This is a genomic window from Pseudomonas sp. FG1, from assembly GCF_034313875.1.
GTDB classification, from domain to species: Bacteria; Pseudomonadota; Gammaproteobacteria; order Pseudomonadales; family Pseudomonadaceae; genus Aquipseudomonas; species Aquipseudomonas veronii.
Genome location: NZ_JAVIWP010000001.1, coordinates 1,435,623 through 1,666,308 on the forward strand (window position 1 = coordinate 1,435,623; position 230,686 = coordinate 1,666,308).

General features: G+C 60.7%; 178 protein-coding genes, 3 tRNA genes and 7 pseudogenes (2 of these 188 only partly in view). 101 read left to right on the forward strand and 87 right to left on the reverse strand.

The features are described from left to right. From RGV59_RS06760 to RGV59_RS06815, 12 genes and pseudogenes are all read left to right on the forward strand, one after another. On the forward strand, positions 1-1,362 hold the 3' portion of the coding sequence (locus RGV59_RS06760) for a YdgA family protein (RefSeq protein WP_046385109.1). 135 nt of this gene lie to the left of the window's left edge; only the last 1,362 of its 1,497 coding nucleotides appear in the window; its start codon lies beyond the left edge, outside the window; the stop codon is at positions 1,360-1,362. Between the two features lie 296 nt (positions 1,363-1,658). Next, positions 1,659-4,139, forward strand: a complete 2,481-nt coding sequence (gene pgaA / locus RGV59_RS06765) for a poly-beta-1,6 N-acetyl-D-glucosamine export porin PgaA (RefSeq protein WP_322246924.1) — start codon at positions 1,659-1,661, stop codon at positions 4,137-4,139. 12 nt (positions 4,140-4,151) lie between these two features. After that, positions 4,152-6,149: a poly-beta-1,6-N-acetyl-D-glucosamine N-deacetylase PgaB gene (gene pgaB, locus RGV59_RS06770; RefSeq protein WP_126585960.1), complete on the forward strand. Its 1,998-nt coding sequence runs from the start codon at positions 4,152-4,154 to the stop codon at positions 6,147-6,149. 2 nt (positions 6,150-6,151) lie between these two features. Then, positions 6,152-7,498, forward strand: a complete 1,347-nt coding sequence (pgaC, locus tag RGV59_RS06775) for a poly-beta-1,6-N-acetyl-D-glucosamine synthase (protein WP_046489625.1) — start codon at positions 6,152-6,154, stop codon at positions 7,496-7,498. Continuing rightward, the gene (gene pgaD, locus RGV59_RS06780; protein ID WP_102618704.1) at positions 7,495-7,977 is read left to right on the forward strand and encodes a poly-beta-1,6-N-acetyl-D-glucosamine biosynthesis protein PgaD; all 483 of its coding nucleotides are present in this window, start codon (positions 7,495-7,497) and stop codon (positions 7,975-7,977) included. The genes pgaC and pgaD overlap by 4 nt, the downstream gene beginning before the upstream one ends. 432 nt (positions 7,978-8,409) lie before the next feature. Next, a pseudogene (locus RGV59_RS06785) lies at positions 8,410-10,132 on the forward strand (ShlB/FhaC/HecB family hemolysin secretion/activation protein). Between the two features lie 31 nt (positions 10,133-10,163). Beyond that, positions 10,164-18,020 (forward strand): DUF637 domain-containing protein, encoded by a 7,857-nt coding sequence (locus tag RGV59_RS06790; protein WP_260473882.1) that lies wholly within the window; start codon positions 10,164-10,166, stop codon positions 18,018-18,020. Then, the gene (locus RGV59_RS06795) at positions 18,017-18,340 is read left to right on the forward strand and encodes a hypothetical protein (protein ID WP_079442592.1); all 324 of its coding nucleotides are present in this window, start codon (positions 18,017-18,019) and stop codon (positions 18,338-18,340) included. The genes RGV59_RS06790 and RGV59_RS06795 overlap by 4 nt, the downstream gene beginning before the upstream one ends. 39 nt (positions 18,341-18,379) lie before the next feature. After that, positions 18,380-18,712 (forward strand): hypothetical protein, encoded by a 333-nt coding sequence (locus tag RGV59_RS06800; RefSeq protein ID WP_057006048.1) that lies wholly within the window; start codon positions 18,380-18,382, stop codon positions 18,710-18,712. Beyond that, positions 18,709-19,083: a hypothetical protein gene (locus tag RGV59_RS06805; RefSeq protein WP_057006049.1), complete on the forward strand. Its 375-nt coding sequence runs from the start codon at positions 18,709-18,711 to the stop codon at positions 19,081-19,083. The genes RGV59_RS06800 and RGV59_RS06805 overlap by 4 nt, the downstream gene beginning before the upstream one ends. A gap of 499 nt (positions 19,084-19,582) precedes the next feature. Further along, positions 19,583-19,816, forward strand: coding sequence for a hypothetical protein (locus tag RGV59_RS06810; RefSeq protein ID WP_126585959.1), 234 nt, complete (start codon positions 19,583-19,585; stop codon positions 19,814-19,816). Then, positions 19,816-20,481: a hypothetical protein gene (locus RGV59_RS06815; protein WP_079442594.1), complete on the forward strand. Its 666-nt coding sequence runs from the start codon at positions 19,816-19,818 to the stop codon at positions 20,479-20,481. Before RGV59_RS06810 ends, RGV59_RS06815 begins: the two co-directional genes overlap by 1 nt. 146 nt (positions 20,482-20,627) lie before the next feature. Here the strand turns inward: RGV59_RS06815 and RGV59_RS06820 are convergent, their stop codons facing one another. Continuing rightward, positions 20,628-20,882: a hypothetical protein gene (locus RGV59_RS06820; protein WP_057006050.1), complete on the reverse strand. Its 255-nt coding sequence runs from the start codon at positions 20,880-20,882 to the stop codon at positions 20,628-20,630. 237 nt (positions 20,883-21,119) lie between these two features. On the opposite strand from RGV59_RS06820, the gene RGV59_RS06825 reads away from it, so the two are divergent. The 3 genes and pseudogenes from RGV59_RS06825 to RGV59_RS06835 all read left to right on the forward strand — a co-directional run bounded on the left by RGV59_RS06825 (position 21,120) and on the right by RGV59_RS06835 (position 24,131). Next, a complete protein-coding gene (locus RGV59_RS06825; protein WP_260473881.1) occupies positions 21,120-22,376 on the forward strand; it encodes a DUF637 domain-containing protein in 1,257 nt (418 codons plus the stop codon). A gap of 28 nt (positions 22,377-22,404) precedes the next feature. After that, positions 22,405-22,797, forward strand: a complete 393-nt coding sequence (locus tag RGV59_RS06830; protein WP_126585958.1) for a hypothetical protein — start codon at positions 22,405-22,407, stop codon at positions 22,795-22,797. A gap of 162 nt (positions 22,798-22,959) precedes the next feature. Further along, positions 22,960-24,131 (forward strand): annotated as a pseudogene (locus RGV59_RS06835) (IS4 family transposase). A gap of 443 nt (positions 24,132-24,574) precedes the next feature. Here RGV59_RS06835 and RGV59_RS06840 read toward each other — a convergent pair. Together RGV59_RS06840 and RGV59_RS06845 are read right to left on the reverse strand one after the other, a co-directional pair. Then, complete coding sequence (locus RGV59_RS06840; RefSeq protein ID WP_046385098.1) at positions 24,575-24,877, reverse strand: hypothetical protein; 303 nt, start codon at positions 24,875-24,877, stop codon at positions 24,575-24,577. A 313-nt stretch (positions 24,878-25,190) separates the two neighbouring features. Beyond that, on the reverse strand, positions 25,191-25,448 hold the full coding sequence (locus RGV59_RS06845; RefSeq protein WP_126585974.1) for a hypothetical protein: 258 nt from the start codon (positions 25,446-25,448) through the stop codon (positions 25,191-25,193). Between the two features lie 508 nt (positions 25,449-25,956). On the opposite strand from RGV59_RS06845, the gene RGV59_RS06850 reads away from it, so the two are divergent. Next, complete coding sequence (locus tag RGV59_RS06850; RefSeq protein WP_173677843.1) at positions 25,957-26,349, forward strand: DUF2846 domain-containing protein; 393 nt, start codon at positions 25,957-25,959, stop codon at positions 26,347-26,349. A 216-nt stretch (positions 26,350-26,565) separates the two neighbouring features. Beyond that, positions 26,566-27,186 carry a hypothetical protein gene (locus RGV59_RS06855; RefSeq protein ID WP_046488829.1) on the forward strand — a complete coding sequence of 207 codons (621 nt, stop codon included), beginning with the start codon at positions 26,566-26,568 and terminating at the stop codon, positions 27,184-27,186. A 90-nt stretch (positions 27,187-27,276) separates the two neighbouring features. Here RGV59_RS06855 and RGV59_RS06860 read toward each other — a convergent pair whose 3' ends face one another. Together RGV59_RS06860 and RGV59_RS06865 are read right to left on the reverse strand one after the other, a co-directional pair. Continuing rightward, complete coding sequence (locus RGV59_RS06860) at positions 27,277-27,864, reverse strand: hypothetical protein (protein WP_046488826.1); 588 nt, start codon at positions 27,862-27,864, stop codon at positions 27,277-27,279. Positions 27,865-27,880: 16 nt separating this feature from the next. Beyond that, positions 27,881-28,492, reverse strand: coding sequence for a hypothetical protein (locus tag RGV59_RS06865; protein ID WP_026140224.1), 612 nt, complete (start codon positions 28,490-28,492; stop codon positions 27,881-27,883). Between the two features lie 328 nt (positions 28,493-28,820). On the opposite strand from RGV59_RS06865, the gene RGV59_RS06870 reads away from it, so the two are divergent. The 7 genes from RGV59_RS06870 (at position 28,821) to RGV59_RS06900 (ending at position 36,313) form a co-directional block, all read left to right on the forward strand. Further along, positions 28,821-29,501, forward strand: a complete 681-nt coding sequence (locus RGV59_RS06870) for a CsgG/HfaB family protein (RefSeq protein WP_046488824.1) — start codon at positions 28,821-28,823, stop codon at positions 29,499-29,501. Positions 29,502-29,530: 29 nt separating this feature from the next. Further along, entirely contained in the window at positions 29,531-29,893 is a 363-nt protein-coding gene (locus RGV59_RS06875; RefSeq protein ID WP_017848623.1) for a DUF4810 domain-containing protein, read from the forward strand. Further along, on the forward strand, positions 29,890-30,543 hold the full coding sequence (locus RGV59_RS06880; protein WP_017848622.1) for a DUF799 domain-containing protein: 654 nt from the start codon (positions 29,890-29,892) through the stop codon (positions 30,541-30,543). Before RGV59_RS06875 ends, RGV59_RS06880 begins: the two co-directional genes overlap by 4 nt. 1,470 nt (positions 30,544-32,013) lie before the next feature. Next, the gene (locus tag RGV59_RS06885; protein ID WP_126585957.1) at positions 32,014-33,636 is read left to right on the forward strand and encodes a vWA domain-containing protein; all 1,623 of its coding nucleotides are present in this window, start codon (positions 32,014-32,016) and stop codon (positions 33,634-33,636) included. A 38-nt stretch (positions 33,637-33,674) separates the two neighbouring features. Continuing rightward, positions 33,675-34,247 carry an RNA polymerase sigma factor gene (locus RGV59_RS06890; protein ID WP_046488820.1) on the forward strand — a complete coding sequence of 191 codons (573 nt, stop codon included), beginning with the start codon at positions 33,675-33,677 and terminating at the stop codon, positions 34,245-34,247. Then, positions 34,244-34,831, forward strand: a complete 588-nt coding sequence (locus RGV59_RS06895; RefSeq protein ID WP_126585956.1) for a hypothetical protein — start codon at positions 34,244-34,246, stop codon at positions 34,829-34,831. Before RGV59_RS06890 ends, RGV59_RS06895 begins: the two co-directional genes overlap by 4 nt. 417 nt (positions 34,832-35,248) lie before the next feature. Next, on the forward strand, positions 35,249-36,313 hold the full coding sequence (locus RGV59_RS06900) for a 2,3-butanediol dehydrogenase (protein WP_260473884.1): 1,065 nt from the start codon (positions 35,249-35,251) through the stop codon (positions 36,311-36,313). A gap of 415 nt (positions 36,314-36,728) precedes the next feature. On the opposite strand, the gene RGV59_RS06905 is transcribed toward RGV59_RS06900, so the two are convergent. The 3 genes from RGV59_RS06905 to RGV59_RS06915 form a co-directional block, all read right to left on the reverse strand. After that, positions 36,729-37,304: a PIN domain-containing protein gene (locus tag RGV59_RS06905; RefSeq protein ID WP_046488818.1), complete on the reverse strand. Its 576-nt coding sequence runs from the start codon at positions 37,302-37,304 to the stop codon at positions 36,729-36,731. Further along, positions 37,301-37,768, reverse strand: coding sequence for a helix-turn-helix domain-containing protein (locus tag RGV59_RS06910; RefSeq protein WP_126585954.1), 468 nt, complete (start codon positions 37,766-37,768; stop codon positions 37,301-37,303). The genes RGV59_RS06905 and RGV59_RS06910 overlap by 4 nt, the downstream gene beginning before the upstream one ends. Before the next feature lie 234 nt (positions 37,769-38,002). Further along, positions 38,003-38,079 (reverse strand) — tRNA-Arg (locus RGV59_RS06915). Between the two features lie 370 nt (positions 38,080-38,449). On the opposite strand from RGV59_RS06915, the gene gabD reads away from it, so the two are divergent. From gabD to RGV59_RS06930, 3 genes are all read left to right on the forward strand, one after another. Next, the gene (gabD, locus tag RGV59_RS06920; protein ID WP_017848616.1) at positions 38,450-39,892 is read left to right on the forward strand and encodes an NADP-dependent succinate-semialdehyde dehydrogenase; all 1,443 of its coding nucleotides are present in this window, start codon (positions 38,450-38,452) and stop codon (positions 39,890-39,892) included. Positions 39,893-40,073: 181 nt separating this feature from the next. Further along, positions 40,074-41,351, forward strand: coding sequence for a 4-aminobutyrate--2-oxoglutarate transaminase (gene gabT, locus RGV59_RS06925; RefSeq protein ID WP_017848615.1), 1,278 nt, complete (start codon positions 40,074-40,076; stop codon positions 41,349-41,351). A 139-nt stretch (positions 41,352-41,490) separates the two neighbouring features. After that, complete coding sequence (locus RGV59_RS06930) at positions 41,491-42,699, forward strand: HDOD domain-containing protein (RefSeq protein ID WP_104904138.1); 1,209 nt, start codon at positions 41,491-41,493, stop codon at positions 42,697-42,699. A 65-nt stretch (positions 42,700-42,764) separates the two neighbouring features. Here RGV59_RS06930 and RGV59_RS06935 read toward each other — a convergent pair whose 3' ends face one another. Together RGV59_RS06935 and desA are read right to left on the reverse strand one after the other, a co-directional pair. Then, positions 42,765-43,766 carry a sensor domain-containing diguanylate cyclase gene (locus RGV59_RS06935; protein ID WP_046488792.1) on the reverse strand — a complete coding sequence of 334 codons (1,002 nt, stop codon included), beginning with the start codon at positions 43,764-43,766 and terminating at the stop codon, positions 42,765-42,767. 201 nt (positions 43,767-43,967) lie between these two features. After that, complete coding sequence (desA, locus tag RGV59_RS06940; protein WP_046385075.1) at positions 43,968-45,152, reverse strand: delta-9 fatty acid desaturase DesA; 1,185 nt, start codon at positions 45,150-45,152, stop codon at positions 43,968-43,970. A 166-nt stretch (positions 45,153-45,318) separates the two neighbouring features. Here desA and dibA point away from each other — a divergent pair, with 166 nt between their 5' ends. From dibA to RGV59_RS06970, 6 genes are all read left to right on the forward strand, one after another. Then, positions 45,319-47,232 (forward strand): phosphodiesterase DibA, encoded by a 1,914-nt coding sequence (gene dibA, locus RGV59_RS06945; protein ID WP_102617784.1) that lies wholly within the window; start codon positions 45,319-45,321, stop codon positions 47,230-47,232. Between the two features lie 238 nt (positions 47,233-47,470). Then, entirely contained in the window at positions 47,471-47,653 is a 183-nt protein-coding gene (oscA, locus tag RGV59_RS06950; protein WP_010565387.1) for a sulfur starvation response protein OscA, read from the forward strand. A 177-nt stretch (positions 47,654-47,830) separates the two neighbouring features. Next, positions 47,831-48,841, forward strand: coding sequence for a sulfate ABC transporter substrate-binding protein (locus RGV59_RS06955; protein ID WP_104904136.1), 1,011 nt, complete (start codon positions 47,831-47,833; stop codon positions 48,839-48,841). Positions 48,842-49,009: 168 nt separating this feature from the next. Next, entirely contained in the window at positions 49,010-49,828 is an 819-nt protein-coding gene (cysT, locus tag RGV59_RS06960; RefSeq protein ID WP_017848609.1) for a sulfate ABC transporter permease subunit CysT, read from the forward strand. Between the two features lie 13 nt (positions 49,829-49,841). Beyond that, the gene (gene cysW / locus RGV59_RS06965; RefSeq protein WP_017848608.1) at positions 49,842-50,714 is read left to right on the forward strand and encodes a sulfate ABC transporter permease subunit CysW; all 873 of its coding nucleotides are present in this window, start codon (positions 49,842-49,844) and stop codon (positions 50,712-50,714) included. 3 nt (positions 50,715-50,717) lie between these two features. Continuing rightward, the gene (locus tag RGV59_RS06970; RefSeq protein WP_017848607.1) at positions 50,718-51,698 is read left to right on the forward strand and encodes a sulfate/molybdate ABC transporter ATP-binding protein; all 981 of its coding nucleotides are present in this window, start codon (positions 50,718-50,720) and stop codon (positions 51,696-51,698) included. Positions 51,699-51,807: 109 nt separating this feature from the next. Here RGV59_RS06970 and RGV59_RS06975 read toward each other — a convergent pair whose 3' ends face one another. Continuing rightward, entirely contained in the window at positions 51,808-52,335 is a 528-nt protein-coding gene (locus RGV59_RS06975) for a DUF962 domain-containing protein (protein ID WP_126585953.1), read from the reverse strand. A gap of 83 nt (positions 52,336-52,418) precedes the next feature. On the opposite strand from RGV59_RS06975, the gene RGV59_RS06980 reads away from it, so the two are divergent. The 8 genes and pseudogenes from RGV59_RS06980 (at position 52,419) to RGV59_RS07015 (ending at position 62,015) form a co-directional block, all read left to right on the forward strand. Next, positions 52,419-53,114 (forward strand): Crp/Fnr family transcriptional regulator, encoded by a 696-nt coding sequence (locus RGV59_RS06980; RefSeq protein ID WP_126585952.1) that lies wholly within the window; start codon positions 52,419-52,421, stop codon positions 53,112-53,114. A gap of 29 nt (positions 53,115-53,143) precedes the next feature. Next, complete coding sequence (locus RGV59_RS06985) at positions 53,144-53,509, forward strand: response regulator (protein WP_017848604.1); 366 nt, start codon at positions 53,144-53,146, stop codon at positions 53,507-53,509. A gap of 229 nt (positions 53,510-53,738) precedes the next feature. Then, positions 53,739-54,320 (forward strand): alpha/beta hydrolase, encoded by a 582-nt coding sequence (locus tag RGV59_RS06990; RefSeq protein WP_126585951.1) that lies wholly within the window; start codon positions 53,739-53,741, stop codon positions 54,318-54,320. A gap of 49 nt (positions 54,321-54,369) precedes the next feature. Beyond that, positions 54,370-55,296, forward strand: a complete 927-nt coding sequence (locus RGV59_RS06995; protein WP_046488784.1) for a sigma 54-interacting transcriptional regulator — start codon at positions 54,370-54,372, stop codon at positions 55,294-55,296. Between the two features lie 125 nt (positions 55,297-55,421). Beyond that, complete coding sequence (locus tag RGV59_RS07000) at positions 55,422-56,204, forward strand: MetQ/NlpA family ABC transporter substrate-binding protein (protein WP_017848601.1); 783 nt, start codon at positions 55,422-55,424, stop codon at positions 56,202-56,204. 579 nt (positions 56,205-56,783) lie between these two features. Next, positions 56,784-57,886, forward strand: a pseudogene (locus tag RGV59_RS07005) (efflux RND transporter periplasmic adaptor subunit). After that, positions 57,883-58,953: an efflux RND transporter periplasmic adaptor subunit gene (locus RGV59_RS07010; protein ID WP_126585949.1), complete on the forward strand. Its 1,071-nt coding sequence runs from the start codon at positions 57,883-57,885 to the stop codon at positions 58,951-58,953. The pseudogene RGV59_RS07005 and the gene RGV59_RS07010 overlap by 4 nt, the downstream one beginning before the upstream one ends. Then, positions 58,950-62,015, forward strand: coding sequence for an efflux RND transporter permease subunit (locus RGV59_RS07015; RefSeq protein WP_126585948.1), 3,066 nt, complete (start codon positions 58,950-58,952; stop codon positions 62,013-62,015). Before RGV59_RS07010 ends, RGV59_RS07015 begins: the two co-directional genes overlap by 4 nt. Before the next feature lie 117 nt (positions 62,016-62,132). Here RGV59_RS07015 and RGV59_RS07020 read toward each other — a convergent pair whose 3' ends face one another. The 14 genes from RGV59_RS07020 to RGV59_RS07085 form a co-directional block, all read right to left on the reverse strand. Beyond that, positions 62,133-62,759, reverse strand: a complete 627-nt coding sequence (locus RGV59_RS07020; protein WP_126585947.1) for a class I SAM-dependent methyltransferase — start codon at positions 62,757-62,759, stop codon at positions 62,133-62,135. A 630-nt stretch (positions 62,760-63,389) separates the two neighbouring features. After that, entirely contained in the window at positions 63,390-63,587 is a 198-nt protein-coding gene (locus tag RGV59_RS07025; RefSeq protein ID WP_126585946.1) for a hypothetical protein, read from the reverse strand. Positions 63,588-63,781: 194 nt separating this feature from the next. Next, positions 63,782-63,979 carry a hypothetical protein gene (locus RGV59_RS07030; RefSeq protein ID WP_126585945.1) on the reverse strand — a complete coding sequence of 66 codons (198 nt, stop codon included), beginning with the start codon at positions 63,977-63,979 and terminating at the stop codon, positions 63,782-63,784. Positions 63,980-64,078: 99 nt separating this feature from the next. Then, positions 64,079-64,723 carry a methionine ABC transporter permease gene (locus tag RGV59_RS07035; RefSeq protein ID WP_010214125.1) on the reverse strand — a complete coding sequence of 215 codons (645 nt, stop codon included), beginning with the start codon at positions 64,721-64,723 and terminating at the stop codon, positions 64,079-64,081. Continuing rightward, positions 64,713-65,828 (reverse strand): methionine ABC transporter ATP-binding protein, encoded by a 1,116-nt coding sequence (locus tag RGV59_RS07040; RefSeq protein ID WP_126585944.1) that lies wholly within the window; start codon positions 65,826-65,828, stop codon positions 64,713-64,715. The genes RGV59_RS07035 and RGV59_RS07040 overlap by 11 nt, the downstream gene beginning before the upstream one ends. 2 nt (positions 65,829-65,830) lie before the next feature. After that, positions 65,831-66,640 (reverse strand): MetQ/NlpA family ABC transporter substrate-binding protein, encoded by an 810-nt coding sequence (locus tag RGV59_RS07045; RefSeq protein ID WP_126585943.1) that lies wholly within the window; start codon positions 66,638-66,640, stop codon positions 65,831-65,833. A gap of 145 nt (positions 66,641-66,785) precedes the next feature. Then, positions 66,786-68,138: an LLM class flavin-dependent oxidoreductase gene (locus RGV59_RS07050; protein WP_126585942.1), complete on the reverse strand. Its 1,353-nt coding sequence runs from the start codon at positions 68,136-68,138 to the stop codon at positions 66,786-66,788. After that, a complete protein-coding gene (locus RGV59_RS07055; protein ID WP_057005860.1) occupies positions 68,139-69,332 on the reverse strand; it encodes an SfnB family sulfur acquisition oxidoreductase in 1,194 nt (397 codons plus the stop codon). It lies immediately after the preceding gene. Positions 69,333-69,373: 41 nt separating this feature from the next. Next, positions 69,374-70,615: an SfnB family sulfur acquisition oxidoreductase gene (locus RGV59_RS07060; RefSeq protein ID WP_126585941.1), complete on the reverse strand. Its 1,242-nt coding sequence runs from the start codon at positions 70,613-70,615 to the stop codon at positions 69,374-69,376. A gap of 198 nt (positions 70,616-70,813) precedes the next feature. Continuing rightward, positions 70,814-71,578, reverse strand: a complete 765-nt coding sequence (locus RGV59_RS07065; RefSeq protein WP_017848590.1) for a hypothetical protein — start codon at positions 71,576-71,578, stop codon at positions 70,814-70,816. Between the two features lie 306 nt (positions 71,579-71,884). Beyond that, positions 71,885-72,631 (reverse strand): L-cystine ABC transporter ATP-binding protein TcyN, encoded by a 747-nt coding sequence (gene tcyN, locus RGV59_RS07070; protein ID WP_046385059.1) that lies wholly within the window; start codon positions 72,629-72,631, stop codon positions 71,885-71,887. Positions 72,632-72,634: 3 nt separating this feature from the next. Further along, a complete protein-coding gene (tcyL, locus tag RGV59_RS07075) occupies positions 72,635-73,300 on the reverse strand; it encodes a cystine ABC transporter permease (protein WP_017848588.1) in 666 nt (221 codons plus the stop codon). Continuing rightward, complete coding sequence (tcyJ, locus tag RGV59_RS07080; protein WP_017848587.1) at positions 73,300-74,094, reverse strand: cystine ABC transporter substrate-binding protein; 795 nt, start codon at positions 74,092-74,094, stop codon at positions 73,300-73,302. Before tcyJ ends, tcyL begins: the two co-directional genes overlap by 1 nt. A 279-nt stretch (positions 74,095-74,373) precedes the next feature. After that, positions 74,374-75,369, reverse strand: a complete 996-nt coding sequence (locus tag RGV59_RS07085; RefSeq protein ID WP_046385058.1) for a D-cysteine desulfhydrase — start codon at positions 75,367-75,369, stop codon at positions 74,374-74,376. A 166-nt stretch (positions 75,370-75,535) separates the two neighbouring features. Between RGV59_RS07085 and epsC the strand changes: the two genes are divergently transcribed. The 4 genes from epsC to mgrA all read left to right on the forward strand — a co-directional run bounded on the left by epsC (position 75,536) and on the right by mgrA (position 82,540). Then, on the forward strand, positions 75,536-76,462 hold the full coding sequence (gene epsC / locus RGV59_RS07090; protein ID WP_017848585.1) for a serine O-acetyltransferase EpsC: 927 nt from the start codon (positions 75,536-75,538) through the stop codon (positions 76,460-76,462). Positions 76,463-77,891: 1,429 nt separating this feature from the next. Next, positions 77,892-79,853 carry a choline transporter BetT gene (betT, locus tag RGV59_RS07095; protein WP_017848584.1) on the forward strand — a complete coding sequence of 654 codons (1,962 nt, stop codon included), beginning with the start codon at positions 77,892-77,894 and terminating at the stop codon, positions 79,851-79,853. 212 nt (positions 79,854-80,065) lie between these two features. After that, positions 80,066-81,394, forward strand: a complete 1,329-nt coding sequence (locus RGV59_RS07100) for an OprD family outer membrane porin (RefSeq protein WP_079442628.1) — start codon at positions 80,066-80,068, stop codon at positions 81,392-81,394. A 108-nt stretch (positions 81,395-81,502) separates the two neighbouring features. After that, a complete protein-coding gene (gene mgrA, locus RGV59_RS07105) occupies positions 81,503-82,540 on the forward strand; it encodes an L-glyceraldehyde 3-phosphate reductase (RefSeq protein WP_017848582.1) in 1,038 nt (345 codons plus the stop codon). Positions 82,541-82,673: 133 nt separating this feature from the next. Here mgrA and tauD read toward each other — a convergent pair whose 3' ends face one another. The 7 genes from tauD to RGV59_RS07140 all read right to left on the reverse strand — a co-directional run bounded on the left by tauD (position 82,674) and on the right by RGV59_RS07140 (position 90,899). Continuing rightward, positions 82,674-83,510, reverse strand: a complete 837-nt coding sequence (gene tauD / locus RGV59_RS07110) for a taurine dioxygenase (RefSeq protein WP_046385054.1) — start codon at positions 83,508-83,510, stop codon at positions 82,674-82,676. Positions 83,511-83,524: 14 nt separating this feature from the next. Next, on the reverse strand, positions 83,525-84,361 hold the full coding sequence (gene tauC / locus RGV59_RS07115) for a taurine ABC transporter permease TauC (RefSeq protein WP_126585940.1): 837 nt from the start codon (positions 84,359-84,361) through the stop codon (positions 83,525-83,527). Further along, positions 84,358-85,137: a taurine ABC transporter ATP-binding subunit gene (gene tauB, locus RGV59_RS07120; RefSeq protein WP_126585939.1), complete on the reverse strand. Its 780-nt coding sequence runs from the start codon at positions 85,135-85,137 to the stop codon at positions 84,358-84,360. The genes tauC and tauB overlap by 4 nt, the downstream gene beginning before the upstream one ends. 16 nt (positions 85,138-85,153) lie before the next feature. Beyond that, the gene (gene tauA / locus RGV59_RS07125) at positions 85,154-86,131 is read right to left on the reverse strand and encodes a taurine ABC transporter substrate-binding protein (protein WP_079442631.1); all 978 of its coding nucleotides are present in this window, start codon (positions 86,129-86,131) and stop codon (positions 85,154-85,156) included. A gap of 262 nt (positions 86,132-86,393) precedes the next feature. Continuing rightward, on the reverse strand, positions 86,394-87,977 hold the full coding sequence (gene gshA / locus RGV59_RS07130; protein WP_079442632.1) for a glutamate--cysteine ligase: 1,584 nt from the start codon (positions 87,975-87,977) through the stop codon (positions 86,394-86,396). Positions 87,978-88,191: 214 nt separating this feature from the next. Next, on the reverse strand, positions 88,192-88,575 hold the full coding sequence (locus tag RGV59_RS07135; RefSeq protein WP_017848576.1) for a PaaI family thioesterase: 384 nt from the start codon (positions 88,573-88,575) through the stop codon (positions 88,192-88,194). Continuing rightward, positions 88,575-90,899 (reverse strand): Tex family protein, encoded by a 2,325-nt coding sequence (locus RGV59_RS07140; protein ID WP_046385051.1) that lies wholly within the window; start codon positions 90,897-90,899, stop codon positions 88,575-88,577. Before RGV59_RS07140 ends, RGV59_RS07135 begins: the two co-directional genes overlap by 1 nt. A gap of 357 nt (positions 90,900-91,256) precedes the next feature. Here RGV59_RS07140 and ompR point away from each other — a divergent pair, with 357 nt between their 5' ends. Further along, positions 91,257-91,997 carry a two-component system response regulator OmpR gene (gene ompR, locus RGV59_RS07145; protein ID WP_003213175.1) on the forward strand — a complete coding sequence of 247 codons (741 nt, stop codon included), beginning with the start codon at positions 91,257-91,259 and terminating at the stop codon, positions 91,995-91,997. Positions 91,998-92,114: 117 nt separating this feature from the next. Next, a complete protein-coding gene (locus RGV59_RS07150; protein ID WP_017848574.1) occupies positions 92,115-93,428 on the forward strand; it encodes an ATP-binding protein in 1,314 nt (437 codons plus the stop codon). A 97-nt stretch (positions 93,429-93,525) separates the two neighbouring features. Here RGV59_RS07150 and rimK read toward each other — a convergent pair whose 3' ends face one another. The 3 genes from rimK to RGV59_RS07165 are packed head-to-tail and all read right to left on the reverse strand — an operon-like array spanning position 93,526 to position 95,703. Further along, positions 93,526-94,431, reverse strand: a complete 906-nt coding sequence (gene rimK, locus RGV59_RS07155) for a 30S ribosomal protein S6--L-glutamate ligase (protein ID WP_003213178.1) — start codon at positions 94,429-94,431, stop codon at positions 93,526-93,528. Then, complete coding sequence (locus tag RGV59_RS07160; RefSeq protein WP_017848573.1) at positions 94,428-94,892, reverse strand: ATP-dependent zinc protease; 465 nt, start codon at positions 94,890-94,892, stop codon at positions 94,428-94,430. Before RGV59_RS07160 ends, rimK begins: the two co-directional genes overlap by 4 nt. 31 nt (positions 94,893-94,923) lie before the next feature. Beyond that, positions 94,924-95,703 carry an EAL domain-containing protein gene (locus RGV59_RS07165; RefSeq protein ID WP_046488753.1) on the reverse strand — a complete coding sequence of 260 codons (780 nt, stop codon included), beginning with the start codon at positions 95,701-95,703 and terminating at the stop codon, positions 94,924-94,926. 116 nt (positions 95,704-95,819) lie between these two features. Between RGV59_RS07165 and RGV59_RS07170 the strand changes: the two genes are divergently transcribed. Beyond that, positions 95,820-96,227: an RNA-binding S4 domain-containing protein gene (locus RGV59_RS07170; RefSeq protein ID WP_017848571.1), complete on the forward strand. Its 408-nt coding sequence runs from the start codon at positions 95,820-95,822 to the stop codon at positions 96,225-96,227. A 45-nt stretch (positions 96,228-96,272) separates the two neighbouring features. Here RGV59_RS07170 and RGV59_RS07175 read toward each other — a convergent pair whose 3' ends face one another. After that, positions 96,273-97,076 carry a phosphatase PAP2 family protein gene (locus RGV59_RS07175; RefSeq protein WP_017848570.1) on the reverse strand — a complete coding sequence of 268 codons (804 nt, stop codon included), beginning with the start codon at positions 97,074-97,076 and terminating at the stop codon, positions 96,273-96,275. A 126-nt stretch (positions 97,077-97,202) separates the two neighbouring features. On the opposite strand from RGV59_RS07175, the gene hslO reads away from it, so the two are divergent. Then, entirely contained in the window at positions 97,203-98,105 is a 903-nt protein-coding gene (gene hslO, locus RGV59_RS07180) for an Hsp33 family molecular chaperone HslO (RefSeq protein ID WP_017848569.1), read from the forward strand. 179 nt (positions 98,106-98,284) lie between these two features. Then, positions 98,285-99,826, forward strand: coding sequence for a phosphoenolpyruvate carboxykinase (locus RGV59_RS07185; protein ID WP_017848568.1), 1,542 nt, complete (start codon positions 98,285-98,287; stop codon positions 99,824-99,826). A gap of 86 nt (positions 99,827-99,912) precedes the next feature. Here the strand turns inward: RGV59_RS07185 and RGV59_RS07190 are convergent, their stop codons facing one another. After that, a complete protein-coding gene (locus tag RGV59_RS07190; RefSeq protein WP_017848567.1) occupies positions 99,913-100,269 on the reverse strand; it encodes a DUF1493 family protein in 357 nt (118 codons plus the stop codon). A gap of 861 nt (positions 100,270-101,130) precedes the next feature. On the opposite strand from RGV59_RS07190, the gene RGV59_RS07195 reads away from it, so the two are divergent. The 3 genes from RGV59_RS07195 to RGV59_RS07205 all read left to right on the forward strand — a co-directional run bounded on the left by RGV59_RS07195 (position 101,131) and on the right by RGV59_RS07205 (position 104,985). Continuing rightward, positions 101,131-102,306 (forward strand): tetratricopeptide repeat protein, encoded by a 1,176-nt coding sequence (locus tag RGV59_RS07195; protein ID WP_126585938.1) that lies wholly within the window; start codon positions 101,131-101,133, stop codon positions 102,304-102,306. 286 nt (positions 102,307-102,592) lie between these two features. After that, the gene (locus RGV59_RS07200; protein WP_126585937.1) at positions 102,593-104,530 is read left to right on the forward strand and encodes a RecQ family ATP-dependent DNA helicase; all 1,938 of its coding nucleotides are present in this window, start codon (positions 102,593-102,595) and stop codon (positions 104,528-104,530) included. A gap of 23 nt (positions 104,531-104,553) precedes the next feature. Continuing rightward, entirely contained in the window at positions 104,554-104,985 is a 432-nt protein-coding gene (locus tag RGV59_RS07205; RefSeq protein ID WP_102617764.1) for an acyl-CoA thioesterase, read from the forward strand. A 118-nt stretch (positions 104,986-105,103) separates the two neighbouring features. On the opposite strand, the gene RGV59_RS07210 is transcribed toward RGV59_RS07205, so the two are convergent. The 4 genes and pseudogenes from RGV59_RS07210 to RGV59_RS07225 all read right to left on the reverse strand — a co-directional run bounded on the left by RGV59_RS07210 (position 105,104) and on the right by RGV59_RS07225 (position 109,948). Then, positions 105,104-105,580 (reverse strand): glycine zipper domain-containing protein, encoded by a 477-nt coding sequence (locus tag RGV59_RS07210; RefSeq protein ID WP_017848563.1) that lies wholly within the window; start codon positions 105,578-105,580, stop codon positions 105,104-105,106. Positions 105,581-105,779: 199 nt separating this feature from the next. Continuing rightward, positions 105,780-108,127: pseudogene (locus RGV59_RS07215) on the reverse strand (FdhF/YdeP family oxidoreductase). Further along, a complete protein-coding gene (gene fdhD / locus RGV59_RS07220) occupies positions 108,124-108,963 on the reverse strand; it encodes a formate dehydrogenase accessory sulfurtransferase FdhD (RefSeq protein ID WP_126585935.1) in 840 nt (279 codons plus the stop codon). The pseudogene RGV59_RS07215 and the gene fdhD overlap by 4 nt, the downstream one beginning before the upstream one ends. Positions 108,964-109,060: 97 nt before the next feature. Further along, on the reverse strand, positions 109,061-109,948 hold the full coding sequence (locus RGV59_RS07225; protein WP_017848560.1) for a LysR family transcriptional regulator: 888 nt from the start codon (positions 109,946-109,948) through the stop codon (positions 109,061-109,063). 131 nt (positions 109,949-110,079) lie between these two features. Between RGV59_RS07225 and lysM the strand changes: the two genes are divergently transcribed. Beyond that, on the forward strand, positions 110,080-110,523 hold the full coding sequence (lysM, locus tag RGV59_RS07230; protein ID WP_126585934.1) for a peptidoglycan-binding protein LysM: 444 nt from the start codon (positions 110,080-110,082) through the stop codon (positions 110,521-110,523). A 42-nt stretch (positions 110,524-110,565) separates the two neighbouring features. Here lysM and yrfG read toward each other — a convergent pair whose 3' ends face one another. Next, on the reverse strand, positions 110,566-111,228 hold the full coding sequence (gene yrfG / locus RGV59_RS07235; protein WP_046385044.1) for a GMP/IMP nucleotidase: 663 nt from the start codon (positions 111,226-111,228) through the stop codon (positions 110,566-110,568). 87 nt (positions 111,229-111,315) lie between these two features. Here yrfG and nudE point away from each other — a divergent pair, with 87 nt between their 5' ends. Together nudE and cysQ are read left to right on the forward strand one after the other, a co-directional pair. Then, complete coding sequence (gene nudE / locus RGV59_RS07240; RefSeq protein WP_017848557.1) at positions 111,316-111,882, forward strand: ADP compounds hydrolase NudE; 567 nt, start codon at positions 111,316-111,318, stop codon at positions 111,880-111,882. Further along, a complete protein-coding gene (gene cysQ / locus RGV59_RS07245) occupies positions 111,879-112,715 on the forward strand; it encodes a 3'(2'),5'-bisphosphate nucleotidase CysQ (protein WP_017848556.1) in 837 nt (278 codons plus the stop codon). The genes nudE and cysQ overlap by 4 nt, the downstream gene beginning before the upstream one ends. Before the next feature lie 76 nt (positions 112,716-112,791). Here the strand turns inward: cysQ and RGV59_RS07250 are convergent, their stop codons facing one another. From RGV59_RS07250 to rfbB, 7 genes are read right to left on the reverse strand one after another with little or no spacing between them, the layout of a single operon-like run. Further along, on the reverse strand, positions 112,792-113,250 hold the full coding sequence (locus tag RGV59_RS07250) for a YiiD C-terminal domain-containing protein (protein ID WP_126585933.1): 459 nt from the start codon (positions 113,248-113,250) through the stop codon (positions 112,792-112,794). 26 nt (positions 113,251-113,276) lie between these two features. Then, complete coding sequence (locus RGV59_RS07255) at positions 113,277-114,662, reverse strand: sigma-54-dependent transcriptional regulator (protein ID WP_017848554.1); 1,386 nt, start codon at positions 114,660-114,662, stop codon at positions 113,277-113,279. After that, complete coding sequence (locus RGV59_RS07260) at positions 114,659-116,467, reverse strand: sensor histidine kinase (protein WP_046488743.1); 1,809 nt, start codon at positions 116,465-116,467, stop codon at positions 114,659-114,661. Before RGV59_RS07260 ends, RGV59_RS07255 begins: the two co-directional genes overlap by 4 nt. Positions 116,468-116,503: 36 nt before the next feature. Then, complete coding sequence (rfbD, locus tag RGV59_RS07265) at positions 116,504-117,373, reverse strand: dTDP-4-dehydrorhamnose reductase (protein ID WP_126585932.1); 870 nt, start codon at positions 117,371-117,373, stop codon at positions 116,504-116,506. After that, positions 117,370-117,915: a dTDP-4-dehydrorhamnose 3,5-epimerase gene (rfbC, locus tag RGV59_RS07270; RefSeq protein ID WP_046385038.1), complete on the reverse strand. Its 546-nt coding sequence runs from the start codon at positions 117,913-117,915 to the stop codon at positions 117,370-117,372. The genes rfbD and rfbC overlap by 4 nt, the downstream gene beginning before the upstream one ends. Then, entirely contained in the window at positions 117,912-118,787 is an 876-nt protein-coding gene (rfbA, locus tag RGV59_RS07275) for a glucose-1-phosphate thymidylyltransferase RfbA (RefSeq protein ID WP_046488739.1), read from the reverse strand. Before rfbA ends, rfbC begins: the two co-directional genes overlap by 4 nt. Next, complete coding sequence (gene rfbB, locus RGV59_RS07280) at positions 118,784-119,866, reverse strand: dTDP-glucose 4,6-dehydratase (RefSeq protein ID WP_046385036.1); 1,083 nt, start codon at positions 119,864-119,866, stop codon at positions 118,784-118,786. Before rfbB ends, rfbA begins: the two co-directional genes overlap by 4 nt. Before the next feature lie 152 nt (positions 119,867-120,018). Between rfbB and RGV59_RS07285 the strand changes: the two genes are divergently transcribed. The 4 genes from RGV59_RS07285 (at position 120,019) to RGV59_RS07300 (ending at position 126,479) form a co-directional block, all read left to right on the forward strand. Then, a complete protein-coding gene (locus RGV59_RS07285; RefSeq protein ID WP_126585931.1) occupies positions 120,019-122,928 on the forward strand; it encodes an aminotransferase in 2,910 nt (969 codons plus the stop codon). Positions 122,929-123,048: 120 nt separating this feature from the next. Continuing rightward, positions 123,049-124,155 (forward strand): agmatine deiminase, encoded by a 1,107-nt coding sequence (gene aguA / locus RGV59_RS07290; protein ID WP_126585930.1) that lies wholly within the window; start codon positions 123,049-123,051, stop codon positions 124,153-124,155. Positions 124,156-124,389: 234 nt separating this feature from the next. Then, positions 124,390-124,605, forward strand: a complete 216-nt coding sequence (locus tag RGV59_RS07295) for a hypothetical protein (protein ID WP_017848546.1) — start codon at positions 124,390-124,392, stop codon at positions 124,603-124,605. A 587-nt stretch (positions 124,606-125,192) separates the two neighbouring features. Next, the gene (locus RGV59_RS07300; RefSeq protein WP_017848545.1) at positions 125,193-126,479 is read left to right on the forward strand and encodes an OprD family porin; all 1,287 of its coding nucleotides are present in this window, start codon (positions 125,193-125,195) and stop codon (positions 126,477-126,479) included. A gap of 138 nt (positions 126,480-126,617) precedes the next feature. On the opposite strand, the gene RGV59_RS07305 is transcribed toward RGV59_RS07300, so the two are convergent. The 8 genes from RGV59_RS07305 to RGV59_RS07340 all read right to left on the reverse strand — a co-directional run bounded on the left by RGV59_RS07305 (position 126,618) and on the right by RGV59_RS07340 (position 134,710). Continuing rightward, positions 126,618-126,956, reverse strand: coding sequence for a hypothetical protein (locus tag RGV59_RS07305; protein ID WP_126587337.1), 339 nt, complete (start codon positions 126,954-126,956; stop codon positions 126,618-126,620). 136 nt (positions 126,957-127,092) lie between these two features. Beyond that, the gene (locus RGV59_RS07310; protein ID WP_126587336.1) at positions 127,093-128,670 is read right to left on the reverse strand and encodes a M48 family metallopeptidase; all 1,578 of its coding nucleotides are present in this window, start codon (positions 128,668-128,670) and stop codon (positions 127,093-127,095) included. A gap of 13 nt (positions 128,671-128,683) precedes the next feature. After that, positions 128,684-129,049, reverse strand: a complete 366-nt coding sequence (locus tag RGV59_RS07315) for a hypothetical protein (protein WP_017848541.1) — start codon at positions 129,047-129,049, stop codon at positions 128,684-128,686. A 37-nt stretch (positions 129,050-129,086) separates the two neighbouring features. Beyond that, the gene (locus tag RGV59_RS07320) at positions 129,087-130,430 is read right to left on the reverse strand and encodes a CHASE2 domain-containing protein (RefSeq protein ID WP_126587335.1); all 1,344 of its coding nucleotides are present in this window, start codon (positions 130,428-130,430) and stop codon (positions 129,087-129,089) included. A 339-nt stretch (positions 130,431-130,769) separates the two neighbouring features. After that, on the reverse strand, positions 130,770-131,768 hold the full coding sequence (locus tag RGV59_RS07325) for an NADP-dependent oxidoreductase (RefSeq protein ID WP_104904116.1): 999 nt from the start codon (positions 131,766-131,768) through the stop codon (positions 130,770-130,772). A gap of 68 nt (positions 131,769-131,836) precedes the next feature. Continuing rightward, on the reverse strand, positions 131,837-132,706 hold the full coding sequence (locus RGV59_RS07330; protein WP_126587334.1) for an alpha/beta fold hydrolase: 870 nt from the start codon (positions 132,704-132,706) through the stop codon (positions 131,837-131,839). 47 nt (positions 132,707-132,753) lie between these two features. Further along, the gene (locus RGV59_RS07335; RefSeq protein ID WP_126587333.1) at positions 132,754-133,542 is read right to left on the reverse strand and encodes an SDR family NAD(P)-dependent oxidoreductase; all 789 of its coding nucleotides are present in this window, start codon (positions 133,540-133,542) and stop codon (positions 132,754-132,756) included. Between the two features lie 67 nt (positions 133,543-133,609). Then, positions 133,610-134,710: an alkene reductase gene (locus tag RGV59_RS07340; protein WP_126587338.1), complete on the reverse strand. Its 1,101-nt coding sequence runs from the start codon at positions 134,708-134,710 to the stop codon at positions 133,610-133,612. 146 nt (positions 134,711-134,856) lie between these two features. Between RGV59_RS07340 and RGV59_RS07345 the strand changes: the two genes are divergently transcribed. From RGV59_RS07345 to RGV59_RS07365, 5 genes are all read left to right on the forward strand, one after another. After that, entirely contained in the window at positions 134,857-135,426 is a 570-nt protein-coding gene (locus RGV59_RS07345) for a TetR/AcrR family transcriptional regulator (RefSeq protein ID WP_126587332.1), read from the forward strand. A 1,033-nt stretch (positions 135,427-136,459) separates the two neighbouring features. After that, on the forward strand, positions 136,460-136,729 hold the full coding sequence (locus RGV59_RS07350) for a hypothetical protein (protein WP_126587331.1): 270 nt from the start codon (positions 136,460-136,462) through the stop codon (positions 136,727-136,729). A gap of 9 nt (positions 136,730-136,738) precedes the next feature. Further along, positions 136,739-137,629: a hypothetical protein gene (locus RGV59_RS07355; RefSeq protein ID WP_126587330.1), complete on the forward strand. Its 891-nt coding sequence runs from the start codon at positions 136,739-136,741 to the stop codon at positions 137,627-137,629. Positions 137,630-138,247: 618 nt separating this feature from the next. Continuing rightward, the gene (locus RGV59_RS07360; protein ID WP_126587329.1) at positions 138,248-139,654 is read left to right on the forward strand and encodes an AAA family ATPase; all 1,407 of its coding nucleotides are present in this window, start codon (positions 138,248-138,250) and stop codon (positions 139,652-139,654) included. Further along, entirely contained in the window at positions 139,654-140,592 is a 939-nt protein-coding gene (locus tag RGV59_RS07365; protein WP_126587328.1) for a DUF4435 domain-containing protein, read from the forward strand. Before RGV59_RS07360 ends, RGV59_RS07365 begins: the two co-directional genes overlap by 1 nt. Positions 140,593-140,989: 397 nt before the next feature. Here RGV59_RS07365 and RGV59_RS07370 read toward each other — a convergent pair. From RGV59_RS07370 to RGV59_RS07395, 6 genes and pseudogenes are all read right to left on the reverse strand, one after another. Beyond that, a pseudogene (locus RGV59_RS07370) lies at positions 140,990-141,091 on the reverse strand (integrase); the annotation flags it as partial. Between the two features lie 904 nt (positions 141,092-141,995). Continuing rightward, positions 141,996-143,324, reverse strand: coding sequence for a tyrosine-type recombinase/integrase (locus tag RGV59_RS07375; protein WP_126585295.1), 1,329 nt, complete (start codon positions 143,322-143,324; stop codon positions 141,996-141,998). A 164-nt stretch (positions 143,325-143,488) separates the two neighbouring features. Beyond that, a tRNA-Thr gene (locus RGV59_RS07380) sits at positions 143,489-143,564 on the reverse strand. Positions 143,565-143,694: 130 nt separating this feature from the next. Beyond that, positions 143,695-145,071, reverse strand: a complete 1,377-nt coding sequence (locus RGV59_RS07385) for an HlyD family type I secretion periplasmic adaptor subunit (protein WP_026140219.1) — start codon at positions 145,069-145,071, stop codon at positions 143,695-143,697. Further along, positions 145,061-147,214, reverse strand: coding sequence for a type I secretion system permease/ATPase (locus RGV59_RS07390; RefSeq protein ID WP_102618928.1), 2,154 nt, complete (start codon positions 147,212-147,214; stop codon positions 145,061-145,063). The genes RGV59_RS07385 and RGV59_RS07390 overlap by 11 nt, the downstream gene beginning before the upstream one ends. Before the next feature lie 46 nt (positions 147,215-147,260). Further along, the gene (locus RGV59_RS07395) at positions 147,261-148,613 is read right to left on the reverse strand and encodes a TolC family outer membrane protein (RefSeq protein WP_017848528.1); all 1,353 of its coding nucleotides are present in this window, start codon (positions 148,611-148,613) and stop codon (positions 147,261-147,263) included. A 347-nt stretch (positions 148,614-148,960) separates the two neighbouring features. Between RGV59_RS07395 and RGV59_RS07400 the strand changes: the two genes are divergently transcribed. Further along, a complete protein-coding gene (locus tag RGV59_RS07400; RefSeq protein WP_322246925.1) occupies positions 148,961-164,221 on the forward strand; it encodes a retention module-containing protein in 15,261 nt (5,086 codons plus the stop codon). A 123-nt stretch (positions 164,222-164,344) separates the two neighbouring features. Continuing rightward, entirely contained in the window at positions 164,345-164,683 is a 339-nt protein-coding gene (locus RGV59_RS07405) for a hypothetical protein (RefSeq protein WP_017849960.1), read from the forward strand. 44 nt (positions 164,684-164,727) lie between these two features. Here RGV59_RS07405 and lapD read toward each other — a convergent pair whose 3' ends face one another. Then, a complete protein-coding gene (lapD, locus tag RGV59_RS07410; protein ID WP_126585330.1) occupies positions 164,728-166,686 on the reverse strand; it encodes a cyclic di-GMP receptor LapD in 1,959 nt (652 codons plus the stop codon). 11 nt (positions 166,687-166,697) lie between these two features. Then, positions 166,698-167,414 (reverse strand): cysteine protease LapG, encoded by a 717-nt coding sequence (lapG, locus tag RGV59_RS07415; RefSeq protein WP_126585403.1) that lies wholly within the window; start codon positions 167,412-167,414, stop codon positions 166,698-166,700. Between the two features lie 265 nt (positions 167,415-167,679). Between lapG and bcsQ the strand changes: the two genes are divergently transcribed. Next, positions 167,680-168,639, forward strand: a complete 960-nt coding sequence (bcsQ, locus tag RGV59_RS07420) for a cellulose biosynthesis protein BcsQ (RefSeq protein WP_017849957.1) — start codon at positions 167,680-167,682, stop codon at positions 168,637-168,639. 241 nt (positions 168,640-168,880) lie between these two features. On the opposite strand, the gene RGV59_RS07425 is transcribed toward bcsQ, so the two are convergent. From RGV59_RS07425 to RGV59_RS07445, 5 genes are all read right to left on the reverse strand, one after another. After that, positions 168,881-170,068: a methyltransferase gene (locus RGV59_RS07425; RefSeq protein ID WP_322246926.1), complete on the reverse strand. Its 1,188-nt coding sequence runs from the start codon at positions 170,066-170,068 to the stop codon at positions 168,881-168,883. Then, positions 170,049-170,738, reverse strand: a complete 690-nt coding sequence (locus RGV59_RS07430) for an ABC transporter permease (RefSeq protein WP_102618618.1) — start codon at positions 170,736-170,738, stop codon at positions 170,049-170,051. The genes RGV59_RS07425 and RGV59_RS07430 overlap by 20 nt, the downstream gene beginning before the upstream one ends. Before the next feature lie 38 nt (positions 170,739-170,776). Continuing rightward, the gene (locus tag RGV59_RS07435) at positions 170,777-171,472 is read right to left on the reverse strand and encodes an ABC transporter permease (protein ID WP_017849953.1); all 696 of its coding nucleotides are present in this window, start codon (positions 171,470-171,472) and stop codon (positions 170,777-170,779) included. A gap of 74 nt (positions 171,473-171,546) precedes the next feature. Further along, positions 171,547-172,299 carry an ABC transporter substrate-binding protein gene (locus RGV59_RS07440; protein WP_017849952.1) on the reverse strand — a complete coding sequence of 251 codons (753 nt, stop codon included), beginning with the start codon at positions 172,297-172,299 and terminating at the stop codon, positions 171,547-171,549. Between the two features lie 13 nt (positions 172,300-172,312). Continuing rightward, entirely contained in the window at positions 172,313-173,086 is a 774-nt protein-coding gene (locus RGV59_RS07445) for an ABC transporter ATP-binding protein (protein WP_017849951.1), read from the reverse strand. 555 nt (positions 173,087-173,641) lie between these two features. Between RGV59_RS07445 and gabP the strand changes: the two genes are divergently transcribed. Next, the gene (gabP, locus tag RGV59_RS07450; protein WP_017849950.1) at positions 173,642-175,033 is read left to right on the forward strand and encodes a GABA permease; all 1,392 of its coding nucleotides are present in this window, start codon (positions 173,642-173,644) and stop codon (positions 175,031-175,033) included. Between the two features lie 138 nt (positions 175,034-175,171). Here gabP and RGV59_RS07455 read toward each other — a convergent pair whose 3' ends face one another. Beyond that, a complete protein-coding gene (locus tag RGV59_RS07455) occupies positions 175,172-175,585 on the reverse strand; it encodes a hypothetical protein (RefSeq protein ID WP_046385011.1) in 414 nt (137 codons plus the stop codon). Between the two features lie 69 nt (positions 175,586-175,654). Beyond that, positions 175,655-176,602, reverse strand: a complete 948-nt coding sequence (locus tag RGV59_RS07460; protein ID WP_126585333.1) for an alpha/beta fold hydrolase — start codon at positions 176,600-176,602, stop codon at positions 175,655-175,657. Between the two features lie 284 nt (positions 176,603-176,886). Here RGV59_RS07460 and RGV59_RS07465 point away from each other — a divergent pair. From RGV59_RS07465 to RGV59_RS07475, 3 genes and pseudogenes are all read left to right on the forward strand, one after another. Beyond that, positions 176,887-177,060: pseudogene (locus RGV59_RS07465) on the forward strand (type II toxin-antitoxin system RelE/ParE family toxin); the annotation flags it as partial. Positions 177,061-177,101: 41 nt separating this feature from the next. Further along, positions 177,102-178,076: an arsenic resistance protein gene (locus RGV59_RS07470; RefSeq protein WP_079442658.1), complete on the forward strand. Its 975-nt coding sequence runs from the start codon at positions 177,102-177,104 to the stop codon at positions 178,074-178,076. A gap of 78 nt (positions 178,077-178,154) precedes the next feature. Then, a complete protein-coding gene (locus RGV59_RS07475; RefSeq protein ID WP_126585334.1) occupies positions 178,155-179,762 on the forward strand; it encodes an ArnT family glycosyltransferase in 1,608 nt (535 codons plus the stop codon). Between the two features lie 143 nt (positions 179,763-179,905). On the opposite strand, the gene RGV59_RS07480 is transcribed toward RGV59_RS07475, so the two are convergent. The 4 genes from RGV59_RS07480 to RGV59_RS07495 all read right to left on the reverse strand — a co-directional run bounded on the left by RGV59_RS07480 (position 179,906) and on the right by RGV59_RS07495 (position 183,637). Beyond that, positions 179,906-179,981: transfer RNA gene (locus RGV59_RS07480), tRNA-Phe, on the reverse strand. A gap of 103 nt (positions 179,982-180,084) precedes the next feature. Then, the gene (locus RGV59_RS07485; RefSeq protein WP_017849944.1) at positions 180,085-180,357 is read right to left on the reverse strand and encodes an oxidative damage protection protein; all 273 of its coding nucleotides are present in this window, start codon (positions 180,355-180,357) and stop codon (positions 180,085-180,087) included. After that, positions 180,354-181,421, reverse strand: a complete 1,068-nt coding sequence (mutY, locus tag RGV59_RS07490; RefSeq protein ID WP_017849943.1) for an A/G-specific adenine glycosylase — start codon at positions 181,419-181,421, stop codon at positions 180,354-180,356. Before mutY ends, RGV59_RS07485 begins: the two co-directional genes overlap by 4 nt. Further along, the gene (locus tag RGV59_RS07495; protein WP_126585335.1) at positions 181,418-183,637 is read right to left on the reverse strand and encodes an AsmA family protein; all 2,220 of its coding nucleotides are present in this window, start codon (positions 183,635-183,637) and stop codon (positions 181,418-181,420) included. The genes mutY and RGV59_RS07495 overlap by 4 nt, the downstream gene beginning before the upstream one ends. A 323-nt stretch (positions 183,638-183,960) precedes the next feature. Here RGV59_RS07495 and RGV59_RS07500 point away from each other — a divergent pair. The 7 genes and pseudogenes from RGV59_RS07500 (at position 183,961) to RGV59_RS07530 (ending at position 189,659) form a co-directional block, all read left to right on the forward strand. Beyond that, positions 183,961-185,621 (forward strand): annotated as a pseudogene (locus RGV59_RS07500) (OFA family MFS transporter). A 169-nt stretch (positions 185,622-185,790) separates the two neighbouring features. After that, positions 185,791-186,384, forward strand: a complete 594-nt coding sequence (hisB, locus tag RGV59_RS07505) for an imidazoleglycerol-phosphate dehydratase HisB (RefSeq protein WP_017849940.1) — start codon at positions 185,791-185,793, stop codon at positions 186,382-186,384. Continuing rightward, on the forward strand, positions 186,384-187,022 hold the full coding sequence (hisH, locus tag RGV59_RS07510) for an imidazole glycerol phosphate synthase subunit HisH (protein ID WP_017849939.1): 639 nt from the start codon (positions 186,384-186,386) through the stop codon (positions 187,020-187,022). The genes hisB and hisH overlap by 1 nt, the downstream gene beginning before the upstream one ends. Next, a complete protein-coding gene (locus RGV59_RS07515) occupies positions 187,023-187,280 on the forward strand; it encodes a DUF2164 domain-containing protein (protein WP_017849938.1) in 258 nt (85 codons plus the stop codon). A gap of 39 nt (positions 187,281-187,319) precedes the next feature. Then, positions 187,320-188,057, forward strand: coding sequence for a 1-(5-phosphoribosyl)-5-[(5-phosphoribosylamino)methylideneamino]imidazole-4-carboxamide isomerase (gene hisA / locus RGV59_RS07520; protein WP_017849937.1), 738 nt, complete (start codon positions 187,320-187,322; stop codon positions 188,055-188,057). A 9-nt stretch (positions 188,058-188,066) separates the two neighbouring features. Next, positions 188,067-188,837 (forward strand): imidazole glycerol phosphate synthase subunit HisF, encoded by a 771-nt coding sequence (gene hisF, locus RGV59_RS07525; RefSeq protein WP_010563131.1) that lies wholly within the window; start codon positions 188,067-188,069, stop codon positions 188,835-188,837. A 66-nt stretch (positions 188,838-188,903) separates the two neighbouring features. After that, a complete protein-coding gene (locus tag RGV59_RS07530) occupies positions 188,904-189,659 on the forward strand; it encodes a substrate-binding periplasmic protein (RefSeq protein WP_017849936.1) in 756 nt (251 codons plus the stop codon). Here RGV59_RS07530 and RGV59_RS07535 read toward each other — a convergent pair. From RGV59_RS07535 to gpmI, 4 genes are all read right to left on the reverse strand, one after another. Then, entirely contained in the window at positions 189,650-190,429 is a 780-nt protein-coding gene (locus RGV59_RS07535; protein WP_126585336.1) for a divergent polysaccharide deacetylase family protein, read from the reverse strand. The two genes, RGV59_RS07530 and RGV59_RS07535, sit on opposite strands and share 10 nt — an antisense overlap. A gap of 1 nt (position 190,430) precedes the next feature. Continuing rightward, positions 190,431-191,747: a S41 family peptidase gene (locus RGV59_RS07540; protein ID WP_046490883.1), complete on the reverse strand. Its 1,317-nt coding sequence runs from the start codon at positions 191,745-191,747 to the stop codon at positions 190,431-190,433. Between the two features lie 30 nt (positions 191,748-191,777). Beyond that, entirely contained in the window at positions 191,778-193,073 is a 1,296-nt protein-coding gene (locus RGV59_RS07545) for a murein hydrolase activator EnvC family protein (RefSeq protein WP_017849933.1), read from the reverse strand. 245 nt (positions 193,074-193,318) lie between these two features. Continuing rightward, complete coding sequence (gpmI, locus tag RGV59_RS07550; RefSeq protein WP_126585337.1) at positions 193,319-194,845, reverse strand: 2,3-bisphosphoglycerate-independent phosphoglycerate mutase; 1,527 nt, start codon at positions 194,843-194,845, stop codon at positions 193,319-193,321. Positions 194,846-194,996: 151 nt separating this feature from the next. On the opposite strand from gpmI, the gene RGV59_RS07555 reads away from it, so the two are divergent. From RGV59_RS07555 to secB, 3 genes are read left to right on the forward strand one after another with little or no spacing between them, the layout of a single operon-like run. After that, entirely contained in the window at positions 194,997-195,410 is a 414-nt protein-coding gene (locus RGV59_RS07555) for a rhodanese-like domain-containing protein (RefSeq protein WP_017849931.1), read from the forward strand. 1 nt (position 195,411) lies between these two features. After that, complete coding sequence (grxC, locus tag RGV59_RS07560; RefSeq protein ID WP_017849930.1) at positions 195,412-195,666, forward strand: glutaredoxin 3; 255 nt, start codon at positions 195,412-195,414, stop codon at positions 195,664-195,666. Between the two features lie 41 nt (positions 195,667-195,707). After that, positions 195,708-196,187 carry a protein-export chaperone SecB gene (secB, locus tag RGV59_RS07565; protein WP_017849929.1) on the forward strand — a complete coding sequence of 160 codons (480 nt, stop codon included), beginning with the start codon at positions 195,708-195,710 and terminating at the stop codon, positions 196,185-196,187. A 117-nt stretch (positions 196,188-196,304) separates the two neighbouring features. On the opposite strand, the gene RGV59_RS07570 is transcribed toward secB, so the two are convergent. Then, positions 196,305-196,760 carry a tRNA (cytidine(34)-2'-O)-methyltransferase gene (locus tag RGV59_RS07570; protein ID WP_017849928.1) on the reverse strand — a complete coding sequence of 152 codons (456 nt, stop codon included), beginning with the start codon at positions 196,758-196,760 and terminating at the stop codon, positions 196,305-196,307. On the opposite strand from RGV59_RS07570, the gene RGV59_RS07575 reads away from it, so the two are divergent. Further along, positions 196,759-197,199 carry a hypothetical protein gene (locus RGV59_RS07575; protein WP_017849927.1) on the forward strand — a complete coding sequence of 147 codons (441 nt, stop codon included), beginning with the start codon at positions 196,759-196,761 and terminating at the stop codon, positions 197,197-197,199. The genes RGV59_RS07570 and RGV59_RS07575 overlap by 2 nt on opposite strands. Positions 197,200-197,729: 530 nt before the next feature. Here RGV59_RS07575 and ntrC read toward each other — a convergent pair. From ntrC to glnA, 4 genes are all read right to left on the reverse strand, one after another. Then, entirely contained in the window at positions 197,730-199,166 is a 1,437-nt protein-coding gene (ntrC, locus tag RGV59_RS07580; RefSeq protein WP_003218003.1) for a nitrogen regulation protein NR(I), read from the reverse strand. Then, complete coding sequence (gene glnL / locus RGV59_RS07585) at positions 199,163-200,248, reverse strand: nitrogen regulation protein NR(II) (protein ID WP_017849925.1); 1,086 nt, start codon at positions 200,246-200,248, stop codon at positions 199,163-199,165. Before glnL ends, ntrC begins: the two co-directional genes overlap by 4 nt. A 311-nt stretch (positions 200,249-200,559) precedes the next feature. After that, on the reverse strand, positions 200,560-201,096 hold the full coding sequence (locus tag RGV59_RS07590; RefSeq protein ID WP_046490877.1) for a chorismate mutase: 537 nt from the start codon (positions 201,094-201,096) through the stop codon (positions 200,560-200,562). 207 nt (positions 201,097-201,303) lie between these two features. Beyond that, entirely contained in the window at positions 201,304-202,710 is a 1,407-nt protein-coding gene (glnA, locus tag RGV59_RS07595) for a glutamate--ammonia ligase (RefSeq protein WP_017849923.1), read from the reverse strand. A gap of 334 nt (positions 202,711-203,044) precedes the next feature. Here glnA and thiI point away from each other — a divergent pair, with 334 nt between their 5' ends. Together thiI and typA are read left to right on the forward strand one after the other, a co-directional pair. Further along, positions 203,045-204,499 carry a tRNA uracil 4-sulfurtransferase ThiI gene (thiI, locus tag RGV59_RS07600; RefSeq protein WP_046384997.1) on the forward strand — a complete coding sequence of 485 codons (1,455 nt, stop codon included), beginning with the start codon at positions 203,045-203,047 and terminating at the stop codon, positions 204,497-204,499. Positions 204,500-204,638: 139 nt separating this feature from the next. After that, positions 204,639-206,459, forward strand: a complete 1,821-nt coding sequence (gene typA, locus RGV59_RS07605; protein WP_017849921.1) for a translational GTPase TypA — start codon at positions 204,639-204,641, stop codon at positions 206,457-206,459. 194 nt (positions 206,460-206,653) lie between these two features. Here the strand turns inward: typA and RGV59_RS07610 are convergent, their stop codons facing one another. Further along, positions 206,654-207,088 carry a YkgJ family cysteine cluster protein gene (locus RGV59_RS07610; protein WP_017849920.1) on the reverse strand — a complete coding sequence of 145 codons (435 nt, stop codon included), beginning with the start codon at positions 207,086-207,088 and terminating at the stop codon, positions 206,654-206,656. 236 nt (positions 207,089-207,324) lie between these two features. Between RGV59_RS07610 and RGV59_RS07615 the strand changes: the two genes are divergently transcribed. The 6 genes from RGV59_RS07615 to RGV59_RS07640 all read left to right on the forward strand — a co-directional run bounded on the left by RGV59_RS07615 (position 207,325) and on the right by RGV59_RS07640 (position 216,981). Then, positions 207,325-209,775: a glycogen/starch/alpha-glucan phosphorylase gene (locus tag RGV59_RS07615; RefSeq protein ID WP_102617224.1), complete on the forward strand. Its 2,451-nt coding sequence runs from the start codon at positions 207,325-207,327 to the stop codon at positions 209,773-209,775. 155 nt (positions 209,776-209,930) lie between these two features. After that, entirely contained in the window at positions 209,931-213,470 is a 3,540-nt protein-coding gene (locus RGV59_RS07620) for a DUF2339 domain-containing protein (protein WP_126585338.1), read from the forward strand. After that, a complete protein-coding gene (locus tag RGV59_RS07625) occupies positions 213,470-214,822 on the forward strand; it encodes a DUF3999 domain-containing protein (RefSeq protein ID WP_126585404.1) in 1,353 nt (450 codons plus the stop codon). The genes RGV59_RS07620 and RGV59_RS07625 overlap by 1 nt, the downstream gene beginning before the upstream one ends. Positions 214,823-214,930: 108 nt before the next feature. After that, a complete protein-coding gene (locus RGV59_RS07630) occupies positions 214,931-215,941 on the forward strand; it encodes a class 1 fructose-bisphosphatase (RefSeq protein WP_046490869.1) in 1,011 nt (336 codons plus the stop codon). Between the two features lie 185 nt (positions 215,942-216,126). Further along, on the forward strand, positions 216,127-216,381 hold the full coding sequence (locus RGV59_RS07635) for a hypothetical protein (RefSeq protein ID WP_017849914.1): 255 nt from the start codon (positions 216,127-216,129) through the stop codon (positions 216,379-216,381). 30 nt (positions 216,382-216,411) lie between these two features. Continuing rightward, a complete protein-coding gene (locus RGV59_RS07640) occupies positions 216,412-216,981 on the forward strand; it encodes a lipocalin family protein (protein WP_017849913.1) in 570 nt (189 codons plus the stop codon). An 84-nt stretch (positions 216,982-217,065) separates the two neighbouring features. Here RGV59_RS07640 and RGV59_RS07645 read toward each other — a convergent pair whose 3' ends face one another. After that, positions 217,066-218,430, reverse strand: a complete 1,365-nt coding sequence (locus RGV59_RS07645) for a formimidoylglutamate deiminase (protein WP_017849912.1) — start codon at positions 218,428-218,430, stop codon at positions 217,066-217,068. Between the two features lie 78 nt (positions 218,431-218,508). On the opposite strand from RGV59_RS07645, the gene hutC reads away from it, so the two are divergent. The 10 genes from hutC to hutI form a co-directional block, all read left to right on the forward strand. After that, complete coding sequence (hutC, locus tag RGV59_RS07650) at positions 218,509-219,288, forward strand: histidine utilization repressor (protein ID WP_185833564.1); 780 nt, start codon at positions 218,509-218,511, stop codon at positions 219,286-219,288. Further along, positions 219,285-219,845, forward strand: coding sequence for a HutD family protein (locus RGV59_RS07655; protein ID WP_126585340.1), 561 nt, complete (start codon positions 219,285-219,287; stop codon positions 219,843-219,845). Before hutC ends, RGV59_RS07655 begins: the two co-directional genes overlap by 4 nt. Before the next feature lie 408 nt (positions 219,846-220,253). Then, the gene (gene hutU, locus RGV59_RS07660; RefSeq protein WP_046384993.1) at positions 220,254-221,939 is read left to right on the forward strand and encodes a urocanate hydratase; all 1,686 of its coding nucleotides are present in this window, start codon (positions 220,254-220,256) and stop codon (positions 221,937-221,939) included. Between the two features lie 149 nt (positions 221,940-222,088). After that, positions 222,089-223,561, forward strand: coding sequence for a purine-cytosine permease family protein (locus tag RGV59_RS07665; protein ID WP_046384992.1), 1,473 nt, complete (start codon positions 222,089-222,091; stop codon positions 223,559-223,561). 68 nt (positions 223,562-223,629) lie between these two features. Beyond that, positions 223,630-224,595 (forward strand): ABC transporter substrate-binding protein, encoded by a 966-nt coding sequence (locus RGV59_RS07670; protein WP_017849907.1) that lies wholly within the window; start codon positions 223,630-223,632, stop codon positions 224,593-224,595. A gap of 71 nt (positions 224,596-224,666) precedes the next feature. Further along, positions 224,667-225,518 (forward strand): ABC transporter permease, encoded by an 852-nt coding sequence (locus tag RGV59_RS07675; RefSeq protein ID WP_017849906.1) that lies wholly within the window; start codon positions 224,667-224,669, stop codon positions 225,516-225,518. Further along, positions 225,515-226,339 carry a quaternary amine ABC transporter ATP-binding protein gene (locus RGV59_RS07680; protein WP_017849905.1) on the forward strand — a complete coding sequence of 275 codons (825 nt, stop codon included), beginning with the start codon at positions 225,515-225,517 and terminating at the stop codon, positions 226,337-226,339. Before RGV59_RS07675 ends, RGV59_RS07680 begins: the two co-directional genes overlap by 4 nt. Positions 226,340-226,475: 136 nt before the next feature. Then, a complete protein-coding gene (locus RGV59_RS07685; RefSeq protein WP_079444976.1) occupies positions 226,476-227,999 on the forward strand; it encodes an HAL/PAL/TAL family ammonia-lyase in 1,524 nt (507 codons plus the stop codon). A 19-nt stretch (positions 228,000-228,018) separates the two neighbouring features. After that, entirely contained in the window at positions 228,019-229,557 is a 1,539-nt protein-coding gene (hutH, locus tag RGV59_RS07690; RefSeq protein WP_126585341.1) for a histidine ammonia-lyase, read from the forward strand. A 144-nt stretch (positions 229,558-229,701) separates the two neighbouring features. Further along, a protein-coding gene (hutI, locus tag RGV59_RS07695) for an imidazolonepropionase (protein ID WP_126585342.1) crosses the window boundary here: on the forward strand, positions 229,702-230,686 show its 5' portion. The gene runs 221 nt beyond the window's last position; 985 of the gene's 1,206 nt are visible here — the first part of the coding sequence; its start codon is at positions 229,702-229,704; its stop codon lies beyond the right edge, outside the window.

Below are 230,686 nucleotides of genomic sequence, written 5' to 3' on the forward strand. Positions count from 1 at the left end.
AAGACCTCCATGGCCGGCGTCGACGGCACGATGGCCCTTGAGCTGGTGTCCCTGGAGCGTGGCGTGTTCAGCAGCACCGCCCATTACCGCCTGAAAGCACAAGGTGCGGTCTTCGGCGAAGACAACCCGAACCCTGAATTGCTGTTCGTCGACCATATCGAACACGGCCCGCTGCCGTTGTCGCGCCTGGTCACGCTGAAATGGCTGCCGGTCATGGCCACCAGTCACTATGAGTTGGAAAAGAACGCCACCACCGAGAAGTGGTTTGCCGCCGCCAAAGACGTGTCGCCGCTCAAGGGCGTGGCCAACATCGGCTACAGCCTCTCGGTCAACGGCAATGTCGAATTGCTGCCCCTGGCGTTCAAGGACGACAAGTCGTCGGTGAGCTTCTCCGGCGCCAACCTGAACTTCGACAGCAGCGCCGAAGGCAAGAAGGTCAAGGCCGACGGTTACATGAACAGCCTCAAGGTCGCCGTCGTCGACGCCAATGGCTCGCCGTTCGAAGCCGAACTGGCCGGGCTGACAGTGGCCAGCAACCTGGAAAAATCCACGTTCGGTTTCTACACCGGGCAGAACACCGTGGAACTGACCGACACCAAGCTCACCATGGGCCCGCAGAAGGCCGTGCTGACCCTCAAGGGCTTCGAGCAGAAAGACACCAGCGACACCAAGGACAACAACCTGGCCGGGCGCGTCGATTACAAGATTGACGAGATCGGTTACCAGGGCAAACCCGTGGGTTCGGCCGCCATGGCCCTGAGCATGAAGAACGTCGACGTGCCGTCGATGCTGGTGCTGACCAAGCTCTATCAGGACAAGATGGCACCCGTGCAGGCCGCCGCTGCCGCCGGTGAACCGGTACCCGAGCTGCAACTGAGCGACGCCGAGCAGGCCCTGGCCGATACCAACGTCAACCAACTGCTGGCCGCCAAGCCGCAAGTGGCGGTGGAAAACCTGTCGCTGAAAACCACCGGTGGCGAAAGCAAATTCAGCCTGGTCGTGGACCTGGCCAAGCCAAGCAGCATGGAACTGCCGCCGCTGGAGCTGGGCAAGCAGATCATCGCGTTGCTCGATGCCAACCTGAGCCTGTCCAAGCCAATGATCGCCGACGTTGCCGCCCTGCAAGCGCAGCTCGGTGGTGTGACCGACCCTGAAGCCATCGAACAGCAATCCCAGATGGCCAGCGAGATGATCAGCGGCATGGCCGTCGGTACGCAACTGGCGACCCTGGTTGGCAGCGACGTGGTGTCCAAGCTGCACTACGCCAACAACGAAGTGACGTTCAACGGCCAGAAGATGACGGTTGAACAATTCCTCTCCTTCGTCATGTCCAAAGTCGGTGCGATGGGCGGCGCGCAGTAATAATTGCTGCACCGTTAAAAAAAATCTGCGGGGGCGGAGTTGCGGGTGATACGGGTCAAATAGTCGCCATGGCGATTGGCTGATACCCCGTTATCTCCGGCAAGTCCGCCCCCGTATTCATTTTTTAGTGTGTCGGGCAATTCTGAACAATTGTTCTGAATTGGACTTTTTCCTATTTTCTTGAGGGATAGTTTCCACAGGAAAGCTAGGCCGGGTCCCGAGACGCCGGCACCCTGCAGCAAATTGCTCAGGACCACCTATCGTTACAGCTTTCCGTGTGTAAGGAAGCTCGCGATATGTTGCCAAACCCTCCACTCAGTGCATCAGGCCGGTTGCGACTGCTCATCGGGGTCGCCTTGTGCAGTCAGTTGCTGATGCCCACCTTCGCCGTGGCCGACCCGGCCTATGACGCCCTGATCATCCAGGCGCGCAACGGCAACTTCACCCCCGCGCTGACCCAACTGCGCCAGTTGCCTGCCGAACGGCAGACAGCGGGCCAGGTCAGCGACCATCTGGTGATCGCCGGGTGGGCCGGCCAGGACGCCGAAGTGCTGAAGGTGTATGAGGCCCAGGGCAAGAATCGCAACCTGAACACCCAGGCGCTCGCCACGGTGGCACGCACTTATCGCAACCAACAGCAGTGGGCCAAGGCCGAGGCGGTGTATCGCCAGGCATTGCTGCGTGAACCGAACAATACCGACCTGCAACTCGGCCTGGCGTTGACCCAGGCCGACGGCGGCCAAGCCAGCGAGGCGGTGCAGCGCACCCGCGCAATGGTCGCGGCCAAGCCCGACGACCCCAACCGGCGCATGGCCCTGGGCTACGCGCTGACCCGCGCCAGCTTGAATTACGACGCCCTGTTTGAGTTCGACCAAGCGTTTATCCGCGCCGGCGACAAGCCTGAAGTCGCCCGTGAATACATCGTCGCCCTGCAAAAGGCCCGCCTGCCGGAGCCGGCCTTGCGTCTGGCGACCCAGCGCCCGGGCCTGCTCGACCCCGTCACCCAGCGCCGCCTCGAAGGCGACCTGGCCGCCGAGCGGGTACGCATGGCCGAGTTCGCTACGCGCACCGAGAAAGAACGCTACGTGATCGCCGACCGCGCCCTGCAGGACTACGACAAACTGCTCACCCGCTGGACCCCCGATGCCAGCGCCCATGACGACGTGGTGCGCTGGCGCATCGACCGCCTGGGCGCACTCAAGGCCCGGGCGCGCACCGCCGAGGTGATTCGCGAGTACGAAACCCTCACGGCCGAAGGCGTGCAACTGCCGACCTACGCGGTGCGCTGGGTGGCGGCGTCCTACCTTGACCAGCGCCAGCCGGAAAAGGCCGAGCCGCTGTATCGCCAGGCACTGAGCGCCACCGACGCCGAGCCCGATGACCGGGTCGAAGACAGCACGGCCTTGTTCTACGCCCTGCAGGAAAGCGACAAAGGTGTCGAAGCCCGCAAGGTCGCCACTACCCTCGCCGACAACCAGAAACCGCGGGTCGAGCTCAAAGGTCTGCCCATCGGCAACCCCAACGATGCATGGATGGATGCCCAGCAACTGTCGGCGCAGTCCGGCGTGTACGGGGGCGATCTGCCGGGCAGCGAAGCCGGCCTGGAAGCCCTGGTGGCACGGGCTCCGGGCAACGTCGGCCTGCGCCTGGCCCAGGCGGACATGTACCGCGCCCGCGACCTGCCACGGCGCGCCGAAGCGACCCTCAAGGAAACCGAAGCCCAGGTGCCGCGCGACATCAGCCTGGAAGTGTCCCAGGCGTACACCGCCATGGATCTGCAGGAGTGGCGCCAACTCGACGTGCTCGCCGATGACGTCATCGCCCGCAACCCCGACAGCCGCCAGGTGCAGCGTCTCCAGCGCCTGCGCAACGTCCACGACATGGCCGAAGTGCGCGTCGAGGCCTACACCGGCAAAAGCTATGGCGGCGGTAATAACGGCGACGTGGGCGCGGTCACCGGCAGCCGTGACTGGGGCATTGAAAGCGTGATCTACACGCCGCCCATCGATGAAGACTGGCGCCTGTTCGCCGGCGCCGGCTACGCCACCGCCGACTTTTCCGAAGGCACCGGCCAGCACCGTTGGCAGCGCGTGGGCGTGGAGCGGCGGACCCGCGACATGACCCTGGAAGCCGAGGTGTCCAACCATTCCTACGGCTTTGGCTCCAAACAAGGCGCGCGCGTGTCGATCGCCCGCGACATCAACGATAACTGGCAATACGGCGGCAGCCTCGATTACCTCTCGGCCACCACACCGTTGCGTGCGCTGAATGCCGACATCACGGCCAACGGCGGCAGCGGCTTCATCCGCTGGCGCGCCAATGAAAGCCGTGAGTGGAAGCTGTCCCTCAGCCCGTCGCACTTCAGCGACGGCAACGACCGCATCGAAACCTTGCTCACTGGCCGCGAGGGCATCTACAGCTCGCCGGGCGTGCAAGTGGACCTGGGCCTGGAAGTCAGCGCCAGCCACAACAGCAAGGCCGACACGGTGTACTTCAACCCGAAGTCGGACTTCAGCGTGTTGCCCACCGTCACCGTCAACCATGTGCTCTATCACCGCTACGAGACCCAGTGGAGTCAGCAGTTCCAAGTCGGAGCGGGTACGTATAGCCAGAGGGATTATTCCACCGGCGGTGTCGGCTTGATCGGTTACGGCCAACGCTTTCGCTGGAACGACGTTCTCGAAGCCGGCGCCAACCTGAGCCTGATCAGTCGACCCTATGACGGTGATCGCGAACGCGATCTGCGCCTGCTCGTCGACCTCACTTACCGTTTCTAGAAGAGCCTGACCATGACTGTCCTCAGCCGTTGCTTGCTGGTCCTGGGTGTATTGCTGGCCAGTGCCTGCGCCCAGCAGCCCGCCCCTTTCACTCCACCCGCCGAGCGGCCGACCCCGGCCAACGAAGCGCCGTGGCCGAAAAACCATTTCCTGGGCATTGCCTATCACGACGTCGAGGATCGCGACCCCGACCAGGCGGTGGTGGCGGTGCGTACCGAACGTTTGATCGAGCAGTTGGCCTGGCTGCGGGAGAACGGTTACCAGGCGGTCAGTGTCGACCAGGTCCTCGCGGCCCGCCGTGGCGGTCCGGCGCTGCCGCCAAAAGCCGTGATGCTCAGCTTCGATGATGGCTATTCGAGCTTCTATACCCGCGTGATGCCGATACTGCGGGCCTATCACTGGCCGGCCCTGCTTGCGCCGGTTGGCACCTGGATCGACACGCCGATGAACCAACCGGTGGACTTTGCCGGCTCACCGCGCCCGCGGGGTGAGTTCCTGACCTGGGCGCAGATCCGCGAAGTGTCTCGTTCGGGTCTGGTGGAAATCGCCGCGCACACCGATGCCAGTCACAAAGGGATATTGGCCAACCCCCAGGGCAACCTGGAGCCGGCAGCGACCTCCCTGCGCTTCGATCCGGCCACCGGCCGCTATGAAACCCAGGCGCAGTTCGAGGCGCGGATGCGCGCGGATGTCGTGGCGATCTCCAACAAGATCCGCAGCGTCACCGGCAAGGCGCCTCGGGTGTGGGTATGGCCCTACGGCGCAGCCAAGGGCACCTCGCTGGCGATCGTCGGCGAGCAGGGCTATGAGATGGCCCTGACCCTGGAAGACGGCCTCGACAGCTCGTCCAACCTGATGAACAGCCCGCGCTTCCTGGTGGCGTCCGACCCGGACGGCGAACATTTCGCCAACAGCATCGTCGCGGTGCAAACCCAGGCACCGCTGCGGGTGCTGCATGTGGACCTGGACAACGTCTACGACCCGGACCCGGCCCAACAAGCGCGCAACCTCGACCAACTGGTGCAGCGCGTGGTGGACATGGGCGCGGGCACCGTGTTCCTGCAAGCCTTCGCCGACCCCAAGGGTGATGGCCTGGTGCATCAACTGTACTTCCCCAACCGCCACTTGCCGGTGCGTGCCGACCTGTTCAACCGTGTCGCCTGGCAGTTGCACACCCGTGCCCATGCCAGCGTGTATGCCTGGATGCCGGTGCTCAGTTTCGCCCTCGACCCCAAGCTGCCGCGCGTGACCCGCTGGGACCCGGAGACCGGCAAGGTCGGCCTCGACCCGGATCAATACCAGCGCCTGTCGCCGTTCGACCCGCAGGTGCGCAAGATCATTGGCGAGATCTATGAGGACCTGGCCCGTAACAATGCCATCGACGGCGTGCTGTACCACGACGATGCGCTGCTGTCCGACTTCGAAGACGCCAGCCCCGCCGCGCTCAAGGTCTATGCCGCCAACGGCCTACCCGCCAGCATCGCGGCCCTGCGCGCCGACCCGGCGGTGATGCAGCGTTGGACGCGCTTCAAGAGTCGTTACCTGATCGACTTCACCCAGGAACTGACCGCCAAGGTCCGCGCCATCGGTGGTCCGCAGGTGCAGACCGCGCGCAATATCTTCGCCGAGCCGATGCTCAACCCGCAGAGCGAAGCGTGGTTCGCGCAGAACCTCGACGACTTCCTCCAGACCTATGACTGGACCGCGCCGATGGCCATGCCGCTGATGGAAGGCGAGACGCTCAAGAATTCCAACGCCTGGTTGGAAAAACTGGTCGCCACGGTCAAGGCGCGCCCTGGTGCGCTGGAACGCACCGTATTCGAACTGCAAGCCAAAGACTGGCGCACCAAGGCCGCGCCGGACCTGAGCGGTGCGCAATTGGCCGAATGGATGGGCGTACTCAAACGCCAGGGGGTCACGAGTTTTGGCTACTACCCGGACAACTTCCTGGAAAATTCCCCGGACTTGAAAACCGTGCGTCCGGCCCTTTCCAACCAATGGAACCCTTGACCATGTTCGATAGAATCCTGGCTTTATTCGTACTGGCGTTGGTATTGGGCGTGCCCCTGGGCTTGATCTTCCTGATCACCGGGCAATTCCTGATGGACTTCGTGTTCTTCTACCCGCTGTTCATGTCGGCGCTGTGGATCGCCGGCGGCCTGTACTTCTGGCTGCACTGGGAGCGCCACTGGCCGTGGGAAGAAGACACGCCGGCGCCGACCCTGGCCGGCAACCCGCTGATCTCGATCATCATCCCTTGCTACAACGAAGGCGATAACGCCGCCGAGACCATTCATGCGGCGCTGGGCCAGGTGTACCCGAACATTGAAGTGATCGCCGTCAACGACGGCTCCAAAGACAACACGGCAGCGGTGCTCGATGCCTTGGCCTTGGAGCATCCGCGCCTGCGGGTGCTGCACCTGGCGCAGAACCAGGGCAAGGCCGTGGCCTTGCGCATGGGCGCCGTGGCGGCGCGCAGCGAGTACCTGGTGTGCATCGACGGCGATGCGCTGCTCGACAAAAACGCGGCGGCCTACCTGGTGGCGCCGATGCTCGACAACCCGCGCCTGGGCGCCGTGACCGGCAACCCACGCATCCGCACGCGCTCGACCTTGATCGGCCGCGTGCAGGTCGGCGAGTTCTCCTCGATCATCGGCTTGATCAAGCGCACCCAGCGTGTGTTCGGGCGGATCTTCACGGTGTCCGGTGTGGTGGTGGCGTTCCGTAAAAAGGCGCTCGACCGCGTCGACTACTGGAGCACCGACATGATCACCGAAGACATCGATATCAGTTGGAAGCTGCAACTCGATCACTGGAGCATCTTCTACGAGCCGCGCGGCCTGTGCTGGATTCTCATGCCCGAAACCGTCGGCGGCCTGTGGAAACAGCGCCTGCGCTGGGCCCAGGGTGGCGCCGAAGTGCTGTTCAAGAACATCCGTGGCATCTGGCAATGGCGGCATCGTTACCTGTGGCCGCTGCTGTTCGAATACTGCCTGTCCACCGGCTGGGCCTTCACCTTCCTGTTGTCGGTGATCTTCTGGGCCGTGGGTAAGTTCGTCGTGCTGCCCCCGGCGATCGCGGTGGACTCCCTGGTGCCTCCGGCCTTTACCGGGCTGGTGCTGGCGATGGTGTGCCTGGTGCAGTTTGCCGTGAGCATCCTGATCGACCGGCGCTACGAAAAAGACCTGTGGAAAACCCTGTTCTGGACCGTGTGGTACCCGATGGTGTTCTGGCTGGTCAGCTTGTTCACCACGCTGGTCAGTTTTCCCAAGGTGTTGTTCAAGCAGCATCAGAAGCGTGCGCGCTGGGTCAGCCCGGATCGCGGTATCAAACCTGTCAATAAGGACGCGAGATCATGAAACTGGTGAGAACTCGTCAAAACCCGGTGATGTGGGTTATCGATGTGGTGTTGACCCTGCTGGCCTGGGCCGGGCTGATTTGGTTGTTGGCGCGCGGCATTACGTCGATGCTGGACAGCCATGGCGGCCCACGCCTGGAAGCGCCGATTTTCGCGGCGCTCAACACCCTGCAGATCTACCTGTGGATCGCCCTGTTCAACGCTGTGATCCTGATCAGCTGGGCGCGTTACCAGCAACGCAAGGGACGCAAGTTCGCCCAGCGCCGCGCCGAGGTCAACAGGCTCAGCGACAAGCACCTCAGTGAAAGTTTTAAGCTGGAGGAGGGGGCCCTGGAGCAACTGCGCAGGCCGGGTGTGCTGGTCATCCACAACGATGAGCATGGCGGCGTCGAGGACGTGAAATCCCATGTCTCCCGCGACGTGGAACGCCCGCCGCTGACCCTGGTGCCCGGCCAGGAAAAAGGCAAGGACATCGGCTGAAGGCCAAACCACGCCGCTCTTTGTGGTCGCTGTGGAGCCCCGGCGAGGCTCTACAGCGCCTCCAGCGGTTCTGCAGCATCAGGTTTGCCGCTCGTCGCCAATCGGTTTGCCCTGCAATCTCGATAAATGAGCCCTGGTTCACAAAACTCCTGCGAACTTTTCCGTCTTTCCCGGTACTAACCTAACTCGGCAATAACTTGATGGCCAAGTAGTGGCAATTAATAAGTTATTCGCTGAATCAACATCAAAATAGTTGCCGTTTGTCGGAATAATACTTCCGATGAGCGCTTGCTTATCTATTTTGATTATTTTTATGGTTATAAATCAGTGTGTTGCAGAACTATCTAGAACTTGCGTGCAACTAATCCAGTCCCTTGGGTCAGCCGAAGTTCGATGTTAGTTTGCCGCGCCTTGATTTTCGACGGATCGAACATGTCTTTGTTATTGCCACGGACTCGGTATCTTCTGTGTACTTTGCTGCTCGCCTGGTTAAGCGCTGAACAGCGCCACGGCCGCCCCCACGCCGGGCGATCAGGACCTGATCCGCGACCGCCAGAACCGCCTGCTCGACGAGCAGCGCCGACGCCTCGACGAGCTCAAGGACCTGCCCGGCAAAGAAGCCAAGCCCCAGGCCCCGGCCACGCCCGCCGACAGCCGTTGCTTCCCGATCCGGGACATCACGCTCAAAGGCGCCGACAGCCTGCCCGCCACCGACCGCGAGCGCCTGCTCAAACCCTATGTCGGCCAGTGCCTGGGCGTGTCGCAGCTCAATGAACTGCTCAAGGTCATCACCGATTACTACATCGACAAAGGCCGGGTCACCAGTCGCGCCTACTTGCCGCAACAAGATCTTTCCAGCGGTCACCTCCAGGTGCTGGTGGTCGAAGGCAAACTCGAAGGACTCAAAGGCGCCCAAGGCAGCAGCGTGACTGATCGCGAGCTGGCCATGGCCTTTCCCGGCAAGGTCGGCGAGGCGCTCAACCTGCGCGAAGTCGAGCAACTGGTGGACCAGCTCAACCGCCTGCCCTCCAAGCAGGCGCAAATGGAACTGACCCCCGGCACCCAGGTAGGCGGCAGTGACGTCGTGGTCAAGAACACCCCGCAAAAGCCCTGGCGCGCCAGCCTGTCGCGCAACAACGATGGGCAGAAAAGCACCGGCGAACAGCAATGGGGCGCCGGCCTGGAGTGGGACAGCCCGCTCGGCCTGGCCGACCAACTGGTGCTGCGCGGCGGCCACGATGCTGTCAGCGACCACCAGAAAACCTCGAAAAACAGCATGCTCTACTACAACGTGCCGTGGGGCTGGTGGAACTTCAGTTACACCTACAACGAGAGCGACTACCGCACCTTTGGCGTGACCAACGACTACAAATTCAAGCAGAACGGCGACAACCAGAATCACCAGTTGCGCGCCGAGCGGGTGGTCCATCGTGACGATGTGAGCAAGACATCGCTGAACGTCGGCGTGGCGCACCTGCGCACCAACAACTACATCCTCGATACCCGTACCGCCTCGAGCAGCAACCGCCTCAGCGAATTGCAACTGGGCTTCAACCACGGGCGTCGCATCGGCAGCGGGTTCGTCAACGTTGACCTGGGCATGCAGAACGGCATCGGCTTGCTCGATGCCCAGGCCCAGGACGAGCGCGATGACGCAGGCAATCGGCAGCCCAACGCGCGCTATCGCAAATACACCGCCACCGCCAGCTTCCTGCAGCCGTTCACGCTGTGGGGCGAGTCGTTCAGTTTTTCCAGCCTGGCCACCGGCCAACGCAGTGAAGACATCCTGTTCAGCCCGCAGCGCATCAGCCTCGGCGGCTCGGCCTCGGTGCGCGGCTTCAAAGACCAGCAACTGAGCGGCGACAGCGGCGGCTACTGGCGCAACGACGTGCGCTGGGCGCGCCCGGTGACGCTCGATTGGCTGCGCCCGGCCTTTGCCGAATACGGCGCCAGCGTCGGCTACGACCAAGGTGTGATCAGCCACGGTCGCTACAACGGCGACGTACACGGTCGGGTCTCGAGCAACTCCCTGGAGCTGTTCGCCCGGGGCAAACACGTCAGCACCAGCGTGACGTTTGCCCATTCTTTGGAACGCCCGGCAGTGATGAGCGAGCGCGAAGCGCCGATCTACTTCCGCATGGATTTCTTCCTGTAATTCAACGCCCCGTTACATCGAGAATTTGAAAATGGATGTTCGCCAATTTGCCTTCCTGGCCCGCCAACCTTCTGCCGCACTGAAGCCGCGCGACGCGTTCTTCGGCCTGCCCAAGCGCGGGCTGGCATTGATCCTCGCCAACGCGCTGTTCTGGCAGCCGCTGCTGGCCCAGGCCGAGGGCATCGTGGTCAGCGCGCCCGGCACCACCGTCGGCGCCGCGGGCAATGGCGTGCCGGTGGTGAACATCGCCACACCGAACGGCAGTGGCCTGTCGCACAACCAGTTCAAGGACTACAACGTCGGCCCCAACGGCGTGATCCTCAACAACGCCAGCGGCGCGGTGACCAACACCCAACTGGGCGGCTACATCGTCGGCAACCCCAACCTCAAGGGCGGCGCGGCCAGCGTCATCCTCAACGAAGTCAACGGCGGCAACCCCAGCCAGTTGCGTGGCTACACCGAAGTAGCGGGTCAGTCGGCCAAAGTCATCGTCGCCAACCCCTACGGCATCAGTTGCAACGGCTGCGGCTTCATCAACACCCCCAACGCCACCCTGACCACCGGCAAACCCGTCATCGATCCGACCGGACAACTGAAAAGCTACCAGGTCGACGGCGGCGCGGTGACCATTGACGGCCAGGGCCTGAACGCGAGCAACGTCGACCGCTTCGAAATCATCACCCGCTCGGCCAAGATCAACGCGCAAATCAACGCGCGCCAACTCACCGTGATTGCCGGGCGCAATGACGTCGATGCCCAAAGCCTGAAAACCACCGCGCGCGCCGACGATGGCAGTGCCAAGCCGGAACTGGCGATCGACTCCAGCGCCTTGGGCGGCATGTACGCCGGAGCGATCAAACTGGTCGGCACCGAAGCCGGTGTGGGTGTGAAGCTCGACGGTACGTTGGTGGCCAGTGGTGGGGATATTCAGCTTGATGCCAATGGCCATTTGAGCATGGCGCAGGCAGCGGCCACCGGTAACGTCACGGTCAACGCGCAGAATATCGACCTCACCGATAGGGTCTACGCCACCGGCAACGTGCAAGTGACCAGCGCCCAGGCGTTGGTCAACCAGAAGAGTGTGGCCGCCGGCCAACGCATCGACATCAATGCGGCCACGGTCAACAATCCCGGCATCATCGAAGCCGGCGTCGCCGCCGACAACACCCGCAATACCACCGGCGACCTGGTGATTAACGCGCAAACCGTCACCACCACCGGCAACCTTCTGGCCAGCCGCAACCTGGCGATTACCGCCGCGCAGGCGTTGACCAACCAGGGTGCGATCATCCAGGCCAAAACCGTCGACGTCAGCAGCGCCAAACTGACCAACCAGGGCGCTACCGCACGCCTGTTTGGCGAACAAAGCCTGGCGCTCAACTCGCCGGCCATCGTCAACCTCGGCGGCCTGATTCGTTTTGGTGACGGCCAGGCCGCAAGTCTCAACAGCGCCTCGCTGGATAACCGCCAGGGCCGCATCGAAATGGCCGGCGGCAGCTTGGTGCTCACCAGTGCCGACCTCAACAACAACGGCGGACAAATCATCGCCAACAATCTGACCGTGAATGCGGGCAGCCTCAACAACCAGAACGGCGTAGTGGTCGCCGGCGCCACCACCGTGAACGCCACTGACCTGGATAACAGCCTCAAGGGCCTGATCCAGGCCGACGCCGGCGCGCTCACCCTCAACGTCACCAATGCCTTCAACAACAGCCAGGGGTTTGCCCAGGCCAGCACGGATCTGAACCTCAACGCCGGCAGCCTCAGCAGTAACGCCAATGGCGTGCTGAGCGCCGACACCGGCAAGCTTACCCTCGTGACTGCGCAACAGCTCAATAACGCACAGGGCCGTTTGCAGGCAGGCAAGGGCGATATTGAACTGCATGCCGCGAGCCTGGATAACCAGAGCGGCGTGATCGTCGGCAAGCAACTGTTGCTCGCCGCCGGTGACATCGACAACCGCGCCGGCACCGTGCTGGGCAACGCCGTCGATGTGACCGCCGGGACCCTCAACAACAGCAGTAAAGGCTCGTTGATCAGCGATGCCGGTGACGTGACGCTCAACATCAGCGACCTGCTGACCAACACCGGTGGCGCGATTGACGCTGGCGAACGCAGCGTGCTGGTCAAACAGCTCACCACCCTCAACAACAGCGGCGGCCTGCTGCGTGGCAAGCGCCTGGACATCACCGCGCAGCATCTGAACAACGATAACGGCCAACTGCTGGCCGGCAACCTCGGCCTGAACTACAGCGGCCAAGAGCTGAGCAACCGCAAAGGCCTGATCCTCAGCGGCGGCGCCCTCACCGAATTGACCACCGGCAGCCTGGACAACCAGGGCGGCACCGTGCAGGGCGATACCCTGACCGTCACCGCCGACTCGGTCGACAACGGCAGCGACGGCCTGATGGCGAGCCTGATCGGCAATCTGCAACTGACCGTTGAAGCCCTGGCCAACCGCGGCGGCAAGCTGTTCGGCAAAGAGCAGGTGACCATCAGCGGCGCCACCCTCGACAACAGTGCGGGCGGCCAGCTCAGCGGCAATCAGCTCAACCTCACGTCACGCGACACCCTGACCAACCGGGGCGGCCTGATTGAGGCCAACCAGGGCCTGACCGTCGGTGGCGGCAACCTCGACAACAGCGCGGATGGTCAACTGCGCACCTTGAAAGGGATCACCAGCAGCATCAACGTCAGCGGCGCAGTCAATAACCAGAATGGCATTCTGGAGTTTGGCAGCCAGGGCTTCAGCCTCGACGCCGCCAGCCTGAACAACCAGTCCGGCCAATTGCAGCACGCCGGCAGCGGCCTGATGCGCGTCCACACCGCCAGCCTCACCGGCAGCCAGGGCAACATCAACGGCATGGGCACAGCCGACTGGGCATTCGGCAAGGTCGATGGTCTGGGCCGTGTGCAACTCAACGAAGTCATCACCTATAAAAGCAGCCAGGCGCTGGCGCTGAAAGCCGGTGACCGCATGGCCAGCGGCAAGGGCCTGGTCATCGACGTGGCCAGCCTGGATAACGGCGGCGAACTGCTGAGCGACGGTGACCTGAGCATCACCACCGGCGACATGACCAACAGCGGCCGCGTATCGGCCCTGCAAACGCTCACTGTTACAGCCAATAACCTGAGCCAGAACGGCGGCCGTCTGGCCGGCACCAACACCCGTCTGAGCCTGACCGGCACCCTCGACAGCCTCGGTTTCCTCACCGCACGTCAGCAGCTGGATATCGCGGCGGCGCAGATCAATAACCGTGGCACCTTGGGCGCCCAGGGCGCGGTGAACCTGACCGCCGTGAATGGCATCACCAACGCTGCCGATTCGCTGTTGTTCAGCGGCGGCGACATGACCTTGCGCAGCAATGGTTTCAGCAACCTCTATGGCGATGTCTACAGCAAAGGCAACTTGAGCTTCGCCGCACAGGATGGCGGGCGTGCCGTGCTGTTCAGCAACCGCTCCGGCACCGTGGAAAGCGAAGGCTCGATCGGTATCAATGCAGGCTTTATCGAAAACGCCAAAGATGCGTTCGAACTCGGGCAGACGCTTACCACAGGCAGCTTGAGTTGGATCTGTGGCCAGCACTGCGGCGAGAAAGACAACTGGGAAAAAGGCCTGATCACCATCTACGAGACGTACCTTGAGGCGGCGACCAAAGATTCGGTGGCGGCGCGCCTGGTGGCTGGCAAAAACATGCTGCTGCAAGGCGACAATGTGCAGAACCGCTACAGCCTGATGGCTGCCAATGGCGACCTGAGTATCACCGCCGGTGACTTGCTCAACCAGGGCGCCGCTACGCGCACGGGGCAGCGCAAGATTGTCGTCAGCACGCCAGGTCGCGTTTCCGACGATTTGTTTGAACGCATGCAATATGTCGATGTTCCCGCTTTCAATGCGGCCACGGCGGCTGGGCATTTCGATAAGGCGCGCTTCGAAGAACTGAAAAACCGCTCACCCAATAGCTTGCCTTTCGCCCACTTAAGCGACGTCACCACCTGGACCCCCAACGCCGGCCATGAGTACGACGCCACGCTTCAGGCCGGTGGTACGGTCGACCTTTCCAAAGTCACCCGAAAAACGCAAAACGGCACGCTGCACGAAAACACCCTGGCGCAACTGACCGGCACCCTCGGCGATGACCAGACCGGCGTCCCGGTCGGTGGCATCAACATCAACCTGAGCCAACACGCCAACAACCCCGGCGCCCAGGCGCCTGGCAGCGTACTGCCGGTGGTTGCCCCTGCAGCGGGTGGCGGTTTCGTACCCGTTGACTACACCGGCGTGGCCTTCGCCCCGGTCGACCCCATCACCGCGCCCAACTTCCAGTTGCCCAAGGGCGAGTACGGCCTGTTCGTCAAAAACGCCGACCCCACCAGCCACTATCTGATCGAAACCAACCCGGAATTTGCCAGCCTCACCGGCTTCTTCAGCTCCGACTACATGCTCGGCAAACTCGGCTTCACCAGCGACAACGCCTGGCGCCGCCTCGGTGATGGCCAATACGAAAGCCGCCTGATCCGCGACGCGGTGCTCGCGCAAACCGGCCAACGCTTCCTCGCCGGCGGCCTGACCAGCGACGCCGACCAGTTCCGCTACCTGATGGACAACGCCCTGGCCAGCAAGGACGCCCTGCGCCTGAGCCTCGGCGTGACCCTCACCGGCCAGCAAGTCGGCGCCCTGACCCACGACATCGTGTGGATGGAAAACCGCGTGGTCGACGGCCAGACCGTCCTCGTGCCGGTGCTCTACCTGGCCCAGGCCGACTCGCGCAACGTACGCGGCAACAGCCTGATCCAGGGCCGCGACCTCAACCTGTTCACTGGCGGCGACCTGATCAACGTCGGCACCCTGCGCGCCAGCAACAACCTCTCCGCCGCCGCCGGCGGCAGTCTCTACAACGGCGGCCTGATCGAAGCCGGCAACAACCTGAGCCTGCTGGCCCAGGACAGCATCCGCAATGCCATGGCCGGCGAAATTCGCGGCAAGCAAGTGAGCATGGCGGCGGTCAGAGGCGACATCACCAACGACAACACCGCCATTCAGGTGCGTGACGGCGCGGGCATGCGCACCCTCACTGACAATGGCACCAGCCTCATCGTCGCCCGCGAAAACCTGGCCATGAACGCCGGGCGCGACCTCATCACCCGAGGCGCCCTGGCAGGTGGCACCGACGTCACCTTAACCGCCGGCCGCGACATCAGCATCCTGCCCGTCAGCGACACCAGCGTGAAACACGCCTTCAGCGACGGCGGGCAAAAATCCAGCATCACCACCGACGTCAAAAACCTCGCCGCCAGCGTCACGGCGGGCGGCAACCTCAACATGAAAGCGGGGCAGGACGTCAACATCATCGGCAGTAATGCCACCGCCGGCAAAGACTTCAACATCGACGCCGGGCGTGACTTCAACGTGGCGTCGGTCAGCGATGTGCACAACGTCGAAGGCAAGGAGAAGCACGGCAAGAAGCGCATCAAAACCTCGGATGACCAGACCACCCAAGTGGCGAGCGTGCTGACGGCGGGCGGGGATTTTGTCAGCCAGGCGGGGCGTGACACCACGATCGTGGCGAGCAAGATCAGCGCGGGGAATGAGGCTTATCTGTATAGCGGGGATAAGCTGAACCTGCTGGCGGCGCAGAACAGCGCGCATACCTTGTATGACATGAAGGAGAAGGGTGGCTGGGGCGCGAAGAAGACCAAGCGGGATGAAGTCACCCGCGTCACGAATGTGGGGACTGAGATCAAGACCGGTGGTGATCTGTCGCTAGTTAGCGGCGGTGATCAGTTGTATCAGCGGGCCAAGCTCAACAGTGGCAAGGACCTGGCGATCACCAGTGGCGGCGTGGTGACGTTCGAGGCGGTCAAGGATCTGCACCAGGAGAGCCACGAGAAGAGCAAAAGTGACTTGGCGTGGACCAGCGCCAAGGGCAAGGGGAATACCGACGAAACGCTGCGCCAGAGTGAGTTGATGGCGCAGGGGGAGATGGCGATCAAGGCCGTCAACGGGCTGAAGATTGATATCAAACAGATCGATCAGAATACGGTTAGCCAGACGATTGATGTGATGGTCAAAGCGGATCCGCAGTTGGCTTGGTTGAAAGAAGCCGAGAAGCGTGGGGATGTGGATTGGCGGCAGGTGCAGGAACTGCATGATTCGTTCAAGTACAGCCATTCCAGCTTAGGCCAAGGAGCCATGCTGGCGATCATCATTGTCGTGACAGTTTTAACCGCTGGAGCCGCAAGCGGTGCGGTGGGCGCTGCAGCGGGTGCTAGTGCTGGGTCTGGTACGGCAATGGCTGCAGCAGGCAGTTCTGCAATGGTTTCGGCCGGTACGGCTGTAGGGACCGCGGCAGCTGGTTGGGGCAACGTCATGGCGACTGCTGCGTTAACTTCAGTTGCCAGTGGGAGCACCGTCAGCTTTATCAATAACGGCGGGAATATCGGTGCGACTTTTCAAGACATTACGTCAAGCAAAGCCCTGAAGGGGTACGCGACTGGGGCACTAGCGGCAGGTTTTACCGCTGGAGTGCTTGATCCGGCGTTCGGTGTAACGGGCGACAACGTCAATCACATTACAAAGGGGTTTGACCTCAGTTCCGCCTCTGACATTGGTAAGTTTGCCGCCTATTCGGGAGCACAAGGCGTTGCCCAAGCAAGTTTAAGCACTGCTATTCAAGGAGGTAGTTTTGGAGACAATCTCGGCAGTTCCCTGCGCTCGCAGTTGCAGAGCACGTTGCAAGCGGTCGCCTTTAACGCCGTAGGTGATTACTCGAAAGGCCAAAAATGGTCCGACTCGGGGCCTCAAAAAATCGCTCTGCACGCTCTGGTCGGTGGGCTGTTAAGTGAGGCTGGCGGGGGTAGTTTCGCTACGGGCGCTCTCGCTGCGGGAGCTAACGAAGCATTGGTAACCGCTCTAGCGAAAGTGGTAAATGGCGATCCAGCACTGTTGTTAGCTGCTTCGCAATTGGTCGGAATCGCAGCTGCTGGTGCAACTGACGGTGACGTGCAGAAAGGAGCTGAAATTGCGAAGAATGCCACCGCATATAACTATCTGAATCATCATGAAGTGGATGATTTGGTTAAGGATTTGAAAGGGTGCCGTGGGGCAGCCAGCCCGTCATCCTGCCGTAGCGATGTGGCTGCTAAGTACGCAGGAATCAGTGATAAAAAAACTGGTATTACACTGCTGAAGTGTGATGATCCTACAAGTTGTAATGCACAGCGTCTGGACGTGGAGGGGGGCAATGCGGCGCTGGATAAATATGACCAGAACGGCGGGCTAAACAAAGCAGAACAGTCTATCGTTCGTGGTTTCCAGGATAAAAACCAGGACGATACGCGTCTCGCCGTCCAGCAGACCATGAAGGGTGATCATGCCGAAATGGTTGGCATGATGTTTGGTGGCGGGGTGGGAGGCGCGACTAAGACTGCTGGGCGAATTGTTGAAGGCGCAGAGTTAGGGGTTGCAAAAGGGGTTGTAATCCCAAAAGGTTTTTCAAGTGCAGATGATTTCGTTCGCTTTGGCACAAATACGCGAGATGGTTTGGCACGTGCTGGCTATGAAAATGTAGAGCCAATTCTTCAAGGAAGTGCCGTAACAGGTAAAAGTTTTAAAACTGGGGAGGCATTTGACGTTGGCAGGGTGAGTGACTTCGATGTTGCGCTGGCAAGTCCAGAACTTTTGCAACGCGCTCAATCCTTAGGAATAGGTTTGAGGAGTGGCGGAACTCGTACGGGGCCGTTGAGTGCAAGAGACTTGCAAGCCCTTGGCCTGAAAGATTTTTCGAGTAAGATGAGCGCCCAAGCAGGACGCGAAGTTAATTTTATGATCTATGACTCTGCGGCAACAGCCGCAAGTCGTGCTCCGAGTGCGGTGTTACCGAAATGACTATTGTGTATGATCTCTATGGTGCGGAAAAATCATGTCTTCTGTCGGCGAGAAGTGATGTGGAAAGAGCGCTGGGAGAGATTTTTGAGGAAAGGGATAGCTCTTATCAAGGTGGTATTTACTATATGTGGGGTAGGAGTGATTCAGAGAATTTTGTTTTAAAATTGAATATTGATCCTTTGGACGGCGATCCAGTAGAGCAGAACTACGCTAGCTATAAAATCTTGCTCTATGTAAACGCTACAAATCGTTCAGCTGATATAGAAAAAGTGATTAGCCAAGGTGGTGGCTTTAAGTTGCTGAGGCATGAGGTTTTTTAAAGAACACCAAGGCTAGTCGGTGCAAAAGCGACTGTAAATGTGAGGTCGGCTAGTTTTGCTGATGAAGAAAAGCTGATTGGTCACTTTGAAAAACACGGTGCTGAATTTGGGGCAAAGTCGTCTACCGAATATTTGCAGGTGGGCAAGGACATTATGCAAGGCGGGGATAAGGTTCAGTATCTGTACAAGGGCGAAATGCGAACTGGCTACGTGCAGTTCATGGGTAATTCGTCCCGTGGAGATGCGAAGTATGGATTTGTAGGAACTAATTCTGATGGTGCCATCACTACAATCCATGTGGAAAGTGGTAAGAGTTTTTGGAAGATGTTGAATGGTGATCCTAAAGATAAAATTATAAGGCCTGTACCATGATTTATTCAGTGCTTGTTGATGGCGTCAATTCTGAAATAGAAGAGGAAGTCTCGATTGTTGTATGTGGTCAGCGGCTTACCTGCTTTGCAAGCTATCTTCCCTATCAGCTTGAGATAGGGCGAGTGTATCGGGCAGAGTTGTTGCCCATGGTTTTTGGTGAGTATATTGTTCAAGAGATTTCTCATGTCACACCCTCAGTCCTTAGAGAAGGTCCAGGCTATTCATACAGAATTATCGGCGAGTTGAGGGATGGCTGCTTGTGCTGTAGTGGGTTGACCTTCTGTGATGAGATTTTTCTGGCGGATTTTGGTTTCCTTGAGGGGAAGCTGATTTCATGGCGGGTCGATAGGTTAGACATTTCGTTTGTCTGAGTTTCCTTTGGTGCAAAAGAAACCGCAGCAATATCTAGTGAAGCAGCAAGTGTTAACGCTCAAGCTGCTTTGAGGGCAAAGCTTTCAGGCTTGCAGAAAGCACAGGAGAACGCGGCTGTTACGAAAACACTTCCTGATGGACGAATTCGGTATTACACACAGGAAGTCCCTGCTCGAACTGAAGGTGTTACTCGTGGTGCTTCGTTTGCCACGGAGAGGGGAAATAGGGGTCAGACCACGTTTTGCATTTATGGAGTTTTTGTGACTATTGTTCAGTCCTTTAAAAAGAGAGTTCTCCGAGGAGTGGTATGTCGTCCGAAGGCTGTTTTTTCTTAGTCTTATAATGGTGGTCTGACCCCTATTTCTCCAAGGAGACTTTGCTAAACCATTCGTTAAGTTCGAAGCGGGTACAACAGGGGCATTTTCTGATGTTCTATCGCAGCGTAAAGCAGTCCCGGCAATTAGATTTGACAATCCCAATCCGAACGGCAACAATTTTGTGAAGTTTGACGGTATAGAGGATATTAACGGTATCACCTTGATTGATCGAAAAACGGCGCTAACTACATTTGATAAACAGATACAGAGCGTTCAGCGAGTATCGGCAGCGCTAAAGCAGAATCCGGGAGTTAAGGCGGTTTTTGAATTTCCCAATCAAAAAGCAGCTGATAGGGCAACAGATATCCTTGTTGAGCAAAATATCAGAAATATTTCTGTAAGGGTGGCACCTTAATGACTAAATATAAGCTTGAATTTCGACATAGACCTAATTTTTCAGAGTCTATCGAAGATAGGCATAATAATTTTTTGAGAGCTGTAAGCGATTTGGGCGTTCCATGGGGTTTGAGCGATTCCCTTAAAGTTCCCCCTATTGGAAGCGAGTTGGTGACCTCGGCGTCATTAGATAAGCTACTTCCAGTCGGCGTTAAAGGTCGTATTTCATACGCCCTGCGAGATCAGAAGTATCTGGAAGATGATGCGCAGTTTGATGATACTCTATTTATTGAATTTACAGCTTCAAAAGTCGACTATTCAGATTTGTTGAAAGTTGTTTTTCCTAGATATATTAAGGCTTTTGGTTCCTATCGCTCGGCTTTGCATGATTGGAGTGTTACGAGAAGCGATTGGCCTTTAGTGGTAGAAGCTTGTGAAGCTACAAAGAAAGACGTCAATGGTAGGGATGGTGTTTTTCGTATAAATGCAGCGAATTATTTCGATAAGGAATTGTGTTTTCGTGCTTTTGGAAAGGGACCTCGTGAACTTGTTGATTTAATATGTGATTATGTAGAAGAAGTGCGTGAGTTTGAAGATGGAGTTTTGATTGTGATTAGTTATAATCCGCTATCTGCCGACGAGCTCCTCAGTGCGGGTGATCGACTAAAAAGCTTGGTGATTTGATTGTTTTTTTGGTCAAGATGGTCGGTGTAGGGCTGTTTTGACTGGGCCTGGTAGAGTTGTTGGGAAGATTCTGCTTTTATGGTTATTTAATAAAATGGTTTTATATATCGGCCGGGCAGTTATGGTTTAACTGCCCGGATTCTGCTTTAGATCTTCGAGTTTGATTTCCGTCCAATAACATCCAGCAGATCGCACCCATCCCGCAGCGGTATAGCCAGCAGCAGCGCAAAATCATGCAACACAACCGCATCACTGCTGATCTTTTCCCGAAATGCCAGATTCTCCAAAAACTGAGTCACCGCACGAATACGATACGCGGCAGCCTCATGGAGGACATCGAGGGGCGCTTGCGTGTCGATCACCAACGCGGGAATGGTTGAGTCGTGGCCTGTTAATGGCATGGGAAATAGGGGAAATAGGGGTCAGACCACGTTTTGCATTTATGGAGTTTTTGTAACTATTGTTCAGTCCTTTAAAAAGAGAGTTATCCGAGGAGTGGTATGTCGTCCGAAGGCTGTTTTTTCTTAGTCTTATAATGGTGGTCTGACCCCTATTTCTCTAATTGGTTCGCTGGTGCCGACAAAGCAGGTGCAAGTACTAGCACCGTCCAAGGTGTTAACCCGAGTGCGGGCTCAACCTTGGCGGTTACTAACTCCTCCAAAGATATTTTCACCTGGACGTCAGCGGGTGATATCGCCCTGCGCACTGGAGGTCGGGCGGTAATCTCTAGCGGGATTTCTACGGCCATCCAGGGCGGAAGTTTCGGCGACAATTTCAATGCTGCCTTGCTGGGAGAGGCTGGCAACGTTGCGATGGCTACCGGTTTTAATTGGGTGGGTGACTACGTCACGTTCCCGAATGGAAGCCCTCAAAAGATCATTGCTCATGCATTGATGGGCGGATTGCTGGCGGAAGCGACCGGCAGTGATTTCAAAACCGGGGCTGCGGCGGCTGGGTTGAATGAAGCGCTCATCAATCAATTAACTTGGGCCGCCCAAGGCAATAAAGACATCACTTTGATGCTTTCACAACTGACTGGGTTGTTAGCAGCGGCAGCGGTTGATGGTGATTTAGAGAAAGGCTCTCAGATTGCTCAGAAGGCGACGACGTTTAACTACCTTTACCACAAAGAAGTCGAGGAGATGCTTCGGGAGGTTGACAGCAAAAGTACGGAACAAGAGAAAAGGGCGGTTAGGGAGCGGTATGCGGCCCTTGATCAGCAGAGAAATGACGAATTGGATGCGCTCTGCGCGCGCGATCCGCAACGCTGCAGGGGTATTGCTATCTCGTTGGCGAACGATGATCAGAAACTCGTCGATCTGGTAGGTAAGCTTAGGTCCCAGGGGCAGGGTGGTGCTGCTTCTGCTGTAGGTTTTGTGATAGGGAGCAACCTAGACGCTTCCAGCAAAATTGCTGCAGATATCAGCTCTGCTGGCGGTGGGGTGTTGGTTAAGCTCGGGGCGGAGGCTATCAAGGCTGGAGTTGGAGTAACATTACCCTCGCGCTCTGGAGCAGGGAAAGGGAAGGGTAGTCAGGGTGAAGCTGTGGGTCCTGATGTACCGCAGGGTGCAAAAGGTGGGGCGAAGACTCCACAAACTGTAGAGGAAATATCAAACCCTCCACAGGCACCGGTAATTCCGTCAGGGTGGGTCAGTCGACCAGGGCGAAATGGTGGTGAAATCTACTTTCCGGCTGGTACTGATCCCGCGAAAGGGGAGCACATTAGAGTTATGCCGCCTGGCTCATCACCTGTTCCAGGATATGAGGACGGATACTGGCGTTGGCAGAACTCCGGCAAGCAACCGATGAATCCGTCGACAGGTAAGCCGGGTATCGGGCAGGGAGATACACATGTTCCGCTTCCACCAGACTCTTTACCGCCTGTTCGTCGTTGAAAGGCTATGGACTTAATTAGAGGGACATATGTACACATTGCCAGACGATTTTGATTTTCTGCTGCTTTCCGGGTGTTACTTGGAAATGGTTTGTTTTGGTGTGCGCGTCACAAGGCTGGACTTTTCACGCCCACAAATTGCACCCGGCGTTCCTCCATATAAGGTTTCCTTCTGTGTTGAAGCAGGATTGACGTATCAAGTTGGTGATGTTTCGGGGAGACGAGAATTCACGGATTCATCTACCAGTGCACCCTTGTTAGATTTTTTGTTGAAAGATGTCGTTTTGGTCGAGGAAGTCGAGACTGCTACATTGCAGGTATCATTCAGTTCTGGCGATAGGATTGTAATCGAGGCTGACTGTAGCGGTGACTATGAATCCTATTCGATTTATCTGGATTCTGGTGATGTTATAGTTGTTTAATTGGTGCAAGGTGGCAGTTCAGTAAGGGAAGAAGAAAATAGGGGGCAGACCCTGAGGGATCCCCGATTTTTCTTACAAAAAATCAAGAAGTTGGAATTATTGAAGAGGCCTGCATGAGTCGGCAACTTGGTTTGCACCACACAAAACTAAGATCCCGAACCCATGCAGGCCATTCGATTTTTACACAGAGCGCTCGCTCAAGCACTCCCCTCAATCCATTCTCGCCGCCTGACAACGCTGGTGAGTTGTGTCAGTTCGTTACTGCAGGGCCGTCGCCTAACACTGACGGGCCTCGGGCGCTCCATGCCGGGTCAGGCCTATCCCAAACATGCCATCAAGCGCGTCGACCGTCTGCTGGGAAATCAGCATCTGAGATCAGAACGCCCATTGTACTACTGGGTGATGCTACGAGCGTTGCTGGGCTCGTTGAAGCATCCGCTGATCTTGGTCGATTGGTCTCGAATTGATGCCCCTTGTTGAGAGCCGCAATCCCGCTGGCAGGTCGTTCGTTTCCTATTTATGAAAGTGTTCATGAGCGGGAAGGTTGCCCCAGGTATCAAAGTCGCCTGATTAAAACGCTAGCTGAATTGCTGCCTGATGGCTGTATCCCAATCTTGGTAACTGATGCAGGCTTCCGGCGGCCATGGATGAAGGCAGTAGCCGCGCAAGGCTGGTATTACGTGGCGCGCATACGTAACCGTGAGCTTTATCGTCGCGAAGAAAGTGAGTGGTTACCCGTGAAGAATTTGTATGCTCTGGCCACCTCATCGCCCAAGTCGCTGGGTCGAGTTGAGATGACCCGCAGCGCGCCTCACTTCATTGATTTGTACTGCGTTCGCCACTCTGCCAAGGGCCGTAAACATCAACGAGTCACTGGATCAGTCGCCAAAAGCAAGCTCAGCCGGCAGTCCGCCAGTCGTGAGCGAGAGCCGTGGTTGCTGGCAAGCAATCTGAAGCAAAGCGAGTGGAATTCAGCAAAAATCGTGGCCATTTATAAGCGGCGTATGCAGATCGAAGAAGGCTTCCGAGATGTGAAAAGTGAGCACTTGGGGCTGGGTTTGAATCTGCATCGAAGCAGGTGCCCAAAGCGAATAGAGGTGCTGCTGTTGATTGCTGCGCTCGCCAACTATCTCCTCTTTTTAACCGGGCTTCAGGCGCGAGAACGTGATTTGGAACGACGCTATCAAAGCAACAGCCTCAAGGTGAAACGTGTACTTTCATTGTGGCGGCTAGGCATGGAATATTGGCGCAGTTGTACAGATTTTGGTGGGCGAGAAGGCTTGGAGAAAGCCCTGCGTGATGAGGTGCGCCATCAGGCGCAGAGCCTGGAGTAGATTTGTGGGGATCCCTCAGGGTCAGACCATCACTCTCATTTTTTAAAGCGCAATTCTGCTGACCCTTATAAAAACTTGGCCTGACCGCGATTTCTCTCTCTAGGGCATGACCTGATCCATCTCAGAATCGTTCGCGGCGTGACTGCTTGCGCTTGCCCGCTTACTCGAAGTCGGAAAACTCGCCAGGCTCATGGGCGGCTCGGATTAGGAAGTCAGGCGTATTTCAGCACATTTGCGGACTTGTTCGGAGAATCCCTAACCGAGCCCGGCTCTTTCCGATTAAATGTTATCCTCGTCGGCCCCAACATCAATCTGAACTTGCAACACCTGGACAATTACAACGTTGGCTTTCATCGCCTAGTAACCGAGCGAAGCCAAACAGATAGCCTCGCCCCTGCTCATCCACTTTCACCGATCTTTTTTGATCTAAGACCTTTTATCAATCAAGCATTGAACCTGGTTTTAACTTCTCCACCACGCGCATAAGTCATCACAAACGAACTCCAATTTTCACCACGTCTGGTGGCGCACTCCCTCAACTCCTTCACCAAACGATAGAGGATTGCGCCATTGTAATCCGTTTCCGCATCCGTCACCCGAACCCCTTTGTTCTCGACAGTAAGAACAGTTTCTATATAACCCGCACCTACTGTTACCTCATAAAAAAAAGAGTCGTAGCCATCCACGATACCTGCATCTAGCAGCTCAAAAATCTGTTTCACTAACTGTACGTCTTGAGTAACCACTATATAACCTCCGGAATCTTATGAGCCTCATTTTCAAAGAAAACTTTTTCGGTCTTTCCATTTATCGTATAGGTCAACTCCATGTTATCAGGACGCGGGAAATAGGGGTCAGACCACATTTTGCATTTAAGGAGTTTTTGTGACTATTGTTCAGTCCTTTAAAAAGAGAGTTATCCGAGGAGTGGTATGTCGTCCGAAGGCTGTTTTTTCTTAGTCTTATAATGGTGGTCTGACCCCTATTTCTCTTTAATGGTGGGGCCTAGAGTTGATTATCTGCACAAACCGGGGCGGCACCAAGGCCGCCCGATTTTATTCAGGTTGGATCGGCATTGAGCCTGCGGCTGATCACATCCAACAAATCACACCCATCGCGCAGCGGAATCGCCAGTAGATGGGCAAAGTCTTGCAGCACCACGGCATCGCTGCTGAGCTGTTCGCGAAAGGCTAGGTTTTCCAGCAGTTGGGTGACGGCTTGGATGCGGTGCACGGCGTCGTCGTGGAGGACGTCGAGGGGGGCTTGGGTGTCGATGAGCAGTGCGGGGACGGTGCAGTCGTGGCCGGTCAGGGGCATGTAACGGTTCATAATTGGCACTCTGTTAAGTGGTTGAGGCCACCACTCAATCGTCGCCAAACGAATGGGTGGCAGCTGTACGCAGGTTGGCGAACCGGCAACAGAGTAAACCGGCAGACCCGGGGGTCTCCCGCGCACAGCCGCCATAAAAGGTACGACTTTGCGGGTGCAAAAACACCTGCATGAAAGCGGATTGCTTTTGCACTCTGTTGTCAGGTCGCCAAACCTGATCGCCATTTGGGCGACGGCCGGACTATAAGCCCCTCACCCAAAACCGCGCAAGGCATCAGGGTGATGGCACAATGCCTTATGCAATGCCATCCGCTGCCGACATACTGGTGATGCCCAGACGCATCAAAAATCTGAACCGGCCTTCGCCGGCGTTTTCGAATCCGCCCCACCGCTACCCACAAGGAAGAAATACATGATCAAGTTGTTCTGCAAAGGCGCTGTCGTTGTGTCCCTGGCCACGCTGTTTGGCTGTTCTTCGACCCCGTCGGTGGAGAAGATGCAGGCTGACGTGGCGAGCTATTCGCTGCCCAAGGCTGCCGTGGCCGATAAAGGCCTGGTGTATGTCGTGCGCCCTAGCAACGTCGGGATGCTGGTACGGTTCAACGTGTTCCTGGATGACAAGGAAGCCGACTCGGAGATGGGTTACAACCGCGGTAACCAGTACATCTATTTTTTCGTGACGCCGGGCAAGCACGTGATCAGCTCCAAGGCTGAAAACTGGGCGGACATGCCAATCAACGTCAAGGCCGGTGAGGTGGTTTACCTCAAGCAGGAAGTCGAAATGGGCTTTGCCGTGGCGCGCAACAGCCTCAAAGTGCTGAGCGATCTGGAAGGCCGTTATCTGGTCAAGGATGCGTCCTTGGGCACCGTGGCAAAAGAAAGCAAGTAAGTTAAAAGCGCTTAAGGCGGCCGAGCTCGGAGCCCGGCCGTTGTCGCTGTTCATCCGCCCTGCACACTTAGCTTGATAAGGGGCTGACACGCGACTCTTCAACCCTCGTTGACTGACACGCGACATAAGTCGGAGTGGCACCGTATGGACGCAAATCCCCCGCTAAACGCCCGACCCTTCCGGCCCGCAATTGTTTAGACCCAAGGAAGCTCTTCAATGAAAATGCATCGTTTGTTTATCTCGCTCACTGCTCTGGCGACCTGCACCAGCAGCTTCGCCGCGGCGCCTGCCCTGCAAAGTTTTCTCGCCTGCGACCAGAACTCCCTGGCGGTGGTAAGCCAGCCGGGGCTCAAGGAACGTGTCGCCCATAAGGTGGAGAACGGCAAGATCACGCTCAGCGGCGGCACAAAATCCGATATGGGCCAGCGCTGGATGTTCGACACGCCACTGACGCTTGACGGTATGACCTTGACCGGCTTTTTCGCCGAAGACCAGGACCTGATGGGCTCGCGGATCATCAACTGGGGTTTCTACACCGAGCAGGCGCCCGACGCGCTTTACGCACAGCTGAGTAAAGTTCCGGGTACGGAGTTGGAGAAAGCCAACGGTATCTACGCTCGTGCGCAGATCTGGTCGCATAAGCAATCAGCCTGGGTGCCGGAGGGTGGCGATGACAATGCAGGCAAGCTGGTCACCGATACGGCCGAACGCATCTTGATGGTCGAGCCCGCCCCCAGTGACCTGGCCAAGACCAGCAATGGCATGATCACCTGCTCGGTTCAGGGCGCGGTGAGCGCCGCGATGCTCAAGATCACTCGACCTGACCTGATCAAGTGAGCTGAGGCAGGCAACGATACCGCGGGCATGCTCAATGCCTGCGGTGTTCTCTGGTTTTTCGCGAGCAAGCTCGCTCTTACAGGGGCGGGGTTACAGCAACTTGCGCTGCACCGCCTCATCCAGCGTGCTGCGCGTCAACGCCTCCACCACTTCCCGCGTGTCCGCCTGGAACGGGATGCCCACGATCAGCACCAGGTGCATCCAGGTGCGTACCGACTCACTCTTTTTGATGCGCCCGAGTTCTTTGCCGTCTTTGTCCTTGAACACGGTTTCCAGGGTGAAGGTGTTCTTCGCCGTGGACGGGATGATGAAGAACGTCACGCCAGTGATGATCGCCGAGGCCATGTTGAACTGTTCGTTGTTGTACAGGGTGGCGTCGGCGTAGATGTCCGAGTCGACCTTGTCGGTGCTCACCCGCGAGAAGCGGTTGGACTGGCGAAACGAATCCGCCACGGCCTTTTCCCACAACGCCGCCGGAGCGCCGGCTGCAGTGTTGCCCGGGCCACTGTTGACCTGGCGGAGCGCGGTGGTACGCACGAACGCCGTGGGTTTTTGCGCCGGTGCGTTGGCGGTCGGCGGCCAGGTTTGCACGGGCGGCAGTTCGTGTTGCGAGTAAGACACGCAACCTGTCAGCAAGATGGCCGCGAGGACCAGGCTGTGTTTGATCAATCCTTTCATGTGTCGCTCCTTGAAATTACGGTTTGGCCAGCTTCGCGGTAGCGGTGTCGAGCAGTTGCGCGACCAGTTCGTTCAGTTGCTTGGCGCCCATGGTTGGGGCCCAGTATTCGCGACCGTAGAGGCCGACGTTGCGCTCGAACTTGACCTCGTGTTTGGCGCTCGCCAGTTCCTTGCCATCGCGATCGACGATCACCAGGTCGCCGGCCACGTCAAAGGTGTCGACGTAGATCGGGCCGTTGACCCAGATCCAGACCGTCAGCGTCAGCAAGGCGCCGGGGACATAGCCCGGGTGTATGCCACGGTGGCCCTTGAGGGAAGTCATGTTGAACTTGAGCGACACGTCCTGCTCACCCAGGCGCACGGGGTATTCGGTGACCTGCTTGAAGTAGCCCGCAGTACTCACGTACTGATTGAGCTGGGCGGTCAGCGAGCGGCTGATCGCGGTCTTGTTGGCGTCGTTGATGTCGGCGGCGCTCACCGTCACATCGGCGACTTGTGCGCTGCGCGGGCTGGCGATGGCGGCGGGGTGGAGCGGGGCGCCAATGGGGCCGGTGACGGTGTAGGACACACAACCGGTCATCGACAGAGCGGCGATCAGGGTCGCTGCCCGGAAGAGGGTTTTCAACACACAATTTCCCTATTAATGAATGAGCCAGGCCAGTGTCTCGACCGATAGCCCAAAAACTTGAGGAATGTGCGTCATCGCACGGCCTGCGCCGAAACACCTTGAGAACCCCTCTCAACCCCGTAAAATGCTGCAGCCGTTGCGACCCGACATGTTCAGGGATGAAGTCAGTTACGCGCGAGTTCTTGCCTTTGCGCAGGCCAGCCTGCCTCCCTCCCTGAAACTGCCGCCCTTGGCCCGACGCCTTCGACCTCGAAGGGGTGGGTATCGCCTCGTGCCCGGTTTTTCGCTACACCGAGCTCTGCTGATTTCCTCACTTTAGGAGCAACATGTGAAAACACTGTCCCAAATCCTGCTCTCCGGCGTAGCCGCTGCAGCGCTGCTGACCGTGGCCGGTTGCGCCACGGAGAGCAACCGCGCGATGCCGGTGGAACAAGTCGCCAGCGCCCACGTCGCCTATTCCGGCGTGCGCGTGCCGATTGCCGTGGGCAAGTTCGATAACCGCTCCAGCTACATGCGCGGCATCTTCTCCGACGGCGTCGACCGTCTCGGCGGCCAGGCCAAGACCATCCTGATCACCCACCTGCAGCAGACCAACCGCTTCAGCGTGCTGGACCGCGACAACATGGGCGAAATTTCCCAGGAAGCCGCGATCAAAGGCACCGTGCAGAAGCTCAAAGGCGCTGATTACGTGGTGACCGGCGATGTGACCGAGTTCGGCCGCAAAGAAACCGGCGACCGCCAGTTGTTCGGCATCCTCGGCCGTGGCAAGACGCAAGTGGCCTACGCCAAAGTCGCGTTGAATATCGTCAACATCAGCACTTCCGAAGTGGTGTATTCCACCCAGGGTGCCGGTGAGTACGCGCTGTCCAACCGTGAAGTGATCGGCTTCGGCGGCACCGCCAGCTACGACTCCACCCTCAATGGCAAGGTGCTCGACCTGGCCATGCGTGAAGCGATCAACCGCCTGGTCGACGGCATCAACGCCGGCGCCTGGAACCCGCGCAACTGATTGGCAACCCCTCAAGGAGTAGTACACGGATGAGCAAGGCAGTGAAGTTGGCGCTGATGCTGACAGCAATCGCGACGGTCGCCGGGTGCCAGACGGCGCCTCAACCCCTGTATCAATGGGAAAGCTACCAGCCGCAGGTTTACGAGTACTTCAAGGGCGAGCCCAAGGAAGCGCAGGTCGAGGCCCTGGAGCGCGATCTGCAGAAGATCAACGCCAGTGGCCGCAAAGCACCGCCGGGTTACCACGCCCACCTGGGCATGCTGTACCTGAGCATGGGCAAGGATGACCAGATGGTGCAGGAGTTCCGCACCGAGAAGGCGCTGTTCCCCGAATCCGCTGCGTACATGGACTTTCTGCTGAAAAACGCCAAGACTGGAGTCGCCACCAAATGAGCCTATTGAAACTCACCGGCGCCTTGCTGGCCCTGGCCTTGCTCGGCGGTTGCGCGGCACCGAAGACGATTGATTACACGGCATACAAACAGGCGCGGCCGAAGTCGATCCTGGTGCTGCCGCCGATCAATGAATCGCCGGAAGTGCAGGCGTCCTACAGCATGGTTTCGCAGGTGACCTACCCGCTGGCCGAAGCCGGCTACTACGTGTTGCCGATTGCCCTGGTGGACGAAACCTTCCGCCAGAACGGCCTGACCACCGCCAACGATATCCAGGGCGTGCCTCCGGCCAAGCTGCATGACATCTTCGGTGCGGATGCGGCGCTGTACATCACCATCAGCGAGTATGGCACCCAGTACATGCTGATCTCCAGCAACACCGCGGTGACCGCCTCGGCCAAACTGGTGGACCTGCGCACCGGCACCACCCTGTGGACCGGCTCGGCGCGTGCGTCCAGTGAGGAAGGCAACAATAACAACGGCGGCGGCCTGGTGGGCATGTTGATCACAGCGGCGGTCAAGCAGGTGATCAACAGCTCCACCGACGCCGCGCATCCGATCGCGGGCATCACCAGTGCGCGCCTGCTCTCGGCAGGGCAGCGCACCGGGCTGCTGTACGGTCCGCGCAACCCGAAATACGGTACGGACTGATCTCAGCGAAGATCAAAGGTGGGAGGGAGCTTGCTCCCGATGGCGGTGGGTCAGGCACCCGATGCAGTGGCTGACAGTTGGCAATCGGGGGCAAGCCCCCTCCCACACTGACCGAGGCGTTATCTAAACCAGGATTCAGGCGGGGCAGCGCGCCGGGCTGAGTTAACTGTCTCGATTCTGGCACCACCGAAGATCAAATGTGGGAGGGAGCTTGCTCCCGATGGCGGTGGGTCAGTCACCCGATGCAGTGGCTGACAGTTGGCAATCGGGGGCAAGCCCCCTCCCACACTGACCGAGGCGTTATCTAAACCAGGATTCAGGCGGGGCAGCGCGCCGGGCTGAGTTAACCGTCTCGATTCTGGCACCACCAAAGATCAAATGTGGGAGGGAGCTTGCTCCCGATGGCGGTGGGTCAGTCGCCCGATGCAGTGGCTGACAGTTGGCAATCGGGGGCAAGCCCCCTCCCACACTGGTTGAGGTGTTATCTAAACCAGGATTCAGGCGGGGCAGCGCACCGGGCTGAGTTAACCGTCTCGATTCTGGCACCACCGAAGATCAAATGTGGGAGGGAGCTTGCTCCCGATGGCGGTGGGTCAGTCGCCCGATGCAGTGGCTGACAGTTGGCAATCGGGGGCAAGCCCCCTCCCACACTGATTGAGGTGTTATCTAAACCAGGATTCAGGCGGGGCAGCGCGCCGGGCTGAGTTAACCGTCTCGATTCTGGCACCACCGAAGATCAAATGTGGGAGGGAGCTTGCTCCCGATGGCGGTGGGTCAGTCGCCCGATGCAGTGGCTGACAGTTGGCAATCGGGGGCAAGCCCCCTCCCACACTGATTGAGGTGTTATCTAAACCAGGATTCAGGCGGGGCAGCGCACCGGGCTGAGTTAACCGTCTCGATTCTGGCACCACCGAAGATCAAATGTGGGAGGGAGCTTGCTCCCGATGGCGGTGGGTCAGTCGCCCGATGCAGTGGCTGACAGTTGGCAATCGGGGGCAAGCCCCCTCCCACACTGATTGAGGTGTTATCTAAACCAGGATTCAGGCGGGGCAGCGCACCGGGCTGAGTTAACCGTCTCGATTCTGGCACCACCGAAGATCAAAGGTGGGAGGGAGCTTGCTCCCGATGGCGGTGGGTCAGTCACCCGATGCAGTGGCTGACAGTTGGCAATCGGGGGCAAGCCCCCTCCCACTCTGATTGAGGTGTTATCTAAACCAGGATTCAGGCGGGGCAGCGCGCCGGGCTGAGTTAACTGTCTCGATTCTGGCACCACCGAAGATCAAATGTGGGAGGGAGCTTGCTCCCGATGGCGGTGGGTCAGTCACCCGATGCAGTGGCTGACAGTTGGCAATCAGGGGCAAGCCCCCTCCCACACTGATTGAGGTGTTATCTAATCCAGGGTTTAACCCGAACACCCCACACCTTGCGTCTGACCTTGTGAACGGATCATTCATTCACGAGGTTCAGTCCATGTCCCATCCTCTGCTTTTCCTGCGTCCTGCTGCCCAGAGCTTTGCGGTTACCTTGCTGGTGGCGCTGGCCGGTTGTGGGCTGTCTTCGCCGCCTGATTTAGCCAAACCGGCTGAGCCCGTCGCCGAGCTGCACAGCGCGCCGGTCCAGGGCGCGTTGGTCAAGCGCCAGGCGATGCCTGCACCGATGCGGATGCAGGAGTCGGCAACCCTGGATTACCAAAGCGAACCCCGCGAGCAGTACGCCAACCTGCCGGACAACCCGGTGCATCGGGTCGCCGAAACGCCGGTCTCGACCTTCAGCATCGACGTCGACACCGGCAGCTACGCCAACGTGAGACGTTTCCTCAACCAAGGCCGTCTACCGCCCGAGGGCGCTGTGCGACTGGAGGAAATGCTCAACTACTTCCCCTATCACTACGCCTTGCCCACCGACGGTTCGCCGTTTGGCGTGACCACCGAACTGGCGGCCACCCCGTGGAACCCGCGCACCCAACTGCTGCGCATCGGCATCAAGGCCTCCGACCGCGCCGTAGCGCAGCTGGCGCCGGCCAACCTGGTGTTTCTGGTCGATGTGTCCGGCTCCATGGACCGCCGCGAAGGCTTGCCGCTGGTGAAAAGCACCCTGAAATTGCTGGTGGATCAATTGCGCGAGCAAGACCGTGTGTCGCTGGTGGTCTACGCCGGCGAGTCGCGCGTGGTACTCCCTCCGACCTCCGGGCGCGACAAAGTGAAGCTGCGCAACGCCATCGACCAACTCAGCGCGGGCGGCGCCACCGCCGGTGCTTCAGGCATCGAACTGGCCTACCAGATGGCCCGCGAAGGCTTTATCGAGCAGGGCATCAACCGCATCCTGCTAGCCACCGATGGCGACTTCAATGTCGGCGTCAGCGATTTCGACAGCCTCAAGCACATGGCCGTGGAACAACGCAAAAGCGGTGTGTCGCTGACCACCCTCGGCTTCGGTGTGGATAACTACAACGAACACCTGATGGAGCAGCTGGCCGACGCGGGCGACGGCAACTACGCCTACATCGACACCCTGCGCGAAGCGCGCAAGGTGCTGGTGGACCAACTCAGCTCGACCCTGGCGGTGGTGGCGCGGGATGTGAAGGTGCAGGTGGAATTCAACCCGGCCCAGGTCAGCGAATACCGCTTGTTGGGTTATGAAAACCGCGTGTTGAAGCGTGAGGACTTCAACAACGACAAGGTCGACGCGGGAGAGATCGGCGCCGGGCACACGCTGACCGCGCTGTACGAAATTGTACCGAAGGGCCAGCAGGGCTGGCTGGAGCCGCTGCGCTATGCCGCCGCGCCTGCGGTGTCGGGCGCTTCCGATGAGTTGGCCATGTTGCGCGTGCGCTACAAGCCCGCGGCCGGTGGCGCGAGCCGCTTGATCGAGCGGCCGGTGAGCAACGCCTCGGCCAAGGCCAGCGACGACCTGCGCTTCTGCGCCGCCGTGGCCGCCTTCGCCCAGCAACTCAAGGGCGATGGCCGCTACACTGGCAGCATGAGTTTGCAGGACACCGCCGCACTCGCCCGCTCTGCCCGGGGCGATGACCCGTTCGGCTTGCGCAATGAATTCGTGCAACTGGTGGAAGTGGCGCAAAGCCTCAAACCTTGATCGTGAACACAACGACCAGAAAGGAGTTCGCCACCAACATGCCCGCTCCAGATGATTCACCCAGCGACGAATCGCTGCTGGCCCGCTACCGAAGCGGTGACGGCGCCGCGTTCGAGGCCTTATACGCGCGGCACCGCCAAGGTCTCTACCGCTTCCTGGTGTCCCTGAGCAACAAGGCCGAACTGGCCGAGGAAATTTATCAGGAGACCTGGCTCAGCCTGATCCGCAGCGCCACTCAGCCACAAGGCCGGGCGAGTTTTCGTACCTGGCTGTTCCAGATCGCCCGCAACCGCCTGATCGACTATTGGCGCAAGCACGGCATCCACAACCCGTTGCACGACAGTTACGATGAACAACTGCACGCCCAGCCCGACGCCAGCGCCGGCCCCGAGCAGCATCTGAGCCTGAGTCGCGACCAGGCGCGTCTCGACGCCGCGTTGCAAGACTTGCCCGAAGACCAGCGCGAAGTCTTCCTGCTGCGCCTGCATGGCGACCTCGACGTGCCGCAGATCGCCGCCCTCACCGGCGCCCCGCTGGAAACCGTGAAAAGCCGCCTGCGTTACGCCCAGCAGAAACTGCGCCGCCTGCTGGCCGAGGAGATACCCGCATGACCGACTCCCGATACACCCCCGACCCCGACGACCTGCTCATCCAGCACGTGCGTCAACACAGCCGCGGCGAGCCACCGGCGTCCCTCGACGCCTTCATCCTCGCCACCGCCCGCCGCGAAACCCCAGCGCCGCAACCCAGCCGCTGGCAACGCTGGCTGCACGCCTGCCAACGCCCGCGCTGGCAGATGGCATTCGCCACCGTCGCAGGGTTAGCGTTGATGATCGGCGTGGTCATGCGCTCGCCCGTGCCTCAACCCGACATCTCCCCGGCGACGTTCTCCGCGCCCCACCCAGAAAGCGCCCGCCCGGCCCCCGCGCCGATGGCCCGGATGGCCGTCGCGCCCAGAGCCGAAAGCGCGTCGGTCCAAGCCGAAATTGCCGGTGCGTTGTCGGACAAATCGCCGGCCAGGCTCAGCAAGCGCGCACCGGTTGCACTGCCTTCATTGGAAGAGGGCTTGCAGGAAATCGTCAACCTGCGGGCGGCCGGGGAAAGCCAAGCGGCGGATGAGAAGCTGCTGGCGTTGCACGCGCGCTTTCCCCAGGAGGACTTGCCGGCGCGCCTGGAGGTGTTGCGCAAGCGCTGAACGCGGGGCGGGCGGTGAGACGCAACGTCTCGCCGTCTCATCGCCACCAGGTGTGGTCTGACATGGCGCGTCTCATTCGAACGCGATCGCGGCCGCCCCTGGGTTTCCAGCGGACCGCTCTAAGCAAGGCCTGTTCAGGTGCTTTTGCGGATCTGGCACCGGCCTTGCTCTGGCTCTGGTAACCAGCCCGACTGGTGACCCAATAATAAAAACAGGTGCCCGATGTCCTGCCCAACTCCCTTTCCCGGTTCTGCCCGTGGCGGCGTCATGAGTCGCATGCCGCAACAGCTCAATCGACTGGTTCTGGACCTTGTGCTACCGCGCTGACGCCCCTCCTGGCGGACTCTTGCGGGGCGCCAGGGCCAATCGTTCCAAGGAGATTTCGCTATGACCCTTTCGATCAATCCGCAACGCAGCATGCGCGCCGCTGTCTGGCACGGCCGTCACGATATCCGCGTCGAAGACGTCCCGCTGCCCATTTCGCCGCCGGCCGGTTGGGTGCAGATCCGCGTGCAGTGGTGCGGAATCTGCGGGTCCGATTTGCATGAGTACGTGGCCGGGCCGGTGTTCATACCGGTCGACGCCCCGCACCCGCTGACCGGGATAAAGGGGCAGTGCATCCTCGGGCATGAGTTTTGTGGCGAGATCGTCGAACTCGGCGCCGGCGTGCAGGGCTTCAGCGTCGGCGAGCCGGTGGCGGCCGATGCGTGCCAGCATTGCGGCACGTGCTACTACTGCACCCACGGGATGTACAACATCTGCGAGAACCTGGCCTTCACCGGGCTGATGAACAATGGTGCCTTCGCCGAACTGGTCAACGTGCCCGCCAACCTGCTGTACAAATTGCCGGCGAATTTTCCCGCTGAAGCCGGGGCACTGATCGAGCCGCTGGCGGTGGGCATGCACGCAGTGAAAAAAGCCGGAAGCCTGCTCGGGCAAAACGTAGTGGTGGTCGGTGCTGGCACCATCGGCCTGTGTACCATCATGTGCGCCAAGGCGGCCGGTGCGGCGCAGGTGATCGCGCTGGAAATGTCCGGCGCCCGCAAGACCAAGGCCCGGGAAGTGGGCGCGACCCATGTGCTCGATCCGAATGAATGCGATGCCCTGGCCGAAGTCCGCCGCCTCACGGGCGGGCTCGGCGCGGATGTCAGCTTCGAATGCATCGGCAACAAACACACGGCCAAGCTCGCAATCGACCTGATCCGCAAGGCCGGCAAGTGCGTCCTGGTGGGGATCTTCGAGGAACCCAGCGAGTTCAACTTTTTCGAGTTGGTGGCGACGGAAAAACAAGTACTCGGCGCGCTGGCCTACAACGGCGAGTTCGCTGACGTGATCGCGTTTATCGCCGATGGACGGCTGGACATTACGCCGCTGGTGACGGGGCGTATCCAGTTGGAACAGATCGTGGGGCAGGGCTTTGAGGAGTTGGTTAAAAACAAGGAGCACAATGTGAAGATTATTGTGTCGCCTGCTCGGGTTTGAAGTGAGCGCCTGGCGCGTCTGGCGTTGCAGTACTGATCGAGGCATCGTTCCTGCCATTTCGTTGTAAATGGCGGGAGCGGTGGAGTCTTCGCGCTTTGAGCGATCAATGAGTGGATCGAAGGCGGTGCGTTCAGCCTCGACGCGAGAGACAAAAACATCCCGGTCGCTTTCGCTTATGCGTGCCCAGGGCTCGGGCATCGGATTTGGTTTTGACGGTTTTGCGCTGGGCTGGGTAGTTCTAGCGGCGGATTAGCGCTTCCCGGTGATACTGGCCGCGATTCTTGATTGTTGCCAGATTCAACCGCGCAATGCCTGTGGGAATGGTTCTGGGACCGTTCGATGTTGTCCGATCTCTCTTGCCAATTTGTTTTCTTTATAACGTGCAGCCATAGGGTCGGCGTGCTTGGGCACAGTCTCAAATCAGGAACTCAAAACCGGACAGCAATTTTACGGTTTCGGGTAGCTTCTGCTGTAGTAGCTTATCTAGATACTCGCGTGCGCTATGCGGTGGGTTTTTCAGGGATGCACGCTGCCTTTGCGCTGCTTCCAAAACAGCTGCTTGATCTAGATCCCATAGGTCGGCAATAAAGTCGTCAGGGTGTAATGGCTCTATATCGAACGCGTCGAGAGCGCTCTTTGGGAAATCCTTAAGGTTAAAAGTCACGATAACCGAGGCGTTACATTTGATAGCTGCTGCCAGCACATGGCGGTCGTCAGCGTCCGGTAGAGTCAGTCCCTCTATAAGAGGCTCGTATTCAGTGACAATACCATCCGGAACGGCTTTATCCATCAGCGAGGACGTTCGGTCCAATTGCTCACGTGTAAGCTCTGGACGGTTGATCAGTAGATTGCGCTTCCATTCTTCATGAATCAGAGCTGACCAGCGTGCGCGGTACACGCCGGTCAAGGCTAGATGCATCAAGTAGTCACGCAGTGGTGCAGGGTAGAGAACATTCGCGTCGTAGAAGGCTGTGAAAGGTGAATGCCTCATTCATACCCCATCCCTAATTCTTGGGCTTGTGCAGCTAGCTCATCCATGGCATTACGGCTTGCCAGGTCGCGCTGCTCCTTGTAGGTCATTAGATCAGCGAACTTGATCCTACGATGTCTCCCGGTTTTGGTGTGGGGCAATGCGCCGTTATCCAGTAGTTTCACCAGGTGAGGCCGCGAAACATTGAGCATGTCTGCCCCTTCTTGGGTCGTTAATTCCGCATGAATCGGCACGACCTTGACGGCGTTACCCAGCGCGAGTTCGCTTAAAATTTCGCCGAGTAAACGGAGGGCGAAAGTAGGAAGTTCGACGACTTCGCGGTGTTGCGTTTCGTCAACCAACTCAATGCGTTGTGTCTCAAATTTTGTTGTGAGGAAGGCGGCCAACTGACGGCTTGACGCCACGGCCGCAGCGATTTCCTTCTCATCGGGAAGAATGGTGCGAGCGAGGTTGGCGGTGGTCATGATTAGCTCCAAAACTTTCTATTCAGCTGTTTTCATGGCTGCTGATCAGCAACCAGTCACAATCTATATTCGAAACAAACGAAAATCGCAACAAACGAAACGACTTGTCGACAAATGGGCATTCATCACGTGGCGGGGGAGATGACTGTAGACAAGCAGAAACAACAAAGCCCGCACAAGGCGGGCTTCTTGGGATGTTTCGTAGACTGTCTGAGACAGCCTGAGACTGCTATATGGTGCACCCGGCGGGATTCGAACCCACGACCCCTGCCTTCGGAGGGCAGTACTCTATCCAGCTGAGCTACGGATGCTTGTGCGGGCGACATCATACCCATGTCGACCTTGGGCGTCCATGCTGGTTTTTGGCCGCTGGCGGGTGGGAATTGTCTGTGTTGGGGCCTTGCGTCGGGCGCTGTGGCTCGGTGGTGGGGTGCGGGGCTTGAGGTCGTTGATCTGATAAATCCGGCAAATAAGCGGTTTTCGTTCTTTTTTTCGAACATCCTATTGCCCTGTACCCCCTTTGATCCTAGGATTCGTTTGAGATTTCAAACGCTCTGTCTCCCGTGCGCTCTCCACTTGCTTGCACGCAGGGGCTGATTTCCCTGACGGCAGCCCCCAAAGGCGCCTTTCAACAACTCTAATTCGCTCCGCGCGCGCGCGGTGCTGTTAAGGAAAGCCGACATGCAGCTTAAAGATGCCCAGTTGTTCCGCCAGCAAGCCTTTATCGATGGGGCTTGGGTCGATGCGGACAACGGTCAGACCATCAAGGTCAACAACCCCGCCACGGGCGAGATTCTCGGCACTGTGCCGAAGATGGGCGCCGCTGAAACCCGCCGCGCCATCGAAGCGGCGGACAAAGCGCTGCCGGCCTGGCGTGCGCTGACCGCCAAGGAGCGCGCCAACAAGCTGCGCCGCTGGTTCGAGCTGATCATCGAGAACCAGGAAGACCTGGCGCGCCTGATGACCCTGGAACAGGGCAAGCCGCTGGCCGAAGCCAAGGGCGAAATTGTCTACGCCGCCTCCTTTATCGAGTGGTTCGCCGAAGAAGCCAAGCGCATCTACGGTGATGTGATTCCCGGCCATCAGCCGGACAAGCGTCTGATCGTGATCAAGCAACCGATCGGCGTGACTGCTGCGATCACGCCGTGGAACTTCCCCGCCGCGATGATCACGCGTAAAGCCGGCCCGGCCCTGGCCGCCGGTTGCACCATGGTGCTCAAGCCTGCCTCGCAAACGCCGTTCTCGGCGTTCGCCCTGGCTGAACTGGCGCAGCGTGCCGGCATTCCGAAAGGCGTGTTCAGCGTGGTCTCCGGCAGCGCCGGCGATATCGGCAGCGAGCTGACCAGCAACCCGATCGTGCGTAAATTGTCCTTCACCGGCTCGACCGAAATCGGTCGCCAGTTGATGGCCGAATGCGCCAAGGACATCAAGAAAGTGTCCCTGGAGCTGGGCGGCAACGCGCCGTTCATCGTGTTTGACGACGCTGACCTGGATAAGGCCGTCGAAGGCGCGATCATCTCCAAGTACCGCAACAACGGCCAGACCTGCGTCTGCGCCAACCGTCTGTACGTTCAAGACGCGGTGTACGACGCGTTCGCGGAAAAACTCAAAGTGGCGGTGGCCAAGCTCAAGATCGGCAACGGTCTGGAAGACGGCACCACCACCGGCCCGCTGATCGACGGCAAAGCCGTGGCCAAGGTCCAGGAACACATTGCGGACGCGCTGGCCAAAGGCGCCACGCTGCTGGCGGGCGGCAAGGTCATGGAAGGTAACTTCTTCGAGCCGACCATCCTGACCAACGTGCCGAAAGATGCCGCTGTGGCGAAGGAAGAAACCTTCGGCCCATTGGCGCCGCTGTTCCGTTTCAAGGACGAAGCCGAAGTGATCGCGATGTCCAACGACACCGAGTTCGGCCTCGCGTCCTACTTCTATGCGCGTGACCTGAGCCGTGTGTTCCGTGTGGCCGAAGCCCTGGAATACGGCATGGTCGGCGTCAACACCGGGTTGATCTCCAACGAAGTGGCGCCGTTCGGCGGTATCAAGGCTTCGGGCCTGGGCCGTGAAGGTTCCAAGTACGGGATCGAGGATTACCTGGAAATCAAATACCTCTGCCTGGGCATCTAAGCCCGGCAAGGCATTGCTGCAAACGCAAAGGGCACGAGAGCGCTGACCCTTTGCGTGTTTTACACCGTTATTCGTAGTGGCCGGGAACGCTGTGTCAGTCGATCATCGCATGCTGCCGTAGTTGCCCCCCGCCACGTATTCCTTGAACAACGCCACCCGATGAGTGGCGAATGAGGACTTTATGAGCAAGACCAACGCTTCCCTGATGAAACGCCGCGAAGCCGCTGTACCACGCGGTGTTGGCCAGATTCACCCGATCTTCGCCGAGTCCGCGAAGAACGCCACCGTGACCGACGTTGAAGGTCGCGAGTTCATCGACTTCGCCGGCGGTATCGCCGTGCTGAACACCGGCCACGTACACCCGAAAATCATCGCGGCCGTGACCGAGCAACTGAACAAGCTGACCCACACCTGCTTCCAGGTACTGGCCTACGAGCCTTACGTGGAACTGTGCGAAAAAATCAACGCCAAGGTCCCAGGTGATTTCGCCAAGAAAACCCTGCTGGTCACCACCGGTTCCGAAGCGGTTGAGAACGCCGTGAAAATCGCCCGCGCTGCCACTGGCCGTGCTGGCATCATCGCGTTCACCGGCGCGTACCACGGTCGCACCATGATGACCCTGGGCCTCACCGGTAAAGTCGTGCCTTACTCGGCCGGCATGGGCCTGATGCCAGGCGGCATCTTCCGCGCGCTGTACCCGAACGAACTGCATGGTGTGAGCGTCGACGACTCCATCGCCAGCATCGAACGCATCTTCAAGAACGATGCCGAGCCGCGTGATATCGCTGCCATCATCATCGAGCCGGTGCAGGGCGAAGGCGGTTTCTACGTCGCGCCTAAACCTTTCATGAAGCGCCTGCGCGAACTGTGCGACAAGCACGGCATCCTGCTGATCGCCGACGAAGTGCAAACCGGTGCCGGCCGTACCGGTACGTTCTTCGCCATGGAACAGATGGGCGTGACTGCCGACCTGACCACCTTCGCCAAATCCATCGCCGGCGGTTTCCCGTTGGCCGGTGTGTGCGGCAAGGCCGAATACATGGACGCCATCGCGCCAGGCGGCCTCGGCGGCACCTACGCCGGTAGCCCGATCGCTTGCGCCGCGGCCCTGGCCGTGCTGGAAGTGTTCGAAGAAGAGCACCTGCTGGATCGCTGCAAAGCCGTCGGCGAGCGTCTGGTTTCCGGCCTCAAGGCCATCCAGGCCAAGTACCCGGTGATTGGCGATGTGCGTGCCCTGGGCGCGATGATCGCGATCGAGCTGTTCGAAGGTGGCGACACCCACAAGCCAAACGCTGCTGCCGTTGCCGCTGTAGTGGCCAAGGCGCGTGAGAAAGGCTTGATCCTGCTGTCCTGCGGCCCTTACGGCAACGTGTTGCGCATCCTGGTGCCGCTGACCGCGCCGGACGAGCAACTGGACAAAGGCTTGGCAATCATCGAAGAGTGCTTCTCCGAGCTGTAAGCCCGGGCTGAACCGATCGATAGAAAAAACCCGCTTCGGCGGGTTTTTTTTTACCTGACGCAGCACATTCAGTGGTTGTTCATTGTACGTAGGCCGCCGCATTGTCTAAGGTGCAGGCATTGCAGATGGAGCGTGCAGGATGAGTGCTGTGGATTTACCCGCTGTACCCCGGGTGTTGATTGCTGAGGCAGACCCTTGGTCGCGGGACCTGCTCAAGCAGGTGTTGTTGAATGTGCGTTGCGACGCACGGCTGGATATGTGTGGCGATGGCCGGCAAGCGGCTACGCTGCTGCGCGACAAAGCCTACGACCTGATCGTGGCGGATTGGGAACTGCCGGGCATCGATGGCCTGAGCCTGTTGCGCAATGTGCGTCAGCAGCGTCGCTCGCCCGCGTTGCCGTTCATCCTCTTGAGCAGTCGCAATGACAGCGCCAGCGTGCGTGAGGCCTTGCCCTTGGCGCCCACGGCGTATTTGACCAAACCGCTGAACATGGACGGCCTGACCCAGCGCCTGCAAGACCTGCTGCTCAACGAAGGCGAAAGCGTGTATTGCGAAGTGCCGCGACTGGCGCCGGGCATGACCTTGCCGGTGTTCCTCGAGCGCCGCCGCGACGCCTGCGATGGCGCGCCGCTGTGGGTCGATGTGAAGGCCGCCGTGCAAGACAGCCTAGGGCCGGAGGGCCTGGACCTCAAGTGCCTGGAAGACCGCGTGTGTATGGACCCGCAGATCACTGCCGTGCTGATCGCCGCCGCCAACAGCGCCGGCCATCACGGCACGCCGGTGCAGACCCTGTCGGCGGCGTTGCACAAGCTGCAGGCCGGGCAAAGCATGAACCTGATACTCGGTCTGGCGCTCAAGCACAACGTGGTATTGGGTGATCCAGGCCTGGTGGCGTATGCCGAGCGTCACTGGCAGTTGTCCCAGGACACCGCCGACTACGCCCGCCGTCTGGCGCGCATGCTGGAGCTGGACCACGAGCGCTGCTACAGCGCGGGCATCCTGCATCGGCTCGGCGACCTGGCGTTGTTGCGCTGCCTGGAAGACTGGCGCCAGGGTGGCGGGGCGCTGGATGACGCAGCGATTGGCGAGTCGCTGCACGCCTTGGGTGCCGCCTACGGTTCGGCGTTGCGCACGCGTTGGCGCTTGCCGCTGGAACTGCGTCAGTTGATCGCGGCGATCTACTCCCTGGAAGGCGGGGTGTATTCGCGGGAGGCGCTGGTGATGAACCTGGCGGCGCAGATGGCGCGGTTGACCGAGCATGAAGGGCTGGAAGCGCTGGTCAGGAGCAAGACCGCGCGCTTGCTGAAAGTGGGGCTGTCGGAGCTGATGAGGTTGCGCAAGGCCTAAAGGGCTATGAAATTCAGATGTGGGAGGAGGCAAGTCCCCTCCCACATGTGATCTGTGTTGATTCTCTAGCCAGCAACCACGCGGTTTTTGCCCAGGCGCTTGGCCTCGTACATGGCGCCATCCGCGCGGGCGAACAGGCTGTCCAGGGTCGAGTCTTGCTCGTTGAGGCTGGCCAGGCCCTGGCTGACCGTCACGGTGAACGCGTGGCCTTCATAGCTGAAGCTCAACGCCTGGATTTCCTTGCCAAGCCGCTCAGCGACCTGCTGCGCCATCTCCGGCGCGCAACCGGGCAGCACGGCGGCGAACTCTTCGCCGCCAATGCGCCCGAACAGGTCGCCACGGCGCAGTACGCCACGACCGCTCTCGGCAATGCGCCGCAACACCTGATCGCCCTCCAAGTGGCCGTAGGTGTCGTTGACGTCCTTGAAGTCATCGATGTCCAGCAGCAGGAATGCCAGCGGCGCAGCCTGGGCGCGGGCGCTGTCGAAGGCCTGGTTGGCGCATTCGAAAAAGTGTCGGCGGTTGCTGCTCTGGGTCAGCACGTCGGTGGTGGCCAGGCGGTGCAGCTCCAGCTCCAACTGTTTCTTGTCGGTGATGTCCTCGGCCATGCCGACCACGATCAATGGTTCGCCCGGTTCGGCCTGCTGGTTGATGTAGCACTTGTCGCTGAGCCAGCGAATCTGCCCGCCGGCCGTGATGATGCGGTACTCGCGGTCTTCCACGGCGCCTTGTTCGAGTACGCGGGCCAGGCTGTGTTCGGCGTAGTCGAGGTCTTCGGGGTGAATGCTGTTGCGCCATTCCCGGTGGTCGGCCAGCAGCATGCCGGCGGAACGGCCGAACACCCGCTCATACGCCGGGCTCACATACAGCACGCGCCGCGACGCCCAGTCGATGGCCCATAGCACCGCATTCACGCTGACCAGCAGGGAACTGAGTAATTGCTCACGCTCACTCAGCCGCTCGACCTCGCCCTGGGCGTGCATCAACGCCAGCAAGGTTGCTGCGGCTGCGGGGCGTGGGGGTTCAGCGGTGGGGGGAGCGGGCAGGTGCGTTTTTTCTTGGACCATCGGCACAACTCTCTCTGGGCGCGCCGCAGGGTTCAGCAGCGGTCACAACAAGGGGCCACCATGATGGCGAAGTGTTGTTTGAGAGGGGCGAATTGCGTCTAAGTTCCGTCATTGGGGGCGATTGTGACGGATTTATGGGTGTCTGGAGAATGGCGTCAAAAAAGCGATCAAAGGGGAAGGCAAGCCTTCCCCCCTGCGTGTTCACACCGTTGCAGGGCGCAACGAGTAGGTCTTCAATTGGTGGGCAAAATCGCGCAGGGACTGGATGCCGCTGGCCTCGGCCTCATGCACCCACTCCTTGATCGCGGCCAGCATATCGTGGCCGTTGGAGCTGGTCTTGAGCCAGATCTGCTGCAGGGCCAGACGCTTTTCGTAGATCACTTTCAGGGCCTGGCTGTGTTCCAGCATGCTCTGGATACGCAGGTGGTGGCGGTCATCCAGCAGGCTGGTTTCCCGCGACAGCAGGCGCTTGGCACGGTGGAACTGGTGGCGCACCGAGTGATCGACCTTCTCCAGTTCCTGCTTGACCAGCGGGCCGATCACCAGCTTGCGGTACTGGGCCATGATCTGGAAACGGTTGTTGAGGATCGCCATGGCGGTGTCCATGTCCAGGTGGCCCTTGCCTTCGACACGGTGGGCGATCGGCGCGACGCGCTGCACCTTGGCCAGGCGCAGCAAGCTGAACAGCTTGATCCACGCCCAGCCGAGGTCGAATTCCCATTTCTTCACCGACAGCTTGGCGGAGTTGGGGTAGGTGTGGTGGTTGTTGTGCAGCTCTTCGCCGCCCACGATGATGCCCCACGGCACCAGGTTGGTCGCCGCGTCCCGGCATTCGAAGTTGCGATAGCCCACGGCGTGGCCGAGGCCGTTGATCACACCGGCGGCCCAGAATGGAATCCACATCATCTGGATCGCCCAGATGGTGATGCCGATGGTGCCGAACAGCAGAAGGTCGATCACACCCATGATTGCCACACCCAAAAGCGGGTAGGGCGTGTAGAGTTTGCGTTCGATCCAGTCGTCCGGGCAGTTCTTGCCGTAGATGCGCAGGGTCTCGGGGTTCTCCGCTTCGGCGCGATAGAGCTCGGCACCTTTGCGCAATACGGTAGACAGGCCTTTAATGACGGGACTGTGCGGGTCGTCGACGGTTTCGCATTTGGCGTGATGCTTACGGTGGATGGCGGTCCACTCGCGGGTGTTCTGCGCCGTGGTCAGCCACAGCCAGAAGCGGAAGAAGTGTTTCAGGCCGGCATTGAGCTCCAGGGAGCGATGGGCTGAATAGCGGTGCAGATAGACGGTGACCCCAATAATGGTCACGTGGGTCATCAACAGGGTGACTGCCACCAGTTGCCAGGCTGACAGGTCAAGAAAACCGTTGTACCACATAGGCTGTATGGCCCTCAGATAAAGAAAAAAACAGCTCACGCATTATCACTAAGCTCACAGAGAAAACCAGCCGACCTTTCAGATAGGAGTGACGGGATGTTTCTTATTCTATAATCCGTAACCTTTGTAGGGCGAATCTAGCTTTTTAGTAAGGATTACTGGCCATATGTTGTTCTCATACCGAGGTGCCCGGCGCGCGGGGTTGGTATATCTGCTGGTTTCGCTGCTGTGGGTTGTGCTTACTCACCGGGTATTGATCAAGTTCCTCGATGACCCGGTTGAGTTAGATCAGTGGCTGCAGTTGCGCGGCTATGTGTGGGTGGCCCTCAGCGCCCTGGTGATTTACCTGATTTGCGCGCGCTTTGCGCGCGTCAACGAATTGCAGCAACCGCTCAAAGAGAGTCGTGAGCGCCTGCGCCAGGCCGCTGCCGTGTTCGATTGCACCCGTGAAGGGGTGCTGGTCACCGATGCCAAGGGGCAGATCGTCCATGTGAACCGGGCCTTTATGGCGATCACCGGCTATCGGCGCGAAGATGTCATGGGCGAGCAACCCAGCTTGTTCAAGTCAGGCCGCCATTCGTCGAGTTTTTACCAGCAGATGTTCCTGGCCCTGGAGCAAACCGGCGAATGGAGCGGGGAAATCTGGAACCGGCGCAAAAGCGGCGAAATTTATCCACAGTGGCAAACCATCCGGGTGATTCACGACGACCTCGGCCATGTCAGCCATTACGTCGCGGTGTTTTCCGATATCAGCGCCATCAAGGATTCCGAGCACGAACTGGCGCACCTCGCGCACCACGACCCGCTGACCGACCTGCCCAACCGCCTGCTGTTCACCGACCGCGCCGAGCAGGCCCTGGCTTCGGCGCAAGTGCATAAACGCGGCTGTGCGTTGCTGCTGCTCGACCTGGACCACTTCAAGATCATCAACGACAGCCTGGGCCATAACGTCGGCGACCAGTTGCTCAAATTGGTCGGTGAACGCCTGAGAAGCCAATTCGGCACCGGCGTGACGCTGGCGCGGCTGGGCGGGGACGAATTCGCGGTGTTGGCGGAAAACTGTCCACAGGTGGTGCAGGCCGCCGCGCTCGCGCAACGCATGCTCGATGCGATGAAACTCCCGTTCAATTTCGACGGCCACCAATTGTTTATCAGTGCGAGCGTTGGCATCAGCCTGTTTCCCAGCGACGCGCTGAGTGCCCAGCAGTTGTTGCGTAACGCCGATTCCGCGTTGTTCAAGGCCAAGAGCGTCGGCCGTGAAGGCTACGCGTTGTACACCGAAGAGTTGACTGCCCACGCGCAGAACCGCGTGGAAATTGCCGGCGAACTGCGCCGCGCCCTCGACCAGCAGGAGCTGCGTGTCTACTACCAGCCGGTTCACGACCTGCACACCAGCCGCCTGATCGGCGTCGAAGCCCTGGTGCGCTGGCAACACCCGGAGCGCGGCCTGGTGCCGCCGGTCGAGTTCATCCCCATCGCCGAACGCACCGGGTTGATTGCCGATATCGACGCCTGGGTCATGCACGAGGCTTGCGCCCAGATGTGCCAGTGGCTGGAGGACGGCGTGCCGTTGAGGTTTATCGCGATCAACGTGTCCAGTCGCTTGTTTGCGCGACGCGAGTTGTATGAGCAAGTCGCCAAGGTGCTGCACGACACTGGCCTGGACCCGGCTTACCTGGAGCTGGAAGTCACCGAAAGCGCGGTGATGGAAGACCCCGAAGTGGCCCTGGAACAACTGCACCGCCTGCGCGAGCTGGGCCTGCGTCTGGCCATTGATGACTTTGGCACCGGCTATTCGTCGCTGCTGCGCCTCAAGCGCCTGCCGGTGCAGAAGCTCAAGATCGACCAGGGCTTTGTCGCCGGGGTGCCGTGGGATGAAGACGACGCCGCCATCGTGCGCGTGGTGATCGCCCTGGCGAAAAGCATGGGCATGCAGGTACACGCCGAGGGGATCGAACAGGTGGAGCAGGCGCGGTTCCTGCTGGAGCAAAACTGCGACATGGGCCAGGGCTATTGGTTTGGCCGCCCGATGCCGGCGTGTGAGATCGATTGGGACCGAGCCCCCGCCATCCCGAGTTGAAATGCAGTCAAGTGTGGGAGGGAGCAAGCCCCTCCCACAATTGGATATTCGCCAGGCTCGATTTTGGCACTTGGTCACAAAACGCCGTCGTAACCCCACGTCCGGCCAGAAAATTCTTTCTGGTTATATAAACATTCTTAAATAGTATTTTTAAGAATATCCGCGCTTATCTACTATCGCCCTCACGCCGCAAGCAGTGCCGCCACTGCGCGGCACTCTTCATTTCAGGAGCGAGACCATGAGCGCATCTCTACGTAGCGTCGACGGCCAGGACGAAGCAGCCATTTTGCGTGAGATCCAGAGCGCGTTGCGCGATCTGCGCTTTGGCGCGGTGGAAATCACTGTACACAACGCTCAAGTAGTACAGATCGAACGCAAAGAAAAATTCCGCCTGCAGAACCCGGGTAACAAACCGGCCTGAGCAAGAGCGGCGATAGACCCATCACTATAAGAAATGCCCCTGTAGGCGCGAGCTTGCTCGCGAAAAGCTTGAAGGCAACGCGTTGCACCTGATGTGCAGCGTTATCGTTGACGTTTTTCGCGAGCAAGCTCGCTCCTACAGTCGTCAGCCAACACCCCGGAATTTCAGGAGCTTTCTATGTCGTCGATTCGCCGTTACGCCCTGGCTGCCTTGGCCAGCGCCGTGTTTGCCGGGTCTGCAGTTGCCAAGGACTACGAGTTGCTCAACGTCTCGTATGACCCGACCCGTGAGCTGTACCAGGACTACAACGCTGAGTTCACCAGCTACTGGAAACAGTCCCACCCCGGCGACAGCGTCAAGATCCAGCAATCCCACGGCGGCTCGGGCAAACAGGGCCGTGCGGTGATCGACGGCCTACGTGCCGACGTCGTGACCCTGGCCCTGGCCGGTGATATCGACGAAATCGCCAAGTTGGGCAAGACCCTGCCGGAAAACTGGCAGACCCGCCTGCCGGATGCGAGCACCCCGTACACCTCGACCATCGTGTTCCTGGTGCGCAAGGGCAACCCCAAAGGCATCAAGGACTGGGGCGACCTGATCAAGAAAGACGTGTCGGTCATCACCCCGAACCCGAAAACCTCCGGCGGTGCGCGCTGGAACTTCCTCGCCGCCTGGGCCTATGGCCTGAAAGCCGGTGGCAGTGAAGCCAAGGCGCAGGAATACGTCAAAGAGCTGTTCAAGCACGTACCGGTCCTCGACACCGGGGCGCGCGGTTCGACCATCACCTTCGTCAACAACGGTCAGGGTGACGTGTTGCTGGCCTGGGAAAACGAGGCGTTCCTGGCATTGAAAGAAAACGGCGGCGCCGACAAGTTCGACATCGTCGTACCGTCCCTGTCGATCCTCGCCGAGCCGCCTGTGGCCGTGGTCGACAAGAACGCTGAGAAAAAGGGCAACACCGAGATCGCTACCGAGTACCTCAAGCACCTGTACAGCCCGGCTGGCCAGGAGATTGCGGCGAAGAACTTCTACCGCCCACGCGATGAGAAAATCGCCGCCAAATACGCCCAGCAGTTCCCGAAGCTGGATTTGGTGACTATCGACAAAGACTTCGGCGGCTGGAAAACTGCGCAGCCGAAATTCTTTAACGACGGTGGCGTGTTCGACCAGATCTACTCGGCGCAATAAAAACACCGCCCTCTGTAGGAGCGAGCTTGCTCGCGAAGAAGGTCCAGGCACCGCGTGCACCCAGAATGTGCGCGTTATCGTTGACGTTTTTCGCGGGTAAGCCCGCTCCTACAGAGCACGCATTCACCTGCGGGTTTTGTGTGTCAGACCTGCTAACCAAGGACTTTTATGTCGCGTCGTATTTCCCCCGTCATACCCGGCTTCGGGCTGACGCTGGGCTACACCGTGGTGTACCTCAGCCTGATCGTACTCATCCCCCTCGCGGCGATGTTTGTACACGCCGCTCAACTTACCTGGGATCAGTTCTGGAACATCATCACCGCACCGCGTGTGCTGGCGGCATTGAAGTTGAGCTTCAGCACCGCGCTGTACGCCGCGCTGATCAATGGCCTGATCGGCACGCTGCTGGCCTGGGTGCTGGTGCGCTACACCTTCCCCGGGCGCAAGATCATCGATGCGATGATCGACCTGCCGTTCGCCCTGCCCACCGCTGTCGCCGGTATCGCGCTGACCGCGCTGTACACCCCGACCGGCCTGGTCGGCCAGTTCGCCGCCGACCTGGGCTTCAAGATCGCCTACAGCCCCTTGGGCATCACCCTGGCGCTGACCTTCGTCACGTTGCCGTTCGTGGTCCGCACGGTGCAGCCGGTCCTCGCCGATATCCCCCGGGAAATCGAAGAAGCCGCCGCCTGCCTGGGCGCCAAGCCGTTGCAGGTGTTTCGCTACATCCTCGTGCCCGCGTTGCTGCCTGCCTGGCTGACCGGCTTCGCCCTGGCGTTTGCCCGTGGCGTCGGTGAGTACGGTTCGGTGATCTTCATCGCCGGCAACATGCCGATGAAGACCGAGATCCTGCCGCTGCTGATCATGGTCAAGCTCGACCAGTACGACTACCACGGCGCCACCTCCATCGGTGTGCTGATGCTGGTGGTTTCCTTCGTGTTGCTGCTGCTGATCAATTTGCTGCAGCGGCGCATCGAACACCCATAAGGAGGCGCGGAACATGTCCCAATCGTCTATCTCCGCCGCGTCCTCGGCCAACGCTGCCCGGCGTGGCAGTGCGTTGTCGCGGCGCATCCTGATCAGCCTGGGCTGGCTGGTGTTCTTCCTGTTCCTGGTGCTGCCGCTGTTTATCGTGGTGTCCCAGGGCTTGAAGAATGGCCTCGGCGCGTTCTTCACCGCGATCCTCGAGCCCGATGCGCTGTCGGCGCTCAAGCTCACGGTGGTCGCCGTGCTGATCTCGGTGCCGCTCAACGTGGTGTTCGGCGTCAGCGCCGCATGGTGCGTGAGCAAGTACTCGTTCCGTGGCAAGAGCATCCTGGTGACGCTGATCGACCTGCCGTTCTCGGTGTCGCCGGTGATCGCGGGCCTGGTCTATGTGCTGATGTTCGGCGCCCAGGGCTTCTTTGGGCCGTGGCTGCAGGCGCATGACATCCAGATCGTGTTCGCCTTGCCGGGCATCGTGCTGGCGACCATCTTCGTCACCGTGCCGTTCGTGGCCCGGGAGCTGATCCCGCTGATGCAGGAACAAGGCACCCAGGAAGAAGAAGCCGCGCGGCTGCTTGGCGCCAATGGCTGGCAGATGTTCTGGCATGTCACCGTGCCGAATATCAAATGGGGCCTGATCTACGGCGTGGTGCTGTGTACCGCGCGGGCGATGGGTGAGTTCGGCGCGGTGTCGGTGGTGTCCGGCCACATTCGCGGCGTGACCAACACCTTGCCGCTGCACGTCGAGATTCTCTACAACGAATACAACCACGTCGCCGCGTTTGCGGTGGCGAGTCTGTTGCTGATCCTGGCGCTCTTCATCCTGCTGCTCAAGCAGTGGAGCGAGAACCGTATCAACCGCCTGCGCGCAGCTGCGGCTGAGGAATAATCCATGTCCATCGAAGTCCGTAATGTCAGCAAGAACTTCAACGCCTTCAAGGCCCTGAACAGCATCAACCTGGACATCCAGAGTGGCGAGCTGGTGGCGTTGCTGGGGCCCTCCGGCTGCGGCAAGACCACCTTGCTGCGCATCATCGCCGGTCTCGAAACCCCGGATACCGGCAGCATCGTGTTCCACGGTGAAGACGTCTCCGGCCACGACGTGCGTGATCGCAACGTCGGGTTTGTGTTCCAGCACTACGCGCTGTTCCGCCACATGACCGTGTTCGATAACGTCGCCTTCGGCCTGCGCATGAAGCCGAAGAACCAGCGCCCGAACGAAAGCCAGATCGCGGTCAAAGTCCACGAACTGTTGAACATGGTGCAACTGGACTGGCTGTCCGACCGCTACCCGGAACAACTCTCCGGTGGCCAACGCCAGCGCATCGCCCTGGCCCGCGCCCTGGCGGTGGAGCCCAAAGTGCTGCTGCTCGACGAACCCTTCGGCGCCCTCGACGCCAAGGTGCGCAAAGAGCTGCGCCGCTGGCTGGCGCGCCTGCACGAAGATATCAACCTGACCTCGGTGTTCGTGACCCACGACCAGGAAGAGGCGATGGAAGTCGCCGACCGTATCGTGGTGATGAACAAGGGCGTGATCGAGCAGATCGGCTCACCGGGCGACGTCTACGAAAACCCGGCCAGCGATTTCGTCTACCACTTCCTCGGCGACTCCAACCGCCTGCACCTGGGGGGCGACCAACACGTGCTGTTCCGCCCCCACGAAGTGTCGCTGTCGCGCCATGAACTGGAAGACCACCATGCCGCCGAAGTGCGCGATATCCGGCCGCTGGGGGCGACCACGCGGGTGACCTTGAAAGTCGAAGGCCAGAGCGAACTGATCGAAGCCGAAGTGGTGAAAGACCACGACAGCCTGATCGGCCTGGCACGAGGCGAGACCTTGTTCTTCAAACCCAAGGTCTGGCAAAAAGCCTAAGTACACTACAACACCCAATGTGGGAGGGGGCTTGCCCCCGATGGCGGTGGATCAGTCACTGAAGATATTGACTGACCCACCGCTATCGGGAGCAAGCCCCCTCCCACATTCAGACTTCTCTCGGCTTTAGATCGCGGCGAGCGACTGGCCCGGAGCGGTGTTCAATCTGCTCTTTGAGCTCATGCCGCAACCCCAGCAAAAACGCCAACTCCGCCACCACAAACAACGGCCCGACGATCAGCCCCGACACATCATCCACAAACGCCGGCTTCTTGCCTTCGTAGTAATGCCCGACAAACTGAATCACCCAACCCACCACGAACATACCGATACCGCCGCTGAGCCAGACCGGCGTGCTTTGCGCCGCCAGTACATGCCCGGCCCACACCGACAAGCCCATCAACACGCTCATCAGCACGCCCAGCGCGAGTTCCAGGCGCAGGTAGAACCACGCCGCAAGCAGCGCGACGATCAGTGCCGGCGACAGCCAGAGCCCGGCCAGCGGCCACTCCGGGCGTGAAAGCAACGCGGCGACGGCGACCACGATCAGCGGGATGCCGATAAAGTGGCTGGCGATATTGCGCGGGTCGCGGTGGTAGGCGGCGTATTGACTGAGGTGGTCGACGAGGCTTTTCATTGTTATTCCTCCTGTAGGATGTTTGATCATGCCCTGTCAGCCTTCGCCTAACTGTCAGTTGGGCGACAATCTTCGGAGTTCTCATGAACGCAGAGCAATGGCGACCCCGGCTGGCTGCCGGGCACTGGTTCAGCCACTTGCCCGGCGCTTTTCAGCATAGTCTGCTGGCCCACGCGCGGCTGCGGCTGCTGACGGCGGGGCAATACCTGTTCAAGCGCGGTGACCCACCCTGCGGCTTGTATGCGGTGCTCGACGGCAGTTTGCGGATCAGCGCGGTGAACGAGCAGGGCAAGGAAGCGCTGCTCAGCCTGGTGGAGTCGCCCTACTGGTTCGGTGAAATCTGCCTGTTCGATGGCCTGCCGCGCACCCACGACGCCTGTGCGGTCGGGCCGTGCAGGCTGTTGCAGGTGCCCCAGCAGGCATTGCTCGACATTCTCGATGAAACCCCGCAGTACTGGCGCGACTTGGCCTTGCTGATGAGCCAAAAGTTGCGCCTGAGTTTCATCGGCCTCGAACAGCTCAGCCTGATGCCCGCCTCGGTGCGGCTGGCCCATCGTTTGTTGATGATCATTGAAGGGTACGGCGACATCGAACCCTCAAAACGCCGGCTGCAGTTACCCCAGGAAGACCTGGCGGCGATGTTGAGCCTGTCGCGCCAGACCACCAACGCCTTGCTCAAGGACCTGCAAGCCCAGGGCATCGTGCGCCTGGGCTATGGCGAGATCGAAATCCTCGATGCACGGCGCCTGCGTGAGGCGGCGCACACCTCAGGGTGTTAGCCTGCAGGTCTGATCAATCGAGGTGTGTTATGCGCGTGCTGTTAGTGGAACATGAATCCGAAGAAGCACAGCGGATGGCCCAGGGTTTGAACGAGGCCGGTTATTCCGTGGAAGTCGCGGCCAACGGCATGGCCGCCCAGCGGCTTGTCGAGGGCAACGAGTACGACCTGGTGATTCTGGACGTGATGCTGCCCGGGCAGAACGCCTGGAAGTTGCAGCAGGCGATTCGGCACAAAGGCGAGACGCCGGTATTGTTTCTGACCAGCCCGGGTGGGATCGAAGACCGTCTGCGCGACTTGGAATTGCATGAAGATGATTATTTACTCAAGCCGTTTGAAGACAAGGCGCTGGTCATGCGCGTGAAAAAACTACTGCGTCGCGATCGCGGGCGCTGATAGATGTGTGGCCTGGGCTCTCGCGATCGCGGGCAAGCCCGGCTGTTAAATGTGGGAGGGAGCTTGCCCCCGATGACGGTGGATCAATTGATGAATGCGCTAGCTGATACACCACCCCTCCCATAGTTTGATTTTTTAGTTATTAATAAATAGCTTCTTATTCCTTAACGAATATAAACCCCGTCCCTATACTGTCCAGCAACGTTAAACGCTGCAGGAGGGCACACCCATGCACAGCGAATCGATTCGTTACCTGATCGTGCCGGGCTGGCAAGGATCGCCAGAAGATCATTGGCAAACGCATTGGCAGAACAGCCTGCCCAACAGCGCCCGGGTGGAGCAGGCCGATTGGCTGACGCCGCGTCGCGAAGACTGGGTGGTCGCGCTGGCCGAGGCGATCGCCGCCGACAGCACGCCAGTGATTCTGATCGCCCATAGCCTGGGCTGCATCACCGTGGCCCACTGGGCTGCCACTGCCCCGCTGCAGTTTTTGCGGCAGGTGCGCGGGGCGTTGCTGGTGGCGCCGGCGGATGTCGAACGCCCGGCCTGTGCCCCCGCGCTGCGTAACTTCGCGCCGATTCCACGCGACCTGCTGCCGTTTCCCAGCCAGGTGGTCAGCTCCGACAACGACAGTGCCGTCAGCGCCCCCAGGGCCATGGAGCTGGCGCGCGACTGGGGTGCTGAAGCCGGCATTTTGTCCGGTGCCGGGCATATCAATGTGAAGTCCGGCCACCAGCGCTGGGAGCAGGGTTTCGCGTATCTCTATCGCCTGCAAAGCCGCCTGGAGCATCACGCCCGGCGCACGGCCTGAACCTTTTTCAACGCCCCGTCCCTGAGCGGATTGGGGGCGGGAGCCTGCCATGAGTCTGCATGAAACCTTCGGTCAGCCGCTGCTGACCTTCCCCGACGCCGAAAAAAGCCCGCTGAGCATCCGCGCCAAGGCACTGGTGTTCGTCGACCCGCGTTCGCGGCAACTGCGCGAAGCGCTGGAACACCTCGCGCCCCGCGCCTTGCCGGTGTTGATCCGTGGCGAGACCGGCAGCGGCAAGGAGTTGCTGGCGCGGCATATCCATCGGGGCAGCGACCGCGCCGGGCTGTTTGTCTCGGTCAATTGCGGCGCGATCAGCCCGACCTACGCCGATGCCGAGCTGTTCGGCTACGCCGCCGGTGCCCACAGTGGCGCGGCGAGCAGCCGGGCCGGCTGGTTCGGCTCGGCCAACGGCGGCACCTTGTACCTGGATGAGATCGGCGACTTGCCGTTGCCGATCCAGGTCAAATTGCTCGCCGCCCTGGAAAACCACGAGGTCACCCGCGTCGGCGCGCATCAACCAAGCCCGGTGGACGTGCGCCTGGTGGCGGCGACCAGCATCGACCTGGCCCAGGCCGTGGCCGCAGGCAAGTTCAATGAGCGCCTGTTCCACTACCTCAGCGAAGGCCGGTTGGACCTGCCGGCCTTGCGCGAGCGGGTCGGCGACATCCTGTCCCTGGCCGAATACTTCCTCGGCATCTACAGCCAGCGCCTGGACCTGCCGGTGCCGCTGATCAGCGACGCGGCCCAGCGCGTGCTGGAACACCACAGCTGGCCGGGCAATACCCGCGAACTGGAGAACGTCATCCACTTTGCCTTGCTGGTCAGCAGCGGCGACGAAATCTTGCCGGAGCATTTGAACCTGCCGACCGCCGGTTCGCCGCTGGAGCAGGTGCAGCGGATATTCGAAAGCGCCAGTGCGGCCGAACGGGAAACCTTGCGCAAATTCCTACATGAACAAAATGGAATATCAACCTGAATAAAAGGTATTGTTCGGGAATAAAAAATCTAGGTATTGTCACTCTCACGCCGCGATAGCACTTCGCTGGCACTCCACCCCAATACGGTCGTCAGAGACGCCCCGGAATGTCGTTAAGGACACTCATGAAAAAGGTTCTGTTGTTTACCGCACTGGCGGCTGCCCTGACTGCGGGCTTCGCCCAGGCCAACGAAAAGCTGATAGTGGCCGCTACCCCGGTCCCACACGCCGAGATCCTCGAGCTGGTCAAGCCGACCCTCGCCAAAGAAGGCGTGGATCTGGAAATCAAAGTCTTCACCGACTACGTACAGCCCAACGTGCAGGTGGCCGAGAAGCGTCTGGACGCCAACTACTTCCAGACCCTGCCGTACCTGGAAAACTTCAACAAAGGTAAAGGCACCAACCTGGTCACCGTAGTGGGCGTACACGTTGAACCCTTCGGCGGTTACTCGAAGAAAATCAAAAACATTTCTGAGCTCAAAGATGGCGCCACCGTGGCCATTCCGAACGAAGGCTCCAACAGCGGCCGTGCCCTGTTGCTGCTGCAGAAGGCCGGTGTGATCACCCTGAAAGACCCGACCAATGCGCTGGCGACGCCAAAAGACATTGCCAGCAACCCGAAAAACCTGAAGTTCAAAGAGCTGGAATCAGCCCTGTTGCCACGCGTGCTGGACCAGGTTGACCTGGACATGATCAACACCAACTACGCCCTGGAAGCTGGCCTCAACCCGGCCAGGGACGCGTTGATCATCGAAGACGCCAAATCGCCGTATGTGAACTTCCTGGTGGCGCGCCCGGACAACAAGGACAGCGCTGCTATCCAGAAACTGGCCAAGGCCCTGACCAGCCCGGAAGTCAAAGCGTTCATCGAGAAGAAATACAACGGCGCGGTTGTGCCGGCGTTCTGATCGAGCGGTAAAACCTTTCAAGGTTTAAACGCCGACGGCTTGCATAGCGTCGGCGTTTTTTTATGGTTGGAATTTGGAATGCGCTCAAAATTGTGGGAGGGGGCTTGCCCCCGATAGCAGTGGTTCAGTCAATGCATCGGTGACTGTCATACCGCTATCGGGGGCAAGCCCCCTCCCACATTTGATTTTTATCTCACCGTGGATTTTCAGCGTTTCACCGCACTCGGGCGTTGATCGCCCTGCGCAATGCCACCAACCATTTCACCAGCTCCTGCGGATCAATCGGTTTCGCTTCGTTCATTGTTCATTCCCTCGAATCACAGACCCCACAACCATAGCCGTCATTGGCCAACCCCGCGAATCTGGCAGCTATCGTGTTGGGCGATATCAATGTGATATTTCGGTATCAAAAATGGACGGTTTATGCCAATAAAGGCCGGGCTACCCGGCGTCTTGAGCGTGGGCATTCGTTTGGCTTCGGAACCATTGGCGCTGGGCGCCATCCATGCACATGGAACCCTGCTAAAAGGTCGTAGTCGCCTACACTCCGGCAAGTTGGCATCACGTAAAGGAGCCTGCATGGGCGGTCACCCTTCGACAGTTATTTTCGCACTTGGCCTGTTGGCGCTGCTGAGCGGCTGCGGCCAGGAAAAAGCCGAGCCCAAGCAGCATGCGCGGGTGTTCGTGCAGACCGTGCAGCCGACTGACTACGCAGTGGCCGTCACGCTGACCGGCGATATCCAGGCGCGGGTGCAAACCGATCTGTCCTTTCGCGTGGGGGCAAGATCATTCAGCGCATGGTCGATGTGGGCGACCATGTCAGCGCCAAGCAAGTGCTGGCCAAGCTCGACCCCAAGGACTTGCAGAGCAGTGTCGACTCCGCCCAGGCCCAGGTCGTGGCCGAGCAGGCGCGGGTCAAGCAGACCGCTGCCGCGTTCGTGCGCCAGGAAAAACTCCTGCCCAAGGGCTACACCAGCCGCAGTGAATACGACACCGCCCAGGCCGCGTTGCGCAGCAGCCAAAGCGCCCTGGCCGCCGCCCAGGCGCAACTGGCCAATGCCCGCGAGCAACTGGGCTACACCGCGCTGTTCGCCGAGGCCCCCGGGGTGATTACTGCGCGCCAGGCTGAAGTGGGCCAGGTGGTGCAGGCCACCGTGCCGATCTTCAGCCTGGCCCGCGAGGGCGAGCGCGACGCGGTATTCGACGTGTACGAGTCGTTGCTGGTGGAGCCGCCGGCCGATGCGCCGATCACGGTGAGCCTGTTGGATAACCCCAGTATCAAGGTCCAGGGCCACGTCCGCGAAGTTACCCCGGCCGTCGCTGCCAATACCGGCACGGTGCAAGTCAAAATCGCTCTGGAGGCCCTGCCCGCGGGCATGCATCTGGGCTCGGTGGTCAGCGCTACCGCCAACGGTCCGGCCAAGCCCAGCATCGAGCTGCCATGGTCGGCGCTGACCAAAGACCTCAGCGCCCCCGCCGTGTGGCTGGTGGATGGCGACGGCCTGGCGCAGCTGCGCAAGGTCAGTGTGGCGCGTTACCTCACCGGCAAGGTGATCATCAGTGACGGTCTGCAGGGCGGTGAAAAAGTCGTGGTGGCCGGCGGGCAATTGCTGCACCCCAGCATGCGCGTCGAAATCGCCCAGCCGCCCGACTCGGCCCAGGCCCAAGGAGTGCAACCATGATGCGCCTGACCGGCCTGCTCGCCGCCAGCCTGTTGCTGCTGGCCTGCTCCAAGAACGACCCGCCACCCGACCCCGTGCGCCCGGTGTTGTCCATGGAAGTGAAAGCCGAAGACCAGGAAACCCTCGGCCGTTTCGCCGGCACCATCCAGGCGCGCTACGAAAGCAACCTGGGATTCCGCGTGCCCGGGCGCATCGCCCACCGCACTGTGGATGTCGGCGCCGAGGTGGAGAAGGGCGCGGTACTTGCCGTACTCGACCCCACCGACCAGCAGAACCAACTGCGCGCGGTGCAAGGCGACCTCGCCCGCGTGCAGGCGCAGTTCATCAACGCCCAGGCCAGCGCCCGTCGCCAGCAGGCGTTGTTCAACCGTGGCGTCGGCGCCCAGGCCCAGTTGGACGCAGCCCAGACCGACCTGAAAACCACCCAGGCCAGCCTCGACCAGGCGCAGGCCTCGGTCAACCAGGCCAAGGACCAGCTCAACTACACCCGACTGCGTACCGACCATGGCGGCATCGTTACCGCCTGGAACGCCGAGGCCGGCCAGGTGGTCAGCGCGGGCCAGCAAGTGGTGACCCTGGCGCGCCCGGACATCAAGGAGGCGGTGATCGACCTGCCCGCCGGCCTCGCCGAGCGCCTGCCGCCCGATGTGGTGTTCCTCGTCGCCGGGCAACTCGACCCCAGCGTGAACACCACTGCCACCGTGCGCGAAATCGAGCCCCAGGCCCAGAGCGCCACGCGCACCCGTCGCGCGCGCCTGACCCTGGCCGACACGCCGGCGGCCTTTCTGCTGGGTACGGCGATCAGCGTGACCTTGAGCTCGGCCATCCCACAGCGTATCGAACTGCCGTTGAGCGCCTTGCAGCAAATCGACGGCAAAACGCGGATCTGGCTGCTGGACACCCAAAGCCGGACCGTGCAGCCGCGTGAAGTCACGGTGCTCAGTCGTGACGCCGACAGCGTTGTGCTCAGCGGCGGGGTCAAGCCCGGTGAGCGCATCATCGTCGCCGGTGTGAACAGCCTGCAACCGGGGCAAACAGTCAAGATCGACGAGGACAGCCCGCGATGAAAGGGAGCTTCAACTTATCCGAATGGGCCCTCAAGCATCAGTCCTTCATCTGGTACCTGATGTTCGTCGCGCTGCTGATGGGCGTGTTTTCCTACAAGAACCTGGGCCGCGAGGAAGACCCTTCGTTCACCATCAAAACCATGGTGATCCAGACCCGCTGGCCGGGCGCGACCCAGGAAGAAACGCTCAAACAGGTGACCGACCGCATCGAGAAAAAACTCGAAGAACTCGACGCCCTCGACTACGTGGACAGTTACACCCGGCCTGGTGAGTCCACGGTGTTTGTGTACCTCAAGGACACCACCAGCGCCAAGGCGATCCCCGAGATCTGGTACCAGGTGCGCAAGAAGATCGACGATATTCGCGGCAGCTTCCCCCAGGGCTTGCAGGGGCCGTCGTTCAACGATGAGTTCGGTGACGTGTTCGGCTCGGTGTACGCCTTTACCAGCGACGGCCTGTCGATGCGCCAGCTGCGCGACTACGTGGAGCAGGCGCGCGCCGAGATCCGTGCGGTGCCGGGCCTGGGCAAGGTCGAGCTGATCGGCCAGCAGGACGAAGTGATTTACCTGAATTTCTCCACGCGCAAACTCGCGGCCCTGGGGATCGACCAACGCCAGGTGGTGCAGAGCCTGCAGGCGCAGAACGCAGTGACCCCGGCCGGGGTGATCGAAGCCGGGCCGGAGCGCATTTCCGTGCGGACGTCCGGGCAGTTCGCCTCGGAAAAAGACCTGGCCAACGTCAACCTGCGTCTCAACGACCGCTTCTATCGCCTGGCGGACGTCGCCGACATCAGCCGCGGCTACGTTGACCCGGCGACGCCAATGTTCCGTTTCAACGGCAAGCCGGCGATCGGTTTGGCGATCGCGATGCAGAAGGGCGGCAATATCCAGTCGTTCGGCGAGGCCCTGCACACGCGCATGGACGAACTGACCGCCGACCTGCCGGTGGGTGTCGGCGTCTACAAGGTCTCCGACCAGGCGGAAGTGGTGCAAGAGGCCGTCGGCGGCTTCACCAGCGCGCTGTTCGAAGCGGTGGTGATCGTGCTGGTGGTGAGCTTTATCAGCCTCGGCTTGCGTGCGGGGCTGGTGGTGGCGTGCTCGATCCCGCTGGTGCTGGCGCTGGTGTTCGTGTTCATGGAATACAGCGGCATCACCATGCAGCGCGTGTCCCTGGGGGCGCTGATCATCGCGCTCGGTTTGCTGGTGGACGACGCGATGATCACCGTGGAGATGATGATCACGCGCCTGGAAAAAGGCGAAACCAAGGCGCAGGCGGCGACCTACGCCTACACCTCCACCGCGTTCCCGATGCTCACCGGCACCCTGGTGACCGTGGCCGGGTTTGTGCCGATCGGCCTCAACGCCAGTTCGGCGGGCGAGTACACCTTCACCCTGTTCGCGGTGATTGCCGTTGCGATGCTGGTGTCGTGGGTGGTGGCGGTGCTGTTTGCGCCGGTGATCGGTGTGCATATCCTCAGCGCCAACGTGAAACCCCACAGTGCCGAACCGGGGCGCATCGGCCGCGCTTTCAATGGCGGCATGCTGTGGGCGATGCGCAACCGCTGGTGGGCCATCGGCATCACCGTGGCGCTGTTCGCGGCGTCGGTGTTTTCCATGCAGTTTGTGCAGAACCAGTTCTTCCCGTCGTCGGACCGCCCGGAGATCCTCGTCGACCTCAACCTGCCGCAAAACGCCTCGATCAACGAAACCCGCAAAGCCGTCGACCGCCTCGAAGCGATCATCAAGGACGACCCGGATATCGAGCGCTGGAGCACTTACATCGGCCAGGGCGCGATCCGTTTCTACCTGCCCCTCGACCAACAACTGGAAAACCCCTACTACGCGCAGTTGGTGATCGTCAGCAAGGGCCTGAAGGCGCGCGGCGAGTTGATCGCGCGCCTGCAAAAACGCCTGCGTGAGGATTTCGTCGGCGTCGGCAGCTTTGTGCAGCCGCTGGAGATGGGCCCGCCGGTGGGGCGGCCGATCCAGTACCGCGTTTCCGGCAAAGACACCGACCAGGTGCGCAAGCACGCCATCGAACTGGCGACCTTGCTGGACAAGAACCGCCACCTGGGCGAGATCATTTACGACTGGAACGAACCGGGCAAAGTCCTGCGCATCGACATTGCCCAGGACAAGGCGCGGCAGTTGGGCTTGTCTTCCGAAGACGTGGCGCAGTTGATGAACAGCGTGGTCAGCGGCGCGTCGGTGACTCAGGTGCATGACGATATCTACCTGATCGACGTGGTCGGCCGCGCCGAAGATGCCGAGCGCGGCACGCCGGAAACCTTGCAGAACCTGCAGATCGTCACGCCCAACGGCGTCTCGATTCCGCTGCTGGCCTTCGCCACCGTGCGTTATGAGCTGGAGCAGCCGCTGGTGTGGCGCCGCGACCGCAAGCCGACGATCACCCTCAAGGTGGCGGTGCGCGACGCGATGCAGCCGACCGATCTGGTCAAGCAGCTCAAGCCTGAGATCGATGCGTTCAACGCCGGCCTGCCGGTGGGCTACAAGGTCGCCACCGGCGGCACCGTGGAAGAAAGCAGCAAGGCCCAGGGCCCGATTGCCAGCGTGGTGCCGTTGATGCTGTTTTTGATGGCGACCTTCCTGATGATCCAACTGCACAGCGTACAGAAGATGTTCCTGGTGGCCAGCGTCGCGCCGCTGGGGCTGATCGGCGTGGTGCTGGCGCTGGTCCCCACCGGCACGCCCATGGGCTTCGTGGCGATCCTTGGCATTCTGGCGCTGATCGGCATCATCATCCGCAACTCGGTGATCCTGGTGACGCAAATCGAGGAATATGAACTGGCCGGCTACACGCCGTGGGATGCGGTGGTGCAAGCCACCGAACACCGGCGCCGGCCGATCCTGCTGACGGCGGCTGCGGCGAGCCTGGGCATGATCCCGATTGCGCGGGAAGTGTTCTGGGGGCCGATGGCCTACGCGATGATCGGCGGGATCATCATTGCCACGCTGCTGACGCTGTTGTTCCTGCCGGCGCTGTATGTGGCCTGGTACAAGATTCGCGAGCCGAAGCCGGAACATCAGGAAGAACGCGGTTAAAAATGTGGGAGGGGGCTTGCTCCCGATAGCGGTGCTTCAGTTGGCGCAACTTTGACTGACCCAGCGCTATCGGGAGCAAGCCCCTCCCACATTTGGAATGTATTGTCAGGCGGTTATTCAGGTTTTGCGCCAGACGCTGGCCAACCAGGGCTGCTGCTCGCGGGGTAGTCCGGCTGGGCGATAGTAGTGCTCCAGTTCCACAAAACCGGCGGCGGTCAGCAACGATTGCCACGCTTCCAAGTCGTGATAGGACCCATATCGCGGCCCATTCCAGCCTTCGCGGTTGTCACCGCGTGGATTGGAACTGAACAACACCCCGCCCGGTTTCAGCGCGCCATGCAGTTGCTTGAGCACACGCGGCAGTTCCTGCTTGGGAATGTGAAACAGCACCGCATTGGCAAAGATCCCGTCGAAGCGTGTGTTGGGTAGGTCCAGCTTCAGGAAGTCCTGCTGCAGCACCTCGCAGCCGCTGTCTTCGCGCGCCATCTGCGCAAAGCGCTCGGAGCCGTCGAGGCCCACGGCGATGTGGCCCATGCGCGTAAAGGTCTGCAAATCCCGCCCCGGCCCGCAGCCGAAGTCCAGCACGGTAAACGGCGCCGCGCCCTGGATATGCCGCAGCAGCGCGTCGATGTTCTGGCTCACATCGTGATCGCGGGTGCCTTCACGGAAGTCCTCGGCCACGCTGTTGTAGTGGTCGAGGGTGGTGGCGGTGATCTGGTTGAGGTCGTCGGGGGCGAGTTTCATGGGGAGGCGCTTTGGAGGTGAAGTGCTGACTATATCCCATGTCCAGTTGACTGCCCCCTGAGACGGCTCTTCATTTGATGACTGCGCTTGAATTAATCAGTGAAATTTACGGAGTAGTACGACTCATTGGATAGGATTTGTATACTCCGTAAAGAGGTCATCAAGATGTAACTGTATTTGGGTTGGGGGATGTTGTTAACGGTAGTTGTTGAATTTTGCCGGTGAAGCGGAGTTGCCGCTGCATCGCCAAGCGTGACGGCGGCCAGCGCCAACACCAGCGTCGCGCACCTGGCGCAGGTGGTTATAGTAGACATGGTATTCGCTCCTTGATTCGTCGCAAACGGTGTCGAGCCGATTAAACCTGCATAACCCCCCTCCAACAACTGTCAACCTTGACAGGTCCAAACGAGTGCTCAGCGCGCCAACCGATCCCGACCCAACGATGGCCTACGCGATGATTGACGGGGTCATCATCGCCATGCCGCTGACGCTGTATGTGGCTTGGTACAAGATTCGCGAACCGAAGCAGGGCAGTTGAAAATGTGGGAGGGGGCTTGTATTACCAGGCCGTGACCGTCTAGGCCCGTGGCGATATGGTTCATGCGCGTAAAGGCGTGCCCTGAAGTAACGTCAGTATTGGACAAGCGATCTATAGAAAGTGCTAGCTTTCCAGCTAAAGATCGTTCCTTTGTTGAATGCGAAGGAGTTGTTAACGGTAGTTGTTGAATATTGCCCGTGAAGCGGAATTGCCGCTGCATCGCCAAGCGTGACGGCGGCCAGCGCCAACACCAGCGTGGCGCACCTGGCGCAGGTGGTTACAGTGGACATGGCATTCGCTCCCTGATCCGTCGCAGACAGTGTCGAGCCGATTAAACCCGCGTAAACCCCCTCCAACAACTGTCAACCTTGACAGGTCCAAACGAGTGCTCAGCGCGTGTTCAGCCCCCGCGCTTTGTGAATTAATCACAGTGATGAGTAAGGGTGAGGGTGGAAGTCCACTCACACTACATGTCAGTCAGTGTCTATTTGTATTGGAGCTTCTGTGTAAACACATTATTACCCCAGTTAAAGATCCCTCCTTTGTTGAACGTGAAGGCGTCGTTAACGGTAGTTGTTGAATCTCGCCGGTGAAGCGGAATTGCCGCTGCATCGCCAAGCGTGACGGCGGCCAGCGCCAACACCAGCGTCGCGCACCTGGCGCGGGTGGTTACAGTGGACATGGCATTCGCTCCCTGATCCGTCGCAAACGGTGTCGAGCCGATTAAACCTGCATAACCCCCCTCCAACAACTGTCAACCTTGACAGGTACAAACGAGTGCTCAGCGCTTGTTCAGCCCCCGCGCCAAGCGGTCTCCGCCCAGCTGAATCACCGCCACCAGCAGCACCAGCAGCACAATCACTGTGAGCATGATCTGCGTATCAAAGCGCTGATAACCATAGCGGTAGGCAATATCCCCCAACCCACCTGCACCAATCGCCCCAGCCATGGCCGAGGAGTTGATCATGGTCACCAGGGTGATGGTGAACCCGCCGACGATCCCCGGTAGCGCTTCGGGCAACAGTACGTGCCAGATGATGTGCCAGCGCCGGCAGCCCATGGCTTGTGCGGCTTCGATCAAGCCGTGGTCGACTTCGCGCAGGCTCACTTCGGCGATGCGCGCAAAGAACGGCGTCGCGGCGATGGTCAGCGGCACTACCGCCGCCCACACGCCGTAGGTGGTGCCGACGATCAGCCGGGTGAACGGGATCAGCGCCACCATCAGGATCAGAAACGGAATCGAGCGGAACAGATTGACGAACGCCCCCAGCACCCGGTTCAGCGCCGGAGCCTGGTAGATGCCGCCCTTGTCGCTGGTGACCAGGAACACCGCCAGCGGAATCCCCACCAGCAACGCGATCAGCGACGACACGCCGACCATCAACAGCGTGTCGATGGCGCCCTGCACTAAACGATCAAACCACATAACCCAACACCTCCACCTGTTGTGCCCAATGCCCGGCGCGGCTGCGCAGTGTGTCGGGGTCATGGGGCGAGCCGTTCACCGCCAGCAGCAATTGCCCCAGGGCATGCCCCTGAATCCGTTCCACGCCGCCTTGCAGCAAGCGCACGCGCCCGCCGAGGGCGCCGAACAGCGCGGCCAGGTCGGGTTCATCGGTGGCGCTGCCGGTGAACTGCAAGCGCAGTACCAGCGCGGCGTCAGCCGAGGCCGGCGTGGGTTGCAGGCGGCTTTGCAGTTCTTCCGACAGGCCGTGTTGCAGCGGCGCCAGCAGGGTTCGGCTGACCTCGTGCCGCGGGTTGCCGAATACTTCCCACACAGGGCCTTGCTCGACGATGCGCCCGTGTTCGAGCACCACCACGCGGTCGCAGATCTCGCGAATCACCGCCATCTCATGGGTGATCAACACGATGGTCAGGCCCAGCCGTTGGTTGATCTCGCGCAGCAGGCCGAGGATCGATTGGGTGGTCTCCGGGTCGAGGGCCGAGGTGGCCTCGTCGCACACCAGAATCTCTGGGTCGTGGACCAGCGAACGGGCGATGCCCACGCGCTGTTTCTGCCCGCCGGAGAGTTGCGCCGGGTAGGCCTTGTGCTTGTCCTTCAGGCCCACCAGCTCCAGCAGTTCACGCACCTTCTGCTCGCGCTGCAACTTGGGGACGCCGGCGACTTTGAGCGGCAACTCGACGTTCTGCCACACCGTCTTGGCCGACATCAGGTTGAAGTGCTGGAAGATCATGCCGATGCGCCGCCGCAGTGCCACCAGGCGGTCTTCGTCGAACGCGCCGATGTCGACCTGATCGATCAGCACGCGCCCGCTGCTGGGCTGTTCCAGGCGGTTGATGGTGCGGATCAGCGACGACTTGCCGGCGCCGCTGCGGCCGATGATGCCGAACACTTCGCCGCGCTGGATGGCCAGGTCGATGCCTTGCAGCGCGTGTACCGTGCCGTCATAGGTCTTGCCCAGGTTGATAAAACGCACATGGGCGCGGTTGAGGTGCGGATGCAGTTCAGTCTGCTCGGCGTTCCTGGACGGTGTGCCCAGGTCGCGCAGTTGGATGTTGGCGGCCGTCATGTTCAACCTTCCCAGCCGACTTGGTAGAGCTTGCCGAGGGATTTATCCAGGGCGGCGCGCACCACCGGCGAGTGTTGGTAGAGGTCGACGAACTTGATCACCCGCGGGTCGGTTTTGGCTTTCGGCTGGATCACGAACTGGATCACGTATTCCGGGTGGTCGAGGCCGTCGAACAGCAGCGCCGACTCGGCATCGAAGGTCTTGGACAGGCGGATATACGCCGGATAACCCTGCACCAGATCCGCATCGTCATACGCGCGCACCAACTGCACGGCCTCGACTTGCAGGATCTTGAGCTGCTTCGGGTTGGCGATGATGTCTTCTTCGGTGGCCTTGTAACCCACGCCCGGCTTGAGCGTGATCAGCCCCGCCTTGGCCAGCAGTTGCAGGCCGCGCCCGCTGTTGATCGGGTCGTTGGCAATCGCCACGCTGGCGCCTTGGGGCAGGTCGTTGAAGCTTTTGTATTTTTTCGAATACAGCCCGACGTTGTTGATGATGCCCGGCGCATACGGCACCAGATCAAACCCGGCGGCGGCCTTGGCGTTTTCCAGGAAGGGGATGTGCTGGAAGTAGTTCACGTCGATATCGCCGGCCGCCAGGCTGACGTTGGGCGCGATCCAGTCGGTGAACTCCACCAGCTCGACGTTCAAGCCTTGCTTGCCGGCCTCGGCCACGGCGGCTTCCAGGGGAATCGCGAAGGCCGCGGTGGTGCCGACTTTCAGCGGCGCGTCGGCGGCGAATACTGCCGAGCTGAATAAACCGAGGGCCAGGGCCAGTGCTTTGACTGGGTGAGAGAGCAGGGTCTTTTTCATAATCGAGTTCCAGTCATAAGTGATAGGTGCAAACAATAGAGATCCCATGTGGGAGGGGGCTTGCCCCCGATTGCGGTGGTTCAGCAAACGATGCAGGTGACTGAACCACCGCTATCGGGGGCAAGCCCCCTCCCACATTTTTCGATCAGTGTCGGTAGGTGGCGCCGGTGTGTTGTTCGGGCAGGCGGGCGCTGGCGTGGAAGACTTTTTCCCGCAGCGTTCCGGTGTCGTAAGCGGTCTTGTACGACCCACGCCGCTGCAACTCCGGCACCACCAGGTCGATGAAGTCCACATAGCTTTCCGGGGTGACGATGCGTGTGAGGTTGAAGCCATCCAGCCCGGTTTCAGCGACCCAGGATTCCAGCTCGTCCGCCACTTGCTCGGGCGAACCGACCACGGTGATATAGCGCCCGCCGAGGGCGTGCTGCTCGAGCAATTTGCGGCGGGTCCAATCGTTGTTCTGCAGGTGCTGGGTGGCGGACTGGATCGCGTTGCTCTTCACGTACTGGATCGGTTCGTCGAGGGCGTACTGGGAAAAATCGATCGCCGTGGACGCCGAAAAATGCGCCACTCCGGCTTCCGCGCTGGCATAGCTCAGGTACTCGGCATGCTTGGCCCAGGCCAGTTCCTCAGTGGCGCCAACGATCACGTTGAGGCCCATGAACACCTTGATGTCGTGCGGGTTGCGCCCGGCCGCCACGGCGCTGGCGCGCACCTTGTCCACCTGGAGCCGGGTGCTGGCCTTGTCCCGCCCGCTGATGAACACGCACTCGGCATGCCGCCCGGCGAACACCAGGCCACGCGCCGAAGTGCCAGCCTGGAACAGCAGCGGTGTGCGTTGCGGCGACGGTTCGCACAGGTGATAACCCTCCACCTGGTAGAACTCACCGTGGTGCTCTACTTTGTGCACCTTGCCCGGCTGCGCATACACCCGCGCCTGCGGATCGTTGAGCACGGCGTCGTCTTCCCAACTGCCTTCCCAGAGCTTGTAGAGCACCTGCAGATACTCATCGGCCTGGTCGTAGCGTCGGTCATGTTCGACCTGTTCGGTCAGGCCCATGGCCTTGGCGGCGCTGTCGAGGTAGCCGGTGACGATGTTCCAGCCGACCCGACCACGGCTCAGGTGGTCGAGGGTGGACATGCGCCGGGCGAACAGATACGGCGGCTCGTAGGTCAGGTTGGCGGTCAGGCCGAAACCGAGGTGTTGGGTCACGGCGGCCATGGCCGAGAGCAGCAGCAACGGGTCGTTGACCGGCAGTTGGATCGACTCTTTGAGCGGCACGTCGATGGCGTTCTGGTACACGTCGTAGACGCCGACGATATCGGCAATGAACAACCCGTCGAACAGCCCGCGCTCCAGGGTTCGCGCCAGGTCGGTCCAATACTCGAGGGTTTTGTACTGGGTGGACGTGTCCCGCGGGTGCGTCCACAAGCCGTGATTGATATGCCCGATGCAGTTCATGTTGAAGGCATTGAGCAGGATTTTTTTCTTCGCCATTCAGATGGTCCCCCGCAGTGGCGGTTTTTCATCGTTGAGGTAGTAATTACCCACCGCGTGGTATTTCCAGCGCACCGGGTCGTGCAGGGTATGCACGCGGGCGTTGCGCCAGTGGCGATCGAGGCCGTGCTCGGCCAGGGTCGCCTGGCTGCCGGCCAGTTCGAACAGGGTGCTGCCGGCCGCCAGGGAAATTTCGGTGCTCAGGGCGCGTGCTTCGGCGACCGCGATCGAGGCGGCGGCCACGGTCTCGGCGTGGCTGTCGGCCTGGGCGCGGTCGAGAAACTCGCCTGCGCGCTCCAGCAAGGCTTCGGCGGCGTGCAGGCGAATGCTCAAGTGGCCGAAGCTCTTCAGCGTCAGCGGGTCTTCGCTGGCCTTGTCGCTGCCGGAGTCGATCCACGGGCGGGTCTTGGTGCGTACAAAGTGCAGCGCGTCCTCGAAGGCGGCGCGGGCGATGCCGGTGTCGATGGCGGCATGGAGGATCTGCGCCAGCGGGCCGACGGTGGTCGGGCGTTCGAAGGCGCTCTGGAACGGGAGCACGTCGTGCGCTGCGACCCGCACGTTGTCGAACACCACCGAACCGCTGCCGGTGGTGCGCTGGCCGAAGCCGCTCCAGTCGTCGATCACCGTCAGGCCCGCGCTGTCGCGGGGCACGAAGGCCAGGTGCTGGATGCCGTTCTCGTCCACCACGGAGGTCGGGATGCGTTGCGCGTAGATCGCGCCGGTGGCGTAGAACTTGCGGCCGTTGATCCGAAAACCGTCGCCGTCGCGGGTGAGGCGGGTCACGCGGTCGTGGGCGGTCTTGGTGCCCAGTTCCGCCAGGGCGTTGCCGAAGCGCTGGCCGGCCAGCACCTCGGCGTACAGGCGTTGTTGCTGCGCGGGGCTGCCGTTCACGCGCAGCACTTCGAGGGCGTAGAAATGGTTTTGCGGGATCTGGCCCAGCGAGGCGTCGGCCTGGGCGATTAGCGCGATGACCTTGGCCAGGGTGACGTTGGACACGCCAGCGCCGCCGTAGGCTTTCGGCACGCTGATGCCCCACAGGCCGGAGCGCGAAAATACGTCCAGTTCGGGCAGCGGCAGGCGGCGCTCGCGGTCGCGCTGGGCGCTGTCGCGGCGCAGGTCTTCAGCCAGGTCGCTGGCGACAATCAGGGCTTGTTCGTCGCTGGTGATGAGCGCGACGTGGGTAGATAAAGTCATCGGTGTTCTCCAGAAGCGCGTGGAAAAAGTGTTCTGGGCGGTTAGATCCAGGAGTGACGAGCCGGCAATGTGCCGTTCAGGCGATAAGCGCCCACCGCGTGATACTTCCAGCGCACCGGGTCGTGCAGGGTGTGGACCCGGGCATTGCGCCAGTGGCGGTCGAGGTTGAATTCGGCGAGGGTGGCGCGGCTGCCGGCCAGTTCGAAGAGTTTTTCGCTGGCCAGCAGCGACACTTCGGTGGTCAACACCTTGGCCTCGGCCACGGCAATCGAGGCGCGTGCGGCGGACTGCGCGGTGATCGGCGCGGCGCTGACCTGGTCCAGCACCTGGCCGGCCTTGCGCAGGAGGGCTTCGGCGGCGTGCAGTTCGATCTTCAATTTGCCGATGTCGGCGATCACATACAGGTCATCGCTGGCGCGTTCGACCTTGGCGTCGATCCACGGGCGTGAGCGCTCGCGGACGAACGCAATGGTGTCATCCAGCGCGCCACGGGCAATGCCGGCGTCGATGGCTGCCTGGATCAATTGCGAGACCGCGCCCTGGATATTCGGGCTTTGGCCGAGGCGCCAGTTTTCGACCACCAGCTCTGCGTCCACCGGCACCCGGTCGAGCAGCACGGTGCCGCTGGCGGTGGTGCGTTGGCCGAAGCCGGACCAGTCGTCGACGATGCGCAGTCCTTGCGTGCCACGGCGCACAAATGCCATGACCTGCTTGCCGTCGTCGTTCAGCGCCTTCACCGCGACCCAATGGGCGAACAGGGCGCCGGTGGAGTAGAACTTCTGGCCGCTGATCACATAACCGTCGCCGTCGGCGCTGATCCGCGCCTTGAGCTCCAGGGTGTTTTTGGTGCCGCGCTCCGGGCCGCCGTTACCGATGCGCCAGCCGTCGAGCACGCTCTGGAACAGCTGTTTTTTCTGGCGCTCGGTGGCCGCGCCCTGCAGCAGGTGCAGGATGCCGAAATGGTTCTGCGGGATCTGCCCGAGGGCCGGGTCGGCCGCGCTGATGATCGCGAAGACTTCGGCCAGGGTGGTGAACGACACCTGCGGGCCGCCGTACTCGCGGGGAATGGAAATACTGCCCAGACCACTGCGGGTGAATTGTTCGATCTGCGCCCAGGGCAGCTTGCGCTGCTGGTCGCGCTTGGCGGCCTGTACGCGCGCGGCCTGGGCCAACTCATGGGCCGCGCTCAGCGCTTGGGCATCGTTGCGCAGCACAACGGCCGGCAACAGCAGGGGGGCGACGTCCAGATCACTCTGGGGGGGTGTTAGAGCCAAGTTAGACATCAGCGCCGCTCCTTGGCTGCACGTAATGCCCTGGCGTTCTGCACCGGGGTAATTCTGACCATACCGACCTCGCATTCAATGAAATGGAAACAAAACAATCAGGAATGTCCGGTGGTCCGGTTTATATACCCTAAACGTGTTAAATATTTAAATAAACTAACTTTTAGGAATATGCATAGAAGGGCCGTTACCCACGCTTCAGGGGCGACGCGGTTGATAGATCTGCGCGGCGCTGGAAGGGCGCTTCGGCGTCGCCGGCACATAGGCGGCGATGCGCAGTGTGCGGGCCGGCGCCCAGCGTGAGTTATTGCCCACCCGATCGAGAATGCAGTACGTGACGTCCAGCCGGCTGTCGTCGCCGGCTTCGATGATGATCGCCGACGGCACCCACACCTGCACCGCGATGCCGACGGCTCGGGCCTGGATTTTCGGCAGGTCCAGGCGCGCATCGCCCCAGCGCAGGGTGATGGCGTCGCCGCGGGTCATGTTCAGGTAGGGTTCGATGGTCAGCGGAATACCGCGCCGCACCTGGCTGCTGTTGACGCCGTAGCGACGAATCATGTCGGGCAGGCCCACAGGGGCGAGGTTCTGGTTTTCGTCGCTGTACAGCGCGCTCGGTTGGCCGCCCGGGTAGTTGGTCTTGACCTGCACCGTGGTCACCGCTGAGCGTGCGGGGCCGTGGCCGATCTGCATGACCTGGTAGTGAACCCGTGCATGGCCGTCCTGCACAAAGCTTTCCGGCACCCGCAGTTGGGTGGCGGTGCCGACCTTGCACGCGGTGATACGCCGCGAGTCGGCAAAGCAGTTGTTCCAGAACAGCTCGATCAGGTCACCCTCATCCATGCCGGGGTAGGGCGCGATGTCGACTTGCAGCTGTGTGGCGGCCAGGGCGTTGATGCCGTTGCCAAGTGCCTGGGGCAGGGTCGGGGCAGTGAGCAGGGCCGGGGTTGCGGTGCGCGTCATAGTAATCTCCTTGATGCAGCCAGCAGCAATCGTTCCGGACCCTTGGCGCGGGAACGCGACGGGGGCCGAAAGGAACGATTCAGTGAAAAGCCGGGATAGGATCCAATCCTCTGGGCGCTAGATAAGAGCGTTGGCCGGAGGGCGTCAATGGCGGCAAAAGGCTAAACGGCGGGTTTGGGACGATTCAGAACGGTCTGACTGGGCGCGGGAATTTCGGGGGTGGCGCAGGGGCTGTTTTACCCAGGCAGGCCGGGCGTGTGCGGGAGCGGGCTCCCCCACACGCGTTGTGCTGCCGGTGGGCGCGCGTCAATGCGCGAGAAACTTGCTCAGGAACTGTTTCGTGCGTTCTTCCCTGGGGTTGGCGAACAACGCCTTGGCCTCGCCTTGCTCCACGATCACCCCTTTGTCGAAGAAGATCACCCGGTTGGCGACATCCCGGGCAAAGCTCATTTCGTGGGTGACGATCACCATGGTGCGGTTTTCTTCGGCCAGGCTGCGAATGGTCGCCAGCACTTCGCCCACCAGTTCCGGGTCGAGGGCCGAGGTGGGTTCGTCGAACAGGATCACCTCCGGCTCCATGGCCAACGCCCGGGCAATCGCCACGCGCTGTTGCTGGCCGCCGGAGAGGCGCCGAGGGTAGGCGTCTTCCTTGCCGGCCAGGCCGACCCGCGCCAACAGCGTGCGGCCCAGGGCGGTCGCGGCCTCACGGGGCATCTTCTTGACCACGGTCGGGCCTTCGATGACGTTTTCCAGCGCGGTGCGGTGCGGGAACAGGTTGAAGTTCTGGAACACAAAACCCACGTGCTGGCGCAGGCGCCGCACCAGGCCCTGTTGCTGGTTGAGCGGCTTGCTGCTGTCGATCTCGATGTCACCGACCTTGATGCGACCGCTGGTGGGGGTTTCGAGGAAGTTCAGGCAGCGCAGGAACGTGGTCTTGCCGGAGCCGCTGGGGCCGATGATGGCGACGACTTCGCCTTCCTTGACCTCCAGGTCGATGCCGTTGAGCACCACCTGGCCGTTGAATTGTTTGGTCAGTTTTTCAACCACGATCATGCTTCAAGACTCCAGGTCATGCCGGTTGACCCGGTCTTCCAGACGATTTTGAAAATGCGCCAGGATGCTTGCCAGGACCCAGTAGATCAGGGCGGCGGACAGATACATGGTGAAAATTTCGAAGGTGCGCGCCGACACCAGTTGCGCCTGGCGGAACAGCTCGGGCACCTGGATGGTGGCCGCCAGCGCGGTGTCCTTGACCAGCGAAATAAAGCTGTTGCCCAGCGGCGGCAACGCGGTACGCATCGCTTGCGGCAGGATGGCCCGACGCAGGGTCTGCGCGCGGGTCATGCCGATACTGGCCGCGGCTTCCCACTGGCCGCGCTCGATGGACGCGATGGCGGCACGCAGGATTTCACAGGCGTAGGCGGCCATGTTCAGCGAGAAGCCAATCATGGCGGCCGGGATCGGGTCCAGCTCGATGCCCACTTGCGGCAAGCCGTAGTAGATCAGGAACAGTTGCACCAGCAGGGGCGTGCCGCGAAAGAACGACACGTAGACGCGAGCGACCCCGCGCAGCAGCATGAAGCGCGACAGGCGCATCAAGGCCAGGCCGAAGCCCAGCAGCAAGCCGAAAAACATCCCGCCGAGGCTGAGGATTACCGTGAAATACGCGCCCTTGAGCAGAAAGGGCGCGGAGTCCAGCGCGAGTTGGAAACCTGCTTCCATTATTGAGTGACGTCAGCGTTGAAGTACTTCTCGGACAGCTTCTTCAAGGTGCCGTCGGCGCGCAGTTTGTCGAGCGCCTTGTTCACGGCCTCGAGCAATTCCGGCTCGCCTTTGCGCAGGGCAATACCGGCTTCCTGGCGGGAGAAGGCGTCGCCGGCGGCGGCAGTGTCCTTGGCTTTCTTGGCGTATTCGAGTGCGGCGAGGCGGTCGATCAGAATCGCGTCGATGCGGCCGATGCGCAGGTCCTGGAACTTGGTAGGGTCATCGTTGTAGGTCTTGATGATGGCTTTGGGCTGATTGTCCTTGAGCCATTGTTCGTAGTTGGTGCCCAGGCCCACGCCGACTTTCTTGCCGGCCAGGTCGTCGGCGGTCTTGATGGTGTCGACGTTTTTGGCCAGGGTCAGGGCCTGGATACCGGAGACGGTATAAGGCTTGGAAAAGTCGTACTTCTTCTTGCGCTCTTCGGAGATGGTCACTTGGTTGACGACCGCATCCAGGCGCTTGGATTCCAGGGCGGCGAGGATGCCGTCCCATGGCGTGGCCTGCAGTTTGACCTTGACGCCCAGCTCCTTGGCCAGCGCCTCCGACAGCTCGACCTCGAAACCGCTGAGCTTGCCGCTTTCGTCGACAAAGCTGAACGGTGGGTAAGTGCCTTCGAGACCGATCTTGATCTCACCGGCTTTCTTGATGTTGCCCAACTGTTCGCCGGCCACGGCCTGGCCCAACCAACCAGCGCCGAGGGCCAGGCCCAGAGTGCCGACCAGCAATGTGCGACGGAATACAGAAATAGTCATGAAGAGCCCCTGTGTTGTTATGTTGAGCGAAGCAGGTGACGCGGTAGACGTATCCTGCCTTAAAGCGCGTAGCGCGTCTTCGCCTACGGCGCGATGATAAAGCCGGTTTTTAAGACTTGAAAATAATATAAATCTAAATTGATATTCTATTTTTGAACATGCACTCAATCCAATTGTGGGAGGGGCTTGCCCCCGATAGGGCCGTGTCAGCTTATGCATGTATCACTGACCCACCACTATCGGGGGCAAGCCCCCTCCCACATGTTGATCCCTGTTTATTCAGTTAAATACGGCGTTGTAAGCAAACAACGCCGGCGCCCCACCGGTATGCAGGAAAATGATCGGGCCATCCTCAAAGCGCTGACGCCCAATACCGTCCAGCAAGCCGGCCATGGCCTTGCCAGTGTAGACCGGGTCCAGCAGCAAGCCTTCCTGGCTCGCCAATAGCTTGACCGCTGAAAGGGTGCCGGCGTTCGGTTCACCATAACGCGGGCCGAAGTATTCGTCCCACAGGATCACCTTGAAGGCCTCGGGGATGTCCACACCGAGCAACGCGGCGGTGCGTTCGGCCAGGCCCTGCACTTTCGGGCGTTGAGCTTCGTCGGTGCGCGACACGGTAACGCCGACGACCGGCAAGTTCGGCAGCACTTCGCTCAACGCCAGGGCCAGGCCACTGTGGGTGCCCGCACTGCCCGAGGCCAAGACCACGGCGGCGAATTCCAGACCGCTGTCTTCGATCTGCGCGGCCAGTTCCAGCCCGGCCCGCACATAACCCAGGGCGCCGAGCGCGTTGGAGCCGCCGATGGGCACCAGGTACGGCTTCTTGCCGTTGCTGCGCAGGCGATCGGCGAGGGCGTTGAGCTGGTCGTCGGCGTTGTCGAGGTTCTCTACCAACTCGACCTTGGCGTCGAACAGGTCCAGCAGCAGACGGTTGCCGTTGCCGAGGTAGTTGGGGTCTTCGGTGCCGGTGGGGTTTTCCAGCAGAGCGACGCAGCCCAGGCCCAGCTTGGCGGCCAGCGCGGCGGTCTGGCGCACGTGGTTGGACTGGATGGCCCCGGCGGTCACCAGGGTATCGGCGCCCTGGGCGATGGCATCGGCCGCCAGGTATTCGAGTTTGCGCAGCTTGTTGCCGCCCATGGCCAGCGGTGTGGTGTCGTCGCGCTTGACGTAGATGTCCCTGCCCAGCCAGGTCGACAGCCGCTCGAGTTTTTCCAGGGCAGTGGCGCCGCCCAGCAGTTCCAGGCGGTTAAAACGGTCGAGCTGTTGTTTGATCATGGCTACGCACGGTTGCTAAGTGATGGGGCGACTATAGGCAGGCACTTTTCATCGGGCAACCGCCAATCGTTTATGCTTGATGGTTCTTAGCATCGCACCATTGGTTCTTAAGAGCGGCCGGGGTGCCTATCGTAAAGTGATGGCCATTTTGTCAGGAGTGAATACCGTGAGTGAGCGTTCCAGTCATTGGCAATTACCCACCATTGTCAGCCAACTGCGCAGCGCGCGGGACCAGTGGCGAGCGCGCAATGGCCGCATGAGTGGCGAGCATGGCGGTCGCGAGCTGCCTTCGCGCGAGGCCGTGGCGCAGATCCTCGAAGCGCTGTGCGGCGCGCTGTTTCCGATGCGCCTGGGGCCGGTGGACCTGCGTGAGGAAAGTGAAGATTTCTACGTCGGCCACACCCTCGACGTCGCCTTGAATGCTTTGCTCGGCCAAGCGCGCCTGGAACTGCGCTACGCCGCGCGCCAGAGCGGCCAGGATGACAGCGAGGTCGACGCCCGCGCCATCCGCCTGATCCAGGATTTCGCTCTGGCCTTGCCGTCCCTGCGCAGCCTGTTGGACACCGATGTGCTGGCCGCCTACCACGGCGACCCGGCTGCGCGCAGCGTGGATGAAGTGCTGCTGTGCTATCCGGGGATACTGGCGGTGATTCACCATCGCCTGGCCCACCATCTGTACCGCGCCGGCCTGCCGTTGTTGGCGCGCATCAGCGCGGAGATCGCCCACTCGGCCACCGGCATCGACATACACCCCGGCGCGCAGATCGGCCCGAGTTTCTTTATCGACCACGGCACGGGTGTGGTGATTGGCGAAACCGCGATCATCGGCGAGCGCGTGCGTATCTACCAGGCGGTGACGTTGGGCGCCAAGCGCTTCCCGGCGGATGAGGACGGGCAGTTGCAGAAAGGCCATCCACGCCATCCGATCGTCGAGGACGACGTGGTGATCTATGCCGGGGCGACGATCCTCGGGCGGATCACCATCGGCAAGGGCTCGACCATTGGCGGCAACGTGTGGCTGACCCGCAGCGTACCGGTGGGGGCGAACATCACGCAGGCGAATCTGCAGCATGACGACGGCACCCAAAAGTAGCGCACGCCCTTAAACATCACACACAAACCTGTGGGAGGGAGCTTGCTCCCGATAGCGGTGGGCCGCTCAGTGCATGTGCTGGCTGATCCACCGCAATCGGGGGCAAGCCCCCTCCCACAGGGTGACTGCGTTTCAAATGTGAACCGTATTTGAGCCTGCAACCGCTGGATGATTTGCCTCGTTCAATCACCTACCCCTCAGTCTTGCGGCCTATCGATCACACAAAACCCTGTGGGAGGGAGCTTGCTCCCGATAGCGGTGGGCCGCTCAGTGCATGTGCTGGCTGATCCACCGTAATCGGGGGCAAGCCCCCTCCCACAGGTTGACTGTATTTCAAATGTGAGCGGTATTTCAGTCGGCAGCCGCTGGATGATTTGCCTCGTTCAATCACCTACCCCTCAGTCTTGCGGCCTATCGATCACACAAAACCCTGTGGGAGGGAGCTTGCTCCCGATAGCGGTGGGCCGCCCAATGCATGTGCTGGCTGATCCACCGCAATCGGGGGCAAGCCCCCTCCCACAGGTTGACTGCGTTTCAAATGTGAGCGGTATTTCAGTCGGCAACCGCTGGATGATTTGCCTCGTTCAATCACCTACCCCTCAGCCTTGCGGCCTATCGATCACACAAAACCCAGTGGGAGGGAGCTTGCTCCCGATAGCGGTGGGCCGCCCAATGCATGTGCTGGCTGACCCACCGCAATCGGGGGCAAGCCCCCTCCCACAGGTTGACTGTATTTCAAATGTGAGCGGTATTTCAGTCGGCAACCGCTGGATGATTTGCCTCGTTCAATCACCTACCCCTCAGCCTTGCGGCCTATCGATCACACAAAACCCTGTGGGAGGGAGCTTGCTCCCGATAGCGGTGGGCCGCCCAATGCATGTGCTGGCTGATCCACCGCAATCGGGGGCAAGCCCCCTCCCACAGGTTGACTGCGTTTCAAATGTGAACCGTGTTTGAGTCGGCAACCGCTGGATGATTTGCCTCGTTCAATCACCTACCCCTCAGCCTTGCGGCCTATCGATCACACAAAACCCTGTGGGAGGGAGCTTGCTCCCGATAGCGGTGGGCCGCTCAATGCATGTGCTGGCTGACCCACCGCAATCGGGGGCAAGCCCCCTCCCACAGGTTGACTGCGTTTCAAATGTGAGCGGTATTTCAGTCGGCAACCGCTGAACGATTTGCCTCGCCCAGGCGTCATACCAGTCCTTGAGCTAGTGTAGGAATCACCTACCACTCAGCCCTGCGATTAGTCCAAAACCGCCTATCCATGTTTAACTTGAACGTTCGTTCAAGTTAAATCGGTGGTTCGCTGCCCGCTCACAACAGGAGGCTTACCTTTGCTGAGTCCGTTATTCACAGTCACATCTCACACCTCAGGGGTGCATCGTTCATGAGTGCATCGACCACCCCACCCAGCGGTCTGGTGCGTATGAATGCGCCCGTGTTCTATTTCGCCGCAAGCTTCATCCTGCTGTTCGGCATCACCGTCATCGCCATCCCGCAACAGGCCGGTGCCTGGCTGCTGGCGGCGCAAAACTGGGCGGCCAATACGGTCGGCTGGTACTACATGCTCGCGATGACTCTGTATCTGGTCTTCGTGGTGGTCACCGCGCTATCGGGCTACGGCAAGATAAAACTCGGTGCCGACCACGACGAGCCCGAGTTCAGTTACCTGTCCTGGGCCGGCATGCTGTTCGCCGCAGGGATCAGCATCACGCTGTTTTTCTTTTGCGTCTCCGAGCCGCTGACGCACCTGGTGCAACCGCCCCAGGGCGCGGCGATGAACGCCGATGCCGCGCGCCAGGCCATGCAGATCCTGTTTCTGCACTGGGGCCTGCATGGCTGGGGCGTGTTCGCCTTTGTCGGCATGGCCCTCGCGTACTTCGCCTACCGGCATAACCTGCCGCTGGCGTTGCGTTCGGCGCTGTACCCGCTGATCGGCAAGCGCATCAACGGCCCGATCGGCTATGCGGTGGACGGCTTCGGCATCATCGCCACGGTGTTCGGCCTCGGTGCCGACATGGGCTTCGGTGTGCTGCACCTCAACGCCGGCTTGGATTACCTGTTTGGCATTGCCCACACCCAGTGGATCCAGGTCGGCCTGATCACCCTGATGATGGGGGCGGCGATCCTGGTGGCGGTGGCTGGCGTGGACAAGGGCGTGCGCGTGATGTCCGACATCAACATGCTGCTGGCCTGTGCGCTGCTGCTGTTCGTGTTGTTCGCCGGGCCGACCCAGCACTTGCTCAACACCCTGATCCAGAACATCGGCGACTACCTCGGCGCACTGCCGACCAAGAGTTTCGACGTCTACGCCTACGACAAGCCGAGCGACTGGCTGGGTGGCTGGACCGTGTTCTACTGGGCCTGGTGGATTGCCTGGTCGCCGTTCGTGGGCCTGTTTATCGCGCGTATTTCCCGTGGCCGCACCATCCGCGAATTCGTGTTTGGCGTGCTGCTGATCCCGCTGGGTTTCACCCTGGCGTGGATGTCGATCTTCGGCAACAGCGCCATCGACCAGGTGCTCAATCACGGGATGACGGCGCTCGGCCAGTCGGCCATCGATGACCCGTCGATGAGCCTCTACCTGCTGCTGGAAACCTACCCGTGGAGCAAGACGGTGATCGCGGTCACGGTGTTTATCAGCTTCGTGTTTTTCGTCACCTCCGCCGACTCCGGCACCGTGGTGCTGTCCACGCTGTCATCCAAAGGCGGCAACGCCGATGAAGACGGGCCGAAGTGGCTGCGGGTGTTCTGGGGTGCGATGACCGCGCTGGTGACCAGTGCCTTGCTGTTTGCCGGCAGTATCGATTCGCTGAAATCGGCGGTGGTACTGACCTCGTTGCCGTTCTCGTTGATCCTGCTGCTGATGATGTGGGGGCTGCACAAAGCCTTCTACCTCGAATCGCAGAAGCAGATCGCCCAACTGCATTCGTTGGCCCCTGTGTCCGCGGCGCGCAAGGGTCGTGGCGGCTGGCGCCAGCGTTTGAGCCAGGCGGTGCATTTCCCGTCGCGCGATGAGGTGTACCGCTTCCTTGAGTCGACGGTACGCCCGGCGATTGAAGAAGTGACCGCCGTGTTCGTCGAGAAGGGCCTGAATGTGGTGACCCAGCCTGACCCGTCCAACGACAGCGTCAGCCTGGAAATCGGCCATGGCGAAGAGCACCCGTTCGTTTATCAGGTACAAATGCGCGGTTACTTCACACCGTCGTTTGCCCGTGGCGGCATGGGTTCCAAGGAGCTCAACAACCGTCGCTACTACCGGGCCGAAGTCCACTTGAGCGAGGGCAGCCAGGACTACGATCTGGTGGGCTATACCAAGGAGCAGGTCATCAACGATATTCTCGACCAGTACGAGCGCCACCTGCAGTTCCTGCACTTGGTGCGTTGATGTTTCAGGCCCTGCTCCCGCGTGGGCAGGGCGCGCTTCACCCCCACGCAAGGCCTCTATTACGGGGCTTTCTTAAACTTAATTTCATGTGCTCCCGCCGCGTTTTGACGCGCAACTGTCATCTAGCCACTGCGTAATTGTGTGAAGCGTTTGACGCTTTCATTTCAGAACAGTGACGGAGACCGGTAACAATGAAGACGTTATTAAGCCCCATGGTCGGTGTCGCCATGGCGAGCTTTATGTTGTCCGCCCATGCCGATTTTATCGATGACAGCCACGCCGATGTGACCCTGCTCAACCGCTATCTCAACCAGCAGGGGCGTGACGTGGTCGGCAGCAACGCCAAGGCCCACAGCGTTCGCGATTGGGGCCAGGGTTTCGAGTTCAACTTCAAGTCCGGCTACACCGAAGGCCCCGTGGGTTTCGGCCTCGACTTGCAGGCGTTCTACGGTTTGAAACTGGACTCCGGCGGCGACCTCAATGACAAGAATCACCAGGGCCGCTACCCCGGCAGCATGTTCCCGCTGGACGACGGTAAATCCGCTGACCAGTTCGGCGTGCTGAGCCCGACGTTCAAAATGCGCTTCGCCAAGGATGAACTGCGGGTCGGTACGCTGTATGGCAACAACCCGGTGCTGGCCAACACCGACGGCCGCCTGTACCAGCAGACCAACACCGGTGTGCAACTGGTCTCCAAGGACCTCAGCGACTTCACCTTCACCGGTGGCGATATCTTCAAGACCAAGATCCGCAATGAAACCGGCGACCAGGGCATGATCACCGCGGGCGGCACCAAGGAAAGCGACCGCTTCCTCTTCGGCGGTGCCGACTACACCGGCTTGCCGGGCACCACCGTCAGCCTGTGGTATTCCAACCTTGAGGATTACTACCAACAGTTCTTCCTCGGTGCCAAGCGCCATGACGCGTTGTCGGTCGGTGCAATCGACACCGATGTGCGTATGTTCCGCAGCCTGGGGGTGGGCGGTAACGCCGATGGCGACAAGGATTATGCCGCGGCGGGGGTCTATGGCGATGGCGTGAACAAGGGCCGCATCAACCAGTCCACCGTCAGCCTGTTGGAGAGCTACAGCCTGGAAGGTCATACCGTCGGCCTCGGCATCCAGAAAAACAGCGGCAGCAGCGACTTCCCCTACCTGGATTCCGGCCTTAACAGCGGCGACAGCCACCAGGGCCCCGGCTCGGGTGCCGACACCCCGGCGCTGACCAACATGCAGTTGAACAAATTCCAGCACGCCGGCGAACGCACCTGGCTGGCGCAATACAAATATGACTTCGGCAAACTGGGCCTCAACGGCCTGACGTTCTCCGCCGCCTATGCCCACGGCGATGACATCCGCACCGCACAGGGCACTACCAGCGAATGGGAACGCAACGTTGCCGTGGCCTACCAAGTGCCGACCGGCACCCTCAAGGGCCTGGGCGTGACCTGGAAAAACGCCCACGCCAGCCCGGACATTACCGGTGCCACCGTGCAGGATGAAAACCGCTTTTATGTCAGCTATGTCGTTCCACTTTGGTAGGAGTTTGCTGTAAAACGGAAAGGCAACGTTAAGCGATTCAGCTGCTTAAAAGGCCTGGGAATAGGCTTATTCCCAGGCCTTATTTGCCCCCGTCCAAGAGAGGATTCGATGACTTATATCGCTGCCGAAAACCGCTACGAATCTATTCCGTATCGCCGCGTCGGCCGCAGTGGCTTGGTGCTGCCGGCACTGTCCCTGGGGCTGTGGCACAACTTTGGCGACAGCACCCCGATCGACACCCAGCGCGCCCTGCTGCGCACCGCGTTCGACCTGGGGATCAACCACTTCGACCTGGCCAACAACTACGGCCCGCCCTATGGCAGCGCCGAGATCAACTTCGGGCGTTTGCTGCGCGAAGACTTCAAGCATTACCGCGACGAATTGATCATCTCCAGCAAGGCCGGTTGGGACATGTGGCCCGGCCCTTATGGCCAGGGCGGCGGTTCGCGCAAATACATCCTGGCGAGCCTGGACCAGAGCCTGCAGCGCCTGGGCGTCGACTATGTGGATATTTTCTACTCGCACCGCTTCGACGCCGACACTCCCCTGGAAGAAACCGCTAGCGCCCTCGCCACCGCTGTGCAGCAAGGCAAGGCGTTGTACATCGGTATTTCTTCCTACTCCGGGGTGAAAACCCGCGAAATCGCCGCCTTGCTCAACGAGTGGAAAGTCCCGCTGCTGATCCATCAGCCGGCCTACAACCTGCTCAACCGCTGGGTGGAAAAAGACCTGCTCGACACCACCGAAGCCCTCGGCGCCGGGGTGATCGCGTTCACGCCGTTGGCCCAGGGGCTGCTGACCGACAAGTACCTCAATGGCGTGCCGGCCGATGCACGGGTCAATCGCCCCGGCGGCGGTTCGTTGCAGGCCAAGCACTTGTCCGAAGCCAACCTCGCTCACGTGCGCGCGCTGAATGAAATCGCCAAGCGCCGTGGCCAAAGCCTGGCCCAACTGGCGCTGGCCTGGACCCTGCGTGACCCACGGGTAACCAGTGCGCTGATCGGCGCGAGCCGGCCGGAGCAGATCATTGAAAACGTCGGGGCGCTGAAGAACTTGAGCTTTACCGCCGAAGAACTGGCGGAGATCGATCGGTTTGCGCTGGAAGGCGGGATCAACTTGTGGGAAAAGCCATCGACGGCTGAATAATCCGGTCAATGTGGGAGGGGGCTTGCCCCCGATGGCGGTGGGTCAGTCAGTACATGCATTGACTGATACAGCGCAATCGGGGGCAAGCCCCCTCCCACATTTTGTCTTCAGTGTGGCGACTGTCGTGTTCGGCTCAGAACGGCACATCGCCGAGAATCGTCGCCCGGTGCATCACCCGCCGCTGTGGCCGGTAGTCGTCCACCGCGTAATGCTGGGTGACGCGGTTATCCCAGAACGCCACGTCATTCTCCTGCCAGCGCCAGCGAATCGTGAACTCCGGGCGTGTCGCGTGGGCGAACAGCAGTTTCAAGATCGCCTCGCTCTCCGCCGCTTCCAGCTCGTTGATTCTGGTGGTGAAGCCCTCGCTGACAAACAGCGACTTGCGCCCACTCACCGGGTGGGTGCGTACCACCGGGTGCGACAGCGGCGGGTTCTTCTTGCGGGTTTCTTCCCAGCGCGCCAGATCTTCGGCAGTGTTGCCAAAACGCTCCAGCGGGAAGGACTTGGTGAAGTCGTGCGTGGCGGTGAGCCCGTCGAGCAGCCTCTTCAGCGGCTCGGACAGGGCCGCATACGCAGCAATCCCGCTGGCCCACAGCGTGTCGCCGCCAAACGCCGGCAGTTGCTTGGCACTCAGCACCGCGCCGAGGGCCGGGGTGGGCAGGAAGGTCACGTCGGTGTGCCACACGGCGTTGTCGCGCACGTCGGTGACGGCGGTGTCGAGGATCAGCACTTCGGGCTGTTCCGGCACGTTGGGGTAGATCGGATGAATGTGCAGATCGCCGAAGTTCGCCGCGAAGCGTGCTTGTTGCTGCGGGGTGAGCGGCTGGTCGCGGAAAAACACCACCGAATGGGTGAGCAACGCCTGTTCGATGGCGTCGCGCTGTTCGGGGTTCAGCGGTTGAGTGATATCGACGCCACTGATCTGCGCGCCGAGGGCGGTGCTTAATGGGGTAACGGTCAGGCTGCTCATTGGGTTCTCATCACTCAGTGTGCCTGGCCATGCCACGGCACCCATTTACGCTGCAGGGCCCGCAGGCCCATTTCCATGGCGAAGGCGATCAGTGCGATCACGAGAATCCCCAGCACCACGACATCGGTGACCAGGAACTGCGCCGCCGACTGCACCATGAAGCCCAGGCCGCTGGTGGCGGCGATCAGCTCGGCGGCGACCAAGGTCGACCAGCCAACTCCCAGCCCGATACGCACGCCGGTGAGGATGTCGGGCAGCGCGCTCGGCAGGATCACGTGGCGAATCAGCTGGGCGCGCGTGGCCCCCAGCGACTGCGCGGCGCGCAGCTTGGCCGGGTCGACGGTACGCACGCCGGTCGCGGTCGCGATGGCAATCGGGGCAAAGATCGCCAGGTAGATCAGCAGCACTTTGGACAGCTCACCGATGCCGCACCAGATCACGATCAGCGGCAGGTAAGCCAGGGGTGGAATCGGCCGGTAGAACTCGATCAACGGGTCGAGAATGCCCCGTGCGATACGGTTCGAGCCGATGGCAATCCCCACCGGGACCGCGGTCAGCACCGCAAAGCCCAGGCCCAGGCCGATGCGTTCGAGGCTCGCGCCGAGGTGCTGCCACAAGGTGGAATCCATATAGCCCGTGGTCGCCAGCAACCAGCCTTTTTGCAGCACGGCGGACGGTGGCGGCAGGAACAATGGTTCGATCAGGCCGCTGGCGGTCACCGCCCACCAGATCACCAGCAAGACAACCAGCGTCAACAGGCTGATCCAACGCGTACTCAGGCTGCGCCGCAGCGGGATAACGGTGCGCGCCACCGGCTTGGCGACCGTGGCGGGAAGTTCGTAGCTGCTCATGCGGACACCTGCCGTTGGGAGAACACTTTGCCCAGCACGTGTTCGCGGGTTTCGATAAAGCGCGGGTCGGATTTGATCGCTCGCGCAGACTCGCCGGCCGCATAACGTTGACCGAAATCCAGGTGCAGGCGCTCGACGATCTGACCGGGGTTGGGCGCCAGCAGGATCAGATCGGTGGCAAGGAACACCGCTTCTTCGATGTCATGGGTAATCAGGAACACCGGCTTGGCCGTGCGCCGCCAGACTTGCAGCAGCAGCTCCTGCATCTGTTCGCGGGTGAATGCATCGAGGGCGCCGAAGGGTTCGTCCATCAGCAGTACACGCGGGGCCGCCGCCAGGGCGCGGGCCAGGCCGACGCGTTGCTTCTGGCCGCCGGACAGTTGCCAGATGCGCCGGCTGTCGAAACCGGCCAGGCCCACCAGCGCGAGCATTTCCCGGGCGCGCACTTCGCGTTGCGCCTTGCTCACGCCGGCCAGCTCCAGGCCGAAGCCGACATTGGCCAGCACGTCCTGCCAGGGCAGCAGGGCATCGTCCTGGAACACCACGCCGCGTTCGGCGCTCGGGCCTTTGACTGGCACGCCATCGAGGCTGATGCGCCCGGCAGAGGGCTCGACAAAACCGGCAATCAGGTTCAACAGCGAAGTCTTGCCACTGCCGGACGGGCCGAGGGCCACCAGCAATTGCCGGGGCCCAAGTTCGAGTGAAATATCAGACAGTACCGGTTCTGTGGCGCCTGGGTACCGTGCGCTGATGCGCTCCAGTTGTAGCAAGGCCATCGCGATGAACTCCTGATCAGTGGGTGATGAACTTGGCGCTGATGTAAGGGGCGTAATCCGGCAGCACCGCCTCGACCTTGCCTTGTTCCTTGAGGAATGCCGCGGTGTCGGTTACCGCCTTGATGGTCGGCGCGCCCAGCAGGGTCACCTGCTCAGCGGCCAGCGGGTAGACGTTGCCTTGCAGCAGCGCGGGGATGTCGCTGGCCTTGGCCCCGGAGAGTTTCACCAGCTTGTCGACGTTGCTTTTGTCGGCGAGCCAGGCTTGTGGGTCTTTGCGGTACGCGGCGTAGGCATCCAGGGTGACTTTGGCGAAAGCGCTGACGATTTCCGGGTGCTTCTCGGCGAAGTCCTTACGCACGATCCACGCGTCGAAGGTCGGCGCGCCGAACGTGGCCAGCTCGCCGGAAGTGATCAGCACCTTGCCGTTTTCCTTGGCCACGCCCAGGGCCGGGTCCCATACGTAGGTGGCGTCGATATCGCCGCGCTTCCAGGCGGCGATGATGGCCGGCGGCGCGAGGTTGAGGATGGTCACTTTCGCCGGGTCGATGTTCCAGTGCTTCAGCGCGGCCAGCAGGCTGTAGTGGCCGGTGGATACGAAGGGCACGGCGACTTTTTTGCCGATCAGGTCCTGCGGGCCGTTGATCCCCGAACCGTTGCGCGCCACCAGGGCTTCGGCGCCGCCGATCTGGGTGGCGACGAGGAAGGTCTGCACCGGCACTTTACGGGTGATGGCGGCGGTCAGCGGGCTGGAACCGAGGTAGCCGATCTGCACATCGCCGGACGCGATGGCGGCGATGATGTCGGAACCGTTGTCGAATTTGCGCCAGTCGATCTTGGCGTTCGTGGCTTTTTCATACGCGCCGTCGGCCTGGGCGACTTTCGCCGGGTCCACGGTGGTCTGGTAGGCGATGGTCACATCCGCCGCCTGGGCGAACAGGCTGGCACCGGCCAGGGACAATGCCGCCAAGAGGCGGAGAGGGGAATGCAGTTTCAAGGGGAAGCTCCTCAATCAGGCGGCCGAGTGTCGGCGTGTGAGGAGACTAAATGATCTAAGAATACGAAAATAAATAACTTTTTCGAATTAGCTTATGAGGAGAAGGGTGGGCGGGATTCTTCATCCCAGTGAGGGCAAATGTGGGAGGGGGCTTGCTCCCGATAGCGGTGGTTCAGTCACTGATCAGTTAACTGAGGACCGCTATCGGGGGCAAGCCCCCTCCCACATGAAGCTCATTTCCCTGGGGGAGTGAGTTCGGTTTTTAGTTGCTGATGGCCAGGATGCTAGCCTGGTACGAGCCGACGAACACATCGAAATCGCCCACTTCGTTCTGCTCCAGCTCCACCTGTTGCGCCAGCGACTTGCGTGCCAGTTCTTCAAAGTGCGCCTGCTCTTCGGCGGGCAACGGTTCGCTGCGAAAATACTCGGCATGCACCTCGCTCTGGTGCAGGGAGAACTGGGCGAAACTTTCCTTGCGCTCGGCCATTGCGGCCAACACCTGGGCCGATGGCGTCAGGGACGGGTCGTTGACCTTGGCCAACTGGGCGTCCAGTGCCTGGCGGTGTTCCTCGATGCCGTGGCTCTGATCGAGCAGGGCCGCCAGCGGCGCGATCTGCTCCAGCAGCTCGGTGGCCCATTCCTTCATGTCCACCGCCTGGCCCTTGCGCTGCAGTTGCAGGCCCGGACGCCGGCCTTCCTTGACCACGCTGAGGAAGTTCGAGGTGGCGTTGCCGCACTCGTTGTCGGCGAACAGCGGGCTGTCGTTCATCGCGCAATACAGCAGGAACGCATCGAGGAAGCGCGACTCTTGCAGGTCGATGCCCATCGGCAGGAACGGGTTGATGTCCAGGCAGCGCACTTCGATGTACTGGATGCCACGGGCCATCAGCGCCTGGATCGGCCGCTCGCCGGTGTAGGTCACGCGCTTGGGGCGGATGTTGGAGTAGTACTCGTTTTCGATCTGCAGGATGTTGGTGTTGAGCTGCACCCACTCTCCATCCTTGTGGGTGCCGACTTCGACATAAGGCGCGTAGGGCGTTGCCACCGCTTCGCGCAGGCTGTCGGTGTAGCTGGCCAAATCGTTGTAGCACGGCGTCAGGCCGGCCTGGGCGTTGCTCTGGTAACCCAGGTCGCTCATGCGCAGGCTGGTGGCATACGGCAGGTACAAGGTGTCGGCATCCAGCACGTCCAACTGGTGCGAACGGCCGCGCAGGAAGCCTGCGTCCAGCGCTGGCGAGGCACCGAACAGGTACATCAGCAGCCAGCTGTTGCGGCGGAAGTTACGGATCAGGGCGATATAGGCGTCGGACTGATAGTCGCGGTCGGTGCCGACGAAGCCTTCGCTTTCCTTGAGCAGCGGCCACAATTTTTCCGGCAGGGAAAAGTTGTAGTGGATGCCGGCAATGCACTGCATGGTCTTGCCGTAACGCAGGGCCAGGCCCTTGCGATACACGTACTTGAGCTGTCCGATATTGGAGGTGCCGTAGTAGGCAATCGGAATGTCTTCCTCGGCCGGCAACGGGCACGGCATCGAGGGGCTCCACAGGTATTCGCTGCCGAGCTTGCTGTAGGCAAAGCGATGGATCTTGTCCAGGCTGCTCAGGGTATCGGCCGGGTTGGGCAGGGCTGGGGTGATGAACTCCAGCAACGATTCCGAGTAGTCGGTGGTGATCTGTTCGTGGGTCAGCGCGGCGCCCAGGGCTTCGGGATGCGGCGTCTGCGCCAGGCGACCTTCATGGGTGACACGCAGGCATTCGCGCTCGATGCCGTGCAAGCAATGCTCCAGCAGGGAGAGGTGTTCGCGCTTGCCGAGCAGGGCCAGGCGGCGGTTGAGAAGTTCGCTCAAGTTGGATTCCTTCACGCGTCAGTCGCCCCAATATGGGGGTGGGCAGGACGGTCTACAAGGGTGAAGTTAAAACTGGCGTGATCGCCTGGTTTTGAGTCGATTTGACCCGCTTTGAAAAAGCCTACATCACTCCATGAATTGGGCTGTAGCGCAGCAAGAAAATTCCGACGCTGTTATCGCAGCGCCGAAATTAACTCAAATCGAGGGCGGGGAGCTATAGGACAGCGAAGGTGCCCTGCGCTTTTGCGACAAGTCTTTCACCCTGGTACACGTCGGCTTCGACCACCAACGTGCGCCGCCCGGGGTGAATCACTCGCGCGGTACACAGCACCTCGCCGTTTTCCACCGCGCGGATGTAGTTGATTTTGCATTCGATGGTCGCGCTCTGCTGGTCGAACCCGTGGGCGCTGGAACAGGCCAGCCCCATGGTGATGTCGACCAGGCTGAAAATCGCCCCGCCATGCAGCTTGCCTGCGCGGTTACGCAGTTGCGGCTCCAGGCTCAGGGCCACCTCGGCAACGCCCTGCTCCAGGCGTTGCAGGCGGCAGCCGATCAGTTCGCTGAACGCGCTTTGGGTCAAGCCGGCCGGAATCTCCATCAGCGTTTCTTCAACTGTTTGGCGTTGGCGAACAGCGAGGCCATGGCGTTGTTGCTCGGCGCTGCGGTCGCGGTTTCCTTGCGCGGCGCGTTGTTTTGCGACTGGCGCGGCGCCGAGCCTGGGCGGGCGCCACGGGCACCGTCGATTTTCTCGCCGGGGGTGTCGCTCATACGCATCGACAGGCCGACGCGCTTGCGCGGGATGTCGACTTCCATGACCTTGACCTTGACCACGTCACCGGCCTTCACCGCTTCGCGCGGGTCTTTGATGAACTTCTCCGAAAGCGCGGAGATATGCACCAAACCGTCCTGATGCACGCCGATGTCCACAAAGGCACCGAAGTTGGTCACGTTGGTCACCACGCCTTCGAGGATCATGCCCAGTTGCAGGTCCTTGAGGTCTTCGACGCCGTCCTGGAACTCGGCGGTCTTGAACTCGGGACGCGGGTCGCGTCCGGGTTTTTCCAGCTCTTGCAGGATGTCGGTGATGGTCGGCACGCCGAAGGTCTCGTCGGTGTACTTCTTCGGGTCCAGGCGCTTGAGGAACGCGGCGTCGCCGATCAGCGAGCGGATGTCGCGGTCGGTCTCGGCGGCGATGCGTTGCACCAGCGGGTAGGCTTCCGGGTGGACCGCCGAGGCGTCCAGCGGGTTGTCGCCGTTCATCACGCGCAGGAAGCCGGCGGCCTGTTCGAAGGTTTTTTCACCCAGGCGTGCGACTTTTTTCAGCGCGGCGCGGGTCTTGAACGCACCGTTTTCGTCGCGGTGGGTCACGATGTTCTGCGCCAGGGTCGCGTTGAGGCCGGAGATCCGCGCCAGCAGCGCGACGGAGGCGGTGTTCACGTCCACGCCCACGGCGTTCACGCAGTCTTCCACCACCGCATCCAGGCCGCGTGCCAGTTTCAGCTGCGACACATCGTGCTGGTATTGGCCGACGCCGATGGATTTCGGGTCGATTTTCACCAGTTCGGCCAACGGGTCTTGCAGACGACGAGCGATGGACACCGCGCCACGGATCGACACGTCGAGGTCCGGGAATTCCTTGGAAGCCAGTTCCGACGCCGAGTACACCGAAGCGCCCGCCTCGGAGACCATGACCTTGGTCATCTTCATGGCCGGGTATTTTTTGATCAGTTCGGCGGCCAGTTTGTCGGTTTCACGGCTGGCGGTGCCGTTGCCGATGGCGATCAGGTCCACCGCGTGCTTGGCGCACAGGGCGGCGAGGATCGCGAGGGTCTGGTCCCACTTGTTGTGGGGCACGTGCGGATACACGGTGGCGTGGTCCAGCAGCTTGCCGGTCGAGTCGACCACGGCGACCTTGCAGCCGGTGCGCAGGCCCGGGTCGAGGCCCAGGGTGGCACGCGGGCCGGCCGGTGCGGCCAGCAACAGGTCGTGCAGGTTGTGGGCGAAGACGTTGATTGCTTCGGTTTCGGCGCCGTCGCGCAACTCGCCGAGCAGGTCGGTTTCCAGGTGGGTGTAGAGCTTGACCTTCCAGGTCCAGCGCACAACTTCACCGAGCCACTTGTCCGCAGGACGGTTCTGATTCTGGATGCCGAATTGTTGACCGATCATGCCTTCGCACGGGTGCATGGTGCCCGGCAGTTCGTCGCCGACTTTCAGCGCGGAGCTGAGAATACCTTCGTTGCGGCCGCGGAAAATCGCCAGGGCACGGTGGGACGGCATGCTCTTGAGTGGTTCGTCGTGTTCGAAGTAGTCGCGGAACTTGGCGCCTTCTTCCTCTTTGCCGGCGATCACGCGGGCGCTGAGGATGGCTTCCTGCTTCAGGTAGGTGCGCAGCTTTTCCAGCAGGCTGGCGTCTTCGGCGAAGCGTTCCATCAGGATGTATTTGGCGCCTTCGAGGGCGGCCTTGACGTCGGCGACGCCTTTTTCAGCGTTGATGAAGCGCGCGGCTTCGGTATCCGGGTTCAGCGATGGGTCGTTGAACAGGCCGTCGGCCAGGTCGCCGAGGCCGGCTTCCAGGGCGATCTGGCCCTTGGTGCGGCGCTTCTGTTTGTACGGCAGGTAGAGGTCTTCGAGACGGGTCTTGGTATCGGCGAGTTTGATGTCGCGTTCCAATTGTGGGGTCAGCTTGCCCTGTTCCGCGATGCTGGCGAGGATGCTGATGCGCCGTTCGTCGAGTTCTCGCAGGTAGCGCAGGCGCTCTTCCAGGTGCCGCAGTTGAATGTCGTCGAGGCTGCCGGTCACTTCTTTTCGGTAACGGGCGATGAAGGGCACCGTGGAGCCCTCATCCAGTAGAGCGACGGCCGCTTCGACCTGTTGGGGGCGTACGCCGAGTTCCTCGGCGATGCGGCTGTTGATGCTGTCCATAAAACCACCTGAAATTCTTAAAAGCAGCTCGCAAGCCCGGAAAACAAGGCCCGACGAGGCTGGTTGAGCGGCCCGACTGGCGCCGCTGCCTGGGTCAAGAGGCTGCCTATTGACCCTCGAAATCGTAAAAATCACGACAAGCGGGTGAAAAAAAGCCCGGCAGTAAACGGTAACGATCTGACGTTGCCCTGCACGAAGGCGCCGCATTATAACCAGCGTTCTGTCCTTGGGGGGGACTGCGCCACAGGTTGTAGGGCGTGGGTTCGCTGGCAGTAGAGGAAAAATCTGCTAACAATGCACACGGTGCGTATAACGGCAGCTAGGCCATAATGCGCGCCGAGATAAGAGGAGCATCCAATGAGCAGCACTGCACAAACTGCTGAAGGCGAAAAAATTCTCATCGTTGATGACGATCCGGGGCTGAGCAGCCTGCTGGAGCGTTTTTTCAACTCCAAGGGTTATCGTGCCCGCGCGGTGCCGAACACCGAACAGATGGACCGCCTGTTGGGGCGGGAAGTGTTCAACCTGGTCGTGCTCGACCTGATGCTACCCGGCGAAGACGGCCTCACCGCCTGCAAACGCCTGCGCGGCGCGAACAACCAGATTCCGATCATCATGCTCACCGCCAAGGGCGATGAGCTGAGCCGCATCAAGGGCCTCGAACTGGGCGCTGATGACTACCTGGCCAAGCCGTTCAACCCGGACGAACTGATGGCGCGGGTCAAGGCCGTATTGCGTCGCCAGGCGGCGCCGGTGCCGGGCGCACCGGGCAGTGAAGACGAAAGCGTCACCTTCGGCGATTACGAACTGTCATTGGCCACCCGTGAGCTCAAGCGTGGCGATGAAGTCCACATGCTCACCACCGGCGAGTTCGCCGTGCTCAAGGCGCTGGTGATGAACGCGCGCCAGCCGCTGACCCGCGACAAACTGATGAACCTGGCCCGTGGTCGGGAATGGGACGCTCTGGAGCGCTCCATCGACGTGCAGATCTCCCGTCTGCGCCGAATGATCGAGCCGGACCCGTCCAAGCCGCGTTATATCCAGACGGTGTGGGGCGTGGGGTATGTGTTTGTGCCGGATGGCACTGCAACCAAGTGACCGATGATTTGCAGGGGCGGGCATCCTGGCGTTTGGCTCCATGAGGGGCGACGGGATGTCCGGCGTCTGCAATTCTGCGAGCGCCGCTCGTTCCTGCAAGGTGTCTAGCTGTCTCCTATGAAAACCCCGCTGTGGTTCCCGCAAAGTTTCTTCTCCCGCACCCTTTGGCTGGTGCTCATCGTCGTTCTGTTTTCCAAGGCGCTCACGCTGGTTTATCTGTTGATGAACGAAGACGTGCTGGTAGATCGGCAATACAGCCACGGTGTCGCCCTGACCTTGCGCGCCTATTGGGCGGCCGACCCCGAGAACCGCGAGAAAATCGCCAAGGCGGCCACACTGGTGCGCGTGGCGGGTGCAGGTGTGCCGGAAGGCGAGCAGCATTGGCCCTACAGTGAGATTTACCAGCGCCAGATGCAGGCGGAATTGGGCGACGACACCGAAGTTCGGCTGCGTATGCATGTGTCACCCGCGCTGTGGGTGCGCGCGCCGAGCCTGGGGGAAGATTGGCTGAAGGTGCCGCTGTATCCGCACCCTTTGCGAGGGCAGAAGATCTGGAATGTACTGGGCTGGTTCCTGGCTATCGGCCTGCTTTCGACGGCGTCTGCGTGGATTTTCGTGCGCCAGCTCAATCAACCGCTTAAGCGCCTGGTGTTCGCCGCCCGCCAGCTGGGACAGGGGCGCAGTGTGCGCCTGCCGGTCAGCGACACGCCCAGCGAGATGACCGAGGTCTACAGCGCGTTCAACCAGATGGCCGAGGACGTCGAACAGGCCGGGCGCGAGCGCGAGCTGATGCTTGCGGGCGTGTCCCATGACTTGCGCACGCCATTGACGCGTTTGCGGCTGTCCCTGGAGCTGATGGGCAACCATACCGATCTCACGGACGACATGGTGCGTGATATCGAGGACATGGACGCGATTCTCGACCAGTTCCTGGCCTTTATCCGCGATGGTCGCGACGAGGTGGTGGAAGTCGTCGACCTGACGGACCTGGTGCGCGAGGTGGTAGCGCCCTACAACCAGAATGGCGAGCAGGTGCGGATGCGCCTGGAGCCGATCCAGCCGTTTGCGTTGCGTCGGGTCTCGATGAAGCGCCTGCTGAACAACCTGATCGGCAACGCCTTGCACCACGCCGGTTCGGATGTGGAAGTGGCGGCGTATGTCTCCGGTGACAGTGCTGCGCCCTATGTGGTGCTGAGCGTGATGGATCGCGGGGCCGGTATCGATCCGGCCGAGCTGGAAGGCATCTTCAACCCCTTCACCCGTGGCGACCGTGCTCGGGGTGGCAAGGGCACCGGTTTGGGGCTGGCGATTGTGCGGCGGATTGCCTCGATGCATGGCGGCAATGTTGAGCTGCGCAACCGCGAGGGCGGTGGGCTGGAAGCGCGGGTGCGCTTGCCGTTGGGTTTGATGTTGCCCCGAGACGCGGTATAGCTGCAGCGGCAAGCTGCACGTTTAGAGCTGCAAGAGAAAAGCAAACGGCTTCTGCCCGTCTCTTGCAGCCTGAAGCTTCAAGCTGAAGACTGCTCCTCTAGCCCTTGCCCTTGGTCCGGGTCATGTTCGGCCCGCCACTCTTTTCCAGATGCTGAATGATGATCCCCGCCACATCCTTGCCGGTGGTGGTCTCGATGCCTTCCAGGCCAGGTGATGAATTGACTTCCATCACCAGCGGGCCATGGTTGGAACGCAGGATGTCCACACCCGCCACGCTCAACCCCATGACCTTGGCCGCCCGTAGCGCGGTCATGCGCTCTTCGGGGGTGATCTTGATCAGGCTGGCGCTGCCGCCACGGTGCAGGTTGGAACGGAATTCCCCAGGCTTGGCCTGGCGTTTCATCGCGGCAATCACCTTGTCGCCGACCACGAAGCAGCGGATATCCGCACCGCCGGCTTCCTTGATGTATTCCTGCACCATGATGTTCTGCTTGAGGCCCATGAATGCCTCGATCACCGACTCCGCCGCCGTGGCGGTTTCGCACAGCACCACGCCGATGCCCTGGGTGCCTTCCAGCACCTTGATCACCAGCGGTGCGCCGTTGACCATTTCGATCAGGTCGGGAATGTCGTCGGGGGAGTGGGCAAAGCCGGTGACCGGCAGGCCGATACCCCGGCGCGACAGCAATTGCAGCGAGCGCAGCTTGTCCCGTGAGCGCGCGATCGCGACGGATTCATTCAGCGGGGAGACGCCCATCATTTCAAACTGGCGCAACACCGCGCAGCCATAAAAGGTCACCGAGGCGCCGATACGCGGGATCACCGCATCAAAGCCTTCCAGTGGTTTGCCGCGGTAATGGATCTGCGGCTTATGGCTGGCAATGTTCATATAGGCACGCAACGTGTCGATCACCACCATTTCGTGGCCACGTTCGGTGCCGGCCTCGACCAGGCGGCGGGTGGAATACAGACGCGGGTTTCGCGACAGCACAGCAATCTTCATGCAGCACCTGGGGCAGAAATAGTGGAGACCGGGAACACCGGCTTGTCTTGAACGTACTTGACGCCGGGATTGACCACCAACTGGCCGTCAATCAGCGCCTTGGAACCGAGGAGCAGGCGGTAGCGCATGGCCTTGCGGCAGGCGAGGGTGAATTCCACCCGCCATACCCGGTCGCCCAGTGCCAGGGTGGTGCTGATCACATAGCGCACCTGCGCATGACCATTGGAGCTCTTGATGGTTTTCATCGCCACCAGCGGCGCTTCGCAGCGGCGGTGACGCAACTGCACAACGCTGCCCAGGTGTGCGGTAAAGCGCACCCATTTCTCACCGTCGCGCTCAAAGGGTTCGATATCGGTGGCGTGCAGGCTCGAAGTGCTGGCACCGGTGTCGATCTTCGCGCGCAGGCCTGCCACTCCCAAGTCGGGAAGTGCCACCCACTCGCGCAGACCGACAACGGTCAAATGGTCAAATGTCTTCAATATGGGTAACCGGTCAATTCGCCCAGGCTTGAGGGGAAACCTCGGCCAGCGCGTTGAATGCGGGCTTGGCAAACCAGTAGCCCTGCATCAGAAATATTCCACAGTCGGACAGGAAGTCGCGCTCACCGGCACTTTCAATGCCTTCAGCGATGACAGTAACGCCCAACTGCTCACAGATTGTGACAATCCCCTGGACGATAACCTGGCGGACACGATCCTGGTCGACATCGCGAATCAGCGCCATGTCGAGTTTGATCAAGTCAGGTTGGAAATCGGCCAGCAGGTTCAGCCCCGAATAGCCCGCGCCGAAATCGTCGATGGCAGTTTTGAAGCCGAATTCGCGGTATTCACGCAGAATATTCGTCAAATGGCGATGGTTATCTATGTGTTCGCTTTCCAGTGTCTCGAAAATCAGCTGGTCAAGCGGGAAATTGTGCGTGCGGGCGGCCTCCAGGGTGCTGCGAATGCACAGCTCGGGTCGATACACCGCGTTGGGCATGAAATTGATGGAAAGACAGGTTTGCATCCCCAGGGCGGCGGCGCCGGCGATTGCCTGGGTACGGCAACGCTGGTCGAAACGGTAGCGGTTGCTATCGTTGACCTGGGCCAGCACCGACAACGCCCCTTCGCCCTGTGAACCCCGAACCAAGGCTTCGTGGGCAAAAACCGAATGGTCGCGAAGGTCTACGATCGGTTGGTAGGCGAATGCAAAATCAAAACCCAAGGGCTCGCTTTGCTGGCAGCCCACGCAATGCTGGTTGGACGAGGTGAGTGAAGTCGGGAAGTCGGTCACAGGGTATCCTCGCGAAAACAGGGGGCTACCTGGCGTATCTTAGGTGAGCCTTGGGGTTTATGCGTCGAAGGGTTTCAACAGTAAAGTTGCGACATTTTTCAGAACGAGGAATTCAAGTGGCTCAGAAGCAGGCAGAGGAAGAAAAAATCCGTTTGGACAAATGGCTGTGGGCGGCGCGTTTCTATAAGACCCGTGCCTTGGCCAAGGCCGCTATCGAGAGTGGCAAGGTGCATCATCGCGGCGAACGCTGCAAGCCGGGCAAAGAGCCGCGCGTGGGTGATGAGTTGCAGATTCGCATAGGGTTTGACGAAAAAACTGTCGTGGTCCAGGCGCTTTCCAGCGTGCGCCGTGGCGCGCCCGAAGCGCAGGCGCTGTATGCCGAGACCGAAGCCAGCGTCGCCAAGCGCGAAAACGCAGCGGCGATGCGTAAGGCCGGCGCCACAGGCATGACCACCGATGGCAAGCCGAGCAAGAAGCAGCGCCGCGACCTGTTCAAGTTTCGCGGCAGCGGTAATGACGATTGACCGCGCACATCGTCAGCGCAAAGCAGATCGATAGATGTGGGAGCGTCAGCAGGATGCGCGCATGACGCTCAATCGCCCGATCACCGGCAGCTTGGCGAGTAACCCGAACACTGGCGCGGTCAGCCGTAGCAACACCTGCGACACCTTTGCCGCAAACGGTGTGTAATAGCCCCATCCCAATGCCAGCAGTGCCAGCAACACTCCGCCGATATAATCGTCCTGCGCCCAATGTGCGCCCGCCACCAGCCGCGGCATCATGAACAACAACGCCAGGCCCCAGATCACTAGCACCTGGCCCAGCCGCTGGGCGAATACCGTCATGAACATTCCCCAGATCAGCAGCACCGAAGCATGATCCCCAGGGAAACTCTGGCTCGAACGGTCTTTCAACTCCCAGGTTTTCTCCAGCCCCGGGAAATAGTCGCTCATCTGAATCGCGCCGCTGAGCACCATCGAAGGGCTGCTGTGTTGCCAACCCATCTGCGCCGCGAGTTTGGAAAACAGCATGCGGATAAACAGCAACAGCAGCAGAATCCCGAAGAAGCCAAGAAACGCCTGGCGCACCTGCGCCGCCTTGAACACCCAATCGCCGCGAATCAACAGCGTCAGCAGAATCACGCCGACCACCGCATCAAACGGCCGCAGGCTGGCCGCGGCCCACACATGCAGCCAGGTCGGATTGCTCGCCAGGGGGGCATTGAACAGGTGAAACAGCCACTCGTCGAAAAACACGCATAGCATCTGGCCTGCGGGCCACAGCCAAAAACACAGCAGCCCGAATGCGAGTAGATTGCAAAAAGCCCATCGCCGGAGGTTCCACTTGGCTTGGAACAAACCCGGATTGTTCATAAACTGTCCCTCTTTGCTCTATATAAGCTCTCTGTTTCCCGGAGAAAGTCGCACTAAAATGGTGCGAAAGCGTTCAATCTTATAAATATTGTAATAATTTTGTCATCAATTCAGATACCCAGACCTATGACTGATTTACCGGATACCGACTTCACCCAACGCTTTATCTTCGACGAGAACGACGCCCGCGGCGAACTGGTCTCGTTGGAGCGCAGCTATGCCGAAGTCCTCGCCAAGCACCCCTATCCGGAGCCGGTCGCGCAACTGCTCGGTGAATTGATGGCGGCGGCGGCGCTGTTGGTCGGCACCATGAAATTCGACGGGTTGCTGATCCTGCAGGCGCGGTCCGAAGGTCCGGTCCCGTTGCTGATGATCGAGTGCTCCAGCGAGCGTGAGATCCGTGGCCTGGCCCGGTATGAGGCTGACCTGATCGCCCCGGACGCGACCCTGGCCGACCTGATGCCCAACGGCGTGCTGGCGCTCACCGTCGACCCGACCGACGGCCAGCGTTACCAGGGCATCGTCGACCTCGACGGCGAAAACCTGTCGGACTGCTTCACCAACTATTTCGTTATGTCCCAGCAGATCGGCACGCGCTTCTGGCTCAACGCCGACGGCAAGCGCGCCCGTGGCCTGTTGCTGCAACAGCTGCCCGCCGACCGCATCAAGGACGACGACGAACGCGCCGAAAGCTGGCGCAACCTCACCGCCCTGGCTGGCACCCTGACCGCTGAAGAATTGCTGGCCCTGGACAACGAAACCATCCTGCATCGCCTGTACCACGAAGAGACTGTGCGCCTGTTCGACGCGCAGGGCTTGCGCTTCCATTGCAGTTGCTCTCGCGAGCGTTCGGCGAACGCGCTGGTCAGTCTCGGCCTGGAAGATGCGCAAAATCTGGTGGTGGAACACGGTGGTCAGATCGAAATCGACTGCCAGTTCTGCAACCAGCGCTACCTGTTCGACGCCGCCGATATCGCCCAATTGTTCGCCGGCGCCGGTATCGGTACCCCCTCAGATACCCGCCACTAAAACGTTTAAGCACAGGTAAATCACCTGACAAATGCCGGATTAGCGCTGTTCTGACGGGAGGGCCCTACTTTTTTTGGGCTTTTCTGGCATAATCCGGCCCACTTTTTTCGCGGTAGTAGTGCGCAACTTTCTACTACAAAACGTTTGGAGCACTCGGCCACAGGCCGACGGGGAACCTCATGACGCAAGCCAATAACGCCGTATACACCGATCTGAGTGTTGACGATCTGGTCAAAGAAGCCCTGCAGCGCGGTGAAGGCGTGCTTGCCGATACTGGCGCACTGGTCGTAGAAACCGGTCACCGTACCGGCCGTTCGCCAGTCGACCGTTTCATCGTTGAAGAGCCTTCGACCCAGGACGCCATTGCCTGGGGCCCGATCAACCGCAAGTTCCCGGCCGACAAGTTCGATGCCCTGTGGGCTCGCGTCGAGGCGTTCAACAACGCGCAAGAACATTTTGTTTCCCACGTGCATGTAGGGGCCTCCGAAGACCACTACCTGGCCGTGAAGATGACCACCCAGACTGCCTGGCATAACCTGTTCGGTCGTTGCCTGTTCATCAACCCGGCCCAGTACAACCCGGCCGGCCGTGACGAGTGGCAAGTGCTCAACGTGGCCAACTTCGAGTGCGTGCCTGAGCGTGACGGCACCAACTCCGACGGTTGCGTGATTCTCAACTTCGCCCAGAAAAAAGTGCTGATCGCCGGCATGCTTTACGCCGGTGAAATGAAGAAAGCCATGTTCTCGGTGCAGAACTTCCTGCTGCCGGCCGCCGACGTACTGCCGATGCACTGCGCCGCCAACATTGGCGAAGCAGGCGATGTGACCCTGTTCTTCGGCCTGTCCGGCACCGGCAAGACCACCCTGTCCGCCGACGAAAGCCGTTACCTGATCGGTGACGACGAACACGGCTGGGGCAAGGGCGTGGTGTTCAACATCGAAGGCGGTTGCTATGCCAAGTGCATCGACCTGTCGGAGAAGAACGAGCCGGTTATCTGGAAAGCCATCAAGCACGGCGCGGTGCTGGAAAACGTCGTCATCGACGAGGCCAAGCATGCCGACTACAGCGATGTCAGCCTGACCCAGAACAGCCGTGCCGCCTACCCGCTCGAGCACGTGGCCAAGCGTTCCGAGAAGAACCTCGGCGGCGAGCCAAACGCTGTGATCTTCCTGACCTGCGACCTGACTGGCGTACTGCCGCCTGTGTCGATCCTCAGCGAAGAACAAGCGGCCTACCACTTCCTGTCCGGCTACACCGCGCTGGTGGGCTCGACTGAAATGGGTTCGGGCAGCGGCATCAAGTCGACCTTCTCGACTTGCTTCGGTGCGCCATTCTTCCCACGCCCGGCCGGCGAATACGCCGAGCTGCTGATCAAGCGCATCCGCGGCTTCGGCTCCAAGGTCTACCTGGTCAACACCGGCTGGACCGGCGGCGGCTACGGCGTCGGCCAACGCTTCAACATCCCGACCACCCGCGGCGTGATCGCAGCGATCCAGAGCGGCGCGTTGATCGGCGTTGAAACGCAACACCTCGACACCATCAACCTGGACGTGCCATTGGCTGTACCGGGCGTTGAGACCGGCCTGTTGAACCCACGTAACACCTGGGCTGACAAGGCTGCCTACGACGAAGCGGCGAAGGCGCTGGCGGGTCTGTTCATCGAGAACTTCAAGAAGTTTGACGTGAGCGATGCGATCAAGGCAGCGGGTCCGAAGTTGTAAGATTCGGTCGTTGTGAAAAAGCCGCTCCTTGTGAGCGGCTTTTTTGTGCGCGAACGGTCAGTTGGCGCCTGCCGCTGTTTTGCCGGTTAACTCAGGTTTTCCAGCGTCTGCGTGTCCCAGCTGTGGGTTTTGATCGCCAGGTAAAGCATGCCGATGGTCAGCGGCACCTTTTCGCCACGCCCCTTGGCCCGCCGCTTGAGGAACACATCAAACACCGGTGGGTTGAAGTAACGATAAGTGTCGTAGTCGCCCAGATCGAGGGCGAATTCCTGCTCCAGCGCTTCCATGAGTTGCTTGGCTTCACTGCCGTCGCAGCCCAGGTCGAAGTTGAGTGAGGTCTGCAGGCGAATGGTCTTGTGTTTGGGCAGGCCGATTTCTTCGTGCAGCAGTTGCAGGAGTTGCTGCATGACGGGGTCTTCGGGGAAGTTGGGAGCCAGGTTCATGGTGGGAGCACGCAGGAGTGGGTGAGGGGGACGGTCGCGTTTGAGGCGAAATTTGTTTCGGGTGATGAAGAGTGCCAAGCCTATCAAGAACAGGGCTAGAGGAAGGAGTTGAATGCTAAGGATGATGGCGACGTAGGGTAGCCAGAACAAAAGGACTAACCCAGTTACGACGAAGGTAACGGCGAAACGCTTTCTTAGCGTGCAGTCGGTGATTTTGTAGTAAAGCGATAAATAGAAGGCAAGAAATAGCGCCGTCTGTAGGTAAAGCCATTGATTATGGTTCATTTGAATACACGTGCATTGAGATGCTTGAGCGCTGAGGGTCTATGCCACCGCTCGCCTGAGCATCGAGGCCGATGATGATGTCTGCGCTATGCAAGTTGCAGGGTTTGCGAGATATCAAATCGCTGAGCGCTTGCTTGCCGTTAGGCTTTACGGTGGAGCGAATCACGGAGAGCGTGACGCCGTAATGACCGATGTATTGAGTCCTTTCTAAATTCACGGGCTTTTGCCGAAATAGTTGAGAGGACGCTATTTTCGGTCAGCCGCAGGTCACTTCTATAGAGGGCCAAGCGGGTGTTTGAAGCGGTTTAGGAAGAGGATTACGCTGTATTTAACGGTTTCTTACAGATGCTTCCGGCATTTTTTATTTCGCCGGGACTTGCCGGGTAAAACCAATCAATTGTGGGCGTTGCGCTTGCCCGTCGTCCGAGGCGAAGGCTGATCTTGGCGTAGTACCAAGTGCTCGATAAAACCACATCACATTCTGTAGAAAAATTCTGCCAGCGCTCTGAATTCAGCGTATGTTTCACCGCGAAATCTTACAGGGCGATTCCGCCTACTACTTAAAGGGAGTTAAGCATGGGTTTGCTTCGTGTCGCTTCGGCGATGTCATTGTGTGCAGTGGCTTTTTCGATCCAGGCCGAGCAGTTGCCGATCGAGGTGCTCAGTGCGGTGGTCAAGGACCAGAAAATCGCCGACGCCGAAGTCCTGCTGCAACGTAACGGCGCACAGAACGTAGTGGGCCGCACCAACACCCAGGGCCAGGTGACCCTCACCAGCGAAGCGGCCGATGATGCCAGCAACCTGTTGATCATCAAGAAGCCCGGCTATTCCAACCTGGTAGTGAAGTGCCCCTGCGCCGGCATGACCTACGCCATCAGCCCGGTGATGGAAAACCTCGACGGCCTGCGTGTGGTGCTGACCTGGGGCAAGACCCCGCGCGACCTCGACTCGCATATGATTTTCCCCGGCAATAACATCTTCTTCCGTAACAAAAAGGGCACCGACGCTGAGTTGGATGTGGACGACACCGACAGCTATGGCCCGGAAACCATTACCCTGCAGAAGAAGCACTACGGCGAAAGCTACGTGTATGCCGTGCATGACTACTCCAACAGTGGTTATCCAAACTCGAACGAGTTGTCCAACAGTGAGGCCAAGGTGTTTGTGTACATGGGGCAATCCCTGGTACGCACCTACTACGTGCCGCAGAACCGCGCTGGCAACCTGTGGACCGTGTTCCGCATGACCGGTAGTGGCGACTTCCAGGACATCAACACGTTCACCGGTGTGAGAGTCGGTGCCGAAGACGTACTCAATGAGGTCAAGCCTCTGCTGGACGACAGCGTGGCTGTCACCGCAGTGGCTGTCAGCTCGTCGGTACAAGCGGATGCGAAGAAGCTGAACCTGAAGGGCGAAGCAGCCTACCAGGCAGGTAACCTGGACCAGGCCATCGACCTGTTCCGTCAGGCCATCGACCTGGACAATAGCTTCGGCAAAGCCTACGGCAACCTGGGCCTGGCGTATCAGAAGGCCGGCAACACCGCCGAGTCGATCTGGGCCAACCGCAAGGCCATCGCCCTGGCGAACGGTGCCACTGCCGCGACTGTGCGTGCCGGCGCCTACTACAACATTGCGCGGATCTACGAAGCGGCGGGGCAGTTCGCGGATGCGTTGCGTCACTACCAGTTGGCCAAGGAACAGAAGGCCAATCCGGTGTATGACACGGCGATCGAGCGTGTGCAGAACCGCTGATTTAGCTGTAGGGCCGTTCTAAGGTGTGGGAAGGAGGTTGCTCCCGATGGCGGTAATTCAGTCGGTTAATTTCTGACTGATACACTGCCATCGGGAGCAATCCCCTTCCCACATTTGGTTTGTGATGTTCCTACTTACACAGTCGAACTTGTCACATTTGGCCCAAGGCCATTGCCCCAGCCTGTGTATCATCCTGTCTCTTTTTTCCTTGCGACCTATCTCGATTCGCTGAGCGTCCCAGGCTATGTTTTTGAGCCACCTTCAGCGGTCAATGGAGTGACAGCTTATGCACGACACCCTCCAGCAGGTCTTTGGTTATCCACAATTTCGTTTGGGCCAGGAAGCCGCGGTCAGCGCCGTACTGGCCGGTCGTTCGGCGGCAGCGATTTTTCCGACCGGGTCGGGCAAGTCCCTGTGTTACCAGCTGTCGGCGGTGTTGCTACCGCACCTGACGCTGGTGGTGTCGCCGTTGCTGGCGCTGATGCAGGACCAGTTGGGTTTCCTGCAACGCCATGGCATCTCGGCCGGCAGTATCGATTCGGCGCAAAGCCGCGATGAGGCCAATGAGGTGATGGCGCGCGCGCGCTCGGGCGAGTTGAAAATCCTGATGATTTCCGTGGAGCGCTTGAAGAACGAGCGCTTTCGCAACTTCCTGCAGAGCGTGCCCATTTCATTGCTGGTGGTGGATGAGGCGCACTGTATTTCCGAATGGGGCCACAACTTCCGTCCGGATTATTTGAAGCTGCCGGACTACCAGCATCAGTTCAATATCCCACAAGCGCTGCTGCTGACGGCTACAGCGACGCCCAAGGTGATTGCCGACATGCAGGCCAAGTTCGCCATTGCGCCTGACGACGTGATCACCACGGGCTTCTACCGGCCGAACCTCAACCTGTTGGTGGAGCCGGTGAGCGGCGCGGACAAGCGTCGGCGGCTGGTCCAATGGATGAGCGAGCGGCCCGGCCAGCCGAGCATCGTCTACGTCACCTTGCAGAAAACCGCCGAGCAGATCGCCGAGCACCTGAATCGCCATGGCATCCAGGCCGAGGCGTATCACGCCGGCTTGCCCCACGACAAACGCGAGGGCATCCAGCAGCGTTTCATGGGTGGGCGCTCCAATTGCATCGTCGCCACCATCGCGTTTGGCATGGGCATCGACAAGAGCGATATCCGCAACGTGGTGCATTTCGACCTGCCCAAATCCATCGAAAACTACAGCCAGGAAATCGGCCGCGCCGGGCGTGACGGGCAACCCTCGGATTGCCTGGTGCTCGCCAACCGCGACAGCCTCAATGTGCTGGAAAACTTCGTGTACGGCGACACGCCCGAGCAGGAGGGCATTCGCCGTGTGCTGGACGAGTTGCAGGCCGCGCGAGGGGACGGGCAGTGGGAGTTTCTGCTGCGCTCGCTGTCGGACCACAGCAACATCCGCGAGCTGCCCCTCAAGACGCTGCTGGTGCAGTTGGAACTCAAAGGCGTGATTGCGCCGCGCTACGCGTTTTACGCCGAATACCGGTTCAAGTACCTGATCGAGCCCGACGCCTTGTTGGCGCGGTTTTCCGGGGAGCGGCAGGCGTTTGTCGCCGCGATCGTCCAAGTGTGCAAACGGGCCAAGACCTGGGCGACGGTGGATTTCGACACGCTTTATCAACAGCACCAGGCCGAGCGCAATCGCGTGGTGAAAGCGCTGGATTACTTCCAGGAGCAGGGCCTGATCGAGCTGGAAAGCAAGCAGATGACGGAGGTCTACAGCCTGCTGAAGACCGATTTCGATCCGCAGGTGTTGAGCGCAGAGTTATACACAGGCTTCAAGCAACACGAGGTCACGGAAGTGGCGCGGATTCACGCCATGCTCGACCTGTTCGCCACCGAACACTGCCTGGGCCAGCGCCTGGCCCGCTATTTCGGTGATGAACATGCACCGCAGCGCTGCGGGCATTGTTCGGTGTGCCACGGCCATGTCGCGCATTTGCCGGCGCCGCCGAGCCTGGCGCCGCTTGTGGATAAAAACTTCATGGGGCTGTGCGGTGATTTTATCCACAGGCATCATGAGTACTGCGGCCAACTGCCCGGCGCCGAACGGCTGACGCGGTTCCTGGGCGGTATCAGCGTGCCGCTGTTCACCAAATTGAAGGCACGCGGCATCCCTGGTTTTGCTGCGCTGGAGGACTACCCCTACGCCGAGGTACGCGAGTGGGCCGAAACCCATTTGAATAACCTGTAAACCCACTTTGACGAGACGCGCCGATGCCTGACTCCATGCCCCAACGCGCCGATTACCGGCACTTCCAGCCGATCATTACGCGCTGGCACGACAATGATGTGTATGGCCATGTGAACAACGTGACCTATTACAGCTTCTTCGACACTGCAGTGAATACCTACCTGATCGAACACGGTGGCTTGGATATTCATGACGGCGAGGTGGTGGGGTTTGTGGTGAGTTCGGCGTGTGATTACTTTGCTTCCGTCGCCTTTCCCGAACGCATCGAAATAGGCCTGCGGGTCGGCAAGTTGGGCAACAGCTCGGTGCAGTATGAGTTGGCGGTGTTCAAGGCAGGCGAGGAGGACGCCTGTGCGGCGGGGCGCTTCGTGCATGTGTTCGTGGATCGGGGGACGAACCAGCCGGTGACGATTCCGGGGATGTTGCGCGAGGCGTTGCAGCGGTTGGTGGCCTGACTGTGGGAGGGGGCTTGCCCCCGATAGCGGTGTATCAGCCAGCACATGGGTGACTGAAACTCGGCTATCGGGAGCAAGCTCCCTCCCACAGTGTTTCTTCAGTGTTCTTTAGATCTGATCAATCACGGTAGTGATGCTTGTTCTTGCGATGGCCATAGGCATGGCCACGGCCAGGGTGACCATCCCGGTAGTAGCGACGGTCGTCACGGCCACGGTAACGACGGTCGTCGTCATCGCTCTTGTTGCCCATGTAGTTGCCCAGCGCGCCGCCCGCGCCGCCGCCAGCGGCTGCGCCGATCAGGCTGCCGGTGGTGCCGCCCATGCTGCGGCCTACCACGTTGCCGCCCGCTGCGCCCAGGGCGCCGCCAATGGCTGCTTCGCCGCGGCTGCGCTTGTCAGCGCCGACCGCACTGCCGCCCGCGCCGCCCAGGGCTGCACCGATGGCTGAACCGGTATTACCGCCGACCTGCTGGCCGACAACCGAACCGAGTACCCCGCCCAATGCGCCGCCTACACCGGCTTCGGTGGTGCCACCGGCCATGGCTGCGCCACTGACCAGGCCAAGGGACAACAAGAGAATCGAGGAGAACTTCATAGAGAGACCTCAAGAGGATGACGGCGCGATCCTGAGGCTGTGTCGACATTGTGACAATAGAAATCCGACCAGTAACACGACTTGTACACAATTCTCTAACTTACTGTTTTAGCTAGGGAACTTAAGTGATTTCGGCGGGTCTTTAGTTACTTCGGAACGGCCGCTTTTATGCAAAAGCGGCCTTTTTTGTGCCCGGGATTTACGCCGAGCGCGCCATGATCAGGCCATTGTCGCTCGCCGCTTCCAGGCGGATCGCCACAAATTTCGACGTCGGCGTATGGCTGCCATCCCCGGTGCTTTCCAAGGGCACCAGCGGGTTCACTTCCGGGTAGTAAGCCGCTGCCTGCCCCGCCGGAATATCGAACGCGAGCAAGGTGAAGCCTTTTACGCGGCGCTCACGGCCGTCTTCCCACAGCGACACGATGTCGGCCTTTTGCCCCGGCTTGAAGCCCAGGCGGATGATGTCGGCTTCGTTGACGAACAACACGTCGCGTTGACCTTTGACCCCGCGATAGCGGTCGTCCAGGCCATAAATGGTGGTGTTGTACTGATCGTGGGAGCGCATCGACTGCATGATCAGGTCCGGCACGTGCCCGGTGGCGTGGGTGCGTTCGTGGATCAGGTCCTTGGGCAGGACGTTCGGGCGGAAGTTGGCGCGGCCCGAAGGCGTGTTCCAGCGACGTGCCCCGGCGGCGTTGCCCAGGTAGAAACCGCCCGGGTTTTTGATCCGCTCGTTGAAGTCCTTGAAGCCTGGGATGGTGTCGGCGATCAGCTCGCGAATACGTCCGTAGTCGGCCACCAGCCAGTTCCAGTCCACCGGTTGGCTGCCCAGGGTGGCGGCGGCGATGCCGGCGAGAATGGCCGGCTCGGATTTCATCCGGCTCGACAGCGGTTGCAGCTGGCCGTTGGAGCCGTGGACCATGCTGAACGAGTCTTCCACCGTCACCGCCTGCGGGCCTTCGGCCTGGATGTCGATGTCGGTGCGGCCCAGGCACGGCAGGATCAGCGCGTCTTTGCCGTGCATCAGGTGGCTGCGGTTGAGCTTGGTGCTGATCTGCACGGTCAGGTCGCAATTGCGCAGGGCTTCGAAGGTGCGCGGGCTGTCCGGGGTGGCTTGGGCGAAGTTGCCGCCCAGGCCGATAAATACTTTGGCGCGGCCTTCCAGCATGGCGTGGATCGCCTCGACCACGTTGTGCCCGTTGGTGCGCGGCACCTGGAACTGGAAGCGCCGCTCCAGGGCGTCGAGGAACGCCACCGGCGGCCGTTCGTTGATGCCCATGGTGCGGTCGCCCTGCACGTTACTGTGGCCGCGCACCGGGCACAGGCCGGCGCCCGGGCGGCCGATATTGCCGCGCAGCAGCATCAGGTTGGCGATTTCCTGGATGGTCGGCACCGAGTGACGATGCTGGGTGATGCCCATCGCCCAACACATGATCACGTTCTTGCCTTTGGCGTACATGCGCGCCGCTTGCTCGATTTCCACCAGGGGCAGGCCGGACTGCGCGACGATTTCTTCCCAGGAGGTGTCATCGATCTGGCCGAGGTAATCGAGCACGTGGGTGGTGTGTTCGTTGAGGAAGTCGTGGTCGAACACCGCTGCCTTGCCTTCTGCCTGGGCCTGGCGCTCCCACAACAGCAGGAACTTGGCCATGCCGCGCAGGATGGCCATGTCGCCCCCAGCGCGGGGCGGAAGTATGCGGTGTTGGTCGGCTTGTCGCCGTTGGTGAGCATTTCCAGCGGGTGCTGCGGGTGCTGGAAGCGTTCCAGGCCGCGCTCTTTCAGCGGGTTGATGCACACCACCTGAGCGCCGCGTTTCACCGCTTCGCGCAGCGGTTCGAGCATGCGCGGGTGGTTGGTGCCGGGGTTCTGGCCCCAGACGAAAATCGCGTCGGCGTGTTCGAAGTCGTCAAAGGTCACGGTGCCTTTGCCGACGCCGACACTTTGCGCCAGGGCCACGCCACTGGCTTCGTGGCACATGTTCGAGCAATCCGGGAAGTTGTTGGTGCCGTAGGCGCGCACGAACAACTGGTACAGGTACGCCGCTTCGTTGCTGGCGCGGCCCGAGGTGTAGAACTCGGCCATGTCCGGGCTCGGCAGGGCGTTGAGGTGCTGGCCGATCAGCTCGAACGCCGCCTCCCAACTGATGGCCTGGTAACGGTCGGTCTGTGCGTCGTAGCGCATCGGCTCGGTCAGGCGGCCCTGGTATTCCAGCCAATAGTCACTTTGCTCCAGCAACGCGGTGACGCTGTGCTTGGCGAAGAACGCGGCATCGACGCGGCGTTTGGTGGCTTCCCAGTTGACTGCCTTGGCACCGTTTTCGCAGAACTTGACCATGCCGCTTTCCGGCGAGTCGCCCCAGGCGCAGCCCGGGCAGTCGAAGCCGCCGTTCTGGTTGGTCTTGAGCATCATGCGCAGGTTTTTCAGCGCGTTGTCGCTGGTCAGCCATGCCTGCGCCACGCTGATCAGCGCGCCCCAGCCGCCCGCCGCACCCTTGTAAGGCTTGTAGCGCGGGGTTGGGGTTTGGTCGGCTTGGTGGTGATTGCTCATGGCTGTTTCTCCATCGCAGGGCTGTAGACCCGCGGCGCACTTTTCTGCGGCAGGTGGATGAGATTGAGGTTGTGCCGGCGTGCCCATTGCAGGGCCAGGCCGGTGGGCGACGACAGGCTGACCAGGGTCTGGATGCCCGCGCGCAGGACTTTCTGGATCAACTCAAGGCTGCAACGGCTGGTGACAATGGCCAGGCCGCCTTCGCTTGGAATCCGTTGGCGGATCAGCGCGCCGATCAATTTATCGAGGGCGTTGTGTCGGCCGATGTCTTCGCGGCCCAGCAGCAGTTCGCCCTGGTTGTTCATGAACACCGCCGCATGCACCGCGCCGCTGTGCTGGCCCAGAGGCTGGAACGCGCTGATGCGCTGGCGCAGGCCGTCGAGCCACTCGGCCGGCGGCAGGGGCGCGCCGGGCAGTATCTCAAGGTCCGGCAGGGCGTGTTCCAGCGCTTCCACGCCGCACAACCCGCAACCGCTGGTACCGGCCAGTTGGCGGCGCTGCTGCTTGAGGTTCCAGAACGCGCGACTGGAAATCTGCACCTGAGCGTACTGGGCAGAGCCCGTGCCGCTGAGTTTCAGGTCATAAATGTCGCTAACGTCGGCGATAATGCCGCTGCCGATACTGAAGCCTACAATGAAGTCTTCGAGGTCCGTCGGCGTCACCAGCATCACGGCCTGGCTGACGTCGTTATAGGCAATCGCCAACGCCACTTCTTCCGCCAACGCGGTGCTGGCGACTTCCGTGTGTTCGAGCGTGCAAAACTGGTAGCTCTGGCTGGCGGCGGGCGCGGGCGTTTGAACAGCGGGCGCCGCGCAGACTGGGCGCTTGGCGTTCATGAGGCAGTACCGACGGCGGATGGGTCAGTGTTTAGACTAGGCGCGACAAAGCGTCGCGTCTAATTGCCAGTACTGATCTACCGATAGATGACGTCGATCAAGACTCGGTTTGCGATTTCTGAAACAGCGCGAAACACGCTTCCGCCAACGCAGAGCGCGGGGCGCTGCGGCGCATGATCAGCCCCAGGCGCGCCAGGGTATGGGCGTCTTCGATCGGTTGCAGGCGCAAATGCTCGGTCAGCGCGTCCAGGCCACCGTCCAAGGGCATCACCGCACAGCACAGCCCGCCGTGGACCGCTTGTAACAACTGATGGACCGCGTCGGTCTGCAACAGTGGTTGCGGGTGCAGGCCCCGGCTATGGAAGTTGTGATCGATGGACTGCCGGAAGTGCATGCCGCTGGTGAGCATGCCCAGCGGCAGTTCGATCAGGGCTTCCCAGCTCAGGGGCTTTTCGCCGAAGCTGAAATAGCGTTGGTCGTACAGCAGGCCCATGCGGGTTTCGCCGAGGGCCAGGGAGTCGAAGCGCTCGTTGTCCAGGCGGTCGAGGTAGGACACGCCGAGGTCCAGGCGATTGCTCGCCAATTGTTCGAGGATCTGTTCAGAGCTGAGGGCCGACAGCTCAAAGCGCAGGCTTGGGTGTTCTGTGTGCAGTTGTTGCATCAGCGCCAACGGATCGAAACTCGACAGCGGCACTACGCCCAGGCGCAACGTCCCCACCAGGTTGCCGCGACAGGCTGCGGCTTCGGCCAGCAGGCCGTCATACGCCGCCAGCACCGTGCGCGCCCAGGCCAGCACGCGCTCACCCGGGGCGGTGAAACCTTCGAAGCGCTGGCCACGGTTGACCAGTGGCAGATCGAGTTCTTCTTCGAGGCTGCGCAGGCGCATCGACAGGGTCGGCTGGGTGATATGGCAACGCGCGGCCGCCTGGCCGAAGTGGCGCGTCTCGTCGAGGGCGATGAGGAATTTCAGCTGCTTGATGTCCATCTTCGCTCCAGGGCTTATTCCAATGGCGGGGGGATTCTAGCGTGTTTGGGTCTTTAGGCGGCTGGGAACCCAGATCTGTTGGGCTGGTCTAGTCTTTGGCATCTGGAACTCAAACCCAAGGAGAGAGCAGCATGAGTATTTTTAGCTTTGTTAAGGAAGCCGGCGAAAAGTTGATCGACCTGTTGACGCCGGGTAATGCGAACGTCAGCGAGCAGTTGAAAGAGCATGTGGCCAAGGTCGGTCTGGGTAATCCGAACGTACAGACCACGGTTGACGGCGACAAGGTGACCGTGACCGGCGAAGTCGCCAGCCAGGAAGAGAAAGAGAAGATCCTGCTGGCGCTGGGCAATATTGCCGGGGTCGCGAGTGTGGATGACCAGATCAAGGTCACCGACCCCGCACCGATTGTGGCGGCGCGTTTTGTCGTGGTGAAAAAGGGCGACACCCTCAGCGCGATTTCCCTGGCGGTGTATGGCAACGCCAATCTGTACAACAAGATCTTTGAGGCCAACAAGCCGATGTTGTCGCATCCGGACAAGATCTACCCGGGGCAGACGCTGCGTATTCCCGAGTAGTCCACGCGGTAAACCTGTGTGGGGGCTTGCTCCCACATGGGTTCAGAGTCCGACAATGAGATCCCGGTAGTCCTCGACTGCCGCAAATTCCCCGGTGTCCTTTGGCCCTTTTTTGCTGTCCGGCTCTTTCACCGCCAGCAAATGCCCCACGCCGAAGTCCCTGGCGCTGCGCAGGATCGGCAAGGTGTCGTCGATAAACAGGCTGCGCGCCGGGTCGAAGTCGATATCGGCCTGCAGGGCGTCCCAGAACTGTGGGTTTTCCTTGGCGAAACCGTAGTCGTGGGAACTGATCATCCGCTCGAAATACGGCGCCAGCTCGATGCGTTCCATCTTCAATGACAGCGAATCACGGTGCGCGTTGGTGATCAGGATCACGCGCTTGCCGGCCTGTCGGATCGCCGCCAGAAACGTATCGGCATCCGCACGCAGGGCGATCAGGTGGGCGGTTTCCTGCTTGAGTTCGCGCACCGGGATTTTCAGCTCGGTACTCCAGAAATCCAGGCAATACCATTGCAACTGGCCGGCGTTACGCTCGAACAGAGGCTGCAACTCCATCTCGGCCATGGCACGGCTCACCCCATGCAGCTCGGCGTAGCGTTGGGGCAGGTGTTCCATCCAGAAGTGGTTGTCGTAATGCAGGTCGAGCAGGGTGCCGTCCATGTCCAGCAGGACGGTGTCGATGGCGTGCCAGGGCAAAGAGGGCATGGGGCGTTCTCACGTAAGTAAAGATATCCGACACAGACAATCGGAAAAGCCACGGTATAGTAACCCGATCACCCCAAGGAGCCGCTTATGCGCCAGAAACCCACCGTCCTCTCCCGCGAAATAGTCGCCAGTAGCCGTTTGTTCCGCGTGGAAGCAGTGCAATTGCGCTTTTCCAACGGCGTAGAACGGACCTACGAGCGCCTGGTGGGACGCGGAGCCGGCTACGGCGCGGTGATGATCGTGGCGATGATCGACGCCGAGCATGCGTTGCTGGTGGAGGAATACTGCGGCGGGACCGACGAATACGAGCTTTCGCTGCCCAAGGGTTTGATCGAGCCGGGCGAGGATGTGCTGGCGGCGGCGGACCGTGAACTCAAGGAAGAGGCCGGCTATGGCGCGCGCCAGTTGGAGCACCTCACCGAGCTTTCGCTGTCGCCTGGCTACATGAGCCAGAAAATCCAGGTGGTACTGGCCACCGATCTGTATGAAGAACGCCTGGAAGGCGATGAACCCGAGCCGATGCGTGTAGACCGGGTCAACCTGCGCGAGCTGGCGCAACTGGCGCAAAACGAGCAGTTCAGCGAAGGCCGTGCCCTGGCCGCGCTGTACCTGGTACGAGACCTGTTGACCCAGCGTGGAGTGTTCAGCGCATGAGCGAATTGTTTCTAGGCCACCCATTCATTGCCCCGGTGATCGAGCTGGCGCGCCAGGCCGGTGAAGTCATCATGCCGTTCTGGCGCGCCAATGTGGCCGTGACGTCCAAGTCCGATAATTCGCCCGTGACGGCGGCGGACCTTGCCGCCCATCATCTGATTCTCGCCGGCCTTACCGCGCTGGACCCGAGCATCCCGGTGCTTTCTGAAGAAGACGCCGATATCGACCAGAGCGTGCGTGCCGGCTGGCAGCGCTGGTGGTTGGTGGACCCGTTGGATGGCACCAAGGAATTCATTTCCGGCAGCGATGAGTTCACTGTCAACATCGCGTTGATCGAACAGGGCCGCGTGGTGTTTGGCGTGGTGTCGATGCCCACCAGCGGCCGTTGCTACTTTGGCGGCGCGGGCCTGGGGGCGTGGCGCTCCGATGTGAACGAAGCGCCCAGGCCGATCCAGGTGCGCCTGGCCCCGGCCGCCGGCGAGGCGTTTACCGTGGTTGCCAGCCGCCGACACAGCAGCCCTGAGCAGGAGCGTTTGCTCCAGGGCTTGAGCGAAGGCTTGGGTGAGTTGAAGCTGGCGAATATCGGCAGCTCGTTGAAGTTTTGCCTGTTGGCCGAAGGCAGTGCCGATTGCTACCCGCGCCTGGCGCCGACCTCCCAGTGGGATACCGCCGCAGCCCAGGGCGTGCTCGAAGGTGCGGGCGGCGAAGTGCTGGAGTTGAGCGGCGAGCCGTTCAGCTATCCGGCGCGGGAATCGTTGCTGAACCCGTTCTTCCTGGCGCTGCCGGCCAAAGCCGCGTGGCGCGAACGCCTGCTCACCCTGGCCCGCGCTTAAGGCCTCCGCAGATCAACATGTGGGAGGGGCGGTGCGACGATTTGACTTGCTCCCACTTTGTTTTGTGGCGCGGCGGCTAGCGGTGCAGGACGTACTGGCCGCTGAAAACCACTGCGCGCTCGTCACTGCCGTCATTCACAATCCACGTTTCCAGGGTCAACCGCGCGCGGCCATAGCGCTTGTACGTCGCCACAAAGCGCTTCCACACTTTCTCCTCCGGCGCCTGGCAGATCACGGTCGCGTCTCGTGTGACCGGCAGCGGGTAACTGATCTGCCCTTCCTGGATCACGATATGCCCGTCTTCGAGAATTTCTTCTTCGCGCAACTGCAAGTGCAGCCAACCCCAACCCGCCAAGACCGCGCCGCAATAGAGGCTGCCGCCGAACATGGTGCTCTTGTGGTTGATATTGGCTTGCAGGGGCAAGTGCAGTTGCAATTGGCCGTGTTGCCAGTCGAGCACCTTGAGGCCCATTTCCCGGGTGAGGGGGATGTCGTGGTGGAGGATAGATTCCAGGTAACGGCTGTCGCGGCTCATGGCGGCCTCTTGGTGGGTAGGGTGGGTCATTCGTCGTCGCTGCTGTGGCTGGCGCTGTCGGCAAAGTTGAGGCCGTGCTTGCGCAGTTTGTCATGCAGGGTCTTGCGCGGTACGCCGAGGGCTTCGGCGAGGCTGCGCAGGGAACTGTGGGGGCGGCTCAGTTCGGCGGCGATCAGGCTTTTTTCGAACTGTTCGACTTGTTCGCTCAGGCCGCCGGGGGTGGAGGTCAGCAGGCCGGCGGAGAGATTGTCCGGGGTGTTGTCCAGCGCCAACTCCAGGCCCAGGGCGAAGCGCTCGGCGGCGTTCTGCAATTCCCGCACATTGCCCGGCCAACTGTGGCGCAGCAGCAGCGCGCGCTGGCCCGGCTGCAATTCGTGCAGCGGCAGGCCATGGCGGCTGCTGGCTTCGTCGGCAAAGTGCTGGAACAGCATCAACGCATCTTCACCGCGCTCACGCAGCGGTGGAATGCGCAACGGCGCGACGTTGAGGCGGTAATACAAGTCGGCGCGGAAGCGGCCCTGGTCGGCGGACTGGCGCAGGTCTTCCTTGGTGGCGGCGATGATGCGGATATCCAGCGGGATCAGTTGATTGCCGCCCAGGCGCTCGACCACGCGCTCCTGCAGCAGGCGCAGCAGCTTGACCTGCACGTCCAGGCTCATGCTTTCGATTTCGTCGAGGAACAATGTGCCGCCGTTGGCGAATTCGAATTTGCCGATGCGGCGTTTTTGCGCGCCGGTAAAGGCGCCCGGCTCGTGGCCGAACAGCTCGCTTTCGACCACCGACTCGGCGAGCGCGCCAGCGTTGATCGCCACGAAAGGCCCGCTGCGCCGACTCGACAAGTCGTGCAGTGCGCGGGCGACCACCTCTTTGCCGGCGCCGGTTTCGCCGAGGATCAATACATCGGCCTTGGTTGCCGCCAGCGCGCCGATCTGCTCGCGCAGGCGCAGCATTTGCGGGGAATGCCCGACCAGGCGCGTGCTCAATTGCTGGCGATCGCTGAGGGCCAGGCGCAGGCTGCGGTTATCCAGCACCAGCCGGCGCAGGGCCAGGGCGCGACGCACGCGGTCGAGCAGGGCGTCGCTGGCGAACGGCTTTTCGAGGAAGTCATACGCACCGGCACGCATGGCCTGCACCGCCAGCGGTACATCGCCGTGGCCGGTGATCAGCAGCACCGGCAGCTCCGGGTCCTGGCCGTGCAGCTCGGCCAGCAGCTCCAGGCCGTCCATGCCAGGCATGCGAATATCGCTGACCACCACGCCCGGCCAATCCCGCGACAGCTGCGCGGTGAGGCCGGTGGCTTCGCCCAGGGGCAGGACTTTCAGCCCGGCCAGGTCCAGGGTCTGGCACAGGGCCTGACGCAAGTGTGGATCGTCGTCGATCAACACCACCTGAATCTGGTTATCGATACTCATACACTGCGGTCCTCGGACGGTTGCAGACTGACGCCCGGCGAGCCGGCACGCAATTTCAAGGTTAACAGCGCGCCGCCTTGCTTGTGGTTGGCAAACAGCAGTTCGCCACCAAAGGCACGCATCAAGGTGTCACAGATCGCCAGGCCCAGCCCGAGGCCCTGGGTGCGGGTCTTGGTGGTATAGAACGGCTCGCTGGCGCGTCCCAGGGCTTCCATGCAAAACCCCGGGCCGTTGTCGCGAATGTACAGGTTGACGCCCTGCTCGGTGGTTTCGGCACTCAGCCAGAGTTTGCGCGGCGGGCCTTTTTCGGTGAGGGCGTCGAGGGCATTGGCCAGCAGGTTGCCCAGCACCTGGCGTAGGCGGGTTTCACCGGCCTCGACCCACAAGGTCGCCTCGGGCAAATCGCGGATCAGCTCGACTTCCATCGCGCGCCGCCGTTTGGCCAGCAACGCCAGCGCGTCGTCCAGTGCCGGTTGCAGGGCGACGCTTTCCGGCGCATGCCGATCGCGGCGGGCGAACGCGCGCAAGTGGGCGATGATCGAGGCCATGCGGCCGGTCAGTTCGCTGATCAGTTTGAGATTGCCGCGCGCGTCGTCGGTTCGCTCATGGTCGAGCAGGATTTCGGCGTTTTCCGCGTAGCTGCGAATCGCCGCCAGGGGCTGATTGAGCTCGTGGCTGATGCTCGCCGACATGGTGCCCAGCGCCGACAGTTTGCCCGCCTGCACCAGGTCGTCCTGGGCGCGCACCAGTTCCTGCTGCGCATGTTCACGCTCCAGCACTTCCTGTTTCAGGCGCCGGTTGAGCCCTTCCAGGTCGCTGGTACGCTCGGCCACGCGCATTTCCAGTTCGCGTCGGGCCTTGGCTTCGAAGGCGATGCGGTCCAGGTAGTGCCGACGGCGCTGCATCATCAGGCCCAGCAGCAACATCAGCACCAACAGCGTGGCGCCGCCCACCGCGACCACGGTGCGTACCGGGCGGTTGATCAACGATTGTGGCGCGAGGATCTCCACGTTCCAGCCGGTTTCGGCGATGGCCGTGGATTGGCGCAGCCAGGCCGTCGGGCTCAAGGCCAGCGGTTGCGGATCGCGGGTCGGGTAGGGCTGGATCGCGATGATCGCCTGGTGCTCTTCGTCCGTCAGTGGCCGGGTGGCGCGGAACCGCCATTGCGGGCGCGAGGTCAGGATCACGACGCCGTTGTGGTCGGTGACCAGCAGTTGCTCGGGGGTGTTGCCCCATAGGCTTTCGGTGTGGTCCAGGTCGACCTTGACCACCAGCACACCGATGACTTTCTCGCCATCGCGCACCGCGGCGGCGAAGAAGTAGCCGCGTTTGGCCGAGGTGGTGCCCAAGCCGAAGAACCGGCCCAGGCGTCCGGCCATGGCTTCGCTGAAATACGGGCGGAACGAGAAATTGCGCCCGACGAAGCTGTCTTGCTTGTCCCAGTTGGACGCAGCGAGGGTCTTGCCGGTGGTGTCCATCAGGTACATCACTTCGACCCCGGCCTGGGCGGCGACGTCCTTGAGCAACAGGTTGGCGTTGGCCAGGTTGGTACTGACCTGCGGTGCCGCCAGCGCGGTGCGCAGGGCTGGCAAGTCGCCGAGGATCTGCGGCAGCACTTCATAGCGGTGCAGGGTGCCCAGCAGGTTGGCGACGTACAGGTCGAGGGTCTGGCGGTTCTGCCCGGCCAGTTCGCTGCGGTAGTAGCGCTCGGCCAGGTGCTCCAGCGGCCACAGCAGCGGCGCCAGGCACAGCGCCAACAGGGCGAGGCTGCGCCAGCGGGGTCTTCGCGGGAGGGGTGGGGTCATGGGAGTCATGCGCCTGAGGGTACAGGCGCATTATGCCTAGTGCTGCTGTGCAAGACACTCGCGCAATGCGTCTTGCCACTGTGGCTGGCTGACCTGCCACTGCTGTTGCAGGCGGCTGCAATCGAGGCGCGAGTTCAGTGGGCGCCTGGCTGGCGTCGGGTAGGCGCTGGACGGGATCGCTTCCAGGTCGGCGCAGGGTTTGCCTGTGGCGCGCAGGTGCTCGCCAATCGCCTGGGCGAAGCCGAACCACGACGTTTCGCCTTGGGCGGTCAGGTGATAGACACCCCAGTCGCCCGCTTGCCCGGCCTGCCAGCGCTCGATCAACGCGCGGGTGCTGTTGGCGATGGTGCCGGCCCAGGTCGGCGCGCCGATCTGGTCGGCGACGATCCGCATCTGCGGTTTTTCTTGCAGCAGACGCTGCATGGTCAACAGGAAGTTCTTGCCGTGAAGGGAGTAAACCCAACTGGTGCGCAGGATCAGGTATTCGCCCCCGACTGCCACGATCGCCTGCTCACCGGCGAGCTTGCTCTGGCCGTAGACGCCCAGCGGGTTGGGTGTGTCGGCTTCGGTGTAGGGCGCAGGTTTACTGCCGTCGAACACGTAGTCGGTGGAGTAATGGATCAGCGGCACGCCCAAGGCCTTGGCTTCTTCGGCGAGAACGCCGGGCGCGGTGGCATTGATCGCGAAGGCCGCGTCCGGCTCGCTTTCGGCCTGATCGACCGCGGTGTGGGCCGCGGCGTTGATGATCAGGTCGGGGCGATGGGCGCGCACTTGTTGGCGGATCTGGTCGACGTGAGCCAGGTCCAGCCTGTCGCGGCCCAGCACGATGAGTTCGCCCAGGCCCAGGAGCCGTTGTTGCAGCTCTTGGGAGAGTTGGCCGTGTTGGCCGGTGATCAGGATCTTCATGGGAACAGGTCGGCTTCCATCAGCAGTTTGCCGGCCTGGTCCTTGGAGGACAGTTGCGGCGGTTCGGTCAGTTCCCAGTCGATGGCCAGCGTAGGGTCATTCCAGAGGATGCTACGCTCGGCGCTCGGTTGGTAGTAGTCGGTGGTCTTGTAGAGGAATTCTGCGTAGTCGCTCAACACCACGAAACCATGGGCGAAGCCTTCCGGCACCCACAGTTGGCGGTTGTTCTGTGCCGACAGGCGCACGCCGACCCATTGACCGAAGTTCGGCGAGCTGCGACGAATGTCGACGGCTACGTCGAGTACTTCGCCGGCAATGACACGCACCAGTTTGCCCTGGGTATGTTCAAGCTGATAGTGCAGACCCCGCAGCACGCCTTTTTGCGAGCGTGAGTGGTTGTCCTGCACGAAGTCGCGCTGCAGCCCGGTGGCCGCTTCAAAGGCACGGGCATTGAAGCTTTCGTAGAAAAAACCGCGCTCATCACCAAACACTTTCGGTTCGAGGATCAGTACGCCGGGCAGTGAGGTTTGCACTACATTCACGGGTGTTCTCCGGCCAGCGAGTACAGGTATTGGCCATAACCGGTCTTGCCGAAGTACTTGGCGCGTTCCAGCAGATGGTCACGATCGATCCAGCCATTCTCGTAAGCGATCTCTTCAAGGCAGGCAACTTTCAGCCCTTGGCGGTGCTCGATGGTCTGCACATAGGTCGAGGCTTCGAGCAGGCTGTCGTGGGTGCCGGTGTCGAGCCAGGCAAAGCCACGTCCAAAACGCTCCACATGCAAGTCGCCGCGCTTGAGGTAAGCGTTGTTCACGTCGGTGATCTCCAGTTCGCCACGGGGCGAGGGCTTGACCGCCTTGGCGATCTTGATCACGTCGTTATCGTAGAAATACAGGCCGGTGACGGCATAGGGCGACTTGGGCTTGGCTGGTTTTTCTTCGATGGACAGGGCGCGGCCTTCCTTGTCGAAGTCGATCACCCCAAAACGCTCCGGGTCCTTGACCCAGTAGCCGAATACTGTCGCCCCGGACGGGCGCTCGGCCGCGGTGCGCAGTTGATCACCGAAGTGTTGGCCATGGAAAATATTGTCGCCCAGGATCAGGCACACCGGATCGTCGCCGATGAATGCTTCGCCAATGATGAAGGCTTGAGCCAAACCATCCGGCGACGGCTGCTCCGCATAGCTGAAACGCACGCCGAACTGGCTGCCATCCCCCAGCAGATTGCGGTATTGCGGCAAGTCCACCGGCGTGGAGATCACCAGGATGTCCTTGATTCCCGCGAGCATCAGCACCGAGATCGGGTAGTAGATCATCGGCTTGTCATACACCGGCAACAGTTGCTTGGACACGCCCAGGGTGATGGGGTGCAAACGGGTGCCGGAGCCGCCGGCCAATACGATTCCCTTTGTCATGCAATCAGATCCTTCATGTCGGTATTGCCCAATCGTTCGCCCTGATAACTGCCGTCCTGGACCCTGCGGCACCATTCCAGGTTATCGAGGTACCACTGCACGGTTTTGCGCAGCCCGGTTTCAAAGGTTTCTTGCGGCACCCAGCCCAACTCGCGTTCGATCTTGCTGGCGTCGATGGCGTAGCGCTGGTCGTGGCCGGGGCGGTCCTTGACGAAGGTGATCAGGTCGGCAAAGTGCGCGACACCGGCCGGGTGTTGCGGCGCCAGCTCTTCCAGCAGGGCGCAGATGCTGCGTACCACGTCGATATTCTTCTGCTCGTTGTGGCCGCCGATGTTGTAGGTCTCGCCGACCACGCCTTCGGTCACCACCTTGAGCAACGCACGGGCGTGGTCTTCGACGAACAGCCAGTCGCGGACCTGCAAGCCGTCGCCATAGACTGGCAACGGCTTGCCAGCGAGGGCGTTGAGGATCACCAGGGGGATCAGCTTCTCGGGGAAATGAAACGGCCCGTAGTTGTTCGAGCAGTTGGTCAGCAATACCGGCAGGCCATACGTGCGCTGCCAGGCGCGAACCAGGTGGTCGGACGCGGCCTTGCTGGCCGAGTAGGGCGAGCTGGGGGCGTAGGGCGTGGTTTCAGTGAACAGATCGTCCACGCCGTGCAGGTCGCCGTACACCTCGTCGGTGGAGATGTGGTGGAAGCGGAACGCGCTCCTGGCCGGCTCTGCGAGCGTTTGCCAATACGCGCGGGCAGCTTCCAGCAGGCTGTAGGTGCCGACAATGTTGGTCTGGATAAAATCCGACGGGCCGTCGATGGAACGGTCCACGTGGGACTCGGCCGCCAGGTGCATGATCGCCTGGGGCTCGAAGCGCGCGAGCACGGCGCTGACGGTGGCCTGGTCGACGATATCGGCCTGGACGAACTCATAGCGGCTGTTGGACGCGATGCTGGTCAGCGACTCCAGGTTGCCGGCGTAGGTCAGTTTGTCCAGGTTGAGCACTTCGTGCTCGGTGTGTTGAATCAGGTGGCGGATCAGGGCAGAGCCGATGAAACCGGCACCACCGGTGATAAGAATACGCATGTCGGGGGGCCTTTTCCTTAGACGGACATTTAGCGAATGGGGCATAGCTTGAGTTGTGACGCGGATCTGTGCAAGCGCGGCACGTTGGGGGGTTGCTTAACCCCCATCAACAATGGCGATATAGGCGCCTGATAAAAACAGAGGTCTTCATCATGTTGCTTGCCACGTTGATCCATCGCACCAGCCTGCCTTGCCCGCAAGTGGGGCCCGATCAGGCTGCACACTTGCTTGAGCGGCATTATGGCCTTGGCGGCACATTGCAATCACTTGGCAGCCAACAAGACCTCAACTACAGCGTCGACACCCACCATGGCCGCTTTGTTCTGAAAATCTGCCTGGGCGACTACGCCGCCGTCGAATTGCACGCCCAGCACGCCGCGCTCCACGCCTTGCAGGCGCAGGACGGGTTGCGCGTCCCCCGAGTCATCAAGGCCCTGACCGGTGAGGACCTGCTGACCGTGACCGTCGACGGGCAAACCCTGCACCTGCGGCTGTTGGATTACATCGACGGCCAGCCCTTGACCCACCTGCCTCACGTGGGCCGCGAGGTCATCGCAGGCTTCGGTGACTTGTGCGGGCGGATGAGCCAGGCGCTGGCCGATTTTGCGCATCCGGGCCTGGAGCGGACCCTGCAATGGGACCCCCGCCACGCGCAGGAACTGATCAGCCACCTGCTGGCGACCCTGCCAGACCTGCCCCACCGCGCGGCATTGGAGCAAGTCGCCGAGCAGGTCGGTGAGCGCATTCGGCCCCTGGCGGATCACTTGCCGTGGCAAGCGGTACACATGGACATTACCGATGACAATGTGGTCTGGCAGCGCGATGCCCTGCGTCATTGGCAGATCCAGGGGGTGATCGATTTTGGCGATCTGGTACACACCTGGCGCATCGCCGACCTGTCGGTGACCTGCGCCGCCCTGTTGCACCATGCCCAGGGCGATCCCTTTGCCATTTTGCCGGCAATCCAGGCCTGTCACGCCGTTACGCCGTTGCAGCGCGAAGAACTGCAGGCGCTATGGCCGCTGATCGTCGCCCGTGCGGCGGTGCTGGTGCTCAGCAGCGAACAGCAGCAACGCCTGGACCCCGATAACGACTACCTGTTGAAAAACGCCGAGCATGAGTGGGAAATTTTCCAGGTTGCAACGTCGGTGCCGTTTGAATTGATGGAGGCGGCGATCCTGCTCTGTGTCGGGCAGACGCTGCCACCGATCGCCAGCGAGGGGTTCGCGCCGCTCTTGCCGGGGCTGGTGGGACGCGAGTTCGCGCTGATCGACCTGGGAGTGCTCAGCCCACACTTCGAAGCGGGCAATTGGGAGCAGCCGGGGATTGACCGGCGCTTACTGGACGAGGCTGCGGCGGTTCACGGGTTGGCCGCCAGTCGCTACGGCCAATACCGTTTGTCGCGCACCTGCCCGGACAGCGCCACCGAGCCGCAGACGTTCCCGCTGCATGTCGAGTTGCACCTGCCCCACGGTACAGCGGTGGAGGCGCCCTTCGCTGGGGTGCTGCGTGTCGGTGCCGATGGCTTGCTGTGCGTGCAGGATGGTCCGTTGAGCCTGCGCTTGTGGGGCGTAAGCACCTCGTTGAGCGCGGGAGCGGCGGTGGTGGAAGGGCAAATACTGGGCGAGGTCCATGCCCCCCTGACCGTGCAATGGTGCCGCGCTGACGTTGAGCCACCGCTGTTCTGCACGCCGAGCCGGGCGTCGGCGTGGCAAGCGCTATGCCCGTCACCCTCGGCGCTGCTGGGGCTGGCCTGCGATGCCGAACCCGAGCTCGACCCCCAAGCCCTGCTGGCGCGACGCGACGCCAGCTTCGCGCGCTCGCAGAAGCACTATTACGTCGATCCGCCGCGCATCGAACGAGGCTGGCGCAACCATCTGATCGACATGCAGGGGCGCTCCTATCTGGACATGCTCAACAACGTCGCCGTGCTCGGCCATGGTCACCCCCGCATGGCAGCGGTGGCAGCGCGGCAGTGGTCGCTGCTCAACACCAACTCGCGCTTTCACTATGCGGCGATTGCCGAATTCTCCGAGCGCTTGCTGGCGCTGGCGCCGGACGGCATGGACCGGGTCTTCCTGGTCAATAGCGGCACCGAGGCCAATGACCTGGCCATCCGCCTGGCCTGGGCCTACAGCGGCGGGCGCGACATGCTCAGTGTGCTGGAGGCCTACCACGGTTGGTCGGTGGCGGCGGATGCGGTGTCCACGTCGATTGCCGACAACCCCAAGGCCCTGAGCAGTCGTCCGGACTGGGTCCACCCGGTGACCGCGCCCAATACCTATCGCGGCGAGTTCCGCGGGCAGGACAGCGCGCCGGATTACGTGCGAAGTGTGGAACACAACCTGGCGAAAATCGCCGCTAGCCAGCGCCAACTGGCCGGCTTCATCTGTGAGCCGGTGTATGGCAATGCCGGGGGCATCTCCCTGCCGCCGGGCTATTTGCAGCAGGTGTATGCGTTGGTGCGCGCCCAAGGTGGCGTGTGCATCGCCGATGAGGTTCAGGTGGGTTATGGCCGCATGGGGCATTTCTTCTGGGGCTTTGAAGAGCAGGGCGTGGTGCCCGATATCATTACCATGGCCAAGGGCATGGGCAACGGTCAGCCGTTGGGGGCGGTGATCACCCGTCGCGAGATTGCCGAGGCGCTGGAGGCCGAGGGGTATTTCTTCTCGTCTTCGGGGGGCAGCCCGGTCAGTTGCCGGATCGGCATGGCGGTGCTGGATGTGATGGAGGAAGAAAAGCTCTGGGAAAACGCCCAAGTGGTCGGCGCGCATTTCAAGACGCGGCTGGAAGCCCTGATCGACCGTCACCCGTTGGTCGGCGCGGTTCATGGGTCCGGCTTCTATCTGGGCCTGGAGCTGGTGCGCGACCGGCATACCCTGGAACCCGCCACCGAAGAGACCACACTGCTGTGCGACCGCTTGCGTGAGCTGGGGATTTTCATGCAGCCGACCGGTGATTACCTGAATATTCTCAAGATCAAGCCGCCGATGGTCACCTCCAGACGCAGTGTGGATTTCTTTGTCGACATGCTGTCGAAGGTGCTGGATGAACAGCTATAAATAATCGATTGTTATCGGTTAAATGCTGTCATATTTATCGGCTATATTGTTTTTATGCTTTTAAGGCCGATTTTTATCGGTTATAAAGTCGGCCTTCACCCTTTCGGAGCCCTGATCGCCATGACCACCCTGCACAGCACACCTCGCGCCGATGGCTTTCATATGCCTGCCGAATGGGCGCCACAGACCCAGGCCTGGATGATCTGGCCCGAGCGCCCGGACAACTGGCGCCTGGGTGGCAAGCCGGCGCAGGCCGCGCACGTGGCGGTGGCCAAGGCTATCGCGCGTTTCGAGCCGGTCACCGTGGCGGTTTCCGCCGGCCAGTACGAAAACGCCCGTGCCCGCCTCGACGTGCCCAATATCCGCGTGGTGGAAATGTCCAGCGACGACGCCTGGGTGCGCGACACCGGCCCGACTTTCGTGATCGACAACCGTGGCGAAGTGCGCGGCGTAAACTGGGATTTCAACGCCTGGGGCGGTTTTGACGGCGGTCTGTATGCGCCGTGGAACCGTGACGCGCAGGTCGGCGGCAAGATCCTCGAGATCGAGCGTGCGCCGCGCTACCGCACCGAAGGGTTTGTGCTGGAAGGCGGCTCGATTCATGTCGACGGCGAAGGCACCCTGATCACCACCGAAGAATGCCTGCTCAACCGCAATCGCAACCCGCATCTCGACCGTGCAGCCATCGAGGCGGTGCTGAGCGCCAACCTGGCTGTGGATAAGATCATCTGGTTGCCAGACGGCCTGTTCAACGACGAAACCGACGGCCATGTGGATAACTTCTGCTGCTATGTACGCCCGGGCGAAGTGCTGCTGGCTTGGACCGACGACCCGCAAGACCCGAACTACTCACGCTGCCACGCCGCCATGGACGTGCTGCAAAGCAGCACCGATGCCCGGGGCCGCTCGTTCACAGTGCATAAAATGCCGATTCCGGGGCCGCTTTATGCCACCGAAGCAGAGTGCGCGGGTGTGGACCCGATGGACGGCAGCCAGGAGCGCAACCCTTCCGTGCGTCTGGCCGGTTCCTACGTCAACTTCCTGATCGTCAACGGCGGCATCATCGCGCCGAGCTTCGACGACCCGCTGGACAACCGGGCCCGTGAAATCCTGCAGAACCTGTTCCCGCAGCACGAAGTGGTGATGGTGCCGGGCCGCGAACTGTTACTGGGTGGGGGCAATATCCATTGCCTGACCCAACAACAGCCTGCCCCGCAGAAAAATTGAGTGCGGTTGTAACAACGTCGGAGCGACGACCGAGCGCCACTCGGTTCTAGCGTTCACAGCAAGCCCGCGGCCCCGTAAGGCCGTGGGCTTTTTTGTGTCCAACTGCCTATAAATACTGCACATTGGCATAGCTCTTGTATTGGTATTGTCACAGTGGCCCACGGTGATGACTGCGCAGTTCTGTCATAAACCTTGAGTAAGTTAGCCGCTCATGCAGTAGGAGAGAGCGCTGAAATGAATGTCGATATCAACTTGATGCACACGCGCACGTTCCACCCCGTGCGAGTCAACAGTGACGAAATCCATGCGCTGGCGCTCTGGTTGAAGGCACATGGCTCACGGCAGGTCAGGCAGCCGCCTGATTTATTCAGTGTGATGAGTGAGCGCTACCCGGCAGGCTTGTTCAGCGACGAAGAAATGCACGCATTGTGCGAATTGATGAATAACTGAGAACTCGCCGATCAACCATCGGCGAGGGAACATGTTCGCTATTGCGGTGTGCCCTTCACTGAATAAGTGATTGAGCTATACCTGTCGCGAGCAGGCTCTCATTTAAAGTCGGTTCAGTCTCAGAAACGGCAGGTTCCCCTCACCATGATGTGACGACAGATCTTCGGGCTGAATCTGCGTCACATGGTTCGCTTAAGCGCATAAGACCTTACTTGAGAATAATGACAATTATTTGCATTTGGGTGCATGCCTGTTCCCACGCGTTCGACTTATAAAATATGTTAGTGAGTCCGTATTTTTTCTGTATGGATAAGACTTCCAGGCGATGGCCAAAGCGCTGTAGGCCGTGGCTTAGAATTTTTTTGCCTAAATACAGACGATTCGCGAAATTGACACATAGTTCAACGCGAGACTAGCATTGCGTCCAACGCCTGTGGCTAACAGCCATGACTTAACCAATAAGAAAAGGCCCGCGGCAGTTCAGTCGTCCGCGGGCTTTGTTTTTTTCGGAAAAAGTCGACACCAAAACAGCAATATGGAGCCTGGTGTCATAGCGCGTACTCAACCAGTAATAAGGAATATAAGAAATGTTGAAACAACGGATGAGTCTGATCGCTCTGGGGATTTTGAGCGCATCGACAGCCATGGCAAACGACCAGGAGCAATCCAAGGGTTTCGTTGAAGACAGCCACCTGAACATCGCCGCACGTAACGCTTACATCAGCCGTGACTACAAGAACGGCAAGCAAGACAAAGCCGAATGGGGCCAAGGCTTCATCGGCAAGTTCGAGTCCGGTTTCACCCAAGGCACCGTCGGTGTCGGTGTGGACGTGATTGGCCAATACGCCATTCGCCTGGACGGCGGTAAAGGCCGCAGCGGCGCGGGCGGTATCGACTTCTTCAAGCAAGGCGACAGCGGCTCTGCCGCCAACGACCTGGCCAAAGGCGGCGCGGCGGTGAAGTTCCGCCTGTCCAACACTGTGCTCAAGTACGGCGACCAGTTCCCGAACGTGCCCGTGCTGGCTTACGACAACTCTCGTCTGTTGTCGGAAACCTACACCGGTACCTCGATCGTTTCCAAAGAGATCGAAGGTCTGCAACTGGACGCGGGTCACTTCACCAAGGAAGCGCGTAAGAGCGCTGAAGGTACCGACAGCGGCCGTCTGAAAAGCATCGATTACATCGGTGGTAGCTACAAATTCACCGAAAGCCTGTCGGCAGCGCTGTACGCCTCCGACATGCAGGACGTGCTGAAGAAGCAATACGTCAACGTCAACTACGTACTGGCCCTGCCGGAAAAGCAGTCGCTGACGTTTGACTTCAACGGCTACAAGACCAAGCTGGATCGCAGCTTCGCCCTGGAAAACCAAGGTGATGCAGACGCGCGCGACAACAAAATCTGGAGCCTGGGCGCCACGTGGGCTGTTGGTCCGCACAGCTTCACCGTCGCTCACCAGCGCAGCACCGGCGACACCGGCTACCTGTACGGCGGCTACCGCAACGATGGCGGCATCGGCGACGGCGGCAACACCATCCTGCTGGCCAACTCCTACTGGTCCGACTTCAACGGCAAGGACGAGCGTTCGTGGCAAGCGGCCTACGGCATCGACTTCGCTACCTTCGGTGTACCTGGCTTGACCTACAACGTGGCTTACGTGCGCGGTACCAACATCGACGACGGCAGTGGCCGTGGCGATGGCACCGAGCGTGAAATCTTTAACCAGTTCAAGTACATCGTCCAGAGCGGCCCAGCCAAAGACCTGAGCCTGCGTGCTCGTGCCTCGTGGTTGCGCGTTTCCAACAACGCTGACAAGTACAACGTAGGCGGTAACGAATTCCGCCTGTTCGCCGACTACCCGATCAACGTTTTCTAATTGATCCGGCGTCGCGCCTGATTGCAGGCGATAAAAAACCCCGACTGGTTCGGGGTTTTTTTATGTCGCGGGTTCAGTCCTGCCGGTTTTGCAGAATCTTGCGGGCGAGGGATGCGTTGACGTAGTCGGTCATCAGCGTCAGGCCTTCATAGGGTTCGATCCTCTTGTTGTCGATGCACAACTGCGCCATCTGCAACAGCACCTCGCCATCGCCACCACCTGGCTTACCAGCACGTAGGGCAACAACCGGCTGCCCAGGGAAAATACCTGCAGCAACTGTTCTCGCGACTGTTGCGCGCGCCGCCCCGCCCATTGCGTACCGGCCAGCGCGACCACGCCGATCAGCACGTTGACATAGGCTTGGGCTTGCTCGGGAACCCGCGCGCCCTCGGTGGCGCGCTGCAATTGCCATGTTCCAACGCCGGCCAGCAGCAAGGGAAAAATGATCAGCAGGAAAAGCAGTTTTATGGCGTTCATGGGAGTCCGTTCGCAACGCAGAAAGCGAACGTTTATACCGAAGAACAGGTGGGGTGGGCGAGAGGAGCGGTCTTCCCGGGCGTTAGGAAAAAGCGCCGCGGGAAGGAGGAGGGCTCTGTAGGCTAAATCGTCAGCCTCAGGCTTTAGCTGGCGCCAGTTTCTTGCAGTTTGCCTTGCGGGTCGGGTATTGCTCGCACTTGCGCAGCACGGTTTGCACCTGCTGCGCGTTCTGCAGTTGCTGGTTGGCCAGCAACTTCTCGGTGATGAACAGCTCTTCCGAGCCCAGGTTGCGTTCGGCCTTGTCGATCATCGCCAGTGCCGATTGCCCGTCGCCGCGCTTGAGGTGGTAGCTGATCATCAGGTCATAGGTCGACGGGCCGGCCAGGCTCCAGTCCTTGATGGCCTGCAACTCTTTCAAGGCTTCGCCGCTGTTGCCCTGGGCCAGGCGCACGGTATACGCCGTGCGCCGGATGCTTGGCTGGTCCTTGACCGGCGAGGCCAGGGCCTTGCGGATAAACCCGTCGGCCGCAGGCAGCTTGTTTTTCTCCAGGGCGTCGTTGGCGAAGTAGGCGTCCTTGTAGCCCTGCATGGCCTTGGCCACTTGTGGCGTACTTTTGATCTTCGCCCAGCTCTCGGGGTTGATGCGCGCGCGGCGCTCCTGGCGGTACTCGCGCTGCAGGTACTGGCGCAACTCGGTGTCGCGATCCATCGCCGACATGTGGGAGCGATTGAAATACTGGGTGGTCGCGGAAATGCTGGTGGTCAGCCCATCTTTGACCAGCACGTCCAGCTCCTGGGTGAAGCGGTTGAGATTGAACTGCTGCAGCGAATCCTGCATGGCGTTCTTGCGCGCGGTCAGGAAGCCGCTGAGCAACGGTTTCTGTTTGCCCTGGAAGTCGTTGAGGCGCTCCAGGCTATGGGTGGCGGCACGGGGCGCGTAACCGGCGCGGATCATCAAGTCGGTGCCGAGCAGGTCGGCCTGGTCTTCCTGGGTGCGGCCCCACGCGGTGCTCCACACATGGTCGGAAAACGTGTTGGCCAACGTGGTGTAGAGCACGGTGTTGCCGATGGTTTTCTGGGTGCCGGCGGGGTCTTTGCTGAACAGCTTCATCGTGCCGGAACTGCGGTCCACGCCGGTATCGGCGGCCATGGTGGCCAAGGCCACGGTGGAGGCCACTGTGGTGAACATCTCTTTCTGCTGCTGGAAGGCCGCCATGCGGTCATGGTGATGCAGCAGAACGTGGCTCATTTCGTGGCCGAGCATTGCAGCGATTTCATCTTCGCTGCCGACGTTGTCCAGCATGCCCAGCGGCACGAACACATTGCCGTAAGGGTCCGCCGAGGGCCCGAAGCTGTAGCTGTCGGTGATTTTCACCTGCAAGGCCGGCAACTCCCCCGGCCAACCTTTGGACAGGCGCGTGACAATCCCCTGCAGATACACCTGCAGCATCGGGATATCCACCAGGTTCTGCTGGCGTGCTTCGGCCGCCGGTAAGGCGCGCCCGTCATAGCTCAAGCGCTGCTGGCTCTGGCGTTGCGGGTCGAGCTTGTAGTACTGGCGCACGTCGGTGTTATCCACGTAGTGGCCCTGGACCCTGGATTGGGTCGACGGACCCACCAGGTTCAGGAACGCCTGGTCGGCGCCCTTCAATGTCGCGCAACCACTGAGTACCGTGCTGGCCAGTAAGCTGGCTGCCAATAGAGATCCCTTCACCGCACCGCTCCTTTTATTGATTGCAGCCCGCACCAAAACCGATGGTGGAGTTGTTGCGGCTGTCTTTGGTCTGGCTCTTGGTCAGGCCCTGGCAGGGCAGGTCGACCACATTGAGTGGCGGTTCGATGCGCAGGTCCATGGTGTCCAGCCAGACCTTCTGACCCGCCAGCTCAACCTGCACCAGATCCAGCGCCTTGTTGTACTGCAACACGGGGACGGGTTGAGTCGGCGCGTCTTTTTTCGGCAGCTCGCGCTGTTGTTTACCCTGCTCATCCAGCACCGCCACCGGGTCGGCCAGAAACGCCTTGATGCTGTGGGTTTCCGCCCAGGCACCCTGGGTGAAGAGTGCAACGAGCACGACGATCAGACTTCTGTTCATCCTTGGATTCCTTGAGTCAAATGACAAAGCGACGCGCTCAACGATCGCGATCGAAGAAGGCTTCGATCCGTTCGCTGAACAGCACCAACGACAGCAAAACAATGCCCAACACGTTCACCGGCGTGATGTGGCTGACGCTCAGCAGCACACTCACCGAGACGAGCACCGACATCACCAGCAGCCATGACGGGCACGGCGAAGAAAAAAACCAGATTTCCTGGCGCCGCCACCGGCTCCAGGTGCGCTGACCCGCCAGCCGCCGCGCGTGCAGCGCCTTGAGCACGGCAATCAACGCCAGCAGGCCCAGTTCTAGCAGGTCCAGCCAATTAAAGGGCAGGCCAGGGAAATTGGCAGGCTCATGGTCATAGTCCATGCCCGCATTGATCAGGTTGTCGAGGGCCATGGCATGCAGATAAACGCCAGGTAGCTGGCCGTGTACCGGCGACTCCACCAGATCACCCGTCGAGGTGATATTGGCCCCGACCAGGACCAGACGGTCGCGCAGCAACTCGGCGACCAGGGCTTGGTCGTCCGGGTCGCTGACTTCCAGGTCGCTCGCCGCCAACGTCAGCGTATAAGGGCAGCGTGCCTGCTCCGAGCCATCGAGTTTCCAGAACACCGCCTGAAGCAACTGCGCCAGGCCATCCAGCAAAAAATGCCGCGCCGGTGCGCAGTGGCGCACGTCGGCGATCCGCGCCTGCTCCGGTGCCAGCTTCAGCCCCCATTGCACCGCGATCGGTTGCCGGCGTGCGGCGTTTTGGGCGTCAACCGGCGGCGACGGGCAGGCCTGTGTCCCACAGAATGCGCGGTACAGCGCCAGGGCCGGTGTTTCCATCAGGCCTATGGGCGTATTCACCGCCAGCGGGTACTTGTCATCGACTCCATCCCATGCCACCAGGCCCGGGCGGCTGACCTCGACAAACGGTGCCAGCGTATTGGCCTGGCCTGCCTCACCCCGCTCCACCCCGGTATTGGCCAGCCACAACGGAATGCCCTGGCGTTGATAGCGCTCGAACACATTCGCCAATAACTGACTGCCCCGTGCCGGGTCGCCGAAAGAGTGGTCATGGCTGTAGAGCAAGTCGACAAACACCGCCTTGGGTTTGAACGCCAGCAAGCGCTTGAACAACTTGCTCTGCTCGCCATAGGGCATCGGCCAGGAGGTGGCGTTGCGCATCAGGTACGCGTCATCGATCAACACCACCGCCACCCGCTGCTGCCCTTCATGGGCGTAGTGGCTGGCGAACATCCGGTTGAGCCACTGCGCCGACGCCTTGTCGCTGGAACTGGCCAGGCCGAAAGGATCGAGGATCGCCAGCAGCACGATGAGGGCCGCCAGCCAATAGCGGCGGTATTTGAACAGCGGGGGGGGCGACAACATCCATGTCTCGATAAAAGGCAGCAGCAAGACAGGGTTTTTAACGTGGTGGGGAGGGGGTGTCAATTGGAAAGGTGGCGAAATGCCATATTCTGTGTGTGAATTGCCGGCGCAACCTGAAACATCGTGAGCAGGCACAAACAAAAAGGCTCATCTTTCGGCGACCCTTTCCCGTTACTGCTCAAGCATCAAGCTACGCCAAATGATTATCGGCGCTTCCACAGGTACGACTTGCGGTTGCAACGGCGCCTGTGTGTGCGGTGGCGGTTCCTCTGGTTCAGGCGCTGGGGGCTGATACTTGGCGGCGTGCGCGTTATCGACTGACATATTGTTGGAGTGCGCTTATTGGAGAGTGATGATGACTTTGCCTTTTGACCTGCCCTGCTCGACGTAGCGCAACGCCTCTGCCGTCGATTCAAAAGGGAAGGAACGATCGATGACCGGTTTGATGACGCCAGCTTCGATAAGCGAGCTGATTTTTTGCAGTTGTACGCCGCTGGCCCGCATAAACAGAAATGCATAGTTCACCCCGTGCTTGCGGGCTTTTCTACGAATACCGTTGCTCAGCAGGCGCATGACTTGTCGCAGCATCCAGGACAAGCCTTGCGCTTGGGCAAAGGCGGCCGTCGGTGGCCCGGAGAGGGAGATGAGCTGTCCACCGGGTTTGAGAACCTCCACCGATTTCATCAGCACATCCTTGCCCTGGCTGTTCAATACCACGTCGAAATCGTGTAATTCGCTCGCAAAGTCATGCTTCTTGTAGTCGATGACCACATCCGCCCCGAGCGCCTTCACCCATTCGACATTCGCCGTGCTGGTGGTGGTCGCAACAAAAGCGCCGAGGTGTTTGGCGAGCTGGATGGCAAACGTGCCGACACCGCCGGAGCCGGCATGAATCAACACCTTCTGGCCTTTTTTCAGCTGGGCGGTCTCAACCAGCGCCTGCCAGGCCGTCAAGGCGGCCAAGGGGACGGACGCCGCTTCGGCCATGTCCAGGTTCGAGGGTTTCAGCGCGAGTGCGTTTTCGTTCACGGCGATCAGTTCGGCAAACGTGCCAATGCGATCCTCGGGAGGGCGTGCATAGACTTCGTCTCCCGGGTTGAACCGCGTCACCGCCGAACCTGTGCGAACGACCACCCCCGCCAGGTCGTTGCCCAAGACCAATGGAAATGTATAAGGCAGGATCAGTTTGAATTCGCCGGTTCTGATCTTCGAGTCCAACGGGTTCACGCTCGTTGCATGTACCTGGATCAGAACGTCATGCACACCGACCGCAGGGTCGGGCACTTCGCCAAGCAGTCCGTTCTGCTTGCCGTAGCGGTCGATAAAAAATGCCTTCATGTTGCAACGCTCTTGTCGGTGGAATGAGAACGGGGCGCGGCCCCGGCAACGTTGATGCGATGAGACGTTCAGGCGTCGAGGAACGCCAAGGCCTTGCTCACGAAATCGCCAGGGTGCTGGAAAATGCTGCCATGCCCGGCGTCCGGGTAAATGACCAGTTGCGCGTCAGGGATTCGCTTTGCCAGCTCAAGCGAGTTGACCGTGGGCACCATGATGTCGTTGTCGCCGTTGGCGATCAGCGTCGGCATCTGCAAGCGCCCGAGGTCTTGCGGCGCCTGCCTGCCCCACGCAGTAATGGCTTTTAATTGCCGAAAAAACGCACGGGGTGTCGGGCCTTTGTCCCGGTCTTGCTGGCGTTCTTTCAGCCGTTGCAAATACTCGGCCGCGGCGCGTTGTCCGTTGGCCGTGCCGGTAAAGAATAGGTAGAACTTGGGATCGCGTAGGGTCAGCAGACCCTTGAGCATCAACGGCCAGGTCACCGAGCCGACGTTGTCGATGCCTGTGCCGCCGGCCGGTCCGGTTCCGGTGAGGATCAGCCGGCGCACGCGTTCGGGGGCTTTCAGGGCGATGTCTTGAGCGACGAAGCCGCCGAGTGAAAAGCCGAGCAGGTCCACCTTGTCCAAACCCAACGCACGGATAAAACCGATGCCATCGTCAGCCATTTCACCGACGGTCAACGGCGCGGCGCCACCCGAGCCACCGATACCACGGTAATCGGTGGTGATGACACGCCGGTTTTTCGCCAGACCGTCAATGATCCTGGGGTCAAAGTTATCCAGCACTGCCCCCCAATGGTTGAACATGACCAGCGGGACCTGCGTTCTGGGGCCCAGATCGCGGTAGGCAAAAGGTATCCCGCCCACCAGAACCGACTGGTTCGCCGCGTGGATAAATGACGACGGCGAACCGGGATGATTGCTGCTAGCCAAAAGAGTCATGTTTATTCCGTGCGATTGTGGAGCGAGGCCGACCTGCTCGACAGGGTTCAGACTTCAGTCAAATAACGCGGCGCCACGACGGACTGTCTGATCTGCGACAAAAGACCCTGACGTGCGGTTTGCAGGGCATCCCAGCGCTCGCCTTCTTGCAGCGGCGGAATGGTCACCGGTTCGCGGCGATCGAAGCCGACCAGTGCGGCATCGACCAGGTCAGCCACTTCCATGACTTCGCTCAAGGTGTTGATGTCGATACCGGCGCGATCCCAGATCTCCGTGCGGGTGGCCGCGGGCAATACGGCCTGCACATAAACACCCTGAGGCGAAAGCTCCAGGCTCAGGCCTTGGGAAAGGAACAGCACAAACGCCTTGGTCGCCCCATAGACCGACATACCAAACTCAGGCGCCAGGCCCACCACCGAACCGATGTTGATGATCGCGCCTGCACCGGCTTTGGCCAGGCGTGGCGCGATGGCGCTGGCGAGTCGCACCAGCGCCGTGGTGTTGAGGGCCACCAGCTGCGCCACGCTGTCGGTGCTTTGCTCGATGAAGCTGCCGGACTGCGCGGCACCGGCATTGTTGACGAGGATGCCGATGCGAGCGTCGTCCCGCAGGCGCGCTTCGACGGTGTGCAGGTCGCTGAGTTGAGTCAGGTCGGCCGCAAGCACTTCAACGGCGACGTTGTGTTCGCCACGCAACTTTGCGGCGAGCGTTTCCAGGCGCGCGTGGTCGCGGGCAACCAACACCAGATCATGCCCGCGTTGGGCAAAACGCTCGGCGTAAACCGCGCCGATGCCAGTGGAAGCGCCAGTGATGAGAACGGTAGGGTAAGTCGTCATGATGTCAGCTCTTTATCGGGAACATGGATTGATGCACGAATAAAAACCGGGCTCGATCAGCCAGTGCTCAGTTCGCGCGGGTGCTGGATTCGGCAAGCGTTGGGTAGTCGATGTATCCCGCCGCGCCGCCGCCGTAGAGCGTGGAGGGGTCGAAGGCGGACAGCGGCGCAGCGGTCTTGAGCCGCTCCACCAGATCGGGGTTGGCGATAAACGGGCGACCAAAGGCGATCAGGTCGGCCCTGTCATGCGCAAGGCGTGCGGTGGCCAGGTCCAGGTCATAGCCGTTGTTGGCGATGTAAGTGTTCTTGAAGCGCTGGCGCAAGGCGTCGAAATCAAAGGGCGCTACGTCGCGTGGCCCACCGGTTGCGCCTTCGACGACGTGCAGATAAACGATGTCCAGGGCATTGAGTTGATCGACGATGTAATCGAACTGAGCCTGCGGATCAGTGCTCGATACCCCATTGGCCGGCGAGACCGGCGAAAGGCGAATACCGGTGCGATCAGCACCAATCTCGGCGGCTACCGCGGCCGTCACTTCCAGCAGCAGGCGCGCACGGTTTGCGATCGAGCCGCCGTAGGCATCGGTGCGCAGGTTGGCGCCGTCCTTGATGAACTGATCCAGCAAATAGCCGTTTGCACCGTGGATTTCCACGCCGTCGAAGCCTGCCGCAATGGCGTTTGCCGCCGCTTGGCGGAAATCGTTGACGATGCCTGGGAGCTCGTCAATTTCCAGCGCGCGCGGCTCGGAAACGTCCTCGAAGCGATTGTTGACGAACACCTTGGTCGCGGCACGCAGCGCGGAAGGGCCTACCGGCGCCGCGCCGTGCGGTTGCAGATCCACGTGGGAAACACGGCCCACATGCCACAGCTGCAGGAAAATCTTCCCGCCCTTGGCGTGTACGGCATCGGTCACCTTGCGCCATCCCTCTATCTGAGCCGATGTGTAAATACCTGGCGTGTCCTGATAGCCCTGCCCCTGCTGGGAGATCTGCGAGGCTTCGGAAATCAGCAACCCCGCACTGGCCCGTTGGCTGTAATAGGCCGCAGCAAACTCACTCGGTACAAAACCCTTTCCGGCGCGATTGCGCGTCAGTGGCGCGAGAACCACGCGGTTCGACAGCGTCAGAGCGCCCAGTGTGTAGGGGGTAAACAGGTTCAAGTCGCTCATGGGTGTGTGTTCCGTGCCCGTTGGTAAATGGTCATCTTGCTTGCGATTAGGATGATGATCGAAATCTAAACTGTCAACGGTTTTGATTATGGTCGACATCTATGTATCATCAGCCGATGAATTTCAGCGGTAGAGAGGTATCGAACATGCGAGTGTCCAAGGCTCAGGCCCAGGCAAATCGGGAGCACATCGTCGAAACGGCGTCAGTCGTGTTTCGCGAGCGCGGCTTTGACGGAGTCGGCGTGGCCGACCTGATGGCCGCCGCCGGTTTCACCCATGGCGGTTTCTACAAACATTTCGGCTCAAAGGCCGACCTGATGGCCGAAGCCTCGGCCAACAGCCTTGCGCACTCACTGGCCAACGCCGAAGCATTGAGCGTGAAGGACTTCATCGATCTGTACGTCTCCAGGGAGCATCGCGACAGACGCGCCACGGGTTGCACCATGGCAGCGCTGTGCGGTGACGCAGCGCGTCAATCGGGCGACTTGAAATCGGCATTCGCTGAAGGCATCGAGCACATGCTGCAAACGCTCGGCGAAAAATACCCGACCGGCCCGGATGCGGCGCCGGGTGAGGCAAGGCAGAAAATGATCGACCTGCTGGCGCGCGCGGTCGGCGCGATCACGCTATCGCGCGCCTGCCCTGACGACTCGGCGCTGGCGGATGAGATTTTGGCGGTGTGTCATGGGCAGATGATCGAGTCGTTGTCGGAGTAGTTGGGGGGGTGATGGTTTTGGGGGGCAGGACTTGTTCGCTCACTACTCTCCCCTCAGTAAACGCCCGTTCACCGCTGAAACAACAAAGCCCTCGCATTTCTGCGGGGGCTATGTTTTGTATGGTGGCACCAGACGAACGGTACATTTCGGGGAGGCCAGGTTTTCCGGGTGTCTGGATTATGGTGGAAAATTCGGCGTACCCCAACTAGTAACTATAAATAAATCAGCTAGTTATGGCGTTCGGTGGAATCGAACTCGGGATTTGCGCTCACACATCAAATTGCTGACGATTGTCCCCTGATGGCTCCCTTCATCTACTAAGCATTAGTGAAAGCCGCGGTTTAGAAATGGGCCTTTTCGCCGCCGCGCTACTCGTATTGATTGGGATTCAGCCAGCGCCTAAAGTTGGTGCCGGCGACTTGCCAGCTAGCGGTTGAGAAACATGGAGCGTTACAAAAATCTCAGCGGTCAGTTAAACGTGTGGCATATGAATTGGGCAGGGTCGATTACCGTATAATTTGCTTCAGAACCAATAGAACCTACGATTATGTCTCCAATCGTCAAGGGCCCGGTATGGTCGCGGAATTGCAGCGGCTTGCGGTGGCAGGCCACGGACTCAACAGCTATATTTCAAGCGTTGTGAGGTCTAATGTTCTCGTAAATATTGAGTCGCATCACTTTAGAGGTAGTAGTAGGTACCTCCACCTTGTTGACCAGATTTTGAGCCTGCTTGTAGAGCGGGTGGGGCGGAAAAGACACCCATTACCCCTTTCCCCTTGAGTATCTGAGCAGCCTTGGATTGGACTATGGTTGGCAGTAGGGGGATTCTCGTATAAAAATAGTTAGTGAGTTAATTTTTTCTTAAGGAACATGAACTTAAACATCACTATATTTTCGCGTGAATAATGTGGTTGTCGTGATATTATAGAAACAGCTGTATCATAAAGAATATCTTGGGTTGGGTTCGCTTCAATAGAATCGCTCAATGTACTTCGAAAATAGCTATAGTTTAGATAAATATTAGGGGTGGTTTATGAAAGTTTTTGCTTCGAGAGATTTACCAAATCTGCCTAGTAAGGTAAAGGACTTAGTCTCGAGCGGAGTTTATGCACTGTTTTCTGTCGATTGTGCCGCCCAAAAATATGCACTTGTAGTAGGTCAAGGATCTGCTATTTATATGCTGGATTGTGACGGTAACGTTATCGAGAGCAGAGAGGGCGAGAGCCTTGAAAGGCTTAATGTACTTGATGCTGTAACTTTTTCAGGTAATGAAAGTGGCTTTGTAAAAATAAACGCTGCATAAGGATGTGTTGTGAGTAATCATTCAATCGGCGGTGCAGATACGTGCTGGGTTTTTATTTCGGATTCTGATGAAGTAAGGCATTTGTATGATGTAGTACATGGGGTGGCAGTACTTCATGCTAGAGGTGTTGATGATCAAGCAATTAGAATATTCACAAACCACTCTCAGGCATCCCTATACATATCTCCATATGGTTGTCCAAGTCCGATAGCTATCAGTGATTTCTCTCAGCAGTTAGCAGGTTTGGCGGGGTTTCGCTATGTTGTTATAGTCGCTACCGGCCATGGTCGGCCGGATGGGATAGGTTCAGCCAGAACAACAATAAAGCCACATGATTTAGTAGCTGCGGCAAGAGTGGTTCCGGGTATTGAATTGGCGGTAATCATACTTTCTCAGTGTTTTGCAGGTGTTTTTAATTATATAGATGCGACAGCTAGTCCTGCAATTGTAATGCTTGGCGCAACGAATTTGGGTTTAAGTATAAGTCCTCAAATCTCTCTTGGAGTGCCAGTTATAGGTAGTAATAATGGGGCCCCGGTTCAGCTTGGGAATTGGAATGCAAATGCATTCATGTTTTATTTTTTTAGGTGGATTCTAAATCCAAGCGATGTAGACGGTGATGGTCAGATTTCGCTAATAGATGCTTACAAGTTCGCAGGGGCATCCTCTACAGATGAAATATCAAAGATCAAGTCTCAATTATTCATGCGTTCCCAGGAGATTTCTATAGAACTTTCCCAGTACAAGGCGAAAATTAGTGCCGGCGGGTTAAGTGTTACAGAGAAATTGACCGTTGATAGCTTGAGGTCGGAGCTGAGCAACTATATAGCGGTTTTATATGTTAGTCAGGAGCCTTGGTTGTTACATGCTAATCTTGCGAGAAAAATATCTCTAATTTGATTGTATCGTTGCGGTGCTTACTACCAATTTCGTTCTAAAACGCTTTACACGAGCAAGGCCTATTACTGAGGGAAATGGGGGGTTATATTTTTGGCCGCGAGCCACCTATAAACGGAAGGACCCTTTCATTGCCTTGGGCTCCATCTGGGCGAGCTAGGTTTTCTGTAGGTCTGGAATCCGGTGGAAAATTTAGCGCTCCTCAATTAGTAACTATTAATAGATCAGCTAGTTGTGGCTTTCACTGGAGTCGAACTGGGGGGCGTCATGATATGAGGGCGATTAGATTAAAATAATTGTTGTCAACGTAGCTTGCTGCGCCTCGCTAAAATTGTTTGATGGTCTTGCTGAAGTAGTTCGATTAGAAAATTGCTAGCGATAGAGAAGGTAGTCAGGAGGCACCCATAAATTAACCGTGATTTTCAGTCTGTCTCGTGGGGCATTAATGGCATGTGGCAACTAAACTCCTATGGCTTCCACGCCTATGGTGGGGGCGGAGGAAGCGGCAGGCTTGTTCCCGGCGTCCAGACGTTTTTCAGAGCTATTGACACCGATTTTGGTATGGCAAACTGATGCGTCAATGTGCCATTATCGGCCTTTCGTAATCAAGGATCGGCCATAATGGACTTTTTGAGTTCTCAAGTTTCAGATAAGGTTTATTTGAAAGGTATCTGTTTTGAGGGTGTGCACAATAGGTACAGATTAAACGTTGATTTCAATGAGTCGCTTAGTATTCTGCACGGTCAGAATGGTACCGGTAAAACGACGTTACTGCATGCTATAGCTAATATAGCAAATTGTGATTTTTTAAGATTCTCGTTCATCAGTTTTCGATTCGTAAAGGCTTTTTATTCTAATGGTAACTGGGTGTCTGTTACCAAGCAGGAAAATCATTGTCTGGTTGAGTGCGCTTCCGGTGATAGCTTTACCTTCACCTCGGAACAGGCTATGGAAGTTTTAAGAAGGAATGAAGAAGATAGATTTAGAAGAGAGTACTCTGTTGAGATTCTTCATCGACAGAAGCAGTTTGTCGAGTCTAATGAACTCCACTTAATCAAGACCTCATATTTCCCGGCATTTAGGACTATTTTGGAAGCTTGGTCTGCTCAAATGGAAGATGATCGGCCGCCACAACTCAAAGGGCGTTCTGTTTCGGCTACTCGCAAGGTAACCGAGTTCTCGAGAAATTTATTTGGGCAGTTTTTGCCTAAAATTAACTTTCCATCTCCTTTAGATATTGAGAATAGTTTAAGGAACGAAATCAGAGACGCGCAGATGAAAATTGGTAGGTATGATAGTTCAGTGTTTACCGATTCGTTTGTAAAGGTATTTTCTGCTTTGCTTCGTGGCGAACAGGGGAGCGCGCAAGAAGCAGAGGAAATACTCAAAGAAATATCGGATTTAACAAGTGCTCCTAATAATAAAATGCTTTTAGATGCGGAAGGGCCGACCCAGGACACATACCATCAGTTGCAAGTATTAATCGGGTCGGGAGGTCGATCCGAGGATCTAGCTAGTTCCGCAGTAGGCGCCCTAAAGGTATATCGAGACGCATTAAAGGATAGAAAAAAATTCCAATCTAGAATATTTGATGAGGTTGATAAATATTTTGATGCAGTAAATGCATTTTTAGATAAAGAGAAAAAAGAACTTCGATACGAAATAGATCCGAATAGAAGACTTCCTAAAGTAGGTCTGCGATTCCCTGATAATACTTGGAGTAGCATTTTGGTAATGTCTTCTGGAGAGCGGCAGCTTTTAACAATGCTATACGCTGTTACCAAAATGAATGAAGATGCGTTGGTTTTGATCGATGAGCCAGAACTGTCGTTGCATATCGATTGGCAGGAGGAGCTACTTGGAAAAATGATGGGGCAGCTTGGGGGGCGCCAAATTATCGTGTGTACTCATTCGCCGTCAATTGCCAATGATTACAATGATTATATGATTGAAATTTCGCCGCATTTTGATTTAGGGCCGCTCGCCGCATTATCATCAAGTGTTGATGATGATGAGGAGTTAATCTGATGGAGCAATTGCAATATGATCTCATCACATACCTGACATCTGTGAAGATGAGCTCAAAAATTAGAGTTATGGTTGAGGGGCGGGACGATAAAGCACATGTATCGAATGTTATTGCAAGGCTTTGTAGTGGGGTAAAGTTTAAGGTGGATGTTGCTGCTGATATAAAGGGGATTTGTCAGCAGACAGGGAAAAATAATCGGGCGAAAATAGAGAAAGCGCATGAATTGATAAAGGATACCGGTCATCACAAAAGACTACTTTTTCTCTGTGATCGAGAAGCTAGAGGCTTTGCTGTGAATGATTGTGTTCGTGATGAAATTAATGGGCATTATGTAGATGGCCAGTTATCTTGGACGGCCGGACATTCAATTGAGAACTACTTTCTAAACTCTAATTTCATTGAGAGCGGGCTTAGGTACTTGACGCCGTCGGCATTTAAAGATAAAGCAATAGCGCTGTTCGTCCAAACATTTCCTTCAGCTATAAAGATGATTGCCACTTCAACTCTGGCAGCATATCAGATGAAAAGCGTCTCATATCCTTGCGGGGCGATCGGATGGAAAAATGTTAGGCTGGATGGAGCGGGTAATATACGTGTTGAGTTTTCAACTATTCAGAATCCTTTAATCAAAAAGTTTGAAGAAGCCTTTTTGCAGTTTGAAAGTTGTATTGACTTATCCGATCTTGATGTGTGTGTGAAATTATGTAGGGGGCATACGGCGATAGTTTTGCTAAAAAGGGTATTTGCAGCTTGCTTGTGCTTCGTGATGACGAGTGCAGGAGATGAGTCTGCAGTGAATGAAGCGAATATTTTCGACAGCATAAATGAAAAATTGATTTCTAATGTGTTGTCTGAAGAGTGGATGAAGGAGATTGATCGGGGGGGGATTGACTATCCAATAGCTCTGGTGGATGCTATTGGTTCCATGTCTGCTTAGTTGTTTTGTTACGTTATTTTTGCCATTTTGCCATTTTGCCATTTTGCCATAGGTGGTATGCAGGTGTCGTCGTTTCAGCAACCTTAAAGCGTCAATTGTCTGCATGGCACCTATTATTTTATAAAGTAGAGAAGTAACGAGAAATCATGGTATTTAATAATTGGATGAATCATGTTCTAAGTAAGGACTGATCGTTGGTAGCACTAAGCTTCAAGTTGAAATGTTAAGTTTGGCGCTATCCTGATGATAATATTACCGCAGAGAGCTGCTTCAAATTGAGGAGAATTAAGTCGGCTAGTAGAGGCTCGCAGAAAATCATGACGGTGGCCGGGTCCATGTTCCGGCCGCCACTAGAGCACAGCCCTCGTCTCTGATCACTCAGTCTTGCTGTCCCCTAATGGCTACCGCCAAATATGTCTTTGAATGTCTGCGGCGCCGCGTTGCTCAGTTGCCGGCCATAGCCAAAATTGCGCCCATCTCGCCTACCCACCAATCCCATGATCGAACTCCTCTTCAAGCCAAACCTTTGAAGCCTTTCCCCACGTCATCCCGCCAAGAATGTTGAGTGTTATCAGGGATCAAGGCCCCTGCGACCGGTGAGGGTTGTCCGCTAACGCGGGACTGGCGGCTCCTTACGACCGGGAGCTTGGGCATCTCATGATCTGGCCTCCTGAGCACTTCCTCAGAAGTGGGCGGGTGGAGGCTGCACTGGCTGACGAGACCGGTGCCGCGAGATCCTGAGTCGGGTGAAGGCAGTGAGGCGATGACCGGGGCATGCCTGACTGTCAGTCAGGTGCAGTCCATTCCCTGGACTGCGGCACCATCATCGGCATCGCTGCTCCTAGTGACTTCGGTGTTTGTCACGCCGATTGTCACGAGGGGGAATGCCGCAAAGCCTTGTACGAGTTGGGCTGCAGCAGCGGTTGGAGCGCCCGTCTCTTTCCGGAAGAAAGAGACGGGCGCAGTCTGGCGCAGTGAAATGGCCAAGCGGATAGATTGCTGCAGGGCAGCTGGGTAGGGGGATGTATTTGCCGCAATGGCAATGATCTGAAGTAGGCATCCATCACTCGGTGAGTGACCGTGCGAGCCGCCGGACGCTAATCGCACTTTGGGAGAACCACCACGGTGTGGCGTAGCCTTAAAGGTTCTGGCTACCTGGGTTGCTGTCAACGACAGCACTTGCTCGATCTTTTCTACGCCTGTGGATAATTTGGGTCAAGGCTCGAATTTTCGGGAATTCTGCGGCTGTGGATGAAATTATCCACCGGTGGAAATCAGTGGTTTTCCACAGACAGTTGCGTGGGCTTTAGATTTTTTAAGTGAGGTCCATCCAAGCAGGGCGGCTTTGCAGCCCCGCTTGGATGGACCCGCGTGGAAGGGCGGACTGCGGTGATCTCACAGGCTTACCCACGTTTGAATGCGCCACGGCTTTTTTGCAGGGCGGTGATGTTGTCACCGACTGGGTGAGCGAATTCGTGAGGCGTCACATGCCCATGGCGGTTGGCGTCGATGTAGTTGCTCCACCACGCCATGATCAGCCGGCGCTGCTCCAGAAATTCAGCCTTGTGGATATACGCGGCGCGCACGCGGTTGCGTTCCTTGTGGCTCATTTGTCTTTCGATGGCTGCGTCGGTCCATAACCCGGACTCCAGCAGAGCGCTACAGGCCATGGTCCTGAAGCCGTGGCCGCACACGTCCTTGCTGGTGTCATAGCCGACGTTGCGGAGCATGGTGTTCACCGTATTCTCGGACATGGGCTTCCAGTACTTGTGGTCGCCCGGTAGCACCAACTCTGAAAAGCGACTGAGGCTGCGCAGGCGCTCCAGTATTTCGATGACCTGCGGCGATAGCGGAACCATTTGAATGTCGCCGTTCATTTTGGTCCCGCGTGTGGAGTTGCGTACCCCTTCAATCGGTGCGCGCGTATCTGGGATTTCCCACATGGCGCGTTGAAGGTCGAACTCACTCCATCGCGCGAAGCGCAGTTCGCTGGAGCGGACGAATACATGCAACGTCAACAGGACGGCAAGGCGCGTCAGCTCGCGACCGTTGTAGTTGTCGATGCGTTGTAGCAGTTCGGGTAGGCGGTTGAGGGATAGGGCGGGGCGATGGACTGTGCGCGGCGCGTGAATCGAGCCTGCCAGATCCAGTGCAGGATTCATGGTGATCTGCCGAGCCCTTTTGGCCCCGCGCATGATGGTGGATAAGTAGTTCTGTACCCTTAACGCCACATCCATGGTGCCGCGTTCCTTGATGCGCTGGGTGATCTCTAGCAGGTCATGGGTATCGAGTTCAGCGATGGGGCGTTGGCCGATCAGCGGGAAGACGTGGGTACGCAGTCGGCTCATCACGGTTTTTGCGTGTCCTTCGGTCCAGCGACGGGACATGTCGGCGTGCCACTCCAGAGCAACGGTTTCGAAAAGCAATGCCGCACGCTGGGCTACGATCTTGGCCTTCTTTTTTTCTTCCATTGGGTCGAGGTTGTCTAGCAGCAACGCCTTGGCTTCGTCTCGCTTACGCCGTGCGACGGAAAGGGTAACGATGGGGTAATTACCGATGATGAGCGTGCCTTCCTTGCCGCTGGGCTTGGTGTACTTCAAGCGCCAGGTCTTCACGCCATTGGGTTTGACGAAAAGGTACATGCCTCCGCCGTCGAACAGTTTGTAGGCGCGTTCGCGGGTTTTGGCCGTGCGGCATTGCAGGTCGCTGAGGGGGATCGCTAGACGTGGCATAGGGGTACGCGCTCCTGACCGGGAAATCGCAGTACCCCTAACATACCCTCGGGGAAGGGGGATTTTGTTGGATCCCGACGGAGGGTCCTGGAACGAAAAAACCCGCCAAAGGGCGGGTTTTCGGGGCTTCCAGAGCATTCGGTGGAATGCAATGGAGCCTAATGTGGTGCCGGCACCAGGAGTCGAACCCGGGACCTACTGATTACAAGTCAGTTGCTCTACCAACTGAGCTATACCGGCGTGTTAGGGCGACGATTATAGCGATTGAAAAAGTTCTGTAAACCCCTGAAATCTGACTATTTTTGCGAAAACCCAAGTTTTCGCCCTTCGCCCTGCATTTACCTGCTTCTCCCGCAGCAAAATGCCCCGATCAGCGCTCGTGCATGGCCTCTGCACGGGATTTGATGATTGGCTTGAGCAGGTAGCTCAAGATGCTCTTCTTGCCGGTGATGATGTCCACAGAGGCCACCATGCCGGGGATGATCAGCAGGGGTTTGTCGTCGGTGCCGAGGTGGCTGCGGTCGGTGCGCAGTTTGATGACGTAGAAGGTGTTTTTCTTCTCTTCATCCATCACGGTGTCGGCGCCGATCTGTTCGAGTTTGCCTTTGAGGCCGCCGTAGATGGTGTAGTCGTAGGCGGTGAATTTGATCATTGCTTCCTGGCCGGGGTGGAGGAAGGCGATGTCTTGCGGGCGGATCTTGGCTTCTACCAGCAAGGTGTCGTCCAGCGGTACGACTTCGGCGATGTCGCTGCCGGGCTGGATCACGCCGCCCACGGTGTTGACCAGCATTTGCTTGACGATACCGCGCACGGGGGAGGTGACCATGGTGCGGCTGACGCGGTCTTCCAGGCCTTTGGAGGTGGCTTGGGCCTTGCTCAGGTTGGTGCGCGCTTCGTTCAGTTGAGCCAGGGCTTCGCTGCGGAATTTGCCGCGGGTCTCGTCGATTTTGCGTTGCACTTCGTTGATGGCGGCCTGGGCGCGGGGGATGGCCAGGGTGGTGCCGTCGAGCATGCCGCGGGTTTCCACTTCGGAGCGTTTGAGGCGCAGCACTTCTACCGGCGAGACCGCGCCCTGTTGTACCAGCGGTTCGGACATGCCGATCTCCTGGCGCAGCAGGTTCAGGCTGTTGCGGTATTGGTCCTGCTTGGAGGCGAATTCACGCAGTTCCTGCTGGCGTTGCAGCAGTTGTTGTTGCAGCCCGCCGATTTCGTCCGACAGTTGCTGGCGTCGGCTCAGGTACAGCGACTCTTCGTTCGACGCCTGGTTGGGCACGGCTTTGCGCGCGTCTTCGGTAATGTTCAGCGGGCGATTTTCGACTTCGGCGCTGAGACGCTCCACACGCAGTTCCATGGCCACGCGGTCGGCTTCGGTTTCGTCGACGTTGGAGGCAAAGCGTGTGTCGTCCAGGCGTACCAGCGGCGCACCGGCGTCGACGATTTGGCCTTCATGCACGTAGATCTGGGCGACGATGCCGCCTTCCAGGTTCTGGATTTTCTGGATGCGCGAGGAGGGGATCGCTTTGCCTTCGCCTTTGGTCACTTCATCGATGATCGCAAAGTGCGCCCACAGTATCAGGAACACGAAGAAGCCGATCACGCCCCAAATGGTCAGGCGCACGATGCGCGGGGCGTCGTCGACCAGGGCTTTTTCGACTTCGGGCAAGGGCTGGTCTTCGAGCGAGTCAGTGCCTCTGAAATAGCCGAAGATGACGTCTTTCAAACGGCGTGGGCCGGATTTAAGCAACACTGATCTGCCCCTTTTTCAGCGCTTCCATGACGGCCGCTTTTGGACCGTCCGCGAGTATCTGGCCACGGTCGATCACCAGCAGGCGATCCACCAGGCTCAATAGCGAGGCGCGGTGGGTGACCAGAATCACCGTCTTGTTTTCGATCACTGACTGCAAGCGCTGTTTCAGGCGCTCTTCGCCGGTGTTGTCCATGGCGCTGGTCGGTTCGTCCAGCAGCAGGATCGGTGGGTTCAGTAGTAACGCACGGGCGAGGGCGACGTTTTGTCGCTGGCCGCCGGAGAGGTTTTGCCCGCGTTCGCCCACTTGCAGTTCGTAGCCTTGCGGATGCAGCCTGGCAAATTCATGCACGCCGGCCAGTTCTGCGGCTTGCAGCACCATTTCGTCGTCCACGTAGCGCGCACCCGAGACGAGGTTGTCGCGTAAGGTGCCGGCCAGCAGTTGGATGTCCTGGGCCACGTAGCCGATGTTGTGGCGCAATTCGCTGACATCGATCTGGCGAATGTCCACGCCATCGACCAGCAACGAGCCCGAATCCGGCTGGTAAAGACCGACCAGCAGTTTGGCCAGCGAGCTTTTGCCCGAGCCGCTGCGCCCGATGATGCCGATCTTCTCGCCCGCCCGCACATTCAGGTTGATGCCGCGCAGCGCCAGGTTTTGTTGGTTCGGGTAGGTGAAGTCGACTTCGCGGAACGTCATCGCGCCTTGCAGCGCCTTGCGGCTGAGCGGGCGTTCGTCGTAGTTGCGTTCTTGCGGCAACTCCATCATCTGGTCGACCGAGACCATCGTCACCTTGGCTTGCTGGTAGCGCGTCAGCAGCCCCGACAGTTGCGCCAACGGGCCCAGTGCGCGACCGCTGAGCATGTAGCAGGCAACGAGGCCGCCCATGCTGAGGGCGCCATCAATGATCTGGTACACGCCGAAAATGATCATCGCCACGCCGGCCACTTGCTGGATCAGCAAGGTGATGTTCATGGCCAGGCCGGACAACACCTTGACCCGCAGTTCCAGGCGGCTGAGGGTGCCAATGGTCTGTTCCCATTGATACTGGCGCTCGCTTTCTGCGTTATTGACCTTGACCGCATCGAGCCCGGCGAGGGTTTCGATCAGGCTCGACTGACGCTCGGCGCCCAGGGCCATGGTGCGCTCCAGTGTCGCAGTCAGCGGTTTCTGGAGCATGTGGCCGATACCCAGGGCCAGCGGGAAGGCGATGATCGGAATCCACACCAGGTGGCCGCCGAGCATGGCGATCACCACCAGGATGATCAGGGTGAAGGGCAGGTCGATCAGGCTGGCGAGGGTCAGCGAGGTGAGGAAGTCGCGCATCCCCTGGAATTCATGGATGTTCTGCGCAAAGCTGCCGACCCGCGCCGGGCGCACTTTCATGGCCATGCCCACGATGCGCTCGAACAGCGTCGCGGAGATGATCAGGTCGGTTTTTTTGCCCGCCAGGTCCAGGCATAAACTGCGCAGGCTCTTGAGCAGCAGATCGAACAGGTACGCGCCGCAGATACCGATGGCCAGCACCCACAAGGTGGCGGTGGCCTGGTTGGGGACCACGCGGTCATACACGTTCATCACAAACAACGGTGCGGCCAGGGCGATCAGGTTGATCACCAGGCTCGCGGCGATTGCGTCGGCGTAGAGCCAGCGCGAGCGCTTGAGGGTGTCTCGGAACCACGAGCGCGCGCGCGGGATCAGCGTGCCGCTGGTGATGTCAAATTTATGCTGCGGTTGGGCGAAAAATACCCGACCGCTGTAATCCTGACTCAAGGTTTCACGGCTGACCTGTACTTCGCCGCCGTCGCTTTCGCTGAGCAGCAGTCGCGCCGTGTCGCCTTCCCAGCCCAACAGCACCGCGCTGCGCCCTTCCTTGAGCAGCAGCATGGCGGGCAGTGCGATGGATGGAATCTGTTCCAGCTTGCGCTGCAGCAACCGCCCCTGCAAACCCGCCCGAGCGGCTGCACGCGGCAGCAGCTCGGCGCTCAGACGCTGGGCCGCGAGTGGCAGCCCAGTGGTCAGCATTGCGCGGCTGGCGGGTTTGTAATGCAGTGAGCAGAGTGTCAACAACCCGTCCAGCAAGGGGTCGTCATGCTGACTGCGCGGGTCATGGTTGAGTTGCGCCACACCTATTTCAGAATCCAAGCTGACTCTCTCTTACTGCAGTTGAGTGGTCCAACGCCGTCAAGAATCAGTTCATCCCTGGCAGGTTTACCGACGGTTTAATATCGTTCTGCACAACCGATGCCATCGGCGCTACCACGCCCTGACTTCTCAGCAGTTGGCCCATGTCGGCCTTGATTCGATACTGCGTGTAGATCTGCAGGTTTTTGATCTGCGCCAGACGCTGCTGAGCGGTGAACAGTTCATTCTCGCTGTCGAGCAAGTCGAGCAGTGTACGCTCACCGAGGCTGAACTGCTGTTGATACGAGGTACGTACTCGCGTGCTGCGGTCCACGTATTCCTGCGCGATCGGCACCTGCTGGGTGGCGTTGTTGTAGGCGTTCCACGCCAGGCCCAGCTCTTCGTTCAGCTGACGCAGGGCGTTGTTGCGGATGTCCAGCGCCTGGGAGGCCTGGGAAGCCTTGGACTGCAGGTTGGCCTTGTCGGTGCCGCCGTTGAACAGGTTGAACTGCATGTTCAGCATGGCGGAATAGCTGTTGTCATGGCCTGGGTCGCCGGCGATGTTGTCGTTGGCCGAACGTTGCAGCACCGCATCGAAGCGCGGGTAGAAGGTCGACTTGGCGGATTCGTACTGCTTTTCAGCGGCGGTGATATCCGATTCGGCAGAGCGCAATACCGGGCTGTCGGCAATCATCTGGCGGCGTGCTTCATCCAGGCTGGCTGGCAGCAAGGTCACGATGCCCGCTGGCTTTTCCAGTTGGTCAGGCTCTTGGCCGACAACGCTCATGTAGTTGGTATTGGCGTCAGCCAGGTTGGTCTGTTCGGTGATCAGGTTGTTTCGAGCCTGAGCCAGACGGGCTTCGGCCTGGTCCATGTCCGCCATTCTTCCGACGCCACGGCTGGTGCGCAATTTGATCTGGTCAAAAATGCGTTCGTGGCTTTTCAGGTTCTCTTCTGCCAGTTGCACCATCTCGCGACGGGTCAAGACATCCAGATAAACCTGGGCGACCGTCAGGGCGGTGCGCTCGGTCGTGTTGAGCAACGCATAACCACGGGAATTGGCGGTGGCTTGTTGGCGGCCTACTTCATTTTGGGTGCCAAAACCCTGGAACAGGTTTTGCTGCAGACGAATGGTCGATTCGCCGCGGTTCATGGTTTTCCAATCGTGGCTGTTGCTGGCCGCGCGGGTGGTGGTGTTGTCCGAGCGTTCACGGCCATAACCGCCCAGCAAGTCGACTTTAGGCAAGTAGCCGCCTTTGGCTGCGTCGACTTGGTAGTCAGCAGCAATGCGCGCATTGACACCCGCTTGGATCTCCGGATGGACTTCCACCGCTTTCTGCATCGCCTCTGTCAGGGTTTGAGCCTGTACGAAACTGGCGGCTAGAGCAAAAGGCAAAGCTTTGAATAAGTGCAAACGCATTGTGATTCTTCCCTGGGGATTGGTTGCCTGGAAAACCGCAACAAACTTGAAATAGTGCATTGGATTGGCAACCGAAATCACTGCTTGTCATGAGTGCTGGACGGTGCAAACAGAAAGTCGCGATGCCGTGTAAATATCAATGTGACATTACCGGGCGGATTGTTTAGGATGGCGCCAAATAGGTCAATACCTTGACGGAAAAGTAATTCGTCGAGCAAAACACCAAAATATTGACGCCAAATTTTTTACATGGGTTTAACGTACTCCAGCTATTGAATCGGCACTAGAGAGAAAGGCCGGTCTCCATGATGGATGCCCCCTGAACGGTAATACACGGAGAGTCTTTTATGAGCAGCGTTGCGGTCGTCAAAAGCATTGTCGGTCAAGTGTTTGCGGTATCCCCGGAAGGGATTCGTCGCCTGCTGGTAGAAGGGGATCGTTTGTTTGCAGGGGAGCAGGTGGAAACCGGTCCTGCCGGCTCCGTGTCGTTGGAGCTTGCCGATGGCCGCACCCTTGACCTGGGGCGCGACACGCAATGGAGCGCGAACACGCCTGACTCAGTGACCGACCTGAGTGCCGCCACTGCCCAGGAAGCACCCTCTGTTGCCGAACTGCAGCAAGCCATCGCTGCCGGTGCCGACCCGACCCAAGACCTTGAAGCCACTGCTGCCGGCCCGACTGCCGCTGGTGCGGACGGCGCCGTGGGCGGTGGCCACAGCTTTGTCGTGCTGGAGGCCACCGCAGGCACGGTTGACCCTACTATCGGTTATCCAACGAACGGCTTGAATGCCGCTGATGCCGCGACCGGCCTGTTCACTGCCGCTGCCGATAACAGCCTCGATCCGCGCAGCGTCACCATCACCTTGACCGCCACGCCGAGCATCACCGAAGCCGGCGGCGTCGTGGTTTACACCGTGTTTGTCACCCAGGCGCCGACCAGTGACCTGACCGTCACCTTGTCCAACGGCTTGTCTGTCGTGGTCCCCGCCGGCCAGACCGCGGGCGCGCTGAACGTCACGTTCGCGGGCAATGACACGCCTTACCTGGATGCTTCGTCGATCTCCGCCACCATCACCGGCACGTCCGGCGGCGGCAACCTGATCATCACCACCGACCCGGCGCCGGCGGTTACGCAGATCAATGACACCATCGACACCACCACCGTCACGCTGAGCGCGAACGCGTCGGTCGATGAGGGCGGCAAGATCGTCTATACCGCGACCGTGAACAACGCCGCGCAGACCGACGTCACCATCACGCTGTCCAACAACACCACCATCACCATCGAAGCCGGTAAAACCACGGGCACCGTCAGCGTCGATACGCCGGCAAACCTGGCCGACGGCAAAGACCTGAGCGTCAGCGCCACCATTACCGGTGCAAGCGGCGGTAACTACGAAAACCTGGCGATCAACCCGGAAGCCGCCACTACCACCGTGATCGCTGTCGACAACCCGAGCGTGCTGGTCGCAGACACCAACACGGTTGCCGAGGAGCAGGTTGCCACTGGCAACGTGCTGAGCAATGACAGCGACATCGACAACGTGCTGACCGTCGCGACGTTCACCGTTGGCGGCACCACGTATAACGCAGGCCAAACCGCCATTGTCGAAGGTGTCGGTACCGTCACCATCGGTGCGGATGGTGCGTATGCGTTTACCCCGGTCAAGGATTACAACGGTGAAGTACCGCAAATCGGCTACACCACCAATACCGGTTCGAGCAGCACGCTGGACGTGATGGTGACGCCGGTTAACGACGCGCCGGTGGCAGTGGTGGTCGCAGCGAACGGAACTGAAGATCCGGCCCAGGGCATTGCGGTCAAACTGAGTGCGACCGATGGGGATGGCTTGGCGAACGTGAAATCGTTCACTGTCGGCACGCCAACCAATGGCACGTTCTACACCGACGCGGCCATGACCAAACCGGTGACCGGCTCGATCGACGCGGTCAACGGCGAAGCGACGATTTACTTCAAGCCGAACGAAAACTTCAACGGCACCGCGAATTTCACCTATACCGCGACCGACAGCGGCAACGCGGATGGCAGCAACCCGCTGACCTCTGCTCCGGCTAACGGCACTGTCACTGTGACGGCGGTGAACGATGCACCGGAAGCGATCGCGACCACTGCAACCGGGACTGAAGATCCAAGCGTAGGCATTGCGGTCAAGCTGAGCGCGACCGATGTGGATGGCCTGGCGAACGTGAAATCGTTCACCGTCGGCGAGTCGGCCAACGGCACGTTCTACACCGACGCAGCCATGACCAAGCCGGTGACTGGCGCGATTGACGCGGTCAATGGCGAAGCCACCGTGTACTTCAAGCCGAACGAAAACTTCAACGGCACGGCGAACTTCACCTATACCGCGACCGACAGCGGTAATGCGGATGGCAGCAACCCGCTGACCTCTGCGCCGGCTAACGGCACTGTCACTGTGACGGCGGTCAACGATGCGCCTGAGGCTGTGGCGACCACTGCGACGGGCTCTGAAGATTCGGCCCAGGGTATTGAAGTCAAGCTTTCGGCCACCGACGTAGACGGCGTGGACAACGTGAAATCGTTCACTGTCGGCACGCCAACCAATGGCACGTTCTACACCGATGCTGCCATGACCAAACCGGTGACTGGCTCGATCGACGCGGTCAACGGCGAAGCGACTGTTTACTTCAAGCCAAACGAAAACTTCAACGGCACGGCGAATTTCACCTATACCGCGACCGACAGCGGCAATGCTGATGGCACCAACCCGCTGACTTCGACCCCAGCTAACGGCACTATCACTGTCACTGCGGTGAACGATGCGCCGGTGGCTGTGGCGACCACTGCGACCGGTTCTGAAGATCCGGCCCAGGGCATCGAAGTCAAGCTTTCGGCCACTGATATCGATGGCGTGGAGAACGTGAAATCGTTCACCGTCGGCACGCCAACCAATGGCACGTTCTATACCGACGCGGCCATGACCAAGCCGGTAACCGGCTCGATCGACGCGGTCAACGGCGAAGCCACGGTTTACTTCAAGCCAAACGAAAACTTCAACGGCACCGCGAATTTCACCTATACCGCGACCGACAGTGGCAACGCTGACGGCAGCAACCCGCTGACTTCGACCCCAGCTAACGGCACCATCACCGTGACTCCGGTCAACGATGCGCCAGAAGCTGTCGCCACTACCGCGACCGGTTCTGAAGATCCGGCCCAGGGCATCGAAGTCAAGCTTTCGGCCACTGATATCGATGGCGTGGAGAACGTGAAATCGTTCACCGTCGGCACGCCTACCAACGGCACGTTCTATACCGACGCGGCCATGACCAAGCCGGTGACCGGCTCGATCGACGCGGTCAACGGCGAAGCCACGGTTTACTTCAAGCCGAACGAAAACTTCAACGGCACCGCAAACTTCACCTACACCGCGACCGACAGCGGCAATGCTGACGGCACCAACCCGCTGACTTCTACTCCGGCCAACGGCACCATCACCGTGACTGCGGTCAACGATGCGCCGGTCGCAGCACCGACCACCGCAACGGGTTCTGAAGATCCGGTTCAAGGCATCGAAGTCAAACTGAGCGCGACCGACGTAGATGGCGTGACAGACGTGAAATCGTTCACCGTCGGCACGCCAACCAACGGCACGTTCTACACCGATGCGGCCATGACCAAGCCAGTGACTGGCTCGATTGACGCGGTCAACGGTGAAGCCACCGTTTACTTCAAGCCAAACGCGAACTTCAACGGCACCGCCAACTTCACCTACACCGCCACCGACGGCGGCATTGCTGGCGGCGGCAGCCCGCTGACCTCGGCTCCAGCCAACGGCACTATCACCGTGACTCCGGTCAACGATGCACCGGTCGCCGCACCGACCACCGCAACGGGTTCCGAAGATCCGGTTCAAGGCATCGAAGTCAAACTGAGTGCGACCGACGTAGACGGCGTGACAGACGTGAAATCCTTCACCGTCGGCACGCCTACCAATGGCACCTTCTACACCGACGCGGCGATGACTAAACCGGTGACCGGTTCCATTGACGCAGTCAACGGCGAAGCCACCGTTTACTTCAAGCCAAACGAAAACTTCAACGGCACCGCGAACTTCACCTACACCGCTACCGACGGCGGTATCGCTGACGGCGGCAGCCCGCTGACCTCGGCTCCAGCCAACGGCACTATCACCGTGACTCCGGTCAACGATGCACCGGTCGCCGAACCGACCACAGCAACGGGTTCCGAAGATCCGGTTCAAGGCATCGAAGTCAAACTGAGCGCGACCGACGTAGACGGCGTGACAGACGTGAAATCGTTCACCGTCGGCACGCCAACCAACGGCACGTTCTACACCGACGCGGCCATGACCAAGCCAGTGACTGGCTCGATTGACGCAGTCAACGGCGAAGCCACCGTTTACTTCAAGCCGAACGCGAACTTCAACGGCACCGCGAACTTCACTTACACCGCTACCGACGGCGGTATCGCTGACGGCGGCAGCCCGCTGACCTCAGCTCCAGCCAACGGCACCATCACCGTGACTCCGGTCAACGATGCACCGGTCGCCGAACCGACCACAGCAACGGGTTCCGAAGATCCGGTTCAAGGCATCGAAGTCAAACTGAGCGCGACCGACGTAGACGGCGTGGCAGACGTGAAATCCTTCACCGTCGGCACCCCAACCAACGGCACCTTCTACACCGACGCGGCCATGACCAAGCCGGTAACCGGCTCGATCGACGCGGTCAACGGCGAAGCCACCGTTTACTTCAAGCCAAACGAAAACTTCAACGGCACCGCGAACTTCACCTACACCGCCACCGACGGCGGCATTGCTGGCGGCGGCAGCCCGCTGACCTCGGCTCCAGCCAACGGCACCATCACCGTGACTGCGGTGAACGACGCTCCGGTACTGGGCAACGCCTCGACCAACGCATTCGGCGACACCTATATTGAAGGCAAGCCTGGCGGCTACGTGGCGGCGAACCTGACCGTCAGCGACGTCGACAACGGCACCCTGCAAAGCGCCAAAGTCACACTCGTCAACCACCTGGCAGACGATGTGCTGATCGCAGATGTCAGCAACACCAAAATTGCAGTCAGCTACGACAAGGCCACTGGCATCTTGACCTTGTCCGGTGAGGCCACCACGGCTGAGTACCAGGAAGTCCTGCGTTCGGTACACTTCGCCAGCGAAAGCGAGAACCCGGACCCGGCCAATCGCACCCTGACCATCACCGTCAACGACGGCCAGCTGGATTCGGCGCCTGTCACCTCCGTGGTGTACGTGGTTCCGGTGAACGATCCGCCTGAGGTCAAGTTCGACAGCACCACATTCACTGAGCAAAAAGACGCAGTCGCGCTGGTCGAAAACCTGACCATCAAAGACGTCGACAACACCACCTTCAGCAAAGTCGTGGTCACCGTCGACCACCTGGCTGCAGGTGATTTGCTCAGCAATACCGATGTGCTCAAGGCCCTGGCCGTTGCCGGGATCACCATCACCCAGAGCGGCAGCGCCGCCGACGGGAAAATCGTCTACACCCTCACCAGCGACTCGAAGGCCGGCAGCAGCGCCGCCGACTTCGTCAAACTGGTTGAAGCCATCACCTTCCAGAGCCCGGGCAATAACCCTGTCGGTACCGATCGTACCGTCACCATCGATGTGACTGACAACGGTGGCGGCAACCTGGATCGCGAACCGCCGGAAACCGGCAGCGCCACCGGCAAGGTCACTATCGACCTGTTCAACGACGCCCCGACTGCATCGGCCGACAACACCACCGCCGATGAAGACCATACCGCCAAGATCGTGCTGGACGGCAAGGATGTGGACGGTACCGTCTCCAGCTTTGTCATCACCACCTTGCCGGAAAACGGCAAGCTGTACAGCGATGCCACGCTGCAAACCGAACTCAAAGTCGGCGACTCGGTGCCGGCGGGTGCCGACGGCAAGGCCGCGGTTTACTTCGCCCCGACCGGCGACTGGAGCGGCAAAACCGAGGTGACGTTCACTGCGGTCGACAACGGCGGTAAATCGAGCGCCGTAACGACGGCCGACATCACGATCGCGCCGGTTACCGACACTCCGCACCTGGGCCTGCTCGGCGGCGGCCCTGTGACCTCGATCAACTTCGACAGCGCCAACCTCAATGGTTCGTGGGGCATCGTCGGGGTAAATGACGCCAACAACGCGCCTGTCAGTGGCACCCCGAGCACTCCGTGGCTCACGGGGAATGCCGGCGGCCAAGTCGAAATCGGCCAAAGCAGCAACTACGGCGTAGAGACCCCAGGCAACAGCCAGGTCATCGAGCTTGAGAAAAACGCCGGCGACGACTCCAGCCTGTACACCATCATCAAGGCAGAAGCCGGCACGGCGTACACCATCTCGGTCGACTACTCGCCGCGTGCGGGCGCCGAGAACAATTCGGTGATCGACGTATTCTGGGGCGGCGTCAAAGTCGGCACCCTGGATACCACCACCGTCGGCATGAAGACTTACACCTTCGTCGTGCCGGTCACCGCTGACGGCGATGCCAAACTCGAGTTCAAAGCCCCGGCCGGGGATGCAAACAACTCGTTGGGCGGCGTGCTGGACAACATCAACGTCACCCAGGTGCTGAACACCGGCCTGGAAGACCATGCGATCAAGCTGTCGACCATCGACGCATACGCCACCGACAAGGATGGCTCCGAGACGCTCAAGCTGGAAGTCGGTGGCATACCGCTCAACGCGACCATCACCGATGGCACGCCGGGCCACACCTTCACCGCGACGGCTGGCAATCAAAGCGTCGACATCAGCAACTGGAACAAGGCCACCCTGGTCTTCACCCCGGCGGAAAACGCCAACGGCCTGGTGAACCTCACCGTCACCGCCACCGCGCAGGACGGCACGGCTGATCCGAAATCCGAGTCGATCACCCTGCCGATCAACGTGATTGCCGTTAACGATGCACCAGAAGCTATCGCGACTACCGCGACCGGTTCCGAAGATCCGGTTCAAGGTATCGAAGTCAAGCTTTCGGCTACTGATATCGATGGCGTGGAGAACGTGAAATCGTTCGCGGTTGGTACGTCGACCAACGGTACGTTCTATACCGATGCGGCGATGACCAAACCGGTGACTGGCGCTATTGATGCGGTCAACGGCGAAGCGACTGTTTACTTCAAGCCAAACGAAAACTTCAACGGCACCGCGAACTTCACCTACACCGCGACCGACGGTGGTATCGCTGACGGCGGCAGCCCGCTGACCTCGGCTCCAGCTAACGGCACCATCACCGTAACTCCGGTCAACGATGCGCCAGTGGCTGTGACCACTACCGCAACGGGTTCTGAAGATCCGGTTCAAGGCATCGAAGTCAAACTGAGCGCGACCGACGTAGATGGCGTGGCAGACGTGAAATCTTTCACCGTCGGCACGCCTACCAACGGCACGTTCTACACCGATGCGGCCATGACCAAGCCAGTGACCGGCGCTATTGATGCGGTCAACGGCGAAGCGACCGTTTACTTCAAGCCAAACGCGAACTTCAACGGCACCGCGAACTTCACCTACACCGCCACCGACGGCGGTATCGCTGACGGCGGTAGCCCGCTGACCTCGGCACCTGCTAACGGCACCATCACTGTGACCCCGGTCAACGACGCGCCTGTGGCTGTGGCCACTACTGCGACCGGTGCTGAAGATCCAAGCGTAGGTATCGCGGTCAAACTGAGCGCGACCGATGTAGACGGCGTGGCAGACGTGAAATCCTTCACCGTCGGCACCCCAACCAACGGCACCTTCTACACCGACGCGGCGATGACCAAACCGGTGACCGGCGCTATTGATGCGGTCAACGGCGAAGCGACTGTTTACTTCAAGCCAAACGAAAACTTCAACGGCACCGCGAACTTCACCTACACCGCGACCGACGGCGGCATTGCTGACGGCGGCAGCCCGCTGACCTCGACTCCAGCCAACGGCACCATCACCGTGACTCCGGTCAACGATGCGCCAGTGGCTGTGACCACTACCGCGACCGGTGCTGAAGACCCAAGCGTAGGTATCGCGGTCAAACTGAGCGCCACCGACGTAGACGGCGTGGCAGACGTGAAGTCCTTCACCGTCGGCACCCCAACCAACGGCACGTTCTACACCGACGCGGCGATGACCAAACCGGTGACCGGCTCGATTGACGCCGTCAACGGCGAAGCCACGGTGTACTTCAAGCCAAACGCGAACTTCAACGGCACCGCGAACTTCACCTACACCGCCACCGACGGCGGTATCGCTGACGGCGGTAGCCCGCTGACCTCAGCGCCTGCTAACGGCACCATCACCGTGACTGCGGTGAACGACGCGCCAGTAGCGGCACCGACCACCGCAACGGGTTCCGAAGATCCGGTTCAAGGCATCGAAGTCAAACTGAGCGCGACCGACGTAGACGGCGTGACAGACGTGAAATCCTTCACCGTCGGCACCCCAACCAACGGCACGTTCTACACCGATGCCGCCATGACCAAGCCAGTGACTGGCTCGATTGATGCCGTCAACGGCGAAGCCACGGTGTACTTCAAGCCGAACGCGAACTTCAACGGCACCGCGAACTTCACCTACACCGCTACCGACGGCGGTATCGCTGACGGCGGCAGCCCGCTGACCTCAGCTCCGGCTAACGGCACTATCACCGTGACCCCGGTCAATGACGCGCCAGTGGCTGTGACCACTACCGCGACCGGTGCTGAAGATCCAAGCGTAGGTATCGCGGTCAAACTGAGCGCGACCGATGTAGATGGCGTGGCAGACGTGAAATCCTTCACCGTCGGCACCCCAACCAACGGTACGTTCTACACCGATGCGGCCATGACCAAGCCAGTGACTGGCTCGATTGATGCCGTCAACGGCGAAGCCACCGTTTACTTCAAGCCAAACGAAAACTTCAACGGCACCGCGAACTTCACCTACACCGCGACCGACGGTGGTATCGCTGACGGCGGCAGCCCGCTGACCTCAGCTCCGGCTAACGGCACTATCACTGTGACCCCGGTCAATGACGCGCCTGTGGCTGTGACCACTACCGCGACCGGTGCTGAAGATCCAAGCGTAGGTATCGCGGTCAAGCTGTCCGCCACCGACGTGGATGGCGTGGCAGACGTGAAATCCTTCACCGTCAGCACTCCAACCAACGGCACCTTCTACACCGATGCGGCCATGACCAAGCCAGTGACCGGCGCTATTGATGCGGTCAACGGCGAAGCCACCGTTTACTTCAAACCAAACGCGAACTTCAACGGCACCGCGAACTTCACCTACACCGCCACCGACGGTGGTATCGCTGACGGCGGCAGCCCGCTGACCTCAGCGCCTGCTAACGGCGCTATCACCGTGACCCCGGTCAACGATGCGCCTGTGGCTGTGACCACTACCGCAACCGGTGCTGAAGATCCAAGCGTAGGTATCGCGGTCAAACTGTCCGCCACCGACGTAGACGGCGTGGCAGACGTGAAATCGTTCACCGTCGGCACGCCTACCAACGGCACGTTCTACACCGACGCGGCGATGACCAAACCGGTGACCGGCGCTATTGATGCGGTCAACGGCGAAGCGACCGTTTACTTCAAACCAAACGCGAACTTCAACGGCACGGCGAACTTCACCTACACCGCTACCGACGGCGGTATCGCTGACGGCGGCAGCCCGCTGACCTCAGCGCCTGCTAACGGCACCATCACCGTGACTGCGGTGAACGATGCGCCGGTCGCAGCACCGACCACCGCAACGGGTTCCGAAGATCCGGCCCAGGGTATCGAAGTTAAGCTTTCGGCCACTGACGTAGATGGCGTGGCAGACGTGAAATCCTTCACCGTCGGCACGCCAACCAACGGCACCTTCTACACCGACGCGGCCATGACCAAGCCAGTGACTGGCTCGATTGAAGCCGTCAACGGTGAAGCCACCGTTTACTTCAAGCCAAATGAAAACTTCAACGGCACCGCGAACTTCACCTACACCGCTACCGACGGTGGTATCGCTGACGGCGGCAGCCCGCTGACCTCAGCTCCGGCTAACGGCACTATCACCGTGACCCCGGTCAATGACGCGCCAGTGGCTGTGACCACTACTGCGACCGGTGCTGAAGATCCAAGCGTAGGTATCGCGGTCAAACTGAGCGCCACCGATGTAGACGGCGTGGCAGACGTGAAATCCTTCACCGTCGGCACGCCAACCAACGGCACGTTCTACACCGACGCCGCCATGACCAAGCCGGTAACCGGCTCGATCGACGCGGTCAACGGCGAAGCCACCGTTTACTTCAAACCAAACGAAAACTTCAACGGCACCGCGAACTTCACTTACACCGCTACCGACGGTGGCATTGCCGACGGCGGCAGCCCGCTGACCTCAGCTCCAGCCAACGGCACCATCACCGTAACTCCGGTCAACGATGCGCCGACTGCGAGCAATGGCTACGTCGAAAGCAACGAAGACACCCCAGTCGAGCTGAAATGGTCGACGTTCGGGGTCAACGATGTGGATTCCACGGACCTGAAAGTCGTCTTCACCAGCCTGCCCAACGGTGCCATCGAGTACAAAGTCGACGGTGTCTGGGTCAAGCTCAGCGCGGCTGATCTGAAAACCGATACGTCGCCGGGCAAGGCCTTCAGCCAGGCCGACTTCGACAATCACAATGTGCGTTACAGCCCTGCGGCCAACGAGTCGGGCGATAACAGCTTCGGCAATGCCGGCGTCGGTAACAAGCAGGGTGATTACACCGAGCTGAAGTTCCAGGCGACCGACGGCCAGCTCAACAGCGATACGAAAACCATCACCGTGGATATCCACCCAGTGACGGACGTTCCTGTCGTGACCGTCGGCGCATTCGGTGACGTGCCAACCGGCTTGACCATTCAAACCTGGACCGGCGGCAACCTGCCGGGTGCATTGGGTACGAACGGCAATGGGGTTGTTCAGTCCAGCGATTTGATCCGGGTCATCAACGCCCAAACGCCTGACAGCGCAGCCTCCACGGGTGTGACTGCCAACGTGAGCAACGCTAATGTGGTGGAACTCACCGCGACCAAAGTCTCCGGCCTGATTTACCTGGAAGCCGGCAAGAGCTACAGCTTCACCGGCAGCGCCGATGACAGCCTGGCGGTTACCGTCGGCGGCAAGTTGGTGTCGACCGAGACCTGGAGCCAGGGCACCGGGATCAACGCAACCCCCTTTACGCCGACAGAGTCGGGTTATTACACCCTCGACATCTATCACTACAACCAGGCCGGCCCGGGCAACTACGACGTCAATGTCTCGATCAACAACGGCCCGTCGATGGCGTTGGGCAGCAGCGGCGTGCAGACCTATACCAGCCTGGAAGCGTTGAAAGCCGCCGGGGCGGTGTTTGACGATGCTCATGTGGTCAACGGAGAAGGTTATTACACCGGCAACGTTTATAACCACGGCCTGGAAGACACTGCGATCAAGATCAGCCCTATCACGACCACGTTTGTCGACAATGACCAGTCGGAATCGCACAAGGTAGAAATCAGCGGCCTGCCTGAAGGCGCTGTCATCACCGACGGCGCCACGGGCCACAGCTATACCTCGACGGGTGCGACCACCCAGTACGATGTCAGCAATTGGAACCTGGCTACCCTGACCGTCACTCCGGCCAAGGATGCGACTGCCAATTTCGATCTGACTGTGACGGCAACGGCCAAAGAGTTGAGCACGCAGGTTGAAGAAGTCACGACTGGCAAGGTGAGCGTGGTGATCACTGCGGTCAACGACGCGCCGGTGGCTGTGGCCACCACTGCGACGGGTGCTGAAGACCCAAGCGTAGGTATCGCGGTCAAACTGAGCGCGACCGACGTAGACGGCTTGGCGAACGTGAAATCGTTCACCGTCGGCACGTCGACCAACGGCACCTTCTACACCGACGCGGCCATGACCAAACCTGTGACCGGCGCGATTACCGCGGTCAACGGCGAAGCCACCGTGTACTTCAAGCCGAACGCGAACTTCAACGGCACGGCGAACTTCACCTACACCGCGACCGACGGCGGCAACGCTGACGGCAGCAACGTACTGACCTCGCCAGCCGCCAACGGCAGTATCACCGTGACTCCGGTCAACGATGCGCCGGTTGCAGCGGCAACCACTGCGACCGGTGCTGAAGATCCAAGCGTAGGTATCGCGGTCAAGCTGAGCGCGACCGACGTCGATGGCCTGACCAACGTCAAGTCGTTCACCGTCGGCACGCCAACCAATGGCACCTTCTACACCGACGCGGCCATGACCAAAGCGGTGACCGGCGCGATTACCGCGGTCAACGGCGAAGCCACCGTGTACTTCAAGCCGAACGCGAACTTCAACGGCACGGCGAACTTCACCTACACCGCGACCGACGGCGGCAACGCTGACGGCAGCAATGTACTGACCTCGCCAGCAGCCAACGGCAGCATCACCGTGACTCCGGTCAACGATGCGCCAGTGGCTGCGGCAACCACCGCGACCGGTGCTGAAGATCCAAGCGTAGGCATCGCGGTCAAGCTGTCCGCCACCGACGTCGATGGCCTGACCAACGTCAAGTCGTTCACCGTCGGCACGCCAACCAATGGCACCTTCTACACCGACGCGGCCATGACCAAACCAGTGACCGGTGCTATTACCGCGGTCAACGGCGAAGCCACGGTGTACTTCAAACCGAACGCGAACTTCAATGGCACCGCGAACTTCACCTACACCGCGACCGACAGCGGCAACGCTAACGGCAGCAACGTACTGACCTCGCCAGCAGCCAACGGCACCATCACCGTGACCCCGGTCAACGATGCGCCAGTGGCTGCGGCAACCACCGCGACCGGTGCTGAAGATCCAAGCGTAGGCATCGCGGTCAAGCTGAGCGCGACCGACGTCGATGGCCTGACCAACGTCAAGTCGTTCACCGTCGGCACGCCAACCAATGGCACCTTCTACACCGACGCGGCGATGACCAAAGCGGTGACCGGCGCCATTAGCGCTGTCAACGGCGAAGCCACGGTTTACTTCAAACCGAACGCGAACTTCAACGGCACGGCGAACTTCACCTACACCGCCACCGACAGCGGCAACGCTGACGGCAGCAACGTACTGACCTCGCCAGCAGCCAACGGCAGCATCACCGTGACCCCGGTCAACGATGCGCCGGTTGCAGCGGCAACCACCGCGACCGGTGCTGAAGATCCAAGCGTGGGTATTGCGGTCAAGCTGAGCGCGACCGACGTAGACGGCCTGGCGAACGTGAAATCGTTCACCGTCGGCACGCCAACCAACGGCACCTTCTACACCGACGCAGCGATGACCAAACCAGTGACCGGCGCGATTACTGCGGTCAACGGCGAAGCCACGGTTTACTTCAAACCGAACGCGAACTTCAACGGCACGGCGAACTTCACCTACACCGCCGCCGACAGCGGCAACGCTAACGGCAGCAATCCGCTGACCTCGGCCCCGGCCAACGGCACTATCACCGTGACCTCGGTCAACGACGCACCGACCCTGGACCTGAGCACCACAGACGGTTCCGTCCTCACCAGCTACAGCACGGCCTACTCGGAGCGCAGTACGGGTGGGATAGCGATCACCGGCAACGTAGCCATCGGTGACGTCGACAGCAGCCAGATGCAAAGCGCGACCATCACCTTGAAAAACGCCAGCGCGGGCGACCAGCTCAGCTCGAGCCTGGTGACCGTAGGCGGTACTTACAACGGCGTCACCCTGACCAGCGTCGGCACCGACGTCAGTGGCAAAATCGTCCTGACCCTGTCGGGCGCGGCTGACACGGCCACCTACAAGTCGTTGCTCGAGTCGTTCCAGTACTCCAGCACCAGCAAGTATCCGACCACGGGTGATCGCACTGTCGAGATCGCCGTGAAGGACAACGCAGGCGCTGACAGCCTGAGTTCGTCGGTGGCCACCAGCACCATTACCGTTACGCCACAGACTTATGTGGTGACGGAAGGCGGCGGCGCCGCCGATGTCGTCGACCTGAGCAGTACCTCGGCCAACAACATGGTGGTCGGTGACAAAGGCGGTATCGTCAATGCGGGCAGCAACTACAACATTGCCTTCATCGTCGATACCTCGGGCAGTATCGGCAGCAGTGCGATGAAGTCGATCAAGGCGCAGCTTGCGAGCGTGTTCGATACCTTGATCAGCAATGCCGGTAAAAGCGACTCGGGTGTTGTGAAGGTACTGCTGGTCGACTTCGATACGCGGGTTGAAGCGCAGGTCTCGGTCAACCTCGCCGACAAGGACGCCGCTAAAGCGGCCTTGCAGGCTGTGTTGACTCAGATGACGTCAAAATCGAGCGACATGACCAACTATCAGGATGCATTCAACGCCGCCACCAACTGGTTCAAGGGCGACGAAGCCACGAGCAATGTGGGTGCAAAAAACCTGACGTACTTCATTACCGACGGTGAGCCGAACGTATACACCAGTGTTGATGGCAACCCTTACCTGGGCTGGACCGGTTGGAATGGCTCGGATGTTTACTTTGATAGCGTCGTCAACAACTCCAACTACGTTTTGGGTCAGAGCACCCCGGTCACCGCGACAATCAACGGCAGGACGCAGGTGATTGTCGATGGCGACGGCAACGTCTATTCCTACTATAACGGCTATAGAAACTACGAAGGCACCGTGGTGGCCAACAGCAGCGGCGGCTTTGACGTGGCGTCGGTCTACAACGATTCCAGCAACGCCATGAGCAACGCCAAGTCGGCCTATTCCGATCTGGTCAACGCGGTTCCAGGCAAGGTTGTCGTCGAGGCCATCGGTCTGGGCTCGAACATTGATACCGCTGTGCTCAAGCAGTTTGATACCGATCATAACGTCTCCACGATCGACACCGCGAAGCTGGCGGATGCCATCACCGGCCACGCGGCCGATACCGGCGCCGACACCCTCACCGGTGGTTCGGGCAACGACATTCTGTTCGGCGATCTGATCAGCTACAACAACCTTGAAGGCAGTGCTGCACTCAAGGCGTTCGCGGCCGACAAACTGGCCACGACCGTCGATCACATCGATGACCGTACCTTGCACCAGTTCATCACCGAGCACGTCGCTGACGTGGGTGCATTGGCCAGCGCGTCGAACATCTACGGCACCAACGACGGCGCTGACAAGCTGATCGGCAACGCCGGCGACGACATTCTGTTCGGCCAAGGCGGTAACGACGTGCTCAACGGCGGGGCGGGTAACGACATCCTGGTGGGCGGCAAGGGCAATGACACCCTCACCGGCGGCGCGGGGGCGGATACCTTCGTGTGGCTCAAAGGGGATACCAACACCGGGACTGGCGTCGATACCATCACCGACTTCAAGCACAGCGAAGGCGATAAGTTGGACCTGTCTGATTTGCTGCAAGGCAATAACGACACCAACCTGACCAACTACCTGAAGTTGAGCACCGACTCGGCGGGCAACTCGACGCTGAGTGTCAGCAGCAGCGGTTCGTTCACGGCGCAGGGTGGCGGTACGGCCGATGTTACGATCAAGGTCGATGGCGCCAGCTGGGGCAGTGGCAGTGCCGCGATCAACAGCCTGATCGCCGGTGGTGATCTGACCGTCAAGCATCACGACTGATCACCCTGGAGCGCCAATCTTTCGGGATTGGTGCTCCGTGGGCACCAGCTTCGGGAAAATGTGTGTAATCTCTGTAGGAGCCAGGTGCGGCGCCTGCAGGGATTTTTTATTGGGAGAACGCTGATGTTCTACGTGCAACGCGATCAATACAACGCTTTGGTTCGCGTCGAGGCGCAGGCCTTCGCCGAATCCACCGGAACTCTACCGGCGGATCATCAGGACATTCAGGCGTGGTTTGCCACGGATGTGATCGACAACAGCCTCAAGCAGCTCCAACAGAGCGACTCCGAGATGATTCGGGTGCTCGATGACTTGATCCAGGTGCTGACCGCCAAGGGCGTGATCCGCATCACTGACCTGCCGCCCGCCGCGCAGGTCAAGGTGATGGAGCGTACCCAGGCACGGACGGCGCTGGGCGGTTTGAGTGAGCTGATCAATGACGATGAAAGCGGTTTGATCTGAGGCGCACGCACCTCTTTCACGGCATGAGCGTCAAGCCGGCCTGATTACTCGGCGCTCCACGTCCACGGCGCGGGTTCACCGACCAGTTGGCCTTGCACCCCTTCGATGCCCATCTCGCGAATCACGCGCAACTCACCTTCGGTTTCCACGCGTTCTGCAATCAACGGCAGATCGATGCTGTGGGCGGCACGCTGGATCGCCTCGATAAAAAAGCGCTTGTGGCTTTCCTGATCAATGGTACGGATGTAGCTGCCGTCGATTTTGAGGTACGCCAGGCCCAGGTTCGCCAGGTTGCCGATCATGCTGAAACGCCCGCCGAAACGTTGCAGGCCGAGGCTGTATCCGAGGCTGCGCAGGCGCCGGGTGAGACGCTCCAACTGGGCTTGCTCGGGCACTTGCTCTTCGCCGATCTCCAGCGTCAGGCGCGTACCGAGTGTCGGGTGTTGCGCCAATCGCTCGAACATCCGCTCCAGGGCTTGTGGGTCATTCAAGGTCGCCGCCGAGAGGTTCAACGCCACCGATTGGTTGTGTTGTGCCAGGTGTTTGATCACCAGGTCGAGCATCAATTGGTCAAGGCGCGCGGTCCAGCCGAAGCGCTCCAGCCAGGGCAGGAAGTGCCCCGCCGCAATGGTCTGGTCCTGGTTGTCGAGCAGGCGCGACAGTACCTTGTAGTGCAGCACCTGACGGGTATCGTTGCTACTGACCACCGGCTGGAAAAACAAGCGGAAGCGCCCCTGATTCAGGGCCTCGTCGAGCAGGGTGTGCCAGCTATGCGGATCGTCGCTGACGGTGTCCCGGGTCTGGCGCTCCAGGCATACCCAGGTTTGGCCGCTACTGGCTTCAGCCTGGGCCAGGGCCTGATCGGCCAGCTTCAACAGGTCGGCCGAGGCATCGCCGGGGTTGTAGGGCGCGAGGCCGATGTAGGCCACGCTCTGCATGTCTGTGGCGCCCGTTTCGTACAGGCTCTGCAGGGTGGTTTCCAGCGCCTGGGCCAATTGCACCGCTTCGTGACGCACCAGGCCCGGGGCAAGCACGGCGAACTCGCCGCCGCGGCTGCGGGTGATCAGGTTTTGGGTTTCCGGGTACTTGGCGCAGGTCCGCACCAGTTGCTGGCTGACGGCTTGCAGCAGTTGGTCGGTGCGTTGCCCGCCCAGGCGCTGGTTGAGACCGGCGAGGTCGTTGACCCGCAAGATCAGCAGGTAGCCTGAACTGGCTTCTTCCAGGTTGCTGACCCGCGAGTTGAGCTGCATCTCGAAATAGCGCCGGTTGGCCAGCCCGGTCAGGCTGTCCTGGTAGGACTCCACGCGCAGCTTCTCGCTGCGCTCGGTCTGTTCATTGAACAACGCCTTGAGCTTCTCGACCATCTGGTTCATGGCCTGCACCACGCGCCGCAGTTCGGGGGTGCGGGGCAGGTCGGGCAAACTGATGAATTCGCGCCGCGCGATGGCGTGGGACTGCTCGACCATATAGTCCAGCGGCTTCAACTGACGGCGCAGCAACAGCGCGCCGAGCACCGCACTCGCGGCGCCGCAGAGCAGCAACCAGCCCAGGCTGCCCAATGCGCTCTGCCACAGTTTGGCCAGGGCGAACATCGGGTGGCTGATCACCTCGACCCGTGCCGCCTGCTGCCAGCCTCGGCTGACGATGGCATCGCCGCCGGCCGGCGCGAGGCCGATCATTTTCACGAACCAGGCCGGTACGCCGCTGGCATCAGGCTCGGCGGCACGCTCCACCAGCACCTGGTTATTGCTCAGGTCCACCACGCGGATGCTCGCGTAGTAGCCACTGTCAAAAATCGAACTGACCATCAGCTCGGTCATCGCCGGGTCATCGATGTTCGGCGTCAGCGACAGTGCCAGTGCGGTGGCCGCATCCTGGGCGTGGGAACGCAACTGGTTGACGTACTGCGCACGCGAGCTTTCCAGGCTGACGATGAAGCTACCGCTGAAGGCAACCACTAGAAACACACAGATAGCGATCAGCAATTGTTTGAACAGTGACATCGTAGCTCCTGTTAATTATCCGAACTGGCCGGAAAACCTTCGGCGGTCATTTTTTTCAAGACATCCTGCCAGCGTGACAGGCGCTTGCTATCACCGACTTTTTTGTTGCCCGCCGCGCCGGTCAGCCACAACCCTTCGCCGTTGAAAGCGTAGACGGGCAGCAGGTCCGGACGTTGGCTGGCCGGCAGAATGGGGTCCATCAGGCTGTCCAGTACCAACGGCATGGCTTCCGGGCTTGCATAGTAGGTCAGTACCATATGCGCGCGATTCTGGCGCAAGGCCTTGACGTAGGTTATGCGCAGCTTCTCGGCCGGGACGCCCAAGTGACGCAGGCTGAAGTATTTGGCGATGGCATAGTCTTCACAATCACCGGCACCTTTCCACAGGGATTGAATGGGCGTCGCCCAATAATCGATCTCGTGCCACAGGTCGATATCTTCTTCGTAGTGCAACTGGCGGTTAAAGAACAAGTTGACCACGTTGAGTTGTTCGGTCTCGCTGACCTGCTTTTGCGCCGTGAGCAGGTGTTGCCAGGCATCGATACGCTGGCGCCCGGCGCCCAGGGGCCCGTAAAGCGCCTCGGCGCGGCGGCTGATCTGGCTGAAATCCCAATCGGCGAGCAGATTGCCCAGCAGGCCGCCACCCAGCAACAGCGTGATGGCCAGACCGTACAGGAACCGAGGGAAGTTAAAGCGTATCGCCACTGCGATTACCCGAGCTTGCAGCATTGAAGGTGCGGCAATGGTGCGGTGATACCGGGTAAAAAACAATGGCACGATGAAATCACTTTGTAGCAATTTATCCTGAATAAGTGCTGGTAAATTGGCTATTTTCCGCTCGTCTGAAAGGGTGGCGGCAATTCCATCAAAATAATGACACCTCATAACGCCTGTCACAGAATGTCGCAACCAAAGCGCCGACAAAAAGACTTGCGGTCAGCCTTATCTTGCCGACCTTTCACGTCTTTAATGGCACTGTGAAGGAGTTATGGCCATGAGCCGTACCGATGATCTGTTTGCCCCGTCCGGCAAGAGCCTGACCCGGGAGCCCAAGGCACGGAACGCTCGGCTGCACTTTTTCGGCACCCTTCCATTCGATGATGGCACCCGCGCTAACCAGAAAGACGGCTCGCGCTTTTGCGCCAATGCGCCAGCGGCCTATGAACAACCTCATCATTATGACTTGAGCACACCGCGCCCAACCGTGGTGGCGCTGGTCTCGGTCAACGGCGGCGTTGGCCGCAGCACCCTGGCCACGGCGTTGAGCAGCGGCTTGCAGCGCTTGGGGGAGTCGGTGGTGGCGCTGGATCTGGACCCTCAAAACGCATTGCGCCAGCATTTCGGCGTGGCCCCGGAGCTCCTGGGCGTCGGCCGCGCCAGCCTGCTCAATACGCGCTGGGAGACGCTCCTGCAAGCGGGGTTTGCCGGCTGCCGCGTGATCCCCTTCGGGCACACCGATATCAAGCAGAAGGACAACCTGCAACGTTGGCTCACGCGCGAACCGGAGTGGTTGGCGCAGCACCTGTCGACCCTGGGGTTGAGCGAGCGCCCGCTCATGCTCATCGACACCCCCGCCGGTAATAACGTCTATCTGCATCAAGCTTTGAGCGTGGCCGATAGCGTATTGGTCGTCGTCCAGCCGAATGCCGCATGCCTCGGCACGCTTGACCAGTTGGACGCGGTGCTGGCGCCTTATCTTGAGCGTGAACGCCCGCCACATTGCCACTATGTGATCAATCAACTGGAAGAAAACTCGGCGTTCAGCCGGGACATGGTCAATGCCTTCAAACTGCGCCTGGGCGACAATCCGTTGGACGTGGTGCATCGCGATCCCTCGATCAGCGAAGCCCTGGCCTTTGCCACGGACCCGCTGGATAACTTGGCGGCGAGCGCCGCCTGCGATGATCTCAAGAGGCTGTGCCGGTTGTTGATCGCACGGAAAAAAGCCCGCTAAATCACGCTTTATGCGCTGAACGCGAAATGCTTATGCACAATCGGCAGGTCGCCGATGGCGTCGAATGGGGTTTGGGCGGAACCATTCTCAACACGGCGCAACCGCCTGTTTTGCGTGCGTTTTATTCGCTGCACAAAAAATGATCAGTATGGCATTTGGCCTGTAGCGCAGATGGTTACAGCTTCTGTAAGGATTTCATCAACAGAGTTATCCACAGGGCGCGCGTAGGAAAAAATGCGCTTTAATCGCGCTCAGCCAGCACCATAAGGTTGCGTGGGGTCAGGGTGGTTTCGCAGAAGCTGCCTACCGCCACGGTGTAGCCCTGTTCCCGCAGAAACAGAGCCCGATCCAGCACCAGCCACAGCTCCAGCGGGCGGCGGAACAACCCTCGCAGCAGTTCCAGGTTTCTGACCTCGGCCAAGCGCCGCCAGCCGTGTGCCTCCAGCGCTGTCCAATCCTGCTCGCCTGTGGATAAACCTTTGAGGTCTGCCAGCTCGCGGCAATAGTCGGCGAAGGGTTTACCCAGCCAACTGGCGGGCAGGGACGGCGTGGGCAGGTACGTGTCGCAATGGCGCAATTGGCGCTGCAAGTGATCGAAACCCAGGCGCCTGGCCATGGACGTATCCCGTTGCCGGCGCACCCGCTTGCCGGCGGTGACGGTTTCACTGAGGGGCAGCCCCAGGTCATCCACCGATAAGCGTAACGCCGAAGCGCGGCCGACGCTCGACAGTGGCTGATAGCGGTCGGTGCGGATGCGGTTGTAGCAGCAGGGTGCCAGCGCCAGTTGCTTGCAGCCAGCAGTGCTGGCCAGTTGCAGCAGGCGCACGTGCAGGTCGCCGCAGGCGTGCAGGGCGACGGGTGTGTGTTCGGCGCTGACCGTCACGTCGGCCAGTACGTCTTGCAGGTGATGGGTGACGGGCAGTTGGTGGTGGTCGCTCAAGGCCTGCCCGGCGGCGATCAGGGCCGGATCGTATTCCAGGCAGGTCAGTTGCTGCCCGCTGTGCAGCAGGCGGCGGCCGAGGTGGCCTTTGCCGGCGCACCAGTCCAGCCAGTGCCGCGGTAGTTGCGCGAACCCCAGGGCGGCGCCGAAGGCTTCGATCTGTTGCCACTTGCGGCCGGGCACATCGACGTTCAGGCGCTGGCGGGCGGGTGCCAGGGGCCGCGTCGGTAACTTATCCACAGCACTGAGGCGCTGCGCCTGCGCGGCCAGCTGTGGAAAAGGCGCCGGGGCGGGCAGCTCATGGGGCCGGTTGTGGCTGCTTTCCGCGTCGGCCAGCGAGCGCCGGCGCAGCCACTGGGCGAGCGCGGGATGTTGGGATTCCCAGGGTAACTGGCAATGCGTGAAGGGCCGTGGTCGCCACAGCCCCTGGTGTTCGCTGAGGAACGCATCCAGCGCCTGGAAGTGCGCTTCAACGTCCCTGGCAGGCATCGACCCGCAGCCAGCGTTCCAGCAGTTTGAAACCGCGCACCAGCACATAGGCCATCAGCAGGTAGAACATCCCGGCGGCGAAGAAGATCTCCACTGGCAGGTACGTGCGCGCAATGATGGTGCGCGCCATGCCGGTCAGTTCGAGCAGCGTCACGGTACTGGCCAGGGCGCTGGCCTTGAGCATCAGGATCACTTCGTTGCTGTACGCCGGCAGGCCGATGCGCGCGGCGCGCGGCAGGATGATGTAGAACAGCGTCTTCGGCTTGGACATGCCCAGGGCCCGCGCCGCTTCGATTTCACCCGGCGGGATGGCCTGGATCGCACCGCGCAGGATTTCGGCGATATAGGCGGCGGTGTGCAGGGTCATGGTGGCGGTGGCGCACCAGAACGGATCGCGCAGGTACGGCCACATGAAGCTGTTACGCACCGCATCGAACTGCGCCAGGCCGTAGTAGACCAGGAACAGTTGCACCAGCAACGGCGTGCCGCGAAAGAAGAAAATGTAGCAATAGGGCAGGGTCCGCACGTACCAGCGGCGCGAAGAGCGGGCGATGCCCAGCGGGATCGCCAGCAGCAGGCCGGCAATCACCGCAATGGCCACCAGCTCGAGGGTGAGGGTCGCGCCCTGGGCCAGTTTGGGCAGCCACTTGATGATCACGGCCCAGTTCAGGCCCAGGTCGAAATGGGACAGCCAGCTGTAGTCGCCGTTCATTGGGTGCTCCTTGCAAAGCCGCGACTGGCGCGTTTTTCCAGGAAGTGCATGCCAGTCATGGCCAGCACGGTGAGGCCCAGGTACATGAACGCCGCCACCATGAAGAAGGTGAACGGCTGCTTGGTCACGGTCACGCCGATCTGCGCATGGCGCATGATTTCTTCGAGGCCGATCACCGATACCAGCGCGGTGTCTTTCATCAGGATCATGAACAGGTTGCCCAGGCCCGGCAGGGCGATGCGCCACATCTGCGGCATGATCAAGCGGGTGAAGATGCGAAACTTCGACAGGCCCAATGCCACACCGGCTTCACGGTGGCCCTTGGGAATGGCGAGGATCGCGCCACGGAACACTTCCGTGGCGTAGGCGCCAAAGCACAGGCCCAGGGCGATGACCCCGGCGGCGAAGGCGCTGAGGGAAAGGTCGGGGTTACCGAAAAACTCCCCGAGGGCACGCATCAGGTTGACCGTGCCGAAATAAATCAGCAACACCCACAACAGTTCGGGAATACCGCGAACGAGGGTCGAGTAAGTCCCGCCCAGCCACTGCAGCAGCTTGTATGGGGACGTCTTGGCCAAAGCGCCAGCCAGGCCGAGTACCAGCCCCAGGCACAGGGCCGTGAGCGCCAGCTTGACGGTCATCAGCGCGCCGGCGGCGAGCGCCGGGCCGAATCCGTAGAGATCGAAATTCATGGTGTTTTCATATCGCGGCAGGCAAAGCTGAAAGCCGACGCGCCCCTGGGAGCGCGTCGGGCATACCGTTCAGATCATTCGATGCTGAAAGGGAAGTACTTGTCGTTGATCTTCTTGTAGGTGCCGTCGGCCTTGATCTCTGCCAGGGCTTTGTTCAGGCGTTCGCGCAGCGGGTCGCCTTTGCGCACGGCGATACCGATCTTGTCGCTCTCGACCACCGGGTCGCCCTTGAATTCGTAGGCGGAACCGTCTTTGCTCTTGAGCCATTCGTACTGCACGTACTTGTCGGCAAGGATGCCGTCCAGGCGGCCGGACGTCAGGTCGAGGTAGGCGTTTTCCTGGGTGTCGTAGAGCTTGCTGGTGGTGTCTGGCAGCTTGTCTTCCAGGTAGGTGCCGGCCAACGTCGCGCGTTGTGCGCCGATGATCTTGCCTTTCAGGTAGGCCGCGTCGGTCTTGAAGTCTGCCGTGGCTTTAGGTGCGATGAACTGCAGCTTGTTGGAGTAGTACGGGTCGGTGAAGTCGACGGCCTGCTTGCGCTCGTCGGTGATCGACAGCGAGGACACCAGGAAGTCGAATTTCTTCGCGTTCAGCGCCGGGATGATGCCGTCCCAGTCCGATACATACACTTCGCACTTCTCGACTTTCATCTTGGCGCACAGGGCGTCGCCGATGTCTTTGTCGAAGCCGACGACGTTGCCGCTGGCATCTTTATTGTTGAACGGCGGGTAGGCCGCTTCGATCCCCATTTTCAGGGTTTCTGCCATGGCCGAGGCGCTGAACGCCATCGAAACGGCCGCGGCCAGAAGGAATTTTTTATAGTTCTGCATGCATGTTGCTCCGTTAGCGGTTGCTGGACATGAATTGTTTGCAGCGCGCCGAAAGCGGGTTTTCAAACACCTGCTGTGGCGATCCTTGCTCTTCGACCAGGCCTTGGTGCAAGAACACCACTTCACTGGACACCTGGCGGGCGAAGCCCATTTCATGGGTGACCAGCAGCATGGTGCGGCCTTCTTCGGCCAGCGCGCGGATCACATTAAGTACTTCCTGGACCATTTCCGGGTCAAGGGCCGAGGTGGGTTCGTCGAACAGGATGACTTTCGGCTGCATCGCCAGGGTACGCGCGATGGCCGCCCGCTGCTGCTGGCCGCCGGACAATTGCGCGGGGTAGGCGTGACGCTTGTCGCCGATGCCGACCTTGGCCAGCAGGGCTTCGGCCACTTCGATGGCTTCGGCCTTGCTCTGGCCGAGCACACGGCGTGGGGCCTCGATGATGTTGTCGAGGATGCTCATGTGTGGCCACAGGTTAAAGTTTTGAAACACAAACCCGATTTCGCTGCGCAGGCGGTTGATCTGCTTGCCGTCGGCGGCTATCAGCTCGCCGTTCTTCGCGGCCTTGAGCTTGAGCTCTTCGCCAGCCACCAGGATCTGGCCCTGGTGCGGGTTTTCCAGCAGGTTGATGCAGCGCAGGAATGTGGACTTGCCGGAACCGGAGGAACCCAGGATCGAGATCACATCGCCGTCGCGAGCGGTCAGCGAGATACCTTTGAGTACCTCCAGCTCACCATAGCGTTTATGCAAGTTGCGGATTTCAAGCGCGGGCGCGGCCAGAGCCATGTGCGGTCCTCATTGTGTTCGTTGCGTTCCTGCTGTTGGGTCGCCTTCCTGGCGAGGCGCCAACCTAGCATAGCGTCCGGATGGCAGCCAACAGCGCGGCGGATGCTTAACAGGTGGTCTGCGGCAAGGTGTCGCATCGACACAGCGGCGTGTCGCGCCATCAACAACCGAACAGCCGTTTGAACCTGAAAAACCCGCAGGCTTCGCGTGAAAAAGGGCGCGATGGTGCCAGCTTTGGGCGGGTGTTGGAAGGGTTAACCGGGCAAACGGTGATCATCGGCCCTTTTATGGGGCGTCACGTACTTTTTGTGTGTATTTGTGGTGCGCGCGTTCGGGTAAAAGTGAGTCGCTCGGTAACGCTGTAGCGGAATGCCAGCATTCTCAATGACTTGCGAGGGCTGCTGGATCGTCCTACAGCCCGCGTCAATCGGGGTTTTGTAACATTTTGGCGCAAATATTGCGTAAAAAATAAAGAACGCCCTGTTTGTTTCTTTTCACGTAAAAGGCACGCGCCGGGCGGACCGTTTTCGCAATTCCTCGTTTAAAGGTGTGTCAATGAGTAGTACGCATAGCTCCAATGACCTCGAACAGGGGCTCAAACCGCGTCACGTCACCATGTTGTCGATTGCCGGCGTCATCGGTGCCGGTTTGTTTGTCGGCTCCGGCCACGCGATCGCCGCCGCCGGCCCTGCGGTACTGCTGGCGTATGCCGCCGCCGGTGCGCTGGTGGTCTTGGTGATGCGGATGTTGGCCGAAATGGCCGTGGCGTCGCCGGACACCGGTTCGTTCTCGACCTACGCCGATCGGGCGATCGGTCACTGGGCCGGTTTTACCATCGGCTGGCTGTACTGGTGGTTCTGGGTGCTGGTGATTCCATTGGAAGCCAACGCCGCCGCGACCATCCTCCATGCCTGGTTCCCCGGCGTGGCCATCTGGGCGTTTACCCTGATCATCACCTTGCTGCTGACGGCGACCAACCTGTTCAGCGTGAAGCACTACGGTGAGTTCGAGTTCTGGTTCGCGCTGATCAAAGTCGTCGCGATCGTGGGCTTTGTGATCCTCGGCCTGCTGGCGATCTTCGGCTTCCTGCCGACCAGCCAGGTCAGCGGTGTCTCGCACCTGTTCGACACCCAGGGCTTCATGCCGAACGGCATGGGCGCTGTGCTGGCGGCCATCCTGACCACCATGTTCTCGTTCATGGGCACCGAGATTGTCACCATCGCGGCCGCCGAGTCGAAGGACCCGGGCCAGCAGATCACCAAGGCCACCAACTCGGTGATCTGGCGGATTGGTTTGTTCTACCTGCTGTCGATCTTCATCGTGGTGTCCCTGGTGCCTTGGAACGATCCGACCCTGGCTGCCGTAGGTTCCTACCAGACAGTGCTGGAAAGCATGGGTATCCCGAATGCCAAGCTGATCGTTGACCTGGTGGTCTTGGTTGCCGTGACCAGCTGCCTCAACTCGGCGCTGTACACCGCCTCGCGCATGCTGTTTTCCCTGGGCCGTCGTGGTGATGCACCCGCCGTGTCCAAGCGCACCAACAAAAGCGGCACGCCTTACTGGGCGGTGATGCTGTCCACCGGCGCAGCGTTCCTGGCGGTCTTCGCCAACTACGTGGCACCGGCGGCGGTGTTCGAATTCCTGCTCGCCAGTTCCGGCGCCATTGCGTTGCTGGTGTACCTGGTGATTGCGGTGTCGCAACTGCGCATGCGTCAGAAGCGTACTGCGGCGGGCGAGACGCTCGCTTTCAAAATGTGGTTGTTCCCAGGCCTGACCTACGCGGTGATGGTGTTCATCGTCGGTACGCTGGGGATCATGCTGTTCCAGGAAGCCCATCGGGTCGAGATCATCGCGACCGGGGTCTTGAGCTTGCTGGTGGTGGCGGCGGGGCTGCTCGTTTCGAGCCGTCGCAAGGCCCAGAGCGTAGGCGCTGCAGTACTGAATTGATGTGATGGAGTGCGGTGCTTGATTGCGCCGCAGTTCAAATGTGGGAGGGGGCTTGCCCCCGATTGCGGTGTGCCAGTCGACATCTAATTGACTGATACACCGCTATCGGGGCAAGCCCCTCCCACATTGCGTTTTGCGTCAGTCTTGGGAAATCACCAGCGCCTGGGATGCGGCGACGTAATCCGCCTGGAACTGCGGCGACTCGACCCACGCCAGGGCTGCCGCTTCATCCTCGGTGTCGGTAGCCCACTGCCGATATTCGATCAGTGCCGCCAGGATAAAGTCGGTGGCCTCTTCTTCGCCTTCCTGCTCCAGCACCAATGCCAACAGCGGGTGCGCCAGGAATGCCGCGCACAGCGCTTGCTGGCTGATTTCGCCGGCAGTACGCATCTCGACAAACAATTCAGTCAAATCCACCGACTCAAGATCGATGCGGCTGTCATCGCCGGCAAATGCATCCGGCTTGCTCGCGACGGCGCGTTGGGTACGGTTTTGCTTGGCCTTGGCCTTTGCCCGGTGGGCACGTTTTTGCTGCTTGTTCGGCGAGGCCATGGGCTCACGTCCTTGGTTCAGGATCTGGGTGGGTATTGAAGCGCAGGTTGAGGGAAATCCCAAGGGGTTCTAGACGCGCGCCGTCATGCGACGGCCCGGTGTGCCGGGTGTTAGCGCGCCGTGCTTCAGCCATGCCAGCGCAATCGGCCACAGCCGATCCTCATACTCGCTGCGAAAGAACGCGAAATGTCCGACCTGTGTTTCTCCGATATCGTCAGGGGCGATGCGCAGGTGAGTGCGTTCGCTGCTGGCGAAGTAGCTCAGCAAGCGCTCGATGGCCGGCACGGTGCCGAAGGGATCGTCGGTGATGCTGATCGCCAGCACCTGCGCCGTTACCCGGGCAAACGGCAGTTCACCCAAGGCGCGCCCGCTGGGCCGTGTTTCATAGCTCGGCGTCGGCGTGCTCCAGTCCCGTACCACGCCGGCCGGCGTATCCTCCAGCCAGCCCAGGCGCTTGCCCGGGAAGTAGCCGAACAGCGCCGTCACCAGTGGCATCACCACATGCCACTTGCCAACCATGCGCCAGCGCCCGCTCGCTGCGTAATCGCGCCAGTAGGCGAATTGCGCGCCCACTGTCACCAGGCGCCGGATCACTGCGCCGGACGCCCCGAGCCCCGCTGCACAGCCGCCGAAGCTGTGACCGACCACGTCGATCGGCTGCCCCGGGAACTCGCGCTGCGCCCGCTGCAATATCGCCTCGAAATCCAGGCGGCCCCAATCCGACCATGAGGCCTTGAAGCCTCGCAGCGAGCCACGGCGGGACTCGCCGATGCCGCGATAGTCGTAGGTGATGACATCGAAGCCGTTGGCGAACAGGTAGTCGGCGAAGCGTGAATAGTGGCGACAGCGCACGGAGGTGGCGGCGTTGATGATGACGACCGGGCGTGTAGGGTCGCTTCGGATGTGGCGCCAGGTGAAGCCGCCAAGCGGGTAGCCGTCTGCGGCGGGTGCCCTGAAGGAAGTGTTTTGGCTGGGTTGAGTTGCAGGCGTTAGCGAAGAGGCATCATTCAAATTCATCGTTTTGGGCCTGTGCCGATTTTTTATTTTTGGTAATGGTTGGCCAGTTTGCCAACACTTGTACTTCGTTCCGCTGACTCACTAATCTCTGGCGCTCACAACGCCTACAACGCCCGCGCACAGTGGCTTGTTCCGAAAAAACCACACATCTGAGAGAAACGACAGCCAACCATGGACAGATTAGACTGGCGGGCATCCATTACGGAGGTCTCTATGAGCATTCCACGTTCTCCCATCGTTTCGGAGTTTGAAACAGAAGAGCAAGCTGCCAGCTACGACCGTTGCCATACGGATTCAAGCACGGTCGCTTGTCTGGTACTCGGGAAATGGTTGTTCATCCAAACTACCTGGTGGTCTATCGGGTGACGGAGCACGTTGAGATAGTGATGGTGTTACACACTCGCCAGGAATATCCCAGGGATGTGATCGGGCCACACCACTCGACCTCACGCCAGTAGATGCTTAGGCTTGCGCCTTTGCAATCAGCGAGAGCGTCCTGATGACCCGCGACACCCTCGAACACCACCAGATTCCCCTCTACTTCGCCACCGTCCTCCTGGCCGCCGCTTTCGGTCTGCTCGCGCCGTCATTGGCGCATGGCCTCGGCGTGCTGGTCACGCCGGCCATCGCGGTGCTGATGTATGCGATGTTCCTGCAAATCCCGTTTCTGCAGCTGCGCCAAGGCGTGGGCAACCAGCGGTTCCTGGCGGCGTTGCTGCTGGCCAATTTCGTTCTCGTGCCCGTGCTGGTGTGGCTACTGACGCGTGGCCTGGTGGAGCGCCCGGCGTTGCTGGTGGGGGCGTTGCTGGTGTTGCTGACGCCGTGTATCGACTACGTGGTGGTGTTTACCCATATCGGCAAGGGCGATTCGCGCTTGATGCTGGCCGCGACGCCGCTGCTGTTGTTGCTGCAGTTGGTGTTGTTGCCGGTGTACCTGGGGTTGATGTTGGGCGCGCAGTCCGCGGTGGTGGTGGAGGTGCGGCCGTTTGTCGAGGCGTTCCTGTTATTGATCGTGGTGCCGATGGTGCTGGCGGTGATCACCACCTCGCTGGCGCGGCGATCCTCGGTCGTCAACGCCTGGAACGATGCCTGGGCCTGGTTGCCGGTGCCGGCGATGGCCGCGGTGCTGTTTGTGGTGATCGGTTCGCAAATCACCGCGGTGGTGCGCGATATCAGCCTGTTGCTGCCGGTGATTCCGGTCTACGTTGGCTTCGTGCTGTTGGCGCCATTGATGGGGATGTTCGCCGCGCGCCTGTTCGCGCTGCCGGCGGTGACGGCGCGCGCGGTAACGTTCAGCGCGGCGACGCGTAACTCGCTGGTGGTGTTGCCCCTGGCGCTGGCGTTGCCCGAAGGCGTGCGCGGGTTGGCGGCGACGGCGGTGATCCTGCAAACCCTGGTCGAGTTGATTGGCGAGTTGATCTACGTTCGCCTGATCCCGACGTTGGTGTGGCGCGCAGATCGGCCGGGCACATGAATGTTCAGGGTTGTTCAGGCGCTATTTGGGATGTGTTGGGCACCATAAGCCGCCGCTCACTACCTGGCAGGACAACCGATGGATCAGCGCAACTCTTTTCGCCTGGAGTCTCTGGGCATCTTTCTGATTGCTTTGTTGTTATTTACGTTGGGGATCTGGGACCAGCAGCCTCAGGGATTTGACGGGCGCTGGGCGTTGTTCATGCAGGAAATGTTTCGCCATGGGGCGAGTCTTTTCCCCACTACCTACGGCCAGCCCTACGCGGATTATCCTGGTACGGCGACGTTCTTCAGTTTTGTATTCGCCCGGTTGTTCGGTGCGCCCAACCACCTGGCGAATGTCCTGCCCACCGCGCTGGCCTCTGCCGGAGTGGTGGCGCTGATCTATCGCTTGCTGGCGCCTTCCAGTCGCGCCTGGGCGCTGTTGACGGTGCTGCTGACCTTGCTCACCACCCAGTTGCTCGAAAAGTCGCGCTCGGTGTGCCTGGATCAGATGGTGGCACTGTTGTGCGTAGGCAGCTTCTACCTGCTGCACAGTGGCGAACGCCTTGGCTCGAGGCTGCGGCAACTGGCGGTGTTCCCGCTGTTTATCCTGGGCTTTGCGATTCGCGGGCCATTGGGCTTGATCGAAGTCTGTGGGGTGGCCTGTGTGTATTGGGCGTTGGGTCGTCCGGGGGAGCGGGTCAGGCAAGTGCTGATCCACGGCGTTATCGGGTTGCTGCTGTTGGCGTGTTGCTGGTGGCTGCTGATGCAGTTGGCGCGGATCAGTGGGGGCCAGGCCTTTGCCGATGAAGTGTTCAAGATGCAGGTTGGTGGGCGCCTCGATGAAATCGGCGAGCCGTTCTATTTCTACTTCCAGCTGAGTCTGTACCGTTACTTCCCGGTGGTCCCCATGGCGTTGGCGAGCATGGTTGCGCTGCGTCATCGCTGGCCGGAACGCTGGGGCAATGACGACGTGCAACTGGTCGTGCGGCTCGGCGCCTGCGGCTTGATGATTCTGCTCGGGCTGTCGGTGCCGCACTTCAAGCGCGCTTATTACATCCTGCCCATGGTGCCGATGTTTGCCGCTGTCGCCGCCTATGGGCTGCTCCACGCACAGAACTGGTTCGTCGGGGTGCGTCGCTGTTACACATGGCTCGTCGCGGCGCTGCCGGCGTTGTGCGTGGTTGTAGTCTTCGTGTGTCGGCATGGGTGGCAGAAGCACGGTTACTGGCCGGACGTTTCGTTGCCGTTGCTGATCGGCGTGCTGGTGATCCTGCAGGGGGCAGCATTGATCGCCTGGCGTCGCGCCGGGCGTTTGGTGTGGCTCAGCGCGATCGCACTGGCGGCGCAGTGGTTGTTGCTGGTGACCGTGGTAGAGCCGGCCAAGGACCTGCAGTTCGACACCCGGCAATTTGTCAGTCAGGTGGAAGCGCTTCGCGCACAAGAGCCTGGACCGTTGGTGTTTGTCGGCCTTGCGCGGGACACTTGGGCCGTGCGCTACATGATGAACCTGGATCACGACGAGCAACCGCTGTTCATCGGGCGTAACCAGCTCGATCAGTTGGACTCGCTGCCACGGCCGTCCTGGGTGATCGTGGCGCGCAAGGAAACCGAGCAGTTGAAGGGCACACCGGTGGAACACCTGGCGCCGATGTTCAATGGGCGACTGAACGACAATCCGTTGTTGGTGTTCTTGCTCAAGTAGGCGGCGCGAGGCGGGTATTGCGTACTGGGGTGACGGTGAGCCACCCCGGTTCGGGATGGGTAAATCGAAGGCAACAAAAAACCCGCACTAGGCGGGTTTTTTGGGTGTTTCAGATGATCGTTGCACCACCTGAAACTTAATAGTGGTGCCCAGAGACGGAATCGAACCGCCGACACGGGGATTTTCAATCCCCTGCTCTACCGACTGAGCTATCTGGGCAACGGGGCGCATTAAACGGGTTTTTCAGGGGGTCGTCAAGCAAGTTTTCAAAAAATATTTAATTATTACCGTCGCTTACGTGCCGACCCCGGTTTTTGCTCAATTATTGAGCAGGCGGCACGTAGCCTTCGGCCTTGGCGTAATCCTCGCCGGAAAAGAACTTGTCCATCTCGCCTTGCAGGTATTTGCGGTCTTCGGCGTTCATCATGTTCAGGCGTTTTTCGTTGATCAGCAGGGTCTGGTGTTTCTGCCAGTCGGCCCAGGCCTTGGCGGAGACGTGATCGAAAATGTCCTGGCCCTTGGCACCCGGGAACGGGGCGCGCTCCAGGGCGGGCAGTTCTTCGTGGTACTTGCGGCAGATGATGGTGCGGGTCATGACGAAACTCCTGCGTTCAATACGTCGGCCGCGCGCTTCAGCAGTTTTTTCACCGGGGCGGCAAGGCCCAGGCGCGGCGGGGTGGCGAGGTTATACCAGAGCCAGTCGGCCTCGGCCACGTGATGGGCGGATTCCTCGACCTGGACCAGCCAGGGTTCGATGGCCAACTGGAAGTGGCTGAAGGTGTGGATCAGCCCCGGCAGTTCCTGTTGTTTGCCCAGCTCCAGCGCGTGCTGGTGGGCGAGGTGTTCGAGGTCTTGCAGGTCGTCCAGCTCCGGCAGGCTCCACAAACCGCCCCACAGGCCCGTGGACGGGCGACGGTAAAGCAGGATCGCGCCGTCGCCATTGGCCAGCATGGGCATCAGCGTGCGCTTCTGGGGGATGCTCTTGCGCGGCTTGGGGATCGGGTAGCGCGTCTCCAGGCCGAGCATGTGGGCTTCGCAGCCTTTTTCCAGCGGGCATAACAGGCAACTGGGCTTGCTGCGGGTACACAGGGTGGCGCCCATGTCCATCATTGCCTGGGTGTAGGCGTTGACGCGATCACGGGGCGTGAAGCGCTCTGCGGTGGCCCAGAGCTGTTTGGCCACTTTGGGTTCGCCGGGGTAGCCCTCCTGCGCGGTAAAGCGTGCCAGCACGCGTTTGACGTTGCCATCGAGGATCGGCGCGCGCAGGCCCATGCTCAGGCTGGCGATCGCGCCGGCGGTGGATAGGCCGATGCCAGGCAGTTCGGTGAGCTTTTCCACGTCGCGGGGAAACTCGCCGCCGTACTCGGCCACGACAATCTTCGCGGTCTTCTGCAGGTTGCGCGCCCGGGTGTAATAGCCGAGTCCGGTCCACAGGTGCAGCACCTCGTCTTCCGGTGCGGCGGCCAGGGCTTCGACCGTTGGCAGGGAGGCCATGAAACGGTCGAAGTAATTGAGCACGGTGCTGACCTGGGTCTGTTGCAGCATGATCTCCGAAACCCACACCCGGTAGGGCGTGATGCCCTGTTGCCAGGGCAGGTCATGGCGACCGTGGCGGTCGTACCAGTTCAGTACCGCCTCGGAAAACTGCTCGTTTCTCATCGTTTGAACAGGCCTTTCAACGCGTCTTTCAACTGCGGGTTAACTTTGTCGAGCTTCTCTTCCAGCTTCTCGTTGAGGCGGTTGCCGGCGGCCTTGATGGCGACCTGGCCGAGGCCGTCCTTGTCCAGGCGGCACGCCTTGGCGCCCAGCTCCAGCGGGCCACGGCAGCGCAGCGGCACTTCGATGCCCTGGAAGTTGGCGCCTACCTCGCAGGCGGGGTCCGGCACTTCGCGTTGATCGCCCTCGACGATGATGCCGACGCGATAATCCATGCCCAGCACGCGCAGGTCGATATCGCCGTTGCCGTTGACCGTAAGGCCGGGGATACGCACCTTCAGGTCGGGGTTGTTGGCCACGCCGTTGCGCAACGTCAGGTTGCCCCTGAGTTCCTGGAACGGGGTGTCCTTGGCCCGTGGTTCGCTGCTCAAGGTCTTGCGGTTGAGCAGGGCGATGCCGGTACACAGTTGCTGTTCAAGGTTGGCGTTGAGCAGCACGCCGTTGTTGATCACGAAGCTGGCGTTGCCGTTGAGGCTGTCGATCAGTGCCTTTTGGCTGTTGCCGCGGCCGCTGAGGTTGCTGTCGAGGGTGATCTGGCCCTTGACCGGCGGCGTCTGCCCCTGGGCTTGCAGGATGCGCTCGACCGGCACTTGCTTGATGTGGCTTTGCAGGGCCAGCACTGGAATGTCCTGGCGCACATCGAGGCTGCCATTGGCCTGGAAGCTGCCGTTGTAGAGGCCGCCGCTCAGGCTGTCGAGCTTGAGCTGGCCGTCGAGGCCGCTGGCCTTGAGCATGGCGTTCTGGATCGGCAGCTTGCTCAGGGTCAGTTGGCCGAAGGCCAGGTCGGCCTCCACGTCCAGCGTGCGCAGGCGGGTCAGCGGCAGCAGCTTGTCGGTGCTCCAGGCGCCTTTGGTCGGGGCGTCCGGCAGCGGTGTGGTGCCACCGGCGGCCATGGCGCCGGCTTCGCTGTTCTGCACTTCGGCCTGGCGTGCGGCGGTTGCCCCCTTGGCGGACTCGGACTTGGCCGGCAGGTAATTGTCGGCGTTGAAGGTGTCGCCCTTGAGTTGCACGCGCAGCGATTGCTTGGCGAAATCGTCCACGGCAACGCGGCCGGTGAAGGTGCTGCCGTCGAGTTTCAGGTTGAGGTCTTCCAGGGCCAGGCGGGTCGGCGTGCCTTGGAGGCGGCTGACCAGCTCGACTTTGCTCAGGCTGCCCTCGGCCATCGGTGGCAGCGGGTTGCCGATGCTGTCGAGGAACTTGGCCAGGTCGAACTGGGCGATCGACAGGGCACCGCTGAGCTGCGGGGTCTTGTCCAGGTCATTGACCTTCAGTTCGCCGAGGGCGCGCAACTGGTTGGCCGAGAGTTTCAGGTTGGTCCACTCGGCAATGTTGGCCGCCAGGTCCACCAGCAGTTGGCCCTGGGTGGAGAAGGTCACGGTTTTGCCTTGCAGCGGCTCGCCGGTGGCTTCGCCGCTGAACCGCATGTCTTCGAACTGATAACGCTTGAGCGCCCGCTGAATGCGCAGGTTGCCGTTGAGTTCGGTCTTGACGCGCATGACCGGCTGGTTGCTGCCGAGGAACGCGGTGAGCTTCAGCGGAATGCTCGCCCCTTCGTGGATGGCGCCTGCACTCAGCTGGATGCTTTCGGCGCTGAACTGCTTGCCGGTCTCCTCATCGTTGTATTCGATGCGGGCGTTGTTGATGGTCAGGCTGTCGATGTCCAGGCGGATGGGCTGCGGCGGTTTCTCTGCCTTCACCTCGGTCACCGGTGCCGTCGCTTGCACGGGGGTTGGCGTAGCGGTGGGCGCCTCGGGGGCGTTCTTGCCGATGTCTTCCCAGTTGCCGTGGCCTTGCTTGTCGCGGTTGAGGCGCAGGTTCAGGCCTTCGACGCGCACATCGCTCATCTGCACTTCGCGGCGCAGCAGCGGTAGCACGCGTACCGACAGGCCGAGCATCTGCAGGTCGGCGAACGGCTGGGTCGGGTTGGTCAGGGTCGCGACGCTGGCTTCGTGCAGTTCCAGGCCCAGCCAGGGGAACAGGCTCCAGCCGATGTCGCCATTGAGCGTCAGCTCGATGTGGGCCTTGTCGCGGGCAATCTGGCGAATCTCGTCTTTGTAGTCGTTGGGATCGAAGAGATGGGTCAGGGCAAAGCCGAGAGCCACAATGATCAGCAACAGCCCGAGAAGTACCAGACCCAGGATTTTGCCGAACGCTTTCATGGGCGAGTCCTTGTATGTCGATTTCAAAATTTAGCCGCAGAGTATAGCGCCCGATGGCCTGCGTCAGTTCACGGATCGTTACATTGTATCTAGCGCAGGGGGCGGTATTTTGGCGTCAAAAAACACAAAAAATCCGCGAAAGGTAGTGGCATTTTGGTTTTTCTGTCATCCACTGATGCTAATCTCTGCGCGTTCGTCCGCCTTCTGCGACGTAACGTCGCGCTTTAAATGGAGCTTTATTCAACAAAACGGTCACGCCCTGCGTGCAAGGCCGAAGGAGAGAGCGCCTGACGAACACATACTAATAACTGGGGGAAACACTAATGAGCACTAGCACTGCGGCGGGTATTGCTGCCGCGCAGCCTGCGTTCCTGTCCAAGGAGCGCATCATCGCCAAGCCCGGGTTCAACCGCTGGCTGGTTCCACCGGCCGCTCTGGCCATCCACCTGTGTATCGGCATGGCCTACGGCTTCTCGGTGTTCTGGTTGCCGCTGTCCAAGGCGCTGGGGATCAGCGCGCCGGTGGCCTGTGCGCCGGATATGAGCTTTATCGCTCAGGTTTTTCGTCCCAATGCGACTGGCCGATCTCCATGCTGGGCTGGATCTACACCCTGTTCTTCATCTTCCTGGGCTGCTCGGCAGCGATCTGGGGCGGCTGGCTGGAACATGCCGGGCCACGCAAGGCGGGCGTCGTCTCGGCGCTGTGCTGGTGTGGCGGCCTGCTGATTTCGGCGCTGGGGATTTATACCCACCAGATCTGGCTGATGTGGATCGGCTCCGGGGTCATTGGCGGTATCGGCCTGGGCCTGGGTTATATCTCGCCCGTGTCGACCCTGATCAAGTGGTTCCCGGACAAGCGCGGCATGGCCACCGGCATGGCGATCATGGGCTTCGGCGGCGGCGCGATGGTGGGGGCTCCCCTGGCGGCAGCGCTGATGGGGCACTTCGCTTCGCCGACCAGCGTCGGCGTGTGGCAGAGCTTTCTGGTGATGGCGGCGATTTACTTCGTGTTCATGATCGGTGGCGCGCTGTCCTACCGCGTTCCGCCGACCGGCTGGAAGCCTGAGGGCTGGACCGCGCCGGTGAAAAAAGCCAGCAATGCGATGATCACCCATCGTCACGTTCACGTGAACGTCGCCTGGAAAACCCCGCAATTCCGTCTGGTCTGGCTGGTGCTGTGCCTGAACGTATCGGCCGGTATCGGCATCCTCGGCATGGCTTCGCCGCTGCTGCAGGAAGTGTTCGGCGGCAAGTTGCTGGGTGTGGATGTGCCGTTCGGCCAACTGAATGCCGGGCAACTGGCCTCGATCGCGGCGATCGCGGCGGGCTTTACCGGGCTGTTGAGCCTGTTCAACATCGGTGGCCGGTTCTTCTGGGCGTCGTTCTCCGATTACCTGGGCCGTAAAAACACCTACTTCGTGTTCTTCGCCCTGGGCTTTGCCCTGTATGCGCTGATCCCGAACCTTGGGCACCTGGGCAACGTGGCGCTGTTCGTGGCGGCGTTCTGCATCATCCTGTCGATGTACGGCGGCGGTTTTGCGACGGTTCCGGCTTACCTGGCCGACCTGTTCGGCACCCAGATGGTCGGCGCGATCCATGGTCGCCTGCTGACCGCCTGGGCTGCGGCGGGCGTGCTGGGCCCGGTGTTGGTGAACTACCTGCGTGAATATCAGTTGAGCATCGGCGTCGAACGCGCCGCCGCCTACGACATCACCTTGTACATCCTCGCCGGCCTGCTGGTGCTGGGTTTCATCTGCAACCTGCTGGTGCGCCCGGTGGCCGACAAGTACTTCATGAGCGACGCCGAACTGGCCGCCGAACAGGCGCTGGGCCATGACAAGGGTGCCGATTCGAGCACCGTGCTGGAGTGGAAAGCCTCCGCCGGCAGCAAGCCGCTGGCTGTCGCGGCCTGGTTGGTGGTGGGTATTCCGTTGGCGTGGGGTGTGTGGGTGACCCTGCAGAAGACGGCGGTACTGTTCCACTAAGTTGACTGCAGGCGGGCGCACCATCCTGGAGCGCCCGCTTGTATGCACATGTCTAGCGTCGACCTTCCTCGCTTCAACTCGTCAGTCTTATCCCCTTCGATGTTTCTGTTTAGCGCCCGCGCCCCTATAATGGCTGCCTTTTTCGCCCAATGATTTTGCGGAGCTGGTGATGGCCGAACGTAAGGCGTCCGTCGAGCGCGACACTCTGGAAACCCAGATCAAAGCCTCGATCAACCTGGATGGCACCGGAAAGGCCCGATTTGATATCGGTGTACCTTTTCTTGAGCACATGCTGGACCAGATCGCCCGTCATGGGCTGATCGACCTGGATATCGTCAGCAAGGGCGACCTGCATATCGACGACCACCACACGGTGGAGGATGTCGGTATCACCCTCGGCCAGGCTTTCGCCAAGGCCATCGGCGACAAAAAAGGCATCCGTCGCTACGGCCACGCCTATGTCCCGCTGGATGAGGCGCTGTCGCGTGTGGTCATCGACTTCTCCGGCCGCCCCGGCCTGCAGATGCACGTGCCCTACACCCGCGCCACCGTGGGCGGCTTCGACGTCGACCTGTTCCAGGAATTCTTCCAGGGTTTCGTCAACCACGCCCTCGTCAGCCTGCACATCGACAACCTGCGCGGCACCAACACCCACCACCAGATCGAAACCGTGTTCAAGGCCTTCGGTCGCGCGCTGCGCATGGCGGTGGAGCTGGATGAGCGCATGGCCGGGCAAATGCCATCGACCAAGGGCGTCCTGTAATGCAGACGGTCGCGGTTATCGATTACGGCATGGGCAACCTGCACTCGGTGGCCAAGGCCCTCGAGCACGTAGGGGCTGGCAAGGTGCTGATCACCAGCGATGCCACGGTGATTCGCGAGGCTGACCGCGTGGTGTTCCCGGGCGTTGGCGCGATTCGCGATTGCATGGCCGAAATCCGTCGCCTGGGCTTCGACAGCCTGGTGCGCGAGGTCAGTCAGGACCGGCCGTTCCTCGGCATTTGCGTGGGCATGCAAGCCTTGCTCGAGCGCAGTGAAGAGAACGACGGCGTCGACTGCATCGGCCTGTTTCCAGGCGAAGTGAAGTTCTTCGGCAAGGACCTGCATGAAGACGGCGAGCACCTGAAAGTCCCGCACATGGGCTGGAACGAAGTGCGGCGCACCGTGGATCACCCGCTGTGGCATGAGATCCCGGACATGGCGCGCTTTTACTTCGTCCACAGCTACTACATCGCCGCCGGTAACCCGCGCCAGGTGGTGGGTGGCGGGCACTACGGCGTCGACTTCGCCGCCGCGCTGGCCGAAGGTTCGCGTTTTGCGGTGCAGTTCCACCCGGAGAAGAGCCATACCCATGGCCTGCAATTGCTGCAGAACTTCGCTGCGTGGGACGGTCGCTGGTAGATGGCCAAGAAACCGAAGCTGCCGATCCTGAACCTCACGCCCGAACAGGAACGTGAGGCTACCAACAAGATCAAGCGCTTCATGGAGGACCGTTTCGAGCTCAAGCTGGGCTCGTTCGAGGTTGCCGAGATCCTTGAGTTGTTCACCATTGAAGTTGCGCCGCACTATTACAACAGGGCGATTTTCGATACGCAGACGCTCCTTAGGGAACGGTTCGAAAGCATCGAAAGCGACCTGTGGTCGCTTGAGAAACCCTGATTTCCCAAGCATTGCTGAATATCGAATAAGGTTTGCCAGATGCTGATTATCCCCGCTATCGATCTCAAGGACGGCGCTTGCGTGCGTCTGCGCCAGGGCCGCATGGAAGATTCCACGGTGTTTTCCGACGACCCGGTGAGCATGGCTGCCAAATGGGTGGACGGTGGTTGCCGTCGCCTGCATCTGGTGGACCTGAACGGCGCCTTCGAAGGCCAGCCGGTCAATGGCGAAGTGGTGACTGCGATCGCTAAGCGCTACCCGAACCTGCCGATCCAGATCGGCGGCGGTATCCGCTCCCTGGAAACCATCGAACACTACGTCAAGGCCGGCGTAAGCTACGTGATCATCGGCACCAAGGCCGTGAAAGACCCGGCCTTCGTCGCCGAAGCCTGCCGCGCGTTCCCGGGCAAGGTGATCGTCGGCCTGGACGCCAAGGACGGTTTCGTCGCCACCGACGGCTGGGCTGAAATCAGCACGGTGCAGGTGATCGACCTGGCCAAGCAGTTCGAAGCCGACGGCGTGTCCGCCATCGTTTATACCGACATCGCCAAAGACGGCATGATGCAGGGCTGCAACGTACCGTTCACCGCTGCGCTGGCGGCGGCGACCAGGATCCCGGTGATCGCGTCCGGTGGCATCCACAACCTGGGTGACATCAAGTCGCTGCTGGATGCCCGGGCCCCTGGAATCATCGGCGCGATCACCGGCCGCGCAATCTACGAAGGCACCCTGGACGTCGCCGAAGCCCAGGCTTACTGCGATGCCTACAACGGCTGAGGACTGACCATGGCGCTGGCCAAACGCATCATCCCTTGCCTGGACGTCGACAACGGTCGCGTGGTCAAGGGCGTCAAGTTCGAGAACATCCGTGACGCCGGCGACCCGGTGGAAATCGCCCGTCGCTACGATGAGCAAGGTGCCGACGAGATTACCTTTCTCGACATCACCGCCAGCGTCGACGGCCGTGACACCACGCTGCATACCGTCGAGCGCATGGCCAGCCAGGTGTTCATCCCGCTGACCGTGGGCGGTGGCGTTCGCACCGTGCAAGACATCCGCAACCTGCTCAATGCCGGCGCGGACAAAGTCTCGATCAACACCGCCGCAGTGTTCAACCCGGAGTTCGTCGGCGAAGCCGCACAGCACTTCGGCTCGCAGTGCATCGTGGTGGCCATCGACGCCAAGAAAGTCTCCGGCCCCGGCGAGCCGCCGCGCTGGGAGATCTTCACCCACGGCGGGCGCAAGCCGACCGGCCTGGACGCGGTGGAGTGGGCGATGAAGATGGAAGGCCTGGGCGCCGGTGAAATCCTGCTGACCAGCATGGACCAGGATGGCATGAAAAACGGCTTCGACCTCGGCGTGACCCGTGCCATCAGCGATGCGCTGGGCATTCCGGTGATCGCGTCCGGCGGCGTCGGCAACCTGCAGCACCTGGCCGACGGCGTGATCGAAGGCCACGCCAGCGCCGTGCTGGCGGCGAGTATTTTCCACTTCGGCGAATACACCGTCCCCGAGGCCAAGGCGTACATGGCCGCGCGCGGTATCGTGGTGCGCTAAACGCTGCTGGACACCATGGCAAGTGCGCGGCACTCTCTGCGCTTGCCATGGATTCCGGTAACTTTCATGTTCAAAGACCTGTTGCTCGCGCTCGCCAGTACCTCCGTGCTCATGATCGGAGTGGCCCAAGCCGAAGAATCGTCTGACGCCTCCCTGGTGTTGCTGACGGAAAACTTCCCGCCCTACAACATGGCGAAAAACGGCAAGAACTTCGCCAAGGACGAGAATATCGAAGGCATCGCCGTGGACATCATGCGCGAAACCTTCAAGCGTGCTGGCATTTCCTACAGCCTCACTCTGCGCTTTCCTTGGGAGCGGATCTACAAACTCGCCCTGGAAAACCCCGGCTACGGTGTGTTCGTGATGGCCCGTCTGCCGGAGCGCGAAGCGCTGTTCAAATGGGTCGGCCCTATCGGCCCGGATGACTGGGTGATGCTGGCCAAGGCCGACAGCAAGATCCGGCTCGACGAGTTGGCGCAGGCGCGGCGCTACAAGATCGGCGCGTACAAGGGCGACGCGATTGCCGAGACCCTGGAGAAGCAGGGCCTCAAGCCAGTGCTGGTGCTGCGTGACCAGGACAACGCGCAAAAGCTGCTGGATGACCAGATCGACCTGTGGGCCACCGGCGACCCGGCCGGCCGCTACCTGGCGCGCCAGGTCGGTGTGACCGGGCTCAAGACCATCCTTCGCTTCAACAGTGCCCAGTTGTACCTGGCGCTGAACAAGGATGTGCCGGACGAAACGGTGGCCAAGCTGCAGGCAGCGTTGGATCAGTTGCGCGAGGAAGGCCTGCTCGACCAGATGATGGCGCGCTATTTGTAGCGATAGGTGCCGTTCTTGCCGTGCCCTGCCATCGCCTGATTGCTGCGCACGCTGATCATCAGTTTGATATCAATCCAGTCCACGCCCTGGGCCTTGAGCTTGGGCAGCTCGCGTTCGAGCACCGCCAGGGTTTGTGGATACGGATGGCCGATCATCACCGCTGAGCCCTGTTTATGGGCCAGTTTGATGGCGCTCTGCAATTGCGTGGTGATCGCGGCTTCGGTGCGTTCGTCGTCGAGGAACACATCCCGCGAGACGCTGGCCAGGCCGATCTTCTGCGCTTCGGCGGCACCGACGGTCTGCGCGCTGGTGCGGCTGTCGACAAAGAACTTGTGGCGCCGTTGCAGCTCGCCCATCAGCCAGGCCATGGCTTCGGGCTGGGCAGTCATGCGGCTGCCCATGTGGTTGTTGATGCCGGCGGTGTAGGGCACGGCCTTGAACGCAGCGTCCAGGCGCTTGCCGAGCTCTTCGATAGGCAACTCGGGGTGCCAGGCGAACGGGCCGGTGGCCGGGTCCATGGGCATGTGCAGGATCACGATCTTGCCGGCCTTGTGCGCTTCGCGGGCGAATTCGGCGGCGTGGGGCGTGTCGGGCATGATCGCCGTGGTCACCGGGCCGGGCAGGGCCAGCACACGGCGATCCCGGGGCAGGTTTTGCCCCAGGTCGTCGATGATCAGGGTCAGGTAGGCTCTGTGCGGTTCGCTGGCCGGGGTCGCGTGGGCGACCCCGGCCAGGCTGCACAGTGCAGCGATGATCAGGGCAACGCGCATATCAACGGCTGCGCGTGATGCTCAAGCCCTTGAGCAGGCTCAACGCCTGGGCCAGTTGGTAGTCATCGTCCTGTGGCATCGGCTTGGCCTTGGCACTGCTGCCGGTCGGCTGGTCGGCGCCGCCGTTGCCATTGCCGAGGTGGCCTTGCAGGTCGGCTTCCTTGTAGTACTCGCTGTCGACCTCGTTGGTGATCTTGGCCTTGCGCACTTCGATGTCCGGCACGATGCCCTGGGCCTGGATCGAGCGGCCGTTTGGCGTGTAGTACAGCGCGGTGGTGATTTTCAGGGCGCGCTCGTTGTTCAGCGGCAACACGGTTTGCACCGAGCCTTTGCCGAAACTGGTGGTGCCCATCAGTACACCGCGCTTCTGGTCTTGCAGGGCGCCGGCGACGATCTCCGAGGCCGAGGCGCTGCCGCCGTTGATCAGCACGGCCAGTGGCACATTTTCGCTGAGGTCGTTGCCGGTGGCCGAGAAGCGCAGTTCGGAGTTGGCGATACGGCCCTTGGTGTAGACGATCAGGCCTTTGGTGATGAAGTGGTCGACCACTTCCACCGCCGACTGCAGCACGCCACCGGGGTTGTTGCGCAGGTCGAGCACGATGCCGTTGAGCTTCTTGCCGTTGTCTTTACGCAGCTTGGCCAGGGCCTTGGCCACTTCGTCGCCGGTCTTGACCTGGAACTGGGTGATGCGGATGTAGCCGTAGCCCGACTCCAGCAACTGGCTCTTCACGCTCTTGACCGTGATGGTCGCGCGGGCCAGGGTCACGTCGAACGGCGCGCCGCCGTCGCGCACCAGGGTCAGGGTGATTTTCTGGCCGATCTTGCCGCGCATCTTGTCGACGGCTTCGGTCATGGTCTGGCCACGGGTCGGCTGGCCGTTGATCTTGACGATCAGGTCACCGGCCTGGATGCCGGCCTTGGACGCCGGGGTGTCGTCGATCGGCGAGACCACTTTGATCTGGCCGTCTTCGGCGCCGACTTCAATGCCCAGGCCACCGAACTCACCGCTGGTGCTTTCCTGCAGCTCGGCGAAATCTTCCGGGCCGAGGTAGGCGGAGTGCGGGTCGAGGTTGCTGAGCATGCCCTTGATGGCATTTTCCAGCAGGGTCTTGTCGTCCACGGGTTCGACATAGGCTGCCTTGATCCGGTCCATGACCTCGGCAAAGGTGCGCAACTCCTCCAGCGGCAACGGCGCCTTGGTGGTCGCGGCCATGCCGGCGGATGCAGCCGGTTCGGCCTGGTCGGCGAAAGCCAGAGGCGCGCCGATCACCAGGGCGATCGTCAGGGCCAGCGAAGTGAGGCGGGACAAATACAGCATGTCGAACGAACTCCTAATGTAGATGCGACCCTATCCTTGGGTGCGGCACCATTGTGCAGGATCGCTCGGGCGGCCCTGCTGACGAATAGCGAAGTACAGCGCCGGGGTGTCCTGGCCGCCACTGTTACCGACAGTGGAGATGGATTCCCCGGCTTTTACCACATCACCTGCCGACTTGAGTAAAGTCTGATTGTGGCCATAAAGACTCAAATAGCCATTGCCGTGGTCGAGAATCACCAATAAACCGGCGCCCCGCAGCCAATCGGCAAACACCACGCGACCGCCGTGGACGGCGTGGACCTGGCTGCCGGCGGCCGCGCTGATCATCACCCCATCCCACTTGGCGCGGGTGTCATCGCCGCGGGTTTCCCCAAAGCGTGCCAGCAGTCGACCATCAACCGGCCACGGAAGTTTGCCGCGCGCGGAAGCAAAAGGCCCGCCGAAGGATTCGCCCGCGCTGGAAACCAGCGGCCCGGGCGCTGCATGCGCCGGTTTACGTGGGGCCGGAGCGTCGGTAGTGGCTGCCAGTTCGGCCTCACGCTGGCGCTTTTTTTCCGCTTCCTGCTGGGCGATCAGCGCTTTCTGTCGCGCTTCCTCGGCCTCGCGTGCCTGGCGGGCCAGGGTTTCTTCGATGGTTTTCAATACTTTGGCCAGGTCGGCCTGGTCCTGCTCGCGGGCTTGCAGCTTGGCGTCGCGGGCCTTTACGTCGTCATTGAGCTTGGCCAGGGCCAACTGGCGTTCCTTGCGCACCTTGTCGAGCTGGTCGCGCTGGCTGTCGAGGCTGCTTTTCTGGTCGAGCAGTTGCGATTGCTGGTCGGCGATTTCCTGTTCGACGTTGGCCAGTTGGCGCAGGGTCTCGTTGAAGCCCTTCAATTGGGCAAGGCGTGCCTTGCTCAGGTAATCATAGTAGGTCAGGGTGCGCGCGAACTTTTCCGGGTTCTGCTGGTTGAGCAGCAGCTTGAGGTACTCCTGGCGGCCACTCTGGTAGGCGGCGCGGGCCTGGATCGCGATCAGGCGTTGCTGTTCAACGCGGGCGCTCTGGAGTTTTTTTTTCTCAGCGTCGAGTCGCTCCAGTTCCGACTCGCTCTTCTTTAATTCTTTTTGTAGCTCCTGGACCTGCTTCTCCAGCTTGCCCATCTCGGTTTCCGTGCCGCGCAGGTCTTTCTGCACCCCGGATTTCTCTTCCTGGAGCTTGCCGAGCAGTTTTTTCAGCTCGGTGATGTCCTGACGCGTAGCGTCCAACTGTTGTTGGGTTTGCGCGCGCTCATCGGCAAATGCCGGTTGGAGCAGGCAGACGAGAGCGAGGGTAATCAAGGCGCGAAGCATAGAGGCGGGCGACACCAGGGAAAGGGACGGCCTAGTATGCCCGGCAAGCGCTGCAAAAAAAACGCCCAATTCGGGCTTCTGGGCAAGATAGGTGCCGAGCGGCAGTGGTATGGCGAAAAGACATCTACCCAACACCGCGAGTCCAATGTGGGAGGGGCTTGCCCCCGATTGCGGTGTGTCAGCTGAATAGGTGTTGGCTGATCCACTGCTATCGGGGGCAAGCCCCCTCCCACATGTGGTTTAGATCAGACCAGGATCGAAGTGCCGGTCATCTCTTTGGGCTTTTCCAGCCCCATCAACATCAGCATGGTCGGCGCCACATCGGCCAGCACGCCGCCTTTGCGCACTTTCAGGTCGCGCTTGCCGACGTAGATGAACGGCACCGGCTCGGTGGTGTGGGCGGTGTGGGCTTGCCCGGTGGACTCGTCGGACATTTGCTCGCAGTTGCCATGGTCGGCGGTGATCAGCGCTTCGCCGCCGACTTTTTCCAGGGCGTCGACGATGCGGCCCACGCACAGGTCCAGGCATTCCACGGCCTTGATCGCGGCGGCCAGGTTGCCGCTGTGGCCGACCATGTCGCCGTTGGCGTAGTTGACCACGATCACGTCATAACGCTGGTGTTCGATGGCGTCGACGATCTTGTCGGTGACTTGCGGTGCGCTCATTTCCGGTTGCAGGTCGTAGGTCGCGACTTTCGGCGACGGGATCAGGATGCGCTCTTCGCCCGGGAACGGTTCTTCGCGGCCGCCGGAGAAGAAGAAGGTCACGTGGGCATACTTCTCGGTTTCGGCGATGCGCAGTTGGGTCTTGCCGTTTTTCGCCAGGTAGTCGCCCAACACGTTTTCCAGGCTGCCGGGGGCAAAAGCCGACGGGGCCGGGATGTTGGCGGCGTATTGGGTGAGCATCACGAACTCGATTTTCGGCTGGCGCGCGCGTTCGAAGTTCTTGAAACCCGGGTCGACGAACACATGGCTCAGCTCGCGAGCACGGTCGGCGCGGAAGTTCATGAACACCACGGCGTCGCCGTCTTCCACTTTCACCGGCTCGCCGATGGTGGTGGCCTTGACGAACTCATCGCTCTCGCCGCGCGCGTAGGCGGCTTCCAGGCCTTCCTGGGCGGTGGCGGCGTTGAATTCGGCCTGGCCGTCGACGATCAGGTTGTAGGCCTGGGACACGCGGTCCCAGCGGTTGTCGCGGTCCATCGCGAAATAGCGACCGACCAGGCTGGCGATGCGGCCCTTGCCGAGGGCGGCGAAGGTGGCGTCCAGCAGTTCGATCGACGATTGCGCGCTTTTCGGCGGCGTATCGCGGCCGTCGAGGAAGGCGTGCAGGTAGATCTTGTCGGCGCCGCGCTTGAAGGCCAGTTCGGCCATGGCCACGAGGTGGTCCTGGTGGCTGTGTACGCCGCCGTCGGACAGCAGTCCCATGAAATGCACGGCCTTGCCGGCGGCGACGGCTTTATCGACGGCCGCGCAGATGGTCGGGTTCTCGAAGAACTCGCCGTCGCGGATCGCTTTGGTCACGCGGGTGAAGTCCTGATAGACCACTCGTCCGGCGCCGAGGTTCATGTGGCCGACTTCCGAGTTGCCCATTTGGCCGTCCGGCAGGCCCACATCCATGCCCGAACCGGAGATCAGCCCGTTGGGCAAAGTGGCGGTCAGACGGTCCAGCACCGGCTTGTTGGCCGAGTACACGGCGTTGTCGTGGTGGCTTTCACTGTGTCCGAAGCCATCGAGAATTATCAGGACCAAAGGTTTAGGCGTCGTAGTCATAGATCCTCTCGCGGCGGTAATTGATGAAGGGGATTGAAAAGGGAGTGGCAGTTTAAAGCGAAGTTCCGACCACGTCACCGCTTTACGGGGGTTGGCCCCCCCTGACGGCTGTGTATACTTACCGCCATTTTAACGCCCTGGAACCTCCTTGATGGTTGATCACCTGATTGCATTTGCCACTGCCCACTACCTGCTCGCGGGTGCCTTCGTCATCCTGCTGGCGCTGCTGATCGCTCATGAAATGAGCCGCGGTGGCCGCAGCCTGAGCACGTCGGAGCTGACCGCGCTGGTCAACAAGGATGAGGCCGTTGTCGTGGATATCCGTCCGGCCAAGGATTTTGCCGCCGGTCATATCGTTGGCGCCCTGAACATTCCCCAGGACAAGCTGATCGCGCGCCTGGCCGAGCTGGAGAAGCACAAGGCCAAGACCATCATCCTGGTCGACGCTCAAGGCCAGCACTCCGGCACCCACGCCCGCGAAATGCTCAAGACCGGCTTCACCGCCGCCAAACTGTCTGGTGGTATCAGCAGCTGGCGCGCCGATAACCTGCCGCTGGTGAAGTGATATGAGCCAGGTTGTCGTGTATTCCAGCGATTGGTGCCCTTACTGCATGCGGGCCAAGGCCTTGCTGGAGAAGAAGGGGGTTGCCTTCGAAGAGATCAAGGTCGACGGCAAACCCCAGGTGCGCGCCGAAATGGCCCAGAAGGCGGGACGCACGTCCGTGCCGCAGATCTGGATCGGCGCCAAGCACATCGGTGGATGCGATGACCTGTTTGCCCTTGAGCGCGCCGGTAAACTGGACGCGCTGCTTCACGTCTGACTCCTAAACCCTAAAAGACCCAAGATCAAGAAGGATCTGCGATGACTGACCAACAGAACACCGAAGCAGCAGAAGCCCAAGGCCCACAGTTTTCGCTGCAGCGCATCTATGTGCGTGACCTGTCGTTCGAAGCGCCGAAAAGCCCGGCCATCTTCCGTCAGGAGTGGACCCCAAGCGTCGGGCTGGACCTGAACACCCGTCAAAAAGCCTTGGAAGGCGACTTCCACGAAGTCGTGCTGACCCTCTCGGTCACCGTCAAGAACGGCGAAGAAGTGGCCTTCATCGCTGAAGTGCAACAGGCCGGTATCTTCCTGATCCAGGGCCTGGACGAAGCGTCCATGAGCCACACCCTGGGCGCGTTCTGCCCGAACATCCTGTTCCCGTATGCCCGCGAGACCCTGGACAGCCTGGTCACCCGTGGCTCGTTCCCGGCGCTGATGCTGGCTCCGGTGAACTTCGATGCCCTGTACGCGCAAGAGCTGCAGCGCATGCAACAGGAAGGTTCGTCGACGGTTCAATAAGTCGATGCGCTAAAAATGTGGGAGGGGGCTTGCCCCCGATTGCGGTGTGTCAGCTGAATAGGTGTTGGCTGACCCACTGCTATCGGGGGCAAGCCCCTCCCACATTTGTTATGTGTGTTACTTGAAGCCGAGTTGGCGCCAGCCTTCGTAGACGGCGACGGCGACGGTGTTCGATAAGTTCAGGCTGCGGCAACCTTCGCGCATCGGCAAACGCAGGCGATGGCCGTCGGGCAGGGCGTCGAGCACCTCGGCCGGCAGGCCACGGCTTTCCGGGCCGAACAGGAAGGCGTCGCCGTCGGCGAAGCTGGCGTCATGGAACGGCCGCGAGCCCTTGGTGGTGAACGCGAACAACCGAGGGTGGCCGAGGCTTTCCAGGCAGCTGGCGAGGTCAGCGTGGCGTTGCAAGGTGGCATACTCGTGGTAGTCCAGCCCGGCGCGGCGCAGGCGCTTGTCGTCCATGTCGAAGCCCAGCGGCTCGATCAAATGCAGGTGGCAGCCACTGTTGGCGCACAGCCTGATAACGTTGCCGGTATTCGGCGGAATTTCTGGTTGAAAAAGGATGACGTGAAACATGCACGGCTCCGAAGGCAAAGATGCGCTGCATTCTACCCTCGAAGAAGACCCCAGGCCGAAGCTATTGCCAAGGGTTTTGGGCTCTTTGGCGATTGTCGGCTTGATGGTGGGCCTGATGATCGGGCGCCTGACCGCCCCGGACCCGGTCGAATTGCTGCAGGTGACGCCAGCAGCCGACGGTGTGGTGGTGTGGTTCAACAGCGAACCCAAGCTGCATGGCGAGCATATCGACGGCACCGTGGCGCTGTTGTTCGACGCGCAGGGCAAGGCCGCCAGCGGGCAGCTCAAGGTCAATGACAAGGATGTGAACTGGCGCGTGCGCAAGACCGATGGCGGCCTGTTGCTCAACCTGGTGGCGGCGCGGCCGTTGCGTGGGGAATGGTCGGGAGAGGAAGCTGAAGGCCGCTGGCGGCTGGAGATCCATCTCCAAGAGCAATAAAAGAGGGAGTTCCCGGCCTGCCTGTACCAGGGCTCCCAAAACGGGATGAAGCCATCCGGCTTCGTGTTAAAGAGGGAATCCCCGGCCTGCCTGTACCGAGGTTCCCGAAAGCGGTGTGGAGCGCGACGCGGTTCGCATCAAGCACCCCGGGTGTAAAGAGGGGATTCTCGGCCTGCCTGTACCAAGGTCCCCGAAACTGGGTTGTATCAGGGTTATTGCAGGGCGCGTGCCACACTGGCCAAGTTGCTCGAAAAAAACGCTCCAGACAGCGAAAAGCCCCGGAATACGGGGCTTTTGCGTTTTCGGTTGTCTGATTTCAGGCGGCGGTGCGAAGGTTTGAGGTGTTGGCGCCGTGCCCGATGCCGGTTCATGGTGCATTGAAGCGGTGCATGGTCGCCAAACCTTGTGCAGATCCAAATGTGGGAGGGGGCTTGCCCCCGATTGCGGTGGATCAGTCATGTAGATGCCGACTGACATGCCGCTATCGGGGGCAAGCCCCTCCCACATTGGATCTTCAGTGGGGCTGAGATTCAGCCCTCGTCACCTTCGTCATCATCCCCGCCATCGACCTTCATCCCCAGTTCCTTGATCTTGCGCGTCAGGGTATTGCGGCCCCAACCCAGCAGCACGGCGGCATCGCGACGGCGGCCGGCGGTGTGCTTGAGGGCGGTTTCGATCATGATCCGTTCGAAGGCCGGCACGGCGCTGTCCAGCAGGTTCGACTGGCCGCGTGCCAGGGCCTGGTCGGCCCATTGGCGCAGCGCCTGTTCCCAGTTGGTCACGGGGGCCGAATCCTGCGGCAGGCTGAGCAGCTCCGGCGGCAGGTCGCTGATATGCACTTCGCGCCCGGACGCCATGACCGTGATCCAGCGGCAGGTGTTCTCCAACTGGCGCACGTTGCCGGGCCACGGCAGGTTCTTCAGGTATTCCTCGGTCTCGCTTTTCAGCAGCTTCGGCTCGACGGCCAGCTCCTGGGCGGCGCGGCTGAGGAAGTGGCGCGCGAGGGTCGGGATGTCTTCGCGACGGTCCGACATGCGCGGGATGTGGATGCGGATCACGTTGAGGCGGTGGAACAAGTCCTCACGGAACTTGCCCGCATGCACCAGGGTTTCCAGGTTCTGGTGAGTCGCGGCGATGATACGCACGTCAACCTTGACCGGCGTATGCCCGCCCACACGGTAGAACTCGCCGTCCGCCAGCACGCGCAGCAAGCGGGTCTGGGTATCGGCCGGCATGTCGCCGATTTCATCGAGGAACAGCGTGCCGCCGTCCGCCTGTTCAAACCGCCCGCGCCGCAGGTTGGCCGCGCCGGTGAAGGCGCCTTTCTCGTGGCCGAACAGTTCGGACTCCATCAAGTCCTTCGGAATCGCCGCCATGTTCAGCGCAATGAACGGCGACGCCGCCCGCGGGCTGTGGCGGTGCAGGGCGTGGGCCACCAGTTCTTTACCGGTGCCCGACTCGCCGTTGATCAGCACGGTGATGTTGGAGTGGCTCAAGCGCCCGATGGCGCGAAACACTTCCTGCATCGCCGGCGCTTCACCGATGATTTCCGGGGTGCGGGTCAGGGCGGGCGGGGCTTCCTGGTTCTGCTGTTCCTGGGCGTGCTGGTTGGCGCGCTTGACCAGCGCCACCGCTTCGTCCACGTCGAACGGCTTGGGCAGGTACTCAAAGGCGCCGCCCTGATAGGACGCGACAGCGCTGTCCAGGTCCGAGTGTGCGGTCATGATGATCACCGGCAGGCGCGGGTGCTGCTCGCGAATCCGCGCCAGCAGGTCCAGGCCGCTGGCACCGGGCATGCGGATGTCGGAGATGATCACGTCGGGCTGCTGGCGCGCCAGGCGGCTCATCACCCCGTCAGCGCTGTCGAAGCTCTGGGTGGTCATGCCTTCCTGTTGCAGGGCTTTCTCGAGGACCCAGCGGATAGAACGGTCGTCATCGACGATCCAGACAGTTTCACTACGGCTCATGTCGATGGGGCTCCTTGTTCCAGAGGCAGAAAGATCGAGAACGTGGTGTGGCCAGGATGGCTCTCACATTCGATCAGACCCTGGTGCTGGCTGATGATGTTCTGGGTAATGGCCAGGCCCAGCCCGGTACCGTCCGGGCGGCCGCTGACCATGGGGAAGAAAATGGTTTCCTGCAGTTCTGCTGGAATGCCCGGGCCGTTGTCGGTGATTTCGACTTTGGTCACCAGACGATGGCGCACGTGGCCGATGGTGAACTGGCGCAAGGCGCGGGTGCGCAGGCTGATGCGGCCCAGGCGCAGCTCGTTCTGGCTGCTGATGGCCTGCATGGCGTTGCGCACGATGTTGAGCACCGCCTGGATCATCTGCTCGCGGTCGATCAACACGTCGGGAATGCTCGGGTCATAGTCGCGCACCAAGGTAATGCAGCCTTGGCTTTCGGCCTCGACCAACTGGCAGACACGCTCCAGCACCTCATGCACGTTGGTCATCGCCAGCGACGGCAGCTTGTTGGAGCCGAGCATGCGGTCCACCAGATTACGCAGGCGGTCAGCCTCTTCGATGATGACGTTGGTGTAGTCCTTGAGGTGCTCGTCCGGCAGCTCACGAGCCAGCAACTGCGCCGCGCCGCGAATCCCGCCCAACGGGTTCTTGATCTCGTGGGCCAGGCCGCGCACCAGCATCTTGCTGGTTTCCTGCTTGGACAACTGCGCTTCTTCCTTGGTGATGCGCAGCAGGCGGTCACGCGGGTGGACTTCGAGCAGCAGCAGGGTGCTGCCGTTGCTCAGGATCGGGGTCACGGCGTAGTCGACGGTCAGGGTCTGGCCGGTCAGGGCGGTGAGCATCGCTTCGCGCTTGGTGAACGGATGTGCCTGCTCCACTGCCTGGCGCAACGAGCTCAAGGCTTCGGCCGACTCGGTGAACAACTCGCTGATGAACTGCCCATGGCTGCGCTGCCCGCTGATGGCCAGGAGCATCTCCGCCGCCGGGTTCATGTACTCAAGGCGCAGGTCGTCATTGAGCAGGATGGTCGCGGTGGTCAGGTTGTCGAGTAACAAACGGTGCAGTGCATCGCTGATGGTCATCAGGACCTCTTTTGGAGCAAGGCGCGGGCTTGAGGCACACGCTGATACAAGGAAAATGCAAAAACCAAACCAAGGCTCCGAAAAGAAGCGTTTAAGCCCTGAAATAAGGGTTTAAGGCTCGAAACTGTGGCGTTCTGCCAGCTTCATCGGGTAGTTTCGAACCAAAATGGGCTGGGTCGGTGGGAAGGGTGCAGGCTATCGCACCAATATAGTGCGATTTTGTGACGATTGTTCAGGAAGCGCGAATTCACACAAATCAAATGTGGGAGGGGGATTGCCTCCTCCCGCATTTTTGGATCGGGTTTACCGTTTTAGTTTTTGTAGATACACAGCTCGGCGGTCGCGCGGATCATCGCCAACTGCTGCATCGGCTCATTGAGCGGCTCATGCACGGCTTCGGCCAGCCATTGCGGGCACTGTGGGTCGGTGCGCTGCGGGCTGAAGTCGGCCAATTGCTGCAGCAGGCGTTTTTGCAGTTGGTCCAGTTGCGGGCGAATCTGCTTGACCAGGTCCGGGCGCGGATCGTCGGGGGCCTTGCCCTGGAACTGCCAGTCGGAAAGATGGGCGTACTGCACCAGTTTGTTCGCTTCGATCTGTGCCGAGAAGAACTGCCCGGCGGCGACAGGGTCCAGCTTATAGCTCGGGGCCTGGGCGACGACGCTGGCGATCACCTCTTGCTCGCGTTTCTTGTCTTCTACGGGCTTGTGGCTGTCCCACTTGCTCAGGGCGACCTGGTCGGCGATCGCCAGGCGCTCGGCGATGCTGTTGAGTAAAGGTTCGAGGCTGGGCGGCGCAGCGCTCGCACTGGCACTGACGAATAACAGAGCGAACACAAGTCGACGTTTCAATGCTGATCTCCTTGTGAGAGGGGGCTTGCCCCCGATAGCAGAGCGTCAGTCAGCACCGGTATCAACTGATCCACGGCTATCGGGAGCAAGCTCCCTCCCACCTTTTTGATTGGGTTTGCAGGTGCGGAGCTGTGTAATCCCCGGGCAAAAAAAGACCTCCCGAAGGAGGTCTTTTTCGATCACGCCACGTTAAGCGACGCTACCGGATCAGCAGCTGTAGTACAGCTCGTATTCCAGTGGGTGTACGAAGGTGCGGACTTTGATTTCTTCTTCGCTTTTCAGCTCGATGTAGGCATCGATGAAGTCGTCGCTGAATACGCCGCCTTTGGTCAGGAACGCACGGCCCTTGTCCAGCTCTTCCAGGGCTTCTTTCAGGCTGCCGCACACTTGTGGGATCTCTTTGGCCTCTTCAGGCGGCAGGTCGTACAAGTTTTTGTCGGCGGCGTCGCCTGGGTGGATCTTGTTCTGGATGCCGTCCAGGCCAGCCATCAGCAGTGCAGCGAAGCCCAGGTACGGGTTGGCTGCCGGGTCCGGGAAGCGGGCTTCGATACGGCGAGCGCGCGGGCTGGACACGTAAGGAATACGGATCGATGCGGAGCGGTTACGAGCCGAGTAGGCCAGCATTACCGGTGCTTCGAAACCTGGGACCAGACGCTTGTAGGAGTTGGTCGACGGGTTGGTGAAGCCGTTCAGGGCCTTACCGTGCTTGATGATGCCGCCGATGAAGTACAGGGCGGTGTCGGACAGGCCGGCATAACCTTCGCCAGCGAAGGTGTTCTTGCCATCTTTAGCGATGGACAGGTGAACGTGCATACCCGAACCGTTATCGCCGTACAGAGGCTTAGGCATGAAGGTTGCGGTACGGCCGTAGGCATCAGCCACGTTGTGTACGCAGTACTTCAGGGTCTGGACTTCGTCAGCCTTGGCAACCAGGGTGTTGAACTTCACACCGATTTCGTTCTGGCCGGCAGTCGCCACTTCGTGGTGGTGTACTTCGATGACCAGGCCCATTTCTTCCATGGCGTTGCACATGGAGGTACGGATTTCGTGGTCGTGGTCGAATGGCGGAACTGGGAAGTAGCCACCTTTGATACCTGGACGGTGGCCTTTGTTGCCGCCTTCTACGTCCTGGTCGGACATCCACGAACCTTGTTCGGAGAAAATCTTGAACATGGAGCCGGAGATGTCGGACTTGAACTTGACCGAATCAAAGATGAAGAATTCTGGCTCTGGGCCTACGAATACGGTGTCGCCGATACCGGTCGACTTCAGGTATTCCTCGGCACGCTTGGCGATCGCACGTGGGTCGCGGTCGTAGCCTTGCATGGTCGAAGGCTCGATCACGTCGCAGACGATGATCAGGGTTGGGTCTTCGGTGAACGGGTCCAGCACGGCAGTGCTGTCGTCCGGCATCAGGATCATGTCGGAAGCTTCGATGCCTTTCCAACCGGCAATGGAGGAACCGTCGAACATTTTGCCTTCTTCGAAGAACGCGTCATCCAGCGCGTCGCGAGCCGGCATGGTCACGTGGTGCTGAGTGCCTTTTGTGTCCGTGAAGCGCAGATCAATCCACTTAACGTCATGATCTTTGATGAGTTGAACCGACTTCGACATGGTGTCCTCCGGGGTGGCTTCGGGCTGGGTAGTGGAGTTAGCCCTTAGAATGTGGGTGATGCCGGCGCGGATAGTCCGCCATGGCAACCTGCCTCACAAGAGAGCAAATTGCATGCCAGTGCGCCAACATGGCCTTTTTGCGTCAAAATGGCCCCTATAACAGTGCAAACCGCGGAAATGGAATAAATAACGCACTGCAATGTGGCGTGCATTTGCGCAAATGACCTTTTTTGGTGCGTTGCACCGTTGATGCATATTAACTGGTTAAACCTTGAGCGATTTCCGCTATAATCCGCGCCCCCCTTTTTCGGCAGGCCCTGCGCGCGCTGTTTCCATGAAATTAATCGTTAAAGTCTTCCCCGAGATCACCATCAAAAGCCGACCGGTACGGATGCGTTTCATCCGTCAGTTGGCCAAGAACATCCGTGCCGTGCTCCGCGATCTGGACCCGGCTGTGGTGGTGAACGGTGTGTGGGACAATCTCGAGCTGGAAACCCGTGTCACCGACGCCAAGGCCTTGAAGGATATGACCGAGCGCCTGAGCTGCATGCCGGGCATCGCGCATTTCCTGCAGGTCGACGAGTACCCGCTGGGCGACTTCGACGACATCACCGAAAAGTGCAAACAGCACTTCGGCAGCGAGCTTGAAGGCAAGATTTTTTCGGTGCGCTGCAAGCGTGCCGGCAAGCACCCGTTCAGCTCCATGGATGTGGAAAAATACGTCGGCAGCAAGCTGCGTCGCGAGTGCGGCGCTGCCGGAATTTCCCTCAAGGCGCCGCAAATTGAAGTGCGGATGGAAATTCGCGACCAACGGTTGTTTGTGATCCACAGCCAGCACAATAGCATTGGTGGCTACCCGTTGGGCGCCCTGGAACAGACCCTGGTCTTGATGTCCGGCGGTTTCGATTCCACAGTGGCGGCCTACCAGATCATGCGCCGCGGCCTGATGAGCCACTTCTGCTTCTTCAACCTGGGCGGGCGTGCCCACGAATTGGGCGTGATGGAAGTCGCGCACTATATCTGGAAGAAGTACGGCAGCTCCCAACGCGTGCTGTTTGTCAGCGTGCCGTTCGAGGAAGTACTGGGCGAAATTCTCGGCAAAGTCGATAACAGTCATATGGGCGTAGTATTGAAGCGTATGATGTTGCGCGCAGCGTCCCGAATTGCCGATCAACTGCAGATCGACGCGCTGGTGACCGGCGAAGCGATTTCCCAGGTATCCAGCCAGACGCTGCCGAACCTGTCGCTCATCGATTGCGTGACCGAGAAGCTGGTGCTGCGCCCGCTGATCGCCAGCCATAAGCAGGACATCATCGACCTGGCGGAACAGATCGGCACTGCCGACTTCGCCAAGCACATGCCCGAATATTGCGGGGTCATCTCGGTGAACCCCAAGACCCACGCCAAGCGCAACCGCGTGGAGTATGAAGAACAACAGTTTGATATGGCGGTTCTGGAGCGTGCGCTCGAGAACGCCAAACTGGTCCCGATCGATCGTGTCATCGACGAGTTGGGCCAGGATGTGCAGATCGAAGAAGTCAGCGAAGCCCTGGCCGGTCAGATCATCATCGACATCCGTCACCCGGATGCCGCTGAAGACGAGCCGCTGGAAATCGCTGGCATCGACGTACAAACGCTGCCGTTCTATGCATTGAACGCGCGTTTCAAGGAACTGGATAACAGCCGTCAGTACCTGCTGTATTGCGACAAAGGCGTGATGAGTCGCCTGCATGCCCACCATTTGCTCAGTGAGGGGCATGCCAATGTGCGCGTTTATCGACCGAGCTAAGAGCCCGGGGCTGTTTGCCTGTGGCCTGCGTCACCGGCCCCCCGACTCTGCCGTCAAGCTGTAACGGCAAGGCCTGACTCTACTGTTAATCGCTGCCACGACCTGTCAGCACACCGAATCCTCTGATCGAGATACACAAGTGATCGAAAATCTACGTAACATCGCCATCATTGCTCACGTTGACCATGGTAAAACCACCCTGGTAGACAAACTCTTGCGTCAATCCGGCACCCTGGAGCGCAACGAGCTCAACGACGAGCGCGTGATGGACTCCAACGACCAGGAAAAAGAGCGCGGTATTACCATCCTGGCTAAAAACACCGCTATCAACTGGAACGGCTACCACATCAACATCGTGGATACCCCGGGCCACGCCGACTTCGGCGGCGAAGTAGAACGCGTAATGTCGATGGTCGACTCCGTTCTGCTGCTGGTTGACGCTCAAGACGGCCCTATGCCGCAAACCCGTTTCGTGACCAAGAAGGCGTTCGAAGCCGGCCTGCGTCCGATCGTGTGCATCAACAAGGTTGACCGTCCAGGCGCGCGTCCGGATTGGGTTCTGGACCAGATCTTCGATCTGTTCGACAACCTGGGTGCTACCGAAGAACAACTGGACTTCCAGGTTATCTACGCTTCGGCCCTGAACGGTATCGCCGGTCTGGATCACACCGCCATGGCGGAAGACATGACCCCGCTGTACCAGGCCATCGTTGACCACGTTCCACCACCGAAGGTTGACCGTGACGGTCCGTTCCAGATGCAAATCTCGGCACTGGACTACAACAGCTTCCTGGGTGTTATCGGCGTTGGCCGTATCGCTCGTGGTAGCGTCAAGCCGAACACTCCGGTTGTCGCTATCGGCGCCGACGGCAAGAAGCGCAACGGTCGTATCCTGAAGCTGATGGGTCACCACGGCCTGCACCGCATCGACGTTGAAGAAGCGTTCGCCGGCGACATCGTGTGCGTCAGCGGTATGGACTCGCTGTTCATCTCCGACACCCTGTGCCAGCCGGACACTGTCGAGGCGATGAAGCCTCTGACCGTCGACGAGCCAACCGTTTCCATGACCTTCCAGGTAAACGACTCGCCTTTCTGCGGTAAAGAAGGCAAGTTCGTGACCTCCCGTAACATCAAGGAACGTCTGGACAAAGAGCTGCTCTACAACGTGGCACTGCGCGTTGAAGAAGGCGACTCGGCTGACAAGTTCAAGGTTTCCGGCCGTGGTGAGCTGCACCTCTCGGTACTGATCGAAACCATGCGTCGCGAAGGCTTCGAAATGGGCGTTGGTCGTCCTGAAGTGATCATCCGTACTGTTGACGGCGTGAAGCAGGAACCGTTCGAAAACGTCACCATCGACACCCCTGAAGAATCCCAGGGCAAGGTCATGGAAGAGATGGGCCTGCGTAAGGGCGACCTGACCAACATGGTGCCGGATGGCAAAGGCCGTGTGCGTCTGGAATACAACATCCCTGCGCGTGGTCTGATCGGTTTCCGTAACCAGTTCCTGACCCTGACCAACGGTGCTGGCATCCTGACCTCGATCTTCGATCGCTACGACACCATGAAGTCCGGCGACATGTCCGGCCGTCAGAACGGTGTTCTGGTTTCGGTTGAAACCGGCAAGGCGCTGACCTACTCCCTGGAAACCCTCCAGGCGCGTGGCAAGCTGTTCGTTGAACACGGTCAAGAGATCTACAACGGTCAGATCGTTGGTCTGAACAGCCGTGACAACGACATGGGCGTCAACCCAACCAAAGGCAAGAAGCTCGACAACATGCGTGCTTCGGGTAAAGACGAAACCATCGCTCTGGTTCCACCTGTTCGCTTCACCCTGGAACAGGCCCTGGAATTCATCCAGGACGACGAGCTGTGCGAAGTCACGCCTAAGTCGATCCGCCTGCGTAAGAAGATCCTGGACGAAGGCGAGCGTACCCGCGCTGCCAAGAAAGCCAAGAACTGAGTTAACTCAGGCTGAATGAAAAACGCCCCCGGTCGAAAGGCCGGGGGCGTTTTTTTATGTCTGCAGGTTTTGTGCTGAAGGTGCCGGCCCTATCGGGGGCAAGCCCCTCCCACATTTTGAAGGCGTTCACAAATCAAAACTGTGGGAGGGGGCTTGCCCCCGATAGGGCCCTTGAGAACCCTGCAAAACATGGATCAGAACTTATCGAGAGTCTTGAAATTGGTCTCGCGCACCACTTCTTTGGGCTTGTACGCGCAATACCCCGGCCGCGGGCCGATTTTCGGGTGGTTGCGGCAGGTATCCGGGCGCTTGTCATAAATAGTGCAGAAGCGCGTCTTACGATCCAGGTACAGGCAGTCGTTGTTGCTCATGCGCTGCAGGGTGAAGATCTCGGATTTGCTGTTGTAGCGCTCGACGATGCCTTCCTTCTGCAAACGCTTGGCGATGTTCTTCGGCGGGTCGCCGCGCTCGAATTCATCGACGATGCCAATGCGGATCAAGTCTTTGATCTTCACTTCGACCGGCAGCGTGCAGCAGCTGGACACGCAGCCTCCGCACATGTGGGCGGAATATTTCTGCCAGGTCTCGAGACGGTCGAGTTCCGCGGCGGCGATCAGTTGAGGCTTCATCAGGGTTCCAAGGTGGGGCGGTATCCGGGCGCGCGATCATACCGGGATTGATGGTTTTTTGAACAATATTTTCGGGTTTTCAGCTCGAAGGCGGCTCGAACAGTGATCGGGCACGACCCCTGCATTAAATTCATGCAAAGGTGAATGAGTTAAAAAACTGCCGAACCAGCGCGTCGACCGCCGGTCAGACCGACTAGGCTCTAGCAACTCCTTCAATCTCGCCCGAGGTCACACCGATGTCTCAGGAACCGCTTGCACGAGAAGCAGAGGTAGCCGCATTTCGCGATGCTGTCTTGACCAAACTCACCTACGCGGTGGGCAAAGACCCGGATCACGCCTTCGACCATGACTGGTTCGAAGCCATTGCCCTGGCCGCCCGCGACCAGATGGTCGATCACTGGATGAACCATACGCGGCAAATCTACCGCAAAGGCCAGAAGCGGGTGTATTACCTCTCGCTGGAATTCCTCATCGGCCGCCTGCTCTTCGACAGCCTGAGCAACCTCGGCCTGCTGGAGATCGCTCGCGAAGCGCTCACCGAGTTGGGTGTCGACCTGGAACGCATCCGCCTGCTGGAGCCCGACGCAGCGCTCGGCAACGGCGGTCTGGGGCGCCTGGCGGCGTGCTTTATGGAAAGCATGTCGACCCTGGGCATTGCCGGCCATGGTTATGGCATTCGCTATGAGCACGGGCTGTTCCGCCAGGCGATTGTCGATGGCTGGCAGCAGGAACAGACCGAGCGCTGGCTGGATTTCGGCAACCCGTGGGAGTTCGAACGGGCTGAAGTGATCTACCCGATCGGCTTCGGCGGCAGCGTCGAAACCCTCGCCGATGCCGGCGGCAAGCTGATTCAGGTGTGGTCGCCCAGCGAAACCGTGCGGGCCGTGGCCTACGACACTCCGGTGGTCGGCTGGCGCGGCGCCAGCGTCAACACCCTGCGGCTGTGGCGTGCGCGCGCCGTGGAAGACCTGCACCTGGAGCGCTTCAACGCCGGCGACCATTTGGGCGCCGTCGCCGAAGTGGCCCGCGCCGAAAGCATCTCCCGAGTGCTTTACCCGGCCGACAGCACCGAAGCGGGGCAGGAACTGCGCCTGCGCCAGGAATACTTCTTCGTCTCGGCCTCGCTGCAAGACCTGCTGCGCCGCCACAAGAACATGCACGGCTCGGTGCTGAGCCTGGGCGAACATGCCGCCATTCAGCTCAACGACACGCACCCGTCCATCGCGGTCGCCGAGTTGATGCGGCAACTGGTGGACCTGCACGATATTCCCTGGGACGCGGCGTGGGACGTCACCATCGAAACCCTGTCGTACACCAACCACACACTGCTGCCCGAAGCCCTGGAAACCTGGCCGGTCGGCCTGATGGAACGCATGCTGCCCCGGCACATGCAGATCATCTACCTGATCAACGCGCAGCACATCGACTCGCTGCGCGCCAAGGGCATCCACGATTTCGACGTGCTGCGCGCCGTGTCGCTGATCGAAGAAGACAACGGCCGCCGCGTGCGGATGGGCAACCTGGCGTTCCTCGGCTCCCATAGCGTCAACGGCGTATCCGGCCTGCACACCCAACTGATGCGCAGCACGGTGTTCTCCGAACTGCACAAGCTGTACCCGGAGCGCATCAACAACAAAACCAACGGCATCACCTTCCGCCGCTGGCTGTACCAGGCCAACCCCCAACTCACCGGCATGCTCGTCGACGCGCTGGGTGCGGACATCCTCGACAAGCCCGAACAGCGCCTGATCGAACTCGAACCGTTCGCCGAGAAGCAGGCCTTCCGCAAGGCCTTTGCCGAACAACGCCTGCACAGCAAGCGCGCGCTGGCCGAGATCATCCATGAGCGTCTGGGTATTGCGGTCAACCCGGCGGCGATGTTCGACGTGCAGGTCAAGCGCATCCACGAGTACAAGCGCCAGTTGCTCAACCTGCTGCACACCGTGGCGCTGTACCAGGCGATCCGTGCCGAGCCCGAGACCGACTGGGTGCCGCGAGTGAAGATCTTCGCCGGCAAGGCGGCGGCGAGCTATCACCAGGCCAAGCTGATCATCAAGCTGACCAACGACATCGCCCGCACCGTCAACAACGACCCCACCGTGCGCGGCTTGCTCAAGGTGGTGTTCCTGCCCAACTACAACGTCAGCCTGGCGGAAAGCATCATCCCGGCGGCGGACTTGTCGGAGCAGATTTCCACCGCCGGCTTTGAAGCATCGGGCACCAGCAACATGAAGTTCGGCCTTAACGGCGCGCTGTCCATCGGCACCATGGACGGCGCCAACGTCGAGATGCACGAGCGCGTGGGCGGCGAGCACATGTTTATCTTCGGCCTCAGCGCCCAGCAGGTGGAGGCCCGCAAGCACGCCGGTGAATTCCACGCCGGGCCGGACATCGCCGCGTCCCATCGTTTGAGCGATGTGTTGCAAGCGATTCGCGGCGGGGTGTTCTCGCCGGACGATCCGGGCCGTTATGTGGGCTTGATCGATGGGCTGATCGAGTACGACCGCTTCCTGGTGTGTGCCGACTTCGATGCCTACTGGGAGGCGCAGACCCGGGTCGACGCGCATTGGCATGATTCCAAGGAATGGTGGCGTTCGGCGGTGCTCAATACCGCGCGGATGGGCTGGTTCTCTTCGGACCGCACGATCCGCGAATACGCCACCGAGATCTGGAAAGCGCTCGACTAAACACCCCAAAACCAAAATGTGGGAGGGGGCTTGCCCCGATAGCGGACTGTCAGTTTGCAGATATGTCGACTGGCACACCGCTATCGGGGCAAGCCCCTCCCACATTGGTCCTGCGTCGATATACTAGGTCCCGGTTTGCTTAGGGAATATCGACCATGCAATGGATTTTCATGCTGATTGGGCTGGCGCTCGGCTGGACGCTCGATGAGTCGTTCGGCGACGCGGGCATCGGCGCGCTGCTGGGGTTGGGCATTGGCCAGGCGATTCGCCTGTCGATGCTGGCTTCGCGCATGGATGAACAAGGCCGTCAGTTGGAGACCGCGCAGAAAGCGCTCACCGCGCTGGAACAACGCCTGGCGCAAATGGAAAAGCCTGCACCCGAACCTGCGCCGCTGGCGCACAGTGTGGTGGTCGAATCCCCCGTTGCCGAATCTGCTCCGCCAGCCGAGGCACCCGAACTTGTCTGGGAGTTGCCCGCTGAACTGGCGCCAACACCCGTCGCCATCGTTGCCGAACCGAGTCAGCCATTACCGGCGGATGTCTGGAAACCTGCCGAGAAACCGCCTGCACCTGAACCGGTTATCCCCCGAGGCCCGAACCTGATCGAGCGCGCCATCCGCGGCGCGCGCAATTGGCTGTTCGGCGGCAATACCGTGTTGCGCGTCGGCGTGGTGCTGCTGTTCCTCGGCCTGGCCTTTTTGCTGCGTTATGCCACCGAAGGCATGGTGGTGCCGATCGAACTGCGTTATGCCGGGGTTGCCGCCGCCGCCTTGGGCCTGCTGGGCCTGGGCTGGTGGTTGCGGCTGCGCAACAGCAATTACGGCTTGATGCTGCAAGGCACCGGGATTGCGGTGCTGTACCTGACGGTGTTTGCCGCAATGCGCCTGCACCCGTTGATCGACCCGGGCGCGGCGCTGGGCCTGCTGGTGGCGGTCACGCTGTTTTCGGCGATTCTGGCGATCACCCAGGATGCGTTGGGCCTGGCCTGCGCAGCGGCGCTGGGCGGGTTTGCCGCGCCGATCCTGACTTCCACCGGCGCCGGTAACCATGTGGCGCTGTTCAGCTACTTCGCCCTGCTCAATGCCGGCATCCTCGCCATCGCCTGGTTCAAGGCCTGGCGCCTGCTCAACCTGATCGGCTTTGTCGGCACCTTCGGCATCGGCTTCGCCTGGGGCCTGCGTTCGTATGCGCCGCAGCTGCTGTGGAGCACCGAGCCGTTCCTGATCGTGTTTTTCCTGATGTACCTGGCCATCGGCCTGCTGTTCACCCGGCGCAAATTGCTGGAGATGAACGACGCGCCGGAGGACGACAGCCGGGGCGCGCTGCTGCGCTGGTCGGTGGCCAAGGGCGATTATGTCGACGGCAGCCTGCTGTTCGGTCCGCCACTGGTGGGCTTCGGCTTGCAGTTCGCACTGGTCCAACACCTGGAGTTTGCCGCTGCGTTCAGCGCCCTGGGCCTGGGCATCATCTACATGGGTCTGGCCCGACTGCTCAGTGGCGGGCGTGCCTTGCTGCTGGCGGAAACCTGTCTGGCCCTGGGCGTGATCTTCGCCAGCCTGGCGATTCCCCTGGGCCTCGACGCGCGCTGGACCGCAGCGGCCTGGGCGGTGGAAGGCGCCGGGATCTTCTGGCTCGGCCTGCGCCAGCAACGGCCGTTGGCGCGGGCGTTCGGCCTGTTGTTGCAACTGGGCTCGGCGCTGGCGTTCCTCAGTGAACTGCGCGTCGGCGCACACACAATGCTGGACGGTGCGCCATTGGGCGCGCTGTTGCTGGGTGCCGCGTTGCTGTTCAGCTTTGCGCAGTTGCGCAACGCCTCCACCGAACAGGCGGCGGCTTGGGAGCGCAGGGGCTTGCCGGTGTTGGCCAGCCTCGGGCTGACCTTCGTGTACCTGCTCGCACCGCTGCTGTTGCTGACCCAAGGCACCGCCATCAGTTGGGCGCTCGCCGGCCTGGCGACGCTGTATGTGGGCCTGCGCATCGGTTCACGGACCTTCCTGTTCACCGCGTTCGCCGTGCAACTGCTGGGTGGCGCGTTGTTCTTGTTGCGCCTGCAAGGCGGTGATGGCGCGGCGGTATTCAGCGCGGGTTGGGGCGGTTTGCTGACGGCCTCGCTGATCGGGCTGGCGTTGATCGGCGGCATGCTGCTGGCGGCCCGTGACGACATGGTGCGCAGCGACGCGCGCCTGTTGCGCGGGTTGTCGGTGGTGCTGCTGGCCGGCCTGGTGTTGATCAACCTGGCCGTGCTGTTTGTGCTGCCTTGGGAAAGCGCCAGCGGGGTGTGGGCGGCGAGCGGTCTGCTGATCATCTGGTTGAGCCTGTACCTGCAACAGCGCGTCAGTTTTGTGTTCGGTTTGCTGCTGCAACTGATCGGCGGCGCGTCGTTCCTGCTGGCGGTGCCGGAACTGCTCGGGCCGTTGACCAATGAAGGTTTGCGTCCGTTGGCGCACAGCGGTTTCTGGACGCCAATGGTGTTGGGCCTGGCCGCTCTGGTCGGCGCCTGGCGCTTGCAGCGCGAACCTCATGCGCCGGTGTTTGCCGTGCTGAAACTGCAACGCCTGTCTGACCTGTTGCTGGTATGGGGCGCGGCCTGGTGGGCGCTGGCGCTGATCGGCGAAGTGCTGCGGTTTATCCCGCAAGAGTTGCAGGGCGCGTTCCTGCTGGGTATCGCCGCAGCGAGCGTGGCGCTCTGGACGTTGCTCGCGGCGCGCCTGCGCTGGGCCTCGCTGGCGATGCTCTGCACCTTGCTGATGCCGGCGGCGGCAGCGGTGTTGCTGGTGTCTGCCCATAGCTACTATCACCCCGCGGCGCAGTTCGGCTGGCTGGCCTGGCTGGCGGTGTTCGCGGTGCATTTCATCTCATTGCGGCGCTTGGCGGCGGTGGCTCCGGCCAAAGTACTGAGCGTTGCCCATGTGTTGGGTAGCTGGATGTTGATCGGCGTCCTGGCGCTGGAGCTGCGCTACGGCCTGTTGTTGCTGTCGAGCGAATACAACGCCTGGCGCTGGCTGGGCTGGGCGATCCTGCCGAGCCTCTACCTGGTGCTGGCGGCTGCGCCGCGCAGTTGGCCATGGCCGGTGTCGGCCTATGCCAAGGAGTACCGCGTGCTGGCGGCGCTGCCGTTGGCGGTGCTGATGCTCGGCTGGTTCTGGCTGGCCAATACGTTCAGTGACGGTACGGCCAAGCCGTTGCCCTATGTGCCGCTGATCAACCCGCTGGACCTGGGCCTGCTGTTTGCCCTGCTTGGCGTGTATCTGTGGTCGCGCAGTGTGGCGCCGCAGCGCGGGCCGCGTGCTGAATGGATCGCCCAAGGGGTGGCGGGGGCTTCACTGTTTGCGTTCTTCACGGCGCTGGTGATGCGTACCGCCCACCATTGGGGCGGCGTGCCGTTTCACCTGGACGCGTTGCTGGAGTCGATGCTGGTGCAAGCCGGTTTGTCGATCATCTGGACCCTGATCGCCCTCGGCCTGATGATCGGCGGTCACCTGCGCCATCGTCGCGAAGTTTGGCTGATCGGCGCGGCGTTGATTGCCGTGGTGGTGGCCAAGTTGTTTTTTGTCGAGCTGAGCAACCGTGGCGGCCTGGCGCGGATCGTGTCGTTCATTGGCGTGGGCGGGTTGTTGCTGGTGGTGGGTTACTTCGCACCGCTGCCGCCCAAGCGCGCCGAACCTGTGTTGGAAACTGAAGGAGCATCCTCTTGATCGGTAAGTTGAGCGTGGCGGTAGTGGGCGTGTGTGCGACATTGTCGGTATGGGCCCAGGAAACGCCCGCCGACTTCTCCGCCCAGGTGCCGCTGAGTATCAGCGGCAACGGCCCGTGGTATCGCCTCGAATTGCCGCTGGCCGTGCAACTGAGCGCGCGCCAGGCCGACCTCAGCGACCTGCGCGTATTCAATGCCGCCGGTGAGCCCCAGGCCTACGCGCTGTCGCGCCAATCCGCGCAACACACCGAGAACCGTAACGTTGCCGATGTGAAGTGGTTCCCGCTGTACGCCGCCGACACCCGCGAAACCTTGCCAGCGGTGGTGATGAAGTCCAGCGCCGAAGGCACCTTGCTGGAGGTGCGCCCCTCCACGGCAACCACGACCGGCCAGCAGGTGCTGCGCGGCTGGGTGCTCGACGTCAGTGCGATCAAGGCGCCGTTGCAGCAACTGAGTCTCGACTGGAACCACGAACAAGAAGGCTTCCAGCGATTCAGCATCGAAGCCAGCGATGACTTGCAGCACTGGACGCCCTGGGGCGACGGGCAAGTGGCGCGATTGTCGTTTGCCGACGAGCGCGTCGAGCAGCACGACGTCAGCCTGCCGGGGCAAACGGCGCGTTACCTGCGCCTGTTGTGGCAGGGCCAGGCGGCGCCGCTGTTGACCTCGGCCAAATTGGTCAGCGCCACCCGCAGCAGCCTGCCGACGCCATGGGTGTGGTCGCAGCCGCTCTCCGGCACGCGGCTGCAGGCGGGGGAATACACCTGGCAGTTGCCGGCGGGGCTGAACGTCGAGCGCTTGCGCGTGGAATTGACACAACCCAATACGCTGGCGCCCGTGACCTTGTCGGGGCGACGCGACAGCAAGCAAGCCTGGCAGCCGTTGAGCAATGGTTTGCTGTACCGCCTGACCCAGAACGGCCAGGACGTGGTGCAGGATCAATTGCAGTTGCCGGGCCAGGCGGTCGCCGAACTCAAGTTGCAGGTGGATGAGCGCGGCGGCGGCCTGGGCACCGCCGCGCCGACCCTGCGGGTTGCCGTGCGCGCCACTCAGTTGGTGTTCCTGGCGCGGGGCGAGCCGCCGTTCACCCTGGCGCTGGGGAATGCCTCGGCCAAGGCGGCGAACCTGCCGCTGTCGACCCTGATCCCCGACTACAGCGCCGAGCGCCTCAGCACCTTGGGGCAGGCCACGGTGGCGGGGGACGTCAGGGTCACGTCGCCAGCGCTCGTGGCCGCTGTCGACACCGAACCGAACTGGAAAAAACTCGGACTCTGGGCCGTATTGCTGCTCGGTGTGGCGGCGCTGGGGGCCATGGCTTACAGTTTGCTGCGCAAGCCTGCGGCAGCACGTTAAATAACGTCCATGAACTCTATTGGGTTTAAATCCTCTGATAGGAGGAAATACGCCCCGACTCGCGTTAAACTGCGCGGGTTTTTAGCCCCCCATACATCGGAGCCTTCCATGTCCCGCGTTACCCTGAGTCGCTATTTGATCGAGCAGACCCGCAGTAACAACACGCCTGCCGATCTGCGCTTCCTTATCGAAGTGGTGGCGCGTGCTTGCAAGGAAATCAGCCACGCCGTGTCCAAAGGCGCGCTGGGTGGCGTCCTCGGCAGCATGGGCACTGAAAACGTCCAAGGCGAAGTGCAGAAGAAACTCGACGTGATCTCCAACGAGATCCTGCTCGAAGCCAACGAATGGGGCGGTCACCTGGCCGGCATGGCGTCCGAAGAAATGGACAATGCCTACCAGATCCCGGGCAAATACCCGAAAGGCGCCTACCTGCTGGTGTTCGACCCACTGGACGGCTCGTCCAACATCGACATCAACGCCCCGGTCGGCACCATCTTCTCGGTGCTGCGTTGCCCGAACGAACACCTGAGCCAGAACGAAGCCCTGAACGAAAAGGCCTTCCTGCAGCCGGGCACCCAGCAGGTTGCCGCCGGTTATGCGATCTACGGCCCGCAGACCATGCTGGTGCTGACCCTGGGCGACGGCGTCAAAGGCTTCACCCTGGACCGCGAAATGGGCAGCTTCGTGCTGACCCACGAAGACATCGTGATTCCTGCTGCTACCCAGGAATTTGCAATCAACATGTCCAACCAGCGCCACTGGGAAGAACCGGTCAAGCGCTACGTCAGCGAGTTGATGGAAGGCGAAGAAGGCCCGTTGAAGAAAAACTTCAACATGCGCTGGGTCGCGGCGATGGTGGCTGACGTACACCGCATCCTGACCCGCGGTGGCGTGTTCATGTACCCGCGTGACAGCCGCGAGCCGTCCAAGCCGGGCAAGCTGCGCCTGATGTACGAAGCCAACCCGATGTCGTTCCTGGTTGAACAGGCGGGCGGTGTGTCCACCGACGGCCACCAGCGCATCCTCGACATCCAGCCCGAAGGCCTGCACCAGCGCGTGGCGGTGTTCCTGGGTTCGAAGGAAGAAGTCGAGCGCGTGACCGGCTATCACCAGAAGTAAGTGCGGCGAGGGAGCAAGCTCCCTCAGCACGTTCAAGACGTGAAGTCTTGAACGATGAGAAGCCCCGAAACGTTTCAGCGTTTTCGGGGCTTTTTTGTTTTCGTTCGTCGGGAACCAGACACCTGTTTTCCCTTCTAAGCTTCTGGCAGACCCCCAACCTGCCTCGTCCCTCCAGGAGTTATTCCATGTCGTTACGCCGTCTCGCTTTGCTGGCCTTTTGCGTGCTGTTGGCCGCTTGCAGCAAGGTCAATCAGGAAAATTACGCGAAGCTGTCGGCTGGCATGGCCAAGGCCGAAGTGGAGTCGTTGCTGGGTAAGCCGACCGATTGTTCCGGCGCGCTGGGTATGTCCAGCTGCACCTGGGGCGATAAAAACAGCTTTATCAGCGTTCAATATGCCGGTGACAAAGTTCTGATGTTTTCCGGGCAAGGCCTGAAGTAAACCGGGGCGAAAGCCTGCGGGAGAAGAAGAATGATGCGTTTTGTTGTGTTCCTTTGCGCCAGCCTGTTTTTGGCGGGCTGCGCCAGCCATTCTGGCGATGATCTGCAACCCAAGACCGCGGGTAACGTCAACCTCAAGCGTTACCAGGGCACCTGGTACGAATTGGCGCGATTGCCGATGTACTTCCAGCGCAACTGCGCGCAGTCCGAGGCCCGCTACACCTTGTTGCCGGATGGCGATATGTCGGTGTTCAACCGCTGCCTGACCAGCGACTGGAAGTGGGAAGAAGCCAAGGGCACCGCTACGCCGCAAGTGCCGGGCAAGACCGACAAGCTCAGGGTGGAATTCAATAACTGGTTTACCGCGCTGTTGCCGGGCGTCGCCAAGGGCGACTACTGGGTGTTGTATGTCAGCGATGATTACAAGACTGCCCTCGTCGGCAGCCCGAGCCGGCGCTATATGTGGATCTTGTCGCGCACGCCGACGGTCAGCGCCGACACCCGCGAAGACCTGCTGAGCAGGGCACGGCAGCAGGGCTATGACACCACGCGCCTGATCTGGCGCACGTCGGACAAGCAGATGGCGAAGACCTCGCAATAACTCTGGATCAGCACAAATCCAATTGTGGGAGGGGGTAAGTCGAATCGTCGCACCGCCCCTCCCACATTTGTTATGGGTTGCCTGTTAACCGAGTAACTCTCTCAAAACCTGGGTAAACGCCCGGCTGCTCTCTTCTTCAGCGGCATGCCGCCCGTCGCGCACCACCCACTTGCCGTTGACCAGCACATCGCGCACCTGGCGATCGCCGCCAGCGAACAGCCAGCGATTGAGAATCCCGTCTTCGGTCGCCGTCGCCAGGTATGGATCGTTACCGTCCAGGACCAGCCAATCGGCGCGCTTGCCCACTTCCAGCCGCCCAATCGGCTGCCCCAGCGCCTGGGCGCCGCCGTCCAGTGCGGCATCGAACAGCGTGCGGCCGACCATCGGTTGGTCGTGGCGATACAGGCGATTGCGCCGCTGATCGCGCAGGCGTTGGCCGTATTCCAGCCAGCGCAGTTCTTCCACCACGCTCAGCGACACATGGCTGTCGGAACCAATACCCAGGCGCCCGCCTTGAGCGAGGAAATCCACCGCCGGAAAAATCCCGTCGCCCAGGTTGGCTTCGGTGGTCAGGCACAAACCGGCAATCGCGCGGCTGTTGGCCATGCGCGTCACTTCCTCGGGGTCGGCATGGGTGGCGTGTACCAGGCACCAGCGCTCATCGACGTCGACGTTGTCATACAGCCATTGCAGCGGGCGTTTGCCGCTCCAGGCCAGGCAGTCGTCGACTTCTTTCTGTTGCTCGGCGATGTGGATATGCACCGGGCAGGCCTTGTCGCTGGCAGCCAGCACGTCTGTGATCTGTTGCGGCGTGACGGCGCGCAGGGAGTGAAAGCACAAGCCCAGTTGCTGCGCCGGCTGTGCGGCGAGGATCGGTTTCAGGCGCGCCTGCAGCTCCAGATAATGTTCGCCGCTGTTGATAAACCGCCGCTGGCCTTCATTGGGTGCCTGGCCGCCAAACCCGGAGTGGCTGTAGAGCACCGGCAGCAATGTCAGGCCGATCCCGCTGCTGGCGGCCGCCTGGCTGATCTGCCGCGACAGTTCCGCGCGGTCGGCATATGGCTGGCCGCTGACGTCGTGGTGGACGTAATGAAATTCCGCGACCGAGGTGTAACCGGCCTTGAGCATCTCGATATACAACTGGCGCGCGATGATCTGCAGTTGCTCCGGATTGATCTTGCCGACCATGCGGTACATCAGCTCGCGCCAGGTCCAGAAACTATCGTTCGGGTTGCCGGCCACTTCGGCCAGGCCCGCCATGGCGCGCTGAAACGCGTGGGAGTGCAGGTTCGGCATGCCCGCCAACACCGGGCCCCTGAGCCGTTCGGCACCGTCTGCGCTGGCATTGGCCGCGACGTGAGTCAGCAGGCCATCAACGCCGACTTCAAGGCGTACATCGTTGGCCCATCCATCAGGCAGCAGTGCGCGTTCGGCAAAGAAAACGGACATGTTCAGGGCACCCCGGTCGTGTGTTTATTTGTATATACATATACAGACGTTTGCCTGCTCGGTAAACTCCGGCAATCTATGCATCTTTTTCCCCTGCAAGGATTCCCCGTGCCGACTCCGCCCGCCAAGTCTTCACTGGCTGCCCACCTGGACGAAAGTCCGGCGCCCTTGTATGCCCGCGTCAAACAAATGATCAGCCAGCAGATCCTCAGCGGCAACTGGCCGCCCCATTACCGCGTGCCGTCGGAGAGTGAACTGGTCAGCCAGCTGGGTTTCAGCCGCATGACCATCAACCGCGCCCTGCGTGAACTCACCGCCGAAGGGCTGCTGGTACGCATGCAAGGCGTCGGCACGTTCGTCGCCGAGCCCAAGAGCCAGTCGGCGCTGTTTGAAGTGCATAACATTGCCGATGAGATCGCCGCCCGCGGCCATCGGCATACCTGCCAGGTCATCACCCTGGGCGAAGAGGCGGCTGGTTCCGAGCGCGCCGTCGCCCTGGAAATGCGTGAAGGCGGGCGGGTATTCCACTCGCTGATCGTTCACCTTGAAAACGATATTCCGGTGCAAATCGAAGACCGCTTCGTCAACGCCCTGGTCGCGCCGGAATACCTGCAGCAGGATTTCACCCAGCAAACCCCCTACGCCTATTTGAACCAGGTCGCACCGTTGACCGAGGGCGAGCATGTGGTCGAAGCGATCCTCGCCGATGCCGCCGAGTGCAAGTTGCTGCAGATCGAACCGAGCGAGCCGTGCCTGTTGATTCGTCGACGCACCTGGTCCGGTCGCCAGCCGGTGACCGCCGCGCGCTTGATCCACCCCGGTTCCCGTCACAGCCTGGAAGGACGCTTCAGTAAATGAGTGCAGTGACCGTCTGGCGCGCCGCGAATTACGTGCGTATGCCGTGGAAAAACGGCGGCGGCAGCACCGAAGAAATCAGCCGCGATGGCGGCCATGGCCTGGAGGGCTTTGGCTGGCGCCTGTCGATTGCCGATATCGGCGAGTCGGGCGGGTTTTCCTCCTTCGCCGGCTATCAACGCGTGATCACGGTGATCAACGGTGCGGGCATGATCCTGACCGTGGACGGCGAGGAGCAGCGGGGGTTGTTGCCGCTGCAAGCGTTCGCGTTCAAGGGCGACAGCCAGGTGTCGTGTCGCCTGATCAGTGGGCCGATCCGCGATTTCAACCTGATCTATTCACCCCAGCGTTACCATGCGCGGTTGCAGTGGGTCGATGGGGTGCAGCGCTTTTTCAGCACCGCGCAGACGGTGCTGGTGTTCAGCGTGGCCGATGAGGTGACGGTGCTCGGCCAGGTGTTGGGTCATCATGATTGCCTGCAGGTGGACGCTAATACCGGCTTGCTGGATATCTCGGTCACGGGCCGCTGCTGCATCATCGAACTGACCGCACGCGGTTAAAAAATGTGGGAGGGGGCTTGCCCCCGATAGCGGTGGGTCAGCTACAGATAAGCTGACTGGTCCACTGCAATCGGGGGCAAGCCCCCTCCCACATTTGTTTCCCCACTGTTCTTGCGATCTGTTTCCGGCCTTCCGCACCACTTTGTTACCGAACGCCCCAGCGTGGCGCAAACTCACAGCGTTGCCGTCAAACCTCCCCCGCTGCAAACCGCCCTCGTAAGAAATTCCATCACGCCTCGAAGCCTTAATTTCCAAGGCTCCCACGCGTTCGCCAAAAAAATCCCCACGACTCACTCATTAAGTTGGCCGTTCGATTGCATATGCTTGTATGTACAAGTAAAGGTGTGTGCGTAAGAGTCGACTTCGCACGCATCCAGTTCGCGCATCGATCGCTGAGGAGTTCTGGTTGTGACCGATTTTTCTAACGCTAAGCCTACAAAATACCGAGACGTCGAAATCCGCGCCGCTCGCGGTAACACGCTCACCGCCAAAAGCTGGCTGACCGAAGCGCCGCTGCGCATGCTGATGAACAACCTTGACCCGCAAGTGGCCGAAAACCCGAAAGAGCTGGTGGTGTACGGCGGCATCGGCCGTGCGGCGCGTAACTGGGAGTGCTATGACCAGATTGTCGAGAGCCTCACCAACCTGAACGATGACGAAACCCTGCTGGTGCAGTCGGGCAAACCGGTCGGTGTGTTCAAGACCCACCGCAATGCCCCGCGTGTGCTGATCGCCAACTCCAACCTGGTGCCGCACTGGGCCAGTTGGGAACACTTCAACGAACTGGATGCCAAGGGCCTGGCCATGTACGGCCAGATGACCGCCGGCAGCTGGATCTACATCGGCAGCCAAGGCATCGTCCAGGGTACCTACGAAACCTTCGTCGAGGCCGGTCGCCAGCATTACGACAGCAACCTCAAAGGCCGTTGGGTACTGACCGCCGGCCTCGGCGGCATGGGCGGCGCGCAGCCGCTGGCCGCGACCCTGGCCGGCGCATGCTCGCTGAACATTGAATGCCAGCAGGTCAGCATCGATTTCCGCCTGAACAGCCGTTATGTCGACGAACAGGCCAGCGACCTCGACGACGCCCTCGCGCGCATCGCCAAGTACACCCAGGAAGGCAAAGCGATCTCCATCGCCCTGCTGGGCAACGCCGCCGAAATCCTGCCGGAACTGGTCAAGCGCGGCGTGCGCCCGGACATGGTCACCGACCAGACCAGCGCCCACGACCCTCTCAACGGTTACCTGCCGGCCGGCTGGACCTGGGACGAATACCGCGCCCGCGCCAAGACCGAACCGGCGGTCGTGATCAAGGCCGCCAAGCAGTCGATGGCCGTTCACGTCAAAGCGATGTTGGACTTTCAGAAACAAGGCATCCCGACCTTCGACTACGGCAACAACATCCGTCAGATGGCGCAAGAAGAGGGCGTGGAAAACGCGTTCGACTTCCCAGGCTTCGTACCGGCCTACATCCGCCCGCTGTTCTGCCGTGGCATCGGCCCGTTCCGCTGGGCTGCGCTGTCGGGCGACCCGCAAGACATCTACAAGACCGACGCCAAAGTCAAAGAGCTGATCCCCGACGACGCGCACTTGCATAACTGGCTGGACATGGCCCGCGAACGCATCAGCTTCCAGGGCCTGCCGGCGCGTATCTGCTGGGTCGGCCTGGGTCAACGCGCCAAGCTGGGCCTGGCGTTCAACGAAATGGTGCGCAGCGGCGAGCTGTCCGCGCCGGTGGTGATCGGCCGCGACCACCTCGACTCCGGCTCGGTGGCCAGCCCCAACCGCGAAACCGAATCCATGCAGGACGGCTCCGACGCCGTGTCCGACTGGCCGCTGCTCAACGCCTTGCTCAACACCGCCAGCGGCGCGACCTGGGTCTCGCTGCACCACGGCGGCGGTGTGGGCATGGGCTTCTCGCAGCACTCGGGGATGGTGATCGTCTGCGACGGCACCGACGAAGCGGCCGAGCGGATTGCCCGCGTGCTGCACAACGACCCGGCCACCGGGGTGATGCGTCATGCCGATGCGGGTTACCAGATCGCGATCGATTGCGCCAAAGAGCAGGGCTTGAATCTGCCGATGATCAAGTAACGACTGGCTCGGTTTCTGTGGGAGCTGGCTTGCCTGCGATTGCATCACCGCGGTCTACCCGAAAGACCGCGTCGCCCGCATCGCAGGCAAGCCAGCTCCCACAGAAGAGCAATCAGTACCCAAAACAATCCATCAGAGGTTGAACACACATGGCTGCAAATGACGCGCGTGCAAGCACCACCCCGTTGATCGAAAGGCGTTCGATCGACTACATCCCGGAAGCGGAAAGACACGGACGTCTGTTTAGCCAGTTCACCCTATGGATGGGCGCCAACCTGCAAATCACCGCGATTGTCACCGGGGCCCTGGCCGTGGTGCTGGGCGGTGATGTGTTCTGGTCGTTGATCGGCCTGTTGATCGGCCAACTGCTCGGCGGCAGCGTCATGGCGTTGCACGCGGCGCAAGGGCCCAAGCTTGGCCTGCCGCAGATGATCTCCAGCCGGGTGCAGTTCGGGGTTTATGGCGCGGCCATCCCGATCGTGCTGGTGTGTTTGATGTACCTGGGTTTCACCGCCACCGGCACCGTGCTTTCCGGTCAGGCGCTGGGCCAATTGCTGGGCGTCAGCGACAGCGTCGGTATCCTTGTCTTTGCCAGTGTCATCGTGCTGGTCACGGTGCTCGGCTACCGCGTGATCCACTTCATCGGCCGGGTTGCCAGCGTCATTGGTGTGATTGCCTTTGTCTACCTGTTCAGCCGTCTGATGAGCCAGGCCGACATTGGCGCGCTGCTGCAAATCCGTCACTTCAGTTGGAGCAGCTTCCTGCTCGCGGTGTCGCTCGCAGCCTCCTGGCAAATCGCCTTCGGCCCTTACGTAGCGGACTATTCGCGCTACCTGCCGAGCCAGACCTCCTCGCTGAAAACCTTCCTGGCCGCCGGCGCGGGGTCGGTGATCGGCGCACAGGTGGCGATGGTCCTCGGCGTGTTTGCCGCCGCCTTGTCCAACGGGCAATTCGCCGGTCACGAAGTGGCCTATATCGTCGGTTTGGGCGGTACGGGGGCCACCGCCGCGCTGCTGTACTTCAGCATCGCGTTCGGCAAGGTCACCATCTCCACGCTGAACTCCTACGGCAGCTTCATGTGCATTGCCACCATCATCAGCGGCTTCCGGGGGCGCCTGCAGGTCACGCGCTTGCAGCGTCTGGTTTTTGTGCTGGCCATCGTCGGTACGGCGACTCTGATCGCGTTGCTCGGCCAGCACTCGTTCCTCGGTGCGTTCAAGTCTTTCATCCTGTTCCTGCTGGCGTTCTTTACGCCCTGGAGCGCGATCAACCTGGTGGACTACTACTGCATCACCCGCGAGCGTTATGACGTGACGGCGCTGGCCGATCCGGACGGGCGTTATGGGCGTTGGAACCTGCTCGGTATCAGCGTCTATGTGTTCGGTGTGCTGGTGCAATTGCCGTTCATCTCCACCAAGTTCTACACCGGTCCGCTGGTGGCCGCCCTGGGTGATGTGGATATTTCCTGGATCATCGGTCTGATAATTCCCGCAGTTCTGTATTACGTGTGTGCGAAAAAATGGCACAGCGCCGTGCCCGATCAACTGATTCTGCCGGTCGAGCAGGACAGCGTTGTACCAGCCCCAGCCAGCGGCGCCAGTCGCTCTGCGGCGCGGGCCTGATTGGACGTGGACCGGGCAGGATGCCTCTTGACTGCCGTAAGCCAACTCATGATTAGGAGCGTCACACAATGAAATCGAACAAGACCCTGCTGACCACATTGCTGTCCATGGGCTTGCTGGCAAGCGCCGGTGCCCAGGCGGCCGGTTGGTGCGAGTCCGGTAAGCCGGTGAAATTCGCCGGCCTGAACTGGGAAAGCGGCATGTTGCTCACTGACATCCTGCAAACCGTTCTGGAAAAGGGCTACGACTGCAAGACCGACAGCCTGCCGGGCAATTCGATCACCATGGAAAACGCCCTGAGCAGCAATGACATTCAAGTGTTTGCCGAAGAGTGGGTCGGCCGCAGCGAGGTGTGGAACAAGGCCGAGAAGGCCGGCAAGGTCGTCGGTGTCGGCGCGCCGATTGTCGGTGCGATCGAAGGCTGGTATGTGCCGCGTTACGTGATCGAAGGCGATGCCAAGCGCAAGCTGGAAGCCAAGGCGCCGGGCCTGAAAAACATCGCCGACCTGGCCAAGTACGCCGCGGTGTTCAAGGACCAGGAAGAGCCGTCCAAAGGCCGCTTCTATAATTGCCCGGCCGGCTGGACCTGCGAGCTGGACAACAGCGCGATGCTCAAGAGCTACGGCCTGGAGAGCAGCTACACCAACTTCCGTCCTGGCACCGGCCCGGCGCTGGATGCGGCGGTGCTGTCGAGCTACAAGCGCGGCGAGCCGATCCTGTTCTACTACTGGTCGCCAACGCCGCTGATGGGCCAGGTCGACCTGGTCAAGCTGGAAGAAAAACCCGGCGTGGATAAGAGCGTGAGTATCAAGGTCGGCCTGTCCAAGACCTTCCACGAACAGGCACCGGAACTGGTGGCCGTGCTGGAAAAGGTCAACCTGCCGATCGACCTGCTGAACCAGAACCTGGGGCGCATGGCCAAGGAGCGAATCGAGTCGCCGAAACTGGCGAAACTGTTCCTCAAGGAACACCCTGAAATCTGGCACGCCTGGGTGAGCGAAGACGCCGCCAAGAAAATCGACGCGGCCTTGTAGGTCATGCGCGCCCGACTACCCTGAGGGGCAGCCGGGCGCCTGGCCACAACCCACTGGATCGAGAGCACGCTATGTTTCCTGAGAGTTTTACGTTTTCCATCGCCAACTGGGTCAACGGTTGGGTGGATTCGCTGGTGACCAACTACGGCGATGTGTTCCGGCACATCTCCGACACCCTGCTATGGGCCATCGTCAACCTCGAGGGCCTGCTGCGCGCCGCGCCCTGGTGGCTGATGCTGGCCATCGTCGGCGCCGTGGCCTGGCACGCCACGCGCAAGGTGGTGACCACCGCGGTGATCGTAGGCCTATTGTTCCTGGTGGGCGCGGTCGGCCTGTGGGACAAACTGATGCAGACCCTGGCCCTGATGCTGGTCGCTACGCTGATCTCGGTGCTGATCGGCATACCGCTGGGCATCCTGTCGGCGCGCAGCAATCGCCTGCGTTCGGTGTTGATGCCGCTGCTCGACATCATGCAAACCATGCCCAGCTTCGTGTACCTGATCCCGGTGCTGATGCTGTTCGGCCTGGGCAAGGTGCCGGCGATTTTCGCCACGGTGATCTACGCCGCGCCGCCGCTGATCCGCCTGACCGACCTGGGGATTCGCCAGGTCGACGGCGAAGTCATGGAAGCCATCAACGCCTTCGGCGCCAACCGCTGGCAACAGCTGTTCGGCGTGCAACTGCCGCTGGCGCTGCCGAGCATCATGGCTGGCATCAACCAGACCACCATGATGGCGTTGTCGATGGTGGTGATCGCCTCGATGATCGGCGCCCGCGGCCTGGGCGAAGATGTCCTTGTCGGCATCCAGACCCTCAACGTCGGCCGCGGCCTTGAAGCCGGGCTGGCCATCGTGATTCTCGCCGTGGTCATCGACCGCATCACCCAGGCCTATGGTCGTCCACGGCATGAGGCGAGCAAATGACTACTGTCAGCAAAATCGAAGTGAAAAACGTCTTCAAGATCTTCGGCAACCGCGCCAAGGACGCGCTGGCGCTGATCGGCCAGGGCAAGACCAAGGATCAGGTGCTGGCCGAGACCGGTTGCGTGGTCGGCGTCAACGACCTGTCCTTGAGCATTGGCACCGGCGAGATCTTTGTGATCATGGGCCTGTCGGGTTCGGGGAAATCGACCCTGGTGCGCCACTTCAATCGCCTGATCGACCCCACCAGCGGCGCGATCCTGGTGGACGGCGAAGACATCCTGCAACTGGACATGCAAGCCCTGCGCGAATTCCGTCGACACAAGATCAGCATGGTGTTCCAGAGCTTCGGCCTGCTGCCCCACAAGAACGTGCTCGACAACGTCGCCTACGGCCTGAAAGTGCGCGGCGAAACCAAGCAGGTCTGCACCGAGCGCGCGCTGCACTGGATCGAAACCGTGGGCCTCAAAGGCTACGAAAACAAATACCCGCACCAGCTCTCCGGCGGCATGCGCCAGCGGGTCGGCCTGGCCCGCGCCCTCGCGGCAGACACCGACATCATCCTGATGGACGAAGCCTTCAGCGCCCTCGACCCGCTGATCCGCGCCGAGATGCAGGACCAGTTGCTCGAACTGCAAAAGACCCTGCACAAGACCATCGTGTTCATCACCCACGACCTCGACGAGGCGGTGCGTATCGGCAACCGCATCGCGATCCTCAAGGACGGCAAGCTGATCCAGGTCGGCACGCCGCGGGAGATTTTGCATTCGCCGGCGGATGAGTATGTGGATCGGTTCGTTCAGCGGCGGGCGGCGGTGGTCTGATCCGGATTATGGGGTGGGGCTTCTGGCCTCATCGGGAGCAAGCTCCCTCCCACAGGGGGATGCATTCCAAAGGTGGGAGGGGGCTTGCTCCCGATAGGGCCAGTAAAGCTGCACAAGAACTCAAGAAGGTATGAAGATGTCCCAGGCAGCAAAAATCATCATCGCCGACACCCCCCTGCGCTGGCAGGACGTGGTCGCCGTGGCCCGCTTCGGCGCGGTGCTCGAACTCTCGGGCCAGGCTTGGGCGCGCATCGACAATGCCCAGGCCATTGTGCAGCGCATCGTCGCCAGCGGTGAGCGCGCCTACGGCGTGAACACCGGCCTGGGTGCGCTGTGCAATGTGCCGCTGGAGGGCGCGCAACTGAGCCAACTGTCGCGCAACACGCTGTTGAGCCACGCCTGTGGCGTCGGCCCGGTGCTCAGCGACGAACAGACCCGCGCGATCATCTGCGCGGCGATCATCAACTACAGCCACGGCAAATCCGGCCTGCATCCGCAGGTGGTGCATGCGCTGCTAGCGCTGCTCAACCACGGCATCACGCCGCAGGTGCCGTCCCAGGGTTCGGTGGGTTACCTGACCCATATGGCCCATGTCGGCGTGGCGTTGCTGGGGATTGGCGAGGTGAGCTACCGCGGCCGGATCGTCCCGGCGCAACAGGCCCTGAGCGCAGAAGGCTTGCAGCCGGTGGTACTCGGCGCCAAGGACGGCCTGTGCCTGGTCAACGGCACGCCGTGCATGACCGGCCTGAGCTGCCTGGCCCTGGCCGACGCTCATCAACTGTTGCAATGGGCCGACGTGATCGGCGCCATGAGTTTCGAGGCCCAGCGCGGCCAGATCGATGCCTTCGACGCCGAAATCATCGCCCTCAAACCGCACCCCGGCATGCAGCAGGTCGGTATCAACCTGCGTGCGTTGCTCGACGGCAGTGAAGTGATCGCCAGCAGCCAAGGCATCCGCACCCAGGACGCGCTGAGCATCCGCTCGATCCCGCAGATCCACGGCGCGGCGCGCGACCAGGTGGAACACGCGACCCGCCAGATCGAGACCGAACTCAACAGCGCCACCGACAACCCGCTGCTGCTCGGCACGCCACACAGCTACCGCGTGGTGTCCCAGGCCAACCCGCACGGGCAGTCCGTGGCGCTGGCCGCTGATATGCTGGCGATTGCCATGGCCGAGATCGGCTCGGTCGCCGAACGTCGCCTGGACCGCCTGATCAACCCCCACGTCAGCGGCTTGCCGGCGTTTTTGGTGAGCGACCCGGGGGTCAACTCCGGGATGATGATCGTGCAGTACGTCGCCGCTTCCCTGTGCGCGCAGAACCGCCAGTTGGCGCAGCCGGCGGTGCTCGACAATTTCGTCACCTCGGGCCTGCAGGAAGATCACCTGAGCATGGGCACCAACGCCGCGCTCAAGCTGCACCAACTGTTGGCCAACGTCACCCAGATCCTCGCCATCGAGTACCTGCTGGCGGCCCAGGCCTTCGAGTTTCTCAAGGACCAGCGTTTCGGCGCGGGCACCGACCGCGCCTGGCGCTTGTTGCGTGAACAGGTCGCGCCTTACGCGCAAGACCGCTGGCTGGCGCCAGACATCGCGACCGCCGCCGCGTTGCTCAAGCACAGCGCTTTGCTGCAGCAGACTTTTCCCGAATTGCACTGAACAATAATTTCCAAGGAGCATGAATGTGACTGCGCTAACTCTGATTCCGGGCCAACTGAGCCTTGCCCAACTGCGGGCCATCTACCAGCAGCCGGTAACGATCAATCTGGATGACAGCGCCACTGCGCAGATCGACGCCAGTGTGGCCTGCGTGGAGCAGATTCTCGCCGAGAACCGCACCGCCTACGGTATCAACACCGGTTTCGGCCTGCTGGCCTCGACCCGCATCGCCAGCGAAGACCTGGAAAACCTCCAGCGTTCCCTGGTGCTGTCCCACGCCGCCGGCGTCGGTGAGCCGATCAGCGATGCGCTGGTGCGGCTGGTCATGGTGCTCAAGGTGAACAGCCTGAGCCGTGGGTTTTCCGGGATTCGCCGCCGGGTGATCGACGCGCTGATCGCGCTGATCAACGCCGAGGTGTACCCGCACATCCCGCTCAAAGGCTCGGTCGGTGCCTCCGGTGACTTGGCGCCCTTGGCCCATATGTCCCTGGTGCTGCTCGGCGAAGGCAAGGCGCGCTACCAAGGCGAATGGCTGGAGGCGACTGCTGCGCTGAAAATCGCCGGTCTCACCCCGCTGACCCTGGCCGCCAAGGAAGGCCTGGCGCTGCTCAACGGCACCCAGGTGTCCACGGCGTATGCGCTGCGGGGCTTGTTCGAGGGCGAGGATCTGTTCGCCGGTGCCCTCGCGTGCGGCAGCCTCACTGTGGAAGCGGTGCTGGGTTCGCGCTCGCCGTTCGATGCGCGCATTCACGCCGCGCGCGGCCAGCGTGGGCAGATCGATTCGGCGGCGGCTTACCGCGACCTGCTGGGCGAAAGCAGCCAGGTGTCGCAGTCGCACCAGAACTGCGACAAGGTGCAAGACCCTTATTCCCTGCGCTGCCAGCCACAAGTCATGGGCGCCTGCCTGACCCAGTTCCGCCAGGCCGCCGAGGTGCTGGTGATCGAGGCCAACGCGGTGTCGGATAACCCGCTGGTATTCGCCGCCGAAGGCGACGTGATCTCCGGCGGCAACTTCCACGCCGAACCGGTGGCCATGGCCGCCGACAACATGGCGCTGGCCATCGCTGAAATCGGCTCGCTGAGCGAGCGGCGTATTTCGTTGATGATGGACAAGCACATGTCGCAACTGCCGCCGTTCCTGGTGGGCAATGGCGGGGTGAACTCCGGTTTCATGATCGCCCAGGTGACCGCCGCAGCACTCGCCAGCGAAAACAAGGCACTCGCCCATCCCCACAGCGTCGACAGCCTGCCGACCTCGGCCAACCAGGAAGACCATGTGTCGATGGCTCCGGCTGCGGGCAAACGCTTGTGGGAAATGGCTGAAAACGTTCGCGGCATCCTGGCCGTGGAATGGCTGGCGGCGTGCCAGGGCCTGGACCTGCGCGAAGGCCTGAAGACCTCGCCGAAGCTGGAAAAAGCGCGCGCCACCCTGCGCGGCAAAGTGGCGTTCTACGACAAAGACCGCTTCTTCGCCCCGGACATCATCGCCGCCACTGAACTGCTCGCCAGCCGCTGCCTGAATGAACTGGTGCCGGCCAAGTTGCTGCCGAGCCTTTGAAAAACCCTCCGCCCCTGTAGGAGCGAGCTTGCTCGCGAAGAACCCCCAGGCGCCGCGAGCTATCAGGTAGCACGCGTTATCGTTGAGGTTTTTCGCGAGCAAGCTCGCTCCTACAGGCAACAGCGACCACCTTGGGAGGCATTGATGAAAGTCCTTTGGCAACACTGCCACATCGCAACCATGGCCCACGGCAATTACTCGATCATCGAGGATGCCGCCCTGGTCACTGCCGGTTCGCTGATCGAGTGGATCGGCCCGCGCAGCGAAGTGCCGGCTGCGGATTACGCCCAGGTGCATGACCTGCACGGCGCGTGGGTCACCCCCGGGCTGATCGACTGTCACACCCACACGGTGTTCGGCGGTAACCGCAGTGGTGAATTCGAGCAACGCCTTCAAGGCGTCAGCTACGCCGACATCGCCGCCCAGGGCGGCGGTATTGCCAGCACCGTGCGCGCCACCCGCGCCGCCAGCGAGGATGAACTGTTCGAAAGCGCCCACAAGCGCCTGCGCAGTTTGCTGCGCGACGGCGTGACCACGGTGGAGATCAAATCCGGCTACGGCCTCGACCTGGCCAGCGAGCGCAAGTTGCTGCGGGTGATTCGGCGCCTCGGCGACGCGCTGCCGGTCAGCGTGCGCGCCACTTGCCTGGCCGCCCATGCGTTGCCGCCGGAGTACAAGGACCGCGCCGACGCCTACATCGATCACATCTGCAGCGAAATGCTCCCGGCCCTGGCCGCGGAAGGGCTGGTGGACGCGGTGGATGCGTTTTGCGAATACCTGGCGTTCTCGCCAGCGCAGGTGGAGCGTGTGTTCAAGGTCGCGCGGCAACTTGGCCTGCCGGTGAAGCTGCACGCCGAGCAACTGTCGTCGCTGCACGGTTCCAGCCTGGCCGCGCGTTACCAGGCGCTGTCGGCGGATCACCTGGAGTTCATGACCGAAGACGACGCCATCGCCATGGCCGCTGCCGGCACCGTCGCGGTGCTGCTGCCGGGCGCGTTCTACTTTCTGCGCGAAACCCAACTGCCGCCGATGGACGCCCTGCGCAAGCACGGGGTGAAGATCGCCATCGCCAGCGACCTCAACCCCGGTACTTCACCGGCCTTGTCGGTGCGCCTGATGCTGAACATGG

Bases quoted from the DNA above. Each gene is read 5' to 3' on its own strand.
- pgaA (WP_322246924.1), top strand. From the start codon at position 1,659: ATGTTGCCAAACCCTCCACTCAGTGCATCAGGCCGGTTGCGACTGCTC.
- pgaB (WP_126585960.1), top strand. From the start codon at position 4,152: ATGACTGTCCTCAGCCGTTGCTTGCTGGTCCTGGGTGTATTGCTGGCC.
- pgaC (WP_046489625.1), top strand. From the start codon at position 6,152: ATGTTCGATAGAATCCTGGCTTTATTCGTACTGGCGTTGGTATTGGGC.
- pgaD (WP_102618704.1), top strand. From the start codon at position 7,495: ATGAAACTGGTGAGAACTCGTCAAAACCCGGTGATGTGGGTTATCGAT.
- RGV59_RS06790 (WP_260473882.1), top strand. From the start codon at position 10,164: ATGGATGTTCGCCAATTTGCCTTCCTGGCCCGCCAACCTTCTGCCGCA.
- RGV59_RS06795 (WP_079442592.1), top strand. From the start codon at position 18,017: ATGACTATTGTGTATGATCTCTATGGTGCGGAAAAATCATGTCTTCTG.
- RGV59_RS06805 (WP_057006049.1), top strand. From the start codon at position 18,709: ATGATTTATTCAGTGCTTGTTGATGGCGTCAATTCTGAAATAGAAGAG.
- RGV59_RS06815 (WP_079442594.1), top strand. From the start codon at position 19,816: ATGACTAAATATAAGCTTGAATTTCGACATAGACCTAATTTTTCAGAG.
- RGV59_RS06820 (WP_057006050.1), bottom strand. From the start codon at position 20,882: ATGCCATTAACAGGCCACGACTCAACCATTCCCGCGTTGGTGATCGAC.
- RGV59_RS06830 (WP_126585958.1), top strand. From the start codon at position 22,405: ATGTACACATTGCCAGACGATTTTGATTTTCTGCTGCTTTCCGGGTGT.
- RGV59_RS06845 (WP_126585974.1), bottom strand. From the start codon at position 25,448: ATGCCCCTGACCGGCCACGACTGCACCGTCCCCGCACTGCTCATCGAC.
- RGV59_RS06850 (WP_173677843.1), top strand. From the start codon at position 25,957: ATGCAGGCTGACGTGGCGAGCTATTCGCTGCCCAAGGCTGCCGTGGCC.
- RGV59_RS06855 (WP_046488829.1), top strand. From the start codon at position 26,566: ATGAAAATGCATCGTTTGTTTATCTCGCTCACTGCTCTGGCGACCTGC.
- RGV59_RS06860 (WP_046488826.1), bottom strand. From the start codon at position 27,864: ATGAAAGGATTGATCAAACACAGCCTGGTCCTCGCGGCCATCTTGCTG.
- RGV59_RS06875 (WP_017848623.1), top strand. From the start codon at position 29,531: ATGAGCAAGGCAGTGAAGTTGGCGCTGATGCTGACAGCAATCGCGACG.
- RGV59_RS06880 (WP_017848622.1), top strand. From the start codon at position 29,890: ATGAGCCTATTGAAACTCACCGGCGCCTTGCTGGCCCTGGCCTTGCTC.
- RGV59_RS06885 (WP_126585957.1), top strand. From the start codon at position 32,014: ATGTCCCATCCTCTGCTTTTCCTGCGTCCTGCTGCCCAGAGCTTTGCG.
- RGV59_RS06890 (WP_046488820.1), top strand. From the start codon at position 33,675: ATGCCCGCTCCAGATGATTCACCCAGCGACGAATCGCTGCTGGCCCGC.
- RGV59_RS06895 (WP_126585956.1), top strand. From the start codon at position 34,244: ATGACCGACTCCCGATACACCCCCGACCCCGACGACCTGCTCATCCAG.
- RGV59_RS06900 (WP_260473884.1), top strand. From the start codon at position 35,249: ATGCGCGCCGCTGTCTGGCACGGCCGTCACGATATCCGCGTCGAAGAC.
- RGV59_RS06905 (WP_046488818.1), bottom strand. From the start codon at position 37,304: ATGAGGCATTCACCTTTCACAGCCTTCTACGACGCGAATGTTCTCTAC.
- RGV59_RS06910 (WP_126585954.1), bottom strand. From the start codon at position 37,768: ATGACCACCGCCAACCTCGCTCGCACCATTCTTCCCGATGAGAAGGAA.
- gabD (WP_017848616.1), top strand. From the start codon at position 38,450: ATGCAGCTTAAAGATGCCCAGTTGTTCCGCCAGCAAGCCTTTATCGAT.
- gabT (WP_017848615.1), top strand. From the start codon at position 40,074: ATGAGCAAGACCAACGCTTCCCTGATGAAACGCCGCGAAGCCGCTGTA.
- RGV59_RS06930 (WP_104904138.1), top strand. From the start codon at position 41,491: ATGAGTGCTGTGGATTTACCCGCTGTACCCCGGGTGTTGATTGCTGAG.
- RGV59_RS06935 (WP_046488792.1), bottom strand. From the start codon at position 43,766: ATGGTCCAAGAAAAAACGCACCTGCCCGCTCCCCCCACCGCTGAACCC.
- desA (WP_046385075.1), bottom strand. From the start codon at position 45,152: ATGTGGTACAACGGTTTTCTTGACCTGTCAGCCTGGCAACTGGTGGCA.
- dibA (WP_102617784.1), top strand. From the start codon at position 45,319: ATGTTGTTCTCATACCGAGGTGCCCGGCGCGCGGGGTTGGTATATCTG.
- oscA (WP_010565387.1), top strand. From the start codon at position 47,471: ATGAGCGCATCTCTACGTAGCGTCGACGGCCAGGACGAAGCAGCCATT.
- RGV59_RS06955 (WP_104904136.1), top strand. From the start codon at position 47,831: ATGTCGTCGATTCGCCGTTACGCCCTGGCTGCCTTGGCCAGCGCCGTG.
- cysT (WP_017848609.1), top strand. From the start codon at position 49,010: ATGTCGCGTCGTATTTCCCCCGTCATACCCGGCTTCGGGCTGACGCTG.
- cysW (WP_017848608.1), top strand. From the start codon at position 49,842: ATGTCCCAATCGTCTATCTCCGCCGCGTCCTCGGCCAACGCTGCCCGG.
- RGV59_RS06970 (WP_017848607.1), top strand. From the start codon at position 50,718: ATGTCCATCGAAGTCCGTAATGTCAGCAAGAACTTCAACGCCTTCAAG.
- RGV59_RS06975 (WP_126585953.1), bottom strand. From the start codon at position 52,335: ATGAAAAGCCTCGTCGACCACCTCAGTCAATACGCCGCCTACCACCGC.
- RGV59_RS06980 (WP_126585952.1), top strand. From the start codon at position 52,419: ATGAACGCAGAGCAATGGCGACCCCGGCTGGCTGCCGGGCACTGGTTC.
- RGV59_RS06985 (WP_017848604.1), top strand. From the start codon at position 53,144: ATGCGCGTGCTGTTAGTGGAACATGAATCCGAAGAAGCACAGCGGATG.
- RGV59_RS06990 (WP_126585951.1), top strand. From the start codon at position 53,739: ATGCACAGCGAATCGATTCGTTACCTGATCGTGCCGGGCTGGCAAGGA.
- RGV59_RS06995 (WP_046488784.1), top strand. From the start codon at position 54,370: ATGAGTCTGCATGAAACCTTCGGTCAGCCGCTGCTGACCTTCCCCGAC.
- RGV59_RS07000 (WP_017848601.1), top strand. From the start codon at position 55,422: ATGAAAAAGGTTCTGTTGTTTACCGCACTGGCGGCTGCCCTGACTGCG.
- RGV59_RS07010 (WP_126585949.1), top strand. From the start codon at position 57,883: ATGATGCGCCTGACCGGCCTGCTCGCCGCCAGCCTGTTGCTGCTGGCC.
- RGV59_RS07015 (WP_126585948.1), top strand. From the start codon at position 58,950: ATGAAAGGGAGCTTCAACTTATCCGAATGGGCCCTCAAGCATCAGTCC.
- RGV59_RS07020 (WP_126585947.1), bottom strand. From the start codon at position 62,759: ATGAAACTCGCCCCCGACGACCTCAACCAGATCACCGCCACCACCCTC.
- RGV59_RS07025 (WP_126585946.1), bottom strand. From the start codon at position 63,587: ATGTCCACTGTAACCACCTGCGCCAGGTGCGCCACGCTGGTGTTGGCG.
- RGV59_RS07030 (WP_126585945.1), bottom strand. From the start codon at position 63,979: ATGTCCACTGTAACCACCCGCGCCAGGTGCGCGACGCTGGTGTTGGCG.
- RGV59_RS07035 (WP_010214125.1), bottom strand. From the start codon at position 64,723: ATGTGGTTTGATCGTTTAGTGCAGGGCGCCATCGACACGCTGTTGATG.
- RGV59_RS07040 (WP_126585944.1), bottom strand. From the start codon at position 65,828: ATGACGGCCGCCAACATCCAACTGCGCGACCTGGGCACACCGTCCAGG.
- RGV59_RS07045 (WP_126585943.1), bottom strand. From the start codon at position 66,640: ATGAAAAAGACCCTGCTCTCTCACCCAGTCAAAGCACTGGCCCTGGCC.
- RGV59_RS07050 (WP_126585942.1), bottom strand. From the start codon at position 68,138: ATGGCGAAGAAAAAAATCCTGCTCAATGCCTTCAACATGAACTGCATC.
- RGV59_RS07055 (WP_057005860.1), bottom strand. From the start codon at position 69,332: ATGACTTTATCTACCCACGTCGCGCTCATCACCAGCGACGAACAAGCC.
- RGV59_RS07060 (WP_126585941.1), bottom strand. From the start codon at position 70,615: ATGTCTAACTTGGCTCTAACACCCCCCCAGAGTGATCTGGACGTCGCC.
- RGV59_RS07065 (WP_017848590.1), bottom strand. From the start codon at position 71,578: ATGACGCGCACCGCAACCCCGGCCCTGCTCACTGCCCCGACCCTGCCC.
- tcyN (WP_046385059.1), bottom strand. From the start codon at position 72,631: ATGATCGTGGTTGAAAAACTGACCAAACAATTCAACGGCCAGGTGGTG.
- tcyL (WP_017848588.1), bottom strand. From the start codon at position 73,300: ATGGAAGCAGGTTTCCAACTCGCGCTGGACTCCGCGCCCTTTCTGCTC.
- tcyJ (WP_017848587.1), bottom strand. From the start codon at position 74,094: ATGACTATTTCTGTATTCCGTCGCACATTGCTGGTCGGCACTCTGGGC.
- RGV59_RS07085 (WP_046385058.1), bottom strand. From the start codon at position 75,369: ATGATCAAACAACAGCTCGACCGTTTTAACCGCCTGGAACTGCTGGGC.
- betT (WP_017848584.1), top strand. From the start codon at position 77,892: ATGAATGCGCCCGTGTTCTATTTCGCCGCAAGCTTCATCCTGCTGTTC.
- RGV59_RS07100 (WP_079442628.1), top strand. From the start codon at position 80,066: ATGGTCGGTGTCGCCATGGCGAGCTTTATGTTGTCCGCCCATGCCGAT.
- mgrA (WP_017848582.1), top strand. From the start codon at position 81,503: ATGACTTATATCGCTGCCGAAAACCGCTACGAATCTATTCCGTATCGC.
- tauD (WP_046385054.1), bottom strand. From the start codon at position 83,510: ATGAGCAGCCTGACCGTTACCCCATTAAGCACCGCCCTCGGCGCGCAG.
- tauC (WP_126585940.1), bottom strand. From the start codon at position 84,361: ATGAGCAGCTACGAACTTCCCGCCACGGTCGCCAAGCCGGTGGCGCGC.
- tauB (WP_126585939.1), bottom strand. From the start codon at position 85,137: ATGGCCTTGCTACAACTGGAGCGCATCAGCGCACGGTACCCAGGCGCC.
- RGV59_RS07135 (WP_017848576.1), bottom strand. From the start codon at position 88,575: ATGGAGATTCCGGCCGGCTTGACCCAAAGCGCGTTCAGCGAACTGATC.
- RGV59_RS07140 (WP_046385051.1), bottom strand. From the start codon at position 90,899: ATGGACAGCATCAACAGCCGCATCGCCGAGGAACTCGGCGTACGCCCC.
- ompR (WP_003213175.1), top strand. From the start codon at position 91,257: ATGAGCAGCACTGCACAAACTGCTGAAGGCGAAAAAATTCTCATCGTT.
- RGV59_RS07150 (WP_017848574.1), top strand. From the start codon at position 92,115: ATGAAAACCCCGCTGTGGTTCCCGCAAAGTTTCTTCTCCCGCACCCTT.
- rimK (WP_003213178.1), bottom strand. From the start codon at position 94,431: ATGAAGATTGCTGTGCTGTCGCGAAACCCGCGTCTGTATTCCACCCGC.
- RGV59_RS07175 (WP_017848570.1), bottom strand. From the start codon at position 97,076: ATGAACAATCCGGGTTTGTTCCAAGCCAAGTGGAACCTCCGGCGATGG.
- hslO (WP_017848569.1), top strand. From the start codon at position 97,203: ATGACTGATTTACCGGATACCGACTTCACCCAACGCTTTATCTTCGAC.
- RGV59_RS07185 (WP_017848568.1), top strand. From the start codon at position 98,285: ATGACGCAAGCCAATAACGCCGTATACACCGATCTGAGTGTTGACGAT.
- RGV59_RS07190 (WP_017848567.1), bottom strand. From the start codon at position 100,269: ATGAACCTGGCTCCCAACTTCCCCGAAGACCCCGTCATGCAGCAACTC.
- RGV59_RS07195 (WP_126585938.1), top strand. From the start codon at position 101,131: ATGGGTTTGCTTCGTGTCGCTTCGGCGATGTCATTGTGTGCAGTGGCT.
- RGV59_RS07200 (WP_126585937.1), top strand. From the start codon at position 102,593: ATGCACGACACCCTCCAGCAGGTCTTTGGTTATCCACAATTTCGTTTG.
- RGV59_RS07205 (WP_102617764.1), top strand. From the start codon at position 104,554: ATGCCTGACTCCATGCCCCAACGCGCCGATTACCGGCACTTCCAGCCG.
- RGV59_RS07210 (WP_017848563.1), bottom strand. From the start codon at position 105,580: ATGAAGTTCTCCTCGATTCTCTTGTTGTCCCTTGGCCTGGTCAGTGGC.
- fdhD (WP_126585935.1), bottom strand. From the start codon at position 108,963: ATGAACGCCAAGCGCCCAGTCTGCGCGGCGCCCGCTGTTCAAACGCCC.
- RGV59_RS07225 (WP_017848560.1), bottom strand. From the start codon at position 109,948: ATGGACATCAAGCAGCTGAAATTCCTCATCGCCCTCGACGAGACGCGC.
- lysM (WP_126585934.1), top strand. From the start codon at position 110,080: ATGAGTATTTTTAGCTTTGTTAAGGAAGCCGGCGAAAAGTTGATCGAC.
- yrfG (WP_046385044.1), bottom strand. From the start codon at position 111,228: ATGCCCTCTTTGCCCTGGCACGCCATCGACACCGTCCTGCTGGACATG.
- nudE (WP_017848557.1), top strand. From the start codon at position 111,316: ATGCGCCAGAAACCCACCGTCCTCTCCCGCGAAATAGTCGCCAGTAGC.
- cysQ (WP_017848556.1), top strand. From the start codon at position 111,879: ATGAGCGAATTGTTTCTAGGCCACCCATTCATTGCCCCGGTGATCGAG.
- RGV59_RS07250 (WP_126585933.1), bottom strand. From the start codon at position 113,250: ATGAGCCGCGACAGCCGTTACCTGGAATCTATCCTCCACCACGACATC.
- RGV59_RS07255 (WP_017848554.1), bottom strand. From the start codon at position 114,662: ATGAGTATCGATAACCAGATTCAGGTGGTGTTGATCGACGACGATCCA.
- RGV59_RS07260 (WP_046488743.1), bottom strand. From the start codon at position 116,467: ATGACCCCACCCCTCCCGCGAAGACCCCGCTGGCGCAGCCTCGCCCTG.
- rfbD (WP_126585932.1), bottom strand. From the start codon at position 117,373: ATGAAGATCCTGATCACCGGCCAACACGGCCAACTCTCCCAAGAGCTG.
- rfbA (WP_046488739.1), bottom strand. From the start codon at position 118,787: ATGACAAAGGGAATCGTATTGGCCGGCGGCTCCGGCACCCGTTTGCAC.
- rfbB (WP_046385036.1), bottom strand. From the start codon at position 119,866: ATGCGTATTCTTATCACCGGTGGTGCCGGTTTCATCGGCTCTGCCCTG.
- RGV59_RS07285 (WP_126585931.1), top strand. From the start codon at position 120,019: ATGTTGCTTGCCACGTTGATCCATCGCACCAGCCTGCCTTGCCCGCAA.
- aguA (WP_126585930.1), top strand. From the start codon at position 123,049: ATGACCACCCTGCACAGCACACCTCGCGCCGATGGCTTTCATATGCCT.
- RGV59_RS07295 (WP_017848546.1), top strand. From the start codon at position 124,390: ATGAATGTCGATATCAACTTGATGCACACGCGCACGTTCCACCCCGTG.
- RGV59_RS07300 (WP_017848545.1), top strand. From the start codon at position 125,193: ATGTTGAAACAACGGATGAGTCTGATCGCTCTGGGGATTTTGAGCGCA.
- RGV59_RS07305 (WP_126587337.1), bottom strand. From the start codon at position 126,956: ATGAACGCCATAAAACTGCTTTTCCTGCTGATCATTTTTCCCTTGCTG.
- RGV59_RS07315 (WP_017848541.1), bottom strand. From the start codon at position 129,049: ATGAACAGAAGTCTGATCGTCGTGCTCGTTGCACTCTTCACCCAGGGT.
- RGV59_RS07320 (WP_126587335.1), bottom strand. From the start codon at position 130,430: ATGTTGTCGCCCCCCCCGCTGTTCAAATACCGCCGCTATTGGCTGGCG.
- RGV59_RS07325 (WP_104904116.1), bottom strand. From the start codon at position 131,768: ATGAAGGCATTTTTTATCGACCGCTACGGCAAGCAGAACGGACTGCTT.
- RGV59_RS07330 (WP_126587334.1), bottom strand. From the start codon at position 132,706: ATGACTCTTTTGGCTAGCAGCAATCATCCCGGTTCGCCGTCGTCATTT.
- RGV59_RS07335 (WP_126587333.1), bottom strand. From the start codon at position 133,542: ATGACGACTTACCCTACCGTTCTCATCACTGGCGCTTCCACTGGCATC.
- RGV59_RS07340 (WP_126587338.1), bottom strand. From the start codon at position 134,710: ATGAGCGACTTGAACCTGTTTACCCCCTACACACTGGGCGCTCTGACG.
- RGV59_RS07345 (WP_126587332.1), top strand. From the start codon at position 134,857: ATGCGAGTGTCCAAGGCTCAGGCCCAGGCAAATCGGGAGCACATCGTC.
- RGV59_RS07350 (WP_126587331.1), top strand. From the start codon at position 136,460: ATGAAAGTTTTTGCTTCGAGAGATTTACCAAATCTGCCTAGTAAGGTA.
- RGV59_RS07360 (WP_126587329.1), top strand. From the start codon at position 138,248: ATGGACTTTTTGAGTTCTCAAGTTTCAGATAAGGTTTATTTGAAAGGT.
- RGV59_RS07365 (WP_126587328.1), top strand. From the start codon at position 139,654: ATGGAGCAATTGCAATATGATCTCATCACATACCTGACATCTGTGAAG.
- RGV59_RS07375 (WP_126585295.1), bottom strand. From the start codon at position 143,324: ATGCCACGTCTAGCGATCCCCCTCAGCGACCTGCAATGCCGCACGGCC.
- RGV59_RS07395 (WP_017848528.1), bottom strand. From the start codon at position 148,613: ATGCGTTTGCACTTATTCAAAGCTTTGCCTTTTGCTCTAGCCGCCAGT.
- RGV59_RS07400 (WP_322246925.1), top strand. From the start codon at position 148,961: ATGAGCAGCGTTGCGGTCGTCAAAAGCATTGTCGGTCAAGTGTTTGCG.
- RGV59_RS07405 (WP_017849960.1), top strand. From the start codon at position 164,345: ATGTTCTACGTGCAACGCGATCAATACAACGCTTTGGTTCGCGTCGAG.
- lapD (WP_126585330.1), bottom strand. From the start codon at position 166,686: ATGTCACTGTTCAAACAATTGCTGATCGCTATCTGTGTGTTTCTAGTG.
- lapG (WP_126585403.1), bottom strand. From the start codon at position 167,414: ATGCTGCAAGCTCGGGTAATCGCAGTGGCGATACGCTTTAACTTCCCT.
- bcsQ (WP_017849957.1), top strand. From the start codon at position 167,680: ATGAGCCGTACCGATGATCTGTTTGCCCCGTCCGGCAAGAGCCTGACC.
- RGV59_RS07425 (WP_322246926.1), bottom strand. From the start codon at position 170,068: ATGCCTGCCAGGGACGTTGAAGCGCACTTCCAGGCGCTGGATGCGTTC.
- RGV59_RS07435 (WP_017849953.1), bottom strand. From the start codon at position 171,472: ATGAATTTCGATCTCTACGGATTCGGCCCGGCGCTCGCCGCCGGCGCG.
- RGV59_RS07440 (WP_017849952.1), bottom strand. From the start codon at position 172,299: ATGCAGAACTATAAAAAATTCCTTCTGGCCGCGGCCGTTTCGATGGCG.
- RGV59_RS07445 (WP_017849951.1), bottom strand. From the start codon at position 173,086: ATGGCTCTGGCCGCGCCCGCGCTTGAAATCCGCAACTTGCATAAACGC.
- gabP (WP_017849950.1), top strand. From the start codon at position 173,642: ATGAGTAGTACGCATAGCTCCAATGACCTCGAACAGGGGCTCAAACCG.
- RGV59_RS07455 (WP_046385011.1), bottom strand. From the start codon at position 175,585: ATGGCCTCGCCGAACAAGCAGCAAAAACGTGCCCACCGGGCAAAGGCC.
- RGV59_RS07460 (WP_126585333.1), bottom strand. From the start codon at position 176,602: ATGAATTTGAATGATGCCTCTTCGCTAACGCCTGCAACTCAACCCAGC.
- RGV59_RS07470 (WP_079442658.1), top strand. From the start codon at position 177,102: ATGACCCGCGACACCCTCGAACACCACCAGATTCCCCTCTACTTCGCC.
- RGV59_RS07475 (WP_126585334.1), top strand. From the start codon at position 178,155: ATGGATCAGCGCAACTCTTTTCGCCTGGAGTCTCTGGGCATCTTTCTG.
- RGV59_RS07485 (WP_017849944.1), bottom strand. From the start codon at position 180,357: ATGACCCGCACCATCATCTGCCGCAAGTACCACGAAGAACTGCCCGCC.
- mutY (WP_017849943.1), bottom strand. From the start codon at position 181,421: ATGAGAAACGAGCAGTTTTCCGAGGCGGTACTGAACTGGTACGACCGC.
- RGV59_RS07495 (WP_126585335.1), bottom strand. From the start codon at position 183,637: ATGAAAGCGTTCGGCAAAATCCTGGGTCTGGTACTTCTCGGGCTGTTG.
- hisB (WP_017849940.1), top strand. From the start codon at position 185,791: ATGGCCGAACGTAAGGCGTCCGTCGAGCGCGACACTCTGGAAACCCAG.
- hisH (WP_017849939.1), top strand. From the start codon at position 186,384: ATGCAGACGGTCGCGGTTATCGATTACGGCATGGGCAACCTGCACTCG.
- RGV59_RS07515 (WP_017849938.1), top strand. From the start codon at position 187,023: ATGGCCAAGAAACCGAAGCTGCCGATCCTGAACCTCACGCCCGAACAG.
- hisA (WP_017849937.1), top strand. From the start codon at position 187,320: ATGCTGATTATCCCCGCTATCGATCTCAAGGACGGCGCTTGCGTGCGT.
- hisF (WP_010563131.1), top strand. From the start codon at position 188,067: ATGGCGCTGGCCAAACGCATCATCCCTTGCCTGGACGTCGACAACGGT.
- RGV59_RS07530 (WP_017849936.1), top strand. From the start codon at position 188,904: ATGTTCAAAGACCTGTTGCTCGCGCTCGCCAGTACCTCCGTGCTCATG.
- RGV59_RS07535 (WP_126585336.1), bottom strand. From the start codon at position 190,429: ATGCGCGTTGCCCTGATCATCGCTGCACTGTGCAGCCTGGCCGGGGTC.
- RGV59_RS07540 (WP_046490883.1), bottom strand. From the start codon at position 191,747: ATGCTGTATTTGTCCCGCCTCACTTCGCTGGCCCTGACGATCGCCCTG.
- RGV59_RS07545 (WP_017849933.1), bottom strand. From the start codon at position 193,073: ATGCTTCGCGCCTTGATTACCCTCGCTCTCGTCTGCCTGCTCCAACCG.
- gpmI (WP_126585337.1), bottom strand. From the start codon at position 194,845: ATGACTACGACGCCTAAACCTTTGGTCCTGATAATTCTCGATGGCTTC.
- RGV59_RS07555 (WP_017849931.1), top strand. From the start codon at position 194,997: ATGGTTGATCACCTGATTGCATTTGCCACTGCCCACTACCTGCTCGCG.
- grxC (WP_017849930.1), top strand. From the start codon at position 195,412: ATGAGCCAGGTTGTCGTGTATTCCAGCGATTGGTGCCCTTACTGCATG.
- secB (WP_017849929.1), top strand. From the start codon at position 195,708: ATGACTGACCAACAGAACACCGAAGCAGCAGAAGCCCAAGGCCCACAG.
- RGV59_RS07575 (WP_017849927.1), top strand. From the start codon at position 196,759: ATGCACGGCTCCGAAGGCAAAGATGCGCTGCATTCTACCCTCGAAGAA.
- RGV59_RS07570 (WP_017849928.1), bottom strand. From the start codon at position 196,760: ATGTTTCACGTCATCCTTTTTCAACCAGAAATTCCGCCGAATACCGGC.
- ntrC (WP_003218003.1), bottom strand. From the start codon at position 199,166: ATGAGCCGTAGTGAAACTGTCTGGATCGTCGATGACGACCGTTCTATC.
- glnL (WP_017849925.1), bottom strand. From the start codon at position 200,248: ATGACCATCAGCGATGCACTGCACCGTTTGTTACTCGACAACCTGACC.
- glnA (WP_017849923.1), bottom strand. From the start codon at position 202,710: ATGTCGAAGTCGGTTCAACTCATCAAAGATCATGACGTTAAGTGGATT.
- thiI (WP_046384997.1), top strand. From the start codon at position 203,045: ATGAAATTAATCGTTAAAGTCTTCCCCGAGATCACCATCAAAAGCCGA.
- RGV59_RS07610 (WP_017849920.1), bottom strand. From the start codon at position 207,088: ATGAAGCCTCAACTGATCGCCGCCGCGGAACTCGACCGTCTCGAGACC.
- RGV59_RS07615 (WP_102617224.1), top strand. From the start codon at position 207,325: ATGTCTCAGGAACCGCTTGCACGAGAAGCAGAGGTAGCCGCATTTCGC.
- RGV59_RS07620 (WP_126585338.1), top strand. From the start codon at position 209,931: ATGCAATGGATTTTCATGCTGATTGGGCTGGCGCTCGGCTGGACGCTC.
- RGV59_RS07630 (WP_046490869.1), top strand. From the start codon at position 214,931: ATGTCCCGCGTTACCCTGAGTCGCTATTTGATCGAGCAGACCCGCAGT.
- RGV59_RS07635 (WP_017849914.1), top strand. From the start codon at position 216,127: ATGTCGTTACGCCGTCTCGCTTTGCTGGCCTTTTGCGTGCTGTTGGCC.
- RGV59_RS07640 (WP_017849913.1), top strand. From the start codon at position 216,412: ATGATGCGTTTTGTTGTGTTCCTTTGCGCCAGCCTGTTTTTGGCGGGC.
- RGV59_RS07645 (WP_017849912.1), bottom strand. From the start codon at position 218,430: ATGTCCGTTTTCTTTGCCGAACGCGCACTGCTGCCTGATGGATGGGCC.
- hutC (WP_185833564.1), top strand. From the start codon at position 218,509: ATGCATCTTTTTCCCCTGCAAGGATTCCCCGTGCCGACTCCGCCCGCC.
- RGV59_RS07655 (WP_126585340.1), top strand. From the start codon at position 219,285: ATGAGTGCAGTGACCGTCTGGCGCGCCGCGAATTACGTGCGTATGCCG.
- RGV59_RS07665 (WP_046384992.1), top strand. From the start codon at position 222,089: ATGGCTGCAAATGACGCGCGTGCAAGCACCACCCCGTTGATCGAAAGG.
- RGV59_RS07670 (WP_017849907.1), top strand. From the start codon at position 223,630: ATGAAATCGAACAAGACCCTGCTGACCACATTGCTGTCCATGGGCTTG.
- RGV59_RS07675 (WP_017849906.1), top strand. From the start codon at position 224,667: ATGTTTCCTGAGAGTTTTACGTTTTCCATCGCCAACTGGGTCAACGGT.
- RGV59_RS07680 (WP_017849905.1), top strand. From the start codon at position 225,515: ATGACTACTGTCAGCAAAATCGAAGTGAAAAACGTCTTCAAGATCTTC.
- RGV59_RS07685 (WP_079444976.1), top strand. From the start codon at position 226,476: ATGTCCCAGGCAGCAAAAATCATCATCGCCGACACCCCCCTGCGCTGG.
- hutH (WP_126585341.1), top strand. From the start codon at position 228,019: ATGAATGTGACTGCGCTAACTCTGATTCCGGGCCAACTGAGCCTTGCC.